Annotated in this window: 172 protein-coding genes, 2 tRNA genes and 1 pseudogene (1 of these 175 running past the window's edge); 90 read left to right on the top strand and 85 right to left on the bottom strand. The window is 64.5% G+C overall.

All coding sequences use genetic code 11. The features are described from left to right. Window positions 1-237 (top strand): transposase (locus OKA04_RS15855; RefSeq protein ID WP_264502164.1); only part of this gene is annotated, 237 nt, incomplete at its 5' end. A gap of 129 nt (window positions 238-366) precedes the next feature. Further along, a complete protein-coding gene (locus OKA04_RS15850) occupies window positions 367-1,968 on the top strand; it encodes a hypothetical protein (RefSeq protein WP_264502163.1) in 1,602 nt (533 codons plus the stop codon). Between the two features lie 549 nt (window positions 1,969-2,517). Here OKA04_RS15850 and OKA04_RS15845 read toward each other — a convergent pair. The 6 genes from OKA04_RS15845 to OKA04_RS15820 all read right to left on the bottom strand — a co-directional run bounded on the left by OKA04_RS15845 (window position 2,518) and on the right by OKA04_RS15820 (window position 9,402). Next, window positions 2,518-3,081, bottom strand: coding sequence for a terminase small subunit-like protein (locus tag OKA04_RS15845; protein ID WP_264502162.1), 564 nt, complete (start codon window positions 3,079-3,081; stop codon window positions 2,518-2,520). A gap of 164 nt (window positions 3,082-3,245) precedes the next feature. Continuing rightward, a complete protein-coding gene (locus tag OKA04_RS15840; protein ID WP_264502161.1) occupies window positions 3,246-3,692 on the bottom strand; it encodes a hypothetical protein in 447 nt (148 codons plus the stop codon). Window positions 3,693-3,701: 9 nt separating this feature from the next. Beyond that, the gene (locus tag OKA04_RS15835) at window positions 3,702-5,945 is read right to left on the bottom strand and encodes a sulfotransferase (RefSeq protein ID WP_264502160.1); all 2,244 of its coding nucleotides are present in this window, start codon (window positions 5,943-5,945) and stop codon (window positions 3,702-3,704) included. Beyond that, window positions 5,942-6,577: a hypothetical protein gene (locus tag OKA04_RS15830; protein ID WP_264502159.1), complete on the bottom strand. Its 636-nt coding sequence runs from the start codon at window positions 6,575-6,577 to the stop codon at window positions 5,942-5,944. The genes OKA04_RS15835 and OKA04_RS15830 overlap by 4 nt, the downstream gene beginning before the upstream one ends. Beyond that, window positions 6,574-9,261, bottom strand: coding sequence for a hypothetical protein (locus OKA04_RS15825; protein ID WP_264502158.1), 2,688 nt, complete (start codon window positions 9,259-9,261; stop codon window positions 6,574-6,576). Before OKA04_RS15825 ends, OKA04_RS15830 begins: the two co-directional genes overlap by 4 nt. Before the next feature lie 3 nt (window positions 9,262-9,264). Further along, complete coding sequence (locus tag OKA04_RS15820; protein ID WP_264502157.1) at window positions 9,265-9,402, bottom strand: hypothetical protein; 138 nt, start codon at window positions 9,400-9,402, stop codon at window positions 9,265-9,267. On the opposite strand from OKA04_RS15820, the gene OKA04_RS15815 reads away from it, so the two are divergent. Further along, entirely contained in the window at window positions 9,401-10,006 is a 606-nt protein-coding gene (locus OKA04_RS15815; RefSeq protein WP_264502156.1) for a hypothetical protein, read from the top strand. The genes OKA04_RS15820 and OKA04_RS15815 overlap by 2 nt on opposite strands. Before the next feature lie 61 nt (window positions 10,007-10,067). Here the strand turns inward: OKA04_RS15815 and OKA04_RS15810 are convergent, their stop codons facing one another. The 16 genes from OKA04_RS15810 to OKA04_RS15740 all read right to left on the bottom strand — a co-directional run bounded on the left by OKA04_RS15810 (window position 10,068) and on the right by OKA04_RS15740 (window position 26,537). Next, the gene (locus OKA04_RS15810; protein ID WP_264502155.1) at window positions 10,068-11,456 is read right to left on the bottom strand and encodes a DnaB-like helicase C-terminal domain-containing protein; all 1,389 of its coding nucleotides are present in this window, start codon (window positions 11,454-11,456) and stop codon (window positions 10,068-10,070) included. After that, window positions 11,453-12,268, bottom strand: a complete 816-nt coding sequence (locus tag OKA04_RS15805; protein ID WP_264502154.1) for a hypothetical protein — start codon at window positions 12,266-12,268, stop codon at window positions 11,453-11,455. The genes OKA04_RS15810 and OKA04_RS15805 overlap by 4 nt, the downstream gene beginning before the upstream one ends. A 163-nt stretch (window positions 12,269-12,431) precedes the next feature. After that, complete coding sequence (locus OKA04_RS24775) at window positions 12,432-12,641, bottom strand: excisionase family DNA-binding protein (RefSeq protein WP_425503689.1); 210 nt, start codon at window positions 12,639-12,641, stop codon at window positions 12,432-12,434. Between the two features lie 390 nt (window positions 12,642-13,031). Continuing rightward, window positions 13,032-14,228, bottom strand: a complete 1,197-nt coding sequence (locus tag OKA04_RS15800) for a tyrosine-type recombinase/integrase (protein ID WP_264502153.1) — start codon at window positions 14,226-14,228, stop codon at window positions 13,032-13,034. A gap of 548 nt (window positions 14,229-14,776) precedes the next feature. Beyond that, window positions 14,777-16,471, bottom strand: a complete 1,695-nt coding sequence (locus tag OKA04_RS15795) for a hybrid sensor histidine kinase/response regulator (protein ID WP_264502152.1) — start codon at window positions 16,469-16,471, stop codon at window positions 14,777-14,779. 16 nt (window positions 16,472-16,487) lie between these two features. Then, on the bottom strand, window positions 16,488-16,898 hold the full coding sequence (locus OKA04_RS15790) for a circadian clock KaiB family protein (protein WP_264502151.1): 411 nt from the start codon (window positions 16,896-16,898) through the stop codon (window positions 16,488-16,490). Continuing rightward, window positions 16,895-17,266, bottom strand: a complete 372-nt coding sequence (locus OKA04_RS15785; RefSeq protein WP_264502150.1) for a circadian clock KaiB family protein — start codon at window positions 17,264-17,266, stop codon at window positions 16,895-16,897. The genes OKA04_RS15790 and OKA04_RS15785 overlap by 4 nt, the downstream gene beginning before the upstream one ends. A gap of 3 nt (window positions 17,267-17,269) precedes the next feature. Continuing rightward, window positions 17,270-18,976, bottom strand: a complete 1,707-nt coding sequence (gene kaiC / locus OKA04_RS15780; protein ID WP_264502149.1) for a circadian clock protein KaiC — start codon at window positions 18,974-18,976, stop codon at window positions 17,270-17,272. A 187-nt stretch (window positions 18,977-19,163) separates the two neighbouring features. Beyond that, window positions 19,164-20,540, bottom strand: a complete 1,377-nt coding sequence (locus tag OKA04_RS15775) for a hypothetical protein (RefSeq protein WP_264502148.1) — start codon at window positions 20,538-20,540, stop codon at window positions 19,164-19,166. Between the two features lie 38 nt (window positions 20,541-20,578). Then, a complete protein-coding gene (locus OKA04_RS15770; protein WP_264502147.1) occupies window positions 20,579-21,085 on the bottom strand; it encodes a GAF domain-containing protein in 507 nt (168 codons plus the stop codon). A gap of 484 nt (window positions 21,086-21,569) precedes the next feature. Continuing rightward, window positions 21,570-22,001 carry a hypothetical protein gene (locus OKA04_RS15765; protein WP_264502146.1) on the bottom strand — a complete coding sequence of 144 codons (432 nt, stop codon included), beginning with the start codon at window positions 21,999-22,001 and terminating at the stop codon, window positions 21,570-21,572. 145 nt (window positions 22,002-22,146) lie between these two features. Next, window positions 22,147-22,320, bottom strand: coding sequence for a hypothetical protein (locus tag OKA04_RS15760; protein ID WP_264502145.1), 174 nt, complete (start codon window positions 22,318-22,320; stop codon window positions 22,147-22,149). Beyond that, window positions 22,317-23,129 carry a hypothetical protein gene (locus OKA04_RS15755; protein WP_264502144.1) on the bottom strand — a complete coding sequence of 271 codons (813 nt, stop codon included), beginning with the start codon at window positions 23,127-23,129 and terminating at the stop codon, window positions 22,317-22,319. The genes OKA04_RS15760 and OKA04_RS15755 overlap by 4 nt, the downstream gene beginning before the upstream one ends. Next, on the bottom strand, window positions 23,126-23,917 hold the full coding sequence (locus tag OKA04_RS15750) for a hypothetical protein (RefSeq protein WP_264502143.1): 792 nt from the start codon (window positions 23,915-23,917) through the stop codon (window positions 23,126-23,128). Before OKA04_RS15750 ends, OKA04_RS15755 begins: the two co-directional genes overlap by 4 nt. A 653-nt stretch (window positions 23,918-24,570) precedes the next feature. Next, on the bottom strand, window positions 24,571-26,004 hold the full coding sequence (locus OKA04_RS15745; protein WP_264502142.1) for a FecR family protein: 1,434 nt from the start codon (window positions 26,002-26,004) through the stop codon (window positions 24,571-24,573). After that, the gene (locus OKA04_RS15740; protein ID WP_264502141.1) at window positions 26,001-26,537 is read right to left on the bottom strand and encodes a sigma-70 family RNA polymerase sigma factor; all 537 of its coding nucleotides are present in this window, start codon (window positions 26,535-26,537) and stop codon (window positions 26,001-26,003) included. The genes OKA04_RS15745 and OKA04_RS15740 overlap by 4 nt, the downstream gene beginning before the upstream one ends. A gap of 144 nt (window positions 26,538-26,681) precedes the next feature. Here OKA04_RS15740 and OKA04_RS15735 point away from each other — a divergent pair, with 144 nt between their 5' ends. The 5 genes from OKA04_RS15735 to OKA04_RS15715 all read left to right on the top strand — a co-directional run bounded on the left by OKA04_RS15735 (window position 26,682) and on the right by OKA04_RS15715 (window position 33,473). After that, a complete protein-coding gene (locus OKA04_RS15735; RefSeq protein ID WP_264502140.1) occupies window positions 26,682-27,404 on the top strand; it encodes a hypothetical protein in 723 nt (240 codons plus the stop codon). A gap of 51 nt (window positions 27,405-27,455) precedes the next feature. After that, window positions 27,456-30,476 (top strand): Ig-like domain-containing protein, encoded by a 3,021-nt coding sequence (locus OKA04_RS15730; protein WP_264502139.1) that lies wholly within the window; start codon window positions 27,456-27,458, stop codon window positions 30,474-30,476. A 641-nt stretch (window positions 30,477-31,117) separates the two neighbouring features. Further along, window positions 31,118-31,891 carry a translation initiation factor IF-3 gene (gene infC / locus OKA04_RS15725; protein ID WP_264502138.1) on the top strand — a complete coding sequence of 258 codons (774 nt, stop codon included), beginning with the start codon at window positions 31,118-31,120 and terminating at the stop codon, window positions 31,889-31,891. Window positions 31,892-31,910: 19 nt separating this feature from the next. Further along, window positions 31,911-32,594, top strand: coding sequence for an HAD family hydrolase (locus tag OKA04_RS15720; RefSeq protein ID WP_264502137.1), 684 nt, complete (start codon window positions 31,911-31,913; stop codon window positions 32,592-32,594). A gap of 252 nt (window positions 32,595-32,846) precedes the next feature. Continuing rightward, entirely contained in the window at window positions 32,847-33,473 is a 627-nt protein-coding gene (locus OKA04_RS15715) for a peroxiredoxin (RefSeq protein ID WP_264502136.1), read from the top strand. A gap of 303 nt (window positions 33,474-33,776) precedes the next feature. Here OKA04_RS15715 and thrS read toward each other — a convergent pair whose 3' ends face one another. The 6 genes from thrS to OKA04_RS15685 form a co-directional block, all read right to left on the bottom strand. Then, window positions 33,777-35,651 carry a threonine--tRNA ligase gene (gene thrS / locus OKA04_RS15710; protein WP_264502135.1) on the bottom strand — a complete coding sequence of 625 codons (1,875 nt, stop codon included), beginning with the start codon at window positions 35,649-35,651 and terminating at the stop codon, window positions 33,777-33,779. A 187-nt stretch (window positions 35,652-35,838) separates the two neighbouring features. Further along, on the bottom strand, window positions 35,839-36,420 hold the full coding sequence (locus OKA04_RS15705) for a helix-turn-helix domain-containing protein (RefSeq protein WP_264502134.1): 582 nt from the start codon (window positions 36,418-36,420) through the stop codon (window positions 35,839-35,841). Window positions 36,421-36,429: 9 nt separating this feature from the next. Then, on the bottom strand, window positions 36,430-36,816 hold the full coding sequence (locus OKA04_RS15700; RefSeq protein ID WP_264502133.1) for a hypothetical protein: 387 nt from the start codon (window positions 36,814-36,816) through the stop codon (window positions 36,430-36,432). 71 nt (window positions 36,817-36,887) lie between these two features. Continuing rightward, window positions 36,888-37,154 carry a hypothetical protein gene (locus OKA04_RS15695; protein WP_264502132.1) on the bottom strand — a complete coding sequence of 89 codons (267 nt, stop codon included), beginning with the start codon at window positions 37,152-37,154 and terminating at the stop codon, window positions 36,888-36,890. A 44-nt stretch (window positions 37,155-37,198) separates the two neighbouring features. Then, window positions 37,199-37,939: an MOSC domain-containing protein gene (locus tag OKA04_RS15690; RefSeq protein ID WP_264502131.1), complete on the bottom strand. Its 741-nt coding sequence runs from the start codon at window positions 37,937-37,939 to the stop codon at window positions 37,199-37,201. Continuing rightward, window positions 37,936-38,319, bottom strand: coding sequence for a winged helix-turn-helix transcriptional regulator (locus OKA04_RS15685; protein WP_264502130.1), 384 nt, complete (start codon window positions 38,317-38,319; stop codon window positions 37,936-37,938). The genes OKA04_RS15690 and OKA04_RS15685 overlap by 4 nt, the downstream gene beginning before the upstream one ends. Before the next feature lie 134 nt (window positions 38,320-38,453). On the opposite strand from OKA04_RS15685, the gene OKA04_RS15680 reads away from it, so the two are divergent. Beyond that, a complete protein-coding gene (locus OKA04_RS15680; protein ID WP_264502129.1) occupies window positions 38,454-38,690 on the top strand; it encodes a thioredoxin domain-containing protein in 237 nt (78 codons plus the stop codon). A 78-nt stretch (window positions 38,691-38,768) separates the two neighbouring features. Here OKA04_RS15680 and OKA04_RS15675 read toward each other — a convergent pair whose 3' ends face one another. Next, on the bottom strand, window positions 38,769-39,386 hold the full coding sequence (locus OKA04_RS15675) for a hypothetical protein (RefSeq protein ID WP_264502128.1): 618 nt from the start codon (window positions 39,384-39,386) through the stop codon (window positions 38,769-38,771). Between the two features lie 118 nt (window positions 39,387-39,504). Between OKA04_RS15675 and OKA04_RS15670 the strand changes: the two genes are divergently transcribed. From OKA04_RS15670 to OKA04_RS15635, 8 genes are all read left to right on the top strand, one after another. Then, the gene (locus tag OKA04_RS15670; RefSeq protein ID WP_264502127.1) at window positions 39,505-40,605 is read left to right on the top strand and encodes a CPBP family intramembrane glutamic endopeptidase; all 1,101 of its coding nucleotides are present in this window, start codon (window positions 39,505-39,507) and stop codon (window positions 40,603-40,605) included. A 24-nt stretch (window positions 40,606-40,629) separates the two neighbouring features. Beyond that, a complete protein-coding gene (locus OKA04_RS15665) occupies window positions 40,630-41,400 on the top strand; it encodes a ComF family protein (RefSeq protein ID WP_264502126.1) in 771 nt (256 codons plus the stop codon). Window positions 41,401-41,464: 64 nt separating this feature from the next. Next, window positions 41,465-42,298 (top strand): acetyl-CoA carboxylase, carboxyltransferase subunit beta, encoded by an 834-nt coding sequence (gene accD, locus OKA04_RS15660; protein ID WP_264502125.1) that lies wholly within the window; start codon window positions 41,465-41,467, stop codon window positions 42,296-42,298. 46 nt (window positions 42,299-42,344) lie between these two features. Then, window positions 42,345-42,551: an addiction module protein gene (locus OKA04_RS15655; protein WP_264502124.1), complete on the top strand. Its 207-nt coding sequence runs from the start codon at window positions 42,345-42,347 to the stop codon at window positions 42,549-42,551. Between the two features lie 288 nt (window positions 42,552-42,839). Beyond that, window positions 42,840-44,174 (top strand): basic secretory protein-like protein, encoded by a 1,335-nt coding sequence (locus tag OKA04_RS15650; protein WP_264502123.1) that lies wholly within the window; start codon window positions 42,840-42,842, stop codon window positions 44,172-44,174. A gap of 405 nt (window positions 44,175-44,579) precedes the next feature. Next, the gene (locus OKA04_RS15645; protein WP_264502122.1) at window positions 44,580-44,792 is read left to right on the top strand and encodes an addiction module protein; all 213 of its coding nucleotides are present in this window, start codon (window positions 44,580-44,582) and stop codon (window positions 44,790-44,792) included. Further along, window positions 44,789-45,106: a type II toxin-antitoxin system RelE/ParE family toxin gene (locus OKA04_RS15640; RefSeq protein WP_264502121.1), complete on the top strand. Its 318-nt coding sequence runs from the start codon at window positions 44,789-44,791 to the stop codon at window positions 45,104-45,106. Before OKA04_RS15645 ends, OKA04_RS15640 begins: the two co-directional genes overlap by 4 nt. A gap of 69 nt (window positions 45,107-45,175) precedes the next feature. Further along, window positions 45,176-46,432 (top strand): bifunctional folylpolyglutamate synthase/dihydrofolate synthase, encoded by a 1,257-nt coding sequence (locus OKA04_RS15635; protein WP_264502120.1) that lies wholly within the window; start codon window positions 45,176-45,178, stop codon window positions 46,430-46,432. A gap of 113 nt (window positions 46,433-46,545) precedes the next feature. On the opposite strand, the gene OKA04_RS15630 is transcribed toward OKA04_RS15635, so the two are convergent. Both OKA04_RS15630 and OKA04_RS15625 read right to left on the bottom strand, forming a co-directional pair. After that, window positions 46,546-47,016 (bottom strand): hypothetical protein, encoded by a 471-nt coding sequence (locus OKA04_RS15630; protein ID WP_264502119.1) that lies wholly within the window; start codon window positions 47,014-47,016, stop codon window positions 46,546-46,548. A gap of 269 nt (window positions 47,017-47,285) precedes the next feature. After that, window positions 47,286-47,696: an HIT family protein gene (locus tag OKA04_RS15625; protein WP_264502118.1), complete on the bottom strand. Its 411-nt coding sequence runs from the start codon at window positions 47,694-47,696 to the stop codon at window positions 47,286-47,288. 870 nt (window positions 47,697-48,566) lie between these two features. On the opposite strand from OKA04_RS15625, the gene OKA04_RS15620 reads away from it, so the two are divergent. The 3 genes from OKA04_RS15620 to OKA04_RS15610 all read left to right on the top strand — a co-directional run bounded on the left by OKA04_RS15620 (window position 48,567) and on the right by OKA04_RS15610 (window position 53,835). Beyond that, a complete protein-coding gene (locus tag OKA04_RS15620; RefSeq protein WP_264502117.1) occupies window positions 48,567-49,538 on the top strand; it encodes a YheT family hydrolase in 972 nt (323 codons plus the stop codon). Beyond that, entirely contained in the window at window positions 49,538-50,086 is a 549-nt protein-coding gene (locus OKA04_RS15615) for a TPR end-of-group domain-containing protein (protein ID WP_264502116.1), read from the top strand. Before OKA04_RS15620 ends, OKA04_RS15615 begins: the two co-directional genes overlap by 1 nt. 878 nt (window positions 50,087-50,964) lie before the next feature. Next, on the top strand, window positions 50,965-53,835 hold the full coding sequence (locus tag OKA04_RS15610) for a zinc metalloprotease (protein ID WP_264502115.1): 2,871 nt from the start codon (window positions 50,965-50,967) through the stop codon (window positions 53,833-53,835). A 76-nt stretch (window positions 53,836-53,911) separates the two neighbouring features. Here OKA04_RS15610 and murA read toward each other — a convergent pair whose 3' ends face one another. The 6 genes from murA to OKA04_RS15580 form a co-directional block, all read right to left on the bottom strand. Beyond that, window positions 53,912-55,180, bottom strand: a complete 1,269-nt coding sequence (murA, locus tag OKA04_RS15605; RefSeq protein ID WP_264502114.1) for a UDP-N-acetylglucosamine 1-carboxyvinyltransferase — start codon at window positions 55,178-55,180, stop codon at window positions 53,912-53,914. 31 nt (window positions 55,181-55,211) lie between these two features. Beyond that, window positions 55,212-56,078, bottom strand: a complete 867-nt coding sequence (prmC, locus tag OKA04_RS15600; RefSeq protein WP_264502113.1) for a peptide chain release factor N(5)-glutamine methyltransferase — start codon at window positions 56,076-56,078, stop codon at window positions 55,212-55,214. A 390-nt stretch (window positions 56,079-56,468) separates the two neighbouring features. Next, the gene (locus OKA04_RS15595) at window positions 56,469-57,596 is read right to left on the bottom strand and encodes a M20 family metallopeptidase (RefSeq protein ID WP_264502112.1); all 1,128 of its coding nucleotides are present in this window, start codon (window positions 57,594-57,596) and stop codon (window positions 56,469-56,471) included. A 99-nt stretch (window positions 57,597-57,695) separates the two neighbouring features. Next, window positions 57,696-59,198: a hypothetical protein gene (locus tag OKA04_RS15590; RefSeq protein ID WP_264502111.1), complete on the bottom strand. Its 1,503-nt coding sequence runs from the start codon at window positions 59,196-59,198 to the stop codon at window positions 57,696-57,698. A gap of 212 nt (window positions 59,199-59,410) precedes the next feature. Beyond that, entirely contained in the window at window positions 59,411-60,913 is a 1,503-nt protein-coding gene (locus tag OKA04_RS15585) for a hypothetical protein (RefSeq protein ID WP_264502110.1), read from the bottom strand. A gap of 71 nt (window positions 60,914-60,984) precedes the next feature. Then, a complete protein-coding gene (locus OKA04_RS15580) occupies window positions 60,985-61,623 on the bottom strand; it encodes a YiiX/YebB-like N1pC/P60 family cysteine hydrolase (protein WP_264502109.1) in 639 nt (212 codons plus the stop codon). Window positions 61,624-62,470: 847 nt separating this feature from the next. On the opposite strand from OKA04_RS15580, the gene OKA04_RS15575 reads away from it, so the two are divergent. From OKA04_RS15575 to OKA04_RS15560, 4 genes are all read left to right on the top strand, one after another. Continuing rightward, window positions 62,471-65,185: a valine--tRNA ligase gene (locus tag OKA04_RS15575; RefSeq protein WP_264502108.1), complete on the top strand. Its 2,715-nt coding sequence runs from the start codon at window positions 62,471-62,473 to the stop codon at window positions 65,183-65,185. Window positions 65,186-65,248: 63 nt separating this feature from the next. Beyond that, the gene (locus OKA04_RS15570) at window positions 65,249-66,547 is read left to right on the top strand and encodes a DUF4332 domain-containing protein (protein ID WP_264502107.1); all 1,299 of its coding nucleotides are present in this window, start codon (window positions 65,249-65,251) and stop codon (window positions 66,545-66,547) included. A gap of 16 nt (window positions 66,548-66,563) precedes the next feature. Then, a complete protein-coding gene (locus tag OKA04_RS15565) occupies window positions 66,564-67,028 on the top strand; it encodes an EVE domain-containing protein (protein WP_264502106.1) in 465 nt (154 codons plus the stop codon). Between the two features lie 800 nt (window positions 67,029-67,828). Further along, window positions 67,829-69,298, top strand: coding sequence for a hypothetical protein (locus tag OKA04_RS15560; protein ID WP_264502105.1), 1,470 nt, complete (start codon window positions 67,829-67,831; stop codon window positions 69,296-69,298). A 187-nt stretch (window positions 69,299-69,485) separates the two neighbouring features. On the opposite strand, the gene OKA04_RS15555 is transcribed toward OKA04_RS15560, so the two are convergent. The 3 genes from OKA04_RS15555 to OKA04_RS15545 all read right to left on the bottom strand — a co-directional run bounded on the left by OKA04_RS15555 (window position 69,486) and on the right by OKA04_RS15545 (window position 73,156). Beyond that, entirely contained in the window at window positions 69,486-70,502 is a 1,017-nt protein-coding gene (locus tag OKA04_RS15555) for a BON domain-containing protein (protein WP_264502104.1), read from the bottom strand. A gap of 413 nt (window positions 70,503-70,915) precedes the next feature. Next, on the bottom strand, window positions 70,916-71,704 hold the full coding sequence (locus OKA04_RS15550) for a hypothetical protein (protein ID WP_264502103.1): 789 nt from the start codon (window positions 71,702-71,704) through the stop codon (window positions 70,916-70,918). Window positions 71,705-71,791: 87 nt separating this feature from the next. Further along, window positions 71,792-73,156 carry an LptF/LptG family permease gene (locus OKA04_RS15545; RefSeq protein ID WP_264502102.1) on the bottom strand — a complete coding sequence of 455 codons (1,365 nt, stop codon included), beginning with the start codon at window positions 73,154-73,156 and terminating at the stop codon, window positions 71,792-71,794. 412 nt (window positions 73,157-73,568) lie between these two features. Here OKA04_RS15545 and OKA04_RS15540 point away from each other — a divergent pair, with 412 nt between their 5' ends. Beyond that, on the top strand, window positions 73,569-75,566 hold the full coding sequence (locus OKA04_RS15540) for an ATP-dependent DNA helicase (RefSeq protein ID WP_264502101.1): 1,998 nt from the start codon (window positions 73,569-73,571) through the stop codon (window positions 75,564-75,566). 421 nt (window positions 75,567-75,987) lie between these two features. Here OKA04_RS15540 and OKA04_RS15535 read toward each other — a convergent pair whose 3' ends face one another. After that, window positions 75,988-76,641: a type I 3-dehydroquinate dehydratase gene (locus OKA04_RS15535; RefSeq protein WP_264502100.1), complete on the bottom strand. Its 654-nt coding sequence runs from the start codon at window positions 76,639-76,641 to the stop codon at window positions 75,988-75,990. A 224-nt stretch (window positions 76,642-76,865) separates the two neighbouring features. Here OKA04_RS15535 and OKA04_RS15530 point away from each other — a divergent pair, with 224 nt between their 5' ends. The 15 genes from OKA04_RS15530 (at window position 76,866) to OKA04_RS15460 (ending at window position 100,639) form a co-directional block, all read left to right on the top strand. Then, window positions 76,866-77,501, top strand: coding sequence for an Amuc_1102 family pilus-like protein (locus OKA04_RS15530; RefSeq protein WP_264502099.1), 636 nt, complete (start codon window positions 76,866-76,868; stop codon window positions 77,499-77,501). A 57-nt stretch (window positions 77,502-77,558) separates the two neighbouring features. Next, window positions 77,559-79,433 carry an Amuc_1101 family PilM-like pilus complex protein gene (mul2B, locus tag OKA04_RS15525; protein ID WP_264502098.1) on the top strand — a complete coding sequence of 625 codons (1,875 nt, stop codon included), beginning with the start codon at window positions 77,559-77,561 and terminating at the stop codon, window positions 79,431-79,433. Between the two features lie 37 nt (window positions 79,434-79,470). Further along, window positions 79,471-80,493 carry an Amuc_1100 family pilus-like protein gene (locus OKA04_RS15520; RefSeq protein ID WP_264502097.1) on the top strand — a complete coding sequence of 341 codons (1,023 nt, stop codon included), beginning with the start codon at window positions 79,471-79,473 and terminating at the stop codon, window positions 80,491-80,493. Window positions 80,494-80,500: 7 nt separating this feature from the next. Beyond that, window positions 80,501-81,547 (top strand): Amuc_1099 family pilus-like system protein, encoded by a 1,047-nt coding sequence (locus OKA04_RS15515; protein ID WP_264502096.1) that lies wholly within the window; start codon window positions 80,501-80,503, stop codon window positions 81,545-81,547. Window positions 81,548-81,628: 81 nt separating this feature from the next. Then, window positions 81,629-84,241, top strand: a complete 2,613-nt coding sequence (locus OKA04_RS15510; protein ID WP_264502095.1) for an Amuc_1098 family type IV pilus outer membrane protein — start codon at window positions 81,629-81,631, stop codon at window positions 84,239-84,241. Between the two features lie 150 nt (window positions 84,242-84,391). After that, window positions 84,392-86,317, top strand: a complete 1,926-nt coding sequence (gene rho / locus OKA04_RS15505; protein WP_264502094.1) for a transcription termination factor Rho — start codon at window positions 84,392-84,394, stop codon at window positions 86,315-86,317. Between the two features lie 211 nt (window positions 86,318-86,528). Beyond that, complete coding sequence (locus OKA04_RS15500; RefSeq protein WP_264502093.1) at window positions 86,529-88,532, top strand: hypothetical protein; 2,004 nt, start codon at window positions 86,529-86,531, stop codon at window positions 88,530-88,532. Between the two features lie 119 nt (window positions 88,533-88,651). After that, on the top strand, window positions 88,652-89,719 hold the full coding sequence (locus OKA04_RS15495) for a ribonuclease D (RefSeq protein WP_264502092.1): 1,068 nt from the start codon (window positions 88,652-88,654) through the stop codon (window positions 89,717-89,719). 137 nt (window positions 89,720-89,856) lie between these two features. Beyond that, window positions 89,857-92,400 (top strand): DNA topoisomerase (ATP-hydrolyzing) subunit B, encoded by a 2,544-nt coding sequence (gene gyrB, locus OKA04_RS15490; RefSeq protein ID WP_264502091.1) that lies wholly within the window; start codon window positions 89,857-89,859, stop codon window positions 92,398-92,400. A 123-nt stretch (window positions 92,401-92,523) separates the two neighbouring features. Further along, window positions 92,524-92,967 (top strand): hypothetical protein, encoded by a 444-nt coding sequence (locus OKA04_RS15485; protein ID WP_264502090.1) that lies wholly within the window; start codon window positions 92,524-92,526, stop codon window positions 92,965-92,967. 17 nt (window positions 92,968-92,984) lie between these two features. After that, on the top strand, window positions 92,985-93,347 hold the full coding sequence (locus OKA04_RS15480) for a hypothetical protein (RefSeq protein ID WP_264502089.1): 363 nt from the start codon (window positions 92,985-92,987) through the stop codon (window positions 93,345-93,347). Window positions 93,348-93,359: 12 nt separating this feature from the next. Next, window positions 93,360-96,116, top strand: coding sequence for a DNA gyrase subunit A (gene gyrA, locus OKA04_RS15475; protein ID WP_264502088.1), 2,757 nt, complete (start codon window positions 93,360-93,362; stop codon window positions 96,114-96,116). Between the two features lie 97 nt (window positions 96,117-96,213). Next, a tRNA-Pro gene (locus OKA04_RS15470) sits at window positions 96,214-96,290 on the top strand. A gap of 191 nt (window positions 96,291-96,481) precedes the next feature. Further along, entirely contained in the window at window positions 96,482-97,756 is a 1,275-nt protein-coding gene (locus OKA04_RS15465; RefSeq protein WP_264502087.1) for a phospholipase D-like domain-containing protein, read from the top strand. A 510-nt stretch (window positions 97,757-98,266) separates the two neighbouring features. Beyond that, window positions 98,267-100,639, top strand: coding sequence for a beta strand repeat-containing protein (locus OKA04_RS15460; RefSeq protein WP_264502086.1), 2,373 nt, complete (start codon window positions 98,267-98,269; stop codon window positions 100,637-100,639). Window positions 100,640-100,792: 153 nt separating this feature from the next. Here the strand turns inward: OKA04_RS15460 and lpxB are convergent, their stop codons facing one another. After that, complete coding sequence (gene lpxB / locus OKA04_RS15455) at window positions 100,793-101,920, bottom strand: lipid-A-disaccharide synthase (RefSeq protein WP_264502085.1); 1,128 nt, start codon at window positions 101,918-101,920, stop codon at window positions 100,793-100,795. Window positions 101,921-102,053: 133 nt separating this feature from the next. On the opposite strand from lpxB, the gene OKA04_RS15450 reads away from it, so the two are divergent. The 4 genes from OKA04_RS15450 to nadA all read left to right on the top strand — a co-directional run bounded on the left by OKA04_RS15450 (window position 102,054) and on the right by nadA (window position 105,445). Beyond that, window positions 102,054-102,950: a tetratricopeptide repeat protein gene (locus OKA04_RS15450; protein WP_264502084.1), complete on the top strand. Its 897-nt coding sequence runs from the start codon at window positions 102,054-102,056 to the stop codon at window positions 102,948-102,950. Window positions 102,951-103,009: 59 nt separating this feature from the next. Beyond that, window positions 103,010-103,639 (top strand): bactofilin family protein, encoded by a 630-nt coding sequence (locus OKA04_RS15445; RefSeq protein WP_264502083.1) that lies wholly within the window; start codon window positions 103,010-103,012, stop codon window positions 103,637-103,639. 150 nt (window positions 103,640-103,789) lie between these two features. After that, window positions 103,790-104,431, top strand: coding sequence for a hypothetical protein (locus tag OKA04_RS15440; protein WP_264502082.1), 642 nt, complete (start codon window positions 103,790-103,792; stop codon window positions 104,429-104,431). 75 nt (window positions 104,432-104,506) lie between these two features. Continuing rightward, window positions 104,507-105,445 carry a quinolinate synthase NadA gene (gene nadA, locus OKA04_RS15435; RefSeq protein ID WP_264502081.1) on the top strand — a complete coding sequence of 313 codons (939 nt, stop codon included), beginning with the start codon at window positions 104,507-104,509 and terminating at the stop codon, window positions 105,443-105,445. Here nadA and OKA04_RS15430 read toward each other — a convergent pair. Further along, complete coding sequence (locus OKA04_RS15430) at window positions 105,363-105,962, bottom strand: hypothetical protein (RefSeq protein WP_264502080.1); 600 nt, start codon at window positions 105,960-105,962, stop codon at window positions 105,363-105,365. The genes nadA and OKA04_RS15430 overlap by 83 nt on opposite strands. Before the next feature lie 350 nt (window positions 105,963-106,312). Between OKA04_RS15430 and OKA04_RS15425 the strand changes: the two genes are divergently transcribed. From OKA04_RS15425 to clpB, 6 genes are all read left to right on the top strand, one after another. Continuing rightward, a tRNA-Arg gene (locus OKA04_RS15425) sits at window positions 106,313-106,389 on the top strand. 551 nt (window positions 106,390-106,940) lie between these two features. Then, window positions 106,941-110,387 (top strand): ankyrin repeat domain-containing protein, encoded by a 3,447-nt coding sequence (locus tag OKA04_RS15420; protein ID WP_264502079.1) that lies wholly within the window; start codon window positions 106,941-106,943, stop codon window positions 110,385-110,387. 86 nt (window positions 110,388-110,473) lie between these two features. After that, window positions 110,474-113,590 (top strand): tetratricopeptide repeat protein, encoded by a 3,117-nt coding sequence (locus OKA04_RS15415; protein WP_264502078.1) that lies wholly within the window; start codon window positions 110,474-110,476, stop codon window positions 113,588-113,590. Between the two features lie 3 nt (window positions 113,591-113,593). Further along, complete coding sequence (locus OKA04_RS15410; RefSeq protein ID WP_264502077.1) at window positions 113,594-115,204, top strand: sensor histidine kinase; 1,611 nt, start codon at window positions 113,594-113,596, stop codon at window positions 115,202-115,204. Between the two features lie 15 nt (window positions 115,205-115,219). Further along, on the top strand, window positions 115,220-115,897 hold the full coding sequence (locus OKA04_RS15405) for a response regulator transcription factor (RefSeq protein ID WP_264502076.1): 678 nt from the start codon (window positions 115,220-115,222) through the stop codon (window positions 115,895-115,897). A 608-nt stretch (window positions 115,898-116,505) separates the two neighbouring features. After that, entirely contained in the window at window positions 116,506-119,085 is a 2,580-nt protein-coding gene (gene clpB / locus OKA04_RS15400) for an ATP-dependent chaperone ClpB (RefSeq protein WP_264502075.1), read from the top strand. 271 nt (window positions 119,086-119,356) lie between these two features. On the opposite strand, the gene OKA04_RS15395 is transcribed toward clpB, so the two are convergent. The 6 genes from OKA04_RS15395 to OKA04_RS15370 all read right to left on the bottom strand — a co-directional run bounded on the left by OKA04_RS15395 (window position 119,357) and on the right by OKA04_RS15370 (window position 127,168). Continuing rightward, window positions 119,357-120,193 carry a hypothetical protein gene (locus tag OKA04_RS15395; RefSeq protein WP_264502074.1) on the bottom strand — a complete coding sequence of 279 codons (837 nt, stop codon included), beginning with the start codon at window positions 120,191-120,193 and terminating at the stop codon, window positions 119,357-119,359. A gap of 12 nt (window positions 120,194-120,205) precedes the next feature. Beyond that, window positions 120,206-122,800 carry a cytochrome c peroxidase gene (locus OKA04_RS15390; RefSeq protein ID WP_264502073.1) on the bottom strand — a complete coding sequence of 865 codons (2,595 nt, stop codon included), beginning with the start codon at window positions 122,798-122,800 and terminating at the stop codon, window positions 120,206-120,208. Window positions 122,801-122,829: 29 nt separating this feature from the next. After that, entirely contained in the window at window positions 122,830-123,513 is a 684-nt protein-coding gene (locus tag OKA04_RS15385; protein WP_264502072.1) for a PEP-CTERM sorting domain-containing protein, read from the bottom strand. A gap of 40 nt (window positions 123,514-123,553) precedes the next feature. Next, window positions 123,554-126,067: a hypothetical protein gene (locus OKA04_RS15380; RefSeq protein ID WP_264502071.1), complete on the bottom strand. Its 2,514-nt coding sequence runs from the start codon at window positions 126,065-126,067 to the stop codon at window positions 123,554-123,556. A 258-nt stretch (window positions 126,068-126,325) separates the two neighbouring features. Continuing rightward, window positions 126,326-126,757 (bottom strand): hypothetical protein, encoded by a 432-nt coding sequence (locus OKA04_RS15375; protein ID WP_264502070.1) that lies wholly within the window; start codon window positions 126,755-126,757, stop codon window positions 126,326-126,328. Window positions 126,758-126,805: 48 nt separating this feature from the next. Further along, on the bottom strand, window positions 126,806-127,168 hold the full coding sequence (locus tag OKA04_RS15370; RefSeq protein ID WP_264502069.1) for a DUF423 domain-containing protein: 363 nt from the start codon (window positions 127,166-127,168) through the stop codon (window positions 126,806-126,808). Window positions 127,169-127,281: 113 nt separating this feature from the next. Here OKA04_RS15370 and OKA04_RS15365 point away from each other — a divergent pair, with 113 nt between their 5' ends. After that, window positions 127,282-128,031 (top strand): GYF domain-containing protein, encoded by a 750-nt coding sequence (locus tag OKA04_RS15365; protein WP_264502068.1) that lies wholly within the window; start codon window positions 127,282-127,284, stop codon window positions 128,029-128,031. Window positions 128,032-128,037: 6 nt separating this feature from the next. On the opposite strand, the gene OKA04_RS15360 is transcribed toward OKA04_RS15365, so the two are convergent. Together OKA04_RS15360 and OKA04_RS15355 are read right to left on the bottom strand one after the other, a co-directional pair. Next, window positions 128,038-129,168, bottom strand: coding sequence for a TlpA disulfide reductase family protein (locus tag OKA04_RS15360; RefSeq protein WP_264502067.1), 1,131 nt, complete (start codon window positions 129,166-129,168; stop codon window positions 128,038-128,040). After that, the gene (locus tag OKA04_RS15355; RefSeq protein WP_264502066.1) at window positions 129,165-130,928 is read right to left on the bottom strand and encodes an ABC transporter ATP-binding protein; all 1,764 of its coding nucleotides are present in this window, start codon (window positions 130,926-130,928) and stop codon (window positions 129,165-129,167) included. Before OKA04_RS15355 ends, OKA04_RS15360 begins: the two co-directional genes overlap by 4 nt. Before the next feature lie 136 nt (window positions 130,929-131,064). On the opposite strand from OKA04_RS15355, the gene OKA04_RS15350 reads away from it, so the two are divergent. From OKA04_RS15350 to OKA04_RS15315, 8 genes and pseudogenes are all read left to right on the top strand, one after another. After that, on the top strand, window positions 131,065-131,838 hold the full coding sequence (locus OKA04_RS15350; RefSeq protein ID WP_264502065.1) for a hypothetical protein: 774 nt from the start codon (window positions 131,065-131,067) through the stop codon (window positions 131,836-131,838). Window positions 131,839-131,878: 40 nt separating this feature from the next. Next, window positions 131,879-132,682: a hypothetical protein gene (locus OKA04_RS15345; RefSeq protein WP_264502064.1), complete on the top strand. Its 804-nt coding sequence runs from the start codon at window positions 131,879-131,881 to the stop codon at window positions 132,680-132,682. A 76-nt stretch (window positions 132,683-132,758) separates the two neighbouring features. Next, the gene (locus OKA04_RS15340; protein WP_264502063.1) at window positions 132,759-132,938 is read left to right on the top strand and encodes a hypothetical protein; all 180 of its coding nucleotides are present in this window, start codon (window positions 132,759-132,761) and stop codon (window positions 132,936-132,938) included. A 27-nt stretch (window positions 132,939-132,965) separates the two neighbouring features. Further along, window positions 132,966-133,133 (top strand): hypothetical protein, encoded by a 168-nt coding sequence (locus tag OKA04_RS15335; protein WP_264502062.1) that lies wholly within the window; start codon window positions 132,966-132,968, stop codon window positions 133,131-133,133. Then, on the top strand, window positions 133,130-133,306 hold the full coding sequence (locus OKA04_RS15330) for a hypothetical protein (RefSeq protein ID WP_264502061.1): 177 nt from the start codon (window positions 133,130-133,132) through the stop codon (window positions 133,304-133,306). The genes OKA04_RS15335 and OKA04_RS15330 overlap by 4 nt, the downstream gene beginning before the upstream one ends. A 78-nt stretch (window positions 133,307-133,384) precedes the next feature. Then, the gene (locus OKA04_RS15325; RefSeq protein ID WP_264502060.1) at window positions 133,385-133,801 is read left to right on the top strand and encodes a SufE family protein; all 417 of its coding nucleotides are present in this window, start codon (window positions 133,385-133,387) and stop codon (window positions 133,799-133,801) included. 91 nt (window positions 133,802-133,892) lie between these two features. Continuing rightward, complete coding sequence (locus OKA04_RS15320; protein ID WP_264502059.1) at window positions 133,893-134,804, top strand: DUF808 domain-containing protein; 912 nt, start codon at window positions 133,893-133,895, stop codon at window positions 134,802-134,804. Window positions 134,805-134,880: 76 nt separating this feature from the next. Continuing rightward, window positions 134,881-135,588, top strand: a pseudogene (locus tag OKA04_RS15315) (TerC family protein); the annotation flags it as partial. Window positions 135,589-136,194: 606 nt separating this feature from the next. Here OKA04_RS15315 and sucD read toward each other — a convergent pair. From sucD to sucC, 4 genes are all read right to left on the bottom strand, one after another. Continuing rightward, window positions 136,195-137,091, bottom strand: a complete 897-nt coding sequence (sucD, locus tag OKA04_RS15310; RefSeq protein ID WP_264502057.1) for a succinate--CoA ligase subunit alpha — start codon at window positions 137,089-137,091, stop codon at window positions 136,195-136,197. A gap of 76 nt (window positions 137,092-137,167) precedes the next feature. Beyond that, window positions 137,168-137,545, bottom strand: a complete 378-nt coding sequence (locus OKA04_RS15305) for a VOC family protein (protein WP_264502056.1) — start codon at window positions 137,543-137,545, stop codon at window positions 137,168-137,170. A gap of 10 nt (window positions 137,546-137,555) precedes the next feature. Then, window positions 137,556-137,957, bottom strand: a complete 402-nt coding sequence (locus OKA04_RS15300; RefSeq protein WP_264502055.1) for a VOC family protein — start codon at window positions 137,955-137,957, stop codon at window positions 137,556-137,558. 21 nt (window positions 137,958-137,978) lie between these two features. Continuing rightward, entirely contained in the window at window positions 137,979-139,160 is a 1,182-nt protein-coding gene (sucC, locus tag OKA04_RS15295) for an ADP-forming succinate--CoA ligase subunit beta (RefSeq protein ID WP_264502054.1), read from the bottom strand. A gap of 224 nt (window positions 139,161-139,384) precedes the next feature. On the opposite strand from sucC, the gene truA reads away from it, so the two are divergent. Genes truA through OKA04_RS15275 form a run of 4 tightly spaced genes read left to right on the top strand, consistent with a single transcriptional unit; the run spans window position 139,385 to window position 142,876 of the window. Next, window positions 139,385-140,143: a tRNA pseudouridine(38-40) synthase TruA gene (gene truA / locus OKA04_RS15290; protein ID WP_264502053.1), complete on the top strand. Its 759-nt coding sequence runs from the start codon at window positions 139,385-139,387 to the stop codon at window positions 140,141-140,143. Between the two features lie 50 nt (window positions 140,144-140,193). Then, window positions 140,194-140,892, top strand: a complete 699-nt coding sequence (gene tsaA, locus OKA04_RS15285) for a tRNA (N6-threonylcarbamoyladenosine(37)-N6)-methyltransferase TrmO (protein ID WP_264502052.1) — start codon at window positions 140,194-140,196, stop codon at window positions 140,890-140,892. Window positions 140,893-140,916: 24 nt separating this feature from the next. Beyond that, a complete protein-coding gene (locus tag OKA04_RS15280) occupies window positions 140,917-142,407 on the top strand; it encodes an ankyrin repeat domain-containing protein (protein ID WP_264502051.1) in 1,491 nt (496 codons plus the stop codon). Between the two features lie 13 nt (window positions 142,408-142,420). Continuing rightward, complete coding sequence (locus tag OKA04_RS15275) at window positions 142,421-142,876, top strand: ACT domain-containing protein (RefSeq protein ID WP_264502050.1); 456 nt, start codon at window positions 142,421-142,423, stop codon at window positions 142,874-142,876. Window positions 142,877-142,975: 99 nt separating this feature from the next. Here OKA04_RS15275 and OKA04_RS15270 read toward each other — a convergent pair whose 3' ends face one another. After that, complete coding sequence (locus OKA04_RS15270; RefSeq protein WP_264502049.1) at window positions 142,976-143,848, bottom strand: hypothetical protein; 873 nt, start codon at window positions 143,846-143,848, stop codon at window positions 142,976-142,978. Window positions 143,849-144,078: 230 nt separating this feature from the next. After that, on the bottom strand, window positions 144,079-144,870 hold the full coding sequence (locus OKA04_RS15265) for a glycoside hydrolase N-terminal domain-containing protein (RefSeq protein WP_264502048.1): 792 nt from the start codon (window positions 144,868-144,870) through the stop codon (window positions 144,079-144,081). A 107-nt stretch (window positions 144,871-144,977) separates the two neighbouring features. Between OKA04_RS15265 and OKA04_RS15260 the strand changes: the two genes are divergently transcribed. Further along, the gene (locus OKA04_RS15260) at window positions 144,978-145,490 is read left to right on the top strand and encodes a hypothetical protein (protein ID WP_264502047.1); all 513 of its coding nucleotides are present in this window, start codon (window positions 144,978-144,980) and stop codon (window positions 145,488-145,490) included. Between the two features lie 44 nt (window positions 145,491-145,534). On the opposite strand, the gene OKA04_RS15255 is transcribed toward OKA04_RS15260, so the two are convergent. The 3 genes from OKA04_RS15255 to OKA04_RS15245 are packed head-to-tail and all read right to left on the bottom strand — an operon-like array spanning window position 145,535 to window position 147,926. Beyond that, window positions 145,535-145,975 (bottom strand): hypothetical protein, encoded by a 441-nt coding sequence (locus OKA04_RS15255; protein WP_264502046.1) that lies wholly within the window; start codon window positions 145,973-145,975, stop codon window positions 145,535-145,537. Window positions 145,976-145,978: 3 nt separating this feature from the next. Then, entirely contained in the window at window positions 145,979-147,592 is a 1,614-nt protein-coding gene (locus OKA04_RS15250) for a solute symporter family protein (RefSeq protein WP_264502045.1), read from the bottom strand. A gap of 4 nt (window positions 147,593-147,596) precedes the next feature. Further along, window positions 147,597-147,926 (bottom strand): DUF485 domain-containing protein, encoded by a 330-nt coding sequence (locus tag OKA04_RS15245; RefSeq protein WP_264502044.1) that lies wholly within the window; start codon window positions 147,924-147,926, stop codon window positions 147,597-147,599. A 431-nt stretch (window positions 147,927-148,357) separates the two neighbouring features. Here OKA04_RS15245 and OKA04_RS15240 point away from each other — a divergent pair, with 431 nt between their 5' ends. After that, on the top strand, window positions 148,358-149,272 hold the full coding sequence (locus OKA04_RS15240; RefSeq protein ID WP_264502043.1) for a histone deacetylase family protein: 915 nt from the start codon (window positions 148,358-148,360) through the stop codon (window positions 149,270-149,272). Between the two features lie 451 nt (window positions 149,273-149,723). Here the strand turns inward: OKA04_RS15240 and OKA04_RS15235 are convergent, their stop codons facing one another. The 6 genes from OKA04_RS15235 to OKA04_RS15210 form a co-directional block, all read right to left on the bottom strand. Further along, window positions 149,724-150,704 carry an ABC transporter ATP-binding protein gene (locus tag OKA04_RS15235; protein ID WP_264502042.1) on the bottom strand — a complete coding sequence of 327 codons (981 nt, stop codon included), beginning with the start codon at window positions 150,702-150,704 and terminating at the stop codon, window positions 149,724-149,726. A gap of 36 nt (window positions 150,705-150,740) precedes the next feature. After that, window positions 150,741-151,124 carry a GxxExxY protein gene (locus tag OKA04_RS15230; protein ID WP_264502041.1) on the bottom strand — a complete coding sequence of 128 codons (384 nt, stop codon included), beginning with the start codon at window positions 151,122-151,124 and terminating at the stop codon, window positions 150,741-150,743. Window positions 151,125-151,441: 317 nt separating this feature from the next. Then, window positions 151,442-152,941 carry a ribosome biogenesis GTPase Der gene (der, locus tag OKA04_RS15225; RefSeq protein ID WP_264502040.1) on the bottom strand — a complete coding sequence of 500 codons (1,500 nt, stop codon included), beginning with the start codon at window positions 152,939-152,941 and terminating at the stop codon, window positions 151,442-151,444. Window positions 152,942-153,049: 108 nt separating this feature from the next. Next, window positions 153,050-153,589, bottom strand: coding sequence for a hypothetical protein (locus OKA04_RS15220; protein WP_264502039.1), 540 nt, complete (start codon window positions 153,587-153,589; stop codon window positions 153,050-153,052). 9 nt (window positions 153,590-153,598) lie between these two features. Next, window positions 153,599-154,186, bottom strand: a complete 588-nt coding sequence (locus tag OKA04_RS15215; protein ID WP_264502038.1) for a CDP-alcohol phosphatidyltransferase family protein — start codon at window positions 154,184-154,186, stop codon at window positions 153,599-153,601. Window positions 154,187-154,253: 67 nt separating this feature from the next. Beyond that, entirely contained in the window at window positions 154,254-154,643 is a 390-nt protein-coding gene (locus OKA04_RS15210; protein ID WP_264502037.1) for a DoxX family protein, read from the bottom strand. Between the two features lie 178 nt (window positions 154,644-154,821). On the opposite strand from OKA04_RS15210, the gene OKA04_RS15205 reads away from it, so the two are divergent. Beyond that, on the top strand, window positions 154,822-155,583 hold the full coding sequence (locus tag OKA04_RS15205) for an endonuclease/exonuclease/phosphatase family protein (RefSeq protein WP_264502036.1): 762 nt from the start codon (window positions 154,822-154,824) through the stop codon (window positions 155,581-155,583). 741 nt (window positions 155,584-156,324) lie between these two features. On the opposite strand, the gene OKA04_RS15200 is transcribed toward OKA04_RS15205, so the two are convergent. Then, entirely contained in the window at window positions 156,325-157,401 is a 1,077-nt protein-coding gene (locus OKA04_RS15200; protein ID WP_264502035.1) for a phosphate acyltransferase, read from the bottom strand. A gap of 87 nt (window positions 157,402-157,488) precedes the next feature. Here OKA04_RS15200 and OKA04_RS15195 point away from each other — a divergent pair, with 87 nt between their 5' ends. From OKA04_RS15195 to OKA04_RS15160, 8 genes are all read left to right on the top strand, one after another. Continuing rightward, on the top strand, window positions 157,489-158,322 hold the full coding sequence (locus OKA04_RS15195) for a histidinol-phosphatase HisJ family protein (protein WP_264502034.1): 834 nt from the start codon (window positions 157,489-157,491) through the stop codon (window positions 158,320-158,322). Window positions 158,323-158,415: 93 nt separating this feature from the next. After that, window positions 158,416-160,614 carry an RNA polymerase sigma factor gene (locus OKA04_RS15190; RefSeq protein ID WP_264502033.1) on the top strand — a complete coding sequence of 733 codons (2,199 nt, stop codon included), beginning with the start codon at window positions 158,416-158,418 and terminating at the stop codon, window positions 160,612-160,614. An 806-nt stretch (window positions 160,615-161,420) separates the two neighbouring features. After that, entirely contained in the window at window positions 161,421-162,527 is a 1,107-nt protein-coding gene (gene murG, locus OKA04_RS15185; protein ID WP_264502032.1) for an undecaprenyldiphospho-muramoylpentapeptide beta-N-acetylglucosaminyltransferase, read from the top strand. 4 nt (window positions 162,528-162,531) lie between these two features. Beyond that, the gene (gene murC, locus OKA04_RS15180) at window positions 162,532-164,829 is read left to right on the top strand and encodes a UDP-N-acetylmuramate--L-alanine ligase (protein WP_264502031.1); all 2,298 of its coding nucleotides are present in this window, start codon (window positions 162,532-162,534) and stop codon (window positions 164,827-164,829) included. Window positions 164,830-164,834: 5 nt separating this feature from the next. Next, window positions 164,835-165,758, top strand: a complete 924-nt coding sequence (locus OKA04_RS15175; protein ID WP_264502030.1) for a D-alanine--D-alanine ligase — start codon at window positions 164,835-164,837, stop codon at window positions 165,756-165,758. Between the two features lie 18 nt (window positions 165,759-165,776). Further along, window positions 165,777-166,748, top strand: coding sequence for a cell division protein FtsQ/DivIB (locus tag OKA04_RS15170; RefSeq protein WP_264502029.1), 972 nt, complete (start codon window positions 165,777-165,779; stop codon window positions 166,746-166,748). Window positions 166,749-166,756: 8 nt separating this feature from the next. Continuing rightward, entirely contained in the window at window positions 166,757-167,956 is a 1,200-nt protein-coding gene (ftsA, locus tag OKA04_RS15165) for a cell division protein FtsA (protein ID WP_264502028.1), read from the top strand. Window positions 167,957-167,989: 33 nt separating this feature from the next. Next, window positions 167,990-169,825, top strand: coding sequence for a hypothetical protein (locus tag OKA04_RS15160; protein WP_264502027.1), 1,836 nt, complete (start codon window positions 167,990-167,992; stop codon window positions 169,823-169,825). A gap of 98 nt (window positions 169,826-169,923) precedes the next feature. Here the strand turns inward: OKA04_RS15160 and OKA04_RS15155 are convergent, their stop codons facing one another. Beyond that, window positions 169,924-171,114, bottom strand: a complete 1,191-nt coding sequence (locus OKA04_RS15155; protein ID WP_264502026.1) for a DUF2264 domain-containing protein — start codon at window positions 171,112-171,114, stop codon at window positions 169,924-169,926. A gap of 59 nt (window positions 171,115-171,173) precedes the next feature. Further along, the gene (thrC, locus tag OKA04_RS15150; RefSeq protein ID WP_264502025.1) at window positions 171,174-172,466 is read right to left on the bottom strand and encodes a threonine synthase; all 1,293 of its coding nucleotides are present in this window, start codon (window positions 172,464-172,466) and stop codon (window positions 171,174-171,176) included. 137 nt (window positions 172,467-172,603) lie between these two features. Between thrC and OKA04_RS15145 the strand changes: the two genes are divergently transcribed. Continuing rightward, window positions 172,604-172,861: a type II toxin-antitoxin system Phd/YefM family antitoxin gene (locus OKA04_RS15145; RefSeq protein ID WP_264502024.1), complete on the top strand. Its 258-nt coding sequence runs from the start codon at window positions 172,604-172,606 to the stop codon at window positions 172,859-172,861. Further along, on the top strand, window positions 172,849-173,163 hold the full coding sequence (locus OKA04_RS15140; protein WP_264502023.1) for a type II toxin-antitoxin system RelE/ParE family toxin: 315 nt from the start codon (window positions 172,849-172,851) through the stop codon (window positions 173,161-173,163). The genes OKA04_RS15145 and OKA04_RS15140 overlap by 13 nt, the downstream gene beginning before the upstream one ends. Window positions 173,164-173,169: 6 nt before the next feature. On the opposite strand, the gene OKA04_RS15135 is transcribed toward OKA04_RS15140, so the two are convergent. Then, on the bottom strand, window positions 173,170-174,132 hold the full coding sequence (locus OKA04_RS15135) for a homoserine kinase (protein WP_264502022.1): 963 nt from the start codon (window positions 174,130-174,132) through the stop codon (window positions 173,170-173,172). Between the two features lie 193 nt (window positions 174,133-174,325). On the opposite strand from OKA04_RS15135, the gene purE reads away from it, so the two are divergent. Beyond that, window positions 174,326-174,826: a 5-(carboxyamino)imidazole ribonucleotide mutase gene (purE, locus tag OKA04_RS15130; protein WP_264502168.1), complete on the top strand. Its 501-nt coding sequence runs from the start codon at window positions 174,326-174,328 to the stop codon at window positions 174,824-174,826. 13 nt (window positions 174,827-174,839) lie between these two features. Continuing rightward, window positions 174,840-175,994 carry a 5-(carboxyamino)imidazole ribonucleotide synthase gene (locus OKA04_RS15125; RefSeq protein ID WP_264502021.1) on the top strand — a complete coding sequence of 385 codons (1,155 nt, stop codon included), beginning with the start codon at window positions 174,840-174,842 and terminating at the stop codon, window positions 175,992-175,994. Window positions 175,995-176,102: 108 nt separating this feature from the next. Here OKA04_RS15125 and OKA04_RS15120 read toward each other — a convergent pair whose 3' ends face one another. Further along, complete coding sequence (locus OKA04_RS15120) at window positions 176,103-176,969, bottom strand: GH25 family lysozyme (protein ID WP_264502020.1); 867 nt, start codon at window positions 176,967-176,969, stop codon at window positions 176,103-176,105. Window positions 176,970-177,069: 100 nt separating this feature from the next. On the opposite strand from OKA04_RS15120, the gene OKA04_RS15115 reads away from it, so the two are divergent. The 3 genes from OKA04_RS15115 to OKA04_RS15105 all read left to right on the top strand — a co-directional run bounded on the left by OKA04_RS15115 (window position 177,070) and on the right by OKA04_RS15105 (window position 181,945). Beyond that, a complete protein-coding gene (locus OKA04_RS15115; RefSeq protein ID WP_264502019.1) occupies window positions 177,070-177,891 on the top strand; it encodes an FKBP-type peptidyl-prolyl cis-trans isomerase N-terminal domain-containing protein in 822 nt (273 codons plus the stop codon). Between the two features lie 151 nt (window positions 177,892-178,042). Beyond that, window positions 178,043-179,209: a metallophosphoesterase family protein gene (locus OKA04_RS15110; protein ID WP_264502018.1), complete on the top strand. Its 1,167-nt coding sequence runs from the start codon at window positions 178,043-178,045 to the stop codon at window positions 179,207-179,209. A gap of 42 nt (window positions 179,210-179,251) precedes the next feature. Next, window positions 179,252-181,945 (top strand): AAA family ATPase, encoded by a 2,694-nt coding sequence (locus OKA04_RS15105; protein WP_264502017.1) that lies wholly within the window; start codon window positions 179,252-179,254, stop codon window positions 181,943-181,945. Window positions 181,946-181,997: 52 nt separating this feature from the next. On the opposite strand, the gene OKA04_RS15100 is transcribed toward OKA04_RS15105, so the two are convergent. After that, window positions 181,998-182,984 carry an AraC family transcriptional regulator gene (locus OKA04_RS15100; protein WP_264502016.1) on the bottom strand — a complete coding sequence of 329 codons (987 nt, stop codon included), beginning with the start codon at window positions 182,982-182,984 and terminating at the stop codon, window positions 181,998-182,000. Between the two features lie 293 nt (window positions 182,985-183,277). Between OKA04_RS15100 and OKA04_RS15095 the strand changes: the two genes are divergently transcribed. Both OKA04_RS15095 and OKA04_RS15090 read left to right on the top strand, forming a co-directional pair. Then, window positions 183,278-187,996, top strand: coding sequence for a glycosyl hydrolase (locus OKA04_RS15095; RefSeq protein ID WP_264502015.1), 4,719 nt, complete (start codon window positions 183,278-183,280; stop codon window positions 187,994-187,996). A gap of 391 nt (window positions 187,997-188,387) precedes the next feature. Continuing rightward, complete coding sequence (locus tag OKA04_RS15090) at window positions 188,388-188,960, top strand: hypothetical protein (RefSeq protein WP_264502014.1); 573 nt, start codon at window positions 188,388-188,390, stop codon at window positions 188,958-188,960. Window positions 188,961-189,071: 111 nt separating this feature from the next. On the opposite strand, the gene OKA04_RS15085 is transcribed toward OKA04_RS15090, so the two are convergent. The 3 genes from OKA04_RS15085 to OKA04_RS15075 all read right to left on the bottom strand — a co-directional run bounded on the left by OKA04_RS15085 (window position 189,072) and on the right by OKA04_RS15075 (window position 195,337). Further along, window positions 189,072-192,845: a PAS domain-containing protein gene (locus OKA04_RS15085; RefSeq protein ID WP_264502013.1), complete on the bottom strand. Its 3,774-nt coding sequence runs from the start codon at window positions 192,843-192,845 to the stop codon at window positions 189,072-189,074. A 142-nt stretch (window positions 192,846-192,987) separates the two neighbouring features. Beyond that, window positions 192,988-194,994 carry a hybrid sensor histidine kinase/response regulator gene (locus OKA04_RS15080; protein WP_264502012.1) on the bottom strand — a complete coding sequence of 669 codons (2,007 nt, stop codon included), beginning with the start codon at window positions 194,992-194,994 and terminating at the stop codon, window positions 192,988-192,990. Window positions 194,995-195,106: 112 nt separating this feature from the next. After that, entirely contained in the window at window positions 195,107-195,337 is a 231-nt protein-coding gene (locus tag OKA04_RS15075; protein WP_264502011.1) for a hypothetical protein, read from the bottom strand. 238 nt (window positions 195,338-195,575) lie between these two features. On the opposite strand from OKA04_RS15075, the gene OKA04_RS15070 reads away from it, so the two are divergent. Both OKA04_RS15070 and OKA04_RS15065 read left to right on the top strand, forming a co-directional pair. Continuing rightward, window positions 195,576-197,135 (top strand): FAD-dependent oxidoreductase, encoded by a 1,560-nt coding sequence (locus OKA04_RS15070; RefSeq protein ID WP_264502010.1) that lies wholly within the window; start codon window positions 195,576-195,578, stop codon window positions 197,133-197,135. Window positions 197,136-197,185: 50 nt separating this feature from the next. Beyond that, window positions 197,186-197,446 (top strand): DUF4235 domain-containing protein, encoded by a 261-nt coding sequence (locus OKA04_RS15065; RefSeq protein WP_264502009.1) that lies wholly within the window; start codon window positions 197,186-197,188, stop codon window positions 197,444-197,446. Window positions 197,447-197,531: 85 nt separating this feature from the next. Here OKA04_RS15065 and OKA04_RS15060 read toward each other — a convergent pair whose 3' ends face one another. Next, window positions 197,532-197,735 (bottom strand): hypothetical protein, encoded by a 204-nt coding sequence (locus OKA04_RS15060; protein ID WP_264502008.1) that lies wholly within the window; start codon window positions 197,733-197,735, stop codon window positions 197,532-197,534. 331 nt (window positions 197,736-198,066) lie between these two features. Continuing rightward, window positions 198,067-198,384: an HPF/RaiA family ribosome-associated protein gene (locus OKA04_RS15055; protein ID WP_264502007.1), complete on the bottom strand. Its 318-nt coding sequence runs from the start codon at window positions 198,382-198,384 to the stop codon at window positions 198,067-198,069. A 244-nt stretch (window positions 198,385-198,628) separates the two neighbouring features. Here OKA04_RS15055 and OKA04_RS15050 point away from each other — a divergent pair, with 244 nt between their 5' ends. Next, window positions 198,629-199,084 carry a host attachment protein gene (locus tag OKA04_RS15050; RefSeq protein ID WP_264502006.1) on the top strand — a complete coding sequence of 152 codons (456 nt, stop codon included), beginning with the start codon at window positions 198,629-198,631 and terminating at the stop codon, window positions 199,082-199,084. A gap of 44 nt (window positions 199,085-199,128) precedes the next feature. After that, window positions 199,129-200,355, top strand: a complete 1,227-nt coding sequence (locus OKA04_RS15045) for an alpha/beta hydrolase (protein ID WP_264502005.1) — start codon at window positions 199,129-199,131, stop codon at window positions 200,353-200,355. Window positions 200,356-200,570: 215 nt separating this feature from the next. Here the strand turns inward: OKA04_RS15045 and OKA04_RS15040 are convergent, their stop codons facing one another. From OKA04_RS15040 to OKA04_RS15005, 8 genes are all read right to left on the bottom strand, one after another. Beyond that, window positions 200,571-204,863 (bottom strand): fibronectin type III domain-containing protein, encoded by a 4,293-nt coding sequence (locus OKA04_RS15040; protein ID WP_264502004.1) that lies wholly within the window; start codon window positions 204,861-204,863, stop codon window positions 200,571-200,573. A gap of 1 nt (window position 204,864) precedes the next feature. Continuing rightward, window positions 204,865-209,037, bottom strand: coding sequence for a hypothetical protein (locus OKA04_RS15035; protein WP_264502003.1), 4,173 nt, complete (start codon window positions 209,035-209,037; stop codon window positions 204,865-204,867). Beyond that, entirely contained in the window at window positions 209,034-209,645 is a 612-nt protein-coding gene (locus OKA04_RS15030; protein ID WP_264502002.1) for a hypothetical protein, read from the bottom strand. Before OKA04_RS15030 ends, OKA04_RS15035 begins: the two co-directional genes overlap by 4 nt. Beyond that, entirely contained in the window at window positions 209,642-210,091 is a 450-nt protein-coding gene (locus OKA04_RS15025) for a hypothetical protein (RefSeq protein WP_264502001.1), read from the bottom strand. The genes OKA04_RS15030 and OKA04_RS15025 overlap by 4 nt, the downstream gene beginning before the upstream one ends. After that, window positions 210,088-211,026 carry a hypothetical protein gene (locus OKA04_RS15020; RefSeq protein ID WP_264502000.1) on the bottom strand — a complete coding sequence of 313 codons (939 nt, stop codon included), beginning with the start codon at window positions 211,024-211,026 and terminating at the stop codon, window positions 210,088-210,090. The genes OKA04_RS15025 and OKA04_RS15020 overlap by 4 nt, the downstream gene beginning before the upstream one ends. Before the next feature lie 33 nt (window positions 211,027-211,059). Beyond that, on the bottom strand, window positions 211,060-211,752 hold the full coding sequence (locus tag OKA04_RS15015) for a hypothetical protein (protein WP_264501999.1): 693 nt from the start codon (window positions 211,750-211,752) through the stop codon (window positions 211,060-211,062). 18 nt (window positions 211,753-211,770) lie between these two features. After that, a complete protein-coding gene (locus OKA04_RS15010; RefSeq protein WP_264501998.1) occupies window positions 211,771-212,409 on the bottom strand; it encodes a Kelch repeat-containing protein in 639 nt (212 codons plus the stop codon). Window positions 212,410-212,902: 493 nt separating this feature from the next. Next, window positions 212,903-213,547: an ATP-binding protein gene (locus OKA04_RS15005; RefSeq protein ID WP_264501997.1), complete on the bottom strand. Its 645-nt coding sequence runs from the start codon at window positions 213,545-213,547 to the stop codon at window positions 212,903-212,905. Here OKA04_RS15005 and OKA04_RS24770 point away from each other — a divergent pair. From OKA04_RS24770 to OKA04_RS14990, 3 genes are all read left to right on the top strand, one after another. After that, on the top strand, window positions 213,431-214,024 hold the full coding sequence (locus tag OKA04_RS24770; RefSeq protein ID WP_425503690.1) for an Ig-like domain-containing protein: 594 nt from the start codon (window positions 213,431-213,433) through the stop codon (window positions 214,022-214,024). The genes OKA04_RS15005 and OKA04_RS24770 overlap by 117 nt on opposite strands. Window positions 214,025-214,186: 162 nt before the next feature. Next, on the top strand, window positions 214,187-215,458 hold the full coding sequence (locus OKA04_RS14995; RefSeq protein WP_264501995.1) for a tyrosine-type recombinase/integrase: 1,272 nt from the start codon (window positions 214,187-214,189) through the stop codon (window positions 215,456-215,458). 433 nt (window positions 215,459-215,891) lie between these two features. Further along, window positions 215,892-216,202, top strand: the beginning of a protein-coding gene (locus tag OKA04_RS14990; RefSeq protein ID WP_264501994.1) for a Gfo/Idh/MocA family protein. Its footprint extends 826 nt past the window's final position; 311 of the gene's 1,137 nt are visible here — the first part of the coding sequence; the start codon lies at window positions 215,892-215,894; the stop codon falls past the right edge of the window.

Raw genomic sequence — 216,202 nt, 5'->3', positions numbered from 1 at the left:
GAAGGCGAGGTGGCCCGGTTGGACCGGCACCGGCAGATCGATCTGGAGATTGTCAGGCGCAGCGACAAGGCGAAGGGTTTTGAGATCCTGCCGAAGCGTTGGATCGTGGAGCGGACGTTCAGCTGGCTGATTCAGTCACGACGACTCATTCGCGATCACGAGGTGTGCATGGATCACTCCAAGGCCCTCATCCACCTTTCGATGTCGAGGCGCATGCTGGCGAGAATTGCAGCATGAGTTATTTTTCAGACGGCTTCTTATACAAGATACACGGGTGCCGGGCTGGAAGGTTGCGTCAGTGTCGAGTGGCCGGCCCTTGGCACGAGACTGCCGGACGGCGAGAGGCCGCTGCCGAAAGGAGCGACGGTGGTGGTCTCCGACGTGTTCCTGCGGGTGACGGGAAGCAGCGAACGCGGCGAGGCGGCGCGCGCACTCGAGTTCATCGAAGGGATGTCTTGGGTGCTTCGGAAAACTGCTCCCGCCCCGGGGCCGTGGCATGACTGGGCCCGCACGGCCAAGAGAACGCTGGAAGCGCTGGCGACCTCTCGACATTGCATGCGGAAGATTCGGAGGAGAACTTTCCTGAATGCTTACGTGGGCTCGGATGACAAGCCTCCGGAGAGCATGGTCCAGGGGGCAATTACGGTGGCCTTGGCAGAATACGAAGCGTGGCGACTCAAGCCTCATCCGCTGATGAAGCGTCTCGATGGCAATCTCGCGGAATTCTACCTGGAGGACCTTTCGACGATGGCCCGATGGCTACCGGGTGAGAAATTCAAGGGCGGCGCGCCGAGCGAGGAAGAGCACATGGAGCGGATGGATTCATGGTATTTGCTGCACACCATGAAAAGCCTCGGGGGGCTCGCACTCCTCGGCAGAAGGGACGAGCAGAAGCTGTTTCTCGACTGCTTGGAATACGTCATTCGCGTCGCGGCTCATTTCAATCATGACTGGCCCGTCTTTTACCATCGGAAGACCTTCCGGGTCATCAAGCGAGAGGTGAAAGAAGGCATGGGCGGAGAGAGGAATGCCGCCGGACTGTATGCTTACGTGATGCTTCAGGCATGGGAACTTACTGCCGACAGGCGCTTTCTCGACCAAGCGGAAGAAGCAGCGTCAATGCTGGCGTGCCTGGGCTTCGGGATGCTTTACCAGACCAACAACACCGTCTTGGCGGGCGTGGCTCTAGCCCGGCTTTGGATGGCCACCGGGAACGCTCTCTACAAAGAGCTCAGCGTTGTGTGCATGGCCAGCGTACTCAGCCACCTGTGGATGTGGGAGCCCGCACGCCCCGGCAGTCCGTGGTCCACCTATCTTGGTCTGCCGCCTCTTCACGATGCACCTTACATCGCACCTTATGAGGAGGCGGAGATCTTTGCCGCCAGCCGCCTCTATATCGCAGAGATGGGTGAGGCCATTCCTCCGGCTCTGCTCGATCTTTTGGTTGAATACGGGAAGCACCTCTCCGGACGGGCTCGCTATTATTTCCCGAGCGAGCTTCCCGCGGCTTCTATCTCGGACTCTCCTCGGGAGGGAGTCATTACCCGCAACCTCCCGGTGCCGCTGGAGGATCTCTACGCCTCGATGGCACCGGCGGGTCAGGTGGGTCAGGAAGTGTATGGGGCCGGGCTCGCCCTAGCGATCGCCACGCGAACCTTCCACCGGTGGCGGAAGATTCCATTCATGGTCTGGTGCGCGGTGCCTTTGTCCGGCGTGGAGTTCTCCTTGGAGGGCAAGCGTCCGGACCGCGTGCTGGTGAAATTTAAGGTGGTCGGATCGACGCCGCGACGCCATGCGATCCGCATCATCCCGCCTCCGAAGCGTAAGACCAGAAATGAATTCAAGGTGTGGCGAACGGAACCCGGCAAGCGCAGGGGTATGCTGAAGCCCGTCGCCACGAAGAACGGACATCTCGTTTGTGAAGCGGCCGGGGCGTCACTGATCGAGCTTCTCTGGCAGAGGAAGTAGTCGGAGCTGGACGTGCCTCCTCTGCTCGCAGGCACGATACGAAATTTGACCTAAACCGCAGTCAGCAGGTCGGATGACTGCAATAGCAACAATACCGACATTCACCCTGCGTGACGCTTTGGTCTTGGATTCATCCGCCCTGGCAGTGCAAAGAGGCAGGGCTACCGGTCACTGGCCGACGTGGGAGCCTCGACGGGCTGTGGTGTGTCAGTTGGCAATCGATCAGCCGACGGCCAGGTGTTCCGGATAATCGCAATGACAACTGCTGCGATTACCACCACAACGATGATAAAGATAAGGCCGGCGCTGTTCGAGGGCGCGTCGGGGTTTCGTCGGTTGGGAATTCTTGGCATGCCGCAGAGCTCGCATCTCTCGTGCCGGTCCACCCACGGACACTTTGAAAGAAGATGGTTCACGCTGCGAATGCGTCCCGCATCCAGCATGTGCGAAAAGCAGGAGCAACTTTCCCCCAAAGGCTTTTGGGTCGATCCCTTCAAACATAACTGAGCATAGATGCCTCTAGGTGGCTTTCGCGGGCGAATTAGCGGGCTAGCCGCCCATCCCCTTCCGCTCACCGCTGAAATACGCCCCTGGAGGTCGCACGAAGGATGCAATGGCGCTTGCAGCCTTGATTTTACTTAGCGTCTCCTCATCAGCTACAATTTTCAACGCGCCTCCGTCTTTACCGGTGATCTCAGTGGCGACCTTTTCTCCGTATCGCGACGGGTCCCAAACCCGGAGGAGGCGGAAACGCGCGTCTACGCGCAGCTTGCTCCTCATCACCCACTCCTTGTTCGGAACATCACCAAAATCAGTTTTGATGGTGTCTTTGTCTTCGTGGCCGGTGTTGTCCGCGATTGCGAGGATTTGCCATGCGATGGCATCAAATCCCATCTCTCGGGCGAAGCGGTAGTCTTCGGCGAATTTGGGATGAGCCTTGACCCAGTCCCGCACCGTCGAGTCGCACGGCATTCCCTTGGACTTGCAGATCAATGTCAAGGGCTTGCCCTCCGAAAGCTCGGCGCAGATCTTCGCTGCGCGTGCCGGCGTGAACTTCGTGGGGCGCCCGCGCGGCTTGCTCGCGGGCTTCGATTTGGATGCTTTCCGCTTCACGAGCAGGGGAGAGATTTACCGAGCGAGCGGCAGTCAATGAAGGCATTGAAAGCCCCTACCAGCAGCATGTTGCGCCTAGGAGTAGTCTGTTCAATTTTCCTCACCTTCATAACGGCGCAATGATGCACGCTCACGGGGCCATGCCCATGTGCTCCACTGGCCCCCTATTCTCCGGCAAAGTTACGATCCCCTTTCGGATCGTAAGCGATGAAATCCTTGTGCTCCGTTAAGATGTGGCGGTCGCCGACCTTGTCTGCCTCCGCCTTCTTCTCACGAAACTTGCGAGCTTCGGGAGCTGTGAAGCCTCCCATCTGCTTGCGGACCGCATCGGGCAGTGACTCGTATGGAATGAAGCTCAGTCCACCGTATTTCAAAAGTGATTCGACACCGCGGGGGGGCACTCCCTCCTTGTGGCGGATGTAGACGCCATCCGGGACCTTTTCGAGGATCTGCACCTCAATGAAGGTGTAGCGCTCCCGTGTCTCCAGCTTCGCCAGCTTGGCGATCGGCTTCTCCACCACCGTGGCGGCTGGCTTCTGATCCACGGCCGGTACCGTCGGCTCGGCAAGGGCGGCGGCGCAAAGCAGGAAGGGCAGGAGGAGCGCTTTCATAGGACCTGCCTACACGGTCGCCTTATCTCCTGCCATCACATTCTTGTGATCCATCTCCCACGGCGCGGTGGCAAAGCGGGATGAGATCGCCTGTCTCAGCGCCAGCTCTGGCGTCTGGCTCCCGTGGTTCAGGAAGCGGGCCTCGGAAGGCAGCGAGGTGGTTTTGTCCCCGTCCATCCGCCGGCACGGCGTGCCGTGGTCCGTGTGATACAGGGTCTCAAAGGGCATCTTCCACCAGCAGCCGTGGCGCTGCATAGTGGTAATGGAACGCCCGCGCTGGAAGAGATAGGGCGTGTGGGTGCTGAAGTCGCGCACGGTTCCGTGCCCGTGGTGATAGAGCGAGAGCGCTGCCCGGCCCACACCTTGCCGCCAGCGGTTCGTGCATACCAGGTTGTCACGGATGTCCCGCACCAGCTCCACGCCGCGGTAGATGGCGACCCGGAAGTCATCCCACGACTGCGGCTTGAGCAGGAAAATGTCATCGTTGAAGAGCAGCACCTCGTCCGCGATCTGCACCGCTCTGGCTATCGCCTCCGGGTAGCTGGGCGTCAGGTGAAAGGTGACGCCGGCGTGATCGTCCAGCCAGTCCGGGCGCTCGTCTGCGAAGAGGTGGAAGGGGACCGTTTCCGTCAGGTTCTCGCGCACGGAGCGCATGCTGTGCCGAAGTTCATCCCAGCCGGCGGCATCCGCCTTCCACAGCCAGCACACGGCGCGCTCACCGGTGCTCTCTTGCTCAGGGAAGGCCTCCGGGCGCGCGGGCAGGTAGCCGGCTCGGCGGAGCCTCTTGAGCTTCCGAATCTTCGATCCTCCGGCCAGGTGGTGGAACCACGCGGGCCCGGTCTGCTTGTCAGGGAAGCGGTTCCATTCCGGGCTCAGCTCGTGGACCTCCATTCCCTTCACGGCGGCTTCCGCCAGCCACGCGTTGAACTGGTGCTGCTCCTGGTGCCCGGAGATGTAGGGCTCGCGTATCACGGCCAGCATCGCCTCTGCGGCGGCCCGGTCACATCCCCACACTCCCGCATTCCGATAGGTCCAAGCGAAGGGATCGAGCTCGGGGAAGTGTTCGGCCATCCATTCCGGCCACACCCCGGAGACCTTCTTGTAAGGCTTGTCCGGCATCACGTGGAAGCCGCCAGAGCGGAGGAAGGCAGGCGCAGGGGCGGAGGGATGCACCATCACATCCGCATCGACGTAGAGCATGAAGTCGGCATCGCCGGCAAGGAACTGCCGCAGCATGTCCACCTCGCAGAATTTCGCCTCCGGATAGTCGGGGTTCAGCCCACTCACGTGGAGAGGGTATCCCTGCCGCCAGCACCACTCATCGAGGCTAGCCGCGCACTCGGCCAGCCAATCAGGCTCACCATGGCGCAGCGTGTGGATCTCGACCTTCAGCCCGGGACAGGGCTCAGGAATCGGCGGGCGGAACACCTTGGCCACGTCGGATTTTCGCTGTGGTTCATCGCGCAAGCGGGCGTTGTCGGCAGCTTCTTGAGCCGCGTATGGGTTCTCCGATCCGTAGAAGTCAATGCCGTGGGAATCGCTGGATGGCTCCACAATTTCCCGCTCGTGGATCAGCCGCTTGATCTCGGCGCGAACGGCACCGAGCTGGCCGGGGCGGACCTCTTCAACCGCGCGCCAGGCGGCGGGCTGGATCAGGATGCCAATCCGTGCCAGCTTCGCGGAGAGTCCGGGAAGGTCGGTAAGGTCGCGCATGTCGAGGTGGACGGTCCTCCCGGGGTTCATCACGTGAAAGTCCTCGAAATGGTCGCGCATCTCGCGGGCCTTTCTCAGCACGCCTCCGTGGCACTCGGCGAAGGACGGAATCCACAGCGGGTAGGTGTGCACCAGGGAGATCTCCTGCTCGTCATCCGGCGTCCGGGAGAGGAAGACGATCCTGCTGTCCGGGAAGGCCTGCAGCAGCCAGCTCCACCGCTCGACTGCCTCGGTCCATCCCTCGCGACCGAAATAGCTCGATCTGGCCCCGTGGTTCCACGCCGCCATATCCGCTCCGGTCCATTGCCGCAGCGCATCGTCAAAGGCGGGTGCCCAGGTGGACGGCGGCACGGCATTCCTGCCCCAAGGCTCGCCGCCATGCCCCTTGGCGAAGTCCCGGGGGGCGCGCTCGATCGCGTGGAGCTGCTCAAGGAATTCGAAGCTCTCGCCGGCGCAGCGGTTGCCCGTGCTGCGGTCGATGATCTGTGCCAGCGCGGTGCCGCCGGCCCGGGGTTGGGTGATGAGGAAGAACGGTTTCACACGAAGAGTTGCATGGTCTCGCGGATGTCGCGGCGGTTGCGACCTTGGAAGCGCTGGAAAATCAGGATCTCGTAACGCTTCCAGTCCTCGATGGTTCGGGCGGACTTCCACGAGTAGGCGGCGAACGGACAATCGGCGGCGAGGTTCTCGTAGGCGTGGATTCCGGGCAGCAGCTTGCCGATCTCGACGTCCTCCGAGTAGTGATCGGACTCTGGGAGCATCGCCGCGGCGGCCCGGTAGTCGTCTAACAGATCGGTGCGCAGTGCGTAGGCGGCTCCGAACATGAAGCGATCGTGCGGAGGGATGCGGTGATGCATTCCCACCGCAGGCTCGATGCGGCCTTCCAGCCATCCAAGGCCCATGACGAGCGTGTCGCTGTCCACCTTCATCTGGTAGGGATCGCCGTCGGCATTCTCCTGTATCGTGGCCAGGATGCCCTCGACGCAGGCCTTGCCATTCAGGTTGCCCAAGCGGCGGAAGGTGGTGCGCGCCACGCGGCATCCCTCTACCTCGGGCACCGGGTCTGCGGCATCGATGGCTAGCACGACCTTCACGCCGCACGATCGCAGCGCACGGCCGGCGAGAGCGGCTTGGGCATAGTCGGGAGGATGGGTGAAAATCGTCGCGGTCATGGCGGTGGGGGGACTTCCGTGTCCGGCGGGGGAATCACGGTGGTGGAACAGGTGCTGTGGCAGTGGCGCGGCCACGAGCTGGGAAAGGACTGCGTGAAATTCGTGTCGCAGCACTCGTGCGGTTCTTCCTCGTCTCCCGAGTCACCGATGATGGTGACGGACAGGGCCGTCGGCTCGCACGCAGGTGGGTAAAAGAAGCGGAAGCGCGCGCCGAAGCGGTTGATCATCTTCGTGAGCGGAACGATCAGGATGTTCCCTTCGGTGGCCTGTCCATTGTAGGGTGCGCTCTGGCCGCCGGGCATCGTGATCTTGGCCTTCCACCCGCCGGGGCATTTGTTCTTGAGCGAGCTGATGCCGATCATCACTTCCCAAACTGCGTAGGCTTCTCGGCCACGGACGTAGCACTCGCTGCGGTTGTCCCACTTCGCGGCCATGCGGAACTTGCAGTCCTTGGAATCGCTTGGGTCCGGGTCGATCTCGTCGTCACTCTCAAAGTCCTCGCTGGCGAATTCCTCATCCTGCGAACTTCCGGCGGCTTCGGAGCTCTGGTCATTCAGGCACTTGAACCACACATCGACGTGCCCCTGCACGAGCTGCTTCAGGTTCGTGATCGTCTTCACGCCGGCCACGGTCTCGAAGTCCATCTTGGCCACGCACGTGTGGATCTCACCGTCCTCCTTGGGCGGTTTCTCGGCACGGGCGAAGATCGCGAGACGGTTGGTCTCGGTGCTGTCGTCTCCGGGCACGAAAGACGCATTGGAGCACCGGATGCGGTCTGTGATGAGCCACACCGAGCAATCGGTCCGGGCGCTGACGTCGAAGGCCGACGGATTGGCCGAGTCCATCGGCTCCCCGTTGATCGTCGGGAAAAGCGGCGTAACCTGCGTGCCCGCGAGCGGGTCGCTGTCGGCGGGATCTTCCTCGCCCAGCCGCACGAATCGCACGGTGCCAGGCGTGAAGTAGAGGCTGGTCCCGTTGTCGCCGCCGATGTAGGGGCTGAACATCGGGCGAATCGGTGCTTCGTGCTCTTCCTCGGTGTCCGGGATGTCGAAGCCGGTCACAGTGTCGCCCTTGCTGCCCGGCTCTCCCTCCGCGCCGAGCTCGTTCGACGTGCGCTCGGCCTCGCTCATCCACGTCACGCCACGGCCCCGCAGCATCCGCTTCAGGTCCATGATGTCCTGCGCCGCTGACCAGTGTGACGGGCCCAGCCCAATGGTCATCGCACCCTTGGCAATGTCGAAGCTCACCGCGTGCACCATGGCCCCCATGCTCGCCCATTCACCCTTGCCGCCGGCCACGTTGATCTTGCACCCGTGGAAACGATCGCCGGTGACGTCCTCTGCCACGGTGGTAATGCTGCCCTCGAACTGGTAGGCCAGGAGGCTGTTATAGACCTCTTCGGCGATGCCCGCCGGGGCCGTCTCCCCGTCCACCCATTGGGTGACGCCCTTGTAGATCTTCGTGATCGCATTCGTGGCCACCGGGGAGAGCGCCACCTTGGAGGCGATCGGCTCGAGTGCCTTGCGGGAGGCAGCGCTGGCATTCGGAGAGATCTGCAGATTGTAGCCGATGCGCACCCGCCCGACCTTCCGACGCATCCAGTCCTCGATGCTTCCCTTGACCAGCTCCCGCGGGAGATCGTCCACGGATTCGACGGTGATGCGCCGGGCACGCGGATTGACCGGCTCCGGGTCCGGGTCGTCCTCCGCATCAGGCTCCGGCACCAGCTCCTTGGAGAGCATCTTGACGTTCCAGTGGGCATCCAGGACGTCTTTGAGCTGAGGATACTTCTTCTTCAGCCACTCGCGCATCTCGCCATGGTTGGTGGGGAGAGGGCGGGTTTTGATCCTCTGCTTCTGGAATTGCATCTGCGCGCCGGCCAGCTCGATGACATTGGAAATCACACGCGGGCCCGCCGATGGCCCCGCCTCGGGGAAGCGGTCCTCGATCCAGTCGCGGAAGGTGGTGCCGTCGATGATGGTCGCATTCAGGTAGAGGATCTGTACCGCATCCGGCTTCAGGTCGTCCCGGCGCCGGATCTTCACGCTCTCCACCTCACCGCCGGCGATGTCGATCGTGCGGGTGGCCATGGCCGACCTCGCGGTGATGTTCAGCGTCGGCGGCGAGGTGCTGTGATCGATCCACGGCACCCAGTCCGGGTGGAAGCGCAGCGAGACCCGGATCACCTCCGCCACGGTGATGTTCCGCACCTCCGTCTGCCACAGCGGCAGTCCGGCCGGTACACTGCCCATCTGGATCGCCACGCCCACGCTGGCCGCGTAGTCCACCGCCTCCCGGATCTGCTCCGCATCCGTGCACGCGCTGCCGTTCGACCGCCGCCCGAGAATGGCCACGGGCAGCATCACGCTGCCCGCTCCCGCGCCCCATGACTCCTTGTAGGTCGTCTGCTCCAGCTCCTGCCACGCGTCCACGATCTCGATGTCCTGCCCTTCCGAGGTGCCCGTGGCACTGGTCGGCAGGGAATCCACCTTGCCTTGGAAAAACGGCACTCCGTCCCGCGTCAGCGTCACCGCCGCCCCCCATGCCAGCACGTCGGCCTCGTCCATGTCCGCCACCCGCCGCAGCGTCATGATCGACGCCGTGCCGGTATTGAAGGTCCCGCCTGCAAATTCCAGCCCCAGCGCCGCCAGGGACTGTCCGTTGATTGCCCAGTTTGCGCTCATGGCTCAGATGAATCCGAGTCCGACGCGCCGCTTGAAGGTTTCGAAGTCCTTGCGGAGGGCGGCGTGATCGCGCTCCAGCCGCGCGAGCCGCTGGGCGTCGGACTCCGGCTTTTCTCCCCCCGCTGCTGCAGCGCCTTTCATGCCATGGTCAGCCGCAGGCGAGGGGAGGTTTGTCGATGTCCCAACCGTGGGAGCGCAGGAAGATTGTGGGCCAGCTTCGCTGGTGCCCGATGGCATGTCGGTCATGGGGGTATTGTTCATGGATGGATCTGGGTTCATAGGGTTACGACTGGCCCCCATTTTCATCGCAGGGAGCTTCAACTTGGCGGATATGCTGTTGGTTCGATCGACGGGATTGGTGGCTCTCGATGCCGTCCCCTTGCTTCCGCTGCATGCGGGTCACGATCTGCAGTCCCAACATCCGCAGGCTGCGGATGAGCAGATCCCGGCGGAGCCGCGCTTCCCCGACATTGTCCGTGCTCAATGGGAACTTCAGACGACGGCCGATCACCTTTCGGCTGGTGAAGAGCGTGCATCGCATCACCCAGCCCTTCTTCCGGTCGCGGTAAAGATGATGGTTCGGGCACTCCGCCACCGTGGGTCCCTCTCCGCCTGGTTCAGCCGTCGGCTTGTCGTCGCCCCAAAGCTTCCCGAGGGCAGCGAGATCGCTACTCCCAAGGGATTTCAAGAACTCCATTTCGTCCTGACTGTTCATCGGATTCAGCCTGCTTTTTCTGGACTCTAAAAATTACCTCCGAACCCCTCGCGCGCGCCCGTGTAGGCGGGGGAAAATGGTGATTACCCCTTCACGATTTCGGCGGCTTGTGACCCGGGAACTGGGGTTGGAATCGGCCTTTTCTAACAGGTTCGTCCTGGGGTGCCGGGAAGCCGTGCACGAAGCGGAGATTGCCCTTGTTTAGGATCAGCGGCAGGCGCTCGCCCGTCTTGGAATTGTGGCTGTCCTTGGCAATCAGCACGTAAAGGTGCTCCCCGTAGTTCTCTTTCTTCTTGTCCCGCTCCTGTGCGATGTGGAGCCACCAGTCGGCATCTTCCTCGATCGCTCGCGCCCCTTTGGTATCGGCATCTTCGGTGACTTGTGAGAGCACCACGATGCAGATGCCGAGCTCGTGGCCGAGTTCCTGAAGGGTGTTCGAGATCCCGCGCAACTCTGCCTCTCCGGTGTCCCCCTTCACCCGTTCCCCGCGGATGAGCGCGATGTGATCGACGAAAGCGACCTTGATAGAATGACGACGATGATAGCGGCGGATCTCCGCAACGATGGTGGCAAGTCGCCGATTCGGGGGCTTCCGGACAAAGAGATGATGCGTGATCCTCTCCACGGCCCCGCGGACCGCCCTCAGCTCTTCCACCAGCGGCTTTGTCCTGCCGTCCATGCTGGCGTGGCCGCGTGGGTCCTTGACGACCCCGTGATGCACGCCGGCTTGCTGGATCACCGATCGTTCGAAAATCGACACGTCACCTCGTTCAAGGGGCAGGTAAAGCGTCGGCACGCTGTCGGTGGCCAGGTTGCTCGCTATCTGGGTTGCGAGGGTCGATTTCCCGCCCCCAGATCGCCCGGAGATGATACCGAAGTGGCCGGGATGAATGCCGCGGAGATTGTGATCTATCTCCGGGATTCCGAACGGGATTCCCATGGCGACCTCTTCGCCATTCAGCCGGCGCTCGTAGGATGCGAGGAATTCGCGGGCCAAGGCCTTCGTGTCACGAGGTGCCTCCACCGCGGCGGCGGCATCGAAAACTGCAGTAACCGGCCCACTGAGGGCCTGGAGGTAGCTGTCGCCATCGGAGCAGTCGTAAGCAGCCTCCATGGCTCCGGTGGCGGCCGCAATAGCCAGTCGGCGCGCGTGGCGGTCTCGGAGCATTTCCAAGTGTTGAACGAAGTGGTGCCCATTCGGGGCGTAGGTGAAAACGTCGGTGAGGCCGGCGGGCCCGCCTACCAGGTCGAGCGCTTCGTTGTCGTGAAGACGCTGGCAGGTGGAAACGAGTTCCCATGTCTTACCGGCGCTTGCGAAGTCCTCGAAAAGGATGCGATGCGCCGGCAGGTAAAAGAGTTCCGCATGGATCGGCAGCGGGCTTTCTTCCAGGGTCCAATCCCCTTTGAAGAGGCTCGACAGCACGGACTTCTCCGGACCGAGGGCATGGGGCAATTGTCGGATTTCGTGGTCTGCGTTCATGGGATTTCTGAGCGCCAGAGACGGGCGCGGTCCAGGTCGATGGTCCAATTGTTCAGGAGCGTGAGAAGGTCACGGCGGCGGATGTCGCGGTCCCCGACATCGGAGGCCAGATACCACGATTCCAGTAGTTCGACGTCTTCCTCAGGTGGCTTGATCTCGAAAAGCGCGATACCCTCCGAAAGCGTCCAGATCGTGTCAGGGCGTCGGTTGAACCACCCGCCAATGCGTTGCATGAGTGGAGTGTTTCGCAGGCACTTCACCCGGTTGCGCTCGCCCTTGGGGATGTTTCTCCAGCGGTCTGGCAGGCATCGATCTCTCGTCTCGGCTTCACGACTGGCCACCGCCCCGTCCCCTCGGGGGACTACAGGGGGTTTCTTCTCTTCTCCTATCTTCTCTTCTCTTATCGGTTCCCGATGGGTTGATGACGGGTTATCGATGGGAAACCCATGGGTTTCCGATGGGTTATCTCCGGTCATATTACGATGGTTCTTTGGCGGCCGTCCGCCCTTCTTTCCATTGGTCCAATTGGCGATCAGCGAGGCATTGTATTCGGCCCATCCGACGACCATGAGCACGGCTCCCTCTCGCCCGATAAAGCCGGCGACAGTGAGCGCTCGCTCGATATCTGATGCGCTGCCTGGGTAACGGCACACCGCTTTCAGAGCCTCAGCCGGCAGGTTGTCGAAACTGGCCGTCTTCCGGTTCTGGCAGTGTCCCCACAAGCGAATCAGATAGACGGGAGCCGCCTCGTCACCGCCCAAAGCATCCACCACCATCCGGGTTTTCCAGTGGTCGGGGAAATCAGGATCCACGATCATCCGGGCACCTCCACCGTGAGCGGGATACGCGCCCGTTGGGGGCCACTCGCACCCGTTGCGGGTTCCGCTTTTGTGGGGCAGCTTCCGGTCAACGACGACTGAGGGCGGCCTGTCTGCGGCAACGCGGGCGGGCCGCTTCGTTTCCCGGGCGGCCCGCTCATGCGGCACCGCCTTTCTTCATCTGCGCCCTGTGGGCCAAGGCTTGATCCACCGCCTCAAGATCGAAGCGATAAACCCTACCTTCAGACACAACGGCAGGAATGATGCCGGCATGGTGCCAAGAGAGGACCGTGGGAACGGAAGTGCTTAGGTGATCGGCGAGCTGGCGCGGCGTTGCCCGCCGCGGATTGAATACTGGAGCACTCATAACGTGCTCACCTATTTAATCCGTTTAACCTAGTTTACGACAGACGCCACTGGCCCCCCCGAAAATCGCACTGTAGTCCATTAGCATTAGAAATGCGTCTGACCGGATTGCCGCTAATTGGAGCGCCACCGGGATCACATGGGTCTCCTGAAATAATTGGATGTAATTGGTCTCCAATAACTTATGTCGTTATTTTCCCACGGTGTGGCAGTTCCGAAACCGGCAATAGTTGCCGGTCCACTTCTCGATGGGCTGTCCTATTCCGTGTCGCACCAAAACCGTTCGGAGAATTGCGGGTGATTGTAACAATTTTATAAGCAGCAACTTGCGGATGTTTTTTTGTCGTGGAGGAAGACGTCAAAAACCTGACAGGCTGGCCCGCCAGCGATCTTAGGCCACACTGACCAATGAAACTACTGTCCCGTTAGGACCTGTTGAAAGGATTTCGAGGGCTTCCTTTTTGCTCATGCGGGCAACGTAGTGCTTTCTCAGCACATCATGGCCTCCCGTGTGACCAAACTTGAAGGTGAGGTCTTCAAGTGGCGTTCCGATCGCGACTTGGACGGATGCGCAGGTGTGGCGGCATCCGTTCGCAGGCCATGCACCGCGACTTGGTGAAGGTGGATGCTGGAGCAGTTTGGATTCCACCGCCCAGCCCGCCAATCGCCGAACCGCGCACGAAACTGAACGCCAGTTCCCGCCAGTGAGGAGATCCTCTGCTCCAGCGTCTCCGCGGTAGGCATCAAGCCAGGCCCTTAAGGTGGGACATATCGGAACAAGTCGGCGCGCATGCTTTTTAGCAACGGAGCGGCCGATCTCGATGTGATCTTCTAGCACGCTCGCCCATGTCAGCCGTGTTAGTTCTTTGGATCTAACTCCACCGAAAATGGAAACCGCGAATGCGATAGCAGCCTCTGGGCGGAATTCCTCAGCCGCCTTCAGCAGGGCTTTCACCTCCGCTGCGCTCAATGAAATGATGTCAGCCTCGCCAGCTTCTTTCCGAAATTCCAAAGCATCTACAGGGGCCATCGTTGCCCATTGCCTGGGCTCCTTGCAGGCCCACCGCCAGAACACGCGGAGATTCCGAATGTGCATCGCCCGAGCTGTCGGTTTTTTCTCGGACAGAATCGAAGCGAGATCCTCCGTGGTGACGTCGGCAAGCACCGACTCGTGGAGCGAGCTCATGGTCCTCTCGAGAGTGTAGGCGTAGCTCTTGGCTGTTTCCTCACGGATCGTCTCTGCTTTCGCGGTGGTGAAAGCAATGACGGCGTCTCCAAGGAGCTGTGACGAATTCCGCGCTGCCCACATTTTCAGATAGGATCTGGCCGCCTCCAAGAGGGTTGCTCCCGTCGGCTCCAGAACACGAAGAGCAGCAACAGCATCGTCTGCGACTCTCGGAGGGAGCACGGACGCCTGCTCTCCGTGGGCACGATAGTCATTTCTGACCTTCTTCGCCTCAGCCGTGGCCAGATCCCTTGTGGAGAAGTATCTTCGCTGGAGTTTGCCGGTGTCGGAAAGGCTGGCCGGGATATGCAGGAGCCATCCTTTCGGGGTGTCCCTGACCTTGAATGAGGGGGTTCGAGGCATGCCAAGATGGTGCATTTATCGCATCCAAAGTCCAGAAAACCCCTAAAATGGGTTAAATCGCTTTTCTGATGCGGTTAAAGCACAGTGGCTTGTGATTTCTTCACGAGATTCAGGTTCTAGTGGGGGCAACCCCGTGGAGGTTCGAGTCCTCTCGCGCGCACGCTTTTGTTAGTCAATGAGTCCCGAAGCTGAAAGGCCTCGGGATTTTTTGTTGGGGGTGGATTCTGGAAGGTATTTGGGTGGTGATTCAGTGAAGTGGTTTGGGAGTCATCCCGGAAGGTAATCCGGAACGCGCCGGATCGGCAAAGCCGGGAGCGCTGGCTTCAGCCGGCTTGGACAGACCGGCGAACTCCGGGCAAAAGCCGCTTTCCACGGAGCGGCCCGCTGGGAGCGCGTGCCACCGGCTCGCTTGGATAGTTCGGCGAAGCGACCATGCATGCCCGCTTCCTGATGATCTCGTGTGAGCAGCTTTTACCCGAGGTTCCACGGCTGTCCAAGCGGGCCAGTGGCCGCGCGCTCCCAGGGGGGGCTTTCGCAAAGGGCTGCGCCTAACCGACCACACCGGCACCCGCCTTCGACCGCTTCAATGCCGCTGCCAGTGCGCTCTCCAGAGTCTTCGGTGCCACCGGTTTGATGAGGTGGTCGGAGAAGCCTGCTTCCTTCGACTTCTCCACGTCGTCATGCTGGCCGTAGCCGCTCATGGCGATGCCGATGATGCCCTTGCCGCGCAGCCCGGACATCAGCTCGTAGCCAGTCGCATCCGGCAGGCCGATGTCGCTGATCAGGATGTCAAATTCGCGCGTCCCGGCGAGCTGGAGCGCGGTCGCCACGCAATCTGCCTCCGTCACCTCGTACTCCAGCGTGCGCAGCCACAGCACCACGGCCATGCGCGCGTCGCGATTGTCCTCCACCACGAGCACGCGCGCCTTTGCAGGCATCTCGGTGCGGCTCGTCACCTCCTCGCGCGGCGTCGCGGAGGACGTACGGAAGCGCAGCGTGAAAGTGCTGCCCTGGTCCTTGCCCGGGCTGTGCGCCTCGATCCGTCCGCCCTCGTGCAGCTCCGCCAGCGACTTGCTGATCACCAGCCCGAGGCCGAGCCCGCCGAACTTCCGCGTCATGTCCTCGCCCCCTTGCTCGAAGGGCTTGAAGAGCTTCGCCATGATCTGCGGCTCGATGCCGATGCCCTGGTCTTGCACGGAAACCTGCACGTTCCCATTCGCATCATTCCACGAGCGGATGGCGATGGCGGTCCCGGGCCGGCTGAACTTGCTGGCATTGCGAATCAGGTTCCACAGGATCTGCTGGATCCGCACCGGGTCCCCGTGGATCTGAGATGATGTGGCTTGAAGGTCCTGTGTGATCGTCTGCGACTGCTCCACCAGGCCCGGGGCGCAGACCTTCACGGCCTCGGCCACCACGTGGTGAAGGTCCACCAGTTCCTTGCGGAGCTGGATCTTCCCCTCGGTCACGCGCGTCAGGTCCAGCAGGTCATCGATGAGGCGGGTCTCTACCTCCACGTTCTTGCGGATCATCTTCACCAGCTCCTTTGCCTGCGGGCCGAGCGTGGCGTCCTCCTCCAGAAGATAGGTGCCCATCAGTGCCGGGGTCAGCGGCGTGCGCAGCTCGTGGCTCAGCACCGCGAGGAAGGAGTCCTTCGCGCGGTTCGCCGCCTCGGCCACCTCGTTCGCCAGCGTGAGGCGCTCCTTCTCCTTTTGCGCGGAGAGGTCCGTCACCACCAGGCACAACACCGGGTCCTCCGTGGTGGCGACGCGGCTGCCGGTGATCAGCACCGGTAGCACGCCCGCGCCATGGGCGATCTCCGTCTCCGTCTTCACGAAATCACTGTCCGCCAGCCCGCGCACGATCTCCTCCCACACGCCGGGTCGCAGGAAATCCGCCACACCCGCGCTGATCACGCGCTCCAGCGGCAGCCCCACGAAGTCCGCGAAGCGCTTGTTGCAATACAGCACCATCCCGCCCTCCGTGGCCGTCACCGCGCCCTCGCGCATCTGCTCCACGTAGATCCGGTAGGGCTCCTCCGCGCCGCTCAGCGTGTAGATCTGGCTGCCATGGTCACCGCTCACCACCACCGCATCCACGTCGCCGGACTGGATGGCATCCAGCGTTTCCTGCACCTCGCGCAGCTTCTGGCGCAGGGTTTCCATTTCCGCCCGGTTCACCCACTGGTGATTCGGCGGGGCGTCGGCGGCAGGGGAGGCGGCGTTCAGGCCGTTGGCACTCATGGTTCTGCTTCTGGCTTCAGAGTTCTGCCCAGTTGACCTCGGGCCGGGTTTTAAGGTTCAGCGCCATCAGCACGCGCTCGCGGTCGTGGAGATTTCCCACCACCTTTTGCTCCGGCACCGGCTCGCGCTTGAAGAGCGTCGGCGCGGCCACGATCTGGTCGCCCGCCAGGCGCTCCGGGGATTGGTAGATGTCCACCACCTCCAGCTCGTAGCGACCGGCCAGATGCTCCTCGCACAGCTTTCTCACCGTGGCCACCGCCAGGATGGACTTCGCCGTGTGGCCGGTGACGAAGAGCGTCATCTTGTAAAAGGACTCGTCCGGCGATCCGCTGATCAGCCGGTCAAATTCCAGCTTCGCCAGATCACTGGCCGATGGAGCGCCGTCGGAGCCGCCATCGGCCGCGTCGCTCTGGATTTCTGGAATCATGATGGAGTGGAAGGAGGGTTCAGGATCGGCGAGCCGAGATCGAGGTCGTTTACAAGTCGCTGGATGTCAGAGAGGCTGCCGATGATCCGCTTCTGGGGGTCCGGCTGTTTCCGGATCAAGGTGGGAATAGCGACCACCTGGTACTGCTTTGCAAGCGACGCTTGTCCGCGTGTCAAATCCACCAGCTCGATGCGGTAGCGGCCGGGCAGGTAGTGGTCGCAGGCCTTCCGCAGGTTCGCATACGCCATCACGGATTTCGGGCTCTGGCCGGCCACGAAGAGCATCAGCTCCCATGGCTGGTGGCCGTTCCCGTTCTCATGGGGGATGCCCGGGGCATCCGGCGGTCGGGTCGGGTCGTCCGTGCTCATGGATTATTGGCGGTTGCGGCTCAGGTTCATGGCGGCGGAGTCGGAGGCGGTCACGTCGTCGCGCGTCCGCTGGTCGCTGGTCATGCGCTCCAGCTCCTCCTGCGCGGCCAGGTGCTCGGCGCGCAGCACCTCGATCTGGGCGTCCAGCGCGCGTTTCTTTTGCTCCAGCTTCAGGCGGTTCATCCGCTGCAGGTCGGACTCCACGGCGGCGGTCACCGCCTCGCGCTGCTGCTGCGCCAGGCGGGCGGAGCCGGTCAGCACGCCCTCCGAGCCCAGGTAGGCGGGGATGAGGTCCACGCCCTCGCTGGTGATGAGGAATTCGCGGAGCTGGTTCGAGTGGCGCATCCCGCGCGACTTCAGCACGTAGAGCACGCGGTTCCGCTCGCCGTAGGACTCCACGTCGCGCACCAGCAGCCAGGTATCCACCATCGAGCTGAGATTCTCGCCGCTGGTCTCCAGCCCGGCACCGCTTCCCTGTACCAGGCTGATGAGGAGGGTGGTGATGCCTTTTGCCCGCAGCAGGTCCACCAGGCGCAGCAGCATCTGTGTGCTCTCCTCGGACGTCGCCGCGGTATTCAGATTCGAGATCGGATCGACGATCACCACGTCGGGTGCGAATTCCAGCACGGCCTTGTGCATCTTCACCAGGTGCATCTCCAGGCCGTAGGCCGTCGGACGCGAAGAGGCGATCTGCAGCAGCCCGCTGTCCAGGTGCGGCTGCAACTCCCGGCCGATCGAGCGCATGTTCCGCACGATCTGCTTCGGGCTTTCCTCGAAGGAGAAGTAAAGGCAGCGCTTCCCCTCCTGGCAGGTCTTCTCCGCCAGGTGCGCCGCCAGCGTGGACTTGCCCGTGCCGGAGGACCCGCTCAGCAGGATGCAACTACCTTCATAGTAGCCGCCGCCCAGCATCTCATCCAGCGCCGCCACGCCCGTAGGCAGGCGCTTGTCGGAGACATCGTAGTCCATCGATGTCGCCGTGATCGGCAGCACCGACATCCCCTCGGAGTCGATCAGGAAGGGGAACTCGTTCGCGCTGTGGGCGGAGCCGCGGTACTTCACCACGCGCATCCGCCGCGTCGAGATCTGGCCCACCACGCGGTGGTCCAGCAGCACCACGCAGTCCGAGACATACTCCTCCAGCCCCTGCCGCGTGAGCTGGCCATCGCCGCGCTCGCCCGTGATCACCGTGGTCATCCCGCGGTCCTTCAGCCAGTCAAAGAGGCGGCGCAGCTCCGCGCGCAGAACTGTCTGGTTGCTGAAGCCGGCGAAGAGCGTCTCGATCGTGTCCAGCACCACGCGCTTCGCATTCACGGACTCGATCGCGAGCTGCAGGCGGACGAAGAGGCCCTCCAGATCGTAGTCGCCATTCTCGTCCATCGCCTGGCGGTCCACCACCACGTGGTCCAGCGCCAGCTTCCCCTCGTTCACCAGACCGGGGATGTCCCAACCGAGCGAATCGACATTCGTGATGATGTCCACCGGCGTCTCCTCGAAGGTGATCAGCACGCCGTGCTCGCCAAACTCGCGGATGCCGCGGACGAGGAATTCCGAGGCGAAGAGCGACTTGCCGCAGCCCGCCGAGCCGCACACCAGCGTCGGGCGACCCGCGGGCAGGCCGCCCAGCGTGATCTCGTCGAAGCCCTTGATGCCGGTGGGTGCCTTGACCAGGCGGTGCGGGACGAGCTTTTCTTCAGGAGCGTGGGCGTGCATGGAGCGGGGCTATGAGGAAGGAAATGGCCTGGCCCGACGCGCACCGCAGGAGTCGGTGTCGTCAGGTTCTAACGCACAATCCTCCGCCCCGCTGCACCCGTTTGCAAGGCAACTTGATGCACGTCCCGGAAGTTTTTCCACGCCCCCGCTGGGAGTCCTCCCCAGCCGCCGGGGGAAGGCCAGAGCCTCAGAATTTCAGCGGGATCGCCGCGGTCCGTCCGGCATCGTCCATCGCGGAAATGCGGGTCACCTGATGCTCGCCCACCAGCTTCCGGATCTCCTCGCGGGTCATCGTCACCTTCGCCGGTGCCTCGTCGCGGAACTCGCGGAAGGTGCGGATGTCATCGCCCTCCCAGAAGCCGAGCACGCGCACGCCCGCGGGCGCGGTGATTTCCACGGACTGCTGCTCGGCCAGGTGGCGGATCTCCGGCTTGCCGTCCGGCTGCCGCGGTGCGTCCGGCTGGAACCATGGATTCCACCTCAGGAAGGACGCGCTCACCGGCGCGAACCACGCCTCCTCCTCCGGGCGGAAAGTGCCCGCGGGACGGTTTGGCCACGGCTCGGAGAAGGTGAAGAAGCGGTTCAGCCCGTCGAAGCCGCGCGTCATGATGCAGCGCGGGTCCTTGCAGTGCGGCAGGTCGAAGGTGTGGCCCATCTCGTGCAGAGTTGCGCCCAGCGTGGTCGAGGCGAGCGCCCACCAGGTATTGCGCCCGGCGCTGTCGTCATGCACGCGGGTGGCATCCACGCGGCGTCCATCGGTGAAGCTCGCCTGCACGTTTGCCAGCGAGTCCGGCCACGAGAAGACGGACGCGCTACCGAAGAGCCCCAGGTTTCCCCCGCCGAGCGCCGTGTGCGCCAGCATCCGGCCGGTCGCCGGGTCCTTCCGCGTGAAGGCGGCCAGCACCAGGTTCTTCGCCGTGGGATCGGCGTGGTCGGTGTTGAGGAATTGATACGTCTCCCTCCAGAAGCGCTGGTCGTCCTTCTGGCCATGGTAGTACTCGCGGGAGTGCGGGGACTTGATGGTTTCCACCTTCACCTTGCCATTCTCATCGGTCTTCAGCGCGAAGGTCCGGCGGCCGTAGCCCAGCTCGTGCATGCGCTCCGCCGTGAAGCACTGCATCAGCAGCGCCGCGGTGCGCACGCGCGCTTCGTAGTTCTGCGGGAAGCCATCCTCGGGGGCCGCGTAGTCCGTCGCGCCGCTGCTGTCCGTCAGCCAGATGAGCCGCACGTGATGCGGATTCGTCATCGGCTGGTAGGTCACCGTCAGGCTCGCGGCCTCGCTGGCACCCGTGTCGGTCAGCTCCAGCTTGTTCACGCCCGAGGACAGCTCGACCAGCGCCTTGTATTTCCCGCCGGCTGCCATCGCCGGCGTGGCGGTGGTCGTGCCGTCGGCAGCGGTGAGCTTCACGCTGACATCCTTCCCCTCCGTCGAGGTCCCGCGGATCAGGATCACGGAATGCCGCACCGTCTCCTCCGGCTTGAAATTCTCCACCGTCACCGCCGCCCCCGGCGAGATGAGGCAAAGACCGAGCACACCGAGACCCGCGCGAAAATATCGACTCATGCCGCCGAACCTAACGGCCCGCCCCGCGGTGGCGATGCCTAATTCCCCGCCGCAGATGTACCAAGCCGGGCCTCCACGAGCAGCACCACGTGGCGCGCGAGGGTGCGGAGCAGGCGGCCCTCCACCTCGGTCAGCTCGCGGGGCTTGCGGTCCACGATGAGCAGCGTGCCGAGCGCGTGGCCGTCCGGCGAACGCATCACCGCCCCGGCGTAGAAGCGGATGTGCGGCGAGCCGGTCACCGCGGGATTCACCGTCGTGCGCAGGTCGCAGCTCGCGTCGCGCACCACGAAGAGCTCCTTCCCCGACTCCACGGCATGCGCGCAGATCGAGCACGTCAGCGGCGTCTCCCTGCAATAGAGGCCCACCTCCGCCTTGAACCACTGCCGGTGCTCATCGACGAAGCTGATGGCCGCGATCGGGACATCGAAGAGCTCCGTCACCAGGCGGACGAGCTTTTCGAATTCCTCCTCCTTCGGCGAATCGAGGATGTCATAGCGGCGCAGCGCCTCCAGGCGGTCGGTATTCGAGCAAGCGGGGAGTTCCATCACGGCCCCGGAGCGATAGACCGGGAGCGGGAGTTTTCAAGCTGGAGATGAAGGTGAATGTCCGCATCGCCCCGACTGGGAACGCGGAATTCATTCCGCCCGATCAGCATCTAACAGCCCGCCATCACCCCGTGCCATCGTGGCCCGCCAGGGCGCCAGCCCCTAGGAGCGCCGGTCAATAGACCGGCCCGAGTGGTCTCCGACTGCGGATGGAAACCGGGTGCCATCGTGGTCCGCATCGCTCCGCGTGCGGTGCACCGGTAGGGAAGCCAGCGATGAAGCCCGCCACCATCACCCGCCTGCAAGCAAGCCACCGGCAAAAGCTCTCCCTCGGAAAAAACCGGCTTCCCGAAGCCTCAATAACAAAGCCCGCCGTCATCACTGCTTCGCCGCACGCGGAGCGATGCGGACCACGTTGCCGGACCGGCGCACTTCAGCCTCGCCTAGTCACAAGTCTCTGCCCGGCTCCTCGATGGTGGTGCCATTAAGAACCACCGTAAAAATATTGCAGCTCAGGCAAAGCGTATTCCCGCTTCCTTTTCGCAAACTCCGCTTCGTCAAACGGGCCTTCCACGAGATCCTCGCCATTCATGAACCCGTCGTCCCGCGACTTCATGAAATAGTAGAACAACCGGCTTCCATCGGGTCCTTTCCTTGCTGCCACGATCCACGTGTCATCGGCACCCGCGGCGATCACCGTTGCTTCGACACGCCCGATGTAGTTTCCACTGTCGACCTCCCTGCCAAGCTGTTGGTCCTCGATGGAGCCAATCGAATAAACGGCGTAATCCCCGCTCGACCACTTCTTTCCCGGATCGCAACTGCTGGATAGCAGGCAAGCGAGCATTGCGATGGTCGGCCGGAAGGAGCGCAGCCACGCCTTCGTGAAACACTGGATTTCGGAGGTCTTCATCATGGGTCTTCTGTTCGGCTTTGATCGGGTTTCAAAGGAGGAGGGGGCCACCATATCACTTCGCCGCACGCGGAGCGATGCGGGCCACGATACCGGACCGATGATCCCCGAGAAAAGGTCCGCATCGTTCACCACCCGCCACGAGCTGTTAGAGTCCCAGCTCTTCCCGCAGTTCCTCGAAGAGCCGGTCTTCCTTCACTTTGTGCACCCTCGGCACCACCGCCTGGCGCATGCGTGGCTTTCGCGCGGACTTGGCGTGCGTGGCCTCGGGGATGCGCTTGGTTTTCACACGCGGTGTCGGTGGCGGGGATTGCGGCTTCATCGCGAGCCCGAGCCGGGGGTGGTGGATGCGGAGGTGGTCGGCGGCGTGGACTTGTTGTCGAGCGTCTTGCCGGCGGACTCGATCCAGTGCTGGACGAAGAACTTCTTCTCGTTCGTCAGCAGCTTCGAGTCGCGCCCGAGGATGGGCCGGAGCGAGGTGGTCATTTGCAGCGTCACGAGCAGGAAGATGATGCCCCACACGCTGAAGGGCCCCTTCGCCACCGCGCCCGTGCTCGCCACGGCATCGCCCAGGAAGCGGAAGCCGAAAATGAGCGCCACGAACCACGCGAGCAGCGAAAGCACGCCCATGAAGCCGAGCGAATCCGTCGCCTGTGTGAAGATCCACACCGCGGGCGCGAAGCCCAGCAGCAGCAGCCCCGTCAGCGCGAGCATGCCCGCCAGCGTGGCTGCGAGCTGCGATGCCCCGGCCTGCGACCCCGCGAGGCAGGAGAAGATGTAGAGGCTCGGGAAACAGATGAGCCCGGCGATCACCAGCCCGCCGGTGATCTTCAGCGGCGCCGCCCACATCTGCGTGCCCATCGCGAAGCTGCCGAGCACCGCGCCAAAGACGACGAGCGACAGGATGGCGATCGCGAGGAAGGGCACGAATGCCCCGTGGCCCGGCGTCGCGAGCCGCCGCACCAAGGCGCGCGGGCTGCGCAGCAGCGCCTCGAAGAGCGAGCGCAGGTCGAGCTTGTCCGGCAGTTCCGGCTCGATGCGTTGACCCGCGGGCGGCGGGGATGACGGTGGCGGCGCGGCATTTCCCGGCGCATACCAGTGGTGGGGCGGTGGCGTGTTGTCCTGGCTCATGGTCTCGTGGTGGTTTCTGTTAGATTGCGGGTTGGAGATTGGTTCCGTGGATGGAGCGTGCGGACCACCGGCCATGCGATGAGCGCGAGGGCGGCGAGGAGTCCGGCGATGGCGAGGGCGGCATTCCCGCCGGTGCTGCGGTCGAGCGCGAGCCACACCGCCTCGTAGAAGCTGCCATTCATGGGGTCCGGCCGGAAGAAGGCGACCTCCAGCCGCGGCGAGCCGAAGAAGGGCCGCAGGATCCAGGAGAATTGCGCGCCGAGGAATCCATTCCCCGCCAGCCACGCGAGCATCGTCAGCGTCGCCACGCCGGGGGAGGGGCAACGCTGGCGCAGGATGCGATGCAGCGTGAGCGTCCCGGCGATGCCCGCGAGCGCCACGAGGAAGACATGGAAGAGCAGGTAGCCCGAGTGCGCCGCTCCCGCCTGAGGGGAATCCGGCGGCGGCGCATCCAGCGCGAGCATCAGCGTCACCGGGGCCAGCGAGCCGAGCATCAGCGCGGAAGCGGCGAAGGCACTGAGCAGCGCCAGCAGCGATTGGCGGAAGCCGAGCCCGCCGAGCAGGATGCCCAGCAGGCCATTCAGGATGCCATTGCAGCACAGCGTGCAGGCGACGAGCAGCGGCATCTTCACCGCCACATACAGGCCCATCACCGGCGAGCGCCAGTAGCCTGTGGTGAAGCCATACGCCGCGAGTGACAATGCCGCGAGGCCCGCGATCCGCGCGATCTTCCCCGGCGTCGGGTCATCGAGCAGGTCGGCTTGCGGTTGCAGCAGGCGGCGGATCACGATGCGGAGGGAAATCCCTCACCGTGAATGCGGAATGAACCGCGGGTGAAAACTTGGCCCTGACTTTGAGAAGGGGAGGGGTGGGGGATCGCCAGCCCTGGGAGCGCCGGTCATCAGACCGGCCCGCCTCACCCCGCGCCCCGCTCGTCTCCCCAATTGCTCCAAAACATCTCCGTGAAAAGCCCGCATCGCCCCCCACTGGGAACGCGGAATTCATTCCGCCCGAGCACCGTCTAACAGCCCGCCATCACCCCGTGCCATCGTGGTCCGCATCGCTCCGCGTGCGGTGCATCGGTAGGGAAGTAGGTGAAGAGATCCGCGATCGTCACTCGCATGAAAGCACGCCGCTCCTTGAAGCAGGCTTCTTGGCAAAACCGACCGCTCCGAAGCCACTATACGAGGCGCGCCTCCAGAACTGCTTCGCCGTACGCGGAGCGGTGCGGACCACTTTGGAGGGCGGCTTCGGCCTTTGGGGTGTGGCCCGCGGCGAGATGGCTTCGGGCCGGTCTGATGAGCGGCGCTCCCAGGGAGGCTGCGCCTCTGATTCCAGCAGATCCGCGATCTACAATCTTAAATCTCAAATCTCAAATCTCAGATCTCAAATTTCTGATCTCCGACATCCGACATCTGATCTCCGTCCTCCGATCTCCGCCCTACTCCCTCCCGCTGCCCGTGACCGGCACGTCCGCGGGGGCGCCGAAGACATCGAGCTCGCGCCAGACGAACCCGTGCTGCACGGACCCGGGGACGCGGCCGGCGGTTACCTTGATGGCCTCGATTCCCTGCGCGAGGCGACCGTCCTTGCCGGTCACCGTGACCTTCGTCGAGCCGCCGCTGGTGAGCTGCGCTGGCAAGGGATCGTAAACGACGGACGCCAGCGGCATCCAGTCGCGGCCCACCGGCTTCACCTCCATGGTCCATGCCTGGTTGCCAAAGCCGACATTCTCCCAATCCGCCAGCGAGCGGATCATGGTGATGTTGTATCCGGCACCGTTCGGGCCGATGCCGAGCCGATACTCGGCGGTGGCACCTACCGTGGTCCACGCGCCCTGCACCATGTCGCCCTGCACTTTCTGAAAGCCCGCGCCGTGGATGCCATCGGTCAGCTCCAGCGGGCTCGCGTTGTTCTGCAGCTTCCAGCCGGTGGTCAGCGGGACGATGCCCGTGAGCAGGTCGTCCGCGCTCGCCTCATTCTCATAAGCGCGATCCACGGGGCTGGATTCCTTGCTCACGATCACATTCGACTCCGGCTCCACGCCCGGCAGGCTGGTCAGGAAGCGCCCGCGCCTCACCGGGATCTCCTGCCACTCGCCCGTGTCCTCCGCCGCCTGCGCCGTGCCCGCGCCCACGCGCTTGCTGGTGCGGCGCCCATGGCGGCTCGTCGCCTCGATGCTGCCGTGGAAGACATGCACCTCGGAGAGGAAGGCCGGGTCCGCGATCACGCCGAATTCCGCGCCCGTTTCCTTCAGGATCAGGTCCGGCGTGCTCACCTTGAAGTCCGCCGCCTTTTCCGGCACGTGGAACCACGCGGTGCCGCGCTCCAGCTCCAGCAGATCCTTCCGATACAGCCGGAAGCTCGCGGGCCCGCGCACGATGCCGCGGACGCCGGAGGAAAACTCCAGCTCCATGGTGCCGTCGCCGATCTCGAGCTGCGATCCCGGCTCCAGAAATGGCCCCTGTGCCCTCTGTCCCGTCGGGGCCAGTTCGCTGGTCACGCTGATGTCCGTGCCCGGGCTGGCCGTGTAGCGCAGCGGCGGTCGCTGCGATTGGCGCCACGCCATCATGCTCCCCGCGAGCGTCGCCAGCAGTGCCACCACCGCGGCGGCGGCCAGCATCCACCGCCCCCTCCGCGGGAAGCGTACCGGCGGGGCGGGCGGCATGATCTCTTCTAACAAATCCGCGGGCAGCCGGTCCGGTCCCTTCGCGCGAAAGCTGAGCAGGTGATGCAGGTGCAGGTACTCGCGGTAGCACGCGCGCGCCTCCGGGTCCCGGCGCAGCACCTCCTGCAGCGCGGCGAAGTGCTCGTCCTCCAGCGTGCCGTCGAAGAAAGCCTGCAGGTGTCTTTCCAGATCGCGGCGGTTCATCATGAGCGCAGGTGGGCGATGGCGATTTCCCCGGAGATGCACTTCCTCAGTGCCGCGCGAATGCGGAAGAGGCTGACGCGCAGCGACTCCACCGGGCGGCCGCACTTCGCCGAGAAGTCCTCCAGCCCGGTGGCCGTGTAGTAGCGGTGCTCGATGAGCCCGCGCTCCGGCTCGTCCAGCCGGCCCAGGCACTTCTCCAGCGCGCGCAGCTTTTCCTCCAGCTCATCCGGCCCGGCCTCGCTCTCCGTGGCCAGCAGCTCCAGCAGATCGTCCTCGAAGGAGCGCACGCCGAGCTTCGCCACCCTCCGCCGGTGCGCCATCGCCTTGAAGCGCGCGATGGTGCACGCCCATGCGCGGAAGTCCGTGCCGGGCTCGTAGGTCTCGCGCTTCTGCCACAGCACCATGTTCGTCTCCTGCAGCACGTCATCCACGCCATCCACGCCGGGCATCAGCGAGATGATGAAGGCGTGAAGGCTCGCCTGGTGACGGGCGATCTGGCAGACAAACTCGGCTTGCAGGGCGTCCTCGGGGTCCATGCGGTCTTGTGCTCTTTGCAAGGATTCCCGATGGAGGCGGGACGTTAACAGATTTTTCCGGGAAATCTCCGCGGTGAAAATTTTCTCAGGAATCCGTTAACGCCGGAGGCAGGTCGGGAATCTCCGCAGGAATCCCCGATACCGATGAAAAACCACAGCTCCCCGCGCATCGCTTTCTCCGCACTCGCCTCGCTCTTCCTCGCCGCCGCACCGGCCCGTGCCGCGGTCACCTTTCTGAATGGCTTCACCGGCAGCGTCTCCGAGGTGAATAGCACCAGCGAGCTCGCCTACGCCGCGAATGTCAGCAGCACCGACCTGCTGAATGGCAAGGTGCCTGCCATCACCGGCTGGAACCTCACCAATGGAGCCCATCCGAATGAACTCACCGATGGCGTCCACGGTGCCACCTTCGCCGCGGCGGGGAATCTCGTGGACGGCGGCTGGACCACGGTCGGCGCGACCGCCACCTACGACCTCGGCGGCGGCGCGAATGGCCTGGGCTACGACATCACCTCGCTCCAGAGCATCGCCGCGTGGGTAGATGTCCGCTTTGGCAATCAGGCGTGGACCGTCGCGGTGCGCCCGGTCGGCAGCATCAGCTTCACCGATCTGGCCACCATCAATTACCAGCCGCTCACCGCCGGAGGGGCGACGCAGGTGTCCCTCACGGGCCTGAATGTCACGGGTGTGAATGCCATCCGCTTCACCGCGCTGCAGGTGAATGGCGGGACGAATGCAGGTGCCTTCGTCCCGCGCGAGATCGATGTCTTCGGCGCGTCCACTGTGCCAGAGCCCGGTGCCGCGCTGCTCGGTGCGCTCGGCACGCTGCTGCTGGTCAAGCGCCGCCGCGTCAGCAACGCGCGCTGATCTGATCCTACACGCCGCATTGCTCCCGTCTCCTCTCCCGCTCCCGCTTCCATGAGAAAACCCGTCGCCTCCTCCTCGCCTCGGCTCGCCGCGCCGCTGGCCGCCGCATGGCTCACCGGCATCGCCAGCGTGGCCGCCGCGCCGATCATCACGCCGCGGAACAGCGGGCCGAATACCCCGTCCACCGCCACGGACGAGCTGGCCTACGCCGAGGACGTGAGTACCACGGACCTGCTGCACGGCCTCACCGGCACGGGCGGCACGTGGAATGCGAACGGCTCCAGCCCGGCCGGGCTGAATGACGGCGTGCACGGCGCGGACTCGGATGCCGCGGGCATCTCGGCGCTTGCGGGCACGGCATGGTCGCGGGACGGCAGCAATGTTTCCTTCCGGGAATTCGTCCTCGGCGCGGGCCCCGGCGGGCTCGGCTACGACATCACGAATATCCAGTCCATCGCCGCGTGGCAGGGGGCGGGCTTCGCGAACCAGCGTTACGAGGTGCGCGTGCGTCTGGTGGGCGAGTCCGCTTTCCAGACCTCGCCCGTGGCGACGGTGAACTACCAGCCGTACAGCGCCACGCTGAATGAAGGCGGCGCGACCCGCGTGCGCATCACGGACAGCACCGGCAAACTGGCCAGCGGCGTGGAGGCCATCCGCTTCGACGTGCTGGATACCGTGGGGAATGCCGCGGGCGGCACCGTCTTCCGCGAGATCGACGTCCACGGCGCACCGACCGCATCTACTACGGATACCGTAGCACCGGTGGTGGTGTCGCTCTTCCCGGAAAACCGCGCCGTCTCGGTGGGTGCGGGAGCGACGCTCACGGCGGACTTCCACGAGCCGATCACGCTCGGCACCGGGACCGTGACGCTGAAGAACACGACCACGCAGGCGGAGACCGTCATCACCCTGCCGGACCCGCGCGTCACCGTCAGCGGACGCACGCTGGCCATTCGCCCCGGCCTGCTGGTGGCGGGCTCCTCGCCGTATGCCGTGCGCCTCTCCGCGGGCGTGGTCGCGGATGCCGCGGGGAATTCCTTCGCGGGCATCGCCGATGACACCACGTGGAGCTTCACCACGGCGGCACCGGACACGCGGACCTTCACGCTCGACGAGCTGGCCTACACCGGAGACGCGAGCGCGCACGACCTCCTGCACGGCATCACGCCCGTGACCACCGGCTGGAATACGGGCAATGGCGCGCATCCCACGGAGCTGACCGACGGCATCCACGGGCGGAACTTCGCCTCGATCGGCAACAGCGTGGAAGGCGCATGGACCACCGTGGGCGCGACCGCCGTGTATCAGCTCGGCGCGGGTCCGAATGGCACGGGCTATGATCTCACCTCCATCCACTCCATCGCGAGCTGGGTGGATGTCTCCTTCGGCAACCAGGCATGGACCGTGGACGTGAAGCCGCTGGGCGGGAGCTACACCACGCTGGCCACGGTGAATTACCAGCCGCTCAATGGAAAGGGCGCGACGAAGGTGGTGCTCGGCGGCACCGGCCCGCTGCTCGCCGGGGGCATCGAGGCGATCCGCTTCACCGCGAACCAGGTGAATGGCGGCGCGAATGCGGGTGCCTTCGTGTGGAGAGAGCTGGATGTCTTCGGTCACGCCGCCGCACCGCTGGTGGACGATGGCACGCCGCCGACGCTGGTGTCGCTCGTCCCTGCGGACGATGCCACGGACGTCTCGCCGTCCGCCGCCCTGGTCGCCACCTTTGACGAAGCGATCACCGCGGGCAGCGGCTCAATCCGCATCCGGAATCTGGACACCGCGGCGGAGACAGTGATCCCCGTGACCGACCCGCGCATCTCGCTCGCGGGCACCACGCTGACCATCACGCCGTCGCCGCGCCTCGCGCCGCTGACGCGCTACGCCGTGCTCATCGATGCCGGTGCGGTGGAGGATTTCCATGACGATGCCTTCGCGGGCATCGCGGACGATGTCACGTGGAGCTTCACCACGGGCCGCACGCCGCTGCGCATCATGCCGATGGGCGACTCGATCACCGCGGGCTACACGGACAATCCGGTGTGGAACGAGCCCTTCTGGTACGGCTACCGCAGCGGTCTCTACAATCGACTGCACGCGGCGGGCTACGACTTCACCTTCGTGGGCCAGTCCACCGAGCTGCCCTCGCACGTGGCGGGCACCACGCCTCCAGCGGACCTCGCCGCGCTCGACCAGAACAAGCACAACGGCTACGGCGGACAGGCCGCGGGCTACCTGAATGCGAACATCCAAGGCTGGCTGGCGAACGACGACCCGGACGTCATTCTCCTGAAGATCGGCACGAACTCCGCCGACCAGAACGGCCTCGACACGCTGATCCAGACCATCACCACGACGAGCCCGGACACCTACGTCATCGTCGCCGAGATCATGCCGAAGTACAACTACGAGCAGGGCGTGGTGAACTACAACTCGTGGATCCGCCAGACGCTCGTGCCGAAGTACCAGAACCTCGGCAAGCGCGTCTCCCGCGTGGACCAGTATGCGCCCTTCCTGACGAACCCCGCGGACCTCGAGTCGATCGACCGGTCGCTCTTTTCGAATGGCATCAACCATCCCGACAACGACGGCTACGACAAGATGGCTGCGGTGTGGTTCAGCGGCATCGAGGCGCTTGGCCTGAACCAGGTCAGCTACAGCGAGTGGATCGCGAACCCTGCCTACGGCATTGCCGTGGGGGATCGTGGCTTTGCGAGCGACCCGGATGGCGATGGCATCCCGAATGGCGTGGAAGCCTGGCTCGGCACGCATCCCGGCGAGGCGAATGCGGGACTGGGAGCGCTCGTCGCGGTCCCCGCCGCGGGCGCGGGCTCCGGCACGGGATTCAGCTTCAGCCACTCGCTGAATGCCACGCCACCCGCCGGTCTCGGCGCCAGCTACCAATGGTCCACCGACCTGCTCCAGTGGCATGATGCCGATGGCACCGACGGCCCCGCAGGCGGCCCCACCGTCACCGCCAGCATCACCGGAACAGCCACCACCGCCAACGTCCTCGCCATCCCGAGCACGCCCGTGGAAAGGCTCTTCCTCCGCCTCTCCGTCGCCTCGGATTGAACGGACGGCAGCAGAGACCTGGGAGCGGGAACCTGGGAGCGCCGGTCATCAGACCGGCCCGAAGCAATCTGCCGGCCCACATCGCCCTGTGCGGACCACGATGGCACAGGGCTTCCGTCGGCAGTGATGTGAACTCGGGCGGAATGAATTTCGCGTTCCCCGTGAGGGCCATGCGGACGGTTTTGGTGAGGTGGTCAGCGAGGCACCACTTCGGGCCGGTCTGGTGACCGGCGCTCCCAGGGCTGGCGCTCCCACGGGAACGATGCGGTCCACCTTGCAGCTGGGCCTCGGCCACGATGGTTTGCAGGGAGCCGTTCCGCCAGCCTTGGCGGCAGTTCAAGTCGACTGCCATCTAATTGGGATGCCGACTCCCCGGAAAAAATCCCGCTTGCCCGCTCACCCGTTCCGACTTATACACTTGCTTCAGTCGCTCGCGAAGCAGGGTCATGTGCCCCGCCGCCGCGCTTTATGCGATGATTTCGGGCCTCAGCGCCACCTGATGATTTTATTGGAATGCCAAGGTATGAGAAGTTTGCCAGCCGTTCATTGTGAACGGCTAGCGTCATTGGGCCACGTATGATCGATCTGGATCCGGGCCAGCATTCCACTTACCCCTTCGCAGGCGAAGGCGCGGATTTCCCGTGCCTGCCCGCGTCGCACTGAACCCCAAGGAGGACAAAGCCATCGCCAAGCCATCAAAAGGTAACTTCAAGGGTCGTCAGCAGCGCGATATGACGCGCGTGAACGACCGTATCCGCGCGCCCAAGGTGCGTGTCGTGCTTTTCAACGGAGACCAGATGGGAGTCATGAGCTCCCGCGAGGCGCTCGAAAAGGCGAAGATGATCGGGCTCGACCTGGTCGAAATCGCCCCGAACGCCGATCCGCCGGTCTGTCGCATCGTGGACTACGGCAAGTACAAGTACGAGCAGTCCAAGCTGAAGAAGCAGAAGTCGAAGAGCTCCACCCGCATGAAGGAAGTGAAATTCCGCGTGGGCACGGGCACGCATGACTACAACATCAAGATGGGCCGGGCCGAGGGCTTCCTCGATACGGGCCACAAGGTGCGCATGGTCCTGCAATTCCGCGGTCGTGAGAACGCCCACAAGGAACTCGGCTTCGTGATGATGAAGCGCATCATCGAGGACCTCAAGCAGATCGCCCACGTGGACCAGGAGCCGCGCCTGAACGGTCGTGCCGTCGGCATGACCCTCTCGCCGCTCCCGGAGCACCAGCGGAAGCGGAGATTCCACCTCTTCCACGGCGAGCTGATGGAGGAAGACGACTTCGAGGAAGACGAAGAAGGCTTCGACGAGGAAGTCGGCAACGAAGGCCTCACCGAGGAGGAATCCAAGGCGCAGGACGCCAAGGAGGAAGCCGCGGCAGCGAAGGAAGAAGTCACGGCCGAGAAGGAGTGATCTGATTCATTCCGGTTCAGTGGCTATCAGGCTTTGGCTATTCGACATCGACGGCACCCTGGTGGATACCGGTGGTGCCGGGATGCGGGCCCTGCAGCAGGCCGCCGAGGAGTGCTTCGGCGGCAGCGGGCCCGCGCTGGATCTGGCCGGCAGCACCGACCTCGGCGTGCTGGCCGGCATCCTCGCCCACTTTGACCGGGCCCACGGGCCGGAGGAGGAGGCGTGCTTTTTCGCCAGCTACCTCCGTCATCTGGAGGGGAATCTGGAGCGCGGCGGCTATGATGGCCGCGTGCTGCCGGGTGCGGCGGAGCTATTGGAAAGGCTGGCCGGCATCCGGGAGGTGACCGTCGGCCTGCTGACCGGGAATATCGCCGGTGGAGCTGCGGCAAAGATGCGGCACTACGGGCTGGATGCCCACTTCGCCTTTGGCGCCTACGGCTGCGACCACGCGGACCGGAATCTGCTCGGCCCGGTGGCCCTGCAGCGGGCCGCCGCCCATGCGGGCCGGGATTTCACGGCGGAGGAGACGCTTGTCATCGGCGACACGCCAAAGGACATCGCCTGCGCGCGCGCCATCGGTGCGCGCTGCCTTGCCGTCGCCACCGGCCACTTCACCGCCGCCCAGCTCCGCGAATACGGTGCGGACGTGGTGGTGGAAAGCCTGGCCGATCCCGTGGTGCTGGCGACCTTTCTGGAGGAGTAGGTTGCGGCGGGGAGAGGCCTGTTAGAGCGCACGACATTCGCGCGGCGCGACCGATTGCCCATTCGGAGCATTCATGATCGGTCAGCGTTTCCACGGGTGCGTGGGAATACGCGGATCGCGCTGCGGCGGCAATCCCGGTCCGCGGGATGCTTCCTTCCCGGGCCTCGCCGCTGCCCGGAAAAGGGTTGCCCGTCACGCCCCGCGCGGCTACCCGCCGGGCCGCAAACATTTCACCAACCAATCCCCAACATCATGTCCGTCCTCGTAGGAAAGAAAGCCCCCTCCTTCACCGCCAAGGCCGTCGCCGGCTCGACCATCATCGAGGAATTCTCCCTCGATCAATTCCTCGGTGAGAAGTACGTGATCTTCTTCTTCTACCCGAAGGACTTCACCTTCGTCTGCCCGACGGAGCTGCACCGCTTCCAGGAAGAGCTGGCCGAGTTCGAGTCGCGGAACGTGGCGGTGGTCGGTTGCTCGACCGACTCGGAATTCTCCCACTGGGCCTGGCTCCAGACGCCGAAGGCAAAGGGCGGCATCGAGGGCGTGACCTACCCGCTCGTGGCCGATGTGAACAAGACCATCTCGGACGCCTATGACGTCCTCGCCGGCGACTACGACTTCGACGAGAACGGCTCGCTCACGGTGCGCGGCGAACTCGTCGCCTACCGCGGCCTCTTCCTCATCGACAAGGAGGGCATCGTCCGCCACCAGGTCATCAATGACATGCCGCTCGGCCGCTCGATTCGCGAGGCGCTGCGCGTGGTGGATGCTCTGCAGCACTTCGAGCAATTCGGCGAAGTCTGCCCGATGGACTGGACCCGCGGCGACAAGGCGATGAAGCCGGACCACGAGGGAGTCTCCGGTTACCTTGCGAACTGAGTTCCGCACATTTGTCCGGCCCGATCTAACAAGGCCGAACTGATTTATCCACCGGCCGCGCATGCAAGTGCGCGGCCGGTTTTATTTCCCAGGGTGGGCAAGAGTAGGAGCGGTCTACCCGAATAAGCGTTCTGGACCGTTGCCCCGCATGGCTTTGGGTGAGCTTTAAAGCCGAGGTAAAACCTTGAAGCCGCCTTCAGCACCGAAGCCCGCTGGGGCCACAATACAGCCTCGCGCCGCACGCCGGAGCGTGCGGCTCACAATTCCTCACCAATCAGCACTCCCAACCCGGATCCCGCCGGATCAGAGCCGGCGCTCCTTGATCTCCGCGGTGATCTCCGCGATGAATTCCGCCACAGGCTTGGCGCCGAGGTCGTCCTTGTCGCGGTGGCGGACGGAGACGGTGCCTTCCTCCACTTCCTTCGCGCCGAGCACGAGCATGTAGGGGATGCGCTCCAAGCGGGCGTTCCGGATCTTCGCGCCCACCTTGTCGGACGAGCTGTCGAGCGAGACGCGCACGCCGGCTTCGGCGAGCTGGGTCGTCAGCGCCTCGGCCTCGGTCAGGAATTTGTCCGAGATCGGCAGCACGCGCACCTGCTCCGGCGCGAGCCAGGCGGGGAACTTACCCTCGAAGTGCTCGATCAGCAGGCCGGTGAAGCGCTCCAGCGAGCCGAAGGGCGCGCGGTGGATCATCACCGGGCGGTGCGTGGTATTGTCCGCACCGATGTAGCTGAGATTGAAGCGCTCCGGCAGCACGTAGTCCACCTGCACGGTGCCGAGCTGCCAATCCCGGCCGATGACGTCCTTCACCACGAAGTCGATCTTCGGCCCGTAGAAGGCAGCCTCGCCCGCTTCCTCGGTGTAGGGCACGTCCAGCGTGGACGCGGCCTGGCGGCAGGCCGCCTCGGCCAGGTCCCACTTCGCCGGGTCGCCCGTGAACTTGCTATCGTCCGGGTCGCGCAGGCCCACGCGCACGCGGTAGTCCGTCATGCCCAGCGTGGTCAGCACCGTCTTCACCAGGCTCAGGCAGCCGATCAGCTCCTGCGCGATCTGGTCCGGCGTGCAGAAAAGGTGCGCATCATCCTGCGTGAAGCCACGGACGCGCGTCATGCCGCCCAGCTCGCCGGATTGCTCCCAGCGGTAAACCGTGCCGAATTCCGCGAGGCGCACCGGCAGATCCCGGTACGAACGGTGCTCGCTGGCGAAGATCTTGATGTGGTGCGGGCAATTCATCGGCTTCAGCATGTAGCCCTCGTAGGTGCCGTCGCTGAGGCCATTGATGAGCTGCGCGCAGGTCGTGTCCTCGTCCGCCAGCTTTTCCAGCACGTCGCGCTCCGGGATGGCCGGGTACTGGCTCTCCTGATAGTAGGGGAAGTGGCCGGAGGTGCGGTAGAGGTCCAGCTTGCCGATGTGCGGGGTGAAGACCTGCGAGTAGCCCTGCTTGTCCAGCTCCGCGGTGATGAAGTCCTGCAGCGCCCGGCGGACCAGCGCGCCCTTCGGCTTCCAGAGGATGAGGCCCTGGCCGACCGCTTCGTCGATGTGGAAGAGGTGCAGCTCCCGGCCCAGGCGGCGGTGGTCGCGCTTCTTCGCCTCCTCCAGGCGCACGAGGTGCTGCTCCAGCAGCTCCTTCGATTCGAAAGCCGTGCCGTAGAGGCGCTGGAGCTGGCCCTTCGACTCATCGCCCATGTAAAAGGACGAGGAGACCGACATCAGCTTCACGTTCTTGCACTTGCCCGAGTAGCCGACGTGCGGGCCGGCGCAGAGGTCGATGAATTCGCCATTCTGGTAGCAGGAGATCTCCTCGCCTTCCGGGATCTTGTCGATCAGGTCCAGCTTGAAGCGGCTCGCATTCCCCGGGCGCTCGGACAGGCCGCCGAGGCGACCGCTTTCCGCCATCGCCTTTGCCTCCTCCCGGGAAATCACCTTACGCTCGAATTTCTGGTTCTCCTTCGAGATCTTCTTCATCTCCGCCTCGATCTTCTCGAAGTCGTCCGGCGTGATGCGGTGCTTCATCTCGAAGTCGTAGTAGAAGCCGCTCTCGATCGGCGGGCCGTAGGCGAACTGGGCGTCCGGCCAGATGCGCAGGATGGCGGTGGCCATCACGTGGGCGCAGGAGTGGCGCAGGCGCTCCAGATCCGTCATTTGGGCGCGTTCTTCGAGAGTCTTCCGTTCGGACATGGGGCGGGGAGATTGGCCGGGGCGGCGGCTTTTTCAATGCCGGATTCGGTCCGTTTCCGTTGCGTCCACCCCGGCGAGTCCATTCGCATCCCAAGGGGGCGGCACCAGATATGGACCGGAAATCGGACGCGCTCCCGTTGGCCAGGTCGCTTTTGGAAAGCCCCGCTCGGTCGATGAGGGGAAGTCTTCAGGCCGTCGCCTTCCGCTTTTTCGCAGGCTTCGGATCAATCCCCGGGCTGTGGTAGGGCTCCTTGTCCAATACCCTGAATCGGCTGGTTCGGGCCTTCGCGACAGAAGCCGGAAGCTTGTCGGAAGCGTCCACCAGGAAAGCCATCAGGTTGAATCCGGCTTCCGCGAAGAACCTCTCGACGTTATGGGAAAAGTCGGAGTCTTCCTCATTCTCACAAGCAAGGGCGGCGAGCCTCTCCAGATCATGCTTCATCGCAAACGCGTGGCTTTTCACGCTCTGGACCAAGCTCATCGGCGCGCCGATCTGGATGGTCATCGGGGAGTCGAGAGCTTCGGAGTAACGCGCGATTTCGCCTAGCGTCACGTCGCAGTCCATCGACGCCTCGAACTTCGAAACGGCGCTTTGAGTGATCCCCATGGCTGCGGCCACGTCCTTTTGCGTCAGGCCGGCTTTGATCCGCTTTGAGACCAAGGTGCGGACAATCGACGAGCCTTTGAGAAGTTCGTCGAATTCCGAGATCGCCTCGGGTTTCCCATGCTTCTTCAGCAGATCGGAAACGGAATTGAATTTCGTGCTCATGTTGTCGGATCAATCTTCCTGTTCGGACTCCTGCAAAATTCTCTCAACTTCCTTGGAGGCAAATCTGATGTCCCTCGCTTGCTCCCGCTCTCCCTTTCCTCCCACACACAATAAATGAAGGGTGTGTGATTTCAAATTGGAATACGTGTAGGCCCGGACTTCCTTCATTTTGGGGCGCTTCGTTCCATCCGGATAAGCGCCGCCGCGCTGGTCAACGGCTCTGATTCCCTTGGGTTCCTGATGAAGGAATCCCAATTGGACGTGAATGGGGTTTTTGCATTGGTTCAGGGCATCCTGATAGACCTGCAAATTGAATGAGATGGCAGCTTGCTCATTCGGGCCAAGCTTTTCGAAGTCGCGCAAAAATTGCTCTGTCGCGTCGAGTGTCCAACTCATCGGATGGGGGCGGATGAGCTTCGGGGATATTCCTGTTTGGAATTCAGGTCAATGACTTTGCCGCCGCTTCTTCAGAAATCCGACACCGCATCCACTCCCACGGAGCCGCGGAAGGAGGAGCCGTGGTTTTCCTCGCTCCCGCCGGAGAGGCGGCGGACGCGGTCGTCCTGCAGCTTGCGCTCTTCCTCGCGGTTGGCGGAGGTGGGGCCGAGGTTGAGCACGGCGGCCGAGTGCTCCCCGCTGTCGAGCGGATCGGCGGTGCCGATGGGGGTGCAGCAGGGCAGGGCGAGAGCGATGAGCGCGAGCCCGGGCGCCAGGCTTGGGGAATGGGCGGGCATTTCCTGCTGATTCGTCGGCGGGTGTGACATCGGTGAAGATCCCGTCACTTCGGCTGTTCGCGGCGGGCGGCGGGGTCGGCTTCCTTGGCGCGGCCGCGGTTCCAGAGGCCGTCCTTCCAGCTTGCGGAGAGGGCGGGGCATCCGGCCAAGGCGCGCGCGGCATCCGGGCCGCCCTCGCGCTGGTGCATGATGCGGTTGCAGCGGGCGAGCGTCCACTCCGGGTGCGGGCGCTCTTGGAGCTGGAAGGCGTCCCCGGCGGCCACCTCGCCGTGGCGCAGCACGCGGAAGTAGAATCCGGTGCGGCCATTCCGCTCCACCTGCACGGCGAGGTCCTTCACGTGCCAGCGGCGCGCGAGCTTCCAGCACGGCTGCCGCGGCTGGGAGACCTGGACGATGGCGGTGCCGATGGCGAAGGTGTCGCCGATGCAGACCTCCTCCTCCACCAGCCCGCGGGTGGTGAGATTTTCGCCGAAGGCTCCGGTGGGCAGGCCCTCCAGGTCCTCGATCGTATTCCAGTGCGCGTAGTGCTCGGAGGGATAGACGCAGACGGCCTTGTCCACGCCGCCGTGGACGCGCGTGTCCGCCACCTCGTCCCCGCGGAAGCCGAGGTAGCCCAGCCACTGCGGGCCCTCGTGCGCCACCTTGTAGAAGCCGGTGCGCCAGTCCTTGTCCCACCACTCGCCGCTGCCGCCGCCTGGCACGTCCGTGGCGGGGCCGTAGTGCAGCGCGAGCACGTCCATGGTCGCGGGGGATGTCATGGGAATGGCGGTGGCGGTCGTGGTCATGGGGCAGCCTCCTCTCCGGCGGCGTAGTGGGTGTCGAGCTCGCGGAGCTGCTCGATGATGCCGGCGAGCCTCTGCCCGCGCGGCGAGAGATCGTATTCCACCCGGGCGGGCAGGCCGGGATACTCCGTGCGCTCAGCCAGCCCGTGCTCCAGCAGCTTCTTCAGCCGCTCCGCCAGCACCTTCGCCGAGATGCCGGGGATGAAGCGCTCCAGCGCCCCGGGGCGCTTCACGCCGCGCGCGATGGCCGCCACCACGGCCACGGCCCACTTGCAGCCCACCACCTCCTCCAGGCTCCGGTAGCGGTTCCGGTCGTCCAGCGAGAGATAGGCAGGGGCGGTCCTCACCGGGGCATCCTGCGGCATGTCGGCCGGGGGTGTCACCCGGGCACTTTCCGGTGGGGTCCCTCCCGAATCCTGCCCGATTTCCCGATTCATCGCGGGTGCTTTCCTACGTCACGGCAACCCGCCGCATCAAACGCAAAACCAACCGAACCAACAACCAACCAATCGAAGCGATGAAACAACACGCCACCTTCTACCACGCCGGCTGCCCCGTCTGTGTCGATGCCGAGCAATCCCTGGCCGCCTCGCTGGACCCCGCTCGCTTCGACGTGGAAATCGTCCACCTCGGCGAGTCCCCCGGCCGCCTGGGCGAGGCCGAGCAGGCCGGTGTGAAAAGCGTCCCCGCCATCGTGCTCGGCGGGTCCGTCTATCACATCAATCACGGAGCCGACCTCAGCGCGCTGAAGTGAGTGCAGTGAGCCCATGACATGACAGGATAGCGTGGAGTCCTCCGGCGAGCGGGTGCTTTCCGGAGGACTCCCGCGCGCTCACTCGGACCCGCTCTCAAATCCGCCCTCGTCCGTCACGCTGATCCGGTCGATATCGATCCGGGCTCCCATCCACCCGCCGAGATCGAAGGCATCTGCCTCCACGGTGGCGTGATCGCGCCAGGTATCGAGGCTCGTGTATTCACCGCGGAAAACCAACATCGCAGAGCCATCGGGCAGGGGCTCCATCTGCGGCGCTTCCCCACGGTAGAAGCGGATTTTCCCATGGGGATCGTGCACCACCCGGGTGACTTCGGGGAAGCGGAACTCCAGCCTCGTCGCCCTTTCTCCCCCTGCCACCCTCGGTAGCGGGCGCACCGGGTCCGACAGCAGCGGGAGCGTGGCCTCATTCCCGGCGATGGTGATGACGGCTGTAGAGAGCGATGCCGTTGCGATGAAAAGCCCGCGCACCGGTGCCCGCATGCCATATCTGCCCATCACCCCGCGGATGAGTATCGGAAGGGTAAGGAGGAGGGGCAGCGGCAGCACGGCGATCAGGAGGGCACCGACGATCATCCCCCGCATCGCGATCATCATGCCCAGTATCCCCGTGACGGCCATCAGGGGCGGGAGCGCCAGGCTGGCCTGCGCCATCGGGGTCATCGGCGTCCGTTTCATGAAGAGGGGATCTGGAGTGGCATGGCGGGCACCTTGATGAAAGAAGGGTGAATTTTCCGGCGGGCTCCCCTCATTTCCCGGCCCGCGGGGCTCATCGCGTCGTATCATCACTTGGCACTTGGAAGTTTCCCCGGGTCGCCTCACCTTCCGCCGCGTGCGACGTGGCCAGCAGAGTGATGTATTGAAGATCCTTGCCTATGTGGCCGCCACCCTCGTCCTCGCCGCGATCATTTCCCCGTGGCTCTATCAGCTCGGGAAGGGCCTGGCGGAGGTCACTGCGGACAAGCAGACGAACAAGGCAATCGACGCCCTGGCCAAGGCGGCGGGCCGTGCCGAATTCCCGCGCTTCTTCGACCGCGCGATGATGCTCTCCGCTCTGGTGCTCATCTTCCCGCTCACCGCCTGGCTGCGTCTCGGTCGTGCGCCCGGCAGCTACCGGGATACGCCTTGGTCGCTGCGCCTGCCGGACAATGTGATCTCGTCCGATCTCGGCCAGCCGCTCCGGCGGAATCCGCAGGGCTGGCTACAATTCGGCACCGGCTTCATCATCGCCGCCGGGCTGCTGCTGCTCTCGGGCTGGCTCATGCTGCAGGCCGGCTGCTTCATGTGGAAGGACGCCGAGGCTTCCACCCGCGGCGCGGCGAATCTTTTCCAGCAGCCCATCGACTGGGCGAAGTCCTTCAAGAAAGTGGTCCCCGGCGCTCTGATCGTCTCGCTCATCGAGGAGGTCCTCTTCCGCGGCGTGCTGCTCGGCATCTTCCTGCGAGCCATGCGGGCAACGCCCGCGGTCATCGCCCTCTCGCTGCTTTTCGCCTTCGTCCACTTCCTGGAGCCCTCGCCCTATGTGCGGGTGCCGGATCCGGAGTCGTCCTCGGCGGGCTTTTACCTGCTCGGCCAGATCTTCGCCCGCTTCGCGAATCCTCTGGAGCTGGTCTCCGGCCTCACGGTGCTCTTCGCCGTCGGTCTGGTGCTCGCCTACGCCCGCATCCGCACCGCCTCGCTGTGGCTGCCCATAGGCCTGCACTTCGGCTGGGTGGTCGGCTTTGGCATCTTCAAGTCCGCCACCTGGGCGGTCGGCGGCCTGCCGGAGATCACCCGCTGGTTCGTCGGCACCACCCTGCGCGAGGGCCTCCTGCCGCTGTCCGTGGTGGCTGTCACCGGCGTGCTGGTCCACATCATGACCCGCGTGCCGGAACCGCCCGCGAGCTATCGCAGCTAGCCGGATAGGAAAAGCTCACCCGCCATGGGCACGCCGCATATCGTCAGCAGCGCCGCATGGCGAGGGTGGGGGAGGCGGGTGCTGGACATGGTCTATCCCGGCCGCTGCCACCACTGCGCCGCCGGCTTGCCCGCCGGTCGCTCGCTCTGCGATGCCTGCGCGGCCGAGCTGCCCTCCCTGCGCGAGCCCTTTTGCCTGAAGTGCGGCGAGGAATTCGAAGGCCACGCGGCGTCCCTCGACGATTGCCCGAACTGCCGCGGGGAAAAGCTCGCCTTCGACTTCGCCCGGCCCGCCTTGCCCCATCACCCGCGCCTGCTGGAAATGATCCACGGGCTGAAATACGGTCGCCACATCGAACTGGGGGAAGAGCTCGCCCGCCTCGCCGCCCGCTCCTTCCAGGACGATCCCCGGCTCTCCCCCGCGCTCGCGGAGCGCTGGCCGCTCGTCCCCGTGCCGCTCCACCGGCGGCGGCTGCTCTGGCGACACTTCAATCAGGCCGAGGAAATCGCCCGCCCGCTCGCCGCGCTTACCGGCCTGCCGATGTGCCGCGCCATCGCCCGCACCCGCCCGACCGACAGCCAGACCAGCCTGACGCGCGCCCAGCGGCTGCAGAATCTCCGCGGGGCCTTCGACCTCTCCCGGGAGGGTGGCCGCAGCCTCGCCGCTGGAGTGCCGTCCGGCGCGATCATCGTGGACGATGTTTTCACCACCGGGGCCACCACCAGCGAGTGCGCCCGCGTTTTGAGGAAGGCGGGCATTCAAAAGGTGGTTGTCGTCACCGTCATGCGCGGCTAGCGTCGCCGCCTCCCGCACGGCAGCGAGCCGGGCGAAAGCCGCCAGCAAGAAAGAACGAATCTCCATGGGCATCTTCAACAAGCCACCTCTCCGCGGCGCACGCGGTCGCGACAGCATGCCCGAGGGCCTCTGGACGAAGTGCCCGGACTGCGGGGCCATGCTTCACACGCTGGAGCTGAAGCAGTTTCACCAGACCTGCCACCACTGCGGCCACCACTTCCGCATGGATGCCATGGACCGCATCGCCCTGCTCGCCGACGAGGGCACCTTCGAGGAAACCGACCAGGATCTCGTCTCCGCAAACCCGCTCGGCTTCGCGAACTACCGCGAGAAGATCGAGGGCATGCGCGCGAAGACCGGCATGAATGACGCCGTCGTCACCGGCCGCCTTGCCATCGGTGGCCAGCCCGCCGTCATCGCCGTCATGGATTTCAAGTTCTTCGCCGGGTCCATGGGCTCCGTCGTCGGGGAAAAGATCACCCGCGCCATCGAGCTGGCCATCGTGGAAAAGCGCGGCGTCATCATCGTCTCCGCCTCCTCCGGCGCCCGCATGCAGGAGGGCATGCTCTCGCTCATGCAGATGGCGAAGACCTGTGGCGCGCTCGCCCGTCTCTCCGAGGCCGGCCTGCCCTACATCTCCCTGCTCACCGACCCCACCACGGGCGGTGTCACCGCGTCCTTCGCCACCATCGGCGACATCAATCTCGCCGAGCCGAAGTGCATGATCGGCTTCGCCGGCCCGCGCGTCGTGAAGGAAACGACCCACCAGAACCTGCCTCCCGGCTTCCAGACCGCCGAGTTCATGCTCGATCACGGCCTCGTGGACGCCATCGTCCCGCGGGACAAGCTGCGCGACAAGCTCGCCCAGCTCCTGTCCTTCATGATGCCCGCCGCCTGATGGCGGGGGAGTGGACGGCGGCTGCTCTGCGTGGTAGAGGTTTCCCATGAGCGAAAAGCCGCAGGCCCTGTTGGATGCCGTGCTGTCCCTCGACCCCGAGGCCCGGCGCTGGTTGGCAGAGGCCTTGTGGGAAAGCTTTGATGATGACGAAGCGGTTCTGCAAGAACTGGACACCCGTTGGAACTCCTTGGGAGAGAATCCTGATTCTTGGGTCAGCCATGACGAGGTGGTGAAGCTCTTGAAGCGGAGATGATTTACTCTCAGGGCCAAGGGCCCGGCCATCCCTCAGCCCGGGCCATCGGCCCGGGTATGGATCGCCGCACCGTCGGCGGCCTAAAGGGCCGCGATAGGGGAAGTCGCCGCCTCACCATTCACGTCGCTTCCCACCCCGGCGATGCCTCTTCTCTCCATCGGCACTTATCGCCCCCATAGGTGATCCCTCGCCCCTCGTTCCGCCAATCGGCCTACCTCTTCGCCTAGGATCATGATTTCGCTAAACCAAACGGCCTCACGGGACCGTTATTGAGCCATCACCAGATCCATGAAGTTCCGTCCCCTGATTCTACTGCCCTTGGCAGCCGCCCCATTGCTCGCAGACGTCCCGGAAGCCAAGGTCGAGACCGGGCACTCCGCGTCCGATGCCGGATTCAAGTTCGACTCCATCCTCCCTCCGGCCACGAATGACGCCGCCACCGGCGCGAAATTCACCGTCGTCTCCGGCACCATGGACCCGAATTCCGGCGGCCTCGCCGTGCTGAATGACGGCAAGATCCCGAGCGGCGACGACGAGCCGCGCGCCAATTTCTTCTTCGCAGGCCAGGGCGGCCGTCTCGCCCTCGACCTCGGCAAGGACGTCGATATCGCCTCGCTCGCCACCTACTCGTGGCACAGCGGCGAGCGCTCCGCGCAGAACTACAAGCTTTACGCCGCAGCCGGTGACGCGAAGGCCCCCGCCGCAGGCGAGGACCCGGCCACCGTCGGCTGGGTGGAAGTCGCCACCGTCCAGACGCCCGCCGACCGCACCGGCCAGCACGGCGTGACCATCTCCTCGAAGAAGGAAGGCGCGCTCGGCAAGTACCGCCACCTCCTCTTCGACATCAAGCCGAACCAGGACCCGCGCGGCTTCGGCAATACCTTCTTCAGCGAGATCGACGTCGTCGAAGCCGGCGGCCCCGAGCTCACCCGCTACAAGGCCCCGGAGAAGCAGCTCACCACCTTCGAGACCGAAGGCGGCGAGTTCAAGATCATCCTCGACTCCACCGCCAGCCCGGACCTCCTGCCATGGTTCAAGGAAAAGGCCATCCCCGCCCTGCAGGAGTGGTACCCGAAGGTCGCCCACCTCATCGTCATCCCGGGCAAGACCCCTGAAGCGCCGAAGACCTTCCGCATCGAGCTCCGCGAAGGCCAGATCATCCCCGGCCGCGATGGCATCCCGGGCTACGCCAGCGGCGAGCAGATCGTCGTCAGCTCGAAGTTCATGCGCGACCAGAAGGACGGCGAGGCCCTCGGCTGCCTGATCCACGAGATGGTCCACATCGTCCAGTTCGGCTCCGGCAAGCGCGCCGCCCGCGGCGTGCCGGTCTGGTTCTTCGAGGGCGCCACGGACTACATCCGCTGGTACCTCTTCGAGCCCGAGCGGAATGGCACCGTCATCCGCAATCCCGACGCGGTGAAGTACGACGACAGCTACCGCACCACCGCGAACTTCATGGAGTGGGTCATGCGCACCTACACCAAGGACCTCATCCAGAAGGCCCACATCGCCATCCATGAAGGCTACTCGAAGGACCTCTGGCAGACCTGGACCGGCAAGCCCGTCGAGGAGCTGGAAAAGGAGTGGAAGGAAGACCTCCGCAAGCGCCTCGAGAAGAAGTGATCTGATTTGATCCATCGGGCCACCGGATTCCCGGCCTGACCGACAAGGCATCTGACATCTCCAGCCCGGCGGGAAGCGCACCCAGCGCCAGTCCCGCCGGGCTTTTTGTTTCCCCGCGCTCCTCTCCCTCCTCACCCACCATCCATAGTCGTAGTGCTGACACCACGGGGGCCACGGATGAGGCCTGCCATCAGAAGCTCCGGTTTTCAGGACCAAAGGTCCGGCCATCCCTCAGCCCCGGCCATCGGCCGGGGTTGGCTGATCGACACAGGTCGGCGGCCTGAAGGGCCGCGATAGGATGCAGGTGGAGACCAATCAAACGAGTGCGGTCCGTGACCCGCACAACGCGCTGAGGAGCGTCGACATTCTGTCGACGCCACGATCTCGCTGTGCTAAAAATTCTCCATGAGCGAAAAGCCGCAGGCCCTTCTGGAGAAGGCGTTGGCCCTTGATCCTGAGGATCGCCGCTGGTTGGCGGAAGCCTTGTTCGAAAGCTTTTCAGAAGATGAATCCGACGAGGAAGGCATCCGGATCGCCGAAGAAAGGCTGGCAGAAGTCGAGCGGGGTGAAGCCCGGATGGTTCCGTGGGAGGATGCGATGCGGATGCTCGGGCGATGATTCAAGTGCGTCTCCATGAAGGAGCAATCCGCGATCTTCGCGAGATTCTGGATCAACTGTCGAACGATTCGGAGAGGGCGGTGGAGCAGTTTTATGTCGAACTCGATGCTGCCGCAGAATTTATCACGCGGCATCCCGGGGCAGGGCATCCTTGTAGACGCTTCAGACGCTGGAATTTCAGGAAGTTTCCCTACCACTTGATCTACATAGCGCCCGATGGTCGCGGGGAGACTTGGATCATGGCGGTGCGTCATGATCGCCGCCATCCGGGCTACGGCATGAGACGCCGCGTCCCCGATCCACGGATATTGTGACGCGCGGCAAGTTCGGTTTGAATGTTCAGGGGTGGCTGGAGTTTGCTTTTCCCGTTCCCACGCCCCACCGTGACCTACCCTGAATCCATCGACTGGCTCTTCTCGACGCAGATGTTCGGCATCAAGCTCGGGCTCGATGGGCCGCGGCGCTTGCTGAAGGAATACCTCGCCTATCCCGCCCATGGCGTGAAGGTCATCCACGTCGCCGGGACGAATGGCAAGGGCAGCACCTGCGCGATGATCGACTCGGTCGCCCGCGCCGGGGGCCATCGCTGCGGCCTCTTCACCTCGCCGCACCTCATCGACTACCGCGAGCGCATCCGCGTCTCCGGAGTGGAGATCCCGGAGGATGCCTGCGCGGACATGCTCACGGAGCTGCGCGCGCTGTGCGAGACGCTGGACCCGCACCCGACCTTCTTCGAGATCACCCTGGCGCTCGCCATGCGCTGGTTCCGCCAGTGCGAGTGCGAGATCATCGTGCTCGAGACCGGCATGGGCGGCCGCCTCGACGCCACCACCGCCGTGCCCGCGGATGTCTGCGCAATCACCCCCGTGGGGCTGGATCACATGCAGTGGCTCGGCGATACCGTGGAGGCCATCGCCATGGAAAAGGCAGGCATCTTCGTCGAGGGAGCGCCCGCCCTCTCCGCCCCGCAGGAGCCCGGCGCGCGTCGGGTCTTGGAAAAGGAGGCAAACGAGCGCCGCTGCCCGCTCACCTTCATCGATGCCCCGCTGCAGGGCTACCCCATCGCCCTGCCCGGCCCGCACCAGCGGTGGAATGCCGCCCTCGCGCTGGAGTGCCTGCACGCCGCCGACCTGCGGCTCGACTACGAGGTAGTCATGCACGGCCTCTCTTCCGTCCGCTGGCCCGGCCGCTTCGAGCGCATCTCCCGTGCGGGCCGCGAGGTCATCCTCGATGGCGCGCACAATCCCCAGGGAGCCGCCGTGCTCGCCAGCACCTGGCAGGAGGAGTTTCCCGGGAAGAAAGCCACGCTCGTCTTCAGCGCCGTCGCGGCAAAGGACATCGGCGGCATCCTCTCCCTCGTCGCCCCGCTCGCCGCGGTCATCCATCTCTGCCCGGTCGATACCCCGCGGGCTGTCGCGCCCGAGGAGATCGCCGCCGTCCTGCCACCCGGCGCGCCCCCGCACGTCTGCCATCCCGGCTTCGAGGCTGCCATGGCCGCGGCGCTGGCCGAGACCGTAGATGGTGAAGTTGCAGGGGAGGGGGGGAAGCCGCGCCCCATCCTCATCGCGGGCTCGCTCTTCCTCGTCGGCGAGGCAAAGGCCTGGCTGGAAGGCGGCTCCTTCCAGGCCAGCACCCAGTAGATCAGATCACAGCACCCGTACGCAGCGAAGGAGGGCCACCCGGCCCTCCCTCTATGGATACTGACAATGCTATGGTGTGGTCCGCGCCGCCGTCACCGGCCCGCGGTCCTGTCTCACTGGAGAATGTAGGTCGTCTGCGTCACGTACGGGATGCGCTTCGTGAGCTTGAAGGTGAAGAAGCTCAACGACACCGCCGTCGGCTCGTTCGTCGTGGTGTTCTTGTGGACCGCGCCCGTGCTCGGGGAGGTATTCTTCTTCGGCTTGTTGAAGTAGGCATTCGCGCCGACCGAGCCGGACAGGAAGCCGAGCTTGAAGCCCGGGCCGGTGAGCTCGCCCTTCTTGCCGATCTTGAAGGTGACCTGCTGGCCCACGGTATAGGCCGGCACGCCCTTCGGCACCGGGGCCGTCGGGAGGACCGTCGTGCCCTGCGTGGCGGACGTCTGCGCGGTCGTCACGGTGAAGGTGAAGGTCTTGCCCGGAGTGAAGTCGCCGAAGATCTTCGGAGCCTTCGGCTTCGGTGCTGCTTCAGCCATGGGGAGGACGGCGGCGATGAGCGCGAGTGCGCTGACGATTAGCTTTTTCATAGGAGGAGATGGCCAGGAGTAGCCGAGGTGCTGTTAGGATTCTGATAGATGCGAATCAAGCGAAAATACGGCAGCGCTGACCTTCTCTTTCATCGTGCAAATTGCTGATATTCAGGGTTGTTTCTGATTTTCAGCAGCTTGGGAAATCAGAGGTGCGGTTGGATATTCAACTCGCTTTTGCAATTGTCTAACAGTCCGCTTCCCGGCATAGGTGAAATACCTATCTCTAGTTGGGAGTTCACCCCTTGCTCCTGCCCGTTTCACGGGCCTCACTGGTCCGTGAAGACCTCCCAGGCCGTGCGGATCGACTGCACCTCGGACGCCCGGTATTCCCGCTTCCCCTCAAAGGACCACACCACGCCCGGCCATGCGGGATCATCCTCCGTGCGGCCCACCACGTGGATGTGCATCTGGCGGACCTGGTTGCCGATGCAGGCCACGTTCAGCTTGTCCGGGTGGAAGTGGCTGGCGACGAAGTCGGAGACCTCGCGGATGACCACGACGACATCGCCGTAGGTCTCCGGGTCCAGCTCGTGCAGGTCCTCGATGCCCTCCTCCACCTGCGGCACGATGAGGATCCACGGGAAGATCGCGTTGTTCTTCAGCAGCACGCGGCAGCCGAGGAGTTCGCCCAGCTCGAAGCTGCCTGCCGCCAATCGCGGATGGAGGGTGAAGGACATGCCCACAGCGAAGCGCGATCCGCCCCGCCCCTGCAAGCACCGCGCGATCCTCCCCCGGGAGCGCCGGTCATCAGACCGGCCCGAATGGTCGCCGACTGCCGATGGAAACCCGTCGCCCCCGGGAAGCGGTGGTCTTTTGGAAAGACATGGGTGGACAACGAAACGAGCGAAATTGACGAAAGAAAGGCAGGGGAAATGGGATTGGGGGATTGAGAAATCAGGTGATTGGGTAATTGGGCGTTTGAGAGTTTGGGTGGCGAAAGAAAGACCAAGGGCATTTCAAATTTCGCCAATTTCGCTCGTTTCGTTGTCCCCTCCCTCTAACAGCATCGTCCGGGCTGCCCCCATACCCGCCGTAGTCGTGGTGGTGCCACCCCGGAAGCGACGGAAGCGACGATTGAGGTCCGCCGCCAGAAGCCCGGGTTTTCAGGACCAACGGTCCGGCCATTCCTCAGCCCCGGCCATCGGCCGGGGTTTGAGGATCAAGATGGATCGGCGGCCTGAAGGGCTGCGATAGGATGCAGGCCGGTCAGTCAAACAAACGCCGCAAGTGATCCCGACGCATTGCTTCCACGCGGTGGCATTCAGGTTGAGAATCGCCATCACGTATCGCGACCTTTCAGGCCGCCGTCTTCAGGGCAACCCGTTTCCCGGGCCGTTGGCCTGGGCTGAGGGATGGCCGGGCCTTTGGCCCTGAAGAGAAGGACGCTATTTGAGAAGGACCACCCTGCATCACCCGGGCCGGTCTAATGACCGGCGCTCCCAGGAAAACGCCCCTCAATCACCAATCCCCCAATCCCTCAATCTCCTCCGCCTTCATCCCCCTCCATTTTCATCGCCCCGCGCCAGTCCGTCCACTACACCCGCCGCGTGCCTGTCGTCCCATCCCGCTATCGTGCCCCGGCGTGGTTGCGGGGCGGGCACTTGCAGACCATCGTCCCCGCGCTTTTCCGGAAAGTCCCGCCGCTCGAGATGCGCCGCGAACGCCTTGAGCTCCCCGATGGCGATTTCCTCGACCTCGACTGGTCCACCCGCGGCAATGACCGCCTCGTCATCCTGTCTCACGGCCTCGAGGCGGATTCAAAGGCGACCTACATCCAGGGCATGGCCCGCGCGCTGCAGGCCCGCGGCTGGGACGTGCTCGCCTGGAACTACCGCGGGTGCAGCGGCGAATCGAACCGCCTGCTGAAATTCTACCACAGCGGCGCGTCCGATGACCTCGATCATGTCGTGCGCCACGCGCTCGCCGTCCACCGGGCGTCGCGCGTCGATCTCGTCGGCTTCAGCCTCGGGGGAAACATGACGCTGAAGTATCTCGGCGAGCGTGGGGATGCGCGCGACATCGACCCGCGCCTGCACCGCGCGGCCGCCTTCTCGGTGCCGTGCGATCTCGCGTGCTCGTCCGCCCGGCTTTCCTCCGCCATCAACCGCCACATCTACATGCGGCGCTTCCTCGTCTCGCTGCGGAGGAAGCTCGCCGAAAAGCGCCCGCGCTTCCCGGACCGCATCGACCTCCGCGGCGCGTGGAAGATCCGCGACTTCCGCGGCTTCGACGACCGCTACACCGCGCCGCTCCACGGCTTCGCCGATGCGGAGGACTACTGGAGACGTAGTAGTTCGCGGCCCTTTCTCCCGCGCATCGCCATCCCCGCGCTGCTCGTGAATGCGGCGAATGATCCCTTCCTCGGCCCCGGGTGCTTCCCCCGCGAGGAGGCGGAGGCCAGCGCGTGCTTCCACTTGGAGGTGCCGCAGGATGGCGGGCACTGCGGATTCCACGGCGGCGGCAGGGGAGGGGAGAGCTGGGCGGAGACCCGCGCGGCGGAGTTCCTCGCCGGCGAGTGATGCTTTGCCAATTCCGCCGCCGCATCGAAGCTATCCCCGTGACCCACGACCCCGATGCCGCCTGCCGCCGAGCGATGGGCTACCTGGAACTCGGCCTGCCGGAGGAAGCTCTCGCCGAGCTGGATGAAATCACCGCACCCGGCAGCCTCGCCCTGCATCTGCGCGTCGATGTCCTCTTCCGCCTCGGCGACTGGCCCGCCGCCGCCGCGATCTGCGTGCCCATGACCGAGCAGGAGCCCTCCGATCCCGGCTGGTGGATCCAAGCCGCCTACGCCCAACGCCGCGCCGCCTCCCTCCAGGAAGCCGAGATGATCCTCCGCGCCGGCCTCACCCGCCACCCGGCGAATGGCATGATGCTCTACAATCTCGCCTGCTACGCCTGCATGCAGGGCCGCACCGATGAAGCACGCGGCTACTTCCACCGCGCCACCGCCACTGATCCCGAGCAAATGCTGGAAATGGGCCTCATCGACCCCGACCTCGAGGCCATCCGCCCCTGGCTGCTGGAACTCCTCGCCGCCCATCGTACGCGCACGACCTCCGCATAACCCGCTTCCCGTAGCTGCACTGGTGACCATAGTCGCACTGGGCACAGTGCGGAAGCCGGCCCTGTAGCGGTTCCCACCCGTGGCTCGCGTGGTGTCCAGCAGAGGATGGAAATGCAGGCTTCTCAGGTAGCGTCCTTCTCTTCAGGGTCAAAGGCTTGGCCATCCCTCAGCCCGGGTCAGCGGCCCGGGGATCACGTTGCGCGGGCATGGCGGCCTGAAAGGTCGCGATACGTGATGGTGGGCCTCGGCCTGGAGGTCACAGGGTGGAGGCAACGCGTCGAGGTATCCTGCGTCGAGATCGGTTGCGGCGTTTGTTTGTCTAACCGGCCTGCATCGTATCGCGGCCCTTCAGGCCGCCGACCTGTGTCGATCAGCCAACCCCGGCCGATGGCTGGGGCTGAGGGATGGCCGGACCCTTGGTTCTCAAAGCCGGAGCTGCTGGCGGCGGACCTTACCCTTGGCTTCAGTGGTGACCACCCGTGGCTCCGCGTGGTGTTACCACCACGACTACCGAGAAAGAATCGGCTCCTAAACCCAGGATCGTCGGCTCTGGACCGGACCATTCAAAGAACCGCGTTGCCCGGGAATTTTTAAATCCAGAGGGAAAATCGGACCGCGGATTTGCAAGCCCTGCAACACCAGCACCCTGCAAAAATTGCTGCAATTTGATTAAGTTTCTTTAACTATTGGTGGAATCCCTTATTACCCCATTACCACCTGATACGACAGGTGGGGGCGGCGTGCCCGTCGCAAACAAAAATTGAACAGAATCAAGGCTCAGGTGGTCTCACGGGACCGCGATTTCGGAATTTCAAGAAATATCCGAATTTAAATGAACCTTGATTTTTAAAAATACCCTCCCCACTTACTTCACCCGGATGCTCGCCGCATTTCCAGGGATGTCCTTTGGTCTCGCCCTCCTGGCCCTCGTATTCGCGACGGGGCTTCCGCTCTTCTGCGCCTTCGTGGCAGTGGCGAATGTGCGGCGCTACCGGGTGAAGGCGCATCCCTGCGATGCCTATCAGGTGCCGCCGGACGTGCGGCGGAGGATGGCCCCGTGGGTGAATCGGCTGGGCCACTTCGGCTTCCGCCAGGCGCAGGTGTCGCGGCTCGAGAGCGCGGGCTATGCCGAGGCGCACCGCTGGATCCTGCTCAATGACGAGGAGAAGACCTACGCGACGCTGGAGCGCACGGTGCCGGTGAGCGGTGCGGGGGCGAGCGTGTCGCTGACATTTTTCACGGCGCAGCGGGATGGCACGCTGGTGGTGACGGCAGACCGCCGGATCACGCACCACCCGCCGGCATGGTGGCAAGATATCCAGCGGTTCTTCGGCACCGTGGCGTCGCAGTGGAAGCTCCACTACGCCCGGGTGCGCGGCCTCACGGAGCGCGTGCTGCCGCCGGTGGAGAAATTCGCCGGAATGCTGGAGGCGGACGAGGAGGCGCGCCACGAAGCCCAGGTGAAGGGAGGCGAATTCGTCCCCACGAAAAATGACCCGGACATCCTGCGGCTGCGCTACACGCGCCTGCCGTCCCGGGTGCTGCCGCTGCTGGCGGACTTTTTCTCCGGCCGCAGTTTCCGCTCGGCGACCCGTCGCGACGTGGCCGCCCCGGCGAAGGCGCGGGTGGACGAGGGGGAGCGTGTGGGCGGACCCATCGGCCTGTCGCTGAATCAAGCGGTGGAGCAGGATCTTGCGCGCTACCGGGCACTCATCGCCGTGCGCTCCAGCCCGCTCGATCACCTGCGCCGCATCGTCGTGGTGCTTGGCACCGTGGCGGCCTTCATCGCCATTTTTGGTCGGGACCAGCCCCTGCAGACGGCGCTGACGGTGCTGGTGCTGATGGCGCTGCACGAGGCCGGCCACTGGCTGCCGATGCGGTTCTTCCGCTACAAGGGCGTGCCGCCGGTCTTCATCCCCTTCACCGGGGCCACGGAGCGCGCGAGAAAGCTGCACGCGCCGGCTTGGCAGCAGCTCATGGTCCATCTGGGCGGCCCGCTGCCCGGCCTGGTCGCCGGCCTCTCGATGCTGGGCCACGGTTACTTCGAGCCGACGACGCCGCTGTGGCTGCTGGATGCGGCGGGCATGGCGGTGGCGCTGAATGCCCTGCACCTGCTGCCGGTGCTGCCGATGGACGGGGGCAAGGTAGTGGACCTGCTCGTCTTCCGCGACATGCCGATGCTACGGCCCTTTTTCACCGTCACCTCGTCGCTCACCACCTTCGCCGCAGCGGTGCTGCTGAAGTCCCGCGTGCTGCGTTACGTCGCCGCCGCCATGTTCGGCGGGGTGCTGTGGGACGTGAAGACGATCCAGGTGGTGCGCGGCGCGCGCAAGCTGCCATGGGCGGGCGAGATCAATGACGAGCCGGAGGCACTGCGCCGGATCTTCCGCGGCATGCGGGAGGAGGGCCAGGGTGCCTTCATCGGCAGCGAGGGCTGGCACAAGAAGATCGAGGCGCTGCTCATCGAGGTGATGCGCAAGCGGCCCATCTTCTTCACCCGGCTGGCCGGGGGCACCCTGCTGGCCGTGGCCTGCGCCGCGCCCGCGCTGCTGCTGGTGGGCGTGCTGCTCGGCCCGGTGCTCAGCGATACCGGCCGCGTGGTGCGGAATGCGGAGCATGTGCTGGAATTCCGCCGCACCTTCCCCCGCGAGACCCGCCAGCTCGGCACCGAGGACAAGGCCGCACTGGTAGCGCTGGCCACAGAGACGGAAGCCGGCAGGCCGCCGGTGAATGCCGACCCCATCCTGCGGAAGCAGGACACTCGCAATGCGGCCACCCACCTCCTCCCCGTGCTGGCGAAGCGGCTGGACCGCCTGGACTGGCAAAAGGCGAACATCGCCACCCGTACCAATCTCATCGACTCCCGTGCCCTGCCCGTCTGGGTGGAGGTGCAGTGCCAGCAGCTCGAGCGCAGCGCCGCCGCGGGGAACCGAGCCGACACGTTGGAGCGGGCGGAGGAAATGCTCATCATCCTCGGTGCGTCCGAGCCCGCCACCAGCCTGGAGCGGCGCGAGCAGCTCTCCGGCATCGAGCTCCGCGTGCTGTCCGTGATCGAACGCGAGGCCTCCGCCGGTCACCTGAAGGCGGCGGACATTGATCGCCTGGACACCCTGATTTCCGGTCGGAACGTCGCGCCAAACCCGGAGGTGGAGAGCCTGCTGCTGGTGGCCGCGTGGTCGGAGCGCAGCCAGCTCTCCGCCATCGCCGACGCCGCCGCGCAGGCCTCGCTGGACCCGCGCTTCTGGCGGGATCTCTATCCCCGGATCCGCGTCGTCCGCCGCCTGCTGGCGGAGAAGAATACCCCCGCTCTGCCCGCGTCCGTCGCGCTGGCCCGCCACTGGCGGAGCAGCCGCCGCGTGGGCGACCTGCCGCCGCAGATCGGCATGAGGGTCGCGGTGGAGCCGGGCGAGGCGAATCTCATCCTGAATTTCTGCGAAGATCACCGCCAGCTCTCGTGGCGGCGCATCGTCACCCTCAGCGCGCTGCGCCTGGAGGGCTTCCGCCAGAAGAAAGGCAGCTTCCCCGACCACTGGAAGCACAGCGTGCCCGGAGGCGCAGAGCTGCAACTCCGCATGAGCGGCGGCGCGGAACCCTACATCCGCCTGACCGACCGCACGGACCAGATCCAGAATTCCGTGCCCGGCTGGCTCATCCCGCCGACGCTGCCGCTGCCCACCATCAGCCCGCCGCTGGACTACGATTGCCCGCTCTATGGGACGCAGGCGTTGCCTGAGGTATCCTCACATTGATTGAGGTACCGCGCGCCCTGGGCGGAATGCCCGGGATCTCCCCGTCGCCGCCCGGCGCGCCGATGCGGGATGGATACTACTCGCGCACGCGCTCCAGATTTGCACCGAGCGCCTGGAGCTTTTCATCGATGTGCTCGTAGCCGCGGTCGATGTGATAGAGGCGGCGGATCTCGGTGCTGCCCTTTGCCGTCAGGGCGGCCAGGACGAGGGCGGCGGAGGCGCGCAGGTCGCTGGCCATCACCGGGGCGGCGCTGAGCTGGTCCACGCCCTTGATCACGGCCTTGCCGTCATTCACCTGGATGTCCGCGCCCATGCGCTTCAGCTCCGCGCAGTGCATGAAGCGCTGCGGGAAAATCGTGTCCACCACCATGCTCGTGCCCGGCGTGGTGGCAAAGAGCGCCGTCATCTGCGCCTGCATGTCCGTGGGGTAGCCGGGATACGGCTCCGTCACGATCTCCGCGGGCATCGGATTGTCCGCGCGGTGGATGGTGCAGGCATCGCCCACGTCATTGAAGTGCACCTGGTGGCCAGCCTTGCGCAGCGCCGCGGTCACGGCCGTGAGGTGCTCGTGGCGCAGGCGGCGCAGCGTGACGCCCTCCCCCGCGATGGCCGCGGCCACCATGAAGGTGCCGGCCTCGATGCGGTCCGGGATCACATTGTGCACCGTGCCCTTCAGCTTTTCCACGCCCTCGATCGTGATGACCGGCGTGCCGGCTCCAGTGATCTTCGCGCCCATGGAATTCAGGAAATCCGCCAGGTCCACCACCTCCGGCTCGCACGCCGCGGAGGTGATCGTGGTGATGCCCTCGGCCAGCGTCGCGGCCATCATCACATTGTCCGTGCCCAGCACGGTCGGGCCCATCGGGCCGCAGAGGTCGATCGTCGCGCCCTTCAGGCCGTCCGGAGCGGAGAGCACCACATTTCCCCCCTCGATCTCCGCCTTCGCGCCGAGGGCTTCCAAGCCGCGGACGTGCAGGTCCACCGGCCGGTCCCCGATGACGCAGCCGCCGGGCAGCGCCACCACGCAGCGGCGCTTCCGCGCCAGCAACGGGCCCATCACGCAGACGGACGCTCGCATGCGGCGCACGATCTCGTAGTCCGCGGTGTCCGAGATATCCGCCGCCGTCACCCGCACCGTACCGGAGAAGCGCTCCACATCCGCACCCAGCGCGCTGAGGATTTGCACCATGTAGTTCGTGTCCGAGACATCGGGCACGCGGCGGATCACGCAGTCCTCATCGGTCAGCAGCGTGGCGGCTAGGATCGGCAGCGAGGCGTTCTTCGACCCGGAGATCGTGATCGCGCCGTGAATCGGGGTGCCGCCGTGAACGATGAGCTTGTCCATTGAAGTGGTGAAAAGGGTGACCGGTGATCGATCAGTGATCCGTGGGGGAACCACCGCATCGCGCGATCGGGAAGCGGGGGATGCCGGAAAGGTCCTTGAGAGTCAAGACGCCGGTCAGGGAAGCCCGCTGCATCAAGCCCTCGACCTCGCGCGACTGGTCGATGCCGATTTCCAAGGCAAGCCAGCCGCCGGGAGCCAGCCGCGCCGCCGCCTCGGGGACGAAGCGCCGGATGAGATCCAGCCCGTCCGCCCCGCTGAAGAGCGCCAGCGCGGGATCGTGCGCCAGCTCCCTCGCCAGCGTCGGCCGGTCCACCTCCGGGACGTAGGGAAGATTTGCCACGATCAGGTCGTAGCCCGGCCCGCCGAGCTGGGGAGCGGTGAAGAGATCGCTTTCGACGAAGGTGACATTGGTCACTTCCAGCTCCGCCGCGTTTTCCCGGGCGAGCGCGAGAGCCTCCGGCGAGACGTCTGCGAGCGTGACATGCGAGCCGGGGGTGTCTGCCGCCAGCGTCAGGCCGAGCACGCCGCTGCCGCAGCCCATGTCGAGGATACGCGGATTGGGCGGGAGCTTTGCATTTTTCAGCAGCCACTCCGCCAGCTCCTCCGTCTCCGGGCGGGGGATCAGCGCGCGGGCGTCCGTTTTGAAGTCGCGGCGGTGAAAGGTGACGTAGCCGATGAGGTGCTGGATCGGCACGCCCTCGCCGCGCTTTTTCAGCAGGTCGCGCAGCGGGGCCAGATCGGTCTCCTCCAGTGGCTGGTCGAAGCGCAGGTAGAGATCCATGCGCGTGCACGCAAGCTGGTGGGCCACCAGCAGTTGCATGTTTCGCCGAGCGTCCTCGATGCCCTTTTTCGTCAGATAGGCGGTGCCCTTGTCGAGGGTCTCCAGAACGGTCGTCATGCGCGGGGGAAAGTCAGCGCGCCGGAAGCGGATGAGGCAAGGCAAAGTGGATTTTCGACGCAGGCAACGTGGCCGACGTAGTAGAATGGCTGCGCCATTCGGGCAGGGCGAGGCGTGAAGGGAAACCGCAACGTCGCCCCATCAGGCGGCCCGCACCCCGAACGTAGCAGAATGGCTTCGCCATTCGGGCTGGGCGAGGCGTGAAGGAAAATCGCCACGTCGCCCCATCAGGCGGCCCGCACCCCGAACGTAGCAGAATGGCTTCGCCATTCGGGCTGGGCGCGGCGTGACGGGAAATCGCCACGTCGCCCCATCAGGCGGCCCGCACCCCGCCGGAGCGACGCAGTCGCTCCGCTACGAAGCGCGAAGCGCGCCACGAAGAAAGTCCCCTCACCCCAAAGACCTCACCAACTCCGAGAAAAACACCGCGCCCTCTTCCAGCGCGGCAATCTCGATGAATTCATCGCACGTGTGCGCCTGGTCGATCGACCCGGGCCCCATGCACACCGATGCCAGCCCCGCATCGGATAAGTGCGCCGCATCCGAAAACCACGGTGCCCCCACCGGCCTCGACGCCGCGCGCACCTCCCGGATGCGCCCGATCCACGGGTGCGTCTCCGGCATTTCCATCGGCGGATTCTCCTTCGGCTTCACGATCTCCAGCGGCAATGCCAGCCGCGAGATCGTCTTCTCCAGCAGCGCCAGCGCCCCGCCCGCATCGCGCAGGGCCGGGGTGATGCGGATGTCGATCTCCGCCTCTGCCAGATCCGGCACGATATTCGGCCGCGAACCCGCGCGAAGCACGCCCACATTGATCGTCGAGCGGCCCAGCACGTCGTGCGTGTAGGTCGCCAGTTCCGCGGCCAGCTCGCGCTCCAGCACGTCCAGCGCGCGCGCCAGCTTCATCGCCGCATTGTCCCCGCGCTCCGGCTGCGAGGAATGCGCTGCCTTCCCCGTCGCCCGCAGCGTCGCCCATAGCGAGCCCTTCGTCGTATAGACGATGTCGAGCGAAGTCGGCTCGCCCACGATGGCGAAGGCGTAGTCATGCGCGTGGTGCCGCGCGAAATCCTTCGAGCCCCATTGGCCCGACTCCTCGCCCATGAAGGCCACGAAATCCACCGCCACCGGCAGATCCGCCAGCCTCGCCGCGTTTTCCTTCAGCCCCCATAGCATCGCCGCCATCGGGCCCTTCGTGTCCGAGGTGCCGCGGCCCCACACCCGGCCGTCACCGATCTCCCCGCCGAAGGGGTCGATGGTCATGCTGCCCACGCCCACCGTATCTAGGTGCGGGCCCAGCAGGATGCGCGGCCTGCCATCGCGCGGCGCGAAGCGGGCGATCAGATTCGGCCGGCCCGGCTTGATTTCCTCCAGCGCCACCTCCGCGCCCAGCGCGGCCAGCCAGCCGGACAGGAACTCCGCCAGCGCCGCCTCGCCCGTCTTGTCCGTGCCCGCCGGATTGTCCGGATTCACGGATGGGATGCGGACGAGCTGCTGGAGGAGATCGACGGGACCAGTCATGAGGGGATAGGAGGCCATCCAGCCGCCCACGTCCAACCCCGAACGCCCGGAAAGGCGAATGAGCGAATGAATAATCAGCGGGGGGAAGGGATCGCTCCTCTACCGGCTCCGTTGCTTCGAATTCTGGCGTGCCTTGAGTTGTGCCTCTTCCGCCGCTTCCACTTCCCGAAACTTCGCTTCTGCCTCGGCGCGGACCTCGGGCGGCAAGTCGAGCCGAGCCGCGAGATCCTGGAGGGCGACGAGGCTGGCATTCGGCCCGTCCAATGTCATGTTCGGCATCGAGAAATTCTGATCTCTATTGTTCCGAGTGGGAATTCCACGGACCGCCTGGAGAAACAGTGCGTCCCGGTCACCGGAAGGGGGCATTGCGGGAAGCGCTCCGAGTATGGGGATTTTCGAGGGCTCCATTTCCCTGCCCAAGATTCGGGTAGCAGTCAAAAAGACCAATCGATCTTCACCGTTCTTATTCAGGTGATCCAATGCGGAAATCATCTCGCGGCGCCGGTCCCTGGGCGGGTGATACATTTCAACGAGCAGATCCGCCTTGAGCAGCCTCGGGGCATCGTCAGGTCGCAGGGGAGACGAGTTTGCGTAAGGATCGTCCCAAGTTTCGGGATAAAGACTGTGGCTCGCCGGTTGCAGCACGGACTCCGGGGCCGAATGGGAATACCATTCCAGCGCCGCGATGGGGTCCTCCATGACCCAGCGCCCGGCAATCGAGCGGAAGGCCCAATGCGATGCTTCCATTCCACGGGCAGCCAGCGAGTCGGCCAGTTCACGGCCTTTCACCTCCCAGTCTTGCCCGGCAGGTGCCCCGTCCGCAAATCCATCCACCATCAGCCTGCATCGGTCCCCACCTTTGGTGGTCAGCGCCAGGCTCCATGCTTCACCCGGAAGCCGGGCGGCATACTCTCTGAAAATTTCGGGGACAATATCGTCATCAAAGGGGGTAAGTTGATCAACCCGGGAGTCGACCTCGTCTTTCAAAAAGGCTTCCCATGCCCCCTTCGGATCCTTCATGGCGTGGCCGACATAGGCTCTTTGGAAGTCGTCGGCGAGCTGCGCAAGGGCATCGTTTCCGAGCTGGCTGACGTCTTCCTTCAGCGAGCCATTGGCTTCAGCGATCTCCATCAGCCGTGTCCGGACAACCTCGGGCTCGCGGGATGCCCAGATCGTTATAATGGCCTGCCGGTAGTCATGGAGCTCCGAGACGAAGCGAGTGCCCTCTCCCATCCATTCGTAGAGCTGACGGAGTTCGTCGGTGCTCAGATCGGCGATTCGTTCGAGGGCGTATTTCTGCCAGTCATGCTTAAGCCGGTAGAAACCTACATCCTTCGTCCGGTTCCGGTCCCACTTGATGGCAGCTTTCTCCAGTTCCAGCGCCAGCTCCTTCATCCCGGCATCCAATGAGTCAAAGCGCTCGGGGTCGCGCTCGTCGTCAATCCTTTCCGTCTTCGAGGGCAGGATGCCCGGGCGCGTCCCCGCGGCATTGCCGGTCGCCGCGGCTTCCCCGTCGTCCCTGCCCGACAAGGCAAAGATCAACAGGGCTCCGGCGGCGATGGCTGCGGCGATGGAAGCTGTCCTCTTCAAGGCGTCCAGCATTGAAGCTCCATGGGACGCAAACCCCCAGCCGGAAATTCATCCCGTCGGCGAGCCCGGCGATCAGGTTTGGCCAGCCCGGCTTGTCCGGATTTACGGAAGGGATGCGGACGAGCTGCTGGAGGAGATCGACGGGACCAGTTGTGCCGTGATAGGTGGCGATCCAACGCCCACGTCCAACCCCGAACGCCCGGAAAGGCGAATGATCGAATGAATCAGCGGGGAGCGAAGGGATTATCCCCATCGCGGCGCATCTGCTTTAATTTCTGGAGCGCCTTGAGTTCCTGTTCTTCCACGTTTCGGAAAGTTGCTTCCGCCTCGGCGCGGATCTCTGCTGGCAGGTCGAGGCGCTCAGCGAGAGCACGCATGGCGACGAGGCTGGAATTCGGATCTTCAAGTTGCGGGTCGAGGATCCCCAAAGGAAACCCATTGCTCCGGTTCGGAATCCCGCGCACTGCTAGGAGAAACAGGGAGTTACGGTCCTCCGGCGAGGGGATTCCGGGAATCACTTCGAGCAACGGGACCTTCATGGGATAGAGCCCCGCTCCCAAAAGTTCGCCAAGGGCTTCGAGCGCCACCTGATCCTCCCCGTGTTTGTTGAGGTGAAGCAAGGCGGTCACGGTCTCGCGGCTCCGATCCTTGTAGGAGTGGAACATTTCGACGAGGAGATAGGTCTTCAGTAGCATCGCGGCTTCCTCGGAGTTGCGTGCTGGAGCGTCCTCGAAGGGATCGTCACTGCGACCACGCTTGAGACGGTCGCGGGCCGACTTCAAGGCATCCTCCGGGGCGCAACGGGCAAACCAATCCAAGGCCGCGACGGGATCTTCCGCGAGCCAGCGTTCGCCGATCGACTGGAACGGCCATTGCGATGCTTCGATTCCGCGGGCGGCAAGCGACTCCGCCAGCTCATAGCCTTTTTTCTCCCAGTCCTGCCCGGTGGGTGCCCCGTCCGCAAATCCCTCCACCATCTGCGTGGAATGGTCGGGATCTTGTGTCGCCAGCGCTAGGCTCCAGGCCTCGCCCGGGAGCTGGGCGGCATACTCCTTGAAAATTCCGGAGACGGTGATGACTCCGTTTACCAGCCTCTTCATCCGGGGATCGGCCTCGTCCTTGAGGAATGTCTCCCATGCCGACTTGGGATCCTTCATGGCGTGGCCGACATAGGCATGGTGGAGGTCGTCGGCAAATTCATCACGGAAGGCATTCTTCCAACCGCTCTCCCCCTCGCCCAGAAATCCTCGGTCTTCCGCGATATCCATCAATCTCGCCCGAACCACCTCCGGCTCGCGGGAGGCCCAGATCGTGATGAGCTCTTTCCGGTAGTCGTGAAGTTCCGAGTAAGAGCCCGAGTCCATCCACTCGCCGAGCTGCCGGATTTGTTCGATATCGAGAGCCGAGATCTTCGCCATCGAAAACTCCCGCCAGTCATTCGTGAGTTGGTGGAAACCTTCATCTTCCGGCCGGTTCCGCTGCCACTTGATGGCGGCTTTCTCCAGTTCCAGGGCCAGTTCCTTCATCCCGGCATCCAGCGTGTCAAAGCGCTCGGGGTCGCGCTCGTCGTCGATCCTTTCCGTCTTCGAGGGCAGGCTGCCCGGGCGCGTCCCCGTGGCATTGCCGGTCGCCGCGGCTTCCCCGTCGTCACTGCTCGACAAGGCAAAGATCGCAATGGCCCCGGCGGCGATGGCGATGGCTGCGGCGATGGAAGCTGTCTTCTTCAAGGCGTCGGGGATTGAAGCTCCATGGGACGCAAATCCCCAGCCGGAAATTCATCCCGTCGGCGAGGCGGGCCTCACTTCTTCTCCACGCGCGGGACTTCCACTAGGAGGTCCGACTCCGCGAGGTCGCTGGGGGCGACGACGGGCTCGTTCTTCGGCAGCTTGTCGGCGGAGCCGTAGCGCTGGGCGATGAGCGGCTTCACGTCCGGGTGGTCGAGCTTGTAGTCGTGGAAGCGGCGCGGCTCGCAGAGCTTCACGCCGGCTTCGTGGAAGACCTTCCAGACCAGCTCGGAGCAGTACAGCTTGTCATCGCCCCACTTGAAGCCGGTGTCGTAGTTCAGGCCGACCTGCTTCTTTCCCCAGGCCTTCGCCTTTTCCACCGCGGCGGCGTCCGGCGCGGACTTCAGGCGGCGGGCGTGGAAGGTGCCGGCCTTCGAGCGTTTTTCGAATTCCTCCACGGTGGTGATGCTCACCGGTTGCACGGCCTCCAGCACCAGCAGGCGGCCCTTGTCGCTGAGCACCACGCCGCAGTGCGTGTAGGGCGAATCCGTCGCGCCGCGGACCGCGTCCGCCTGTTGCCCGCCGGTGCCGTGGAAGAGGATATCGCCCTCGCGGAGGTCATACGGTACCGCCGCCACATCGGCGGAGGCGAGACCGGCGAGCGAGAGGGTCGCGGACAGCACGAGAGCGGAGGAGGAGCAACGCGTCATCATATCTTTCCGCCGAGAATAACCGCGATCCGCCGGGAGTCCATGGGGAAGCGTCTTCTTGGGGGCTTGGGGAGCGAAGGTCATCAGACCGGCCCTTCAGCTCTCCAGGGCCAAAGGCCCGGTCATCCCTCAGCCCGGGCCAACGGCCCGGGGATCACGTTGCGTGAGCATGGCGGACTGAAGGGCCGCGATACGTGACAGCGGGCCTCGCCCTGAAAGCCCCGACGTAAAGGCAGCGCGGGGCAATGTTCGGCTCGGCCGACTTGCGGCGTTTGTTTGACTGACCGACCTGCATCCTATCGCAGCCCTTCAGGCCGCCGATCCATCTTGATCCTCAAACCCCGGCCGATGGCCGGGGCTGAGGGATGGCCGGACCTTTGGTCCTGAAAACCGGAGTTTCTGATAGGAGACCTTACCCGTAGCTTCGCATGGTGTCACCACCACGACCACGGTGGGTGGGGCTCCGTGCGGTGCGTTTGGCGGGAGGGAGAGGGAGGACAACGAAACGAGCGAAATGGACGAAATTTGAAATGCCTCGTGGGCTTTCCGCCCTCACCCAAGCGCTCGAATCCGAAAACGCCCAATCGCCTGCTTTCTCAATTATCCAATTTCTTGGTTTTCATCGCCTTTCTTTAGCCTGTTTCGTTCGTTTCGTTGTCCTCCGCCTGACTTTCCAAAGGACCTGCCTCACCCGGGGGGCACCTGGTCTCCGTCCGCAGCCGGGGACCATCCGGGCCGGTCTGATGACCGGCGCTCCCAGGGGGGCGCCGCAACGAGCCCCACCCGTGATCGCGGTTCGCTTGCCGCCCTCCTTTACAAACCGGGAGCCCTCTGGCATGCCTCCGCGCCCATGTCCGACCTGCCGAAAGCCTATGAACCCCAAGAGGTGGAAGCCAAGTGGTACGCCGCCTGGCTCGAAGGGAAGTGCTTCGAAGCCGATCCGTCCTCCGAAAAAGAGGCCTACTCGATCGTCATCCCGCCTCCGAATGTCACCGGCATCCTGCATCTCGGCCACGTCCTGAACAATACCATCCAAGACATCCTTGCCCGCCGCGCCCGCCAGCTGGGGAAGGAAGTCCTCTGGCTCCCCGGCACCGACCACGCCGGCATCGCCACCCAGACAAAGGTGGAGCGCGAGCTGCGAGAAAAGGAAGGCAAGACCCGCCGCGACCTCGGCCGCGAGGAATTCCTCAAGCGCGTCTGGGACTTCAAGGACAAGCACGGCAACATCATCATCAGCCAGCTCAAGCGCCTCGGCTGCTCCTGCGACTGGAGCCGCGAGCGCTTCACCATGGACGAGTCCTACACGAAGTGGGTGAGCCACGTCTTCGTGGAGCTTTTCAAGGAAGGCCTCATCTACCGCGGCAAGCGCATCGTGAACTGGTGCCCGGTCTCCCTCACCGCGCTGTCCGATGAAGAGGTGATCATGAAGGAACAGAACTCGAAGCTCTTCTTCATGAAGTACGAGCTCACGGATGCTCCCGGCGAGTTCCTCGAAATTTCCACCACCCGCCCGGAGACGCTCATGGGCGACGTGGCCGTGGCCGTGAACCCGAAGGACCCGCGCTTCGCGAAGTACGTGGGCCGCACGGTGAACCGTCCCTTCCCGCACGCCGCGATCCCGGTGATCGCCGACGAGCACGTGGACATCGAGTTCGGCACCGGCGCGCTGAAGATCACCCCCGCGCACGACAAGGCGGACTTCGAGATCGGCATCCGCCACAATCTCGAGATCATCGACGTGCTCACGCCGGACGGTCATGTGAATTGCCCGGAGCTGCCGGAGCTTCACGGGCTTGAGCGTTTCGCGGCCCGCCGGAAGGCCGCCGCGATGCTCGAGGAGATGGGCCTGCTCATCAAGATCGAGGAATACAAAAACAACGTCGGCTACTCCGAGCGCGCCGACGTGCCCGTGGAGCCGCGCATTTCGATGCAGTGGTTCCTCAAGTATCCCTGCGTGAAGGAAGCCGCCGATGCGGTGGCAAACGGCGAGATCGCCTTCCGCCCCGAGCGCTGGGCGAAGACCTATGCCCACTGGATGGAAAACCTGCAGGACTGGTGCATCAGCCGCCAGCTCTGGTGGGGCCACCAGATCCCCGTGTGGTATCGGAAGGAGAAGCTCGACGAGCTGAAGAATGCCGAGTCGCTCGACATGTCGGACTTCACCAGCGGCGACATCCACGTGGGCACCGAGGCCCCTGCCGACGAGGCGGAGTGGGTGCGCGACGAGGACGTGATGGACACCTGGTTCAGCTCCTGGCTCTGGCCCTTCGCCACCATGGCAAACGTGGGCGAGGAGACGCCGACGCTGAAGAAATTCTACCCCACCACCGACCTGGTGACGGGGCCAGACATCATCTTCTTCTGGGTGGCGCGCATGATCATGGCGGGCTTCCGTTTCCAGGGCGAGCTGCCGTTCAAGAACGTCTTCTTCACCGCCCTGATCCGCGACATGAAGGGCCGCAAGCTATCCAAGTCGCTCGGCAATTCGCCGGACCCCATCGAGCTGATGGACAAGTATGGCTCGGATGGCGTGCGCTTCGGCCTCATGCGCATCGCGCCGCTCGGCGCCGACATGCGCTACGATGAGGAGCAGATCGAGGGCGGGCGGAACTTCGCGAACAAGCTCTACAATGCCTGCCGCTTCCGCGAGATGGCCGGGCAGATCGAGTTCCCGGAAAACGACGGGGAAGACGATGAAGATCACGATGTGGTCGGCATGGCGAATTGCTTCCACATCGACATCCTCGCGAAGCTCGACGTGCTCGCGGCCGATCTGGACAAGATCTACGCCGACTATCGCTTCGGCGAGCTGGCCCAGCGTCTCTACGAGTTCCTGTGGAGCGACTTCTGCGACCAATTCCTGGAAGCCGTGAAGGGCGACCTGCGCGACAGCGCCGCGCCGGAAGCGCGCGCCGTGACCGTCTCGGTGATGGATACGGTGCTGAGCCGCTACCTGCAGCTCCTGCATCCCTTCATGCCGCACATCACCGAGGAGCTTTCCCTGCGGATGGGCTACATGAACGAGGGCGAATTCCTGATGCTCGCGGAGCTTCCCGAGGAGCCCGTGCTGGCCGGCTTGTCCGCCGAGGACACCGCCGCCGAGCAGGCAAAGGCCGCCGCGATCTACGAGACCGCAGGCCGCATCCGGAACCTGAAGGCCGAGTACAACGTGGCCACCCGCCGCGATGTGAAGCTGGTCATCAAGAGCCCCGTCGCTTGGTTCGGCGAGGAGAAGTCCGTGCTGGCCATCCTCACCGGTGCCGGGGAGATCCTGCTCGACGATGCCTACGACGCGCTGAAGGGCACGCCCGTGGCGCTCACCGCCGTGGGCGAGATCTACCTGCCGCTGGAAGGCCTGATCGACGTGGAAGCGGAGAAGATCCGCCTGACCCGCGAGATCGGCAAGCTGGAGCAGGAGCTGGCCCGCAGCGAGGCGAAGCTTTCCAACGAGAGCTTCGTCGCCCGTGCCCCCGCCGAGGTGGTGGAGCAGGAGAAGGCGCGCCTGGAAGAATGGCGCGGGAAACTGGCTCAACTCCGCGAGATGTTGCAAGGTCTCGCATGAGTCCTTGCCAGCGGCACGCGGGACCCTAGAGTCGCGCCTTTCTTTCGGGACCCGGGGAGAAAAATGGGGAAGCTTGTTGATATCGAAGGCATCGGACCTGATGACGCGGAACTGCTGGAAGCCACCGGCTGGGCCGATGCGCAGACACTTGCCAAGGCGGATCCCGAGGTGCTGACCCGGGAGATCGCCGACGCGAATGCCATGCTCCGCATCGTCGCCCGCACGCCGGAGCGTCGGAAGGTGGAGCGCTGGATCGCCGCGGCAGCCCGCTCGCTGGAGTCCGGTGCCGCGCGCACCGTCCGCACCCGCAGGGACTCATCGCCCGCGGAGACCCCGGCAGATCGCCCGCGGCGGAAGCGCGTCGCCACCACCGGTGCCGCCACTTCCACGAAAAAGGAGCAGGAAGCGCCCGCCCCACAGGAATCCTCTGCCGAGGCCGACCAGAGCGGGGAGCTCGCGCTGGCCGCGGTATCCGGCCCTGTGAATTTCGAGGCGGACCCGGATGTCGCCGAGATGCTCGCCGCCGCGCCGCTCGCCCTGCCCATCCCGGCACGCGAGCTTGCCGCGCGTGGCATCGCCCCCTCGGAGATCGCCGTCGCCCCGCTGCTCAATCGCGCGCTCGGCGACCTCGATGTCCGCGTGACCATCGAGAAGCCGCAGCGCACCGAGCTGCCGGAGGCGCCCGCTTCCTCGGCATCGTCATCATCATCTTCGGTATCGACCGGCACCGCAGCTTCGCCCGCACGTCGTTCGCCCGCGCCCTCCGTGCAGGTCTCGGACTCGAATTTCCCCGCTGGCCGCCGCGGCTTTGACTCGTCGAAGATCCGCACCATCGAGGAATTCCAGGGCGACGCCCCGCCGGTGCGCGCCTCCTCCAGCAAATCCGGCATGCAGGACGAGCGCATCGCCCTGCTGCGCTCGCCGCTGGAAAAGACGAATCGCGGTCGCAAGCCCGGATCGCGCTTCTTCATTCGCGGCGTGCTGCATGACAAGCCGCTGCAGGTCTGGTTCGGCGGGCTCATCACCGTGCTGCTCCAGCTCCTGGTGCCGCTCGCCATCATCGCCGCGCCGCTGCTCATCCTCTCCGACATGAAGCCGGAGAAATTCCCCTGGGTGCCGCCGTGGATCATCGCCTTCCCGCTGGCGCTGCCCGTTTTCGGCGTGCTCTACGCGATCATCAGCACTGGCGCGAAGTGCCGTGTCTGCGCCCAGCGCATGTATGTGCCGAAGCAGTGCCTGAAGAACCGCAAGGCCCACCACCTGCCGCTGCTCGGCTACATCGGTGCCGTGGCTTTGCAGGTGATGGTCTTCAAGTGGTACAACTGCACCTTCTGCGGCACCTCCATCCGCATCAAGAAGTAGCCAGCCCCTGTCTCTCATGCGTCACTGGTTGATCAAGTCCGAGCCCGATGTCTTCGGCATCGACGACCTTGCGAAGGTGAAGCAGGAGCCTTGGAGCGGCGTGCGGAACTACCAGGCGCGGAACTACATGCGGGACGAGATGAAGCCCGGCGACCTCGCCCTCTTCTACCACTCGAATGCCACGCCGCCCGGTTCCGTCGGCGTCGCCCGCGTGGTCGGTGCACCGTATCCGGACCCCACGCAATTCGACCCCGCGTCCGAGTATCACGACCCGAAGTCCACGCCGGAGAACCCGCGCTGGATGCTCGTTGATTTCGAGTTCGTCGCGAAGTTCTCCAGCGAAGTCCCGCTCCAGCAGATGAAGGACGACCCTGCCCTCGAAGGCATGATGGTCCTCCAGAAAGGCACCCGCCTTTCCATCACCCCCGTCGAAGCGAAGCACTTCAAGCGGATCTGCAAGCTCGGCGGCTGGAAGGCGTGAGGGAGCGGAGAACCGTGAAGTATAAAGTGTAGCCGTCACGTATCGCGGCCCTTCAGGCCGCCATGATCGCACCACGTTGTTCCCGGGCCGATGGCCCGGGCTGAGGGATGGCCGGGCCTTTGGCCCTGTAGAGAGCCATATGAGAAGCCAGCAATTCATCCGGCCTCCGCACTGTTACCGGTGTGACTACAGTCGGCCATGCTGTGAGCGGTGCTTTCCCACCCACCGTAGAAGCGGTGGTGACATCACGCGGAGTCGCGGGTGAAGTCCGCCATCAAAAGCTCCGGTTTTCAGGACCAAAGGTCCGGCCATCCCTCAGCCCCGGCCATCGGCCGGGGTTGGGTGATCGACACAGGTCGGCGGCCTGAAGGGCTGCGATAGGATGCAGGCCTGCCGGTCAAACAAACGCCGCCTCTTGCCCGGGTAGGACATTGCCCGGCATGGCCGTCACGGCGTGTTCTTCAGGTCGAGGCTTGCTGTCACGTATCGCGGCCCTTCAGGCCGCCATGCTTGCACGGCATTTGTCCCGGGCCGATGGCCCGGGCTGAGGGATGGCCGGGCCTTTGGCCCTGGAGAGAGGGACGCTACCTGAGCAGCCTGCATTTCCCATCCTCCGCTGGGCACCACGCGAGCCACGGGTGAGGTCCGCCACAAGGACAGCCCCCGCACCGTCACGAGTGCGACTACGGTCGGCGCTCAGCCCTTGAGAGCCCCGGCCAAACCCCAAGCCGACCAAACACCCCACCCAAGAACCAACGACCGTCCTTGCCCCCGCGGATCTACCACGCTGGAGTGCTGTCGTGCCTGAAGACCCTCCCTCGCTGAATCCCTATATCCCGCCGGTCGCGGTGGATGCCTCCACTCCGGCGGCGGACGGGCGCTTGTGGATGGTGAATGGCGATCACCTGCTCATCCGCGATGGCGCACGCCTGCCCGCGATCCCGCTCACCGGCAGGGAGGGCGATGAAACCACCTCGTCCCACCAGATCTTCGTCGCGGCGAATGGCCCGGCCATCCTTCTCTCGCTCATCCCCCTGGCGGTCGCCGCGGCGGTCGCGGGTTTCCTTTACGTCGAGACCCGCCGCTTCCCCTTCCTGGAGTTCCTGCTCGCGCTCTTCCTCACGAAGCTGCTGATCAGCCCCTTCGCTCGCGGCACCCGGAGCGTCGCGAATCTCCAGTGCCACCTCTCCGTCCCCGCGACGAAAGCCCGGCTCCGGCGAGATCGACTGAGGGGATGGTTGACCGGCGGATCGATGCTCCTCTTCGGCCTCATCATCGTGTTCCTGGGAGAGGTGGAGAGCTTGATCACCCAGGCGGAGATCGCGATGGAAGACCTGCCTGTCCATATCTCCAGCCTCAGCGTGCTGGCCACGGCGGGAACGATTGCCATCCTGTCATTCTTCGTCTCTGCCATCTGGGCGACCATGGAGCGCGGGCTGAAGTGCGTCCGCCACGTGGATGGGTGGTTCTATCTTTCCGGTGTGCCCGCGACCTCGCTGGTCCGGCTTTCCGCGATGACCGTCAGCGCGCCACCGGTCCGCCCGCGGAAGGTCTATACGATCTACCAATACAAGCTGCCGATGGCCCTCTTGATGGGCTCGCGGCGGAATCCATGGCTCCGCTTCATCCTCGCGATCCTGAAGGCAAAGAGTTCGCCGGCACTGGTGCGGCAGCTCTTCGCGAATGCGGAGGCCTGCAAGAATGTGGCACCCGGCCCGGAGCTCGCCGCGCGGGTGGCCCGCCTGCGGGAGCACCCCGAGCTCGGCACATGGCTGAACCAAGGCTGCAACCATCTGCATTCACCGCACGGCGAGTTGATGATCCGTGTGGCGCTCCTCGGCTCGCCGGACCACAGGCATTTCTGTCACGTCACGCAGGCGCGTGTCTCAAAGATGCGCATTTTCGTGGAGATCCACGAGGTTGATTTCCGCACTTGGACGACGGATGGACGGTGCCTCGTCACCTCCACGGCCCACCCCATGCCCGAGATGCCGGAGCATGTGGAATATCGGCACGTGAAGGGCGGCGATTCCTCGGAGGTATGGGAGATCCATCGCCAGCGTTGCGCAGGCATTTCCGCGATGACCGTGGAGAGCGGTGAGGCCTTTGGCGAGCTGATGAGGAAAGACGCCGCCGCCCATGCAGCCCGTCTCGAAGCTGCCGGCATCCAGACGCCCGTCGAGGAAATCGAGATGCCCGGGGATTGGGAAGAGATCGAGGGGAAGCAGGAGGACAAGTTCACCGATCCCTTCGCGAGGCTCCAGGCATGATGCCGTGCGGGGCGGAAGTCGGGAGTCGGCGGTAGTGTCCAATGCCGAGACTTATCTCCCATCTCCTTCCGCAACCGCTGCTTTACCTCAATCGAAAAGCCGGTGGCTCACGCCACCGGCTCCCCTCCGTTAACCCCCTGTAAAGGGGGCATGAAATTCACGGGATGCTGTCCCGTATCTCGGTCACTCATTCACCCGTGCCGACCGAGGCCACCTGGCGATCGGGGCTGCCGACGGTGATGCGGTTGACCACGATCTCCACACCGGGGACACCGCGGGCGGTGGACTCGGCTGCGGCCTTCACCTCGGCGGTGGCGGCGCTTCCGCCCAGCTTCACGATGCGGCCTTGGAGGTCGATGGTCACGTCCGCGCCCTTCAGGCGCTTGTCGCGGGCGAAGACATCATTGAGGGTCTGGCGGATGGCATTCTGACTCGGCACCTTGCCCGTCATGCCCTCCATGGAGAGGCTGCGCGTTACGTCGAGGCCATCGCCATTCACCGTGCCCACACCGGCGACTTTCGCACGATGGATGAGCTGGGACTTCTCTCCGGTCGTGCCGACTTCCCCGGCGAGGCGGACGCTGCCGCCATTCACGGAGACGGAAATGTTCAGGCCGTCGTGAAGCGGATCATCGGCGATGTCGCGCTGGATCTGCCAGCGGATGGCGCGGTCGCTGCGAGCGGAGCTGTCGCTTGCCTCGACGCGGTTCTCGATCATCGAAATACCGGGAATTTCTGAGGCGATCTCGCGGGCAAGCTCCTGCTCGTCCCAAGTACCGACCTTGCCGTCGATCACGGCGAATTGGCCACGCACGCCGACGGTCACGGAGCTGGTACCGATGCCTGGCGAAGCTCCGATGCGGCGGGCGATCTCGGCGCCCACCTGCTGGTCGCTGGTGCGGGCCGGGGCGATCTTGATCAGGGAAATGACGCCGCGCACCGCCTCAACGGACTTGGTGCGTTCCACGGCGCGCTCGGCCTGATTGAGAGTGGTCACGCGGCCCGTGAGGGTGGCGATTCCCTGGTTCACCGAGACGCGGATGCCGTCCTCGGCGAGGCGCTCGTCGGCGCTGAAAGTCATGCTGATGAAGTCCGCGAGTCCGGCGTCATCCGTCGGAACGATTTCCGGCGTGGCGTGGGCGGTCGCAAGTGTCAGAGCAGTAATCGCCAGAAGGCGTCGGGTCGTTCTTGCAAGGTTCTTCATGGGACTTGAATTCGGGGCTGTATCCCAATCGCAAGCCCCGTGCCGGAGAGGTCCGGTCATTGGTTTCCAGTCGTTTAACGTATTGTGCGAGGGTTGCAGGTGGCACGAAATCGAGCAGCGCGCATCCGGGAGAGTGCATTTTTCAACCCGGTAGGGTGGGGGAGGCGTGCTACTTCGCTTGCAATGCCAATGCCCCATCCCGGGCATCGTGGATGGAGTGCGCCGCGATGCTTGTTGCGGCCTTTCGTGAGACCGCGAAAAACGCGAAAATGCGCGAAATCTGAAAGGCAGGAAGAGAATCCGGCTCTAACAAATTTCGCGTCCTTTCGCGTTTTTAGCGGTCGGACTTTCTGAGCAGAAAGCACTTGGGAGCGGTCTTCTCTGAAGCGCTCCTTTCCAAGTTTCCATAGGCGTCACGCCTTCTTCTCAGCCTCGCTGGCGTCTTCCTCGTCTTCCTCGTCTTCCTCGTCTTCCTCGTCTTCCTCGTCTTCCTCAGCTTCCTCAGCTTCCTCAGCTTCCTCAGCGACGGGGATTTCTGTTAGAGCGTCGAGATCGGGGGCGGAGTCTTCGGTTGGCTCTTCGGCGGCGGCGATCGCTTCGGCTTCTGCCTCGGCTTCCGCTTGCTGGGCGGTCACTTCGCCCTCGGGGACTCGAGGGGTTTCTTCCTCTTCCGGTCCGGCGACGCGGCCGCCGTTTTCCAGCAGGTCGAAGACTTCCTGCTGTACGGTTTCCACTTGGGAAAGCGGGATGTCCGGGTCGCGGACGATGAAAAGGTCGCCGAGCTTGCGGTGCTCATACACGCGCAGGATGCCGGTGGGGGTGCGCTGGGTATCGGTCTCGCGGAGGATCTTCCGCCGCTCCAGCATCACGGCCAGGATGTAGCGGACGTTCTCGGTGTGGTCCTCGTCCTCCTCCACCAGGCGGCGCAGCAGTTCCTCCGGGCTCTCCTTCTTGAAGACGTCCTCCTTTTTCTCACCCGCCACGGGCGCGTGGTAGATGGTTTTCCAGAAGGACAGCGGCTTCTCGTCCTCCGTGGTGCGGGCCTTCCAAGAGGCGAGGCAGTAGTCCTTCCGCAGGTAGCCCGAGGACTCCGGATCGGGGAAGAGCGCCGTCATGATCGCCTCGCCATCGTCAAACGAGCGCTCGGTGGCAGCGCAGGAACGGGAGCGGGAGCGGATGTGCCAGGATTCTTGGAGGGCCATTTGTTACGGAAATTGGGACATCGGGTGATTAGGGAAATTGGGTCCGTTGGAAAAACCCAATCTCCAATTCTCTCAATTTCCCAATTCCTAGGCAGCAGCAGGGATGATCTTCCGCAGCGTCTGGTAGATCGGGCGGCCGGAGATGCGGCGCTGGAAGAGGAAGATCGCCACCCCGCCGAAGATCGCATTTGGCAGCCACGCGGCCAGCGCCGGCTTCATGTGGCTGGAGTCGCCGAGGGCCAGGCAGACATTCGAGACGAAGAGCATGCCTGCGCAGAGGAAGACCGCCACGGCCACGCCGCCACCGGCCCCGCGGCGGCTGAATACCACCCCGAGCGGCACGGCCAGCATCACCACGATGATGCAATTCACCGGCTGCGCCCAGCGGTAGTGCCACTGCGTCAGGTGGCCGCCGCGGCTTGCCCAGGTGCCCTGCGGGTTTGCCGTCAGCCAATCATTCAGATCCGGGATGCCGAGCTGTCCGGCGGGTAGGCCGGGGCGGATGAGTTGGGCGGGGACCTCGCTCCAGCCCTTCACCACCAGCGGGTCGGACGGCGGGTTCTTCGTGAAATCCGGGGCTTGGCCATCCGGCGAGGTGCCCGTGGTGCACTCGGCCACGCGCGGCTCGGTGAAGGACCAGTCGCGCGTCAGCGGGGACCACGCGGCGGTCTTGGCGGAGATGATCCGGGCGATCGAACCGTTCGGGTTTTCCTGGATCACGGTCACGCGCTGGAGCGGCGCGCCGATCTGGTAGTCGGCGGGGAAGGAGCCGATCATCCACAGGCGGCGATCGTCGTGGTTGCGGTAGCGGATGTTCGGCTCGGCCACGCTGTCCTGGCCCTTTGCCTTGCGCAGGATGGCCTTTTCCGCGCCCACGGCGGCGGGGGCCCACTGGTAGTTCAGCCCCGCGCACAGCAGCGCTGCCAGCACTCCACCGACGAAGAATGGCATCGTCAGCCGCGTCAGGCCGCGTCCCGTCTGGATCATCGCCACGATCTCCCGCGAGCGCGACAGCAGGCCCAGGCTGTAGAGCACGGACAGCATCAGCGAGTATGGCAGCAGCGTCACCAGCACCTCCGGCATCCGCGCCAGGTAGAGCTGCAGGGCAAACCCCGCCACATTCTTGCTGTCCTTCAGGTCGTCGATGTTGTCGCCCAGGTCGGTCAGCAGCCACACCGCCAGCAGGCCGAGGATGCAGATCAGGAAATTCGACACGAATTGCCGGCTCACATACCGCGCCAGCGTGTCACCCGCGTAGTAGAGCACTCCGCCGATCGCCGGGAGGAAACACAGGAAGACGGCGATGACCGGTCGCATCAGGTGCGCCTTTGCCTGCACGTCGGGGAAGTTTTCCAACTGCTGCTGGACGGCCGCCTGCTCGGTCGGCCCGATCTTCAGGGCGAGCAGCACGCCACCGAGGGCGAGGAGCAGGGGAACGAGAAAGCGCGGCATGGCGACGAAGCGAAGTCCGGAGCATGCGATGGAACGGTCGTTTGTAAAGGCCGTCGGTTCCTGTTGAAATCAAGCAGGGGAGAGGAGTGGGAGATTGGCGGATTCAGGGATTGGGAAATTAAGGGGATAGAGCATGGGAAAGGCCCCGGAGGCTTCCCGCCCCGGGAGCGCCGGTCATCAGACCGGCCCGAATGGTCCCCGACTGCTGCTGGAAACCGTGTGCCCCCGGGAACGGCCCGCCTCCTCGGATGCAACTGGATCGACAACGAAACGAACGAAAGTCTGTCCCCCTGATGTCCTCCCTCCCTCTCCCAATCGCTCAATATCCCAATCCCTCATTTCCCCCCAATCACCCCATCACAACGCATTGGCGCTTGGCATTCCCCCCTCCTCCCGGCGCAATGCGGTCCGCATGATTTCCACCCTCGAGGGACAGCCGATGCCCGATGCCTTCGTCGAGGAGATCGCGCTGGCCTTTTCCAGCGAGGGCAGGCTCTCGAAGTCCCGCGACTTCGAGTTCCGGCGGGAGCAGCAGCAGCTTGCCACGGCCGTGGCGCAGGCGCTCGTGGAAAAGCGCTGCCTGGTCGCCGAGGCGGGCACTGGCGTAGGGAAGTCGCTCGCCTACCTCATCCCCGCCGCCCGCTACGCCCTCCAGACCGGGCGAAAGGCGATCATCTCCACCCACACGATCAATCTTCAGGAGCAGCTCATCCGCAAGGACATCCCCATCGTCCGCAAGCTGCTCGGCGAGGAACTGCCCGCGGTGCTGCTGAAGGGCCGGCAAAACTACCTCTGCCCCGCCCGGCTGAAGCGCGCCTTCGAGCAATCCGGCGACCTTTTCACCTCCACGGAAAACGAGGAGCTGGAGCAGATCCGCCGCTGGGCCGAGTCCACGCGGGATGGCACGCTGAGCGACCTGGAATTCCAGCCCTCCATGAAGATCTGGCTGCAGGTCTGCTCGGAGCCCCACATCTGCACCGCACGCTACTGCGGCCCGCGGGGGAATTGCTTCTTCCAGGAAGCGCGAAAGGCCGCCGCGGACGCGAAGCTGGTGGTGGTGAATCACACCCTCTTCTTCGCGCTGCTGGATACGGGGGACAATCTGGAGCAGGAGCGGCCATCCGGGTTCCTTTTCCCGAATGACTTCGTTGTTCTCGACGAGGCCCACACGCTCGAGCAGGTGGCCGCCGTGCAGCTCGGCCTGCGCGTGAGCCAGGCGGGCATGCGCTTCGATCTCCAGCGGCTCTACAATCCGCGGACGAAGAAGGGCGTGCTGCGTCCCTTCCGGAAGTCCTCCGTGCTCTTCGCCGTGGAGGAGGCGCTGAAGGCTGCCGACGAATTCTTCGGCGACCTCGGCCACGCCGCCACCTTCGGCCAGTACTCGAAGGAATGGCGCGTCCGTGCCCCGGAGCTGGTGCCAAACCGTGCCGCCGAGCCGCTGCGGAAGCTCTGGCAGGAGATCGACGCCCTCGCCGCCGACGTGGACAGCGAGACGACGAAGGCCGAGCTGCTCGACGCCTCGCGGAAGCTACGCGAGGCCCACGGGGCGATCGGGTGCTTCCTCGACCAGAGCAATGACGATACCGTCCACTGGATCGAGCGCTCCGGTCGCGACGAGAGCCTTTTTTCCCTCCACGCCGCGCCCATCCACGTCGCGGACCGGCTGCGCTCCATCCTCTTCGGCGAGGGGAAGAGCTGCATCATGACCAGCGCCACGCTCGGGGTGGGGGATCCGCTGCTCGGGTGGTTCCGCGGCCGCGTCGGTGCGGAAGATGTGCCGCCGCTGTGCATTGGCAGCCCGTTCGACTTCGAGCGGCAGATGAAGATCCGTATCTGGAAGAACATGCCGGAACCCACCAGCCCGCAGTATGGCCGGGCGCTGGTGGATGCGATCCGTGCCGCCGTGGAAGCCAGCGAGGGCAAGGCCTTCGTGCTCTTCACCAGCTACCGCACCATGCGGGATGCCGCGGAGAAGTTGAAGGCACACTTCGAGGGAAATGGCTGGCGGCTGTTAGTGCAGGGAGATGGCATGCCGCGGCATCGCATGGTGGAGGAGTTCCGCCGGGATGTGCACAGCGTCCTCTTCGGCACGGATAGCTTCTGGACCGGCGTGGACGTACCCGGGGAGACCCTGTCGAATGTGGTCGTCACGCGCCTGCCCTTCGCCGTGCCGGATCACCCGCTCACCCAGTCCCGCCTCGAGGCGCTCGAGGCCGAGGGGGGAAATCCCTTCATGGACTACTCCGTCCCCGAGGCCATCCTGAAGCTCCGCCAGGGAGTCGGCCGCCTCATCCGCACGGCCAAGGACAGCGGCCTCGTCAGCATCCTCGACAACCGCATCCTCACCAAGCGCTACGGCCGCCTCTTCCTCGACGCCCTGCCAAAGGCACCCGTCGAGATCGTCCAGTGAGGGCGGGGGAGTGATTGTCTTGGCTGCCGCAGGCGGAGTGCTGGCTTCAGCCGGCAAGTGCAAAGCCCGCTCCGACGACTCCCGTGAAATAAGCGGTTCCAAGATCTCACTGCTCCAAAGAGCTGCGGTTCAAAAGGGCCACGGTTCAAAAGGGCCAAAGGCCCGGCCATTCCTAAGCCCGGGCCAACGGCCCGGGTTGGATGCAGACGAAAGTGGCGGGCCAAAGGTCCGCGATAAGTGTCAGGCCCGCCTTCGCCGGATTACCACGACTCGCGCTTGGTCTTCACCGGTCACGGCCCTACAGACCGCAAATCCCCATCGGATCACCTACCCCGGGCGATGCCCGGGCCTTTGGCCCTATGGACTCGCCGTGATCCACAGGGCATTCGAAATCGGACGGGCCGAAAATTCCCCGGCACTATCACCCCCCGCACCCTATCACCGACACCCCCACTGCCTCCTTCAGCAACCGCGCGCTCCACTGCCCCGGTGCCGTCGGCGCATTCCCGATATAGCCGTAATTCAAAACCGACCCGTACTGCGCACACAGCAACCGCGACACCGGTGCCAGCGGCCCCATCCCCATCAGCGAGAGGGGCAGGGGATGCTTCATTTGAAGCAGGCCCGCCAGTCTCTCCAGATCCGCCATCTCATGCAGCCGGATCGCCGCTTTGAAACACGCCGCGCCCGCTGCCGCCGCCTGCTCCGCCATCGCCGGGATCTTCCCGTAGGAATCCGCCCGGCCCTCGAAATCATGCCACGAGGCCACCCACGGCACTCCTTGGCCCGCAGTCGCTTCCAGAGCCCCGGCCATCTCCCCGGTCCCCGCGGACACCAGCTCCACATCCACCAGCGCCGCCTCGGCGAGCACCGCCTCCAGCAGCCCGGACCGCTGCGCCGCCGTCAGGTCGCCCGCGCCGCCCTCGTCCCCGCGTCGTGCAGTGAAAAGCATTGGTATACCCGCCAGATGCGCCCACGGACGCGCCGCCGGATTCTCCAAAAGATCCAGCCGGATCTCCACCAGATCGCACGCCTCTTCGGCCTCCTTGTTAGTCGTCGCGACGAGGCTATCCACATTTCCGAAACTCCCCACCACCCGCGGCTTCGCGGGGTCCAGAATCCATTGCGCGTGGCTCACCCGGGAAGCAGAAACGGCGGCCCGCATGGCTGTCAACCGCGGTGGTCGATGCTCCGCGTCTCCGATGTAAATACGTGATGGATTTTTCTAGCACGCGGCGCGATTTTCTCTGGTCAATACCCGGAGCCATTCCCTAGTTCTCCAAAAACAGAAAGCCCACCATGAAACATCGTCACAGTCTGTTCCGTAGGCCGGCGCTCGCCGCCATCGCTGCCTCCTTTGCCGCGCTCGCCTTCATGGCGGCACCCGCTTCCGCCCAAACGAAGGCGAACGTGGGCACCCTCGTTTTCGACGACATCCCTTCGCCGGAAGTCAACACCGGCAAGGCCAAGAGCTTCCGCCCCAAGGACTGGCTCGAAGTTGAAGTGGGCATCAAGATCCCCGCTGGCAACGCCGAGCAGAAGAAGATCGGCTTCATCAACCAGGTGACCGTGAAGTGGTATGTCGCGATGGCGAATCCCGACGGCAAGGGCGTGATCAAGCTCTCGAAGACCATCAACCACATCAATGTCCCCATCGATGAGGAGATCTTCAGCTCCGTTTACATGTCGCCGTCCGCCATCAAGCGCCTGACCGGCAAGGACAAGGCCGGCAAGAGCGCCGTCCGCGCCGTGGGCGTGGAAGTGCTCGTCGATGGAGTGAAGGTCGGCGAAGCCGCCGAGAAGGAAAAGGTCGGCTGGTGGAATGCCGGCAGCCTTTCCGACCAGAGCGACAAGTTCCCGCTCCTCAACAAGGACGAGACCCCGTTCTCCATGCTCTGGTGGGATCGCTACGCCGAGATCCAGAAGGAGCGCTAATTTTCCTTCGCGTCCCCGGTCCCCGACGCCAAAACCCCGTTTTTTACAAAGCCCGTCATGGCTGACACACAGTCCTCTATCGCACTCAATATCGGCTCCCAGCGCGTGAGCATGGCCGTGTTCGAACCGTCGAAATCCGGCGGCCTCGTTCTCAAGGCATATGACAGCGAGGTGATCCTCGCCGATCCCGCCACTGAAGCATCCCGCCCGGCCCAGATCGGCTACGCCATCGGCCAGCTCACCCAGCGGCTGAAGGCCGGCAAGGCAAAGGTCCGCTACGCGGTCTCCGGCCAGTCCGTCTTCACCCGCTTCGTGAAGCTCCCGCCGCTCGGCGATGACGATATCGAGCAGCTCGTCACCTTCGAGGCGCAGCAGCACGTGCCCTTCCCCCTCAGCGAGGTGGTCTGGGACTACGAGATCCTCGAAAGCGCCGGCGAAAAGGAAGTCGTGATCGTCGCCATGAAGGCGGAGTCGCTCGACGAGCTCAATGAGTCCGTCACCGGCACCGGCCTCGCCACCGCCGAGGTGGATGTGGCCCCGATGGCCCTCTACAATGCCTTCCGCGCCGCCTATCCGGGCGTGGACGAGCCCATCCTGCTCATCGACATCGGCGCGAAGTCCACCGACCTGCTCTACATCGAGGGCAAGCGCTTCTTCACCCGCAGCGTGAACCGCGGCGGCGTCTCCATCACCTCCGCCATCTCGAAGGAGTACGGCGTTTCCTTCGCCGATGCGGAAGGCCACAAGACCCACGGCGGTCTCGTCGCCCTCGGCGGCGGCCACACCGAGCAGCTCGACGAAACGACCGCTGCCCTGGCCACCACCATCCGCAATGCGCTGGGCCAGCTCCCCTCGGAGATCGCCCGCACCACGAACTACTACCGCAGCCAGCAGGGTGGTAATGCGCCGAAGCGCATCATCCTCGCCGGTGGTGGCGCGAACCTGCCCTACACGAAGGAGTTCTTCGAAGAAAAGCTCCACCTGCCCGTCGAGTTCTTCAATCCCGTCGGCGCCATCGCCGTGGGCAAGGGCGTCGATACCGACAAGCTCGGCCGCGAGGCGCACCTCATGGGTGAGCTCATCGGCCTCGGCCTCCGCGCCACCGGCAAGTCGTCCGTCAATATCGACCTCGTCCCGACGAAGGTCCAGGCCGCCCGCCTCGCCGAGAAGCAGAAGCCGTTCTTCATCGGTGCCGCTGCAGCCCTGCTCATCGGCCTCGGTGCCTGGGCCGGTCTCACCACCGTCGCCGCCTCGAAGGCGAAGGAAGAGGCCAGCAAGATGACCGAGCAGAAGGAGCAGCTCACCAGCATCGCGGGCCCGATTTCCTCGGAGTTCAAGAAGCAGGAGCAGCTCGTCGCGCTTGCCACCCAGTTCACCAGCTCGGAGGCCGATCGCACCTTCTGGCTCGAGCTGATCCAGGAGATTCAGGCCGGTTTCGCCAGCGACTCCGCTTGGATCACCGACTTCGATCCCGTCTTCAATTACAACCCGCTTGGTACTGCCGACGACCTCAAGAAGTCGAAGTCCACGGTGAAGGGCGAGTTCTACACGTTGGGATACGGCGTCAGCGGCCTTGAGGGCATCAAGGTGGAGGCACCGGCTCCTGCCCGCAATGCACCGCGGAATGCCGCTCCGGCACCGGAGATCACTCCCACTGCAAATGCCATCCGCCTTCGCGGCTTCTGGCGCGCGGGCGAGGGGAATCCCAAAGGTAGCAATCTGGTCTATGAACTGATCGGCCGCCTTCGCAAGGAGCCCTTGCACCTCCGTTTCACTGTCGACCAGATCGATCCGAAGACCAAGAAAGTCACCGTCGTCGATCTCGAAGACTCGAAGCTCGTTCCGAAGCTCGAGAGTGCTCCGGCCTCTTCGGATTTCGCCGCTCCGTTCGAAGTCGTAATCCCGCTTTCCCGCGAGGTTCCCATCAAGTGATTCAACTCTTTAAAACCCCTTTCAACACGCCTCGACCATGAGCTGGATCCAGGAAAACCGTTTCGCCGCCGGATTGGGCGGCATCACCGCAGTCGCTGCCGCGGGCCTCATCTTCTGGGGCATCAAGGCTTCCGGCGACTACTCCACTGCCAAGGAGGAATACACCTCCGCCGCCGATGAGGTGGACCTCATGGCTGGTGGCAAGGTCTATCCGAGCGAAGACAACCTCCAGGCCAAGAAGAAGGCAGTCGCCGACTACAAGAAGTCGGTGGAGGACATGCAGGCTGCTTTCGAGAAATTCCGCACGCCGACCCCGGCGAATGTCGATCCCGCCGCCTTCAGCGACACGCTGCTGAAGGCGAAGGAGGTCGCCTCCAAGGCCTTCGCGGAGATCCTTCCGACCCCGACCGAAGTGCCTGCGGAGTTCTTCCTCGGCATGGAAGCCTACACCACCTCTCCGCCGGAGCGGGGTGCCACCGGCATCCTGACCTACCAGCTTGAGGCCCTCAGCGAGCTCATGGCGAATCTGGCTGCTGCAACGCCGGCCAAGCTCCTGAACATCCACCGCCCGCAGCTTGATGAAGAGAAGGCTGGTGCGAAGCCCTTCGATGCGAAAGGCAAGTCTTACCGCGCCCTGCCGGTCGAGATCGCCTTCAATGGCACCGAGGCTTCCGTCCGCAAGTTCCTCTCCTCGCTCGATGATTCGAAGACCCACTACTATGTGGTGCGCTCGATCCGTATCGTGAATGAGAGGCAGGTCGCCCCGACTTCCGCCGATGGCAACTTCGAGAAGACCGAAGAAGCCCAGCCGGATGCCGGTGCAGGCTCCTCCGATCCCTTCGGTGGTGCCGGTGGCTTCGTGCTGCCTGGCGATGACGCGGCCGCTCCTGCCGATGACGCGGCTCCTGCCGATGCTGCTGCTCCCGCTCCTGCCGCCGGTGGCGATGGAGTGATTCTTCAGCAGGTCCTCGGATCGGAGAAGCTCAACGTCTTCCTCCGCATCGACATCATCCAGTTCCTTGAGGCTCCCGCCGCCGCAGCACCCAAAGCCCAATCCTGATCCCGACATGTCCCAGCTTCCAAAAAACCTCGAAAAAATCCTGCTCGGTGTCGGCGGTGTCACCGCCCTTGCATGCGTCGGCCTGGGTGTCATGAAGACCAGCGCGGTCGATGCTGATTTCGTCCGCTCTGTTCCGTCCTCCGGCAAGGAGGAGATTGAGGTGCCAGAGGCACCGGAGGCCGCAAAGGCCGTCTCCTCCCTCACCTCGAATCGCGAGATCATCAAGCAGGAGCACGACGGTAGCCAGGTGGATACCTTCGTCGGCATCGCGCTCTTCGCCGATAAGAACGATCTGAACCGTTCCGTCGATCCACGCAAGGGAACCCCCGTTCACGAGGGTATCCCGAACAGCTGGTGGCTCGACAATGGCGCGAACATGACCTTCGCCAATTCGCCCGACCGCGATGACGATGGCGACGGCTTCACCAACCGCGAGGAATTCCTGGCCAAGACCCACCCGGTCGATGCTACTAAATATCCGCCGCTCGTGACGAAGCTCGCTTATGTGAAGGACGAATCCACCATGTGGTATGTCCAGTTCGGCCTTGAGTCGGGAGGCAAGTGGGCACCGCGTTTCGTCGCGCTGACCCCGGACAAGTCGAAGAAGCTCCAGAACCGCGTGAGCGCCGCCGAGATGCTCGCTGTCGGCGACACTTTCTTCAAGGAAGGCGACTTCGCGAACCGCTTCAAATTCGTCGGAATCGAGGAACGCGAGGTGAAGAGCGAGCGCACCGGCCTGGCCCAGAACGTCAAGATCGGCATCTTCGAAGAGCTCAAGGCCAACAAGGCGGGGGACAAGTATGAGTCCCAGGCAGGTCTCCCCGACGCCGAACTGGAGTCGAAGGCCTACTACGACCGCATTGCCGTGCTGGACCTCCGCGCCATCGGCTACGGTGGCAAGGAATTCAAGGTCGAGGAGCGCACCAAGTTCGCGCTTCCGCCGGATGCTCCCGAGAAGAATTACCTGCTCAAGAAAGTCACGCCCACCGGCATCGAAGTCGAGTACACCGACGCCAGCGGAGCGACCCAAACCCGCGAAATTCCAAAGGGCTGAATGCCTTTTGGAAAAATCAAATCGTTTTTGAAAATAGCGCTTCCCAACAGCCGGTTCGCCCGGCAGAACACAGCCCCAACCATGCAAAAAACGCCAATGCATCGCACCTACAGCACCGCTGCCGCCCTGATGGCCGTGGCCGCTGTGATGCCGGTCACGCTGACCACCGCCAACGCCGGAGAAGGATACTCCAGCGGCAGCTACAGCGGACTTGCCCAGAAAGAAATGATCCGCCGCCAGAATGCGGTCTCCCAGTCGGACACGCTCCGCGACGAAGGTCGTGAAGCCTATGCCAAGGGTGACTACAAGGTGGCAGTGGACAAGTACAAGGCCGCTCTGGACGTGCTTCCGGATGCACCGATGGTCAAGGACCGCCGGGACTACCTGACGCAGCTCCTTGCCGACGGTTCTTCCGCCCTTGGTGAGCAATACCGCAAGGTTGGCAAGTACAGCGAGGCCCGTCAGCTCGCGAATGACGTGCTCGCGTTGAACCCGAACAACGCTGAAGCCAAGCGCCTCAACGATTACCTCGACGACCCGATCCGCACGAATCCTGCGCTCACCTACGAGCACACGCAGAATGCCGACGAGGTCCGCCGCAAGCTCTACACCGCCGAAGGTGCCTACAACCTCGGCAAGTTCGACGAAGCCAACCTCACCTACGAGGAAGTGCTCCGCATCGACCCATACAACAAGGCTGCCCGCCGTGGTATGGAAGTCGTGGCCCAGGCCCGCGCCGACTACTACCGCGCTGCCTACGACCAGACCCGCGCCACCCTTCTCGCCGAAGTGGACCGCGCCTGGGAACTGGCCGTGCCTCCGATCGTCAATGAGGACCTGATCACCCCGGGCGGTGGCAACGACGCCAGCCTCGGCTCCGTCTCCATCACCGCAAAGCTCCGCCGGATCATCATTCCGGTGATCGACTTCGACAATACGTCGGTCGAGGAAGCCATCGACTTCCTTCGCGTGCGTGCCGTCGAGTTCGACACCAGCGAACTCGATCCAGCCAAGAAAGGTATCAACTTCGTGATCCGCAAGCCGCGCGCCGATGGTGGTGCCGCTGCTGCTGAGGGCGACGCAACCGCCGGTCTGGGTGCTGCCCAGGATCCCGGCGCGCTGCGCATCGACCAGCTCAGCCTGCGGAACATGCCGCTCTCCGAGGTCCTCCGCTATATCTGCGAAAAGACCCGCCTGCGCTACAAGGTGGACGATTATGCCGTCACCCTCGTCCCGGCTTCCGAGACCAGCGAAGACCTCATCAACCGCACCTTCACCGTGCCGCCGAACTTCCTCAGCCTTCTTGGCGAGGGTGCCGGTGGTGGCGGCGGTGGTGGTGGTAGTGACGATCCGTTCGCGGATAGCGGCAGCGGTGGTACGACGCTTCCTGTCCGTCGTACGATCGGTGAGTTGCTCAAGCAGAACGGTGTTACGGATGCAGCAGGCTCTTCCGCGTCCCTCACCGGCTCCCGCCTGGTGGTTCGCAACACCCCGACGAACATCGACCTCATCGAGTCCCTCGTGGACAACGTGAAGGATCAGACGCCGAAGCAGGTGAAGATCTCGACGAAGTTTGTCGAAATCTCCCAGGAGAACACCGACGAGCTCGGCTTCGACTGGATCGTTTCTCCCTTCGGTCTCTCCGCGAACCAGGTCTTCGCAGGCGGTGGCACGGTCGGCAACGGCCAGTCCCGCAGGAACACCGACTTCATCGGCGAGATCGCCGGTGTCACGATCCCGGGTATCCCTGCCGATCCGAGCACCAATGTCTCGAACATCGTGACCGCCGGCAACCGCTCCGGCCTCGGCGCGGTGAACCGCAACAGCATCGATGCGATCCTGAACAACACCGACCGCTCCGACTCGAGCGCGACCCCGGCTCCGGGCATCGCCGCCCTGACCGGCCTGTTCTCGGATGGCCAGGTGCAGATGATCATGCGCGGTCTCGCGCAGAAGAAGGGCACCGACCTCATGACCGCGCCGAGCATCACTGCTCGCTCCGGTGAGAAGGCGCTCATCGAGATCATCCGCGAATTCATCTACCCGACCGAATACGAGCCCCCCGAACTCCCGAACTCCATCGGCAGCAGCTTCGATGGCGGCGGTGGCGGCGGTCTCGGCCTGGGCAGCGCAAGCTCCTTCCCGGTCACCCCGGCGACCCCGACCTCGTTCGAGACCCGGAACACCGGTATCACCCTCGAGATCGAGCCGACCATCGGTGGCAATGACTTCGTGATCGACCTCCGCTTCGCACCGGAAATCGTCGAGTTCGAAGGCTTCGTCAACTACGGCAGCCCGATCCAGTCCCCGGCGACCGACTTCCTCGGCAACCCGACCACGGTGACCATCACGGAAAACCGTATCGAAATGCCGGTCTTCTCGACCCGCCGCGTGACCACCGCCCTGACCATCTATGACGGCTACACCGTCGCGGTCGGCGGCCTGATGCGCGAGGACGTGCAGACGGTTGAGGACTCGGTGCCGATCTTCGGTGATATCCCGATCGTTGGTCGTCTGTTCCAGTCGAAGGCTGAAAACCGGATCAAGAGCAACCTGATCATCTTCGTGACCGCGAACATCATCGATGCGACCGGTCGTCCGCTCCGCGGCGTCGAGGCTACCCCTCGCGCTGACCTGGGTGGTGACCCGATGATGGATGTCGGCACCGGTGTGCTGCCTCCGATCGAGCAGTGATTCGTCACTGATCCACACGAGGATCAAACTATCTGAAGACGGCCGGGAGAGCGATCTCCCGGCCGTTTTTTCGTTTCCAGAAAGGCGAGGGGGAAGTGGGCGCATCATTTCGGCGTTGCCCGTGGCGGCGGCCCGGCGTCAACTCCGGTCGTGCTTGTCTTTGGCCTCAGTGGCGGGATCGCCAGCGGGAAATCCACCGCCTGCCGCATCCTGCAGGAAGTGTGTCCCGGTGCGGTCATCTTTGACGCGGATGCGTGCGTCCACCGGCTTTTCGCGTGGGATGCGGCGGTCGTTTCCGCCGTGCGGGAGCGGTTTGGCGACGGGGTGATCACGGCGGCCGGGGCGGTGGATCGCGGCGCCCTGCGCGGTGCCGTCTTTGGCGATGCGGAAGCGCGGAGGGACCTGGAGCGGATCGTTCATCCCCGGGTGCGGGAGGAATGTCTTGAATCTTTGGCGGTTGCCCGCAAACTCCCGGCGTCCCTGTTCGTGGCGGACATCCCGCTCCTGTTCGAGAACGCATTCGACTTCGGGCAGCACGGAAACCTCCTGGTGGCGGCCGGTCTCGAAACCCGGTATCGGCGGATCCGCGAGCGGAATGGCTTCGACGATGCCACCATCGCTTCCATCCTCGCGGCGCAGATGCCCCAGGAGGAAAAGCTGCGCAGGGCCGACCATGTCTTATGGAACGAGGGACCGCCCTCCGTTCTCGGAGCGCAGTGGCTGCGCTTCCTCCACTCCCACGCCATCATGAGCGACGATACCAGCCTGCCTGAAACCCCTGCCACTGCCGCACCGGCCGTCCAGGAAGCAGCACCCTTGCCCCAGACCATCGATATCAATGCCTTCCGCCAGAAGCCGCTCGGAGAGCTGCTGACCATGGCCGAGGCCGTGCCCGCCCGCATCACGCCGGGCGCGCCAAAGACCCAGCTCGTCTTCGAGCTGCTCAGCTTTTACGCGAACGAGGGTGCAACGCTGATCGGCGAGGGCATCGTGGAGCAGGCGAAGGAAAACTACGCGATGCTGCGCGACCCGGCCCGGAGCTTCCGGACCTCGCCGGACGATCTCTACATCAATGGCCACCTGCTGCGTGACCACGTCCTGCGACCGGGGAATCGCGTGAAGGTGCGCATCCGTGCGCCGCGCGACCGGGACAAATATCTTTCCGCTACTGAGATCCTCGAGATCGAGGGCATCCCGGTCGCCGACTACAAGACGCCGAAGGAATTCGACAAGCTCACCCCGCTTTTCCCCGACCGACGCATCGTGCTGGAAGGGGATGGCCCGGAGTCGGTGGGCGTCCGCGTGCTCGACCTCGTCGCGCCGCTGGGCAAGGGCCAGCGCGGCCTCATCGTCGCGCCGCCGCGCGGGGGTAAGACCATCCTGCTGAAGCAGATCGCCAAGTCCATCCGCCGGAATCACCCGGAGGTGGAGCTGATCGTGGTGCTGCTGGATGAGCGCCCGGAGGAAGTCACGGACTTCGAGGAGACCGTGGGTGCCGCCGTTTACGCCTCCACCTTTGACGAGCCCGCCCGCCGCCATGCTCAGGTCGCGGACCTCGTCATCGAGCGCGCCCGCCGGCTGGTGGAGCAGGGGAAGGATGTCGTGCTGCTGCTCGACAGCCTCACCCGCCTCGCCCGCGGCCACAATTCCGCGAACCAAGGCGGCCCGATCGGCAGCGGCGGCATCAGCCCCGCGGCCCTGCAGAAGTCGCGCAAGTTCTTCGGCAATGCCCGCAATGTCGAGGAAGGCGGCAGCCTCACCGTCCTGGCGACCGCGCTCATCGAGACGGAGAACCGGATGGACGACGTGATTTTCGAGGAATTCAAGGGCACGGGCAACATGGAGGTCCGTCTGGACCGCGAGCTCGCGGAAAGACGTGTCTTCCCGGCCATCCATATCCCGCAGAGCGGCACCCGGAATGACGAGCGCCTGTATCATCCCGAGGAGTTCGTGAAGGTGCTCGACCTGCGCCGCCAACTCGCCCAATTGCCGATCGGAGATGCGATCGAGACACTCCTGAAAAATCTCAGGGCCACGAAGACAAACGCGGAATTATTGCTCCGCGGATTGCGATGATGGACCTTGTAAAGACCATGTAACGCGTTGGTCCCTGAAAGGTTGAGATGCTTGAAACAGCGGGGTTTTCAGGCTGCTTTCGATCTGAGAAATCTTCTTGTCAAAGCGAAACGTGCGCGAAAGGTTTCAGCCCATGCAAACCCACCGGCTTGTAGCCACTGCAGCAACATTTCTTGGTCTCACTCTCACGGCGGCCCGCGCGGATCTGTACATGGAGTTGCAGATCAACAAGCGCCACCTCCAGACGGGTGGATTTGCCGTCCGGTTCGACCAGGGCGACATGAACCTCTATCTCCAGGATGGCGAGGTGAATCTCGCCGCCTGCTCGAGCGACCCGCAGCTTTTCTTCTACGGCCCGCACCTCGGCTGCGCCCTCGGTATCACGGGATATGTCGCTTATGGTGACTTCAATCGCGACGGCGTGTCCGACGCGAACCAGTATTGGTCCATCGACAGCGTGGTTCCCGCTTTCCGCGTCGCTCCCGGTTTCCCGGACCTTTGCTCGCTGATCTCCGCTCCGCCGAGCAAGCTGCCGCGCCCGCTGAAGCTTTTCCGCGACGGCAAGGTGACCGTCTTCCATGACCTCCGCACGCCGCAGGTCACCCAGTACAATCTGGCCTTCTACGAAATGGTCCGCCGCTACGGCTCCGTCCGCCAGGTGGAGACCGCCGTGGCCGCCGGCACCATCGATGCCACCGCCGCCACCGGCACGATCAATGTGGTCGTCACCGGTCAGGGCATCGTCGGCTCCCCGCTCACCATCCCGGTGACGCTGGTCCCGCAGACGGAGGACACGACGATCCTGCCGCTCTTCGCCGAGGAGTGGGCCGAGAACGTCCGCGTGGCCCTCGCCGCGCAGCCCGCCATCACCTCGCTCTACACCGTGAGCGGCAGCGGCAATGCCATCGTGCTCACCGAGATCACGCCGAATGGCAATGACGCCACCCTGAACGTGGCCATCACGCCGGGCACTTTCACGAGCCCGAATTTCCCGATCGACACCAGCGTGAACTCCGTGGCCGGCACCGTGGTGGCCGCCCCGGCAGCCGCGCTGAAGCAGATGAATGAGGAGCTGGTCAACGGCCGCTACATCTTCTCTTTCCCGAGCCTGCAGAACCCGCAGAGCGTCCCGGTGAACATGCCGGTGACCATCGTGCCGAACGTCGAAGCCTTTGGCTCGAATCCCCGCAAGAAGGGTGGATTCCAGTTCCTGAACGGCAAGTTCGACAACGGCTACTACCAGATGGACCCCCGGATCATCAACACGATCCGCTGGACCGGCAACGACGCGACGAACATCGTCCCGGGCGACCAGATCTACTTCTCCATCCTGACCCCGGCGGAAGATCGTCTTTCCTTCCCGCCGACCATCCCGCAGGCCCCGGTCATCCTGTCCTCGCCGACCGTGCAGAGCTACACCCTGCCACCTTCGTTCTACGACGTGGGCCAGGAAGGTGTCGTGGACGTGCGCTACCAGCGTGACCTCTCGGTCTCCCCGAGCACGAAGGATCGCTCGCGCCGCGAGTTCCGCATGCGTGTGAAGTTCGTGGACACCTACGCGGGCTACGCGCAGCTCACCTTCCCGCTGGGAACGAACCGCGACACCAGTGCGAACGGTAACTACGATGGCGACGCCCTGAGCAATCTCGAGGAGTATGCCTTCCAGTTCCCGACCAATGCGGACCTGAATGCGACTGCCCGTGAAACCTTCGTCCCGGCGCTCGTTCCCGAGTCCGGCGCGCCGGGCTTCCCGCTGCTGGTCGAAGAATTCAACCGCGTGATCCAACAGGAGCCCGAGCCGATCCTCGATGCCGCCGCCCAGCCAGCCGGTCCCATCGGGCCTGAGCTGGATGGCACGAACCGCATCGTCTATCGCGTGCCGAAGCGCGCCCGCACCGGCACCAGCCTGAACTACAGCTTCGTGGAAAACACCACGAACGCGAAGGGCAAGGTGAAGAGCAAGAAGATCAAGGCCGGTCCGAAGTGGGAAATCATCGAGGAAAGCGGTCCGACCGTGACCCGCAACGTGCAGATCGAGGTGACCGTCCTCGATCCGACCACCCGCGAGGTTTACTTCGTCCGGACCCGCTCGGGCACCACGAACGTGAATATCACGCAGAAGTACCTGACCCTGCGCAGCAAGGCTCCGGTCAAGAATCCTGCGGCACCGCTGCCGACGCTGGCCGTGAAGGTCGCATCGGTCGATATCCGGTAATTGCGGAGAGGTGGAACATCTGGCGCATGCCACTTGCATTCCATCGAGTTTGATTTGAAACTCCGGGCCCGTTACGGGGTCCGGAGTTTTTCCATATACATAGAGTCCCGGCCTTATTCATGTCTTCTCCAGTATTGGTTCACACGTCTGATGATCTTGCGGCATTGTTGAGCCGCTCGGGTAGCTCGGAGATTTGTGCCATCGATACCGAGGCGGATAGCCTCCACCGCTACCGTGAGTCGCTGTGTCTGGTGCAGTTTTCCTGCGGGGGTGAGAATGTGCTCATCGACCCCTTGGAAATCCAGGATCTCGCTCCGCTGGGGACCTTCCTCGAGGGGCGGACGGTGTGGATGCACGGCGCGGACTACGACATGACCATGCTGCGCCGGGCCTTTGGTACCTTGCCGCCGGCGGTGTATGATACCCAGATCGGCGCGCGCCTGCTCGGCGTGCGGCGCTTCGGCTTGGCGGATCTGGTGGAGCTTTACTTCGGTGTGGTGCTCTCGAAGTCGTCCCAAAAGGCGGACTGGGGCAAGCGCCCGCTCTCTCCGAAGATGATGGAGTACGCGCTGAATGACGTGCACTTCCTCCTGCCGATGGGAGAGAAGATCTCTGCGGAGTTGAAAGCGAAGGGCCGCTACGAGTGGTTCCTGGAGAGCTGCGATGCCGCCCGCATCAAGGTGCTGGAGCGCGACGAAACCCGTGGCGAGCCATGGCGCATTCAGGGCTCCGGGCGTCTCGACCGCGCGGGTCTGAATTTCCTGAAGTCACTCTGGGAGTGGCGCGACGCCGAGGCTGCCTCGTGGGATCGCCCGTCCTTCATGGTGGTGACAAACCGGCAGCTCATCGACTGGAGTCTCGCGCTCTGCTCCGGCAAGCGCATCGACATCCCGCCGCACTATCGCCCGGAGCGGCGGAAGCGCCTCATGGAGGTGCTGGATGCCGCGCGTGCGCGTCCGCAGGAGGAGTGGCCGGAGAAGCCGCGCGGCCTGCGCCGGCGTCGTGACTCGGAGTTTGACGCCCGTGTGGCGGCCCTAATTTCCGCCCGCGATGCGAAGGCCGCGGAGCTGGATATCGATGGTTCGCTGATCGCGCCCCGGTCCATCATCGAGTCGATTGCCGAGGGTGAAGCGGCCCCGGCGGACGTGCTTTTGCGCTGGCAGCGCGAGTGCCTCGGGATGGGCTGATTTTGCGTCGTTTCTTCGTCATGTAACCGGCAGAGGATGAACCGGTTGCATGGGTGGAAAATCTGGCCCGTTTTATCGGGTTTTTCGGCATTCAGTCCTTGTCTCGCGCGCGCGTATTTCAGACCTTTTGCGCGCCCATGTCCGAAGAGCATCAGGAGCCTGAAAAGGCCGATACGAACGTCAGCGGTGACCAGGAATACAGCGCCGCCCAGATCGACAAACTCGAAGGCTTGGAGGCCGTCCGCAAGCGGCCCGGCATGTACATCGGCGACCCCGACGAGCGCGGCCTGCACCACTGCGTTTTCGAGGTTCTCGACAATTCCATCGACGAGCACCTCGCGGGCTATTGCGACCGCATCAGGGTCTCGATCCATGTCGATGGCTCGATCTCCGTGGCTGACAATGGCCGCGGTATCCCGGTCGATGTTCACCCGAAATTCGGCATCCCGGCGGTCGAGCTGGTGCTGACGAACCTACACGCGGGCGGCAAGTTTGGCCAGGGCGCCTACAAGTATTCCGGCGGTCTGCACGGCGTGGGCGCGAAGTGCGTGAACGCTCTCTCGGATTGGTTCAAGGCGGAGGTCTATCGCGATGGGAAGGTCCACGCGATCTCCTTCGAGCGCGGCAAGACGACCCTGCCGCTGCACGTGGTGGGCGAGGTGGATGCGAAGCGCACCGGCACCACGATCACCTTCTTCCCGGACGCGACCATCTTCGTCGATACGATCGAGTTCCAGTTCGACCGGCTCTCGACGCGCATGCGCGAGCTCGCCTTCCTGAATCCCGGCCTGACTATCGACCTCGAGGACGAGCGCCCGGAGTCTGCACGAAAGACGTCCTTCTTCTACGCGAAGGGCATCGTGGAATTCGTGAACGAACTCGGGAAGAGCAAGACGGTCATCCACGACGAGCCCGTCAGCATTTCCGGCAAGCGCCAGATCGAGATCGACTACGACGGCAAGCAGTCGCAGGAGGATGTCTTCGCCGATATCGTCTTCCAGTACAACGACTCATACAACGACCAGATCCTCTGCTTCGCGAACTCGATTCCGAACGCGGACGGTGGCACTCACCTCACCGGCTTCCGCACGGCGCTGACCCGCGGCATCAACCAGTACGCGAAGGCGAACAAGATCCTGAAAGAGAAGGACGTGGCGCTGACCGGCGATGACGTTCGCGAGGGCCTCGTCTGCGTGATCTCCGTGAAGATGCCGAGCCCGCGCTTCTCCTCGCAGACGAAGGGCAAGCTGGTGAACTCGGAGATCGAGGGCGTCGTCTCCTCCATCGTCTATGAGGGCCTCGTCCAGTACTTCGACGAGAACCCGGCGCTGGCGAAGAAGGTCATCGAGAAATCGCTGAATGCCGCGCGTGCCCGTGAGGCCGCACGCAAGGCCCGCGAGACGGTGCGGAAGTCCGCGCTCTCCGGTGGCGGGCTGCCAGGCAAGCTGGCGGACTGCTCCGAGCGCGATCCGGCGAAGTCCGAGCTGTACATTGTCGAAGGTGACTCCGCAGGTGGCTCGGCCAAGCAAGGCCGGGACCGCCGCACGCAGGCCATCCTGCCGCTGCGCGGAAAGCTCATCAACGTGGAGAAGGCCCGCCTGCACCGCGCGCTGCAGAACAAGGAAATCCAGAACCTGATCACCGCCATCGGCGCGGGCATCGGCGATGGCGAGCAGGACGGCTCCTTCAATATCGACAAGGTCCGCTACCACAAGGTCGTCATCATGACCGATGCCGACGTGGACGGCTCGCACATCCGCACGCTGCTGCTGACCTTCTTCTGCCGCCACATGCCGGAGCTGGTGAAGCGCGGCTTCCTCTACATCGCGCAGCCGCCGCTCTACCTCGTCACGCGGAAGAAGCGGTCCGAATACGTTCAGGACAATGACCAGCTCAACAAGATCCTCATCGAGCTCGGCTCCAGCGAGGTGGAACTGCGCACGCAGGACCAGTCCCGCAGCTTCTCCCCGGAGGAGCTGAAGGTGATCCTGGAGAACCTGTCCGCGCTTTCACGCTACTCGAATTCCATCGAGGGCAATGGCGGCCGCTTCAAGGAATACCTCGCCGCGCGCCGCGACGGGAAGCTGCCGGAGTACATGATCCGCGTCCGAATCGGGAATGATGAGAGCGTGCTCTACTTCCCGGATGAAGTCGCGCTGCGTGCCTACGCCGCGGAGAACCGCGACCTGCGCCTCTTTGACGAGCCGCTGACGGATGAAGAGGCTGCCGCGCACACCGGCCCGTCCCGCCGCGCGAATCTCCACGAGCTGCACGAGTCGCACGCCATCGCGCGCATCTTCAGCCGCCTGAATGAGAGCGGCATCGATACCGCGAAGTTCTCCGATGACGACACGCCGCTCTTCGAACTCCTCGAAGGCGACGGCGAGAAGCAGAAGATCCATCCGGTCTTCTCGCTGCCCGAGGTGCTCGTTCGCGTCCTCGAGATCGCCAGCCGCGGCGTCCAGATCAAGCGATTCAAGGGTCTGGGCGAAATGAATGCCAAGCAGCTCTTCGAGACCACCATGGACCCGGAGACCCGCCAGTTCCTCCGCGTCCGCCTCGACGAGGACAATGCCGTGGAGGCCGACAAGATGTTCGACGTCCTCATGGGCGACATCGTCGAGCCGCGGAAGCGGTTCATCGAAGACAACGCGCTGAACGTCCGGAATCTCGACGTGTAACCGATGCCCGGTGACAAACCAAAGCTGACGAGGGAAAGGATTTTGGCCGCCCTCGACGCTCTTGACGCCATCCTTCAGCGGAAGGGCGTCATGGGTGAGCTTTGCATCTTCGGTGGGGCCACCATGGTCCTTGCGTTCGATGCCCGTCTGTCCACGCGTGATGTCGATGCGGTCTTCATGCCGAAGAGTGAGATTTCCGGAGCTGCGGAGCAGGTCGCGGAAAATCTGGGGCTTCCGGCTTCTTGGCTGAATGACGGGGTCAAGGGCTTCGTGTCGGCCACCGGCGAGCTGACGGATGAGGGCATGCCACAGTGGCCGAATCTCCGCATACTCCGTCCATCCACCCGCTACCTGCTGGCAATGAAGTGCATGGCCAGCCGCGTGGCAGGCTACGATGGAGGAGGGGACCGGGCCGACATCGTGTTGCTCTGCCGGGAGCTCGGCTTCACCACGAGCAAGCAAGTCCTCGACGTTGTCGCGGAGTATTATCCCGCCGAGATGATTTCCGCGAAGACCACTTTCTTCATCGAGGAAATCATCGCCGAGATAGAAGGAGGCAAGCCATGAAATCTCTCGCCGTACCCATGACCGAGGCATTCGGTGAAGTGAGCAGCGACGAAGACTTCGGCTATGCGCTCCGCGACTTTCTGGATCGCTTCCGTGAGCAGCCCGACTTGTCGCTGATCACGGACGAGCCCGCCTTGCTTGAGCCGACACTCAGCGACGGCGGCCACGCGGATGCGTTTCTTGCAGCCACCGCGGCTTGGCTTGCCAACAACCACCGGCTACGCGTGCCGGATTGGGCGAAGGGCTCCACCCGCGCACTGGCAGAGCCACGCTTCGCCGCCCGCTCTCACAATCTTCGAATGGTCCTGCTTCAGGAAAGCCCCACCGAGTTCCGCCTCCGCAATCTCTTCGTCTCCGCCAACGCGCTTTCCCGCGCCTGAACTTTTTCCCGCATGTCTCAAGATTCGATCAAACCCATCAACGTCGCCGAGGAGCTTTCCAGCTCGTTCCTCGAGTACTCGATGTCGGTCATCATTTCGCGCGCGCTTCCGGATGTGCGCGACGGCCTGAAGCCTTCCCAGCGCCGCGTGCTCTATGCGATGCGCCAGCTCGGCGTGACGCCCGGCAAGGCCCACGTGAAGTGCGCGAAGATCGTCGGTGAGACGATGGGTAACTACCACCCGCACGGCGACCAATCCATCTACACCACCCTCGTGAACATGGGCCAGCCATGGTCGATGCGCGAGATGCTCGTGGACGGGCAGGGGAACTTCGGCTCGGTGGAAGGCGATGCCGCGGCATCCATGCGATACACCGAGGCGCGCCTGCACCACCTGGGCATGGCGATGATGGAGGACCTCGACAAGGACACCGTCGACTTCCAGCCGAACTACGACGGCTCGCTGGAGGAGCCCTCGGTGCTCCCGTCCGCTTTCCCGAATTTCCTCGTCAATGGCGGCACCGGCATCGCCGTCGGCATGGCGACGAACCTCGCCCCGCACAACCTGGGCGAAGTCATCGACGGCATCTGCGCGCAGATCGACAATCCCGAGATCACGTTGCCGGAGCTGATGCAGTACATCAAGGGGCCGGACTTCCCCGTGTCCTGCGAGATCCGCGGCATCCGCGGCATCGAGGAATACTTCCGCACTGGGCGCGGCTCCATGCGCCTCCGCGGCAAGGTGGAGATCGAGGAAAACGAGAACGGCAAGTCGCTCATCGTCATCCGCGAGGTCCCCTACGGCGTGAACCGCGCCGTGCTGCAGGAGCGCATCGCGGAGCTGGTGAATGAAAAGGCGCTCACCGGCATCTCCGGCATGCGTGACCTTTCCGACGAGGAGACGCGCATCGAGATCGAGCTGAAGCGCGACGCCCGCGCGCAGGTCGTGGTCGCGCAGCTCTTCAAGCTCACCGCGCTGGAGACGTCCTTCAGCGTGAACATGCTGGCGATTCACAAGAACCGCCCGAAGCAGCTTTCGCTGAAGGAGGTCATCGACGCCTACATCGAGCACCGCCGCGAGGTCGTCATCCGCCGCACACGCTTCTTGCTGGGCAAGGCGGAAGAACGCGCCGAGCTGCTGGAGGCCTTCCTTCTCGCGCTGGGCCACCTCGATGACTTCATCAAGATCATCCGCGACTCGAAGAACCGCGACGAGGCCCGCGAACGCCTCGCCGCCTATCAATTCTCCACCGCCACCGCCGAGGGGCTGGGCATCCTCATCCGCTCGCAGGCCGCCGTGCAGGGAGACCGCTATGTCTTCAGCGAGCGCCAGGTGAATGCCATCCTCGAGCTGCGTCTCTATCAGCTCACCGGCCTGGAGCGCGACAAGGTGAAGGGCGAGTACGACGAGATCCTCGAGACCATCAAGGACCTGCTCGACATCCTCGCCCGCGAGGAGCGCGTGCTGAATATCATCAAGGACGAGCTCCGCGCGATCCGCGAAAAGCACGCCACCCCGCGCAAGTGCCCCATCCTCGCCGAGGCCGGCGAGATCGCGATGGAAGAGCTCATCGCCAATGACGCGATGATCGTCACCCTCTCGCACCGCGGCTACGTGAAGCGCACCCCGGCCACCGAGTACCGCCTGCAGGGCCGCGGCGGCAAGGGCCTGAAGGGCATGGAGACAAAGGCCACCGCGAAGGACGAGGCCGACGATTTCATCGAGCATCTCTTCAGTGTCCAGGCGCACGATTACCTGCTCTTCTTCACGAATACCGGCCGCGTCTATGTCGAGCGCGTCTATGGCCTGCCCGAGGGCTCGCGCACCTCGACGGGCCGCAGCATCAAGAACGTCCTCGACCTGAAGCCCGACGAGAAGATCGCCGCGCTGCTGCGCCTCGAGCGCGCGACCGATGAGAATGGCAACGACGTGACCTTCCGCGAGGACGCCGGCTACATCTTCTTCGCCACCCGCAATGGCAAGGTGAAGAAGACCGCGCTGAATGACTTCCGCAACTACCGCAAGGCCGGCCTCACCGCCATCAACCTCGACGAGGGCAATGACCTCATCGGCGTGAATCTCACCACGGGTGACAACGAGATCATCCTCGTCACCCGTGATGGCATGAGCATCAAGTTCACCGAAGGCGTTTACAAGAAGCCCCAGGGAGAGCCCGAGGATGGTGAGGAGCCGGAGTCGGAAGAAGAAGCCTCTGAAGACGAGGGCAGGCCGCAAATCCGTCCGCAAGGCCGCGCGACCGCCGGTGTCACGGGCATCCGCCTGCGGAAAGATGACTATGTCGTCGGCATGGCGATCGTTTCGGAGGAGACGATGCTACTCGTCGCCTCGGAAAACGGTCTCGGCAAGCGCACCGCCTTCTCCAGCTATCGCTCCCTCCGCCGCGGCGGCCTGGGTGTGAAGACGCTCAACGTCACCGACAAAACTGGCAAGGTCGTCAGCGCTGTCGCCGTCACCGAGGAAGACGAGCTCATGCTCATGACCTCCACCGGCCAGAGCATCCGCATCAAGGTCGGCGGTGAAAAGGGCATCCGCGAGACCGGCCGTGTCGCCCAGGGCGTGAAGCTCCTCACGCTGAAGGAAGGCGAGAAGCTCCAGGACGTCGCCATCGTCATCCCTGACGGTGAGGACGCTGTCGGCGAAGACTCCGCGGCCCTCGCGGGCGACGAGTCATCCTCGGATGCGGGCACCGTTTCCGGTGAATCCACCGCCGCCGATGGAGATGCCCCGGACAGCGGGGACGAGTCCTGATCAAGCGGACCTCCGGTGGGCGAATATAATGCGGATTGGCATGGCTTTCCTCTTGCCAGTCCGCCCCCGTCCACCGATGGTCCCGCCCGTCAAGTCACGGGGCGTAGCTCAGCCTGGTAGAGCGCCTGCTTTGGGAGCAGGATGTCGTCAGTTCGAATCTGGCCGCCCCGACCACCATCTGTCCCGGTGGTTTTTGTGAGACTTCAAATGATGGCTCGTCAGGGCTGTCGCCCTTCCGGCGGATCGGGCTATTGAACGAGCCTCAACCGCGCCGTCGCATTACGGTGGTCTCGTGAGGAAAATCCGTTGCGGTTTCCGTGGCTTGGGCCAAATGGAGAGAGCCGCCGTGGCGCTCGTCCCTATCCATGAAAATTCGTAGCTCGGATCTCCTGTTGATCGGCGCAACTGCCGCCATATCAATCGCTGCCACCATCTTCGGGAAGAATTTCATCGCGGGGGAGAAGAAGATCAAACGCCGGATCCGCCATCTTTACGGCGTTCATGATCCACAATTCGAGCGTGCGATGAGCCAGCTCCTGGGGCCACCCATCCTCGATGGGAACAAGGTCGAGGCTCTCCACAACGGGGAAGCCATCTTTCCGGCCATGCTCGCTGCCATCGAGAGCGCTCAGCGCACGATCACCTTCGAGACATTCATCTACTGGGACGGCCTGATATCGCAGAAGTTTGCGGAAGCCCTCTCCCGCAAGGCCCGGCAGGGAGTCAGGGTCCATGTGCTGATCGATGGCGTCGGCTGCAACTGCCTCGATGCCGCCTCGCTGAGGCAGATGCGCGAGGCCGGCGTGGAGCTGGAGATCTACCACATCGCGAACCTCGCCCGCGCCAATCACCGGACCCACCGCAAGCTGCTTGTAATCGATGGCAAGCTTGGCTTCACCGGCGGAGTCGGGATTGCCGATGAATGGGATGGCGATGCACGCGGGCCGGATGAGTGGCGGGATTCTCACTATCGTGTGGAGGGCCCCGTCGTGGCGCAGATGCAGGCTGCCTTCCTGGACAACTGGATGAAAACCCGCGCCGTCGTCCTTCATGGGGATGACTACTTTCCTCACTTGGAGAAGAAGGGTTCCCACCGTTGCCAGATGTTCAAGAGTTCGCCGATGGAGGGCAGCGAGAGCGCGAGGCTCATGTTCAATCTCTCCATCACCTCGGCACGGGAGTCCGTGAAGATCGGGAATGCCTACTTCGTTCCGGACGATCTCACCACTGCCGCGCTCATAGAGGCGGCGGCGCGCGGTGTCCGGGTCACGATCCTCGTGCCCGGTTCGCAGATCGATTCACAACTGGTCCACCACGCCTCCCGCAATCGCTGGGGCGAGCTGCTGCGCCACGGCATCAAGGTCTATGAATTCCAGCCCTCCATGTATCACTGCAAGTGCATGATCATCGATGATCTGTGGACATCCGTGGGCTCGGCCAACTTCGACAACCGCTCGTTCCGCCTGAACGATGAGGCAAACCTCAGCGTGATCGATGAAGGCTTCGCCCGCGATGCCTCCGCCAAGTTTGATGAAGACCTGGCGAGGTCGCGGGAGTTCATCTTGGAAGATTGGGAGTCACGTGATCTTGCGACGAAGGCCTCGGATTGGGTCGTGTCGCTGACCCGCTCCCAGCTCTAGTCCCATTGCCAGAATAGGGTGCTTGCCAATCCGGGATGGTTTCCCGGCTCGGCACCGTTTCCTATTTGGCGGCGCTGGAACCGGTGCGCTTCACCTCGGGATCAATCCGCGCGCCGAGGTCGGCATGACCCTATAACGGTACCGGTGATATGATGATCGACGAGCCCGGGCTGTATCCGATCTGGCAACCGGCGAGATAGTGGTCTTGCAGGTGCGTTGTGGCGCTGATGCCTGCCTCGCGGTGGGCGATACACCGTTGCTATTGATCGGCTGGATCGTGCGGCAGGTCAGCAAGTTTCGCGATGATATACCGATATGCGTGCAGAGTGCGCGGTTTGCCTGATTTCTGCCGCTAGTCCATCGCCGAGTCATTTTGCAAGCCGCCAAGAGGTAGGATGTCATCATCTGGTTTCGGGTTGACGCCATAAATGGCGCTCTTCAAACAACTCGATACCCATGAAACCCATTAATCGATCACTCTGCCGTCAGGCTTCACTTTTTCTGACTCTCATGCCTCTGGGCGGCATCGCCACGGCGGCCACCGTGGACTCCGCCGCTTCGGGAAATTGGAATGCCACGGCGACCTGGTCCGGTGGCGTGGTCCCGCTCCCCGGAGCCGCTGATACCGCCAATATCCTCACGGGGCACACGGTGCTCTACACGAATGGAGCACCCTTCGCGGGCCTCGATGGGTCGAATGATTTCGGCGTGAGCAATGGGAATTCCATCAACATCAATGGCGGCGTGCTCAGCCAGTCTGAAGGTGGATGGTGGGTGCGCATCGGTCACAAGGGCGTGGGCACCCTCAATATCAATGACGGACGCTTCCACGTGACCGACTCCACCGGCGGCGGCACCAATCTCCAGGTGGGCGTGGAAGCCAATGGCAACGGCACCATCAAGGTCGGCGACAATACCGGGGCCGCCGGCAGCGCCGTGCTCAATCTCCGCGACCGCGTGGACCTGTCCCCGAATGTCGGCGCATTCACCATGAATCTCGCCCCCTCCACGGGAACGGTCGGCGTTGTCACCATCAACTCCGACGGCGTGCTCGAAGGCGACCAGAAGACATGGAACGGCACCACCATCGTCCTGAATCCCCATATCCGCATCGGGCAATCGACCTCCGATTTTCAGAGCGTCCTCACGGTGAATGACGGCGGGAAATTCAATGCACGGGGCAATGTCGAGGTTGGCGCGGGTGGCGGAGCCAAGGGCTTCCTCCATCTGGACGGCTTCCCGGCTCGCATGGACATGACGGACGGGGAGCTCACCGTCGGCTTCACCGGCACGGGAGCGATGACGGTGGAGGATTTCGCCGTCTTCTCCAGGGTCAATACCGTCGAAGCGAGATCCGATCTCTATGTCGGCCGGAATGGCACCGGCAACGGTACGATCACCATCGCCACCGGAGGTGAGTTCCGTCGCGAAACGGGGGCGAACGTCGGTGACCTGCGCATCGGCTTCAATGGCACCGGCGTCCTGAATGTCGAACTCGACGGCCTCTACTACAATGCCTCGGGCAACTGGGACTGGCTCGGCCAGGGCACCACCGGCAACGGAACGGTCAACGTGAACGGAGGCACTTACGAGATCGCCGGGGCCTCGAATCTCATCGTGGGCCTCGATGGTACGGGCACCTACAATCATAACAGCGGCACCACCAATGTCAGCGGGATCCGGGCCGGCGTGAACAACGGCACAGGTCTCATCAACGTCGCGGACGGCTCATTCGTCGTCCGTGGAGCGCTCTTCTTGGGAGGTGACGCGCTCAACAGCCTGGGAACCGGCTCCGCCACCATGAATCAGACCGGTGGCGAGGTCTTGGTCGCCGGTTCGTTGGTCGTGGGCCTCGCGGCGAACCACAGCGCCACTTACAATCTTACCGCTGGCACCGCATCGCACACCGGCTCGGACATCAGCGTCGGCGAATCCGGCACCGGCACGCTCACCATCGCGGCCGGGGCGACACTCAACGACTCCTCCACCACCGCCGGGCAGCTCTTCGTCGGACGGAATGAGGGATCGAATGGCACGCTGATCGTGAATGGCACGCTCACCAAAACCAATGGCACCTTCCCCATCCGCGTCGGGAACGGCAATGCGGACGGAGTGGACAACACCAACGGCACCGGCCTCCTGGGAGGCACTGGTAGCATCTCCTCAGATACCGGAGTGCGCATCGGCGGCCACGGCACGCTCACCGCAGGTCTCACCACCACCGTCGGCGTCCTCGGCATCACGGGAAACCTCTCCTTCACCACCGGTGGCAAGTTCCACGTGGACGTCGACGGCGCCACCGCCGACCGGGTGAATATCACCGGCAATGTCGATCTTTCCGGCGACAACTTCACCTTCAATGCCCTCACCGCACCAACTGCCGAGAACTACATCCTCGCCAAATATACCGGCACGCTGACCGGCACGCCCTCCGGCATGAGCGTCCCCTCCGGCTATGCTCTCGAGCACGACGCCACCGCCAAGGAGATCCACCTGAAGAAAGTCACCGTCGGCGGGGGCTACTCGTCCTTCATCGCGCAATTCCCCGGTCTCAGCGAGGCGGACAAGCTCCCGGGCGCGGACCCGGATGGCGACGGCCTCAGCAACCTGATCGAGTATGCCATCGCGGGGATGAATCCGACCGCGCCGGATGCGTCGCCGGGCACTCTGGCGAATGGCATCCTGAGCTTCACCAAGCGCGCGAGCGCCGTGGCCAATGGGGACGTCATCTATGTGATCGAGGAGTCCACCACCCTCGGTGCGCAGCCCGACCCATGGACCGCCGTCAGCTCCTACATCGCCAATGACGCCACGACCATCTCGGCCACCATCCCGGTAGGCTCGGCCCGGCACTTCGCCCGCCTGTCGGTCACCGCGAATTGATCCGACGACTTGTCCTGTCGGCCTGATCGCAGGTCGCAGATGAGCAGGGCACCCGGCATCCCCGGGTGCCTTTTCATTTCTTCGAGAAGCATGACCCGGGGGCTTCGATGGGTGGGATCCGGAGGCTCCACCACTTTCGCGGCTACCGGGGCATCACCGGCCGATCCACTTCGAGATCGCGGTGGCGGCTCGGACGTGGGCACCGGGGCCGCCGAGCTTGGCAGCCGTTGCCAGCAGCTTGCGGCGGGTTTCCTCGCGGAAGGAGTCGTCGGAAAGGAAGCGCGAGAGCGACTGCTCGACGTGTAGCGGATCGGCCTCGGACTGGATGAATTCCTCCACCATCTTTTGCCCGGCGAGGATATTGATCAGGCCGATGAACTCGATCTTCACGAGCATCTTCGCCATCAGGTAGGTGGGCCATGCCACCTTGTAGACGAGGCAGTAGGGGAGTCCGAAATACGCGGCCTCCAGCGTGGCGGTGCCGCTGGCGACCACGCCGCAGGCGGCCCGCTGCATCAGATCGTGCGCGCCGCCGTCCCGGATGTGGACGATCTCGTCGAGCTTCGCCGCGGCGGTCAGTTCGCGCATACGGGCGGAGAGCTTGGCGGACGCACCACAGGCCTCGAATCTTGTCTCCGGGCGCTTGGAATTCAGGCGGCGGGCAGCCTCCAGCATCATCGGAAAGAGCCGGGAGACCTCGCGCTCCCGGCTGCCGGGCAGCAGGGCGACCAGGTTTTCCTCGCGGGATCCCGCGGTGCGCTCCTCCTCCAGTTCGTCCACGAGCGGGTGGCCGACGAAGGTGGTGGGCAGTCCCGCGCCTTCGAAGATCGGCTTCTCGAAGGGGAAGAGGCAGAGCATTTCATCCAAGAGACGCGCCATTTTGGGCAGGCGACCCTTGTTCCACGCCCACACCTGCGGGCTGATGTAGTAGATGATCTTCGTTTTCGGCAGCTCCTGGCGCACCGCCTCGGCGAAGCGCAGGTTGAAGCCGGGGTAATCGATCAGCACGAGCAGCGAGGGCTTTTGCGCGATGACCTCGGTGAGCATCTCGTCGAAGCGCTTCTTGAACCACCCGTAGCGCTTCAGCACTTCCCAGATGCCCATCACGGCGGCTTCCTCCACCCAGTCGCGGATGCCGTCTCCGGCCACCTCGCGCATTTCCGGGCCTCCGGCACCCCGGACTTCCAGCTCCGGATGCATCGACAGCAGGGCGCGCAGCATCCCAGCGCCGTGTGCATCGCCACTCAATTCCCCCGCGATGACATACAGCGCCTCGGCCATCTGCGGCGGAGCTTAGGGAAGCCGTTTGCGCGCTGACCATGAAAATCCCGGCGGCATGTCGAAACGATGTGCCCGGGGGAGGGAATTCGTCATTGCTTTCACGCGTCCCGGCTCCTTAATCGCGGCCCGCATCATGGCCGAAGACTCCGTCGAAACCCCGCGCCCGCTTGCCGAAATTTCCCACGGCCCCTCCGCATTCGAGACATTCCTCGAGCGCAACCAGAAGGGCATGATCGCCCTTGGCGTCGTGCTGGTGGCTGCCACCGCCACGTTCATCGTCATGCGCGGCCTGAAAGAGGAGTCGGAGCACAATGCCGGTGCCATCCTGGTGAAATCCGAGGGCATCCCGCAGCTACAGGCACTGGTGAAGGAAAAGCCGGACACCGCCGCAGCCGGCAGCGCCCAGCTCGTCATCGCGGAAAAGCAGTGGGAAGCCGGTGACCAGGACGCCGCCATCGAGACCCTCAAGGGCTTCATTTCCTCGACGCCGGATCACCCCGGCGTGATCAGCGCGAAGGCCAGTCTCGCCACCCGCTTGCAGCAGCAGGGGAAGAAGGACGAGGCGAAGCAGTATTTCCAGGAACTGGTCAACGATCCGGCCGCCCGCTACGTCGCTCCCTACGCGCTCGTTTCGCTCGGCGACATGCAGAAGGCGGGAGGAAAGCTCGATGAGGCCGAGCAGTCCTACAAGAAGGCCGTCTCCGACTACGGCACGAATCCCCTTGCAAATCTGGGCACCCAGCGCCTGAACCTGCTGCGCTTCAAGGACCCCGTGGCCGTTGAGGCCCCGCCAGCCCCACCTGCTCCGGAGGGAGGCGAAGTCCCGGCCCCAGGCGGTATCTTGGACGGTGCCGCCATGCCGAAGGAGCTCGAGGGACCGCTCGGCAGCATCCTTTCCGGCGGCGACGCGACTCCCCCGGAAGAAGCCCCGGCGACTCCTGCCGAAGAAACCGTGCCGCCCGCCGAGGAAGAGCAGCCCGCGCCTCCGTCCGAGCAGCCCGCCCCGCCCGTGGAGGCTCCGAAGGAGTAGTCCGCACGAGGGGAAATCCAATTGACTTTCAACTTCACCGCATTCCCTATTCACACGCCATGAGCAATAGCTTCGGATTTCGCAAGATCACCGGCAACAAGCCGGAAGAGCCCGCCGCCCCGACCGCACCTGCCCCCACGGCATCGTACACGCCGGCACCGGCACCCGCTCCTGCCAACTACGGCAGCCCCGAGCCGGTGGCACCTGCCGCCGCGGCAGCTGCCTCCGTCCCCGCCGCAGCCGCGCCACAGCGCCCGGTGGGTCCATCCCGCAACGTCCTCAGCTCCGACGTGGACATCAAGGGCACGGTCAAATTCACCAACGATCTGGTCGTGGACGGCCGCATCGAGGGCGAGATCCAGTCCGACGGCAATCTGACTGTGGGTGAAAACGCCCGCCTGAAGGCCGAGATCAAGACCGGCACCGTGGTCGTCTATGGCAAGGTCCACGGCAACATCGTCGCCAACGACCGCGTGGAACTGAAGGCTTCCGCGGAAGTCGTCGGTGACATCAAGGCAAAGACCCTCTCGATCGAGCCGGGTGCCATCTTCGTCGGCAAGTCCGCCGTCGGCACGCCCTCGACCCCGGCTGGCGCTCCCGCCAAGCAGGGTGGTGGCCAGGCCGCTGCCGCCGCACCGGCTGCAAAGGCAGACACGAAGCAGGGCACGCTTTCCGGCGTGGATTCCTGATCGGTCATACCTGCGATCTTTTCCAAAGCCCGCCCGGCTCACGCCGCGGCGGGCTTTTTTGTTGGGTCAAATCGGACAAGGCATGGCTCGTGCAGAAGCCGGGGGGAATCCTGATTGAGCTTTGATACAGAGCCTGCGCACCATCGGCACGTGCCATTCCCGCTTGCAGTTTTCTTGGTGTATCACTGCTTCAATATACTGATGCAGTCGGCTCAACTGATGGTGCTACGCGCATGCAAGCTGCGGGTTGAGCACGTTCAGCTGTTTTACGGCAAGCCGGTGGCCGCGGTGGATATGGGAAGCACCCGCGTTGTCCTTGGCTGGTTCCCGATGGGAAGCTATATCAGGCAAGATCCGACCCAGTTCGCATCGCTGCCAACACCTGCGCGGGTGGCCCTCATCCTCCTCGGCCCCGTCATTTTACTCGGAGTCGCCCTGTCCTTATTGGGCCCCGAGGAGACCTTGCATCACTTCGTGACCGGCTTCCGCCAGTTTGTGGAGGGGATTCTCCACCCGCAGTCAGTCGGCTATGCCCTGTTCGGGAAGCTGCACGCACTCTATGTACAATCGCCGGCGGCCATGGCGGGTGTCATCAGTGCCAAGGGAGCGGCGTGGGCACTGTTGCCGATTGGGACAGCTGGTGCCCCGGTCCTGAAGGAGATATTTTCTCCCGACGTGCGTCCTCGTGAAGGAGTCGACGGATTGATCTCAATGGGGATGATGGTCTACATGCTGGCCATCTTGATGTGGCTGGGGATTTTTGTGGTGTATGCGGTGAATCACTGGGCTTGAAGCCGTGCTGGGGCCTTCCCCTCGGCTGCCCGTCTCCACGGTTGCCCTGCGGCGGCTTCGGTCCTAGTGTCCGCCATGCCCGCCGTCGCGCTCGATCTCAAGGAAGCGATCCTTGCCCTGAAAAAGGAACGGAATGCCGTCATCCTCGCCCACAATTACCAAACCGGGGACATCCAGGACATCGCGGACTACGTCGGTGACTCGCTCGGCCTCGCCTATCACGCGAAGGAGACGGATGCCGACGTGATCGCCTTCTGCGGCGTCCACTTCATGGCGGAGACGGCGAAGATCGTGAATCCTACGAAGGTCGTCGTACTTCCCGACAAGGACGCCGGTTGCTCGCTGGAACAAAGCTGCCCGGGGCCCGAGCTGGAGGCCTTCCTGAAGGCGAATGCGGAGAAGAACTACTATGTCATCGCCTACATCAACTGCTCCGCGCACGTGAAGGCGCTGTGCGACGTGATCTGCACCTCCGGCAATGCGGTGAAGATCGTGAACAAGGCCCCGCAGGACCGCCCCATCCTCTTCGTCCCGGACGCGAATCTCGGTGCCTGGGTGATGGAGCAGACCGGCCGCAAGATGGACCTGTGGCAGGGCTCATGCTACGTCCACGTGGAATTCACTCGCGACTCGATCAATCGCATCAAGGCGGAGCATCCCGGCGCGCTCGTCGTCGCCCATCCGGAGTGCACGCAGGCCGTGCGACTGCTGGCCGATGAAGTCTGCTCGACGGAGAAGATGATCACCTTCTGCCGGAATGCACCGGTGAAGGACATCATCGTCGTCACCGAGAGCGGCATGCTCCACCGCCTGCGCCGCGAGTGCCCGGACAAGAATCTCATCGCGGGGCCCACCGACCGCTGCGCGTGTGCGGACTGCCGCTACATGAAGATGAATACGCTTCAGAAGCTGCACGATTGCCTGGCGAATCTCAGCCCGCAGGTTGAACTGCCGGAAGATATCCGCCAGCGGGCCGAGGTGCCCTTGCTGCGGATGCTCGAGCAATCGCGCTGAGCATCCGCTCGCGCCAGCCATCCTCCAGCAGCGGCTCGCCCTCCATGCGGCGCAGCAGGGGGATGCTCAGCAGCAGCGCCAGCATCGCCAGGCCCGCACCGCCCAGCATCAGCCGCGTGCCGTGAGGCGTGTGCATTGGCGTGGTCTCCGGCGGCAGCGTGTAAACGAGGAGCTGCCGGCCTTCCTCCGCGTGATGGCGTTCGTAGGAAGCGACCACGGCCATCATCGTCCGGCGCGCCTCCTCGGGATCGCGGCCCCGGGCGGTCAGCTCGACCGTGTCCTGGCTGGTTGCGGGCTTCCACGTGACCTGCGAGCGCAGCATTTGCTTCGTGGTGGCAGCGGACGTGTGGTCGGTGGCGAGCGTGGATGCGGCCTCGTCGATGACCTTCCCGGACTTCAAGGAAGCAGTCATTCCACCCTCCGGAACGGCAGGGGAGCGGAGCACGACCCCGGATTCATAGACCGGCGGCGCCACCTGCACCATGGCAGTGCCCAGCGCCCACATGGCCAGCGGCACGGAAAATACGGCGCAAAGGGTGCGGAGGGACTTCCAGAGGTCCGACGGGCTTGTCGCCAAGCTCCGTCCCTCCGGTCCCGACCGGCGGGGTCTTCCCCCAACACAATTTTGCGTTATCATTCGCAAAATGAGACCTGAAGGGTTCAGAGAAGTTCAAAACTCGCAAAAAATGCAGGCGAGCATGCACGGTTTGCTAAAAAGTTAAAGGTGGTCTCGAAACGCCCTCCGCGCCACCGGAAATCGAGCGGCGAAAATTCTTCGCGGAAATGCGAAACATTCCTCCGATTGTCTTGACAGAAGCCGCCGCGCCCGGTTTCTTTCCGGCCCGCGCCGCAAGGACGGTTAACAAAGCACCCATAGCTCAATTGGATAGAGCGTCTGACTACGGATCAGAAGGTTAGGAGTTCGAGTCTCTTTGGGTGTGCCACTTTCAAGGCCCTGTAGTTCAAAAAGCTACAGGGTCTTTTCGCGTTCGGATTGTCGTCGGGGCTTGGACCCGTCGCTAGGTAAGCACCGTCGATGCGATGATCGCGACGCGGCGGATATGCACGAGCCGGGTGAAATAGATAGGCGTGGCTCGACTTCAGCGCTCCGCCTCGCGGTAGCCAGCCTGGGAGCGCCGGTAAATAGGTCGGCCCGGGTGGTCTCTGGCTGCACGCCTCACCGGGTGCCAACGTGGTCCGCATCGGCCCGCGTGCGGTTCGCCGGTCCGAGGAGGCCACCAACAACGCCCGCTTTCACAAACCTCCTCAAGAGTCGAAGGTCAGTGGCTGCCTGCAAAACAGCTTCGACCGTACGCGGAGCGATGCGGACCACGGTGGCACAGGGTCTCCGTCGGCATGGATAGCTGCTTCGGGCCGGTCCATTGACCGGCGCTCCCAAGGGGAGGCCTCGCGTGACGCACACCTCCATGGCGTATCTTGCAGTCATGACCATTCCATGACAAACCGGCGGGCGGATGCTGCCATCCTCCCTGCCATGACGCGAAACCCGATATGCCGTTCCGGCCTGACGATCCTGTCCGCGATGTGCCTGCCGCTCACGCCGCTGGCGGCGCAGGAGGGGAAAGCATCGCCACCGGCAAAGGCGGAGCGCGAGCAGGACCTGCGCGAGCTGCTGCGCGAGGGGCTCTACACTGAGGAGGTGACGCGCGATCCGGAGGCGGCGGCGAGGCAGTATGAGGCGCTGCTTTCACGGCACGATGCCCAACGGGCCTTCGCCGCCAGCGCACTCTTCCGGCTGGCGGAGGTGCGGCGGAAGCAGGGCCGGAAGGACGACGCCATCGCGCTCTACCAGCGGCTGCTGGCGCGCTTCCCCGAGGCGGAGGCGGAGGGGAAGCTCGCACGGGAAAACCTGGCAACGCTGGGGGGAAAGCCCGCGGAAACTGGAACGAACCCCGGGACGGCCCCGGGCGAGGTGGCTCCGGTGGATTACGAGGAGGAGGACATCAAGCGCCTGCGCAAGCTCGCCGAGACTTCCCCGGACAAGCTCCGCGATCCGCAGACGCTCGCGAATGCGATCCAGAATGAATATCCGAAGGTGGTCGCCTTCCTCCTTTCCCAAGGGGCGGATCCGAATGGTTCGCCCGCGCTGGCCATCGCGGCGGCGCGCGGGAATCTCGCGATCTGCAAACTGCTGCTTGAGAAAGCCGCACCCACGCCGGAGATGGCGGGCAAGGCGCTCGCCGAGGCGGTCCAGAACGATCGCCTGGTGATCCTCACCTATTTGCTCGACCAGAAGCTCAGCCCGGACAGCCCCGTGGAGAGATCGCTCGGCATCCACGAGTCCCCGCTGACCGTGGCGGTGAGCGCGGGCCATGTGAAGGCGGCGACGCTCTTGCTGGAGCGGAAGGCGGATGCGAATTTCATGATGCAGTGGAATGGCACGCCCAGCCTCCGCACGCCCTTTGGCACGCCGCTGCATGTCGCGGTGCTGTCGGGGCAGGCCGGGCCGGCCATGGTGCGCGTGCTGCTGGAGCACGGCGCGGATCCGGATGTGGCGATGCCGGAGACCGGGCTGACGCCGCTCCATTTCGCCACCTCGCTGAAAGGCCCGGATGGGGACGCGATGGTGAAGGCGCTGTTAGAGAAAGGCGCGGACTCCGGGAAGCGCAGCACGGTTCCGCCGATGCCGCCGAATGTCTATGACGCCGACCGGCAGCCGTTCGTGTGGGCGACGCCCTTCGAAATGGCTCTGGGAAACGAGGACGAAGTGAAGATCCAGGCGATGCTCGCGAAGGGAGCGAAGCTCGATGCCCCGGGCTCCGATGGCTTCACGCTGCTGTCGCAGTCCATCCGCACGAAGAACACGCGGCGCTTCCAATATCTGCTGAAGGCGGGTGCCGATCCGAATGTGGCGAATGCGGACGGCTCCACGCCGCTCACGACCGCCATTCACCCCGGCGACGCGGAGAGTGTGAAGGCGCTGCTAGATGCCGGTGCGGATCCTGACAAGCCGGGCGCGGGCGGCTCGACCCCTCTCGCGTTGGCGGCGGGGCACAATCTCGGGCGGCCGATGGTGGAGCTGCTGCTGGCAAAGGGCGCGAAGCCCGATGCCGCCAGCATGAAGGCGGCGTGCGATGCGTCGCGATTCGAGCTGGTGGAGCTGCTCATGGCAAAGGGTGGCACGCCCGAAGCCTCCGTGGTGAAGAAGGCGATGGAATTGAATAGATGGGATCTGGTGGCGAAGCTGTTGGATGGCGGTGCGCCGCTGCCGGATGACTCGAATTATTATCCGTGGGAGACGCCGCTGGTGCTCGCCTTGCAGGCGGGGGATATCGCCGTCTTCGAGAAGATGATCGCAAGGGGAGCGAAGCTTGACGAGCAGTGGGCGAAGGATGGCTTCCTCGACAGCTTCTTCAGCGCCCAAATGGGCAATGCCTACACGCCCATCCCCAAATCCCTCCGCCCCGAGCTTTTCCGGAAATACACGCTGCCCCGGCTGGAGACTTCGGAGCAGGTGCGCCTTGCCACTCACTCCATGAGTGGAACCGGGGTGAAGGCACTGACGGAGGAGGGCGAACCGCGCCGGGGGGACTCCCTCGCGGAGCTGCTGCTCGCGCCTTCCATCGCGCCGAACTGGCCTTCCGGGATCTCGCCGGAAGACAAGCTCATCCTCTGGCGGAAGTCCGGGGATGCATGGCAGGCCGTACATGAAACTATTATCGACGGCGACGGGGCTTTCCCCGCCTACCAGCCCGGCGACATCATCGAACTGGTCGAGCGGGCGGGAAAGCCACGCGTGGCGGCGAGTCCGGGTGACGGCGTTCCCAGCCGTACCTCCGGTCTCATGCCCGAGATGGAGTGGGAGATTCGGCGGCGCATTTCCTTCCCCGTGACGCTGGAGATCGGCGGGCAGGTGGAAGAGCTCACGCTGCGGGGCGACCGCCTCACCCATGATCCCACGTCGCGGGAGGTGCCGCTCTGCACCGCGGGCAAGCTGGCGGCATTGCGCTGGTCATTCACCGCGCCGCTGGATGCGGTGCAGGGTCTCACGCTGGCGGTGACGCGCGCGGGCTGGCCGGAGGTGCGGGTCGCATTTCACTCGGATGTGGCCACGATGTTCGGTCTGCAATCCGGCGACCGCGTGAAGGTGGAGGTACCCGCGCAGGACCAAGCCGCGCTCCTGGAGCTGAGGAAGAAGCGCATCGCCGTGAGGGCTGCGGGCCTGCCTTACGGCTGGACGATGGATTGCGCGAGCGGCTACACGACTGCGAAGCATGAAGTAGGAAGCCCGCCGCCACGGCCACCTCTGGCACCCGTGCTCGCTACCGCGCTCGCGCCCACGCTCTGCCAGATCCTCGCGGAGACACAGGTGGTGCCATCGGCGTGGGGCCGGGGATATCTCAAGGACGGGCCAGCGGAAAGGATCCCTGTGGAACTGCAGGGCCGCGCCGGGGATCTGACCGTGCTGCCGCATCCGGATCTCTCGCGCATCCGCATCCTGCGGTTGAGGGATAATGGCACGGAGGAGATGGTGGAGGTGGATCTCTCCCGCATCATCGCCGCCACCGGTGACGATGTCTCCGCGGAGGAAGTGCGGAAACTGGATACCCAACTCCAGCCCGGGGACGTCGTGGAGCTGAGCGTTCAACAGGACCGACTCGGCCAGCCGTGGAAAGGTCTGTCGGGAAAGGAGGCCGGATTCCTCACCCGGGCGACGCAGGGACGCGTGCAGATCATCGATAGGCGTGGCAATATCCGGCTGGAGGAGATCGTCTTCCGCCCGCCGGTCTTCCGCGAGACGGCGGCCGGGTGGCTCCCGCTGTCACCAGGCGGCAGCAGCCAGACCGTGCGCGCATCCTCCTGGACGGGGGCGCTCAATGAGGTGGAAGTGAGCCGCGGTGGCACGTCCTATTCCAGAGTGAATCCCGCGAGCGTCTTCTTCCGCGATGGCGATCAGATGAACTTGCAGCGCTCCCGCTGAAGGCACGCACGTACGCACTCGTCATCACTCCTCATCCATGACCCTTCCGTGACACACCGGCTTCACGCTTCCTCCATCTTCCTGCCATGACGCGATCCCTCTTCCGCCGCTCCGGCCTCGTGCTTCTTTCGCTGCTGCTGCCGCTTGCTCCGCTTGATGCGCAGCAGGCACAGACGCCGCCTCCACCGGAGAAAGACCTGCGCGAACTGCTTCGCCAGGCGCTCTATACCGAGGAGGTCGATCGCGATGCCGAGGCGGCCGCGACGCTCTATCAGGCGCTCGTTTCCCGCCACGATGAGGACCGGCAGTTCGCCGCCAGCGCCATCTTCCGGCTGGCGGAGGTGCGGCGGAAGCAGGGCCGGAAGGACGACGCCATCGCGCTCTACCAGCGGCTGCTGCGCGAATTCCCCACCGCCGCCGCGGAGGCAAAGCTGGCCGCGGAAAACTTGGCCGCCATGGGGGGCGCGCTACCCGAGAGCACCACTCCCGCACCCGCCGATCCGCAGTCGGAGGAGCTGGCTCGGGTGAGGGCACTGGAGAAAACCGCGCCGGATCTCCTGCGCGACCCGAAGACGCTGGAGGAGGCTGTCAGTAAGGCGTGGCCGCGCGTGGTGGAGTACCTGCTGGACGCGGGGAATGACCCGTATCGCTCGAACGCCCTCGGCACCGCCGCCCATCTCGGCCATCTCGATATCTGCCGCATCATCCTGGAAAAGCGCGGGAATCCGCCCGAGAGCATCGCCAACGGTGCGATGACCAATGCCCTGCACGCCGGGCGCATCGAAGTGATGAAATTCCTCCTCTCGAAGGGCTTCCCGCCCGATGGGGCGCAACTGCTCGCCGCCTCCGTGCGCCGGCCCGCCGCACGCTGGGACCGCGCGCTCACGGAGTATCTGCTGAAGGCGGGCAGCGATGTGAATCTCCTGCCCGCGGACACTTCCGAGCCCTTTCCCGCGGAGGACACCACCATGCTCTTCTTCCCCTACGGCACGCCGCTGCACGATGCGCTGGCGTGGCGGAATATCGAGGCGGCGAATTTCCTGCTCGATCACGGCGCGAAGCCCGACCTGCCCACCGCCGAGCACGGCATCGCGCCGCTGCACATTGCGCTCTATCTGGAGGAAGAGGGTACCATGGATCTGATCCGCAGGCTCCTCGCCGCCGGGGCCGATCCGAATCGCCGCACGGTGAAGACCCCGCCGCCGGAACAGCGCGTGGCGGGCCGCGGCGTCCCCTATACCCGCAGCACGATGTGGGATGGACTGACGCCGCTGGAGATCGCCATCCGCTTCCCGAATCCCGAGGCGGTGAAGGTGCTGCTGGAGGCCGGGGCGAAGCCGGAGTGGCCGACTACCTGGACCATGGCGATGGAGTCGAAGAATGCGTCGGTTTTTAACACGCTGCTGGACGCCGCGGACAAGCCACCCCTGCAGGACCTGCTCGCGCTGGCCGTGAAGAATGGACGAGCGGATGCCGTGACGCGCCTCCTCGATGCGGGTGCGCCGGCGAAGGATCTTGCCCTGCTGGAGAGTGCCGTGCAGAAGCGGGATCTCGTGATCGTGAAGGCGCTCTTTGACCACGGGCTGGTGCCGACGGACAAGTGGATCCGCGAGCAGCGGAGGGACGGATCGAGAGAGTTAAATGAGCTGCTTTTCCGGCGCTTCACCATTCCGGATCTGGTCGGGCGGCCCGCCGTGCACTTCTTCTCGAGCGCTGTGGGAAACAGCGCGAAGGAGTTGGCTCGGAAGTCGGGCGATGCGCCGCCGCTTTCGCTCGCCGAGCTGCTGCTCGCTTCGGAAGACATCGCCTGGCCCTCGTCCACACTGCCAGGTGACGTGCGCGCCGCGGACCGCATCGCGATCTGGCGGAAGACGGAAGGGGGAAAGGTCGAGCGCATCGACGTGCGCCTCGATGGCGCGGAACCGCTGCGCGAGCTGCAGTGGGGCGACGTGATCGAGCAGGGCTTCTCTCCCGGACCGGATGGCGAGCCCGTGCGGTCGCGGAACATGGAATTCCGCAGCACTCCCTCACCCGAGGTCGGCTGGGACCTGCAGCGCCGCATCGCCTTCCCCGTGACGCTGGAGATCGATGGCCGCCGCGAACACCTCACGCTGCGGGGCGACCGCGTCTATCACGATCCCACGTCCGCCAGCGTGCCTTGGTGCACGGCGGGGGAGCTGGTTGCGATGCGTTGGCAGCCGGGCATGGAGCTTTTCCGCGACTCGCGTACCGTCACTGGCACGATCCTCATCACCCGCAGCGAGTGGCCGGAGATCCGCCTGGAGTATCCCATGGAGGAGTCGATGCGCTTCGCCCTCCGCCCGGGGGATCGCATCGCCTTCACCCCCGCCGCAGAGGTGGCCGGGAAGATCGCGGAGCAGCGCTCGGGTACCATCACATTGAGGGCCGCGGGCATGCCGTATGGATGGAGCATTCCCTGCGCGGGGGGGAATCCTTCTTCGTCAATCGACCGTTACCCCCCGCCTTATGTGGCCGCCTTGCAGCCCACGCTCTTCCAGATCATCGCGGAGACGCAGGCGCTGCCGGGCTTCTGGCCGCGGCGTGAGGATGTCTCGCCCGAGTCGTTGCCTGCCACGCTGCGGCAGAGCGGCGCGCGGGCGAGCATCCTGCCGCACCCGGACTTCTCGCGCATCCGCATCCATCGCGTGAAGGAGGACGGCGGCACGGAATCGCTCGACGTGGATCTCGACAAGATCATCGCGGAAGCCGCCGCCGATGCCACGCCGGAGCAGCTCCGCAAGCACGACATCGCCTTGCGCGCCGGAGACATCGTGGAGCTGCACGTCCGCATGGATCGCCTCGCGCAACTGTGGAAGGGTCTGTCGGAAAAGGAGGCCGCCTTTTTCACGAGGTCGCTGCAGGGCCGCATCCAGGTCATCGACTCGCAGTCGCAGACGCGCATGGTGGAGATCCGCTACGAGGCACCGGCGTATGTCGAGACGTCCGCCGGATGGTTGCCGCTGCCGGGGAAGACGGGCCAGCCGACGGTGCGTGCCTCCATCCTGCTGCCGAATGAATCGGGCATCAGCATCACGCGCGACGGCGGGTCATACCACAATGTGGTCTCTTCCCGGATCTTTCTGAAGGACGGCGACCAGATCTCGCTGGGCAAGTTCCCGGTCGAGATCTCGCGTCCGCGCGTCGTTCCGCCGCCCGTCAATCCACCTGCCGATCCCCGCTGAGCCATGGCACGCAGAGCTGTTGGATCCCGGTCGCTCCATTGGCTGACCCTCGCGGTGGTGCTGCCGCTGCTGGTGCTGGCCGTGCTGGCGGCGGTGGGGGCGCGCTCGCAGATGCAGGCCGCGTGGGCGGACGCGCGCATGGAGGCGGAGCGGCTGGCTCCCGCCATTGCGGCCGAGCTGGAGCACGATCTGGGGCAGAGCATCAATGAGATCGCGATCTATCCCGATCCGCCTATCCCCGGCGAGCCCTCGCCGAAGGACGAGATCCTGAATGGCACCGACATCGGAGCGCTGGAGAACCTGCGGAATGACCCAGATGCCGGGATTTCCCCCGCCGGTCTGCCGCGCCGCGTGCTGGCAGGGCTGGCGATCCACCGGCTCGATCGGGGGTGGCCCGCGAATGTCGCGGTGATGGAGGGCCTGCTCACCGTGGAGGCTCCCTCGGTGCTCACCACGCTCGCGCTGGAGAAGATGCAGCTCGGCGGGATGACGGAAGCGAGATGGCGGAGGGAGGAAGAGATCCGCGCCCGCGTGAAGGAACTCGGGCTGGATGAAGGCGACGTGTGGGAGCTGCGCGACGGCGTCTTCGTCCACATCATCCATCGCGAGGGCAAGCTGTCCTTCGTGCAGATCCCCGACATGCGGGTGGATCATGACCGGAGCCTGCCCCCGTGGGCCCAGGCGCGGCTCGCGCTGGCGTCATCGCCACCGGGCCCGGAGGTCATTGCCACCAGCCGCGTGCGGGTCGGCTCCGGGCTGGAGGTGAGGATCCTGGCCGATACCAGCCTGATCGAGGCCCCGGTGCGGCGCTTGCAGAAGTGGATGTTCGCCATGCTCGGCGCGTCGCTTGCCACGGCGGCCGTCGCGCTGGCGGTGCTGCACCGCACCATCCGCCGGGAGCGGCAGCTCGGGGAGATGAAGAGCCAGTTCGTCGCCAGCGTGTCGCACGAGTTGCGCGCGCCGGTCGCATCCATCCGGCTGATGGCGGATGCGCTGGAGGCGGGGAAGGTGGCCCCGGAGACCGCGCGGGAGTTTCACCGGCTCATCGCCCGCGAGGGTGCGCGGCTCTCCACCCTGGTGGGAAATGTGCTCGACCACGCGCGCATCGAGCAGGGGCGGAAGGTCTGGCACATGGAGCCCTGCGATCTCGCCGCGCTGGCTGCGGACACCTTGCGAGTGATGGAGCCGCTCGCGCGGGAAAGGGGCATCACCCTGCGGCACGAGCTCGCCCCGGTGGAGGCCTCCGTGGACGCCGATGCCATCCAGCAGGCGCTGGTGAACCTGCTGGACAATGCGATCAAATTCTCCCCGCCGGACACCGCGATCGTCACCACGCTGGCGAACTACGGGAAGCATCGTACTTTCCGCCTCTCCGTCCGGGACGAGGGCCCCGGCATCCCGGCGCACGAGCACGCCCGCATCTTCGAGCGCTTCTACCGTCCCGGCGACGAGCTGCGCCGCGAGACTCAGGGCACGGGCATCGGCCTCAGCCTCGTGAAGTCCATCGCCGAGGCCCATCACGGCACCGTCACCGTCGAGAGCGCCCCCGGTGCTGGCTCCACCTTCATCCTGGAGCTTCCCGTCGCCCTCTCGAATTCCTCCACCGGTCACTGATCACTTCTCCCAAAGATGCGCCTCCTAGTAGTAGAAGACGAAGCCCCCATGCGCACCGCGCTGGTGGAAACGCTGAAGGCCGAAGGCTACCGCGTCCACTCCGCCGCGGAGGGAGTCGCCGGGCTGGAGCTGGCGTGCACGGAGCCCTTTGACCTGGTGCTGCTGGACGTGATGATGCCCGGTCTCGATGGCTTCGCCGTCTGCCGCGAGCTGCGGAAGCGCGGCCGCACCATGCCCGTGCTGATGCTGACGGCGAAGGGCCAGGTGGACGATCGCGTGGAGGGCCTGGACAGCGGCGCGGACGATTACCTCGTGAAGCCCTTTTCGCTGAAGGAACTGCTCGCCCGCGTGCGTGCCCTGCTGCGTCGCCGCGAGCGCGATGAGGCGCTGGGCGGGGAGCTGGTCATCGGCAGCGCGACGGTGGACTTCACGAAGCGCCTGCTCGTCCGCGGGGAGACGCGGCACGATCTCTCGGAGAAGGAAACCGGCATGCTCCGCCTGCTCGCCACGCACGCCGGCGAGGTGGTCAGCCGCGAGCGATTCCTCGATGTCGTCTGGGGCTACCATGCCTACCCGAGCACGCGCACGGTGGACAATTTCATCGCCGCCCTGCGCGCGAAGCTGGAAGCCGACCCCGCCAGCCCGCGCCATCTGGTCACCGTCCGCGGGGCGGGGTACCGGCTGGACCGGTGAAGGAGGCGTTGTTTTCGTGGGCCGTTGCCGGTCGGGGGAAGCACGGGCTGGCATGCTGGGAGCGCGTGCCACCGGCTCGCTTGGAAGGCCGGGCGAAGTGACCCCTGAAGCCCGCCAGCACCCGAGGCCATCGTGGTCCGCATCGCTCCGCGTGCGGCCGAAGGCATATGATGGCGGACTCCACCCTCAGCTGGCGGACCGGCGGATCATGACGGCGGACTCCACCCGCAGCCATCGTGGTCCGCATCGCTCCGCGTGCGGCCGAAGGCATAGGCTGGCGGACTCCACCCTCGGCTGGCGGATCGGCGGATCATGACGGCGGACTTCACCCGCAGCTTCCCTACCGGCGAACCGCACGCGGAGCGATGCGGACCACGATGGCACAGGGTCTCCGTCGGCTAGGAGGGTGGCTTCGGGCCGGTCTGATGACCGGCGCTCCCAGTGCCTCCATCGAACGGACGCAAGCAACCATAGTAATAATCTTAAACAAACTTTTTGAATAAAGACGCTGCTATGTCATCAGATGGGAAACAAAACGGAAGGCAGGCGTGGCGGGTCGCCGCGACTGGCCTTACCTTCCCGCGTAAACCTCCAGATCCTCCGCACCCATGGGACTCGACAAGCTCACCACGAAACTCCAGGAAGCCCTCCAGGCCGCCCAGCGCCTGGCCTCGAAGTCGGCTCACCCCGAACTCAAGGGCACCCACCTCCTCCTCGCCCTGCTCCAGCAGGAGGGCGGCATCGTCACGCCCATCCTGCAAAAGGCCGGCGTGGACGTCACCCGGCTGAAGGCCGCGCTGGCCACCGCGCTCGACCGCGAGCCCGCCCAGCAGGGCGGCACCACCCAGCCCCAGATCTCCTACGGCCTGCGGGCCACGCTCGATGCCGCGGACGAGGTCCGCGAGGCGATGGGCGATGATTTCCTCAGCGTGGAGCACGTGCTCATCGGCGCGCTGAAGGCCGACGCCCCCGAGGGCAAGCTCTTGAAAGAAGCGGGCCTCGACGAGAAGAAGGCGCGCGCCGCCATCGAGGGCGTGCGCGGCCCGCAAAAGGTGACCGACCAGGACCCCGAGGGGAAATACCAGACGCTGGAGAAATACGGCACCGACCTCACCGCCCGCGCGCGTGAAGGGAAGATCGATCCCGTCATCGGCCGAGACCATGAGATCCGCCGCGTGATGCAGGTGCTCTCGCGCCGCACGAAGAACAATCCCGTGCTCATCGGCGAGCCCGGCGTGGGGAAGACCGCGATCGTCGAGGGCCTCGCCCGCCGCATCGTCTCCGGCGACGTGCCGGACTCGATGAAGGACAAGCGCGTCATCGTGCTCGACCTCGGCGGCATGCTCGCGGGCGCGAAGTATCGCGGCGAATTCGAGGAGCGGCTGAAGGCCTTCTTGAAAGAGGTCACCGAGAGCGCCGGGGAGATCATCCTCTTCATCGATGAGTTGCACACCATCGTCGGCGCGGGGAAGACGGAGGGCAGCCCGGATGCGGGGAACCTGCTCAAGCCGCAGCTTGCCCGCGGCGAGCTGCGCACCATCGGCGCGACCACGCTGGACGAGTACCGCAAGTACATCGAGAAGGACGCCGCGCTCGAGCGCCGCTTCCAGCCGGTGATGGTCGGCGAGCCTTCCGTAGAAGACACCATTGCCATCCTGCGCGGGCTGAAGGAGCGCTACGAGGTGCACCACGGCGTGCGCATCCAGGACGGCGCGCTGGTCTCCGCGGCCATGCTTTCCGACCGCTACATCTCCGACCGCTTCCTGCCGGACAAGGCCGTGGACCTCGTGGACGAGGCCGCCTCGCGCCTGAAGATCGAGCTCGACTCCATGCCCACCGAGATCGACCAGATCGAGCGGCAGGTCATGCAGCTCGAGATGGAGAAGAAGGCCCTCGAGAAGGAGACCGACAAGGCCTCGATCGCCCGCCTCGACAAGGTGAAGGAAGAGCAGGCGAACCTCCGCGAGCAATCCGCCGGCCTGATGGCGCAGTGGCGGAACGAGAAGGACGTCATCGACTTGGTGCGTGCCGCGCAGAACAAGATCGACTCGCTGAAGACCGAGGCCCAGCAGGCCCAGCGCATCGGCGACCTGACCCGCGCGTCCGAGCTGAACTACGGCCGCATCCCCGAGGCTCAGCGCGAGCTGGAGGCCGCGAATGACCGGCTGGTGGAGCTTCAGAAAACCGGCGCGATCCTCCGAGAGGAAGTCACCGAGGAAGACATCGCACGCGTCGTCTCGTCATGGACCGGCATCCCCGTGACGCGCCTGCAAGAGGGCGAGAAGGAGAAGCTGGTCCACATGGAGGAGCGGCTGGGCAAGCGGGTCATCGGCCAGCGAAAGGCGATCAAGGCCGTCTCGAATGCCGTGCGCCGCGCGCGCGCCGGGCTGCAGGACGAGAACCGCCCCATCGGCTCCTTCCTCTTCCTCGGCCCCACGGGTGTGGGCAAGACGGAGCTCTCCAAGGCGCTCGCCGAATTCCTCTTCGACGACGAGGGCGCGATGGTCCGCATCGACATGTCCGAGTACATGGAGAAGCACAGCGTGGCCCGGCTCATCGGTGCGCCTCCCGGCTACGTCGGCTACGAGGAGGGCGGCCAGCTTTCCGAGCATGTACGACGGAAGCCGTACTCGGTGGTCCTCTTCGACGAGATCGAGAAGGCGCACCCGGATGTCTTCAACGTGCTGCTGCAGGTGCTGGACGACGGTCGCATCACCGACGGCCAGGGCCGCACCGTGGACTTCCGGAACACGGTCCTGATCATGACCTCGAACATAGGCAGCCAATACATCCTCGGCGAGGACAATGCCGAACAGCGCGAGGCGAAGGTGCTGGATGCACTGCGCCAGTACTTCCGCCCGGAATTCCTCAACCGCATCGATGAAACGATCATCTTCGACCGCCTGCACCGCGAGGAGCTGACGAGCATCGTGGATATCCAGCTCGACCGCGTGCGCAAGCGCCTGGCGAAGCAGGGGCTCGCCCTCGCCCTCACCGAGAGCGCGAAGGAATTCATCGGCAACCAAGGCTACGATCCCGTCTATGGCGCCCGCCCGCTGAAGCGCGCCATCCAGCACCAGCTCCTCGACCCGCTCTCGCTGGACCTGCTCGATGGCAAGTTCAAGGACGGCGACGTGATCACCGCGGACGTGAAAGGCGGCGCGATCGAGTTCACGACCGGCTCATGACCGTAGCTGGAGCATCTTGCTCCAGTTCTTCCCGATGGCGGGCCTTCCAACGAAGGCCCGCCTTCATGCTTTTCGAGCATGCGGCTGCGGGTAGGCTTCCCGTTTATCAGGACATGGCGTGCCCGGATCTTATCGGTTCTATTCGCGGATGCTTGATCGGATCACTTCCATGACTTGGCCCATGGTGTCCTCAATTGTGAGGCAATGGGTTTATCCTGCGGTCAGGGCTCCGAATCAGTGGTGTCCGCTTTTATGTGGCACCACGGCGTTCTCAAAAACGCCAGGTCATCCCGCCGTGGATCGAGATGTCGGTGGAGCCGGGTCCGAAGCCGGTCCCAGCCCCGAGGCGCAGCGAGACATCGTGCGTGGGGCTGTAGAAAAGTCCCGCAATGGCTTCGTGCAGGCCGTGGGAGACGAGGTCGCCGATGACTTCCAGGCCTGCGGCCAGCCGGGCGGTCAGGTCCTGCCGAACGGCGAGGGCGTAGCCGAAGTCGATGTCGTCGCTGCCACCGCCGACCATGAGGAAATTCGCCAGCACGCGCGTGCGCCCGGAAGCCTGCCACTCGCCGATCAGGCGGGTTTGGAAGTGATCTTCGCCGTGGCGGTGGATGCCATCGTGCGAATGCCCGCCGCCGCCATGAATGTGCTGGCCGATGGTGCCGGGCGGCGGTGCGTCGGGATTTGTCCCCGGACCTCCGGAGCCTCCCGGGATCACGTGGTAGTGGACAGAAGAGTGGGAACTGGAGTGCGAACTGTCCGCGAAGTGGTAGGCCGCCGAGGCACCCACGCGGAAATCCGTTCCCGGCACCGCTCTCGACCACTGGAGCAGCGGAGTCACGCCCGCGTAGCCGAAGTCCCCCGGCGTGCCATTCGAGAGCTGGAAGGTGGAGCCCGCCGCGAAGCCTCCGCCGAGGCCCATCAGGAATCCGGGATCGATCTCCGTTTCATCCGCGCCCGAGTTCTTCGCCCAGGATCCGGAGATGAAGACGGACCCGTGGCCGAGCTCCGGCACACGCGTGTCCAGCGTGACGAAGAAGTCCTGCCCGTGGTGGGCGCGGGCGCTTGAGGAGAGGAGGGCGAGGGATAGCAGTAGCAGCAGTCGATTCATGAGCGGGTCGATTCACCAGGTGCGGGAGAGTCGGAAAAAGCGGGCAGGTGCCGTGGGGTGGAAGTCGTCGGCGAAGAGCGTGCCGCCATCTTCCTCGGGGGCGACATGCCATGGCACCCAGTCGCCGGAGAGTCCGGTGGAGGTCTCCGGATACCAGTCGAAGTACGATGACCATCGTAGACGCACCGCCTCCGGCGTGGTGCCGATCCACAGCGCGGGCGGCGCTTCGTCACGGTCGCGGATGCCATTGCCATTCCGGTCCCCACCGAATGCCGTTGCCCGCTCTACCAGCGTGCCGGAAAAGGTCAGCGTGTCCTCCGCACCGGTGACCAGCGCGAGCATCTCTGCCCGGGTGCGCGGCGAATCGGTCACGGTGTCGGCGAGATAGCGCTGGGTGGGGGTGTCCCAGCGGAAGGTGCGGCGCAGGCCGGAGAGATTCCCGCTCGCCACTAGCGCCGCATCCAGCCAGGCCGCGCGGGTTTCCAGCAGCGCCAACTCCGCGGACGTCGCCGTGGCAGCCGCATTCGCAGGCGTGACGGTCACCTGATAGCCGACCACTGGAGCGGTGCCCGTGTCAAAGGACATCAGGAAGGTCGTGAGCGGCGCCATGTCCGCGGCGCGCAGGCGGTCGAGCGTGTAGGGGTGGGCCTCCGGCAGCGCGTGAAAGGTGCCGTCTGAGCCGAAGCCGTACCCGGAGAGTGATTGCTGGTTGTTCCCGGGATTGTAGATCCCCGCCCTCTGGTAGATCAGCCGGAGCGGCGGGTTTTTCATCGGCTGGCCACGGCCTACAAGGCTCGGCAGGTCGAGGTTTTGGTCGGTGCCCGCATCGAATGCGTGGCACACGATGCAGTGGCTGCGCGTGTGATTGAGGAAGAGCTCGCGTCCCGCGACGGCGCTCGCGCCGTTCAGGTTCGTCTTGAGCGTCCGGTCGAGGTTGCGGTTCGGATTCGGGTGGTGCAGCAGCGAGCGGAGGTAGGCCGCCACCTTGTCCATGTCGTTATCCGGACGCGCGGTGCCGCCCATCAGGTTGGGGAAGACGGTGTTGAAGCTCTGGATGGTGGGCTTGTCGCCCCGCCAGTGGAATTTCGTCACGATCGCCGCCGCGGGCGAATTGAGCACGCTGTCATTCAGCGCGAGGCCGCGCAGCGTTTGCGTGACCATCGGCCCCTTCATCGGGTGCAGGCTGCGATTGTAGACCGTCTCGTCATGGATCGACAGGTCCGCGGAGGGGATAGAGACCATGCTGCCGCCGGGGTCGCCGAGGTCCCACGCGATGCCATCGTGATCCGCATCCAGATGGCAGGTCGCGCAGGAGATGGTGCCATTGCCGGAGAGCCGGGCGTCATTGAGAATGCCGCGCCCGATCCGGTGCTCTGGCAAGATCGTGTCCATCGAACCTATCCTCGACTCGGAGATCCACGCGCCATCCGCGGTGCCCACCGTGGTCAGCGTGTCGCTGAGCTTGTTCAGCACGAAGACGCGGGTGCCATCTGCGGAAAGCACGAGCGCACGCGGGCCGCGGACCCCGTCGCTGCCCGCGCGGACATCCACGCGGCGGAGGATCGCCCCGGTGGCGGGATCCGTCTCCGCGATGCGGTCGGAATTGAACGCGGTCACCCATGACCGTGTCCCGTCCGGCGTGAAGACCACCGACGTCGGCTGGGCGAGCGCCAGGGCGATCGATGCGGGAGCAGGCGTGATGGCGCGCGCGATTCCCGGATTCAGATCATGATGCGTGAGGGTGGCGGCGGGCAGCGCGATGCGGGTTAGCCGGTGCTTCACGAATTCCCCGCGCAGCTCGGGCTCGAATCGGATCAGATTGTTAGAGTCGCTGTTCGCGCACCACAGCGCGCCGTCCGGGTGCATCGCCAGCGCGAAGAGATTCGTGCCCACGCCGCCGATCCAGCGCAGGAGCTGGTTGTTCGCGGTGTCGATCTCGGCGATGTCGTTGTCCAGGGTGTTCCAGCCGATGCGCGGGTCATTCGCGGGGACGATCAGGCCGGTCTTCGGTGCGGCGGGCAGGGCGGTGTTCGTCGGCGCGGGCGGGTTTGGCGCGGAGGCCGCGGGGAGCACGGTGGTCTTGTTCCCGGACAGCAGCGAGGCGACGTAAAGGCGCGAGCCATCCGCGGACACCGCCATGGCCGAGGGCATCAGGCCATTCACCGGGATACGCGTGACGATCGCCCGGGCGGCCACGTCGATCACCACGATCTCCCGGCTGCGTGCGCAGGATACGAAGGCCTTGCCGCCCGCGAAACAGAGATCCGCGGGCTCGTCTCCCACGCGGATCGTGGCGATGGCCACGCGCCGCGAGAGGGAGACGACCGACACGGAATCCGACTCCTCGTTCACCACCCACACCTCGTCATTCGTGCGCGCTTGCACCGAGACGGGCTCCATGCCCACCGGGATCTCCGCCACCAGCACCGGCGGGGTGGAGGCCCCGCTGCCCGTGGCAAAGACCGACAAGCTCGACGCCGGCGAATGCAGTGCGAGCAGGTGCGTGCCATCCGGCGTCAATGCCAGCGGACGCCGCTGGCGCGCCTCGAAGTGCTGGTAGGCGGACGCGGTGATGGCGGTCAGCAGGAAGAGCAGCAGGGCTTTCATCACGGGACGGAAGTACGATGCAGGTAGTATCAATGGCTGCGACGGCGGCGCAGCACGAGGAGGCCGGAGGCAAGCGCGGCGAGCAGGGCGGTGGATGGCTCCGGGATGGTGGTGACGATGCTGAAGTCGTAGTCGATGTCCGGCGGCAGGTCCGAGCTGTCCGCCGCATTCCCGAAGACGACCGAGTAGAGGCCGGGGCCGAGCGTCCAGGTCCCGGTCGCGGTGCCGGATTGCGTGGTAGTCGAGTGGCCGTTGCCCACGTAAGTCAGGCCGGTGGTTCCATCCGGGCCGTTCTTGTCCCAGCCGCCATTCAGTGCTGCGATCTCCAGTCCGTTGTTGCTGAAGCTGTGGGCCATTCCCGGGTCGTCATTCACCGATTCGCCCGCATAGATGGCGAAGCCTGCCCATGCCGCGGGATCGCTGCTGGACATGGAGATGGTGACCTGCACCGCGCTGGTCAGCTCGATGAGATACCAGGTGGCGAAGTGGCCCCAGCCGCGGTTCGGATTCACGGTGGTGCGCAGGTCGCGGAAGCTCCATGCGCCGACGGTCTCGCTGTCCGTCCACGAGTCGGTGCTGCTCATGGTGACCTTGTCGAGGTAGAGGAAGGGATCGCCGTCAGGACCGGGATTCTCGTAGTTGGGGATGACGGTGGCGGCCCCGGCATTTGCCATCAGGGCGGCGGCTGCGATGAGGGTGAGACGTGCTGTCATGGTGTGGTTTGATTTCATTTGGAATTGAGTCGGGAGAATTTCACCAGGTCCGCCGCATGCGGTAGAAGGGGCCCGGGGGCAGGGGATCGATGCGGAACCATCCATCGCTCTCTTCGTGAGGATGGGTCGGTGCGGGGAGCCAGGACCGGAGGTCGTGCGAGTGCTCGATCACCCAGCCATCGGCGTCGCCTTGCTGATGCAGGGCGGGCGGAACGACGAGACGCAGGGAAGGAAGGGCCTCGGCATCATCCGGCACGCCGTTGAGATTGCGGTCGATGGAAGAAGCCGCGCCCTGTCCTTGCGGCACGCCGAGCGCGACGAGCGATTCGCCTGCGGACAGCGTGGAAAGGATACCATCGAGCGTGAAGAGTTGTCCGGAAGCGGATCGCCACTTCCCGATGTTGGCCTCATGGAGGAAGGTCACCGGCTTGCCCGCGATGACGCCGCGCAGCACTACGTCACAACTTCCCTGCCGCGCCTGATCCATCAGCGTGGCGAGATCGGCGGGTGTGGCCTCACCGGCGCGCAGTGTGACGGAGGCTCCGACGGCGGGCTTCGTGCCGGTGCTGAATGACAGCAGGTAGGAAAGCACGTCCGCATCGCCGTTTGGAAAGCGGTCGAAGCGCGCCGCGGCATACGAGTGCCCGCGCGGCAGCACGTGCTGCGATCCATCGTGCGTGAAGCCGAAGCCGCGCGCGGAGACGGGCTGGTCCGGCGTGAAGCCGAGCTTCCGGTAAACGTGCTCCAGCGTGCTGTTCTTCACCGGCTGCGAGGAGAGCACGGTGGTGCGGTCGTCGAGATTATGATTCGTGCCGCGCGGTTCGGGATGGCACTTCGAGCAGGTATCGTGGAGATGGAAGAGCTCGCGTCCCCGCACGGGATTTCCTCCGGCGAGCGAGGTCCGCAGGGTGTCGTCGAGGTTGCGGTTGGGGTTCGGGTGATTCGATAGCGACGCGAGATATGCGGCCACCTGATCCATCTGCGCGGCGCCCAGTTCGCTGCCTGCCTGCAGCTTGGCAAAGGTGGGATTGAAGTCCTGGATGAGTTGCTTGTCGCCGCGCCAGTGGAACGGTGCAGCCTCTCCGATGCCTCGCAGCGATTGCGTGACCATCGGTCCTTTCATCGGATGGGCCGGCACGGGGATGGGCTCGGTTTCGCCGAAGGCCAGGTGTCGCTCGATCACCGTGATGATGTCGCCGCCCGGATCGCCGAGGTCCCACGCGACGCCATCGTGGTCCGCATCGAAGTGGCACGACCCACAAGACACCGTTCCGTTTCCGGAACGCCGAGCGTCGAAGAAAAACCCGCGGCCCGTCTTCTCGCTCGCAGGCAAGGCTTCGATGGCGGCGAGCGGCACCTCGGCGACCACCGTGCCCGTGCTCTCGGCGATCACCGAAAGCGTGCCGGACAGCTTGTTCAGCACGAAGATCCGGCCGAGGCCTGCGTGGCGCACCATGCCACGCGGGCCGCGCACGAGCGGATCGCCCTCGCCATTCCGGAGGTCGATCCGCCGCAGGATCCTGCCGTAGGCATCGAGTTCGGCGATGCGGTCGGATGCGAAGGCGGCGAGCCACATGCGATCTCCGGTGGGCAGCAGTGCCATCGGCTGGGCAAGCGATCGCTCCTTTTCACCTGCCTCGATCACCGGCGCGGTCGCGTGTGGATTGAGGTCGTGAAGGACAGGAGAGCCATCACCTGCAGGCACACGGGCGATGCGGCTTTCGGAGAAGATGCCATTCAGCGCGGGCTCGAAGCGGATCAGGTTCCGCGAGTCCGTGGAGGCTGCCCATAGCGTGCCGTCGGGCGAGTGCGCCAGCGCATGGAGATTCGTGCCGATGCCGGAGCGGTAGCCGGTGACGTGCAGCGTCGCGGTGTCGATCTCCGCGATGTCGTGGTCTTGCACCTCGTAGGGGATGCGCGGGTCGCTGTCTGGTACGATGAGTGCCGTAGCTGGCGGAGCGGGCAGCGAGGGATTTGTCGGCGCCGGCTGTGGCGGGGCGTCGCGGAAGCCGAGGACGGTCGTGCGATTCCCCGGATAAAGGAATGCCGCCCGCAAGGTGCCTCCGTCCGGCGAAAGCGAGAGGGCTCGGACGAAGTTCCCTTCCAGCGGGATCGATGCGGTCTCCGCGCGGGTGATCGTGTCGATGACCGCGATGCGGTTCGCCCGCCCGCAGGAAACGAAGGCACGGTTTCCGAGGAAGACCACGTCGGCCGGTTCGTCCGGCACCGGCAGGGTGCAGACCACCGCGCGGCGAGTGAGGTCCACCACCGAGATGGTATCGGAGACTTCGTTCACTACCCAGGCTTCCTGCGATGTCCGGGCGCGCACGGTCACGGGCTCCAGCCCCACCGGGATCTCCGCGACCAGCAGCGGCGCGGGATGCTCCGCAGTGCCGGGGGTGAAGACGGAGAGGTATCCGCCCGGTGCATTCACCGCGAGCACGTGCGCTCCATCCGGGGTGATGTCCACCGGATGAAGATGACGCGCCTCGAAATGCACGCGGGCATGTGCTGCCGCGACGAGCGATAGCAGGATGGAAAGGATACGGATCAAGCGAGTGATGCGGGCATGCCTGTCCCGGCAAGCGTGCGGCTCTTGATTTGTTTCCCGGGACAGGAAGGGGAATGCTCCCCCGTGCCACGACGGCACGAGGATACGGAGCCGGATGCGATCATACATCCCATGGCAACCGGTCAAAGATATCACATCCCGGGCAAGTCATGCGGGCACGGAGAGGCCGTGCGGGCATGAATGCTCATCGCCTGATGGACAGGGTGAGAAACGGGAAGCGAATCGACCGGCGTAGCCAAGTCACGCGCACCGTGGAGGCGGCACCGCGGGACGCAGGCCGAGACGTGGCCCCCGGGCATCAAGGTCGGGGGCGGGGAGCACCACGCAATCGCGCGGCGCGGGCGGTGAAATCACGAGGGCGGGGGAGAGGACGCATTCCTTCAGCATCAGGCCGGGATTTGGCGCGGGGAGCTGCTTGTCGTGCGCTCCGCTCTCCTTCTTCTTTCCCTCCTGGATGGCCTTGCACATGCAGCACGGGTGCTCGCCGTCGAAGGTCTTCTTTGCTCCGACCACAAAGCCGTCCTGCGCCGAGTAGTCGGCCAGCATGCTCGTCCAGGCCACCGCCTGCATCACGCCCCAGTGGCCGCCGCACAAGTGCAGGCAGCCGAGCAAAGCCACGATCATGTGGACAAGGCGCTTCACGTCGGCACGAGTCGTGCGCCCTTCGCTCATGCGAAGTCAATCAACAAAAAGTCATTCCGCTTCTTGCGATCCGCGGGCTCAGTCCTTCTTCCGGACATAACCTACTGCCAACGCGAACCATGCGATGATCATCAGCAGCCCGCCGACCGGTGTGACAGGTCCGAGCCACGAGACGCCCTTCACCAGGCAGAGCACGTAGATGCTGCCGGAGAAAAGCAGCATGCCCGCGAGCATCGTCCACGCCGACTTGAGGAAGCCCGCATGGGCGAGGAAGAGCGCGGCGATGGAGTGCGTCAGGTGATACAGCACGGCCGTGTCGAAGGACTCGACGTGACCGGCCGCCTCCAGCTTGTCGTGCAGGGCGTGCGCCGCGAGGGCTCCGAGGATCACCGCGAGTCCGGCGGAAAAGGCCGCCGTCGCACCAAGACATCTGTCATTCATGCCGCCGAGCCTAACAGCGGCCCGACCGGGCGCCAGCGCGATCATGGCGGGAAATACCGTCCCGGGCTTGATGTTTGACCGTTCTCGAAATTTAAGATAATCGAAGGGGCGCAATGTCGGTCCACCAACAACAGTGGTTTTTTTCGAGCGGTGGCGAGCGATACGGCCCAGTCGGATTCGATTATCTGATCGAGCTCGCCAAGTCGGGTAAGCTCGACCCCCGGAACGACATGGTGTGGACCACCACGCTCAGCGACTGGGAGCCGGCGGGTGAGGTCGAGGGCCTTTTCGAGCGCCGCGCCCCGACGAATGACGTGCCGTCGATGAGCGGGGACTTCGCGAGCACGGGAAATTTCGAATCCAAGCCGATCCCGAAGGCCCACTTCCCCGGCACCGGGCGCATCGGCTACGTGATGGGGACCGCGGTGTTGCCGCTGGCCCTCATGGTGGGCTGGGCATTCGCCGTCCCGCTGATGCTGCCCTACGTGCCGGATGGCTATAAGGACTACCTGCCCCCCGTGATTATCCCGCTGGTGGGCATCCTGATCCTGGCGACGCTGGTGAAGCGCTTCCGCAATCTCGGCATGACCGGATGGTGGGTGCTCGGCCTGATGATTCCTATCCTGAATATCTGGCTCGGCTACCGCCTGCTGGCGTGCCCCGGCGGCTATGCCGTCGTCGGAAAGCTGGATTTCCCCGGCAAGCTGGTGGCCGTACTCTACTGGGGTACGCTCGTCGCCGGCATCGGCCTGGGGGCCGCTGCCGGCGTGGGAGCTTTCGGCGAATCCGCGGATGCCGCGAAGTGGCAGGACATCATGACCCAACTCAACCAGCTCTGGAAGTCGGGTCTGCCGGAGCGCTGAGGGTGATCAGCCTTCCTTCGGCGTGATCTTGGCAGCGGGCTTGGCCTGCTTGGGCAGGGACTCGCGCAGCCAGGTGGTCATCTGCTCGTCGGAAGGCAGCTCATCCTTGTCGAGGGCTTCGGCGAATTTCTCGAAAGGCGCGGAGGGGATTCCTGCCTTCACGCCCTTCTCGGACTTCGTCCACTCCACGGCCTTGGCGGCGCTGGTCTTGGCGGCATCCTTTTCACCGAGCGACCACTGGAGCTTGGCCAGCATCTGGTACTGCATGGCGTGACCGGTCTTCTCCACGAGGGTGGCGAAGCTGGAAATCACCGACTTCTTGAAGCTCTCCGGCACGTCCGGGGTCTTCGAGATCGCCTGCGCGACGCTCGTCACCGTCATGGCGGCCATCGGGTTGCCGTCCAGCTTGGCCAGCGCGGCCTCCGCACCGGCCCAGTCCGCCTTGGCGACGAGCAGGTCGATTTCCAGCGCGGGCAGCATGGTGTTCGCGGGATCGAGCTTCTTCAGATCGGAGAAGGCGGCATCCATGGCTGCGGTGTCCTTCTTCATGGAGGCTTGGCGGAAGGCTTGGTTGGCCTTGCCGACCTCCTCGCGCTTGCGCTGGGCTTCCTTGATCTCTTCCAGCACCTTCGCCTCGGCGTCGCCACCGGCCAGCAGGCCCTCAATGACCGGCTCGGTGAGCTGCATCGGGTGGGTGGTCAGCAGGACCTTTCCGTCCTTCACGATGAAGGCGTGCGGGATGCCGCGGACATCCGCGGGCTTCAGCCATTCGGTTTCAAAGACGCCGCCCTTGCCAGTGTAGGCCACCGGGTAGGACATGCCTTCACCCTTGTTTTTCACAAAGGCTTCCACCTTGTCCTTGCCGTCTTCCCAGACGTTCACGCCGATGACGCGCAGGCCTTTTTCCTGATACTTGTCGTAGAGCTCGTCCACGTGCGGGATGGCCGCGATGCACGGGCCGCACCAGGTGGCCCAGCACTCCAGCACATAGACCTTGCCCGGCTCCCAGGCGGTCGGGGCGGTGCCTTGCACCCACTCGAGCTTGCCGAGGGCGTCCGGTGGCATGGTGTCACCGGCCTTCTGCGCGAAGGCGGGGAGGGCTGCGGCGAGGAACAGGGAAGCGTATGTGATTTTCACGGCTTGAAAACGACGTCGGCCACCGGATTTGCCTCATCCTGATGCAGAAAAGATTTCCGGCACAGCTCGGCATACTTCCCGCCGCGTGCCCACAGCTCGTCGTGGGTGCCTTCCTCGATCACCCGGCCCTTTTCCAGCACGTAGATGCGGTCGGCATTCCGGATGGTGGAGAGCCGGTGGGCGATCACGAAGGCGGTGCGATTCTCCATCAGGCGGTCCAGCGCGTCCTGGATCTGGCGCTCCGTCTCGCTGTCCACGGACGCGGTGGCCTCGTCGAGCAGCAGGATGGGTGCGTTTTTCAGCAGGGCGCGGGCGATGGAAAGCCGCTGCTTTTCCCCGCCGGAGAGCTTCACCCCGCGCTCGCCCACGTTCGTATCGAGCATCTGGGGCAGGGCCTTCACGAAGGGCGAGGCGTGCGCGGCCTCCAGCGCGGCCCACATTTCCTCGTCCGTCGCATCGCGCTTCGCCAGCGCCATGTTTTCCCGGACGGTACCATTGAAGAGGAAGGGCTCCTGCGTCACGTAGCCGAGGCGGTCGCGAAGGGAATTCTTCGAGAGCGTGGCGATGTCGATGCCGTCGATGGTCACCGCGCCGCTGTCCCGCTCGTAGAAGCGCGTCAGGACCGAGAGCACCGTGGATTTCCCCGCGCCGGTCGAGCCGACGAGGGCGATCGTCTGGCCGGGGCGCGCCTCCAGATCCACCTCGTGCAGCGTCGGCTGGTCGCCGTAGGCGAAGGAGACTTTGTCAAAACGCACGTGCGCCTGGATTTTCGCCGGGAGCCTCTCGCCGTCGGCGGCGTTCTTCTCTTCTTCTGAATCGATGATCTCAAAGACCCGGTCCGCCGCTGCGCGGCCAGAGAGGATCATCTGGTTCAGCCCGTTCAGTCGGTCGATCGGCTCGTAGAAAAGCGACAGCGAGAGGAAGAATGCTATGAAATCGCCCATTAGAAGCGGTCCTTCCATGACCTCCCGCCCACCCACCGCCAGCACGAAGACGTAGCCGGTCATGCGGACGAAGGACATCGTCGGCGAATAGATCGCCCACCACATCATCATTCGCAGCGAGGCTTGGCGGAGCGCCTCGGAGTAGCGATTGAAGCGCCCTAGCTCGGCCCCTTCGGCGGCGTAGGCCTTGATCTGGCGGATGCCGGAGATGTTGTCGTGCAGGATCGCATTCAGGTCGGACGAGGCGTCGCGCTGGTTCCGGTAGCGGTCACGGCCGCGCGTCGAGTAGATCCACGCCCCCACGGCCAGCACCGGCACCGGCAGGGTGGCCCACAGCGCCACCTCGGGATTCAGGTAAAAGAGGAAAATGCCCACCCCGATCACCTGGAGGGCCGCCACGAGGCCCTGCTCGATCCCGTCGATCAGCACGCGCTCCATGTTCGTCACGTCCTCCACCACCCGGGTCATCACGTCCCCGGTCCGGCGGGTGTCGAACCACCGGAGCGGCAGGCGCTGGATCTTCGAGTAGAGGTCCGACCGGATGTCGTAGATGACTTTTTGTTCGAAAGTATTGTTAATGAAGATCCGTAAGGCGTTCAGCCCGTCCTTGAGGAAGAAGCCTGCCAGCGAAATGCCGATCCACAGTCCGAATTCACCGTGCCGCGCCGGATTCGGGATGATCTGGTCGATCACTTGGCGGGTCGCATTCGGGAAAACAAAGACGGAAAGGGTCATTCCGACCGCACAGAGGAGCTGGGCGGTGGCGAGCCCGGGGTAGTGCCGGAGGTAGGAAAAGACGCGCAGGATGGAATTCATCGGCCGGGTGTTGGTGCCCTGTGCATCCTTTGTAAATCCACGTCGCACAATCGCGAAATTTGGTATTGCCGCGCCTGAGCGTGCATCCCTAGGTTGCGCCTTAGAACAAGACCCAACCAGTCACCGTCAAAACCCCATGGCCAACGTATTTGCCATTCTAACCGCCATTGTGCTCGCCGCAGCCGCCTTCATTGCTTCGAAGAATAAAGCGAAGTATGAGGAGGAAATCTCTGCTCGTCAGAACGAAGAGAGTCTTCTCGCCAAGGCGGAAGCTCGTTTCGAAGACCTGTCGAAGCAATATGAAAGCACTTCTGCTACCCGCAAGAGTACCGACGAATCCGTCGCGGCACTGACCGAAACGGAAGCTGACCATCAGAAGAAGAACGGTGCTCTCGAGACCGCGCTGTCTACCAAGCAGACCGAGGCTGAAGCCAATGCCAAGAAGATCTCCACCATCGAGGAAGGTCTGGCAGAGATCGGCAACATCGAGGAGCTGGTCGACAAGATCAAGCAGACCCAGCAGGAGCTGGCCCAGCTTCAGGACGACATCTCGTCGAACGAAGCCCGTCTCGCTGATCTGACCTCCGAGAAGACCCGCACCGAGGGTGTGATCGCTCAATACAAGAGGGTCGATGGCAACTACGCCAGCAAGACCTCCTTCTTCACCTCCACCAGCATCAGCTCGATTTTCCCGGCTTACGGTTTCGTGACCCTGCCGATCGGCAATACGGGTGGCGTGATCTCCGGATCCCCGCTCAATGTGGTTCGTGACGGTGCCGTGGTAGCCAAGCTCCGCGTCAGCTCCGTGGAAGCCGGCCGCGCTGCGGCGGAAGTCGTGCCGGACTCCCTCGCCGAGGGAACCGTGCTGATGGTGGGCGACCGCGTGGTCCCCGGCAGCAACGACAAGTAATAGAACTTCAGGAATTCAAACACCAGATTTCCAAACCCGCATGAAAGCAATTTTGTACGTTCTCGCGATCCTCGCCATCGGCGGAGCAGGCTACTTCTCCCTCAACGCGAAGACAAAGTTCGAGGACCAGAGGGCAAAGAAAGAGGAGAAGGCTCTCGCCAAGGAGGCAAAGACTAAGGAGGGAGACGCCAAGGATGTCGAACTCCGCGACGAACTCGCTCTTCTTGATACCGCCACCAAGAAGGAAACAGACCTGAGCGCTTCCGTCGAGAATCTCAAGGCCATCGAGCGCAAGCTGGTCGCAGACACCAAGAAGGTGGACGGCACCCTCGCCGAGCAGAAGGAAACCTTCGCCAAGCTCGAAGGAATCCGCGCGAAGGCTGACGAGATTCTTCAAGGTGCCGGTGTGACTCTTCAGGAACTGCCGACCAAGGTCGCCGAGATCGAAGAAGACAAGAAGGCCAAGACCAAGGCTCTGGGTGAAGTCCAGTCCCTCGTCGAAGCCGCCCAGAAGAACGTCGAATCCAATCAGGCTGAGATCGCCCGCCTCGCCGACCGTTCCGCCGCACGCAATTCCCGCATGCGCCAGAACGCGATGGAGTCCGTCGTGACCGCGGTCAATGACGACTGGGGCTTCATCGTCATCGGTGCCGGCAGCAGCACGGGCTTCAAGCCTGAGACCAAGCTGCTGGTGAAGCGCGAAGGCCGCCTCATCGCCGAGGTGCAACCTTCCGCCATCGAGCCTTCCCAGACGATCGCCGAGATCGACCGCGAGACGGTTGCCGCCGGTGCCCGCATCCAGCCGGGTGATCGCGTCATCCTCGCCAATCCGGCGACGAACTGATCCGGTTTTCAGCCAAGACTGAATTTCCCAGCCTCCGCGAGCTTGCAAGCCGCGGAGGCTTTTTTATGTTCTGCCCATGCGCCTGACCCTAGCCGCCATCGTCCTCGCCGTCCTCTCGCCGTCGTGTGCTGAAAAGGAGACGACCCGCAAGCCGGTCCCGCCGCCGTCTTCCTCCAGCCAGCTCCCGTGGAACAAGCCCGTCGCCGGCCAAGGTGGTGGTGCCTTCGGTGCGTTGCCGCAGCAGCCGCGCCGCTGAATTTTTCTCACAAGCCATGCCCCTCCCATGCGCCTGATCCTCCTTCTTGTAGCCCCGGTCTTTCTTCTCGTGTCCTGCGCGGAGAAGAAGCCGGTGCCTCCGACGACCGACTCCACAACCATCCCGTGGAATCCGCCGCAGCCGGGGCAGGGGGCTGGTGCCTTCGGGGTATTGCCAAAGCAACCGCGGCGATGAGGAGTGTAGCGACCGCGTTGCTGCTGCTAGCCGCAGCCGGTGGCATGAGTTCCTGCTCCCTCTTCGGCGGGGACGGGAAGAAGAAGCACAAGCCCGCGGATCTCTCCCGGCCGACCTTGCTCCCGGCTGATAGTCCGCTGCTCGGCAGCGACGGTCCGAACCTAGGTGGCTGAGAGCAGGATTGCTGATCAGGGCTGCCGCGTGACTTTCAGCGTGCATTCGCCGTCCGCCCGTCTTTCCCTGTCGCCGCGATGAGCATCGCCGACAAACAGCAGGAGGTCCTTGAGGAACTGTCCTTTTTCCCGGACTGGCAGGAGCGCTATGAATACGTCATCGGGCTGGGCCGGAAGCTGCCCGCGATGCCGGAGGAGCAGAAGACCGCCGACAAGCTCATCAAGGGCTGCCAGTCGCAGGTCTGGCTGGATGCCCACATCGAGGACGGCAAGGTGCGTTTCCTCGCCGACTCCGACTCCGTCATCACGAAGGGGATGATCGCTCTTTTCGTCCGCGTGCTGGATGACGAGACCCCGGACGCCATCCTCTCCGCCGATCTCTCCTTCATCGACCGCACCGGCCTCAAGGAACACCTCGCCCCCACCCGGGCGAATGCGCTCAACCTGATGGCCACGCAGATGAAGCAGCGCGCGCTGGAATTCAGTGCGGCTTGAGCGGCGTCCGAGCCAAGTGGGAATTCGGCGTCGGTTTCGACGGGGATTGCCCTTGCGCGGGGTGGCCCGGTGCGAGTCATGATACCCGCACATGGCTGGAGGAAGTTTGCTCACGTTGCTGGATGATATTGCCGCGCTCCTTGATGACGTCGCGGTGATGACCAAGAGGGCCGCTTCAAAGACGGCCGGGGTGCTGGGTGACGATCTGGCACTGAATGCCCAGCAGGTGAGCGGCGTGGTGGCCCAGCGCGAGTTGCCGGTGGTGTGGGCGGTCGCGAAGGGCTCCTTCGTCAACAAGCTGATCCTGGTCCCCGCCGCGCTCCTCATCAGTGTCTTCGCCCCGTGGCTGGTCACGCCGCTGCTGATGGTCGGCGGCATCTACCTCTGCTATGAGGGTGTCGAGAAGCTATCCCACCGCTTCCTGCACCCCGGGGAGTCGAAGAAGACCGTCGAGGATGCGAAGGCGGATCTGGCCGAGACGACACCCGTCGTGGTGGATGAGAAAGCAAAGATCAAGGGTGCCGTCCGCACGGACTTCGTGCTCTCCGCGGAGATCATCGCGATCACGCTGAACGTGGTGGAGAAAGAGCCGCTCCTCACGAAGGGTTTGACCCTTTCGGCTATCGCGCTCGCCATGACGATCGGCGTTTACGGCCTGGTCGCGGGCATCGTGAAGCTTGACGATCTCGGCCTCTATCTCAGCCAGCGCGCCTCCGCCGCGGCGAAGGCCTTCGGTCGCGCGATCCTCTGGGGCGCGCCTTACCTCATGAAGACGCTGTCCGTCCTCGGCACGGCGGCGATGTTCCTGGTCGGTGGTGAAATCCTCACGCATGGCATTCACTCCGTTTACGAGTGGATCAAGCATACCGCGGCGGGTGTGGGCGGCATCGGTGGCTCGTTGCTCTCGATGTTGTTCAATGGTCTTTTCGGCGTGGTGGCAGGGACACTCGCTCTCGCCTTCATGCTCGGCATCAAGATCGTTCGCGGAAAGCCGACGCATTGAAGGTGGAGGTCCGGCTATTGCCTTGAGGCAAACGGTCGGGCCGTGTTAGGAAGGGTGGTCTCACTGCCCTTCCAGCATGATCGCCTCGCTCCTTGAATTCCATTGGCTGAATGATCCCCAGGCATGGGGTGCGCTTCTCACGCTCACCCTGCTGGAGATCGTCCTCGGCATCGACAATATCGTCTTTATCTCGATCCTCGTCGACCGGCTGCCGGAGGAAAAGCGGAAGTCGGGCCGCCTGATCGGCCTCAGCCTCGCGATGGGTGCGCGGCTCGTGCTGCTGCTCTCGATCACGTGGATCATGAGCCTGCAGAACCCGCTCTTCCACGTGCCGATCCATCCGATGCTATGGGACATGATCCCGAAGGCGGGCGAGCATGGCGGACACCTCGGGATCTCCTGGAAGGACATGATCCTGCTGCTCGGCGGCTTCTTCCTGATCTACAAGTCCACCAAGGAGATCCACCACAAGTTCGACGGCATCGAGGAATCTCACGGAAAGCCGAAGGCCGCCTCCAGCTTCGGCGCGGTGCTCGTCCAGATCGCGATGATCGACATCATCTTCTCTCTGGACTCCGTAATCACGGCCGTGGGCATGGTGAATGACCCGACCCGCGTCTCGCTAATGATGGTTGCCGTGGTCATCTCCATCGCCGTCATGATGCTGGCATCCGGTGCGGTCAGCGACTTCGTCTCGAAGCATCCTTCCGTGAAGATGCTCGCGCTATCCTTCCTCATCCTCATCGGCACGGCCCTGATGGCCGAGGGCATGCACTTCCACATCCCGAAGGGCTACATCTACTTCGCCATGGCCTTCTCCCTCGGTGTGGAGCTGTTGAACCTGAAACTGCGCTCGAAGGGCACAATCGTGCAGAAGATCGTGGATCAGTGATGGGGGGCGCGTTTCCGTATGCATTCCTCTTCAGCGCCAGCGGCGCGACCCGAGATAAGCCGGTGGCGTGAGCCACCGGACGGTAGGGCCGTATGAAAGCCGCCCCGGCAGGGTCGGCGGAAGGGCACGAAGCATCTCCACGCTCCCGATTCACCGCCGTCTGCCGCCCCTGCCGAGGCTTGCAAATCCTCACTACGGAACCGGTGGCTCGCGCCACCGGCTTATCTCGGGTCGCACCTCCGGCGCTGGGAGTGCTGGTGAAAGCTGCCTTTTTTTCGTCTCTTTCGCTCGTTTCGTTGTCGGTCCTATTGCATCGAAGGAGGAGCTCTTCCCGGGGGCATAGGGTTTCCTGCGGCAGTCAGGGACCACTCGGGCCGGTCTGATGACCGGCGCTCCCAGGGCTTCGCTCCCAGGGCTGGCGCTACAAAAAGAAAGCCCGCACCTAGTGAGGCGCGGGCTTCTTGATGATCTTGTTGCTGGTAGGCCAGCGGGCAGGGCTTACTTGCCCCAGCGCTCGAGCAGCGTCTTCGCCATGTCGCTCGGCGTTTCGGCGACGGCGATGCCGCACTCAGCGAGGATGCGCTTCTTGGCCTGCGCGGTGTCTTCCTCACCGCCGACGATGGCACCGGCGTGGCCCATGCGGCGTCCCGGAGGTGCGGTCGCACCGGCGATGAAGCCTGCGATCGGCTTCTTGCAGTTTTCCTTGGCCCAGCGGGCGGCCTCGACCTCGGCAGTGCCGCCGATCTCGCCGATCATGATGATGGCCTCGGTCTCGGGGTCATTGTTGAACATTTCCAGCACGTCGAGGTGGCTGGTGCCATTGATCGGGTCGCCGCCGATGCCGACGAGCGTGCTCTGGCCGTAGCCGAGCTGGGTGAGCTGGAACACTGCCTCGTAGGTGAGGGTGCCGGAGCGGGAGACCACGCCGACATTCCCGCGCTTGCAGATCTGGCTCGGGGTGATGCCGATGCGGCAGCCGCCGTGCGACTTCTCGCCGAGGCCGGGGGTCACGAGGCCGGGGCAATTCGGGCCGATGAGGCGGGACTTCGAGCCGCGCAGGGCTTCCTTCACGCGCATCATGTCCATGACCGGGATGCCCTCGGTGATGCAGACCACCAGCTCCACGCCGGCGTCCACGGCCTCGAGGATGGCGTCGGCCGCGAATGGCGGCGGGACGAAAATGGCGGATGCGGTGGCACCCGTCTCCTGCACGGCCTGCGAGACGGTGTCGAAGATCGGCACGATCTCGGCGAACTTCTGGCCCGCCTTGCCGGGCGTGACGCCGGCGACGAGCTTGGTGCCGTAGTCGAGGGACAGCTGCGCGTGGCGCGCGCCGAAGCTGCCGGTGATGCCCTGCACGAGGAGCTTGGTATTTTCGTCAACGAGGATGGCCATGGCGGAACTGAGCTAGTGGGGAAGTGAGATTGGTGGAAATTCGGAAAAGGGAAGCCTTACAGCGGCAGGGTGCCATTCAGGCGTGGCCCGGCTTGCGCTTGTGGATGATGAGCGGGCTGCCGTCAGGATCGGAGATCATGAGCATGTGGCAGACCGGCGTTTCGATGGGGCCCATGGTCACGGTCACACCCGCGGCCCGGACCTTGGCGACGGCGATGTCGAAGTCCTCGACCTCCAGGCCGACCGTGCAGCCATTCGGGCTGGGGTCCCAGCCGGGAGTCTTTCCGAGGCTGAGGGTGCCCGCGCCGATGTCGAATTCGACCCAGTGACCGCTGCCATCTTCCATCTCGTGGTCCATGGTTTTGGTCAGTCCGAGCACGCCTTCATAGAAGGCGACGGACCGCGCCATGTCGGTGACCGGGTAGCAGGAGAATGCGATTTCGGTGACTTTCATGGCGGTGGGATCAGTGCGAGCACTCGGGGTGATTCGACTTCTTCTGGTGCAGGGCCACTGTATTGCCGCTGGGGTCCGAGATCAGGGCCATGCGGCAGACCGGGAAGTCCTGCGGTTCGAGGAGGATCTTCACTCCTGCGTCCTTGAGCGATGCGATGGCGGCGTCGAGGTCTTCCATCTCGAAGCAAAGGCCACCGCCGCCCGCATTGGGCTGCCATTGGTCGTTTGCCTGCGCGATGGCGAGGGTGTGGCCGCCGGGAATCTCGAATTCCACCCAGCCGGCCTTGCCCTCGTGTTCGAAGACCATGCCCTCCTTGAGGCCCATGATCCCGCCGTAGAATTTGCGTGCTTCCTCGATGTCGAGGGCCGGGTATCCCGTGAAACCTGCTTCCTTGATGCCGATTTTATTCATGGCGGGATACCCGTAAGCGCGTCAGGCGACAGCCGCCACGATCTTCTGCGCACCGTCCGCCATGGTGCTGGCGGAGACGATGTTCAGGCCGCTGGCGTCGAGCGTGGCCTTGCCGGCATCGACGTTGTTGCCTTCGAGGCGGACGACGAGCGGGATCGGCAGGCCGGTTTCCTTGGCTGCGGCGATCACGCCTTCGGCGATGACGTTGCAGTCCATGATGCCGCCGAAGATATTGATCAGGATGCCCTTCACCTGCGGGTCGGCGAGGATGATCTTGAAGGCCGCGGTGACCTGCTCGCGGGAAGCACCACCACCCACGTCGAGGAAGTTGGCCGGTTCGCCACCGTAGTGCTTGATGATGTCCATCGTGGCCATCGCGAGGCCTGCGCCATTCACGAGGCAGGCGATGTTTCCATCGAGGCCGATGTAGTTGAGGTCGTATTCGGAAGCGGCGACTTCGCGCGGGTCTTCCTCTTCCTTGTCGCGCATGGCGACGATTTCCGGGTGGCGGAAGAGCGCGTTGTCATCGAAGCCGAACTTCGCATCCAGCGCCAGCACGCGGCCATCCGGGGTGGTGACCAGCGGGTTGATCTCGACCATCGAGCAGTCGAGGGAGACGAAGAGCTTGTAGAGATTGGAGAGCAGCTTGCCGAATTGCTTGCCGAGGTCACCGGCGAGGCCGAGCGCGGCGGCCAGCTTGCGGATCTCGTAGCCCTGCAGGCCGAGAAGCGGGTGGACGAACTGGCGGATGATCTTCTCCGGCGTGTTGTGCGCCACATCCTCGATGCTCATGCCGCCTTCCGTGGAGGCGACGATGACCGGGCGGCAGGTGGCGCGGTCCATGAGGATGGCGAGGTAGTATTCGTGGGTGATGTCCACGGCCTCGGCGATCATGACCTTGCGGACAAGCTTGCCGGCGTCGCCGGTCTGCACGGTCACGAGGGTCTCATTGATCATCTTGCCAGCCAGATCGGCGGCCTGCTCGGGCGACTCGATGAGGTGGACGCCGCCTTGGAAGCCGTTCTTGAAGTGGCCCTTGCCACGGCCACCGGCGTGCACCTGGGCCTTGATCACCAGCTTCGCACCGGCGAATTCCTTCGCGGCGGCAGTGGCTTCTTCGGGGGTGGAAGCAACCTTGCCCTTCGGGCTCGGCACTTGGAAGCGGTCGAAAAGCTCCTTCGCCTGGTATTCGTGGATATTCATGGGCCGTCGGAAAAACGCGGCGACGCTAAGGGACCCGCCGGACCGGTCAAGGAAAAGGCCGGACCCCGGGAAAATGGTGCGGGAAGAACGATGGAAACGGTAGATTCGGACAAGATTTGTCAGGTGGGTAAACCGTCCGACATTCGACCCCCGGGACCCCGTGAAACCGGCTGCACGGGAGGAGCCGGGATTGACCGGAAACTCCCACAAGGCACCCTGCCGCGGTGCGTCTGAAAATCATCCTCGCCTACGACGGCCGCGATATCGAGGGCTGGCAGTCCCAGGCCGGCGGGAATACCGTGCAGGACCTCGTGGAGAAAGCGATCGCCGAGACGGCCAAGCAGCCGGTGCGGCTGAATGGCTCCGGCCGCACGGACGCGGGCGTCCACGCGCTGGCCCAGGTGGCGCATTTCGACGCGCCGGATGACCTGACGATGAACCCATTCAACTGGGTCCCGGCTTTGAATACGAAGCTGCCTGGATCGATCCGCGTGATGGCCTGCGAGGAGGTGGCCGCGGATTTCCACGCGCGCATCTCGGCCACGGGGAAGACGTATCGCTACGACCTCTCGACGGAGCCGGTGCTGTCGCCCTTCCGCGCGGCGCGGGCGTGGCACCTGCCGCGGCAGCTCGATCCCTACACGCTGCGCGAGGCGCTGGGCCTCTTCGTGGGGCGGCACGACTTCGAGGCCTTCGGAGCGAAGCGCGGCTACGAGACCGAGGAGACCAGCTATGTGCGGACCGTGACGGGGGTGGATCTCGAGGAGATCGACTTCGGCTGGCGGCTCAGGTTTTCCGGCGAGGGCTTCCTCTACAAGATGGTGCGCTTGCTGACAGGCACGGCGGTTCAGGCGGCGCAGGGCCGGATGAGGATCGACCAGGTGGCGGCGTTCCTGAACCAGCCGAAGGGCCTGCCGCTGGGGAAGAGTCCGTTCTGTGCCCCGGCGGACGGGCTCTACCTGGAGTCGGTGCGCTATGATTGAACTGCCCGAGCAGGCTTGCGGCAGGATGCCGCAGCCACGATTTTGAGATCATGGAAATCCGCCCCATCGCCCGTGTGCGCTCGTGCTTCGGCAGCAAGTTCGCCGTGCCGCGCCAGCCGGGACTGTGCCCCAGTGCGTGGGGAGAGCTGGTCTTCGAGCCGGACTATCGCCAGCCGGAAGCGCTGCGGGGCATCGAGGGCTTCTCGCACCTGTGGCTCATCTTCAGCTTTCACCTCACGGCGGATGGCGGGTGGAGCCCCACGGTGCGGCCACCGCGGCTGGGCGGAAACGAGCGCGTGGGGGTCTTCGCCACCCGCTCGACCTTCCGGCCAAACAATCTCGGCCTCTCGCTCGTCCGGCTGGATGGCGTGGAGCGCCGGGAGAAGGAGGGGAGCGTGCTCCTGCTCGGCGGGATCGATCTCGTGGACGGCACGCCTGTCTATGACATCAAGCCCTACATTCCCTACGCCGAGGCGCTGCCGGATGCCCGTGCGGGCTTCGCGCCGGACGAGCCGCAGCGCCTGCAGGTCACGGCGGAAACCCCGGATTTTGCCCGTCTGCCGGAGCGCGCGCAGCGGGTCATCGTGGAGGCGCTGTCGCTCGATCCCCGGCCTCCGGCGGGTCGTGACGAGCCGGGTCGCATCCACGGCGCGGGCCTCTGCGGGGTGGATGTGAAGTTCCGGATCGAGGATGGGGCGTGCCGGATCGTGTCGGTGGAAGTTGCTGAGGGTTCGGGGTTGAATGGTTAAGTTAGGTGAACTAAGTTCGCGCGCATGAACGGGAAAACCCTCGCGCTGCTGCTCGCCGGCACGTCACCACTACTCTGCCTGACAGGCTGCAAGAGCCGCGAGGAAGCCGCGAAGCAGACGCTCCAAGAAAGCGGCTACGATCTCACGCCCGAGGCGTTTTTTCGCGCGGCGGAGACCGATGACCTCACCGCGCTGGAGAAGCTCGTCACCAGCGGGATCGCGGTGGACACGCGGAATGAAGCCGGTGACACGGCGCTGCACGCTGCCGCCGGGGCAGGGGCGAAGAAGGCCGCAGACTTCCTGCTGGATCGCAAGGTGCCTGTGGATGTCACCGGCGCGGAGGATCGCACGCCGCTGATGGTGGCCGTGATGCGCGGCACGCCGGAGATGGTGCGCTATCTCCTTTCCCAAAAGGCCGATGCCCACAGGCGCGACGCCCATGGCTTCAAGCCGCTGATGCTGGCCGTGAAGGAAGGCCGCGGGGACATGGTGGGCGAGCTCGCTCCCTACGATCGCGACAAGCTCGATGACGCCCTGCTGGTGGCCTCGCTGGAGGGCAAGGCCTCGGTGATCGACGCGCTGACGAATTACGGGGCATCGATCTATGCCCGCATGGAAGACGGTCGTACCCCGCTGATGCTGGCTGCGGAGAATGGCCACATCGAGGCGGTGGACATGCTGCTGGAGGTGGGGGCGAACCGCTTCTCGATGGATGATGACGGTCGCATCGCTGCCGACATGGCTCGCGAGGCTGGCCACGAGGAGCTGGCGCTGCGCCTGGCGGAAGCGCCCGCAGAGGACGAATTTGCACTGGAGGAGCCCGTCGATCTCGGCGCGGAGATGCTTGCAAAGGTGACGGAGAAGGAAGCGGCAGCCGCTTCCTCCGGCACGCCAGCCACCCCCACAGCCCCGGGCGAAACGACCGGCCTGCCATGGAACAAGCCGGTCGCCGGACAGCCGGCAGGATCTGCCCCCGCACTGCTGGAGGGCGTGGTGCTGGAGCCGGTGGCGCGCCAGCGCGTCGAGGTGTCTGCCGGGGAGAAGTCCATCGCGCCGCTCGTGATGCGGGCCTATCGCCAGAAGGATCTGCCGATGCGCGTGGAGTCCGTGCAGGGCCAGACGGCCACACTGCGGATGTCCGGCGGCGGCGTGCAGGAGATCACCGAGGGTGCGACCATTCCCGGATCACGGCTCAAGGTTGTGCGGGTGGACAGCCGCGTGCAGGACCTGAAGGACCAGCCGGATCAGGTGGAGGTCTCCGTGGTGGAGATCGAGGACCCCGCGACGGGGAGAAAGCGGGAGCTGATCTCCGGCGTCGAGCCGACCGCACACGATCCCGTGGCGCTGGTGGAAGACGGGCAGGGGAGGCATTTTGTGGCAAAGGCCGGGCAGAGATTCAGCGCTTCGGACGGCACCGAGTATGTCGTGACTGACGTGCGGCCGAATCAAATGGTGATTGAGAATCGTGGCACAGGTGAGGTAATAACGGTTCCGCTCCGCGGCCCGCGGGGTTGAGCAATACCCATCCATGCCCGCCAAGACGATCGACCCGGGGAGCCCGGTGAAGCAATTTTCCGTGCTGCTCCCGAACCGTGCCGGTGCGCTGGCCTCGCTGGTGAAGCTGCTGCGGTCCTCCGCCATCGAGGTGGTGGGCATCAGCGTGCAGGACTCCCGCGACGCGACCATCGCGCGCCTGGTGGTGACGGATCCGGATGCGGCGGAGGAGATCTTCGTGGAAAAGGGCATCCCGCACACGACCTGCGAGCTGGTCGTGCTCTCCCTGCTGGAGTCCGGTCCCGGGCTGCTGCCGGTGCTCGATACCCTGATGGTGGCCGAGACGAATATCGACTTCGCCTACGCGCTGCTGCCCTCGCCAAAGCGGCACACGCTGCTGGCGCTGCACGTCGAGGACTACGACTTCGCCACCGGCGTGCTGAATCAGGCAGGCTTCAAGCTCGTCTATCAGGAAGGCCTGAGCCGCTAAAGAACCTCAGGGCGATGCCAGGTGCCTCCGTGCACCATCGAATCCACCCGTTCCGTGCAAGCAGTCTTTCTTCCGGAAGCGGCGGAATCGTATCGGGAGTCAGTCCGATGGCTTGTCACCAGCGGGCGGCGCGGCTTGAGCGTCTTCCTGAGGCACCGGATGTCGCTCGGTGTCATCCACAAAAACACGGCCGATCATGCGCAGGTCGATGGTCGCACCCTTCTCGACCAAGCCGAAGTCCTGGTCATTCACCCTGAGCTTGCCGGCTTTGAAGGTCACGCGGATCTTCTTGCCATTGTAGTGGAAATCCTTGTCGGACGAACCGCCACCTCCTGAATCGCTCGGCATCATGAAGGTGACCCCGGCGGCGGATTGGGAATGGCCGGGGAAATTTCGGTTCGCGATATGGCGATTCAGAACCTCCAATGTGTCCAAGTCCAGATTGTGGGCTTGCTGACGGGCGGAGCCAATGACGCTGTCCATTTGCTGCATCGGCTCCTTCGATGCCTCCCGGAGTTCCCTGAGGATCTTCTTCTTTGCTGGATCTCCTTTCGAAGCGATCTCCTCGTCCTTCAGTCGCTTGGCCACATCCTCGGAAAGCCGGCTTTCTTCCGGTGCTTTGATCGTCTTCGGATGCCTATGGAAATACTCGACCAACCTCGGCAGCACGTTGCTTGCTGCTTTTCGTTCCTCTGGTGATGCGTCCGGATTCTGGATCAGGTCGTCCAGCAGAGCAAATGATGTCCACATGCTGTTCTCAAGGTTCGCCTTCAACCAATCGTTGCTTCCGGCGTCGAGCAGCTTTGCCTGCATATTGCTTTCGGCAGCCCGCAGCCATGCGGCGCGCTCCCTTTCCAGCTTCGCGCCTCTCTCGAAGGCATCGTCGCCGCTCTGGACCTCGTTGCCGCTCTGGACCTCGTTGCCCCCCTGAGCTTCTTTGCCTCCTTGGACCTTGCCCAGCCAGAAGGTCAAAAGGCACAGCGCCCCGACCCCTGAAATCGCAATGACTCGACTTGTTACCCGGTTCATCAGTTGCAAAAAACTGTCAGCCAGCCCACCCGGGCAAGTCTATCTAAAAGGAGCATCTTCCGCCCCGGCCTTTTGACACAGCCCCGGAGCTTGAAGAGGGGGCGAGACGCCCCCTCAACGGACTGGAGCGAGACGCTCCAGCTACATTCACGAACTGATGCGGGGCCGCTTACTTACTTCCGGATCGCCTCCAGATGCCCGGCCAGATCAGCGGCCTTGTTGGCCTCGCGGTAAGACTTGTCCTGACGCTCCAGCAGACCGCTCCACAGCGCGAAGGTGTCCGGGTGATCTTCACCGGCGAGCTTCTTCAGCCGGTCGGGGAGGTGCGCGATGTCCTTCGGGTCATCGCTGGCGGCGAGAATGATCAGCGCCTCGCCCTCGCCCATCACGGTGATCTGGTTTTCGCCGGGCGTCACCTCGGACTCCATGGGATAGATCCACGCGCGGGCGGAGAAGTCACCGGCCTGCAAGGTCAGCACCCGGCGGTCCTCCACCTTCGCCTGCTGGTCCTTTGCTGAAAGCTGCACGCGGAAGCTCAGTGCGCCCGGCTTGTCCGTCCGCAGGTGGAGCACCATCAGATCGTCCGGCTTCGAAACGAAGGTCGTCCAGGTAAAGCCCACGCCGCCGCGCTTGAAGGTGACGACCGAGAGGCCGTCCTTGAGATCGAGCCTGCGCTTGTAGCCGGTCACCTCGCCCTCCGCATTCAGCCAGTCGAAGGTGAGCTCGGCGCGCGTCGTGCCGGTGAAGCCGAGGGACGGTGCTTTCTCATCAGCCGCTTCCCCGGTCTTCGCCACCTCCGTCCAGAGCGGATAGACCTCGCGCTTCGTGTCGCCATTGAGCCGGGTGAAGAGCGAGCCATTGCCCAGTGGGAAGGCCTGCTCGACGGATGCCGCAGGCGATGGGAATGCCAGCTCGCCCGCCGTGGCGAAGTGGCAGATCAGCGGCAATACCAAGGTCCAGCGCATGCCTTCATGTGCGGCAGGACCGGCACCTTGGCAAGGGGGTGATTCCAAGATCGGTGGCAGGTTTCCCATTGCCCTTCATCGGCATGATATGGGAAAAGGCGCTCATCGTGAATGCCACCGTCCGCCAATTGTGCTGCCAAGGCTGCGGTGCCACTTTGCCCGTGACCGAGGGAATCCGCTTCCTGACGTGCAACTACTGCAGCGCCCGGTTGGAGATCGTCGAAGATCACGCGACGACCCATACCCGCCTCATCGAAGGCATTGAGCGACGGACCAAGAAGATAGAACGGGATGTCGAGGTGCTGCGGCTACATGCCGACCTGAAGCGTCTCGACGAGGCATGGGCCAGATACGAAGCCCGTGTCGATCCCCGTGACGAGCGTGGCCGTCAAGTGCCGAATGGCCTGCTTGGAATCGGGCTGGTCGGGGTGGTTGTCAGCCTGAGCGTGCTGATCTCCGAAGCTTGGTGGTTGGGGCTGCTGATTGCTTCGGTGGCGGTCTGGTTTGTCATTCACGGCTTCCGCAGCGAAATGGACAAGGGGCGCATCATCCACGGCATGAAGACGGAATACGAGAGGCGTCGCAAGATGCTGATCCAGCAGATAAACGGAGGGGCCTGAGTCTCCCGGCTCGGGTGGATCAGGCGGCCTTCTTTTTCCCGATGCTATGACGACCCGCTCGTCGGGAGCTTGCCCCCGATGAGGGCGAGCAGATCCTTCTCATCGCGGGTTGCGAGATCTGCCCGGGAGATGTCCCGGTTTCTCTCCATTCCATTTTGCCGATAGGCGAGCCAGATGGACCGTCGGCCGACTTTCATCCCCGTCAGCTCGTCCCATCGGATCTCCTCCACCTTCCAGAAGTCCGGCGGCGAGAAGTGGATGCCGGAGTCATCGACTCCGATCCAGGCGTCCAGTGCCCTTGCGAGCAGGTGCCACCGCACCCACTTCAGGATGGCGCAGATGCCGAGCATCACGGCGAGTGGCAGCCTGCCGGGATCCTGCCGTGAGGCCACCAGATAGCCGGTGAAAACCACGGTCAGAATGATGGCTCCGGTGAGCTCCCATTTTCGCCGCGATGCGGTCTGAAGTTGGAATGACGACGGCATGGATCAATGCCCGCTTCCCGCCTTCTCTGCGCCGAGGCCGGTCTGCGCGCGGAAATTCAGCTCGGCGAATTTCGCTTCGGACTCCGGATCCGGCTTGCTCAGGATGGTGCCCAGCCATGCGCCGAGGAAGCCGAGCGGGATGCTGACGATCCCGGGATTCTCCAGCGGGAAGATCGCGCCAGCCTTGCCGAAGATGCCATTCGGGCTGAGCAGGATGAGGATGATGGCGGAGGCGAGACCCGTGCCGAGACCGGCCACGGCGCCCGCGGTATTGAAGCGCTTCCAGAAGACCGAGAAGAGGATCACCGGCAGGTTCGCCGATGCGGCCACGGCGAAGGCGAGGCCGACGAGGAAGGCGGCATTCGCGGTCGGCCCCATGAAGATGGCGATGGCGATGCTGACCGCGCCGACGAAGAACGCGGTGATGCGCGCGACGCGGACTTCCTGACCGGGCTTCGATTCCTTCCCGTGATGCATGACATTCGAGTAGAAGTCATGGGCGAAGGACGTGCTCGCGCTCATCGTGAGGCCCGCCACCACGGCGAGGATCGTGGCAAAGGCGACGGCGCTGATGAAGGCGAAGAAGAGTTCGCCGCCCAGCGCCTGCGCGAGGATGGGCGCGACCATGTTCGTGTTCTCCTTGCCGTCCGGCGTGAGGATCGCGGACTTCTCGAGCACCGTGGCGGCACCGAAGCCGAAGAAGGTGGTGAGGATGTAGAAGACGCCGATGACCCCGATGGCCCACGCGACGCTGACCCGCGCCGTTTTTGCATCCGGCACGGTGTAGAAGCGCACGAGGATGTGCGGCAGACCCGCCGTGCCCAGCACCAGCCCCAGCGCCAGCGAGATGAAGTCGAGCGGCCCCCACGGATTCACCGCGGCGCCGAATTTCAGGCCGGGATCGAGCAGGTTCTTCGGCTCGGCGGTGCCCGCGTAGTCGGCGTGTGCCACGGCGTGGAAGAATTTCGTCATGCTGTAGTCGTGTTGGCCCAGCACCAGCCAGCTCAGCGCGAAGGCCCCGCCCATGAGCAGCAGCGCCTTGATGATCTGCACCCAGGTGGTGGCCAGCATGCCGCCGAAGACCACATAGACGAGCATCAGCACGCCCACGCCGACGACGGCAGGGGCGAATTCCACATGGATGAGTTCCTTGATGATCACGCCGGAGCCGACCATCTGGGCGATCATGTAGATGATGGAAACGACCAAGGTGCTCAGCGAGGCCATCGCACGCACGGGCCGCGGGCTCATGCGGTAGGCGAGCAGGTCCGCCATGGTGTATTTCCCGGCATTCCGCAGCGGCTCCGCGACCAGCAGCAGCACGGTGAGGTAGGCGACGAGGAAGCCGACGGAGTACATGAAGCCGTCGTAGCCCTTGAAGGCGATCATGCCGGAGATGCCGAGGAAGCTGGCGGCGCTCATGTAGTCACCGGCCACGGCCAGGCCGTTTTGCCAGCCCTTGATCGAGCGGCCGGCGGCGAAGTAGCTGGCGGAGCCGGTGGCCTTTCGCGCGCTGAAGTAGGTGATGACCAGCGTGAGCGCCACGAAGGCGAGGAACATCCACAGCGCCGGGGTGAACTGGATGGCGGAGAGCATCGGGGTGATGGCGGAGGGCATCGGTTCAGGCGTTGGCGTTCGGCTTGGATTCGATCGAGGCGAGCAACGCGTGCTCCATGGCGTCCCATTTCCGCGCCGTCCGCATGTAGAGCCACGCCATGCCGAAGGTCATGAGGAACTGCGAGAAAGCGAAGAGGTAGGCCCCGTTCACCTTGCCCACCAGGGGCTGCTTCATCATTTCCGGGAAGTAGCCGATCAGCACCGGCAGGGTCATGTAGTAGATCAGGAAAAAGATCGTCGCCGGGACGATGAAGCGCCGCTTGGCAGCGAGCAGCTCGTGGAATGCGGGCAGCCTGGCGAGGGCTTCCCAGTCGGGTTGGGTTGGGTTTGCCATGGGATTCCGTGAGCCCTACCAGCGGCGCGGAAGGCTGTCAAAATCCCAACGGTGTGATGTCACGGGGAATCAAGCGGGCAGCCGGAGCCCGGACCTTTATTCTCTGCGGACCTGATCCCCCGCTCCACGCCCAGATGCGAAAAGGCATCGTCGGAAAGTGTTGATGATTCGTCGGTGAACGGAGTCTCGACCGTTTCCTTCCGAATCGTCCCGTTTTCAATGTGATCCCAATGAGACAACATGCAGGCGGCCAACGAGCTACCTACGCGCCAAACCAAGATCCACTGTGGTCGTGATGGCATTTGTAGTTAAGCGTGAGACGAATACACGCGTGTAGAAGCTGGGGATGGAGAGGCCGGGCCGCGAGTCCTTTCTGAGATCAGAAAAACCATTGGGCAATAGCCCGGGGGTGTGGTTGCGTGGCCTGCGCCATGCGCTGCTTCTACTCGCAGGATCTGGAACTCAAGCTGCCCTCGGGACACCCGTTTCCGATGGAGAAGTTCCGTGTTTCCAAGGACATGCTGCTGGATGGCGGCATCCTGCGCCCGGAGGAAATCGTGGAGGTGAAGGTGGCGGATCCGCACCTGCTCAAGTCCGTCCACGAGACCGGCTACATCGAGCGGATCTACTCCGGGATGCTGGACCGGAAGGAGCAGATCCAGCTCGGTCTGCCAGTGACGCCGCAGCTCTACCACCGCAGCGCGACCGAGGTGGAAGCCACCCGCCAGACCTGCCACGCCGCCCTCGCCGAGGGCGTGGCCGTGTGCCTCGCCGGCGGCACCCATCATGCCTTCCGCGAGCACGGGGAGGGGTATTGTGTTTTCAATGATGTCGCCATCGCCATCCGCGATCTCCAGGGCAGGCAGCCCGGCATCAAGGTGATGGTGGTGGATACCGATGCGCATCAGGGAAATGGTACCGCCGCGATCCTCGGCAATGACCCGCGCGTCTTCACCTACTCGATCCACGTCGGGCGGAACTACCCGACGAAGAAGGTCGCGGGCTCGATGGACGTCGAGACCGTGCGCTACGTGGAGGGCGAGATGTATCTCAAGCAGCTCTTCGGCACGCTGGCCGCCGCGCTCGATACCTTCGCGCCGGATCTCGTCATCTGGATCGCCGGGGCGGACAATCATCGCAATGACCGCTTCGGGCAGATGCATCTTTCCGTGAAGGATCTGCAACGCCGCGACGACGTCTTGCTCCGCGCCTTCATCCGGAACCGCGTGCCCGTCGCCGTCCTCTACGGAGGCGGCTACAACCGCGAGCCGGAATTCACCGCGAAGATCCACCGGAATACGGTTGCGACGGCGAAGAAGCTCGCGGCGGAGTTCAGGGGATTGTGAGGGGCGGTCGATGTAGCGGAAGGACCTGGTTCTCGTAGCGGAAGGGCTGCGCCCTTCCGGCTTCTCGCGTACCGCTCGAGAATCGCCACCCGCGAGTCATCTCCGGGCCGTTCACGAAGAGGTGAATGGGACCGGGGATTCATCTTCATGCCGCCCCCCAGCCGGAAGGACGAAGTCCTTCCGCTACGAAGAAGCAAAGACCCGCAGCACGCTTACTTCGTCGCGAGGCAGCCGGGGCAATCTTGCACGTAGTGCGCGGAGCCGTGCTGGCTATTGTAGCGGAAGGACTTCGTCCTTCCGGCGTCTCGCGTACCGCTCGAGAATCGCCGCCCGCGAGTCATCTCCGGGCCATTCACGGGTAGGTAAATGGGGCCGGGGATCATCTGCATGCCGCCCCCCGCCGGAAGGACGCAGTCCTTCCGCTACGAAGAAGCAAAGACCCGCAGCGTGCTCACTTCGTTGCGAGGCAGCCGGGGCAATCCTGCACGTAGTGCGCAGCGCCGTGCTCGGCGAGTTGCGGGCGCTTGTCGATTAGGCAGAGTTCGGAGTTTCCGATGGTATTGCGCGGCTTGAAGGCGCAGCCCGCGGGTGGATTCGCGAGGTTCGGCGGGAGTCCGGGGATGGTGTAGAGATCCTCGCCCTTCTTGTGGATGGAGGGGATGCTCTTCAGCAGCGAGCGGGTGTAGGCGTGCAGCGGACGGGCGAACAGCTCGTCCTTTGGCGCGCTTTCCACGATGCGTCCGGCATACATCACGTTCACGTGGTCGCAGACTTCCGAGACCACGGCGAGATCGTGGGTGATGAAGACGACGGCGGTGCCGAGGTCGCGCTGGCGCTCGCGGATCAGGTCGATGACCTGCTTCTGCACGGTCACGTCGAGCGCGGTGGTCGGTTCGTCGCAGATCAGCAGTTCCGGGCGGGTGATCAGCGCCATGGCGATCATCACGCGCTGGCGCATGCCGCCGGAGAATTCGTGCGGGTAGGATTGGATGCGCTTCTCGGGTTCCGGGATCCCGACCTCGGCCAGAGACTGGATGGCGCGGTCGAGTGCCTTCGCTCCCTTCAGCCCCTCGTGCAGGGCCAGCGGCTCCATGAGCTGCTCGGAGACCTTCAGGTAGGGATTCAGGGACGTCATCGGATCCTGGAAAATCATCGAGATGCGCTTGCCGCGCAGCTTCTGGAGCTGCTTGTCGCTCGCCTTCAGCAGGTCGATCCCGTCAAACATGGCCGTGCCCGCGTGGATGCGGCCCGGAGGCTGGGGGATCAGCCCGAGCAGCGAGTAGCACGTCACCGACTTGCCGGAGCCGGATTCACCGACGATTCCGAGGGTCTTCCCGGCATCGACCGAGAATGAAACATCCTCCACCGCGTGGACGATGCCATTGCGGGTGTGGAAGCGGGTGGTGAGGTTGCGGACGTCGAGCAGTGGCATGGCGGCGAACTAGCAGGAAATGAGCCTTGCCGTGAGCTAAAGGACCACGCGGCGGATTTCCAACTTCGGATTTTTGAAATTGAGGAGGAGAGCCAGTTTCAGCTTCGTAACCCGCAGATAATTGATCATTTGTCCGATTTCAGCGGCGGAGATCCGGTCCACCGTTTTGGCATCGACGATGATTTTTCCGAACGCGATGAGGTCAGGGACGAAGTCGTCTACCTTCACCCCACGAAAGAAAACGGGGAAGCGGGGCTGTTGGGAGAACTCGATGCCGTCCTGCCGGAATGCGACTACGAGGGAGTTCTCATAGGTTTTCTCGCGAAAGCCATGGCCGACCTCATTGTGAACCGCCATTGCGGACGAGATGATCCTTCGAGATTCTTCCGCGTAGAGGTAGGGAGGGTCTTCGAATTCCATCGAGAGAAGGCTTTCAGAAGGTGAGACAGCTTGTCGATCTTCCTCGGTGATTGAACCACAGATGGACACTGAGGGACACAGATGAAAGACAGGATTTGAAGCAAACCTGCGAGGCCGCGGTCGGAGGGCCTTTATCTGTGTCTATCCGTGTCCATCAGTGGTCCTCTTGGCTTTTTTCCGCGCAGGCTGCCAATGCTGAGGAAATTTCAAACCACAGAAGACACTGAGGAACACAGATGAAAAGCAGGGGATGATGAACAATTTGTGAGGCTGCAAACGGGGTCTTTATCTGTGTCCATCCGTGTTCATCTGTGGTCCTACTTCTTCCTCCGTCCGGCGGATTTCTTCGCGGTGGCTCTTTTGCCTGCGGGCTTTTTCACGGCCCTTTTCGCGGCGGGTTTGCCCGCGGGCTTCTTGCCTGGCCGGCCAGTTCCGGTGTCGCGTTCTTCCCACTCGCGGCGGTCGCGGGAGCGGACGGAGAAGACGACGGGGACCGCGGGCACGGGATTGAATTCGCGCAGGCGATTGGAAAGGTAGCTCTCGTAGCTCGCGGGCATCAGCGCCTTGTCATTCACGAAGAGCACGAAGGTCGGCACCGGGATGGTGCGATACTTCTCATCCACCGCGGCGGTGCCGTAGTAGAGCTTCAGGCGCTTGGCGGAGCGCTTGTCGGTCGGTGGCGGATTGAGCTGGAAGGCATCGTGGAGCATGCGGTTCAGCTTGCCGGTGCTCGGCACGTTCTGGGCGGCCTTGCGGACCTTCAGCACTTCCTTCAGCACGGTTTCCACGGCCTGGCCGCTCTTTGCGGAGACGGTGAGGGCCGGTGCGTAGGAGAGGAAGAAGAGCTCGCGATCCACGTGTTCCTTCGCCTCTTCCTTGCGTGCTCTCATCGGCGCGTCCGGGTGATAGAGGTCGAATTTGTTCAGGACGATCAGGCAGGGCTTCTTTTCCTCCAGGATCTTTTGCGCGATCTTGCGGTCCTGCGCGGTGATGCCCGCGGCGAGGTCGATGACCAGGATGCACAGGTCGGCGCGGCGCACGGAGCGATCCGTCCGCATGGCGGAAAAGACCTCCACCGAGGTGTCACGCTTCGAGCGCGGGCGGAGGCCGGCGGTATCGATGAGCGTGAATTTCTCCCCGGCGTATTCGCAGGGCAGGTCGATCGCGTCGCGGGTGGTGCCGGCGATGTCAGAGACGATGGTGCGCTGGTCCTGTAGGATGGCATTCACCAGCGAGGACTTGCCGGCATTCGGCCGGCCGACGATGGCGAGCTTGATGCCTGCTTCCTCGGCTTGGGCGACGAGTTCCTCGATCTCGCCGACGAGCGGCTTGAGGATCTCGTCGATCTTCTCGGTCAGCCCCGTCATGCCGCGGCCGTGCTCGGCGGAGACGCCGACGGGAGTGCCGAAGCCGAGGCGGGCGAATTCATCGGTGCCGCGGATGTGCTTGTCCTCGTCCACCTTGTTCGCCACCAGCATCACCGGCGGCTTCGCCTTGCGGAGCCTCTGGGCGAGGTCCTGGTCGATGGGGGTGAGTCCTTCGTGGGCATCCACGATGAAAAGGATGAGGTCCGCAGTCTCCATCGCGATGTCCGCCTCCAGCGAGACCTGGGCACCGAAGCCATCGTCCAGCGTGGCACCGATGCCGCCGGTATCGATGATGGTGCACGGGATGGCGGTCGCCAGGCAGGGTGCGGAGATCCGGTCGCGGGTCACGCCGGGCTGGTCGTGGACGATCGCGATCTTCCGCTTGGCCAAGCGGTTGAAGAGCGCGGACTTCCCGACATTCGGACGGCCGACGATAGCGACGGTGGGCATGGGAGGGGCTTAGGGCAGCAATCCGCCCGGGGCAAGGGCTTTACGGTGAGGAATGGACGGAGGAACTGTGGAAATTGGCGAAACGCGATGGCGAGCGGAGCGACCCTTCTACTCAGCAGGTTCCTTGCGGTCGTCGGAGGGTTGTCCGGCTGCGCTGTCTGGCTCCTTGTCGGGCTGAGGGGCTACACTCAGGCCCGGTTGGGCTTGTCCCGCAGTCTTGTCGTCCTCCGAGAGTAGCCCGGCCAGGATCTCGAGGTGGAGTTTCCTTGCGATGGGGTCCACCCGATTGATGCCAGCCCACCATCCGAAGGAGTAGGACAGTTTCACTCCGAAGCCCTGTGGTTCTACGATCCCCCCGGCTCTGGCTTTATCCTTTAAGATCGACGGTTCCATGTAGGACATGACGGCCGAATAGTAGCCAGCCATCCACAGCTTGTGCGGCAGGCTTCCTTCTTTCCACCGTTCGGGCACGGGATCCGGATCCAGTTTTCCGGCTTCTACCCATCGGTTGAATTCCTCCTGGTAGATTGGAAGCGCGCGCTCATACAGAGATTCGAGTGAGTCGTCGGGTTCCGCATCCTTCTCCTCACTCCAGCCTGTCGCGGAAGCGGATAGGAAGATGGTCGCTGCGAGGATGAGCTGCTTCATGATGGTGAATCATTGAAGTTTTATCGCCCGCCTGCGGATTTGGCGAGAGGCTTCCAGGTAATAGTTCACCGCGGACCAGAGGGTGAAAAGCGCGGCGATGAGGCACGGGTAGAGCGGCGGGAGGATGTCCACCTTCAGCATCACCCAGCCGATCGCGACCATCTGCGTGACGGTGCAGACCTTGCCGGTCCAGTGGGGCGAGTAGCGGACGTCATGGGCGGCGCGCTTCACGAGGATGATGCCGATCACGATCAGCGTGTCGCGCGTGATGACCAGCCAGGCGAACCACGGTGGCATGCGCCAGTCGCCCGCGCCCCACGGGAAGGCGCTGAGGAAGACGATGGCGGTGATGAGCAGGAACTTGTCCGCGAGGGGATCGATGAAGGCTCCGAACTTCGACTTCTGGTTGAAGCGCCGGGCGACCCAGCCGTCCACGCCGTCCGTGGCGGAGGCGAAGATGAAGAGCGCCAGCGCGGTCCAGCGCAGGTGCTCCTGCGGGCTCCCGTCGGCCACGGTCACCCCGTAGCGCGCCACGTATACGGCAAACACCGGCACCAGGGCGATGCGGGCGAGCGTGATCTTGCTGGCGTGGGTCATCCGCCGCCACTGTGGCACGGGCGACGACTTTTTGCGAACCGGAACGATGATCCGATCTCGCGCCCGGTCAGCGGAGTTCGCCCGGTGCTTTCGTATCGGGCCGATGGGCCTCGGTCCACGAGAGCAGCAGCAGGCCGCCGATGATCGAGAGGTTCTTCAGGAAGTGCAGCAGTTCCCCGCGTTGCTCCGGTCCGGAAAAATTCCAGAAGGGATGGGCAATGAACGCATCCACGATGAGGAAGACCGCCAGCAGCAGGGACAATCGGCCCACCTGCCAGCCGAGCATGATGGCGATACCCGCGAGCACCTCGAAGGCGGACAGCGCGACCCCGGCAGCCCCAGGCGCGGTCCGGCCGGTGAGCGCGCCGACCTTCACCAGCAGGCGCTCACCCCCGAGGCCAACGAAGACGCTGGCGAGGAGAATGCGTGCCACGACATAAGGGATGGGTTGCTTCATGGGAGGCTGAAGACGGGCGAGAGGATATCTCGACCGGACCGATAGATAAGAGCAGGTGGCTTGCCGGTGCGCAAACCACGTTTCAAGTGCAGACGCGAATCGAATGGGTCGGAATCGTTGGAGGGAAATTCTGGCGTGAAATGAGATCAAGTGGTGGGTTTCCTGCGTATTCGATCCGATGATAAGCCGCCTTCTGCCACTGCTTCTTCTGTCATCCCTGCCTGCCATTGCCGAGTCCGCCCGGGAGCTGCGGGTGATGTGCTGGAACCTGCACCACGGGGTGGGAGAGGATGGAAAGCTGGATCTGGAGCGGATCGCTGCCCGTATCCGTGAGCAAAAGCCCGACCTGGTGGTGCTGCAGGAGGTGGATAACAAGTGCCGCCGCAGCCAATCGGTGGACCAGGCTGCGGAGTTGGGTAAGCTGGCCGGCATGACGAGCGCCTTTGGGAAGGCGATGGATCACGACGGCGGCGAGTACGGCCAAGCGATTCTTTCCAAGCATCCGCTGGGCGAGACGACGGTGCACCGCCTGCCGGGCGAGGGTGAGCCGCGGATTGCCTTTGAAGCGGAGGTGAAGGTCGGGGAGCAGTCGCTGCGGTTGGTGGGCGTGCATCTGGATCACCAGCAGGACGCCCGGCGGCTGAAGCAGGCGGAGACGCTGGTAGCGGCGCTTTCTTCATCGAAGGGACCGCTGATTCTGGGCGGCGACTTCAATGACGTGCCGGACTCGGCGGTGATGAAGCTCTTTGGCAAGGCGCTGACCTCCGTGGAGAAGAGCGAGCCGCGGCTGACCTGCCCTGCGGACAAGCCGAAGGTGGAGATCGACCACTTTTTCCTGCGCGGGATGACGGCGGTGTCGCGGGTCACAGTGCTGCCGGAAGCGGTCGCCTCGGATCATCGCCCGCTGGTGATGACGGTGAGATTTGGGGACGGGGAGTGAGGGGGATTGGGCGGGTCGCGTTGGTTGGGCGGCGCGTCTCATTCCTTAGTCGTGGTGGTGACGTCGTCGAAGCAAGGAGTGTGGACGTTCCGTCCACACAAGCCCGGACAACCATACCGGCCCGCAAAACTAGCAGCGGTCGCACTGGTAACAGTGCGGAAGGGTTCCCAGCGGCGGGCTTCTCCCGTAGCTTCCGTGGCGTCACCACCACGACTACGGAGAAAGGGAAGAGCAGGCTTCTCAGGCGGCCTCTTTCTCTTCAGGGCCAAAGGCCCGGCGATCCCTCAGCCCGGGCCATCGGCCCGGGAAACGGTTTGCCGTGAAGATGGCGGCCTGAAGGGCCGCGATAGGAGTAACGATCCGCCTCACCGGTCGCGGGAAGTGCGATCCCTTAGCGAAATTTGTCGGTCGGACTCCGAGGTTCGGTATCAACCGCTGGAATCCCGAGTATGCCGCGCCCGTATCGCGTCCCTTCAGGCCGCATTGATCTCCGGACACAGTTCCCGGGCCGATGGCCCGGGCTGAGGGGTGGCCGGGCCTTTGGCCCTGATGAGGCGGTGGCGTTTTCGCGGAAGCCACCGGAAGAATCCGGCCTCATCCTTGGAAGCCGACTTGTTCAAGGAAGTCAGCCGCACACGCTGATTTCGCGCACTGTCACCAGTGCGACTACGATTGGCTTGGCGGGCCGCGGTGGTCGCCCGGGCTTGTGTGGACGGAACGTCCACACTCCTCAAAAATCCCTCAGACTTCGCCGTCCGGGTAGAGCTGGTGATACTTGATCGCCTCGACGCCGACGGCAGCGGCGGTGCCGAAGATGGTTTCTTCGGACGCGGTCCGTGGCACCTGCGCGCAGGGTCGGGCGAGGCCGCCGAGGATCTGGCCGTAGTTGATCGCCCCGGCGCAGTGCTGGAGCAGCTTCAGCGAGATGTGGGCGGCGTCGAGATTCGGGAAGACGAGCACGTCCGCGGGTTCGCGGTGCGGGGCGTCGGGCAGCTTGATTTCGGATGCCGTGGGATCGAGTGCGACGTCGGCCTGGACCTCGCCGGTGATGTGGAAGTCGAGATACGCTTCCTTCGCCTTGTCGATCGCCAGCGCGGCGGCGGCGGCCATGCGGCGCGCGTCATCGGTGCCGGCGGAGCCCTTCGTCGAGTGGCTGAGCAGCGCGATATTCGGCTCGCGGCCGAGGAAGTGCTTCGCGAGCTTGCCGGTCTCGATGGTAATCGCGGCGAGCTGATCGACGGTTGGCTGGGGCAGCAGTCCGCAGTCCGCTAAGAAGAGCACGCCTTCCTTGCCGAAGTGCTGCAGGTGAGGGGCGACCAGCACCATCATGCCAAACATCTTCGGCACGCTGGGCAGCGGCTGGATCGTGTGGATCAGCGCGCGGAAAAGACTGGCAGGCAGGGACTGATTGCCACCGACGAGAGCGTCCGCCTGTCCATACTGCACCATCATCGCGCCGAAGTAGTGCGGACGGGAAACGGTGTCCACCGGATCGGCGGCGGAGTTGTTCCGGTAGCGCTCCACCTTGGCAAAGCGCTGGCAGAAAAGCCCGAGGTCCGAGGACTTCGCGGGCTCGATGACATTGATGAACTTCAGGCTGACCCCGTTGTCGGCGGCCATCGCGCGGATCTTGTCGCGCGAGCCCAGCAGCACCGGCACGGCGGCCTCGGCGGCCACGAGTCGCTCCGCGGCGCGCAGCACCCGCAGGTCCTCGCCCTCCGTGAATACGACGCGCTTCGGGTGACTCCGGAGCTTTTCGATCAGGTAGTCGGTGAAAGGATTGCTCGCGGAAAGGGCGCTGGAAGGGTCTTGGCTCATCGGAATCCCGGCAGTACTTGCGTGTCTGCGGCACTTTAGTATCCCTAACGAAAGCCTAGCAACCCGAATCCCTGCGACATTTCCGACGTGCCGGCCGATTACCACACCCACACGCCCCTTTGCCTTCACGCGACGGGAGAGCCCGAGGAATACATCGCCGCCGCGCTCGCCGCCGGTCTCACGGAATACGGGGTCTCGGACCACGCCCCGGCCCGCCCGGAGCCCTTCGACGACTGGCGGATGCTGGAAAGCGACCTGCCTGCCTACTATGACTGGATCGAGCGCGCCCGCGCCGCCGCCGGGAGCATGCCGGTCCGCGCCGGGATGGAGTGCGACTGGCTGCCCGGCTGCGAGGGCTGGATCGAGGATCTGGCCGGACGCTACCCGTGGGACTACCTCATCGGGTCCGTCCACTACCTGGGCGTCTGGGACTTCGACAATCCGAAGTGGCTCGGCCGCTGGGCGGAGTCGGATGTCGATGCCGTCTGGACGAGCTACTGGCAAACCTACGCCGAGATGGCGAAGAGCCGCCTATTTGACATCCTCGGCCACCCGGATCTGGTGAAGAAATTCTCCCACCGCCCCGCGGGTGACCTCGCGCGCTTCTACGAGCCGGCCATCGAGGTCATCGCCGCCTCGGGCTGCACGATCGAGCTGAATACCGCGGGCTGGCACAAGCCTTGTGAGGAAGCCTACCCGCATCCGCAATTTCTGGCACTCGCGCACCAGGCGGGCATTCCGCTGGTGATTTCCTCCGACTCACACGCACCGGGCGAGGTCGCGCGGGATTTTGCAAAGGCCATCGAGTGGGCCAAGTCGGCGGGCTACACCGAGACGCAGTTGTTCGAGAAGAGGCAGCGCCGGGCAGAGTTGTTGGGCGGTTCGCGAGCGAACATGCCGTATCAGGAGCACGATTCCTGAAAGGCTCCCTCGCATCGGGCCGATCCCGATTCTCGGCAAATGTCACATTTGGCAAATGGCGGCGATACATAGGTAGAAACGCTTTCCTTCGTCGTGCCTGCCTTCCGACTCTTCTCCCGATCCTCCGATGCTGCCCGCGGTGAAGCGGACTTCCGTCGGTATGTGGAGGATGGGAATGCGGATGCTTTCCGCAGGCTGGTGGAGCGCCATCTGCCGGTGGTGCAGGAGACGGCCAGGCGGGTGCTCGGCGGACGCTCCGGGTGGATCGATGACGTGGCGCAGGAAGTTTTCCTGATGCTGGCCCGCAAGGGACGGCAGCTTCCGCCGGAGATTGTCTTGTCGGCCTGGCTCCATCGCCAGACGGTCCGCCGCGCGCTGGATGTGGTGCGTTCCGAATCCCGTCGCGAAAAGCGCGAGGAGATCGCCGAGTTGGTCCCTTCGGAAGAGGGAGGCGGCGACGTTTGGAGTGCCATCGCCCCGTTGCTCGACCGCGAGATGCTACGCCTGCCGGAGCAGGACCGGCAATTGCTGGCGTTGCGTTTCATGGAACGACTCAGCTCGGACGAGGTGGCCCGCCGGTTGGGGCTGAGCAGCGCTGCCGTCCGCAAGCGGGTGGAACGCGCGCTTGCGAAGCTCCGCGAACGTCTCGTGGTCAGCCCGCTTCCCGGTATGGGAGCCGGAGCTGGCACCCTCACCGTCACGGCGCTGGCCGCCTATCTCAGTGCCCCTGCGGCGAATGCCGCCACGAGCTCGCAGGTCGCCGCGATTTGCTCCGGCAGCCTTTCCGCCGCCGCCACGCCCACCTTTTCCCTCACCACCCTCACCCTGATGACCAAGTCCCAACTCTATACCGCAGGTGCCGTCGTCGCGATCGGTACCAGCGCCTTCCTCGCCGGACGCAGCAATGGCTTCGACGCCGGGAGGGAAAGCATTGCCGCCGTAGCCGATGTGGCGGAGCCCTCCAGGCAATCCGTCGATGGAAAAGCCAGGAGGTCCATCGATCGCCAGACGGTGTCCACCGGCACCTTTCCGAATACGAAGGAGGGTCGTCTGGCGATGCTCCGCGCGATCCTCGGCAACGCCGATCCTCTCTCCCGTGCGCAGGCGCTCGACCGCTTCATCGCGAAGATGAATCCGGAGGAGTTTGAGGAGATCGCAATCTTCCTGAAGCGACAAGAGCCGGAAACGGCCTCCCAGGAGGAGGCAGTTGCTTCCGCAGGGCAGGTGTTGCTCGCCGCTTGGGCCCACTACGATCCCGCCGCGGTACTCAAATTCTGCGGAGCCGATCCGAGCGAGACCGTCCTACAGATGGTGGGCAAAGTTTGGGGTGCAAGAGATCCGGATGCCGCGATCGCCTGGGCGACAGCGAGGTCCGGAGACCGTCATCCCGATGTGGTGGATCCCTTCATGTGTGGACTGATATCCAGCATGGCCGCTGATGACCTGAATCGCGCGGAATCCCTGATGTCGAAGATGCCCTCCGGCTTGGGTCGCCGTGCCGTTCTGGAGGGCATGCTTCCCCAGATCGTCGCCCGAGGCGAGGAGTCGATGATCCGGTGGCTCGACGGGCTCACGGACGAGAATCTGCGCAAGGGCGCCACTAATCTCATCGCCAAGGAGATGGCGAATACCGATCCGCGGGCCGCCGTCGAGTGGATACTCCAGCGCATGGGCACCGATGCCGAACGCAGCAACATGGATATCGTTTTCCAAAAATGGGTCGCGAAGGATGCAAGGGAAGCCCTTGCTTCCTTCGACACCCTGCCTGCGGGTGCGACGCGGGACAGCGCTCTGTATGCCGTGGTGTCGCGGCTGTGTGAGGCTGAGCTGACCCCGGAATCCTCCGACTGGATCATCGGTCGCCTGACCGCTCGAGAAACTTTGCCGCTTCACTCGATGAACAAGGTGCTGGCCCGCTGGGCGGAGACGAATCCCTCGGCGGCCACGGGCTATTTCAAGGAGTTGCCCGACAGCGTGGCTTACGGGATCTCGGGTTCATTGGCGGAGGGCCTGAGCAAGACCAGCCCGTCCACCGCGGCGGCTCTTATGGATGAAAATCCAGGCCGGATGAGCCCGGCTGCTATGGGCGCTGTTGTGTCCGAAATGGTGGAGTTGGATCCGAACTATGCTATCCGCTACCTCGAGCGCGAAGGTGTTGAGGATCTAGCCCGTACGGCGGTCATCTTGGCTTGGCTCAACGTCCGACCGGATGAGGTGAAGTCCTATCTGGAGACCAACTTCGAATCGATGCCGCAGCACACGCAGCAGATCCTGCGATCACAAGGCTTGTGAGTTCCGTGGCGGGGTGTGGTTCCCGTGGCGTCCATGCCCCCGCTGGAGCATATGAAGAGTAGGGGCGGAGTGGCCGGCTTGCGGTGAGCGGGTAGGGGGAATCGGCCCTACCGGTTTTCGAAGCGAGCCGCCCGGCGGATCGGGGGAACTGACCCGCCGGGCGGCTGACAACGTTAACTAACACACACTAACACACACACTAACTGGGGAAAAATTCCGGTTCGGGTCTGGGGGGAGATGAACGGGGATCTTTCAGGGGAAGCGACTTCGGATGGGGGGATTCCTCTGGTCGTTTCGGATGGCGGCTGAGCGTCCGGTCGGGGGGCGTCTTTCGGCTCAGGCCGGTTCGGGGGAACGCGGCCATCGAAGTTGGGATGGCACGCCTCTTCAAGGTCTTTTTTTATTACGCGTCTGCGTAGGGTGAGATATGTTGCCGTTTTTCGGCGATGGCGGGTGTTTTTCGTGGTGGTGGTGTAAGTCGCTGGTGGCTAGAGGTGGGGTGAAATTGGTAAAGATGTATTAATAATTTGGATCTGGATGATTTCAGTCACGTGGTTGGTGGTTCTAGAGGATTTTGCTACATGTTTCGCAAAACCGGACAATTTACTACGTATACGGCGGTGCTCACGCAGCATTCGGGAGGGGGAGATTCGGACCGTTTTTCCGGCGAAAAGCTGGCGCGCCAATAGGTGCTCGCAAAAGCGACCGCCAATCCGTTTTGACGATTGCCTTGATAATCAAGAAATGTTGCATTCTTTGCCGTTGCCAACGGTGTCGTTTGCCGTGGGCGTAGGGACACCGGATTTATGGATCACTCAGGCGGGAAATCGTCGTTGGTAATCGCGTGCGGCGGCACGGGGGGGCATCTCTTCCCCGGACTTGCGGTGGCAGAGGAGTGGACGGCTCGCGGAGGCGAGGTCCTGCTGCTCATCTCTGAGAAGAAGATCGACCAGGAGGCGAAGCGGAAATACCCGCAGTATCGCTTCGAGACGGTCCCGGCGATCGCCAAGCCCGCGACCTTTTCGCCGAAGATGCTGTCGTTCCTCGCGAAGCTCTGGAGCACGAAGGGCCGCTGCGGCGCGCTGCTGAAGGAATTCAAGGCGGACGCCGTGCTCGGCATGGGGGGCTTCACCTCGCTGCCTCCCTGCTGGGCGGCGAAGCGGGCGGGCCTGCCTGCCTTCGTCCACGACTCGAATGCGCTGCCCGGCAAGGCGAACCGCCTGACCTCGAAATTTTGCCGGAAGGTTTTCATCGGCATGGATCCCGCGAAGGCCTTCTTCCCCGGCATGGATGTCGTCCAGACCGGCACCCCGGTGCGCGCGGAGATGCGCAGCTTGCCTGGCCGGAAGGACGCCGCGGCGAAGTTCGGGCTAGATCCCTCGAAGCCGACATTGCTCGTCACCGGCGGCAGCCAGGGAGCCCGCCGCCTGAATTCGCTCGTGGCGATGGCATTCCCCGATTTTCCAAAAGGAACGCAGGTGCTGCACATCGCCGGTCCTCTGGACGAGGCGCGGGTGGAGCAGGAGGCCGGCGCTCGTCACGGCTATCGCGTGATCGGTTTTTGCGATGACATGCCCTCGGCCTATGCTGCATCTGATGCGGTTCTCTCGCGTTCCGGGGCATCGAGCATGACGGAGCTATCGTTCCTCGGGCTGCCTTCCATCCTCGTGCCATTTCCCTACGCGGCGGATGATCATCAGACGCGGAATGCGGAAGTTTTTGAAAAAGCGGGTGCTGCGTTTTTAGAACCGGAAGGTGCGCTGGATGCCGCGAAACTGGCGGCGCGTGTCACCTCGCTGATGAGCGACTTGCAAACCCGCGAACGCATGGCACAAGCGGCCCGTTCGCTCGCCGTGCCCGACGCTGCCGCGCGGGTCTGCGATGCGATCGAAGCGACCCTTTCCCGGAAATAGATAGATGAACGACCTGAGCGCCAGACTGACCGACCGCGACCACCCGCTGCGCATCCACCTCATCGGGGTGGCAGGCTCGGGGATGAGCGGGCTGGCGCTGCTGCTCATGGGCATGGGGCATCGCGTCAGCGGCTCGGACCGCGTGACCTCGGGCGAGACCGAGCGGCTGCAAAAGCTCGGCCTGGCATTCTCATCCCCGCACACGGCGGAGGCGGTGCAGGGTGCGGACGTGGTGGTGTATTCCTCGGCGATCCGCCCGGAAAATTCCGCCTACGCCGCGGCGACCGCTGCCGGCACCCCGGTGATCCGTCGCGCCGTCTGTCTCGCCGCCATCCTTCACACGCGGAAGGGCATCGTGGTCTCAGGCACGCACGGGAAGACGACGACATCCTCAATGGTCGCCCACTCGCTGCGCGAGGCCGGGCTGCAACCGAGCCACTATGTCGGTGCGGAAATCCCCGTGCTGGGCGCGAACGCCCGCTGGTCGGAAGACGGCGAATGGATGGTGGCCGAGGGCGATGAAAGCGACGGCACGCTGGCGCTCTACCACCCGGCCTGCTCGATCATCCTCAACATCGAGGCCGAGCACCTCGATCACTACAAAGACCTCGACGAGATCAAGGAAGTCTTCACCACGCTGGTGAACCAGACCTCCGGTCCCGTCGTGTATTGCAAGGAATGCGCGGTTGCCACGGAGGTGGCCACGAAGTCGGCTCAGGCGGTCAGCTACGGCTGGTCCGGTGCCGACTACACCGCGGCTGAGATCCGCGAGCTGCGTGGTGCCACCGCATTCACCGTGGTGCGGAATGGCGAGATCCTCGGCGATGTCGAGCTCGGCATCCCCGGCCGTCACAATGTGCTCAATGCGCTCGCCGCAATCGCCACGGCGGACAAGCTCGGCGCGGACTTCCGCCTGGTATCCCGCGCGCTGAATACCTTCGCCGGTGCCAAACGCCGCTTCGAAACGAAGTACCTCTCGCAGCGCCTGCGCATCGTGGACGACTACGGCCACCACCCGACGGAGCTGGCCGCGACGCTGCAGACGGCGCGCTCGCTGAAGCCGGGCCGCGTGGTCGTGCTTTTCCAGCCGCACCGCTACACGCGGACGCAGGCGCTGGCCGATGATTTCGGAAAGGTGCTGCAGGCGGCGGACAAGGTCTTCGTGACCGATGTCTATCCTGCGAGCGAATTGCCCATCCCCGGCGTGAGCGGCGCGACTCTTGTAGAAGCGGCGAAGCGGCATGGCGACGGCGATGTCGTCTCGCTGCCGAATCTCGCCACGGCCCATCACGTGGTCGGAAATTTCCTGGAGCCGGGCGACCTGCTCATCACGCTCGGCGCGGGCAATGTCCACGAGGCGGGCACGCGCATCGCGAACGACCTGAAGGTGCTGGAGGAAATCCTGCGCCTCGCTCCGGTCGATGAGATCGATGCAAAGCTCTACGAGCCGATGCGCCGCCACACGACGATGCTGGTCGGCGGTCCCGCGCAGTTCTGGATCGAGCCGCACAGCTTCGGGGCTTTTGCCGCGGTGGTGAATCATTGCCGCGAGCGTGGCATCGCGCTGCGTGTCGTCGGCCGCGGGTCGAACCTGCTGGTGCGCGACGGTGGCATGCGCGGTGCGGTGGTGCATCCAAGCGGCGGGGTTTTCTCCGAGTGCCGCGTCGAGGATGGCAAGGTCATCGCCGGAGCCGGAGTGCGCCTGAAGAAGGTCGCCAGCGTCGCGCAGGCCGCGGGCATCGGCGGCTTCGAGTGGATGGAAGGCATTCCCGGGAATGTCGGCGGTGCCCTCCGCATGAATGCCGGCGCCATGGGCACGGAGACCTTTGACCAGGTGGCCAGCGTGACCTTCCTCGACGAGGACGGCGAGATCCGCGTGCGCTCGCGAGACGAGATCGTGGCGAACTACCGCGACGTGCCGGAGCTGCGGCGGAACTTCGCGCTGCAGGCCGTCTTCGAGGGCAAGCCCGATACCGCCGAGGCGATCCAGGGCCGCTGGGATGCGTCGCGGTCGAAGCGCCGCACCTCCCAACCCGTCGCCGCCAGTGCCGGTTGCATCTTCAAGAATCCCACCGAGACTCCGGCCGGCAAGCTGGTGGACGAGCTGGGGCTGAAGGGATGCAACGAGGGCAAAGCCCGCGTCTCCGAGGTCCACGGAAACTTCATCGTCAATGGCGGCGGCGCGACGGCAAGCGAGGTGCTCGCCGTCATCGAGCGCATCAAGGCTGCCGCCCGCGAAAGCCGCGGCATCGAGCTGGAAACCGAGGTGAAGGTCCTCGGCGAAGACGAATACACTTTCTGAAGACCATGATCGCGAAAGATCTCCTCATCGCCGTCTTGATGGGCGGCCCCGGCTCCGAGCGCGATGTCTCGCTCGCCTCTGGCAATGCCGTGCTCAAGGCGCTGCAGACCGCCGGATACAATGCGGTGCCGGTGGATGTCTCCGGGCCGGATTTCGAGCTGCCTGCCGGCACCGGTCTGGCCTACAACGTGATCCACGGGACCTTCGGCGAGGACGGCCAGCTCCAGCAAATCCTGGAAGACCGCGGCGTGCCCTACACCGGCGCGGGCGTGACCAGCAGCCGCATCGCCTTCGACAAGAATCTCGCGAAGGAGAAATTCCTCGTCGCGGGCGTGCCGACTCCGGCGTCGGAGATCGTGGACGTCTCCGCCGGTCCGAAGCTGCCGACCATTCCCGTGCCCTTCGTGGTGAAGCCGCCGCGCGAGGGATCGAGCGTCGGCGTGACCATCGTGAAGGACGAGGCCCAGGCCATGGCTGCGATGGAGACCGCCGCGAAGTATGGCAATGACATCCTCGTGGAAGCCTTCGTCGAGGGCAAGGAACTCACCGTCGGTATCCTCGAGGACACCGCCATGCCCATCGTCCACATCGCCCCGCGCGATGGCTTCTACGACATGGCGAACAAGTATCCCTGGCTGAGCGGGGGAGTGGGCAGCGACTACTACTGCCCCGCCGATCTCGATGCCGAGACCACGCGCCGAGTGCTGGAAGCCGCGCTCGCCGGTCACCGCTCGCTGGGCGTGGAAGTTTATTCGCGCGTCGATGTCCTGCTGGATGCTGCCGGAAATCCCTTCGTGCTGGAGGCAAACACGATCCCCGGCATGACTGAGACGAGCCTGCTGCCGAAGTCCGCCGCCGCCCAGGGGATCGACTTCACCGCGCTTTGCCTCAAGATCGCCGAACTGTCGCTGGCCCTTCGTTCCCGATAACGAACCCTCCCTCATCCCATGTTCAAGCGCCGCACTTCACGAGTCCATCACCGTCGCCAGGTCATCGAGCTTCAGGCGAAGGTCGTGTCGCCGCGCATCGTTTGGTATAGCGTCCTGAAGAGCCTGCGGAAGATGGTGCGTTTCGCCGTCTTCCTCGCGTTCCTCGGTGCGGCGGCGTGGGGGGTGAAGTACGGCATTGATCGTGGATTGCTGGAGAACGAGAAATTCCAGCTCCAGGCGATCGAGCTGACGCCAAATCCCGCCATCGACGAGCGCCGCCTGGTGCAGGTGGCGGGCATCGATCTGAATGGCAGCCTCTTCGACTGCGATGCCGAGGAGATCGAGGCAAAGCTCCGCGCGCTGCCCGAGCTTGCGACCGTCAGCGTCCGCCGGGAGTTCCCGGGCACCCTGATCGTGCAGGTCACCGCCCGTACCCCGCATGTGTGGGTTTCCTCGCCGTCGCACGGCATTCCCGCCCGCGATCCTCAGGCCGGCCTGCTGGTGGACAAGAAGGGCTTCGCCTTCCACTGCCCGCCGGACATGCGGGACGATGTGTCCGGGCTGCCGGTCTTCGAGCTTGGTGAGGGTGGTGAAGCCCCGGCCGCCGGGAAGCTGGTGGAGCATCCGGAATTCAGCCGCCTCAATCGTCTCTATCAGGTCGCCTGCGGCCGCATCGACCGTGCCGACCAGTGGATCGACACGCTGCGCCAGAGCCGCGCGTGGTCGCTGGAGCTGGTCTCGCACGAGGGGACTCGCGCTTCCTTCGGCCTCGGCGATCACGAGCGCCAGATGAGCGACCTGCATGCCGCGCTGGTGCATGCCCGCGAGCAGGACCAGCACATCGCTTCCATCGAGCTCATCCCCGAGCGGAATATCCCCGTCGTGCTTCACGGTGAAGGTGCACCCCGCGCCATCCTCATCGACGAGCCCGTACCCGTCGCCCCGCCGGACCGCCGGTCCCGCGACCTCCAAAATCTCCTGAATCGCTGAACCTCCCCATGCCTCGCTCGAAGATCCACGTCGGACTAGAAATCGGCACCAGCAAGATCTGCATGGTGGTGGGAGAAGTGAAGTCGGATGGCTCCGTCAAGATCCTCGGCGTCGGCCAGTCGAAGTCCGTCGGCGTGCGGAAGGGCGAGATCTACGACTTCCCTCAGGTCCGCACCTGCCTGAAGGATGCGCTGGTGAAGGCGGAGGATGCCAGCGATGTCGAGATCGGCAGCGTCTATCTCTCTGTCACGGGCTCGCACATCCATGGCGTGAACAATCGTGGCAGCTTCCGCCTGCCGGACGATGAATCGGTCATCGCGCCAGCCCACGTGCAGGAGGCAAAGGAGATCGCCCGTGCCGTGGCGATCCCGGCGGACCACGTTTACCTCCATCACATCATCCGCCGCTTCGGAGTGGATGGCTTCGAGCACGCGACCTCGCCGGTCGGGCTGTCGGGGAAGACGGTCGATGCGGATTTCCACGTGATCCACGGCATCCGCTCGCGGATCGAGAACCAGATCAAGTGCGTCCGCGAGATGCCGCTGGACATCGACGACCTCGTCTTCGCCCCCATCGCCTCCGCGCAGGTGGCGCTCGACCGCGAGTCGAAGGAGCGCGGCGCGCTGGTCATCGACATCGGCGGTGGTACTACGGACTACGTACTTTACCTCGACGGTGCGATCGAGGCCTCCGGCTGCATCCCCGTCGGCGGGGATCACATCACGAACGACATCCACCTCGTGACCGGCCTCGCTTTCTCGAAGGCGGAGACGCTGAAGGTGCGCGAGGGGGATGCCTCCGCGGATCCCGCGCGCTCCGTGGGCATCATCAAGGTGTCCGACGACAAGGGCTTCGCCGAGGCCGAGGTGAAGCGCCAGCTTCTCAACGACATCATCCGCCAGCGCATGGAGGAGACGCTGAAGCTCCTGCTGCGCCGCCTGCCGCACGGGGCGATGGATCGCGTCGGCACGGGTGTCTTCCTGTCCGGCGGCAGCAGCCTCATGCGTGGCTTCGGCGAGTTGGCGCACGATATCTTCAAGCGGGACATCTACCGCCCCGAGCCGCCGGAGCTGAGCGGCGTGCAAGCGAATTTCAAGGACCCCCAGTTCACCACCGCCATCGGCCTGATCCGCTACGCGCAGATCATCGAGGCCGAGCGCGAACCGAAGCGCGGTTTCCTGCGTCGTCTTTGGCCCTTCTCAAAATAACCACATTCCGGCGGCCCGGCCGCCAACCCTGACATGATCGAATTCCCACGCGACCCCCAGAACACCATTCCCTCGTCCTCCGTGAAGATCGTCGGCCTCGGCGGTGCGGGGACCAACATGCTCGACCGGGTGGTCCTCGATGGCATGGACGGAGCCGAGATGCTGGCGGTGAATACCGACATCCGCACGCTCTCCGGCTCGGTCGCCCGCGAGCGCATCCAGCTCGGCCGGAATCTCACCAAGGGCCTCGGCTGCGGTGGCGATCCCGAGCTCGGCCAGCAGGCGATCCTCGAGGCGGAGAGCGAGATCCGCGCCGCACTGAAGGGCCGCAAGATCGTCTTCCTCTGCGTGGGTCTCGGCGGTGGCACGGGCTCCGGCGCGGCTCCCATCATCTGCCGCATCGCGCGGGAAGAGGGCGCTTTCGTCGTGGTCTTCGCCACCATGCCCTTCAGCTTCGAAGGCCGCCGTCGCCGCGACCAGGCGGACACCGCGCTCAACGAGCTGGCGGTGCTTTCGAACGCGCTCGTCACCTTCGACAACACCCGCATGGGCGATCTCGTGCTGGCGAAGCAGGGCATCCACGAGGCCTTCGCCGCCGCGGACCGCATGATCTCCGAGAGCATCAAGGCGGTGATCCGCCTGGTGATCCGTCCGGGTCTGATCAATGTCGGCCTCGATGACCTGATGACCGCGCTGCGCACCACGCGCTCGCGTTGTCTCTTCGGCTCCGGCATCGCCAGCGGCAAGGACCGCGCGCAGAAGGCGCTGCGCAATGCCCTCAACAGCCCGCTGCTCGACCAGGGCGCGCTGCTCCGCGACACCGAGACGGTGCTCGTCCACCTCTGTGGTGGCCAGGATCTCACGCTGTATGAGATCGAGCTGCTGATGCAGAGCCTCTCGAAGTACGTGCCGGACAAGGCTCACGTGCTCTTCGGCGCGGCAGTCGATCCGAGCATGGGCGAGAGCCTGAGCATCACGATGGTGAGCTCGCTGCCGGAAGATCGCCTGCACGCCACGCGCACCGCTCCGATGGAGAGGCCCGCCCTGCTGGAGCCCACCGTGGGTTTTTCCATGGATGAGCCGGAGGAAGAGCCGGAACCCGAGCCTGTAGCCGTGGCCCCGCCGCCGCCAGCCCGCGCTCCGGAGCCCGTGCGTGAAGCCGTCCGCGAGCCCGAGCCGGTGCGTGCGCCGGAACCGGTCCGCGTCGTCGCCGAGCCTGCTCCCGCACCCGTGGTGGAGCCCCTCCCGGTGCAGAAGGCCGAGCCGCCGGCCTCCGTGGCCAAGGCAATCGCCGCCGCCACGCTTTTCGAAGAGTCGAAGCCGGTGGTGGCCGAGTTCACCACGAAGCCGAAGCCTGCACCTTTGCCGGTTGAAGAGGAATCGACCCCTTTCGCCGAGCCCGAGCAATCGCCCTTCACCATTGATCGCGCCGCTCCACAGCGGACCTCCGCACCGGAAGCGTTCGGCGGGTCGATGGAGGAAGTCGTGAGCCTGAAGCCCCAGCCACAGGTGGAGAATGATTTCCCGGACATCAACGATGAGCCGGAGGAAGAAGCTCCCGCTTTCTTCTCGATTGAGGAAGAGGAAGCACCTGCTCCGGAAGAGCCGGTTCATCAGCCCGTCGCCGCGAAGGAAGAGAAGCCGGTGATCTTGCCGGGTGTCTTCGACGATCTCGACGATGTCTTCGCCGGGATGGAAGAGGTGGCTCCGGACAAGCCGGTGGTGCCCGTGAAGGCCCGCGCCGGTGGCAAGGGACAGGGTGAACTCAGCTTCGAAGGCGGTCCGCGCGGCAAGTTCGAAGGTGGCTCGCCAAGTCTCTTCGAAGGCGAGGACCTCGATGTCCCTGCATTCCTCCGCAAGAAGAGCTGAGGAAAGCGAATCTTTTCAAGCCGCGTCGCCTTCCACGAGAGGCCGCGCGGCGATGATGGAAATCACGGAAGCCCGGAGAGATCTCCGGGCTTTCTTTTTTACTTCATGGCCTTGTCCGCCTTCACGTCCTCACCGGCCCAGATGCGCTTCTGCGTCCATGGCTCGGCAGGGGCTGTCCAGAAGGGATCGGTGGCCGGCAGGCCGAGGTGCTGGAGTCCGGCGAGACACAGGTAGAGGCTGCCGGTGGAGATGTAGCCCTCGCGGATCGACGGCTGATGGCCGACCGCGCCGACCTGCAGCCAGCCCTTTTTGTCAAAGGTGCCGGGTGCCTCGATGGTGCGGTGGATCACGGCGGTGAGCGCCCCGCGTGCAGCGGCAGGGGAGACCTCGGACGGCAGCTCCTTTCGCAGCGCCATCATCGAGAGGTGCTGGAAGGCCCCGAAGCGATAGGCGCTGGACCGGCCCATGACCGGGTAGGTGCCCTCCGGGGAAACGAGCCGCTCTTGCACGGCTGCGAAGCGCTTCGCCCGCTCGGTCACCTTTGGCAGGCGTCCGGCGAGCGGATGCTTCTCCGCCTGGCAGGTGTCCAGCACGGTGAGCATCGCGGGCTGGATCACGAAGCTGTTGTAGTAGTCCCAGTGGTAGTCCGGCCCGTCGCCGTAGGTGCCATCGCCGACGTACCACTCCTCGTGCTTGTCGAGCGCGCGCTGGATCGGGGCCATCTCGCATTCGCCCGTCAGCTCCCAGAGCGCGGCCTCCACCAGCGCGGAGAAAAGGAGCCAGTTGCTCTCGTAGGGCTTGATCTTGCGGGTCTCCTTCAGTGCCGCGGCGACGTTCGCCTTCTCCGCGTCCGTCAACGGTGCCCATAGTACTTCCGGCGCATGGAGCAGGGCCTGGGAAAGGAAGGCGGCATCGACCAGCGGTTGCCCGCCATCGGAGAAATTCATCCGGTCCGGCGACGCGGGATCGGTGGCCATGACGAGGGACTTGCGGGAGAGTGCGATGTAGCGGGCGCGCAGCTTTCCCTCAGGGGTCTCGTCCGGTCCGAGTGCCAGCCACGGGGCGATGCCCGCCATGGTGCGGCCGAAGGCCTCGAGGTAGGTCCACCGGGCGCGGTCCGCCTCGCCCGGGCCGAGCGGGAGCTCCTTCCGGAGCCTCCCTTCCGAGAGGGACTCCAGGACGGGCCGGGCGATCCGGTCGAGTGTCTTCACCGTGAACTCCCGGTCCTGCTGGCCCGTCCGGGCGATAGCAGGCAGAGCCATGGCAACGATCAGGAGGAGGCAGCGCATGGCCGGAGCCTGCGGTGCCGCACCTCGTTTGTCGCGAAAAAGCGCCCGGATGCCCGGGCCTATGACAGCCACTGCTTGAAGGCGGCCTCGTCGGCGGGGAGTTGCACGGCCACTTTCTCACGGTCGGCGAGGATGGCGAGGCGCTCGGGGATCTCCACGGAGCCCTTGCCGATTTCCTGCTCCATCACATCGAGGAATTTCGCGGGGTGCGCGGTCTCCAGCGTGATCGTTGCATTGCCGGGATTCGCCGCGCGCCACTTGCGGGCTGCGAGCCAGCCGACCGCGCCGTGCGGGTCGATCTCATACTGGTGAAGCGACTTCACCTCGCGGATCGCCGCGCGCGTCTGATCGTCGGTGAAGGACAGGCCGTCGATCTTCCCGCGCATGCCTTCCCACGAGTTGCCGAAGAGCGCCTGCATGCGGGCGAAATTCGACGGCGCGCCGACGTCCATCGCATTCGAGATGGTGGCCGTGCTGGGGCGGGGCTGGTAATTGCCGCTCTTCAGGTAGGCGGGCACCACGTCGTTGAGATTGGTGGCGGCGACGAATTTCTTCACCGGCAGGCCGAGTTGCACGGCGAGCAGGCCGGCGGTGAGGTTGCCGAAGTTCCCGGACGGAATGACGAAGACCGGATCGACTCCTTCCGGAAGCTGCCGCGCACCGTGAATGTAGTAGAAGCTCTGCGGGACGAGGCGGGAGAGATTGATGGAGTTGGCCGAGGTGAGATTCAGGCGCTCGGACAGCTCGCGATCAAGGAAGGCGGACTTCACCAGCCGCTGGCAATCATCGAAGGTGCCGTCGATTTCCAGCGCGGTGATATTGTCGCCGAGCGTGGTGAGCTGCTTTTCCTGCAGGCCGGAGACCTTGCCCTTCGGGTAGAGGATGATCACCCGTGTGCCCGGCACGCGATGGAAGGCGGAGGCGACCGCGCCGCCGGTATCGCCGGAGGTGGCGACGAGCACGGTGAGCTTGCGATCCTCCCCGCGGACCAGCCAACCCATCAGGCGGGCCATGAAGCGAGCGCCGAAGTCCTTGAAGGCAAGCGTCGGCCCGTGGAAAAGCTCGAGGATGTGATCGCCAGGTGCGAGCGGGATGACGGGGGCATCGAAGGTGACGGTGCCCTCCACGATCTCGCGCAGCGCCGGGGCCGGCACGTCCTCATGGAAGAACGCGTGCGCCACGGCATAGCCGATTTCTTGGAAGGTCAGCTCGCGCCAGATCGACCAGAAGTCCGAGCCCAGCACCGGCAGCACGTCCGGCATGTACAGGCCATTGTCCGGCGGCAGCGAGCGCAGGATCGCTTCCTTCAGATCCACCCGGTGGGCGGGATTGTTGGTGGAGTGGTAGAGCATCGAAGTTCCAAGTAAGAAGTTCCAAGTGCCAGGGATCTGCCCCGGGCAAAGGCTTTTGAATGGAGGCCGGAGAGTCGATGCGAAATCCCGACAACGGGAGAATTGACCGCGGCCAAGTGATACTTTAGTATCACTTCATGAGGAGTGAACTGGTTACGACCTTGAAACGTCGGGCGACAGAGATCATCGATGACTTGGGCGAGCACCAGGAGCCGGTCCTGATTACCCAGCACGGCCAGCCTGCGGCCTATCTGATGAGTGTTGAGTCCTTCTCCCGCATGCAGAAGAAGATGGAGATCCTCGAAGGGATCGCGAGGGGAGAGAAGTCGATTCTGGAAGGCCGGGTAGTCCCCCACCAGGATGCAAAGCGGAGGATGGCTAGATGGCTCGAGTGATCTGGACGGATCCCGCCTTGGAGGATCTGGACGAGATCGCGGATTACATTTCGCTGGATGATCCGGCGGCAGCGAAGCGTTTGGTGCGGCGCGTGTTCGAGCGCGTCGATCATCTCGAGAAGTTTCCTGAGATGGGGGCGTGCCCGATGGAATTGCGTGGCACCGATTACCGACACTTGGTGATTCCTCCGCTCCGGTTGTTCTACCGGGTGGCGGGGGATCTTGTTTTCATCGTGTACGTGATGCGGACGGAAAGGCTATTCCGGCGCGATGATCTCAGCGGGCGGGATCGCGAAGGGTGATTTGGCTCACTTCGGCTTCTTCTCGCTCACCACGTGCACGCCGTGGGGGTTGATCTTCGAGATGTAGACCTGGTTGCCGAGCGGGATGGCGGAGAAGACCTTCGAGATCGCGTCGCCGACTTTCTTCGCGGATTCCTCGCCTTCGCAGAGGGCGAAGACGCTGGGACCGGCTCCGGAGATGGAGAAGCCGAGGGCTCCGGCGGCGAGGGCGGCGCGCTTTGCCTTGTAGAATTCCGGGATGAGCTTCTGGCGGCGCGGCTCGGCGATCACGTCGTGGATCGACCGGGAAATCAGGCCGTAGTCTTCCTGGATGATACCGCAGAGCAGGCCGCCGAGATTCCCGATCTGCTGGGTGGCATTCACGAGCGGGATGTCCTTTGGCAGGATCTCGCGCGCGACCTTCGTCAGCACCTCGATGTCCGGATGCACCACTGCTGCCCAGAGGTTTTTCGGCGCGGGGAGCTGGGCGACGTCGAGCTCGTCATTGCTGCGGATGAAGACGATGCCGCCGAGCAGACAGGGGCCGACATTGTCCGCGTGCCACGCGCCGTCCGCCGAGGCCTCGCCGGCCATGGCGAAGGGGAGAAGCTGCTTCTTCGAAAGAGGTTCGCCGATGAGGTAGTTCACCGCATACGCCCCGGCCACCGCGGACGCGGCGGAGGAGCCGAGGCCGGAGCCGAAGGGCATCTTCTTGTGGATCTCCATCTCGATGCCGCGGTCGGTCATGCCGAGGTGGCGGAGCAGGTCGAGCGCGGCCACGCCAGCGGTGTTTTTCTCCGGATTCTTCGGCAGCTTGCCGTCGTCACCGGTAATGGCGGTAATGTGAAGGCCGGGCTTGTCGCAGTGACGGACGACGATTTCGTCCCCGGGGGCGTCGATGGCGAATCCGAGCACGTCGTAGCCGCAGGCGACATTGGCGACGGTGGCGGGCGCGAAAACGCGGACTTCCTGGATGGCTTCCTTCAGCATGAGCGGGGCGGAGGTAGCAGCGCAGGGCGGGCAGGGCGAGGGTGAATCGGGTCAGCAGCGAAAGACCCAAGATTGGAAGACGCAGGACACAAGACCCGCAGCACCCGCAGAGGGCCGGTGAGTTCCAACGGAGGCTGTTTTGCAGGGAATCAAGTCTTGCGTCTTGTGTCTTCCAGTCTTGAGTCTCTCGCCCATGCAGGTCGGCATCATCATGGGGAGCACGTCGGATTGGCCGACGATGGAGCACGCCGCGCGCACGTTGGAGGACTTCGGCGTGGCGTGGGAAGCGGAGGTCGTCAGCGCCCACCGCACCCCGGACAAGCTTTTCTCCTACGCGACCGAGGCCCGTGGACGCGGCCTGAAGTGCATCATCGCCGGGGCTGGCGGTGCGGCCCACCTGCCCGGCATGACCGCGGCCATCACGGATCTGCCGGTGCTCGGCGTGCCGGTGGAGTCGCATGCGCTGAAGGGCATGGATTCGCTGCTTTCCATCGTGCAGATGCCCGGCGGAATTCCCACGGCCACCTTCGCCATCGGCAAGGCCGGGGCGATCAATGCCGCGCTCTTCGCCATCGCCATGCTTGCCGGAGAGGACGCCGCGCTGCTGGAGAAGCTGCAGGCCTTCCGCAAGAAGCAGAACGAGACGGTGAAGGCTGCGGAACTTCCCGCATTGGCAGACCTGAACCACGGATGATCTTATCCCCGCAGTGACTGCTCCCATCATTCCCCCGGGCTCGGTGCTCGGCATCCTCGGCGGCGGCCAGCTTGGCCGCATGTTCTGCATGTCCGCGCGCCGGATGGGCTACCGGACGCTGGTCTGGACCGGCGGTCTGGAGGCTCCGGCCATGGTCGTGGCGGACGAGGCGATCGACCTGCCCTTCGACTCCGCGGAGGCGCTGGAGCAGTTCGTTTCAAAGGCCGCCGTCGCAACCGTGGAGTTCGAGAATATCCCGCGCGAGACGATGGAAGCCGTGGCGGCGAAGATCGCCCTGCACCCCTCGCCAAATGCCGTGGCGATCTGCCAGCATCGCGAGCGCGAGAAGAATTTCCTGAAGCAGCACGGCATCCCGTGCGCGCCCTTCGCCGTGGTGGCTTCCGCCGATGAATTGTCCGCAGCGGTCGCCGAGATCGGCACGCCCGCCGTCTTGAAGACCGCGGCATTCGGCTACGATGGCAAAGGCCAGCAAAAGCTCACCGGCGAGGAGGATCTTGCGGAAGTGTGGGCGAATTTCGGCACCGACCGCGCGGTCCTGGAAGCCTTCATCCCCTTCGAGCGCGAGCTCTCCGTGATGGTCGCCCGCTCGTCGAACGGCTCCGTGGTCGCCTACGATCCGGCGGAGAACCGCCATCGCCATCATATCCTCGATGTCTCCATCGTCCCGGCCCGCGTGAGTCCGGCGGTGTCGGCGGAGGCAAAGGTGATCGCCTGTCAGGTGGCCGAGGCGCTGGGCTATCATGGCATCATGGGTGTGGAATTCTTCCACCTGCCCGATGGCTCGCTGCTGGTGAATGAAATGGCCCCACGCCCGCACAATTCCGGCCACCACACGCTGGATGCATGCGCGACTTCGCAATTCGAGCAGCAGGTGCGCGTCATCTGCGGCCTGCCCGCAGGCTCGCCGAAGCTGCTGTCTCCGGTGGTGATGCTGAATCTCCTCGGCGACATGTGGCCGGACGAACTGGAGGCACCGGACTGGACGCCGCTCTTCGCCGATGGCTCCGCATTCCTCCACCTCTACGGCAAGCGCCGCGCCATCGGCCGCCGGAAAATGGGCCACGCGAATTTCCTCGGGGCAAATGTCGATGACGCCCTCGCTCGCGCGGAGGCCATCAAGGCGGATCTCCTGAGAGGCGGGCGGTGAGCAGACCCGGGTGATCCGCCACCCCGGCACCCGCCTCCCGACGAAGACGCCACCTCCAAAGTGCCTCCACTTGGCACTTGGGACTTCCCCACTTGGAACTTTCCTCCTTCACCACCACGCCCAGCCGTGGCGGTTCCAGAAGGCGTGGAGGTCGCCGACGTCGCCTTTGAAAACATTCCGCTCCATCGGGTGCGCCATGTTGCCGAAGTAGCGCGGGCTGCTCCATGAGCCGGTGTTGTAGTGTTTCGGCGCGGAGTGGCCGTTTTGCCAGATCACTCCGCCGTATTGCCACATCGCCCACTGGTCCCAGATGCCGTATTGCTCCATCAGGCCGTCAGGCGTGAGGTTGTTCGATCCCATGGAGCGCTCGGTGCCAGCCGGACTGTAGAGGGCGATCCAATACGGGGAGCGGCGGATGATGGACTTCTGCGCCGGGGTGGCATTGCTGAGGCTGGCGCGGAGCTTCGCGCTGTTTTCCAGATAAGTCACGGGCGTCACGCCGGTGCGCTGCTCCACGCGGCGGATGAATTTCACCAGCCGGTCCGGTGAGGAGGCGGTGTCGAAATCCCCGACGAGCAGGATCTTCCGCGAGGAAATGCCGCGGCTGCGGGCGGTGGCACGCACTCGATCCACAAAGGAATCCGCCTGGAAAGCCGGGTCCTGATCCATGGTGACGAAGTGGTAGGCCCCGAGCAGCATGCCCTGACGGTCGGTGGATTGCAGGAAATCGCCGAATTTGTCGTCCAGCAGCGGTCCCTTCGCCGAGCGGGCGATCAGGCCGTGGGCGCCATTCCGTTTCAGTGCGGAGACGTCGTGCTGAGAATAGCCCTCGCCGCCGCGCTGGCGTTCCTTCGGGTCCCAGCCGGAGACATTCAGCACGGCGGGCGAGTCGGAGACGCTGGTGCCGCCGAAGCCGCCACCCCCGCAGGAGGAGAGAAGGAGGGCCGCCAGCAGGAAAAGGGCAGGGGTTTTCATGCCGCAGCGAAGCATGCCGCGGCGGGCCGTGTCGAGGGGGCACTCGCCGCAAAGGCGTCGCTCGACAAGTCGGAATTCCGCCCCTAGCGTCCGCGCCGCAATGAAATTCCACCTCACTCCCGGCGTGCTGGCTTTCGGCCTCGCCACCCTGATCCCGGCGGCCGCCCAGAACGAAGCGCCCGCGGAGAAACCCGCCGAGGCTCCGGCCGCACCGGCCGCGCCGATCGACCCCGCAAAGGTGAAGACCCAGTCCTCCTACGGTCTGGGCTTCCGCGCTGGCGGTGAATTCGGCCAGCAGTATGGCCAGTTCGGCATCACGCCCGGCGACATCGAGACCGAGTCTTTCGTGAAGGGCTTCATGGCCGCCTTCAAGGGCGACAAGCCGGAAGTCTCCGAGGCGGACCTCCAGGGTGCGATGCAGGCGCTCGGCGAGCTGCTCCAGACCCGCGAAAAGGAAGGTGCCGAGAAGAATCTCGAAGCCGGCAAGAAGTTCCTCGAAGAGAACGGCAAGCGCGAAGGCGTGATCACCACCAAGAGCGGCCTTCAATACGAAGTGCTCGCGAAGGGTGGCGAAGAGAAGTATGTCGCGCCGAAGGAAGGCGAGCCGGAGAAGCAATTCATGGTGAACTACAAGGGCACCCTGATCGACGGCACCGAATTCGACGCCTCCCCGGAAGGCAGCCCGGTGCCGATGGGCATGCAGGTCATCGAAGGCTTCAAGGAAGCCCTCACCACCATGCCGGTGGGCTCGAAGTGGAAGCTCTTCATCCCGAGCGCCATGGCCTACGGCGACCAGCGCCGCAGCGCCGAGATCGCACCGAACAGCGTGCTGATCTTCGAACTCGAGCTCGTGAAGATCCAGGACGCCCCGCAAAACCCGCACGGCGGCCTGCCCTTCCCGATGCCTGGCCAAGGCGAGTAATCGCCAGCCGGATCAGACCGATTTGAAAAACCCGCGGGATTCACTCCCGCGGGTTTTTTCGTGCGGGATGGGAAGGCATCAGCACGAGGAAGGCCGGGAATTCCAAGTGGACTCGATCCCTGGCGGCGGCTAGGGAATGCGAACCCCTCCCATGCCCCTGACATTTCTCCATACGGCCGATTGGCAGCTCGGGAAGCCCTTCTCGTCGGTTCGCGACGATGGCAAGCGCCACCGGCTCCAGCAGGAGAGGCTTCATGCCGTCCAGCGGCTCGCGGGTCTGGTGCAGGAGGCCGGCGCGGCATTCGTCCTGGTCGCGGGGGATGTCTTCGACTCACCGCAGGCGACGAAGGCCACCGTGTCCGCCGCTTGTGCCGCCATCGGGAGCATCGGCGTGCCGGTGCTGGTGATCCCGGGGAATCACGACCACGGTGGTGCGGGGAGCATCTGGGAGCAGGAATTCTTCAAGCGGGAGTGGCAGCAGCTCGCGCCAAATCTCCAGGTGCTGACGTCACCTTCGCCAGTGGTCATGCAGGGTGCGGTGATCTTCCCCGCGCCGCTGCTCCGGCGTCATGAGCCCGGCGACCCCACCGCATGGATCCGCTCCGCCATCGATGACCCGGCCTTGCCTGCTGGGCTTCCGCGCATCGTGTTGGCACACGGGACCATCCAAGGCTTCGGCTCCTCGCAGGATGACGAGGACGAGGTGGCGTCCGTGGCAAACTGGATCGATCTCACGCGGCTTGCGGATGACGGTATCGACTACATCGCGCTGGGCGATTGGCATGGCACGAAGCAGGTCGGGCCGCGCGCCTGGTACAGCGGGACGCCCGAGATCGACCGCTTTCCGAAGGGCGTGGGAAACGACCCCGGACACGTCCTCCGCGTCACCTTGTCGAGGGGAGCCACCCCGCAGGTCGAGACGCTGCGGACCACCGGCTTCTCGTGGAAGGCGATGGACTTCCGGTTTGGCGAGGATGGCGATCTCGATCGCTTCGTGGCGGCGCTCGATGAAGAGATCGGCACCCGTGGCGATGCTCACCTTCTCTCGCTCCTCGTAGAGGGTTCACTCGGCATCGCCGCGGCGAGCCGGCTGGAGGAGATCCTCGAGTCATGGGATTCGCGGCTGGTGCGGCTGAAGCTTGATAACCGCGTGACGGTGGCACCCTCCGCCGGGGAGATCGGCGAACTTACCCAGCGCGTCTCGGACCCGCTCATCGCGAATGTCGCCGCGCAATTGGTCGCACGCATGGATGGGGATGACGAAGACGCGGCCATCGCCCGGCTAGCGCTGCGCGAACTCCACGCGGCGCTTTCTTGAGTGCGCGGCACCGGAAGAAACGACTCACTCCCCAGCCCTCGGATGCGCCTCATCTCGCTCACTCTCCGCAACTACCGGGTTCATCAGGAACTCACGGTCGCCTTCGATCGCTCGCGCAATCTCATCGGCGGTGCCAATGAGACCGGCAAGAGCACGCTGGCCGAGGCGATTCACCGCGCGCTCTTCCTGCGGGCAAAGACCGGCGGGCGGACGCAGAAGGAAATGGTGTCCACCCGCCACCTCGGTGAGCCGGAGATTTACCTGACATTCGAGGCGGCAGGCAGCACGTGGGAGCTGGAGAAGCGATTCGCAGGAGCGAAGGGCAGCACCCGCCTGACCGCCAGTGGCGCGACCCCGCTGAAGGACGACGAGGCCGAGACACGGCTGGCCGAGCTTCTCAAATCCGAGACCGCGAGCGGCGGCGGTGCGGCGAAACTCCTGCCGACCCTCTGGGCCCATCTCTGGGTGTGGCAGGGCAGCTCCGGCGATGACCCCTCGGGCCACGCCAGCGATCACAAGGACACGCTCGTCCATCGCCTCCAGCAGGACGGGCTGGCCGCCGTGATGCAGTCCGCCACCGACCAACGCGTTCGAGAACACGTCGCCGCCCGTTACGACGAACTTTTCACGGCGACCGGGAAGCTGAAGGCGGGATCGCCGCCCGAGCTTGCACGCGCGCGGCTTGCCGAGGCGGAGGCTTCCCTGAGTCGCGCCCGTGAGATCGCCGGGCGGCTGGAGCAGGCGGCCGCCGAGCATGAGCGATCCGAGCGGGAACTCGCCGAGATCGATCTCATCTTGCCCGGCCTCCGCGAGCAAAAGGTCGTCACGGATGCCAAGCTGTTAGAGGTCGCCGAACTCCGTCGCCAGGAAGAGGCGCGGCAGCACGCTTGGCAGACTGCCGCCACATTGGCGCGCCAGCTTGCAGAGCAGGACGCCGCCATTCGCAAGCTCCACGAGCAGGCGGACCAGTCGCGCGATTCGCTGGGTCCGGCGGAGCGCATGGAGGCGTCGCTTGTCGCCGGGGAAAAGGAAGCCCGCGAACTGAGCCAGTCCGCGGAGACGTCCCAGCGCCAGAGCGCCGACGCGATCCGGACGGCCCGTCTCCGGCATGACTGCGCCGTCGCGTCCATCGCCGTTCTCGAGAAGGCGGCCGACCTTGCACGGCTGACTGCACGCGCCGCGGAGGCGAGCCAGCTTCGCACGGACATCCGCGGTCAGGAGGAAGCGCTTTCCCAACTCCCGGCGATCACCGCCAAGGATCTTGAAGTCTTGCGCCAACTGGATCGCGCCGCCAGCCAGGCCGAGGCCAGCCTCAGCGCGATGGCCACGGGCATCGAACTCATCGCCTCGGATGTCGCCGTGAGCCTCGACGGGCAAGCGCTCGTGCCCGGTGAAGCGCGCACGCTGACCGATACCGGCGAGCTGAAAATCGGTCCCGGTACTCGACTGCGCATCCATCCCGGCGGCGGCATTTCACTCGCCGATGCACGCCTCCGGCTGGAGGCCTCGCGGCGCTCGCTGAAGGATGCGCTGGATCGCCACACGTTGCGGGATCTCGATCAGGCGACCGCCGTGCTCCAACTGCGTCAGACCCTCACCCAGCAGATCGCCCAGCTCGAGATCCGCTGGAAGGCCCTTGGCGGCGAAGTACTGTCGGCGGAACTCACCGCAGCGGGGACCGCGCATGAGGCGGCGAAGTCGGAGCTCGAGCGTCGCCACGCCGCTGCCGGTTCACCGGACTTGCCCGGCAGCCACGACGCCGCGCAGCAGCTCCGCGCCACTCTCCAGCAAACCCTTGATGAGGCGGAGAAGGCCGAGGCCGTCACCCGTCATCATGCGGCCCAGCTTCGCGAGCGCTTTGAAGCGGCAGCCGCCAAGCTCCAGGCCCATGGAGATCAGGCAGCTCAGGCCCGCCAATCCCTGCGCGACCTCGAAACCAAGCTCCGGATCCTTCAGGAAACCCATGGCGATGCCACCGCGCGGGAAGCAGCGCTCGTGAAGGCCCGCGATGCTGAGCAGGCAGCCACCGGATCGCTCGCCGCGACGAAGGCGGCGCTGGTCGCGCTTTCGCCCGATGCATTGGCCGCGGATCTCGACCGCTTCGTCCGCGCCATCGCCCAGCAGGAAGCCCGTCGTCGGGAAGCTGAAAATCTCCGGCTGATCGCCCGCGAACGCCTCACCCTCGACGGCAGCACGGACCCACAGGCAGAGCTGAGCCATGCGCTGGCCCGTCACGTGGCCGCGCTTGAGATCCATGCCTCGCAGCAGCGCCGGGCGAGGGCGATCGAGCAGCTTCACCAGCTCTTTTCCTCCTGCCGGGAAGGCATCGACCGCGCGCTCGTCCAGCCGCTTGCGGATCGCATCACCGGCTACTTGCAGTGCCTCTTCGGTCCGGCCGCGCAGGCGCGTGTGAATGTCTCCGACACCGGCATCGAAGGCTTGGAAATCATCCGCTCCGACGACTCCACCTTCGGCTTCTCCGTCCTCAGTGGCGGCGCACGCGAGCAGGTGGCCGCCGCCGTCCGCCTCGCGCTCGCCGAGATCCTGGCCGCGGATCACGACGGTTGCCTGCCGGTGCTCTTCGACGATGCCTTCGCCTACACCGACCCCGCGCGCATCCAGTCCCTCCAGCGCATGCTCGACCTCGCCGCCCTGCGCGGCCTCCAGGTCATCGTCCTCACCTGCACCCCCGTGGACTACTCCGCCTTCGGCGGGAAGACCATCGGCCTGCGCTGAAAAAAGCGGATTCCCCAGGCGTCGGCGGTGCTGTTAGAGCGGGTCGCCTTGCTCAGCTTCCAGTGGGCGGGCCTTTGGCTCGTTGGAGTTTGGTCCGGTATTCGCCGGGGGTCACGCCGGTGATGCGGTGGAAGACGAGGCGCATTTGTTCGACATTGGTGAAGCCGACGAGCCAGCAGATGTTCTTCACGGGCAGGTCGGTGCGCTCGAGGAAGTGACGGGCACGCGAGCAGCGACAGAGGTGGATCTCATCGAGCAGCGTGTGGCCGCGTGCCGCGCGGAAGCGCCGCTCCAGCGTGCGGCGGTTCACGTCGGCCAGCTCGCACAGTTGGTCCACGGACATTCCGCGGTGGCTGACCGTCCAGATCAGGTTCATGGTGCGGGTGACGAGGTCGTCGTTCGCGGGTGGCGGGGCGATGGTGTCGCCCGGTTTCTCCGGGGCGGGGTGTCTTGCGGATTCGATGCTGAGCGCCACGAGCTTCATGGCGTGCATCGATAGCAGGATCGGATTCTCCAGCGGATTTGCCGTGATGTGATCGATGAACTGGTCGAAGGCGGACGCCAGTTGGCGCGGGCGGGCCGCCGGGCGGATGGCGGTCTTCGGCGTGACAAATCCCTGGCGCAGCAGCCGGTAGGCGCCGGTCCCATTGTAGCAGATCCACCGCTGGTCCAGCCATTGTTGAGGGCCGAGGATCGAGCGATAGCGGTGCCACACTCCGGGGAAGAGGAAGATGAGGGTGGGGGACTTGAACTCCACGATCCCGGTCTCGTCGGACTCGAAGACCCCGTGCGTCCGGTTCGTGAAGACGATGGCGAATTCGGGGAGCACGCGCCCGGATTCCCGCGCGGATGCCTGCAGCGCCGACTCGCGCGACTCGGAGTGCTGGTCGAAGAGATACATGCTGGGATGCTCCCCGTAGGGCAGGTCCGCGTCCGCACCCGCCGGGTCCAGCGTGCGGCCCGCCGTGGTCACGTAGAATCCCCAATCCACCGCCGAATCATCGACGGGCAGGTAGTGATAACGGTTGCGTCCTTTCATGGAGCGGTGCTGTCGAAATTTATCCTTTCGGGAAGCCCCAAGCATTCGCGATGCCGGGAAAACGATCACAGGTGAGTCATACGGAATGTGTCGCAAAATCTGGAGTGAGGAATCGAGCTGGAATCGAAAAATTTCCCGTAATATTCATGTAGATGTTGATTCAAAGGCAGCTATCGACCTTGTCGCAAAGCTTTGAGGGGTGGCGTGGAATCTGGCGTGAAACGCTTTGAACGAGATCATGATGATTCCTAGTATCGGAGCATACCAATGGATAATGTGATCCCTTCGACATCATGATGAATGACTTCTTCAAAAGCCCCATTCTGGCCCTAGCCCTGTGCATGCTCTGCACCGTGCCGATGCCGACCGCGGGTGCGGCGGACGGAATGGTGGAGGGCTTCAAGAATCCGCCGGAGGAGACGAAGCCGTGGACCTTCTGGTACTGGCTGAATGGCAGCTATACCAAGGAAGGCATCACCAAGGATCTCGAGGCGATGGCTTCGGTCGGGATCCGCCGCGCAATGATCGCCTACATCGATGGCGAGGGCGGCGCATCGGGGTCGGTGGACATGTTCACCGAGGAGTGGTACGAGCTGACATTGCATGCCTTCAGCGAAGCGAAGCGGCTTTCCGTCGAGCTCGGTGCTTTCAATAGCCCTGGATGGAGCCAGGCAGGCGGACCGTGGATCACACCGGAGCAATCGATGCGACGGGTGACGTGGAGCGAGAAGGAGATCCAGGGTGGCAGCTTCAGCCAGCTCGTGCGGCCTGTGGATGTGCCAGCGGGGCAAGACATCGCCGTCCTCGCGGTGCCGCGGGTGGAGTCAGTGACGCTCACCGGTGAGAATCCGCAGCGCGCGCCGCTGGCGTCGGCCCGATGGATCTGGCATCCGGAGGACGGCAGCGCCGCGCTCACCTCGGTCCCTGCGGCTATCCGCTATTTCCGGGTGTCCTTCGAGGCCACCCCGGGCTCGCTCGGCTCGGCCACGGTGGATCTCACCGCGGACGATAGCTATACCGTCTCCGTCAATGGCACCCCGGTGGGTCAGGACGGTGTCTGGACCTCCATCGAGAAGTATTCGATCCTGACTCACCTGCGTGCCGGGACCAATACGGTCACCGTCGCGGTGAACAATGCGGCTGCGAGTCCCGCCGGACTCATCGCGAGCGTGGTGTTGAAAAACGCCAGCGGTGCCACGGTCGCCCGCCATGACAGCGGCTCCTCCTGGGAGAGCGCGAAGACTACGGCTGGCGAATGGCTGCCTGCGAATGTGCTGGGTACCATGGGCATCGCCCCGTGGCGTCTTCCCACCACGGCCGGCGGCGTGCTGGAGTTCGCCCGCACCGAGCCATTCACCGCGCGCGGATTGATCGTGCATGGCACGGGCAATACGACGCTCTACGCGGTGAAGAACGGCCAGCGCCAGGTGGTCGCCAGCATCAATGCGAATGGCGGCAGCGCGCAAACGGACTTCCTGCCAAATGGTGCCGAGACCTTCAGCTTCCCGGATGTTACCGCGGACCGCTTCCAGCTCGATCCCGATCCCGGCATCCCGGTCGAGCTGACCTCCTCGCCCACCGTGGCGCAGGTCGTGGAGAAGCAGATGGGCCGCATGCACCCGACGCCGAATCCCTCGTGGGAATCCTACATCTTCCCGGACTCCGTGGAGCCCGGCGATCCGGACTCCGTGATCAAGAGCGAGGGCATCCTCGATCTGACGGAGCATCTCGGCAGCGATGGCGTGCTGACCTGCACCGTGCCGCCCGGCGACTGGACGCTCATGTACTTCGGCATGGTCACCACCGGCACGAAGAACGGCCCCGCTCCGCCGGAAGGCACCGGCCTGGAGGTGGACAAGATGAACCGCACGCACGCGCGCCATCACTTCGACTCGATGATGGGGCAGTTGCTCGACCGCATGACGCCGGACCAAAAGTCCGTCTTCAAGAGCATCACCATGGACAGCTACGAGCGCGGCTCGCAGAACTGGACCGATGGCTTCGACGCCGAGTTCCTGGAGCGCAATGGCTACGATCCCATCCGCATGCTCCCCATCCTCACGGGCCGTGTGCTCGATAGCGCGGGTGCTTCCGATCAATTCCTGTGGGACATGCGGCGCACGGTGGCCGACATGATCGCGGAAAATTTCGTCGGCGGTCTCAGCGAGGTCGCCCGCGAGAACGGCCTCACCTTGTGGTGCGAAAATTACGGGCACTGGGGCTATCCCGGTGAGTTCCTCGTTTACGGCGGACACGCGGACGCGATCGCCGGTGAGTTCTGGACTTCAGGCAATGACCTGGGACCACTGGAGTGCCGCGCCGCCAGCTCGGCAGCGCACATCTATGGGAAGCAGCGAGTGTATGCGGAGGCCTTCACCAGCAGCTTCAGCACCGAGCACCATCCCTACACGATCAAGGCGCGCGGCGAGGAGATGTTCACCCATGGCATCAATCACTTCGTCCTGCACGTCTATGTCCAGCAGCCTGCGGATGGCGAGCCGGGGAACAACCCGTGGTTTGGCACTGCCTTTCACCGGAATACCCCGTGGTTCGTCCAGGGCCGCGACTGGGTGAAGTACCTGCAGCGCTGCCACTACATGCTGCAGGAAGGCGAGCCCGCCGCGGACGTCGCCGTCTACATCGGCGACCACGCGCCGCAGATGACGGGCCCTGCGAATCCGGTGCCCGCCGGCTATGACTTCGACTACATGGGCTCGGACGCGATCCTGCGGAAGCTCCACATCGTGGATGGCGACTGGGTGGTCTATGACGAGAGCGATCCGGCCCGCATCTCCGCACGATGGAAGTTCCTCGCTCTGCCTGCCGGGCTCGGTCACATGCGCCCGCAGATCCGTCAGCGTCTCGACGAGCTGATCCAGCAGGGAGGCAAGATCTTCACCGGCGTGCCGCTTTCCGCGAATACCCTCGCCGCCGCCGGGGTGAAGCCGATGCTCTCGGATGCCTCGGCCACGCTCCGCTGGAAGGCTCGCAAGCTGGACGAGGGGATGCAGTACTTCGTCTGCAACTTCGGCACCACGGGTCCCTTCACGGCCACTTTCCGGGTGACGGGGAAAGTTCCGGAGCTATTCAATCCGGTGACGGGCGAGGTGACTCCTCTCGCGAGATACGAGGCGGTGGATGGCGGCACGCGCGTGACCTTCGACGTGAGGGATCGTGCGGACGCGTTCTTCCTCGTCTTCCGCAAGGCAGCGGAGCAGCCCTCCGTGACCGCGGTCAGCGGCCCGGTCTCACCGCTGAAGCTGTCCTACGACGCTGAGGACCGGCTTGTCGCGGAGAGCGGCAGCGCCGGCATCTACAATCTCGCCATGAGCGATGGCACGGATCGCCAGGTGAATATCGGCCAGGGCTCGCAGAGCTTCACGATTCCCGGCGCTTGGCAGAGCACCTTGCAGAATGGCAAGGCCTCGTCCGTGGTGAAGCAGAATACCTTCACGCTGCCCGCCGGATTTGGCACCGGCAAGCGGGTGACCCTGGACCTCGGAGCCGTGTCGGTGATGGCGAAGGTGACGCTGAATGGCCACACCTACGACACGCTGTGGATGCCGCCGTATTCGCTCGATGTCACCGATGCGCTCCAGCCCGGGGCGAATGAAGTGCAGGTGTTGCTGACCGGCACCGCTGGGGGCACCGCCTCCATGGGTCAGGAGGTGACGCTGAGGACCTCGGTGCGCACGGTGGTGGACGATGCCGCGATGCGCTTGAACAGCCTGTCTCCGCAACGCGATGCGACGGGAGTGCCCCGGGGCGGAAACCTGGTGATGAGATTTGACCGGAAGATCGTCGCCGGAAGCGGCAGGATCGTCCTGGTGCGCTCCGGCGATGGTGTGGAGGTGGAGGCCTTCGACGTCACGTCTTCGGCGAGGCTCCGGTTCACCGGCAGCACCCTGGTGATCGATCCCACGGCTGATCTGGCGGACGAGCAGACCTATCACGTGCTGGTTGATGGCGGTGCGATCACCGGGGCCTCTGGCGAGGCATTCGGCGGCATTGCGGACAAGGCGACGTGGAGCTTCTCCACGCATGAGAGGACGTCGATCCACATCACCGAACCGGGCTTCGAAGGCGCACGCGCGCTCGGCGGCTGGGTGCCCGGCGGCATCCCGGGCCCGGGCATCAGCACGGCATCCGCGCTCGCCTCGTGGACGAAGGTCGGCACCGGTGCCGGCTACGGCTGGATTGGTGCGGGCCAATACAGCGACCCCATGCCGGATGGTGACATCTACGCCTATGCAAACGGTGGTGACAGCATCCGCCAGACGCTCGCCGAGACGCTACAGGCCGGCACGACCTACTCCCTCGCCGTGGCGACCGGGTGGCGCGCGGATCTGGCTGCGGGACCGTATCCCACCTACCCGGGCTACGGCATTGAGCTCTGGGCCGGTGGCAGCCTGCTGGCTTCTGACTACAGCGCGAATCGCGGCGGCACCGGCAGCGCACCTGCTGCCGGACGGTGGAAGGATGTCCTCGCCGCATTCACCACGGGCGAAAGTCATCCGCAGCTCGGCCAGCCACTCGAGATCCGGCTGCGCGGCTACGGAGTGCAGACGAATTACGACGCCGTCCGCCTCACGAAGCAGGGGACGATCCGCGGGAGTGACTTCGCGTCCTACATGTCAGATCCCGCCTTCGGCCTGCCTCCATCGGCCCAAGGCTTCCTGCTGGACCCGGACTCCGACAACCTGACGAACGGCCTCGAAGCGTGGTTCGGCACCCACCCGAACCAGCCCGGCCCGAGCCTGTCCGGCATTGCCGCAAGTGGAGGTACCTTCACCTTCAGTCATCCGATGAATGAATACCCGCCTGCCGATCTGTTAGGCTCCTACGAGTGGTCGCAGGACCTCATTGACTGGTATCCCGACGGCGCAGGGCCAACCGGCGGCCCCACCGTCAGTTTCAGGTCCCGCATCAGTGGCGGTGTCTGCCACGTCACCGCAACTCCCAGCGAAGTCCTCCCGGAGCTCTTCGTCCGGGTCGTCGTGGTGCAAGGCTGACGCCGGACACCCGCACCTTTCATCAAGACCTGCCCGACCGGCCGGACCCCATGGGTTCCGGCCGCTTTTGTTGGGCTCGATCGGAGATTGGCCATCGCCTTGAAGTCGGTTGAGTTTCCAGACGAAGCAACTTGAGCCTTTGCAGGCGATTTTAAGACAGAAGTCGTAGAGTTGATTCAAAGGGAGAGGCGACCGGTTTCCGTTGGGAAGCTCGACGGAATGAGCCAAGCTTTGGAAGTTGCAACGGTTCCCATTCGTTCGGCGCTTTATGCATGGCCCCTGTCAGGGAGTTCGAATGTGTTGCTGCACTGAGATGTTGTCCCTGCGGAGAAAGAGGTCTCGGGGATGCCCTGCCGGACGACAGGCACGCGGGTTGCGAGGAGGTGGGACCATGAGTGATACCCACGCCAGCAATCTGAAGCAGTATGTGAATGACATGATCGGTCTCGAGGCCGATGTCTCCAAGGCGATCCGCGGCCAGCTTGAAGACGATCGTGTGAAGAGGCATTCAAGATTGGCCGCCTTGTTGGAGCGAATCGCGGTGCAGAGCGAGTCCAGGCTGGAACGCCTGAAGGCCATCTCGAAGGACGAAGGCGGAGCCCTCGGTGGCGCGATCAAGGAGGGCGTGATGACTGCCACGGGAGTGTTGGCCGGACTCTATGGAAAGATGCGCGAGCATCCGGTATCGCGCATGGTGCGGGACGACATCGTTGCGCAAACCACGGCGGCCACCAGCTACGGGATGCTGCTCACATTGGGTCTTTCCGCCTCGCACGTGGAATGTGCCCGCCTCGCGGAAGACGGGCTGCGGGCATGTGCGCCCACGGTGACGCTTCTCACGTCTGAGCTGCCGGAGATCGTCGCGAGTGAGTTGGCGGAAGACGCGCCGCTGGCGAATCCTGCGGCGGCGCAGACCGCTTTGGCGACGATCCGTGAGGCGTGGTCGGAAGCTCCTTCGGCCTGACTCCTATCATTCACCGGGTGTCATGGCATTTGTTGCCATGGCACCTGATGAAGGCCGCGTTACGGGGAGCATTCGTGCCAGTCCAATGACCGGCACCGCCATGGCTGAAAGTCACACCTTCGCGGCAAGGGCGGCGACGCTGGCGATGAGTTCGGCGGGATCGACGGGCTTGGCGATGTGCATCTGGAAGCCGGACTCGAGCGCGCGGACGCGGTCGATGCTGCGGGCGTAGGCGGTGACGGCGAGGGCGCGTGCCCGGCCTCCTTCGGCAGGCGGTAGTTCGCGGACGCGGCGCATGAAGGAGTAGCCGTCTTCGCCGGGCATGCCGATGTCGCTGACGATGACGTCGGGCAAGTGACGCTTCACCAGTTCATACGCTTGCGCGGTGGAGGTGGCGGTGTGGACGGTGGCTCCGCAGCCGACCAGCAGGCGCTCGACGAAGGTGACGGCGTCCACTTCGTCATCCAGCGCGACGATGGAGATGCCGTCGAGCTGGCCTGGAATGAGCGGCGTCGGCGGTCCATCCTCTGCCGTGGTCCTCGGGTGTACACGCGTGGTGTCCGCATGAATACTGGCGGGGTGATGGATGGCCACGGGAAGGCTGACGGTGAAGGTGGAGCCTTCGCCTTTCCCGGGGCTGTAAGCCTTCACGGAGCCGCCGTGGAGTTCCACGATCTGCTTCACGATGGCGAGACCAAGACCCAGGCCGCCATAGTGGCGGGTAATGCTGGCGTCTGCTTGGCGGAAGCGGTCGAAGACATGGGGGAGGAAGGCGGGCTCGATGCCCGCGCCGGTGTCCATCACGCTGACTTCTACGTGGCTGTTGATGCGCTTGAGCGTGACCTGGATGCGTCCTTCCTTCGGCGTGAATTTCACCGCATTCGACAACAGGTTCCAGAAGACCTGGTGCAGGCGGTGCGGATCGCCGAACATCGCATGGGCGGCGGGATCGACGATCACCTGAAGGCGCACGCCCTTCGCATCCGCGGCCTGCTGCACCGTCTCCACGCCGGCGCGCACGAGTGACTCCAGCTCGATGGACTGGACGTCCAGCCGCAGCTTGCCGCTGACGATGCGGCTCATGTCGAGGATGTCCTCGATGATCTGCGTCTGCGCCTTCGCATTGCGCGAGATGATGGCGAGTCCCTCGGCGAGACGAGTCTGGTCCGGCATCATCTGGAGGAGCTGGGTCCAGCCGACGATGGCATTCAGCGGCGTGCGCAGCTCGTGGGAAAGGGTGGCGAGGAATTCATCCTTCATCCTCCCGGCGATCTCCGCTTCACCACGGGCGGCGCGCTCGGCATCGAGGAGCGACTGCCGGTCGGCGAGTGCGGCGCGGAGTTGCTCCTCGCTGCGCTCCAGCGCCTGGCGGGATCGCACACGGTCGGTCACATCCACGGAGTGATCGTACACGCCGTAGGGCTTTCCCTCCGGGTCCCGCACCTGGAGGTAGGTGAAGTCGAAGTAGCGGTCTTCGGGCGGGGCTCCGTCCGCCCTGGCGATGCGGGCAAGCACCTCGCGGCCGATGATGGGCGTACCGGTGAGCATCACCTTCCTCAGCTTGTCGTCGAAGCCCTGGCCCGTCAGCTCCGGGATGGCCTCGAGGATGGGGAGCCCGATGAGCTGGCGATCCCCGAAGAGCGCCTGATAGAGCGGATTCACCCGGTCGAAGATCAGGTCGTCGCCCTTCCACAGTGCCATCTCGGCAGGGGACTCGCGGAAGATCAGCTCCAGCAGATGGCGCTGGAACTGCAGCTCCTCCTCGGACAGTTTTCTTTGGGTGATGTCGCCCATGGTCCCGTCGAAGCTGACGGGCTGCCGACCTTGCGGCCCCTCGCCGAAGGTGACGCCGCCGCGCGCGGCCATCCAATGGACGGAGCCGTCCGGGTGGATCACGCGATACTCCGCGGCGTAGGGCACGGGATCGATGGGACGCGTGGCGGCATTGATCGCCTCGACCACGCGACCGATATCGTCCGGATGCACGGTGGCCAGGCCATCCTCGAAGCGCAACTGGTCACCGGTGAAGCCGATGAGCTGGCGGAAGCGCTCGTTCGTGACGACTTCCTGCGTGAGTAGATTGATATTGAAGGAGCCGATCTGAGCGGCCTCCAGCGCCATGCGGCGGCGGCGCTCGCTGGTCTCCACGGCCTCGCGCGCCAGCACCGACTCGGTGACGTCCACCCCGTGGACGAAGACGCCGGTCGGCTTTTTGTCCGGGTCCAGAAGCGCCTGATAGTTGAAGCTGATGTATCGCGTGCGGCGGGACGAGTCGTCCGGTCCGAGCACGGCGGGAACCTCGGTTCCACCAATGGATTCACCGGTGAGATAGACGCTGTCCAGCATCTTGAAGAATCCCTGGCCCTCGACTTCCGGGAGGATCTCGCGGATCGGCTTGCCGGGGGTGGCGGGCCGGCCGATGAGCTCGGAGTATTTCTCATTCGCCATCTCCAGCACGTGGTCCGGGCCACGGAGGACGCAGATGAAGGCCGGGGCTCTCTCGATGATGGCAGCGAGGTTCGCCTTCTCCGTCTCGATCGCGCGGACGAATGCCTCGCGCTCGGCCTCGGCACGGCGGCGTGCGGTCACGTCGCCCAGCACGCCATAGACGCGGGCCGGCTTCCCGTCCGCACCGGCAGCCACCTGGCTGATGCTGGAGATGAGGCGACGCTCCTTCCCCGGGGCGATGACTCCGTATTCGATCTCCAGCAGCGTCCCGTGCTCCGCGGAAGCCCCGGCCGCACCCTCGACACGGGCACGGTCCGCGGGATCGATGCGCTGGAAGATATCTTGAACCGTCACCTTCTCCTCCGGGGCGAAGCCGAAGAACTCCCGCACGCGGGCATCCATCTCCACCTGATGGGTCTTCAGGTCCCAATCGACGCGCCCGAGCGATGCCATGCGGAGCGCAGTGGCAGCCTCGAATTCACTCTCGCGCTCCGCCTCCGCGGCGAGCTTCTGGTCATGAATGTCGGTGAGCGTGCCAAACCAGCGCACGACCTTTCCATCGGAGCCCGGCACGGGATTCGCGCGGGCGAGGTGCCAGCGGATGGCCCCATCGGTCGCGCGGAGCAGGCGGACCTCCACGCTGCTGGGCTGTCCCTTTTTCTGCGCCTCGTCCCACGCCCTCAGCATGGGCGGCAGGTCTTCCGCGACGAAGGCACCATGCCACTCCCTTGCGGTGAGGTGGCCCTCCGGCAGGCCGGTGTAGTCGTGCCAGCGGCGATTGAACCAATACGGGATGCCCTGGGAATCCGCGGCCCACACGATCTGCGGCATGGAGTCCGCCATCTGACGAAAATGGACCTCGCTCTCCCGCAGTTCTTCCAGTGCGCGGGCTCGTCGCACCTCCGCAGCGGTGCGGTCGGCCACTTGGCGGACGAGCGAGATCTCGCCATCCGTCCAATCCCGCGGCGTGTCCTGATGGACGACGACGAGCACGCGGAAGACGCCCTCGATGAGGACGGGCACATCGATCGCTGCCACGGCACCGATGGTGCGCAGGGCATCCAGCTCCGGGCCGGGCGGGTTTTCCTGCGCGGCATCCCGGCGGATGTGCATCCTGCCGGCGCGGTAGTCCTTGGCAAGCTCCTCGCCGTAGTCCCTCAGCAGGTGGATGCCCTTCGCATCCGGCATGCCGGGCTTGGCCCACGTATGATGGACATTCACCCGCTCGCCATCCTCCATCGCCTCGCCCACCAGCACCCGGGAGACGTCCATGTGCTCGCCGAGCATGCGCTGCGAGATGGCGATGATCTGCTCGGGATCCGAAATGCCGAGGATGGAATTCGTCAGGCGATTGAGGAAATCGAGGGTGCCCGCATCGCCGGACGTGGAGGCAGTTTCCGGTCGATCGTGTCCGGGAGATGGGGCTTCGGAAGGCATGCGTGGGGCGGGAATGGCAGGAGACCCAACCAATAGCCGCAAAGTCCACGCTGTAAATGAACTCCCGTGTCCCTAAGATCTGCTTGAGAGGAAGGCTGGCGGGTTACCATGTCGGGCAGTTTGCCCGGTCTGGGGGAGCCTGTTAGAGCGGCGTCTCCTTCTCAAGGCTGCGCATCAGGTCCATCAGCGCGGCGGGCTCCACGGGCTTCACCAGATGATGATCGAAACCGGCGTCGCGCGTCTTGTCGCGGTCGCTTTCCTGGCCCCAGCCGGTGAGGGCGACGAGCACCATGCCGGTGCTCCAGGGCTGGCGGCGGATCTCCCGGGCGGCCTCGTAGCCGTCCATGCGCGGCATGCCGATGTCCATGAGGATGATGTCCGGCAGGAAGGCAGCGGCGGCAGCGATGCAGTCCTCGCCATCATGGGCAGTGCGGACTTCGTTCCCGCCGATGGTGAGGGAAAGCGAGAGCGTCTCCGCCGCATCCAGATTGTCGTCCACGACGAGGATGCGCCGTGGTGCCGGAGGCGGCATCTCAGGCCCGGCAATGGAAGCTTCGCCGCTATCCTCCCGGGTGCAAAGCGGCAGGCGGACGACGAATTCGCTGCCGTGCCCGAGGCCGTCGCTCAAGGCCTGGACGGAGCCGCCATGGAGATCCACGAGGCGCTGCACCAGCGTGAGGCCGATGCCAAGCCCGCCGCGGCTGCGTTGTCCCACCTGGTCCGTCTGACGGAACATCTCGAAAACGGCCTCCAGCATGTCCGGCGAGATGCCGATGCCATTGTCCTTCACGCGGATGACGGCCTGTCCGTCCGCGGCGGCCACCGAGAGCGAGATGGTGCCTCCGGGATTCGTGTAGCGCACGGCATTCGTCAGGAGATTCGACACCACTTGGGCGATCCGCGCGGGATCGCCGGTGACGGGCGGGGTGGAAGCGGGCAGATCGATCTCCAGGCGGTGGCCCGCCTGATCGATGGCCGACTGCACCGCATCGATGGCCGAGTGAATCACCGGGGCCAGCAGGATGCTCCCGGAGCTGAGCTGGATCTTCCCGCTGGTGATGCGGGACATGTCCATGAGGTCATCGATGAGACGGACGAGCTGGGTGGTCTGCTGCTCCATCATGCGACGGAGCCTTTCCACCACCTCCGGCTTGTCGCCCGACATGCGCATCACCTCCAGGCCGGTGCGGATCGGCGCGAGCGGGTTGCGGAGCTCGTGGGCGAGGGTGGCGAGGAATTCATCCTTGCGGCGATCCGCTTCGGATAGCTTCGCCGCGAGTTCGCGCAGGGCGGTCTCGGTCTTGCGATGCTCGGCCTCCGCATTCTTCCGCTCGGTGATGTCGCTCACCGTGCCGTCGAAGCTGACGAGCCTGCGTGACGCGCCGGTCCCCTCGAAATTCGCCCGCCCCTTCGACGCCACCCAATGCACGGAGCCATCGGGGTGGATGACACGGTATTCCTCCGAATAGGGCACCGCGGACTCCGGGTCCACCGAGGCGGCAACAGCATCCCGCACCCGCGCGGCATCGTCGGGGTGCAGGGCGGCAAAGCTCTGCTCATAGCTGATGGGCGCGATCGAACCGTGGAAGATCATGCGGAAGCGGTTGTCCGTCCGCATGGTCATGGTGGCGGGGTCGATGTTCCATGCCCCGAGCCCTGCGGACTCCAGTGCGAGGTGCCAGCGCGAGTGGGTGGCGCGCAGCTCCAGCTCCGCGAGACGCTGCGGCGTGATGTCCACCACCACGCCGGGCAGGCGTATGGCGCGGCCGGCATCATCCCGCGTGATCCTCCCGCGGGCGACCACCCAGCGGATGGTGCCGTCGCTGCCGATGAGACGGTATTCCGCCTCGTAGCGGTCCCCGGAGTCGATGCCACGGCCGATCTCCGAGAGCACGCCCTCGACATCGTCCGGATGGATGGAGCGTATGTACTCCTCGATGGGCGCGCCGGTGGTGGCGATGGACTCGTCGATGCCGAAGATGCGGGCCATGTTCGGGTCCGCGGTGACGAGGTTGTTCACCACATCGTATTCCCAGGTCCCGATCTCGGCGGCGGCCAGGGTGGTATCCAGCCGTGACCGGGCGTCGCGGAGCGCCTTTTCCAGTTCGCCTGGGTGGATGCTTTCGACGGGCTGATCGGAAGATGCCAAAGGGGTGGGTTTTCTATCGGGAGAGGTTGGGAAGGAGTGCCGGGCGGAATTTCGCCAAGACACCGGGCGCGGGCAAATCGAAATCGCCACGGGGAAGCGTCGGCCTAGCAGCTCAGGCCGTCTGCCAGCGGTAGGACGCCTGCTTCCCGCGCACTTCCCGCAGTTGATAGCGTCCGATGAGCACCGGCACGAAGCGCGACTCCGGCGACTCCGACTCCATGTAGAGGCAGATTTCCTCCGGCCGGTCCACGGGGTCGGAAATGAGCGACCGGAGGGCATCCATCGATAGGATGCGGCCATCCTCAGGGCCGTCCTGAAGCAGGATTCGTTCGATGTCGTGCATGGCTGGGTGCTGGGAATGCCGGTGTGACGGACGCAAGTCTGCGAACTGCACCATCCTGCAATTTCCAGAAACTGCAAACTACCCGCAGGCCGGGTATCTACGTGCGATTGAAGATTGCCGGGCGGATGCAAAGCGATCCGCACTCCATTCCGAGCAAATATGCAATCACGCCGGGAATGGGATTTCCACATCACCTGCTGGTATTCCGCTGGTACGCGGTTTGCGAGAGCGGAAGGTCATGGCTGGAGACACTGATGCGCGCGAGATGGAGGTGGAACTGCAGAACCTGCCCCTGTGGCTGGATCTGCCGGATGGTCCGGCATTCCCCACGCTCGCAGAGGACACGGAGACCGGGGTGCTGGTCATCGGCGGGGGCATCACGGGGGTCACGGCGGCGTGGCTTCTCGCGCGGGAAGGACGGCGGGTCACGCTGCTGGAGCGGGAGACCATCGGCGCACGCGACTCGGGCCACACCACGGCGCACCTCACCTACCTGACGGACACGCGCCTGCCGAAGCTGGTGGACACGCTGGGAAAGGATGATGCCCGCCTCGCGTGGGAAGCCGGTCGCGATGCGATGGCGATGATCCGCAGCGCGGTGGAGTCGCTGGGCATCGGGTGCGGATTCGCTGTTGTGCCGGGCTATCTGGCGCTGGATGACGAGGAGGACCAGAGCATGGGCGGCATCGCGCTGCGGCGGGAGGAGGAGCTGATGCTGGAGCTCGGATTCGATGTGGTGATGGACGGCGTGAATCCCGTCACCGGCACCGCGGCGATCCGCTTCCGGGAGCAGATGAAATTCCACCCGCTGAAGTATCTCCGCGCACTGGCCGCGGACGCGGTGAAGCACGGCGCGAAGATCCACGAGCATACTTCCGTGGATGAATTTCACGATGATCCGAAGCGGGTGATCGCCGGCGGCCACGAGGTCCGCTATGACAAGGTGATCATCGCCACCCACGTGCCGCTGCAGGGCACGGCTCAGACGATGGGTGCCGCGCTCTTCCAGTCGAAGCTCTTTCCCTACTCCAGCTATGCGGTCTGCGTGCGCATCCCGGCGGACGGGGTGAAGGAGCTGATCTGGTCGGACACCGCGGAGCCCTTCCGATATGTCCGCATGGAGGCGGGAGAAGGCGGCGAGGCTCAGGTCATCCTCGGTGGCGAGGATCACAAGACCGGCCAGGAGAGTGATCCGGACGAGTGCTTCGCTCGGCTGGAGGAGTGGCTCACGAAATGGATTCCGGATGCGGAAGTGACGCATCGCTGGAGCGGCCAGGTGATCGAGACGGTGGACGGGCTGCCCTATATCGGCGAGACGGTGCAGGATCAGTTCGTCGCGACAGGCTTTTCCGGGAATGGCTTCACCTACGGCACGGCGGCGGCGATGATGGCGCTGGCTTGGGTGCGCGGTGAGGAGCATGCGTGGTCGAAGCTCTTCGCTCCCGGACGCAAGACGCCGCTGTCGCTGAAAGAGTATCTAAAGGAGAACGCGGACGCCACGCTGCGCATGATCCGCGATTGGCTGAAAACGCCCGACGGTCACCCCCAGCTCCTGGAGCCCGACGAGGGCCGGGTGATGGAGCACAATGGCGAGCGGGTGGCCGCCTATCGGGATCCGGAGGGCGAGCTGCACCTGTGCAGTGCGGTATGCCCGCATCTCGGCTGTGTCGTGGCGTGGAATGCGGCGGAGCGCACGTGGGACTGCCCCTGCCATGGCTCGCGCTTCGGCGCGACAGGCAAGGTGATCGCAGGACCCGCCGAGAAGGACCTCAAGGACCTGACCGGAGTGGCACTCTAACAGCGAAAGGGAATGAGAACGACCTTCCTGAATCCAAACCCCACCGAACCATGAAACCCCGATCCACGAAACATCTCGCATTGAAGATCGCCGCTCTCGCACTGCCCGCCCTGGCGGACCGCCTCACACGCAGGCTGGCCGCGCGCGGATTCACCGGAGTGACCGGCCAGCAGCCTCCGCGCAATCCCGCCGTGCCCTTCGTCACGTGGAAGGAGGCGATCCTCTGGACCGCGATCGCCGGTGCGATGGGCGGCGTTGCCCGCATGGCCTCGCGCAAGGCTCTGGCCGGGAAGCTGCCGGTGGAGACTTGAGGCTGCGAGAAATCTGAATCGTCATGAGATCATCCATTCGATGATCTCCTCGCCGGTCATATAGCTGGCTGCCTCGCTCAAACTTTTACGATCCGCTCTCGGAGCAGAAGCCGGAGGCGACGATCACCCCGATGCCGCATGCCAGGCCGAGGGTGACGAAGGGATTCTGACGGACGTATTGCTTCACTGCCTTCATCGCCGGGATGGCAAGGTCGTCAGAAGCCGAAGGGTCGGTGAATGAATTACCGGTCGGTTCGTGCAGCGGATGGGATCGGGGCGAGTGGTTCATGTGCCAATCTTACGCAGCAGCGATGCCAAGGCCGCCTTTCTGGATGATACGACGGCAGCTACAGGCGAAGATATGGAAGGCGGAGTCAGAGAAGTTGCATCATGCTCCCGGGGCATCTGCATATCGCTCCGCGAGACCACTGTGCGAGTGCTTTATCGCGGATAAGTTCCCGGAAGGAGCACCTGCCCGTGTGGGGTGGAGGTGCCCAGCCCGCTGCTGACTATCGGCGAATTGGGTTTTTCAAGCCGGTGACAGTGCGCGCCAGATCTTCCGAGACAGCATCCATCATGCTGCTGCCCCGTAGGTTTGCAAACGGAGTTTTCGCGTCCTTTCAGTGACGCGCCGCGATCTTGCCTAGGTGGTGTTCGATGAGGCGCTCCAAACGTTCCGCAGCGCCTTCGATGGCCTCGGAGAGCGAGTTGTCCGAGTGGCTCACTCCGAGAGGAGGCAGCCCGGCGAGACGGGCCTCCATCGCGCAGCGCATGTCCTTCTCGCCGCCTTTTTCACCATTCTGATCACTGAGATGGACTTCCAGGTCGGTGATCCTCGAGCTGAAACGCGAGAGTGCTGGCTCCACCACGGAGATGACTTCTTCCTTCATTTCCGCGCCGCCGCGCAGGTGGTGGTCGGTGTGAACTTGGATAAACATGGTGATCCAATTTCCGCCGGGCTCGACCGGTGTAAAGGGACGATGACGATATGCTGTTAGAAAATCAGCCTGCGCAATCTGCATATGATCCGCGCAAAGAGCATGGCGGTGAAGTTATCATCCGGCGTCCTGCCCAGCCTCGCAGCGGCAAGCGGTAAAGGAACGGGATCTGCGGGAAGCCCAAGCGCCGGATCCAACGGGGATTCGCCTGCTCTGAAATCCAAATCCAAGAACCAAGTCATTCATGAGACCGCTTCCATCAATCCTCGTCGTTGCCGATCGCGGCAAGGTGCTCGCTTATCTCACCGGTGAGGACGACGTGCCACGGCTTCATGCCACCACCACCTTCAAAGAGGGGACGGAGAAGATCTCGGATCTCGTCACGGATCAGGCGGGAGCCTTTCCCACTCCGGGTGGTCACGGCACCAGCTCCGCAGAACGGCTGCCCTTGAAGGAAGAACTGGAAGCGCGCTGCATCCGGCAGATCGCCAGCATGATCGAAGAATGGCTGGCGATGCCCGGCGTGACGAGTTGGGGCCTGTGCGCACCGTCTCAGATCCATGGCGCGATTTTGGAACAGGTGTCCCGTGACACCCTCGAAAGGCTCTCTTCCAAGGTAAAGAAGGACCTCGTGAATGCCTCGCCAGCAGAAGTTCGCGAGGCCTTCGGCGCGCCCGCCACCGTTTCCAGCCACTCCTAGAAGCCATCGCGAGGCAGCATCAATATCCAACCCGCAACCCGATCATGAAAACCACACGTCAGACTCTTATGTTCACGGCCTTCGCTCCTGCCGTGGCCGCTACTCTTGCCCTCAGCTCCGCAGCGATGGCGCAGGAGGATCACCAGCAACCGGTGCCGGATTCTTCAAGCGCGGCGAAGAAGCTCGAACGCGAAGGTGCAATCGTGGAAGCCCCGGTCGGCCCCGACGGATCTACCAAGAAATCAAACGTGACCGAGGCCTCCAAGCCGGACGCGCAGATGCAGGCAGTGCTCGACGAGCTTGATGCACTGGGCGGCAAGCCCGTCACGCAATTGAAGCCGGAAGATGCACGCGATCAGCCAACGCCCGCGGATGCCGTGAAGAAGGTGATGGACAAGCTCGACAAGAAGGGACCGCAAGAGGTCTTCAAAGTCGAGGACATCGACATCAAGCTGTCAGGGCACGATCTCAAGGGCCGTGTCTATCAGCCGGAGGGTCCGGGTCCTTTTCCCGTGATCCTCTACATCCACGGCGGCGGTTGGGTGCTCGCGGACCTCGATACCTATGACTCCACGCCACGTGCGCTGAGCAATGCGACGCAGGCGCTGGTGATCTCCACCGACTACCGCCATGCGCCGGAGCACAAGTTCCCGGCCGCGCACGAGGACGTCTATGGAGCCTACCAGTGGGTGCTGGCGAATGCGGGCCAATGGGGCGGCGACACGAAGCGCACGGCCGTGGTAGGCGAGAGCGCCGGCGGGAACATGGCAGTGTCGCTTGCCATGATGGCACAGGCTCAGGGAGCCCAAATGCCCGTGCACCAGGTGCTGGTCTATCCGGTTGCCACCACGTCGATGTCCAGCGACTCCTACCGCCAGTACCCGGGCGCGAAACCGCTGAATGCTCCGATGATGAAGTGGTTCTTCGAGCAGACGCTCGCGAACAAGGAGGACTGGGACAATCACCAGATCAACCTCCTCTCCGCAAAGACGCTGAAGGGCTTGCCATCGACCACCATCATCACCGCGGAGATCGACCCGCTACGCTCCGACGGCGAGGCCCTCGCGAAGAAGCTGGAGCAAGACGGAGTGTCCGTTGCCCACCGGAACTACGACGGGGTGACCCACGAATTCTTCGGCATGGGTGCCGTCGTGGACAAGGCGAATGCCGCCGTGAGCTTCGCCGCGGAGAACCTGAAGCAAGCTTTTGCCGGGAAGCCGGCGGACAAGGAAGAAGTGGGGGCTACTTCCGATACAAAGCCCGCCGAGTAAATTCCCCGGAAGGTCGTCCCGGGGCTGCCGAGAGGTGGCCTCGGGATTTTTTTGTGCTGTGGCCGAGGTTAGGGGAGGGGATGGACGACTTCGTTCCTCGGTCGGCACCGATGGCCGGACCGTTGGGAGGATGCCTCCTTCGATAAAACAAAGGCCCGCCGGTGATGCCGGCGGGCCTTCTTGATGGGGCGGGTTTTACTGTGAGTCCGGGCCGATCAATCGGCGAGATTCACGGAGACGCGGAGGAAGCGTTTTGGGAAGTTGCCCTTGGGATAGAGGTCTTCCACGACGACGGTTTCCATGCCGTCCGCGTCCGGGGCGGACACGGATTTCTCCACGGTCTGCTCGGGATGCCAGTCGGCGAGATCGCCGGTGGCTGCGGCCTGGTAGATCACTCCGGTGACATTGTGGCGGCGCTTGTAGGTGATGCTGAGATATGGGCCGTTGATGTTTGCCTTCGGCATCAGGTGGGCGTCGGAGGCATTCGGGTCGAAGCCGAGCGCATACTCCAGCAGGTTGCTCATGCCATCGTGGTCCGGGTCGGCATCAGGTCCCGCGATGAGGGGATCCGAGGCATTCGCGCCGAAGGCCTGCTCCCGCCACGCCGCGTATTCGAGACCGGGGCCGAAAGTGGTGGTCACGCGGGTGGAGTTCAGCGCCATGCTCTCCTCGTAGGCGGGTGCCTCGCCGTAGGAACGGACGCGCACGCGGTAGCTCGTCATGTTATCCAGCACGTAGACCGGGAGATCCTCGGCAAAGGGATTTGTCACCAGGATGCCCTCATCATGATCGTTTTTGCCGTCCTCTCCGTAGAAGTTCCCTGGGAGGAAAGCAGCATTCGCATCGACGATCTCAACGATGTAGCCTTCGGCGAAGGCTCCGGTGAGCGGAGCACTCCAGTTCACTGTGAAGCCTTCCTCGGTAATGTCGGTGGCGGTGAGGGTGGCGGGGGCTTCCGGCGCGGTGGTGCTCACCACGCTGGCGAAGCGGTCCAGCTTGATGGTGCTGGTGCTGCCCTTTTCATCCATGACGGTGAATGCAGAGAAGACCGACGAATCCGCCGCAAGCGATGCGGCGGCGATGGTCATCGGCGTGCTCTCGATGAGGCGGGAGACGAAGCCCGCACCATCCACGCCCATGTCGTCCACGGTGTAGCTCACGGCAAACTGGCTGGCACCGGAACGCACGGCGAGCAAGGTGATGCGGAACCAGTTTCCGGCCTGCGCGACGTTGTTCAGGGAGAGCTTCTCGCCCTTGTTTTCCGTGGAACCGTTCCAGGAGAAGACCTCCGCCTCCACCTTGCGGCGCTTGTCGGAGCTGGTGGTGTCTTCCTCGATGCTGAACTTCACCCCGAGCGAGGGGTGGGTCTTGTTCATCGTGTCCTTCGGGTTGTTCGCATTCGGCGTGGCATTGCCGAGGAAGCCGAGGCGGATCTCGCCCTTGTCCTTGCCGCTGGTCACATTGAGCACCTCGGCGGCATTGAAGTCGATGGAGGTCATCAGATACGACGCCGAGGCCGCATCGAAGGCCGTGGGCCGAACGGCGAAGGCCACGCGGTCATTGCTGGTGCTGCCGACGAAGGCGAGGCCGCCGCTGGAAGACGTGCCACCGGCAGGCGCGTGGGTCAGCGTGGCATTCGACGTGGTGATCGCGATGGCATTCAGGTCCGCGGGATCATCGAAGTCGATGACCGGATCCGGATCGACGACGATGACGGTGAAGGTGCGCTGGTAGGTCGCGTTGTTGGAAGCGCCGTCGCTGACGGTCACGGTGATGACGGCGTTGCCCACGACGCCCGGAACCGGGGTGAAGGCGAGGCTGCCGGTGGTGGCCGGAGACGTGTAGCTTGCGACGGGATTCGGGATGAGCCCGGGATTTGACGAGGTGGCGGTGACGCTGAGCGTCTGGCCTTCCTCACCACCGCTGGTGATGCCCGAGAGCGCGACGGTCTGCTGGGCGCCATTGATGGCGATGGGTGCGGGATTCGCGATCGCGGCGAGCGTCGGCCTAGCATTCATGCCGGCGGCCAGGGTGGTCACGGCGATCTCGCCGGAGGCATCGCTGGACCCATTCGGATTCGTGCCAATGACGCGGTAGCGGTAGCCGGTGCCCGCGGCGAGACCGGAGATGCGCAGCGTGCGTGCGGTGCTTTCCGTGAGAATGATGCCTGCGGCCTGCCCCGTGGATCCGGTGGCCGAGATGAAATTGCCTGCAGTGAAGGAAGCACCGTCCGGCACGACCTCGACAATCCATCCGGCGGGATAGACTTCACCGGCAGGTTGCCAGTTTGCCTGGAAGCTGGAGGCGGTCACCTGCGTGGCCGCGGCGGCCTGCGGCGCGGACGGCGGGTCGGTCTGCGCGACGGAGCGGTGGTCATCCAGCCGCAGGTAGGTGAGCTGCTTGTCCAGCTTGCCCGCGTAAGCGGCGTAGAGGTCGGCGGCGGAGCCCATCGCGGCATTCGTGAAGGAGAACGGCCCGGACTCCATGATCACGACCGGCGTGGACGTGCCGTGTTCGCCGAGGTCTTCCAGTTGGTAGGAGGCGAGGAAGGTGGAGCCGCCTGCGGGGACGAGTGTGAGGGACACGCGCAGCCAGTTGTTCATCGAGGCGCTGTTGAGCAGCGTGAGCTTGCCCGCCTTCGTCTCGTCGCCGCTGCCGTCGGCATTGCCGATCTCGGCTTCGATCTTGCGGGATTTGGAGGCGTCACTGGGCTTGTGCTCGGCCTTGATGACCACGCTGATGGCCTGGTTCGACTTGTGGAGAAACTCGTGGGGCTTGCTGGCATTCAGCGTGAGCGTGGGGATGAAGCCCACGCGGAGCTCGAGCTTCGCCTCATCCGAGGTGGCGTCATCCACCTGCGAGGGATTGAAGAGGATGGACGTGCGCAGCAGCGAGGACCCGGCGAGCGGGTGGCCCTGCTTTCGCCAGCCCACGAAGCCATGGTCGCCGGAGGTGGAACTGCTGGAAACGACGATGCCGCCGGAGGCGGGATCTCCCGCACCGGCACCTGCCTGCCACGTGTGGACGAGGTTTGCATTCGTGGTGACGGCGAGGTCGTCGAGATCCGCCGCGCTTTCAAAGCCGAGCACCGCGGGAGGATTCCGCAGCGTGACGGTGAAGGTGCGGGTGGTGGTGTGGTCGGCGGCCTGGCCGTCATTCGCGGTGACGGTGATGGTGGCCGTGCCCTCGGTGTCTCCCATTGTGAGCGTGAGGGACCCGGTGTCCGCGGGCGAGGTGTGGCTCACGCTGGCCGTCGCGATCGCGGGATTGCTGGAGGTGGCCGAGACGGTGACGGTCTGGTCGGTCTCGCCACCTGCGGAAATGCCGGTGAGCGGGATGACCACCGTGCTTTGCGAAAGGGAGAAGGGTCCCACGTTTCCGATCGCATCCAGCGTCGGAGGGGAATTCTGGGTGAGCGAGAGCGTCTGGACGTTCGTGACGGCGGAGGGATCGCTCTGGCCCACCACGTTCACGGAGCGGACGCGATAGACGTAGGCGGTCTGTGGCGAGAGGCCGGTGATGGCTTGGGAAAGACCGCTGACCGGGATGCCTGCTGCCTGGCCGGGGGTGCCGTCCGCGGCGAGGAAGGAGCCCGGCGCGAAGTTGTTCGCGGCGGTGGTCACTTCCAGCACGTAGGAGGCGGGATAGACGCCGGCGGCGGGTGCCTGCCATCCTGCGGTGAAGCCCTGTGCGGCGACGGCGGTGGCAGCCGCGGCGACGGGTGACTGTGGCGCCACGGCGGAGAACACCGTCTCGTGATCGTCGAAGAACACCGAGGTCGTCTTCGACTTCTCCGTCTTCACCGCGAAGCCCTCGTAAACGCTGGCGGCGGTGGCGAGCGGCGCATTCGCCAGAGTGACCGGCGTGGAGCTCAGGATGGCGACAGGAGCGGCGGTGCCGTCCGCGCCGAGGCTCTCGAGCGTGTAGCTCACGGAAAAATCATTTCCGCCGGAGCGGACCATCTTCAAGGTCAGGCGGAGCCAGTCATCGAAGTGGGCGCTGTTGTTCACCGCCAGCTTCATCGAGTTCGCCTCGGAGGTGACGCGGTTCGTGATCTCGCACTCGATCTGCCTCGTCTTGCTGTCGGAGGGCTTGTGCTCGGCCTTCAGCGTCAGGCTGATCGAGTCGTTGTTCTTGTGGAAGTATTCCCACGGCTTGGAGGCATTCGTCGTGTCGGTGGCGGCGAAGCCCATGCGCACCTCGGCCTTGTCCGAAGTGGAACTGTCGATCTCGCGCGGGCTGAGCAGGATGGACGAGGTCCACACACCGTCCGCCTGGGCCACGGGGACCAGCTTGCGGGCCACCGCGCCGCGGTCGTTGCCGCCGGAGTTGCCTTGGTAGCGAAGGCCGCCGGTGACGGGATTGCCGGCACCGATGCCGTTCTCGCGGGTGAGCGCACCATTGAGGTTCGTGACCGTGTAGGCCGCGAGGTCCGGCTCGGATTCGAAGGGCACCGTGGCGGCGTGGGAGGCCGCGAGGGTGCTGAGGGCTAGGATCAGTCGTTTCATTTCAGTGGCCGGCGGTGTCGGTCAGGACAGTGCGGAATCGCGCCGCGCCGGAGGCGTCGCGTTCTTTCAAAATCAGGATACGGGCCCAGCGGCGGGCGACCACCTCGTCATCGGGATCGCAATGGCCGCGACCGGAATTCGCCACGCCCTCGCGCTTCTTGCCGCGGTCGCGGACGGACTCGACGACGACGTAGGCGGAGAAGGCATTCGCCGAGACGCCCGCCTGATTCACCAGCAGGGCCATGGGTGCCTGGTAAAAAATGCCGGACGAATGGTGGCCTCCGGGGAAGGACGCGCCGTCCATGGACTCGCCGAGTTCCTTATCCCCCGCCATGTCGCCCGCCGACGAGGCGGCACCCAGGCCGGGATTGAGCGCCGTCTTGAAACGCAGCCACCCGCTCTCGTGACTCTCCTGGTGATAGTCGATCGCGAGATCGCTGCGGAAGTGGCGCACGGGCAGGAGGCTGAAGCGCGTGGCGAAGTGGGCGGGCATGTGAAAGCCGGCACCGCCATTGATGAGATCGAGATTCTGGTCCGCAGCGTGGCGGCCTTTCAGCGTTCCCTTGCCGTCGTTCTTGTCGTCCTTCCGTCCATCCACGCCGTAGGCGAGCAGGCGGCCCTGGCCGGGGAGATCCGAGCCGAAGTCGATCCACGGGTCACCACCTGCGCCATCTCCTGGACGCCACGTGAAGAAACCGGGACCGAAGAAATCGAAAGCCGCATTTCCCACGCCCCAACGCAGGCTTTCGCCACTGCGCGAGAAGTCCCCGCCCACCACGCCGAGCCACATGTCCCACGGGCGGCGGAGTTGCGGGAAGGGGCTGAGATTCCGGTCGAGCAGGCTGCCGGGAGACTTCTCGGCGAGATTCTTCGCCTCCTTGCCGCGATAGGATTCAGAGCCGGTTTCTCGCGGGAGGAAACCCTGCGCCGCGGGCAGCCACACGGCATGCAGCGGGTCCTTGCCCACGTCCGAAGAGTCCTTCAGCTCCTGGGTGGTTTCGCCTCCTTCGCGCAGTGCGAGGTATTCGTCATGGGCGACGGAGGTATTCACGTTCCACGCCGGGCCGGAAGACGGCATCCGCAGGAGGTCCAGCAGCATCCGCATCGGCGGGCCATTCAGCGGGCTGTTGAGCTGGTTCGGCGTGCGGCCTTCGTCCGGGCCGATCTGGATGGGCGTGAGCGGGAAGCCGGAGTGGCAGAAGCCGATCTCGCCGGGCGAGGTGAAGTAGCGCTTCGCCGGGGCGGAGCAGTGGAAGCCGCGCGCGCCCTTCTTGCCATCGGGCAGTTTCGTGAACTTGTCCTCGTCCACGGGGGAAGCAGCCACCTCGAGGTCGGTGTTCTTCACTGCGGTGGCGGCGTCGATCTTCACGGTGGTGGGCAGCGCAGGCAGGCCGAGTCGGCCCGGTGCGGCCTCGCCCTCCACGGAGGGGATGCGGTAGATGGCGGTGAGAGAGTCGGCGCGCTTGCCACCGCCGGGCTCGCCCTCCGTGCCCGGCACGATCAACTCGTGGGTGAGGCATTCGCCCGAGTAGTCCGCAAGGCGCGTGGCAGTGGAGTCCGCCACCGGCCACGAGGCATTCGCCGCGGAGAGGCGACCCCCGCTCTCGCGCTGCACGGTGACGCTGGCCGAGCCGCCCGCCATGGCACTGACCTCCCAGCGGGTGTCCGCGAGATGATCGATCTTTGGCAAGGTCTGGCCGACATACACCACGGGCTGCGGCTTGATGACCGGCTGCCTGCGCCAGAAGTGACCCTGCGCGCCGTAGAAGTGCCCGCGGCCGAAGAGACCGGGCAGCATGGGATTCCCGGTGCGATGGCCGAGGGTGGGATCCAGGCAGACGACGCGCTCCATCACGGAGGTCTTCGGCGTGAGGTCGAGCCACGTGGCAACGCGGGACTTCATCGCGGTATCGGTGGCATTTGCATCCGTCCACCCGCTGACGCCGAGGCTCTCGGGGATGAGGGCGTCGAGCGTCTTCATGCAAAACCAGCCGACCGAGCGGCCGCCGCCATCGCGATAGGCGGCGAGCGACGAGTCGTCGTCCGCGCTACCGGCATTCGTCCCGGCCTGGGACATGCGCCACCAGTCGATGGAGCCTGCGGCCCCGGGGTGCTTCACGGGCACCTGGTGCCAGACCTGGCCACCCCGGCGAATCTTCCAGCCGCGGATGCGCAGGCAGCTCGCGAACTTGTCGTCATTCAGCGCCGCCACCGGGAAGACGCCGAGGCGGATGTTCACGGTGTGGCCCAGCGGCTGGAGTTCCTTCGCGTCCTTGCCGGGCAGCGAGTTCGCGGTGAAGTGGCCGTGCAGGGGTGCCTTGAAGGTCTTCTCGACGGTCGCGCCCGCGGGCAGCGTGCCCCAGGTGATGTCGAACTCGATCTCGCCGGTGAAAGGCTCGGTCTCGAAAGGGTCCGGATTCACCAGGCCGATGCAGAGATCGACCACGGCGTGGGTGGCGTAGTGGTGCAGTCGCTTCTGCTTGTAGGTGTAACCGTAGGAGCCGGTGCCGGTCGTTTGGAGGAGCTTCGTGCGATCCTCGCGATCTTCCTTTGGCAGCAGCCAGTAGGCGCTGCGGGCGCGGGTGCTAACCTCCGCGACGTAGGGCATGGAGCGCGCGCCGACGATGCCAGCGGCGGTGTCGATGAGCGGCGGCACGCTGTCCGGCTGGGCGGCCTCCGCGACATTCACCAGCATCTGGAGGGCGGCGGACTGGCCGCTGGGGGCGAAGGGCGCGAGCGAATCGAAGAAGGACTTCGCCTTGGCGCCCGGCTGGTAGGCCCGCTGGTAGGCACCATCGCCGAGGCGGCTCCACAGCTCGCTGCCGGTGATGGCCGCGAGGGAGACGGTGGTACCGCGATTGCCCGTGGCCTGCTTCTGGAACTCCTGCAGGTCGATGCGCGGGCGGCCGAGCGGATCGAGCTGTTCTTCCTCGCCCTGGAAAGTGAGTGCGGTGCCGACCTGGCGGGCGAGCTTCACGCGCTCGGCGTCATTCCCCACGGCAGCACGCAGATCGGAGAACCACGGATGGGCAGGCCTCGCGCGCGATCCGGCATTCGCGAGCTGGTCCGCGAGATCCTTCCCCGCGGTCATCCCCTCCGCGCGGGAGCGTCGCGGGCTCTCGAAGAACGCCCAATCTACCAGATCCGTAGTACTTGCCGGGGCATCCGGGCCGAGCCATGCCTCGCGGGCATCTCGAGCATGGAGCGCGGAGAGGCCGGGACCGGGGCGTCCGCCGCGCGTGGCGGGCTGGCCCTCGATATCCTTCCCCGGGACGACCTGCTCGAGCTTCGCCAGCAGGCCGCGGGCGGAATTGTGGCCGTCCTGATCGTAGGGCGAGCGGCCACCATCCACCGCACCGGACTCACCGACGAGGCGTCCGTAGGCTGCCTCGCCGCGGATGGAGCGCAGCGGCAGATCGGCCCTCAGCTTGGTATTCTCCAGATCCACCCAGTAGGCATAGCGCCCGATCATCGGGTTCTTCGCCGACGGCGGCTGCGAGGGGTCCTTCAGCACGGGGATCCACTGCACCCAGATGGGGCGCTCGGCGGAGGTCGAGCCCGGGGCGATCTCCTTCCCTTGGCCCGCGAGCGACGTGCGCACGGTGGCACCGCTGGCCTCGGGCACGCCGGTGATCCACGTGGTGCCGGGCTGCCAGGGATTGTCGGCGGTATTGATGTTGAAGGCCGCGTAGGGATTGTAGTCCGGGTTCTCCTTCGCGGGCGCACCGCCATCCACGGAGAGGTGCTTCAGCCGTGGCGCGAAGTCCTTCCACGAGAACATCGGGATCCAGCGCGGGTTCGCGGGCTTGCCGCCGTATTCCGCGGCGAAGGGCTTGGCGAAGAAGGCGTCGTTCTCGAATGCCGCCTCGCCCGTCTCGCCGCCCCGGTTCAGCGGCTCGTCGTAGCGCTTCACCTCCAGCAGGCCGGGCATGGCAGCCACGCTCCCTTCACCGGCTCCGACGGAGAATCCCTCGTCGAGCTTCGCCAGGATCTCGCCCTTCGCGGATGCCAGCAGGTCATCCGCCGTCACCTCCGCGTGGTCGAAGTCCGCACGCAACCTCGCCTCGTGACCGGTGGTGAGAAAATACAGGCACAGGACGGACATGAAGCCACCGAGCAGCACGACCCATAGCAGGGCGGCGCCGGGCGCATCGCGGCGGACAACGCGCTTCATCGCTCCGCCGGACCGCCTCCCACCGGCATGAGGAAACGGAAATCGGAGGTCTCGCCGCGGGACTTCTCCAGACGATCGCGCCGACCCTCCTCACGCAACCGCGAGGTGGCCAACTCCAGGTGCAACAGCGCGGGTGCCTCCGCGCGGCTCCATGACTGCGGCGCATCCTCGCGATCCTGCGCGGCACGCTTGAGCCAATGTGACGAGATGGAAGAGAAGCCGGTGCCGACGACATTCGATGTGGTCTCGCGGCCCTCCCGCAGCGAGCGGACCAGCGTTCCCTTCTCCTGCTTCCAGCGGTAGCGCACGTCCTTCCACCCGCCCTCGCGGGATGGCAGGCGCAGGTCGAGCGACCAGGCATCCGCGGAGGAAGAGCACTCCAGCGCGCCCTCCGAGGTGGCAGGCAGCGCGGCCAGATCCGCAGCCAGCAGGCGTCGGATGGACTCAGACTTCTCCGCGGCGGCGAGCTTTCCTGCGGAGTCCTTGACCGTGTCCGAGGTGCGCGTGACGAGCCCGCCGATGCAGATCAGCAGCCCGGAAAGCAGCGAAAGATTCACGACCATCTCGAGGATCGTGAAGCCGGAGAATGAATGATGCCGCCTTTTCACGATCCCTTCACGCGCTGCACGACCGCCTCGTCCAGGAGCTTGCCTGAGCGCGCGGCGGTGATGCGGATTTTCACTGCCTCGAAGCGCTCGCTCTGAAATCCCGGGGCAGCCATGCCCTCCAGTTCGACCTTCACCCAGGGGATCATGTCCTCGCCCGCGATGAGGCGGCACTTGCGGTCGAAGTCCACGCTCGCCCTCCACTCGCGGCCACCCTGCGACTCCTCCGGCCACGAGCGATCCTGGAGCCGCAGCCGCAGCTCATCGCGCAGGCCGGCGGTCTCTCGCAATCCGCGCGCCCGGCCCGCCTCCACGGTGCCCACCGTCAGCAGGCCCAGGATGGGCAGCACCATCACGGCCATGAGCCCGATGGCCATGGAGGTATCGATGAGCGTGAAGCCGCGCGCATGGCGGAGACGGCGGCGGCGAGTGCGAGGGTGATGTTTCATTCCTGCCATACCTCCCCGTCGGAGGTTCTTATCTTCACGATCCAGTGGGAATCCTTCCCCTGGTCGCCGAAGTGGAACTCCAATTCCTCCTCGTCCTCACGGCAGGCCAGGCCGCCGTCCGGCATGAAATCAATGGCGGGCAACTCGACGCGGTCCGCCCGGCTTTCCCCGCTGCGCTCCGACCAGTGCGGCACCTCTTGGCCGCCGAAGACATCCCCAGCGCTGACGCGGCCAGTGCCGGACAGCGTGACGCTCTCGTCCCCGGGCAGCACCGCGGTGACGATGCCGCGCAGGTCTCGGAAGGGGCTGAGGGCAAAGTCCTCCGGGTAGATGGAATACGCGTCCGCCTGCGAGCCGCGGCCATCATCCACCTCGGACCAGGTGGTCTCCGGCCTGCATTGATATTTCCCCGTGACGGCCTCGAAGCCCTGCTCCGTGTAGGCGCGCACGAAGTCTCCGCCGAGATCCACCTTCTGCCAGCGGGTCCAGGTGCGGCGATTCGGCGCGGCGGTCCATCCGCCCGTGGTGGAGGAAAAGCGCGGCGTGCGGGCGACGGGAAGCGCGGGCACGATGTCATCCTCGGGCGCGAGCAGCGACTGCACCGGTAGGTGACGGCCGGGCACGCGGAAGACAAGCAGGCGGCATCCCGTCTCCGGGGCATCATCCCCGTCTCCGACACCCGCTCTTTCCAGCGCATCCCCGCTGCCGGGCAGGAGGAAGGCGAGGCGCACCGGTGCCATTTCCCGCCGGGCAAGCGCACTTGCCTCCCGCACCATGGACTGGAACTCCAGCGCGGCCTCCCGCGCCTGATGCCTGCCCGACAGCCAGTGCATCGCACCCGCCATGGCGGAGGCGACGAAGCCCATGACCGTCACCACGACGAGCAACTCGACCAGTGACCAACCGGCCGCGCGGGAGAGGCGAGGGGACTTCATGAAAAGAGGCGGGAAGCGAATTTAACCGGAAGCTCAGGCGAGCGCAGGCTCGGCAACGGCCACCGGAGCGGCCTGGGTGGCAGCCACGGGAGAGGCGGCGGAGAGAGGTCGCGCGCCCGCACGCTCCATTGCCTGGCCGATCTGCCGGGCCTGCGCGGCATCCAGCGTGGGGTCGATGGTGTATTCCAGACGCTTGGCCTTCCCCTTCGGCGCCTTCTTCAGCGCGGCAAGTACGATATCCACCGTAGCACGACAGTCGTCGACCGCTCCGGCGGTGAAAACGATCCAGCGCTCCTGCTCCAGATTCAGCGTGCCAAAGCGCGCCGCCTCGCAGCGGAAGCAGCGCAGGCCATGAGCCTCCGCGCACGCCGCGCTGGCATCCAGCACCGGACGCCCGCCCAGCCCGACGAAGGTGATGGAAGAACCCGCCGAAGAAGGATCGTCACCGGCCACGTTCGTCGCCTTCTTGACCGCCTTTTTGTGCATCAGCCAGCCGGAGAAGACGAGGAAGGCAAGACCTAGGCCCTGACCATCGATCCAGATCCAGCGGATGTCGGCGGGAAGGAATTTCCCGTAGTGAATGTTCTTCAGGATCTCGCCGAGTTCCCCGCCGCCCTTGTGCGCGATGAAGGGGCAGGACAGGGCGATGAGTCCCAGCGTGATCGCCAGCGCCATGCCGATATTGGCATGCCAGCGGCGGTTCTTCGCTTTCCAGTTTTCAGCCACGGTAGGAAGAGGGGGCGGTCAGTGGTCGTGCTTCTCGCCGTCGTGATGGTCGTGCCCGTGCTCGTCCTTCTTCTCCTCCTTGTCCTTTTCAGGAGGCATCGAGACGCCTTCGGGCAGCAGGGCCGGTGCCTCGTTCCAGTCGCCCGAGGCGCTGCGGGTCAGGAGGCCCTTCTTTCCTACTACGAGCACCGTACCATCGGCTCCCACGGAGACCGAATGGAAGTCGCCTTCCTTCACGGTGGTCCAGGCACCTTCCTTGAGCTGATAGAGTCCGCGCTTGCCGGAGACCCACACGGAGCCATCGGCAGCAGCGGCCATCGACTTCGCCTCGTCCACCGGGAAGTCCTTAACGATGGACCACTCGCCATCCTTACTGCGGACCGCGAGGCCACCTTTGCCGCCGGCGTAGAGCGTGCCATCCGCCAGAAGGGCGGCGGACTTCATCTCGCGCGACTCGCGGCCGTGCTCGCGGTCCTTCTTTTCCTTCTCGTTGCGGGTCTCGTTCATCACCGCCTTCACGTCCACCTTGCCATCCTGGGCTAAGGCCTTCGCGCCATTGAGGAGAAATGGACCGGCAGCCACAGCACCGAAGCCGATGGCAATGAGAAAACCGGAACGGGGACCCCACCAGGAGGGGCGCTTGGTATCAGAACTCATAAAAAGGAACAGGCGCTGTTGATTTTGCGTCTCAATAGCTGTGCCGCGATACGTGGGTCAAGGCGAACATCCTACGGAAAAGTGACGTAAATGTGCTTTGGGCGAGTCATTTCCCGACGGAAACTGCCACTGCCAGAGGTTTCCCATCCGCCACTGCCAAGCCCCCCAAAGTCTTTGGCTGACCTTGATTGATTGGGTCTGGCAGCGCTTTCCCCACCATCAGCGGAGCATCCCCGCGATATGAAGCCTCCGCGGGTCGCCACCGCGGAGGCTCCTTTCGGCACACCGGGCGATCCTCCCAGACCCAGCCCTGCATGTGCGTGGACGTTGGTAGGAGCGTCACCACCGCGGGGATATTTCTCAAACGGGAACAGGAGAATTCCGAAGGAAGCGTTCGGAAAAAGCTCACGGGAGCGCTCCATGAAGAACCGGACCAGACCTTGGTCCTACACGATCATGGTGCGCACCGGCATGACTTCTTCTTCAGGGTGCATCATGATGGTTGGCCGGCCGTGGAGGGTGCGATCTTCAGAGTGAAGTCGAATTCCGCGCCGCCATCCTCGGGGCTGCGGGCTTGGAGCGGGGTACCGAGCGCGTCGCAGATCTCGCGGCAGAGCTTTAGCCCCATGCCCCCGGTGGCGGTGATCGACTCGTCCTGGCCGCTGGAGAGGCGGGCGGCGATGGCCGGGGCTAGGGCAGGGCCGTCATTGCCGTCGATGAAGCGCAGCCGATCTCCTTCGGCGACGGTGCGGATGGTCACAATGCAGTTGGCGGATTTCAGCGCGTTTGCGAGCAGGTTCCTCACGAGGATTTGGGCAAGCACGAGGTCGGTCTCCATGAGCAGTTCGCTACCCACTTCCAACCGCAGCTCCACGCCGCCGTGTTCGGCATCGATAGTAATCCGGACTTTGTCCTCGCTTCGCTCAATGGCGGCAGTGTCTCGGCCAGCGGCCTGCTCCAGGCGCAGGATGATATCATCACACGTCCGCCGGGTTCGGCCGATCAGTCCTTCCCGATCCGCCTGGCTAGACTCCATGCGAATGACGTCCGCCCGGAGGGCCAGGAAGTCGTGCTCGATGGCATCGATACCACCAGCTCGCAGGGCGTGCCGCTTTCGCTCGTGGGAGAGGAAATTCACTACACTCCCGGGGCCGCGGTGACCGGAACGGACAGGTTCACCTACCCGCCCCGGAATTCCGCCGGAGTCAGCTCCACGGCGACCGTGACACTGCTGCCCCGACCAGTATGTCCCGGCTCTCACCATCGCCCCGGATGGCAAGGTCATGCTGGGCTACCAGGGCATCCCGCTGCGAAGCTACACCATCGAACGCTCCACCGATCTGAATGGGTGGACCGCCATCGGCACCCGCTCCAGCGATGCCGTCGGCTGGCTCGACTTCACCGACGCCGCCCCGACCATGTCCCGCGCATTCTACAGGATCGTCTCGCACTAAGGGGAGGCATCATCTGCCCGCCCTTTCTCCGGGGCGACCCCTCAGCCACGGTCTCCAGAAATGCCCGGATCACCGACGGAAAGACCGGAGGCCGACGAATGCCGCCAATGCATCACAACGGAGACCCGACTACGGGCCTCGCCTTGGGCGGAGTCTCCTGAAAATCAGAAGAGATACGAGGACTGGGACTCGAACCCAGGATTCGTTACCGAGCGTCCAATGGTGTTCATCGTGATCAATGGCGATTGCAAACCTCTGAAATTGAGCAATTCGGGACTATATTGACTTGCTCGGACGCGGCTGAATGTTAGCACCCTGTTAGCATGATTGGCGTGAGTTTGTTCCGGCGGCCCAACCGAAAAACGGGCGCATCCCTCCCTGGTTACTACTGCTCATTCCGCATCACGGGTGCTGATGGGAGGCAGCGCCAGATCAATCGTCAGACTGGCAAGACGACGAAGCGGGAGGCCGAGGCTTTCGCCGTCGCTTTACGGGAGAGCATCTTAAAAGAAGCCGGGGCCGGCGAAGAGAAGAGCGCCCTCATCTACGCTGCCTTGCAAGAGGCCGCCGACCTGGCTGCGCGCCACGAGCTTACTGCGGACCTAGCTCGCGAGTTCCTGGCCAAGTTCACCGAGATTGAGTCCGGCAAGGCCATCCGAGGCTACACAATCACCCAATGGCTGGACTTCTGGCTCGATAATAAAAAGGTCGCCGGTAAGCCTGCGACCCTGGCCCGCTACAAGAATGCGGTGGCACGCTTCAAGTCGCACCTCGGCGACCGGGCTGCCGATCGATTGGAAATCCTTGCTGGCGCGGACGTGCAGAAGTTTCGCGACAAGCTCCGGGCGGAGGGTAGAAGCGCCAAGACGACCAATGGCTATTTGAAAGACATCCGTTCGTGCCTCACCTCCGCGGTGAAGGAGGGCCTACTCCCACGTAATCCTGCGAGCAACGTCGCTACCCTATCCGAGGAAGATAGCATCCAGCGCGAGCCGTTCACGCCTGACGAGGTCGGCAAACTCCTCAGTTCGGCATGTTCGGCTGATTGGCGAGGTGTCATCCTCATGGGAGTGTATGGAGGCCTTCGGCTGGGTGATGCTGCTTCGCTGAAAGCGGGCAATATTGATCTGGTGAAGAACTGCCTCTCTTACATGCCACAGAAGACATCCCGGAAGAGAAAGATCCTCACGATACCGCTGCACCCATCGCTGGAAGATTTCCTATTGAAACACCCGCTGTCAGATGATCCGGCCGCGTCCCTCTTTCCATCGTTGGCTAAGACGAGCGTGGCGGGCCGGAATGGGCTCTCTCTCCAGTTTGGGGCTCTCATGGAATTTGCCGGCATCTGCCGAAACGTCATTAAACAAGCCAGTGACGGAGCTGGTCGGACTCAATATGCACGCAGTTTCCATTCGCTCCGTCACACCTTCACGAGCTTACTGGCCAATGCGAACGTGTCCCAAGAACTGCGCATGCGCCTGACCGGCCACACGACGAAAGAAATTAATGACATCTACACCCACATCGAATTGGAGTCCTTGAAGAAAGCAATCGACCAGATCCCGAAATTGAGCATTTCGAAATACCCTAAGTGACTCCAGAAATTCCAGAAACGAATTGGACGGATTGCTGGTGTTCTTGTGTAATGTTCAAGTTGTCAAAGAATTGTGTCGATTTTTGAACAATCTGTCCAGGCTGGTTGAGTCCGACTTTCGAAGGCGTGCATGTTCGTTTGGAAGTCGATCTTTTGTGTTTTTTACCCAAATGTTCGAATTCTTTCGTTGTCAACCGGCTGATGGATTAGCCCCGGGAAGGCATTCAATGATGCTGATGAAAGAACATCGCACCTCTAGCTGCTTCGGGGAATTTGGGCGTCGCCTGGCCAAATTCTGTGGTTCATAAAAGGTGAGATTCGGATTAGGATCGGTCTTACCTAAGGCTTGGACTTGATCCCACCCTTGAGTTTTCAATCTCTGGCATGCCGGATGCGAAGGCTCCGGGATGGAAAACACGTCACGCCGCAAGTTCATGAGTTCCGCAGCGCTGCTTTCCGGCGCAGGGCTTGTCACCGCCCAAGATGCTGTGCCGCTCGCGCCGCCAGACAAGCAGCCGGAGAATCTGGAGGTGGAAGGGGCCGCCGGGAAGAAGGCAGGGTGGGCCATCGTGGGGCTTGGCGAGCTCGCACTTGAGGAGATCATGCCAGCATTCGCCGGTTGCAAGCGCTCGAAGCCGGTTGCACTCGTGAGCGGTCACCGCGACAAGGCGCTGAAAGTTGCGAAAGCCCACGGAATCTCCGAAGATGCCATCTACGACTACCAAAACTTCGACCGCATCGCCGA

This window comes from Luteolibacter flavescens (assembly GCF_025950085.1).
GTDB lineage: Bacteria > Verrucomicrobiota > Verrucomicrobiia > Verrucomicrobiales > Akkermansiaceae > Haloferula > Haloferula flavescens.
This window is presented reverse-complemented; position numbering and strand designations above follow the sequence as displayed.

Excerpts from the sequence above, each read along its gene's own strand:
- OKA04_RS15570 (WP_264502107.1), top strand. The coding sequence starts at position 65,249 with ATGGGGAAGCTTGTTGATATCGAAGGCATCGGACCTGATGACGCGGAA.
- OKA04_RS15655 (WP_264502124.1), top strand. The coding sequence starts at position 42,345 with ATGAGCGAAAAGCCGCAGGCCCTGTTGGATGCCGTGCTGTCCCTCGAC.
- OKA04_RS15065 (WP_264502009.1), top strand. The coding sequence starts at position 197,186 with ATGAAACCCCGATCCACGAAACATCTCGCATTGAAGATCGCCGCTCTC.
- OKA04_RS15385 (WP_264502072.1), bottom strand. The coding sequence starts at position 123,513 with ATGACAGCACGTCTCACCCTCATCGCAGCCGCCGCCCTGATGGCAAAT.
- OKA04_RS15120 (WP_264502020.1), bottom strand. The coding sequence starts at position 176,969 with ATGAAAACCCCTGCCCTTTTCCTGCTGGCGGCCCTCCTTCTCTCCTCC.
- purE (WP_264502168.1), top strand. The coding sequence starts at position 174,326 with ATGCAGGTCGGCATCATCATGGGGAGCACGTCGGATTGGCCGACGATG.
- OKA04_RS15160 (WP_264502027.1), top strand. The coding sequence starts at position 167,990 with ATGATCGAATTCCCACGCGACCCCCAGAACACCATTCCCTCGTCCTCC.
- OKA04_RS15110 (WP_264502018.1), top strand. The coding sequence starts at position 178,043 with ATGCCCCTGACATTTCTCCATACGGCCGATTGGCAGCTCGGGAAGCCC.
- OKA04_RS15230 (WP_264502041.1), bottom strand. The coding sequence starts at position 151,124 with ATGGAATTCGAAGACCCTCCCTACCTCTACGCGGAAGAATCTCGAAGG.
- OKA04_RS15350 (WP_264502065.1), top strand. The coding sequence starts at position 131,065 with ATGGCCAACGTATTTGCCATTCTAACCGCCATTGTGCTCGCCGCAGCC.
- OKA04_RS15825 (WP_264502158.1), bottom strand. The coding sequence starts at position 9,261 with ATGAGCGCAAACTGGGCAATCAACGGACAGTCCCTGGCGGCGCTGGGG.
- gyrB (WP_264502091.1), top strand. The coding sequence starts at position 89,857 with ATGTCCGAAGAGCATCAGGAGCCTGAAAAGGCCGATACGAACGTCAGC.
- mul2B (WP_264502098.1), top strand. The coding sequence starts at position 77,559 with ATGGCTGACACACAGTCCTCTATCGCACTCAATATCGGCTCCCAGCGC.
- tsaA (WP_264502052.1), top strand. The coding sequence starts at position 140,194 with ATGGAAATCCGCCCCATCGCCCGTGTGCGCTCGTGCTTCGGCAGCAAG.
- prmC (WP_264502113.1), bottom strand. The coding sequence starts at position 56,078 with ATGACGACCGTTCTGGAGACCCTCGACAAGGGCACCGCCTATCTGACG.
- OKA04_RS15170 (WP_264502029.1), top strand. The coding sequence starts at position 165,777 with ATGTTCAAGCGCCGCACTTCACGAGTCCATCACCGTCGCCAGGTCATC.
- OKA04_RS15495 (WP_264502092.1), top strand. The coding sequence starts at position 88,652 with ATGTCTTCTCCAGTATTGGTTCACACGTCTGATGATCTTGCGGCATTG.
- OKA04_RS15540 (WP_264502101.1), top strand. The coding sequence starts at position 73,569 with ATGATTTCCACCCTCGAGGGACAGCCGATGCCCGATGCCTTCGTCGAG.
- OKA04_RS15820 (WP_264502157.1), bottom strand. The coding sequence starts at position 9,402 with ATGAAAGGCGCTGCAGCAGCGGGGGGAGAAAAGCCGGAGTCCGACGCC.
- OKA04_RS15345 (WP_264502064.1), top strand. The coding sequence starts at position 131,879 with ATGAAAGCAATTTTGTACGTTCTCGCGATCCTCGCCATCGGCGGAGCA.
- OKA04_RS15445 (WP_264502083.1), top strand. The coding sequence starts at position 103,010 with ATGAGCAATAGCTTCGGATTTCGCAAGATCACCGGCAACAAGCCGGAA.
- OKA04_RS15590 (WP_264502111.1), bottom strand. The coding sequence starts at position 59,198 with ATGCTGGACGCCTTGAAGAGGACAGCTTCCATCGCCGCAGCCATCGCC.
- OKA04_RS15465 (WP_264502087.1), top strand. The coding sequence starts at position 96,482 with ATGAAAATTCGTAGCTCGGATCTCCTGTTGATCGGCGCAACTGCCGCC.
- OKA04_RS15775 (WP_264502148.1), bottom strand. The coding sequence starts at position 20,540 with ATGAGTCGATATTTTCGCGCGGGTCTCGGTGTGCTCGGTCTTTGCCTC.
- OKA04_RS15500 (WP_264502093.1), top strand. The coding sequence starts at position 86,529 with ATGGAGTTGCAGATCAACAAGCGCCACCTCCAGACGGGTGGATTTGCC.
- OKA04_RS15650 (WP_264502123.1), top strand. The coding sequence starts at position 42,840 with ATGAAGTTCCGTCCCCTGATTCTACTGCCCTTGGCAGCCGCCCCATTG.
- OKA04_RS15800 (WP_264502153.1), bottom strand. The coding sequence starts at position 14,228 with ATGCCTCGAACCCCCTCATTCAAGGTCAGGGACACCCCGAAAGGATGG.
- OKA04_RS15610 (WP_264502115.1), top strand. The coding sequence starts at position 50,965 with ATGCTCGCCGCATTTCCAGGGATGTCCTTTGGTCTCGCCCTCCTGGCC.
- OKA04_RS15420 (WP_264502079.1), top strand. The coding sequence starts at position 106,941 with ATGACGCGAAACCCGATATGCCGTTCCGGCCTGACGATCCTGTCCGCG.
- OKA04_RS15085 (WP_264502013.1), bottom strand. The coding sequence starts at position 192,845 with ATGCCTTCCGAAGCCCCATCTCCCGGACACGATCGACCGGAAACTGCC.
- OKA04_RS15375 (WP_264502070.1), bottom strand. The coding sequence starts at position 126,757 with ATGAGCGAAGGGCGCACGACTCGTGCCGACGTGAAGCGCCTTGTCCAC.
- OKA04_RS15810 (WP_264502155.1), bottom strand. The coding sequence starts at position 11,456 with ATGAACGCAGACCACGAAATCCGACAATTGCCCCATGCCCTCGGTCCG.
- OKA04_RS15245 (WP_264502044.1), bottom strand. The coding sequence starts at position 147,926 with ATGGCAAACCCAACCCAACCCGACTGGGAAGCCCTCGCCAGGCTGCCC.
- kaiC (WP_264502149.1), bottom strand. The coding sequence starts at position 18,976 with ATGCACGCCCACGCTCCTGAAGAAAAGCTCGTCCCGCACCGCCTGGTC.
- murG (WP_264502032.1), top strand. The coding sequence starts at position 161,421 with ATGGATCACTCAGGCGGGAAATCGTCGTTGGTAATCGCGTGCGGCGGC.
- OKA04_RS15115 (WP_264502019.1), top strand. The coding sequence starts at position 177,070 with ATGAAATTCCACCTCACTCCCGGCGTGCTGGCTTTCGGCCTCGCCACC.
- OKA04_RS15690 (WP_264502131.1), bottom strand. The coding sequence starts at position 37,939 with ATGACCACGACCGCCACCGCCATTCCCATGACATCCCCCGCGACCATG.
- ftsA (WP_264502028.1), top strand. The coding sequence starts at position 166,757 with ATGCCTCGCTCGAAGATCCACGTCGGACTAGAAATCGGCACCAGCAAG.
- OKA04_RS15530 (WP_264502099.1), top strand. The coding sequence starts at position 76,866 with ATGAAACATCGTCACAGTCTGTTCCGTAGGCCGGCGCTCGCCGCCATC.
- OKA04_RS15735 (WP_264502140.1), top strand. The coding sequence starts at position 26,682 with ATGAAAAACCACAGCTCCCCGCGCATCGCTTTCTCCGCACTCGCCTCG.
- clpB (WP_264502075.1), top strand. The coding sequence starts at position 116,506 with ATGGGACTCGACAAGCTCACCACGAAACTCCAGGAAGCCCTCCAGGCC.
- OKA04_RS15200 (WP_264502035.1), bottom strand. The coding sequence starts at position 157,401 with ATGAGCCAAGACCCTTCCAGCGCCCTTTCCGCGAGCAATCCTTTCACC.
- OKA04_RS15485 (WP_264502090.1), top strand. The coding sequence starts at position 92,524 with ATGGTCCTTGCGTTCGATGCCCGTCTGTCCACGCGTGATGTCGATGCG.
- OKA04_RS15205 (WP_264502036.1), top strand. The coding sequence starts at position 154,822 with ATGATAAGCCGCCTTCTGCCACTGCTTCTTCTGTCATCCCTGCCTGCC.
- OKA04_RS15700 (WP_264502133.1), bottom strand. The coding sequence starts at position 36,816 with ATGAGTTGGACACTCGACGCGACAGAGCAATTTTTGCGCGACTTCGAA.
- OKA04_RS15210 (WP_264502037.1), bottom strand. The coding sequence starts at position 154,643 with ATGAAGCAACCCATCCCTTATGTCGTGGCACGCATTCTCCTCGCCAGC.
- OKA04_RS15565 (WP_264502106.1), top strand. The coding sequence starts at position 66,564 with ATGCGTCACTGGTTGATCAAGTCCGAGCCCGATGTCTTCGGCATCGAC.
- OKA04_RS15545 (WP_264502102.1), bottom strand. The coding sequence starts at position 73,156 with ATGCCGCGCTTTCTCGTTCCCCTGCTCCTCGCCCTCGGTGGCGTGCTG.
- OKA04_RS15020 (WP_264502000.1), bottom strand. The coding sequence starts at position 211,026 with ATGAAGTCCCCTCGCCTCTCCCGCGCGGCCGGTTGGTCACTGGTCGAG.
- OKA04_RS24775 (WP_425503689.1), bottom strand. The coding sequence starts at position 12,641 with ATGAGTGCTCCAGTATTCAATCCGCGGCGGGCAACGCCGCGCCAGCTC.
- OKA04_RS15070 (WP_264502010.1), top strand. The coding sequence starts at position 195,576 with ATGGCTGGAGACACTGATGCGCGCGAGATGGAGGTGGAACTGCAGAAC.
- OKA04_RS15640 (WP_264502121.1), top strand. The coding sequence starts at position 44,789 with ATGATTCAAGTGCGTCTCCATGAAGGAGCAATCCGCGATCTTCGCGAG.
- OKA04_RS15555 (WP_264502104.1), bottom strand. The coding sequence starts at position 70,502 with ATGAAGAACCTTGCAAGAACGACCCGACGCCTTCTGGCGATTACTGCT.
- OKA04_RS15580 (WP_264502109.1), bottom strand. The coding sequence starts at position 61,623 with ATGATGACGCGTTGCTCCTCCTCCGCTCTCGTGCTGTCCGCGACCCTC.
- OKA04_RS15335 (WP_264502062.1), top strand. The coding sequence starts at position 132,966 with ATGCGCCTGATCCTCCTTCTTGTAGCCCCGGTCTTTCTTCTCGTGTCC.
- OKA04_RS15235 (WP_264502042.1), bottom strand. The coding sequence starts at position 150,704 with ATGCCACTGCTCGACGTCCGCAACCTCACCACCCGCTTCCACACCCGC.
- OKA04_RS14995 (WP_264501995.1), top strand. The coding sequence starts at position 214,187 with ATGATTGGCGTGAGTTTGTTCCGGCGGCCCAACCGAAAAACGGGCGCA.
- OKA04_RS15405 (WP_264502076.1), top strand. The coding sequence starts at position 115,220 with ATGCGCCTCCTAGTAGTAGAAGACGAAGCCCCCATGCGCACCGCGCTG.
- OKA04_RS15785 (WP_264502150.1), bottom strand. The coding sequence starts at position 17,266 with ATGAGCACGGACGACCCGACCCGACCGCCGGATGCCCCGGGCATCCCC.
- OKA04_RS15155 (WP_264502026.1), bottom strand. The coding sequence starts at position 171,114 with ATGCGCTGCCTCCTCCTGATCGTTGCCATGGCTCTGCCTGCTATCGCC.
- OKA04_RS15745 (WP_264502142.1), bottom strand. The coding sequence starts at position 26,004 with ATGATGAACCGCCGCGATCTGGAAAGACACCTGCAGGCTTTCTTCGAC.
- OKA04_RS15390 (WP_264502073.1), bottom strand. The coding sequence starts at position 122,800 with ATGAAAGCCCTGCTGCTCTTCCTGCTGACCGCCATCACCGCGTCCGCC.
- OKA04_RS15755 (WP_264502144.1), bottom strand. The coding sequence starts at position 23,129 with ATGAGCCAGGACAACACGCCACCGCCCCACCACTGGTATGCGCCGGGA.
- OKA04_RS15510 (WP_264502095.1), top strand. The coding sequence starts at position 81,629 with ATGCAAAAAACGCCAATGCATCGCACCTACAGCACCGCTGCCGCCCTG.
- OKA04_RS15630 (WP_264502119.1), bottom strand. The coding sequence starts at position 47,016 with ATGAAAAAGCTAATCGTCAGCGCACTCGCGCTCATCGCCGCCGTCCTC.
- sucC (WP_264502054.1), bottom strand. The coding sequence starts at position 139,160 with ATGAATATCCACGAATACCAGGCGAAGGAGCTTTTCGACCGCTTCCAA.
- OKA04_RS15460 (WP_264502086.1), top strand. The coding sequence starts at position 98,267 with ATGCCTCTGGGCGGCATCGCCACGGCGGCCACCGTGGACTCCGCCGCT.
- OKA04_RS15140 (WP_264502023.1), top strand. The coding sequence starts at position 172,849 with ATGGCTCGAGTGATCTGGACGGATCCCGCCTTGGAGGATCTGGACGAG.
- lpxB (WP_264502085.1), bottom strand. The coding sequence starts at position 101,920 with ATGGCCGAGGCGCTGTATGTCATCGCGGGGGAATTGAGTGGCGATGCA.
- OKA04_RS15665 (WP_264502126.1), top strand. The coding sequence starts at position 40,630 with ATGGGCACGCCGCATATCGTCAGCAGCGCCGCATGGCGAGGGTGGGGG.
- thrC (WP_264502025.1), bottom strand. The coding sequence starts at position 172,466 with ATGCTCTACCACTCCACCAACAATCCCGCCCACCGGGTGGATCTGAAG.
- OKA04_RS15815 (WP_264502156.1), top strand. The coding sequence starts at position 9,401 with ATGCCATGGTCAGCCGCAGGCGAGGGGAGGTTTGTCGATGTCCCAACC.
- OKA04_RS15370 (WP_264502069.1), bottom strand. The coding sequence starts at position 127,168 with ATGAATGACAGATGTCTTGGTGCGACGGCGGCCTTTTCCGCCGGACTC.
- OKA04_RS15770 (WP_264502147.1), bottom strand. The coding sequence starts at position 21,085 with ATGGAACTCCCCGCTTGCTCGAATACCGACCGCCTGGAGGCGCTGCGC.
- murA (WP_264502114.1), bottom strand. The coding sequence starts at position 55,180 with ATGGACAAGCTCATCGTTCACGGCGGCACCCCGATTCACGGCGCGATC.
- OKA04_RS15355 (WP_264502066.1), bottom strand. The coding sequence starts at position 130,928 with ATGAATTCCATCCTGCGCGTCTTTTCCTACCTCCGGCACTACCCCGGG.
- OKA04_RS15515 (WP_264502096.1), top strand. The coding sequence starts at position 80,501 with ATGTCCCAGCTTCCAAAAAACCTCGAAAAAATCCTGCTCGGTGTCGGC.
- OKA04_RS15765 (WP_264502146.1), bottom strand. The coding sequence starts at position 22,001 with ATGATGAAGACCTCCGAAATCCAGTGTTTCACGAAGGCGTGGCTGCGC.
- OKA04_RS15450 (WP_264502084.1), top strand. The coding sequence starts at position 102,054 with ATGGCCGAAGACTCCGTCGAAACCCCGCGCCCGCTTGCCGAAATTTCC.
- OKA04_RS15730 (WP_264502139.1), top strand. The coding sequence starts at position 27,456 with ATGAGAAAACCCGTCGCCTCCTCCTCGCCTCGGCTCGCCGCGCCGCTG.
- OKA04_RS15395 (WP_264502074.1), bottom strand. The coding sequence starts at position 120,193 with ATGAATCGACTGCTGCTACTGCTATCCCTCGCCCTCCTCTCCTCAAGC.
- OKA04_RS15675 (WP_264502128.1), bottom strand. The coding sequence starts at position 39,386 with ATGAAACGGACGCCGATGACCCCGATGGCGCAGGCCAGCCTGGCGCTC.
- OKA04_RS15645 (WP_264502122.1), top strand. The coding sequence starts at position 44,580 with ATGAGCGAAAAGCCGCAGGCCCTTCTGGAGAAGGCGTTGGCCCTTGAT.
- OKA04_RS15740 (WP_264502141.1), bottom strand. The coding sequence starts at position 26,537 with ATGGACCCCGAGGACGCCCTGCAAGCCGAGTTTGTCTGCCAGATCGCC.
- OKA04_RS15060 (WP_264502008.1), bottom strand. The coding sequence starts at position 197,735 with ATGAACCACTCGCCCCGATCCCATCCGCTGCACGAACCGACCGGTAAT.
- nadA (WP_264502081.1), top strand. The coding sequence starts at position 104,507 with ATGCCCGCCGTCGCGCTCGATCTCAAGGAAGCGATCCTTGCCCTGAAA.
- OKA04_RS15105 (WP_264502017.1), top strand. The coding sequence starts at position 179,252 with ATGCGCCTCATCTCGCTCACTCTCCGCAACTACCGGGTTCATCAGGAA.
- OKA04_RS15410 (WP_264502077.1), top strand. The coding sequence starts at position 113,594 with ATGGCACGCAGAGCTGTTGGATCCCGGTCGCTCCATTGGCTGACCCTC.
- OKA04_RS15100 (WP_264502016.1), bottom strand. The coding sequence starts at position 182,984 with ATGAAAGGACGCAACCGTTATCACTACCTGCCCGTCGATGATTCGGCG.
- OKA04_RS15265 (WP_264502048.1), bottom strand. The coding sequence starts at position 144,870 with ATGCGCTGGACCTTGGTATTGCCGCTGATCTGCCACTTCGCCACGGCG.
- OKA04_RS15625 (WP_264502118.1), bottom strand. The coding sequence starts at position 47,696 with ATGTCCTTCACCCTCCATCCGCGATTGGCGGCAGGCAGCTTCGAGCTG.
- OKA04_RS15480 (WP_264502089.1), top strand. The coding sequence starts at position 92,985 with ATGACCGAGGCATTCGGTGAAGTGAGCAGCGACGAAGACTTCGGCTAT.
- OKA04_RS15135 (WP_264502022.1), bottom strand. The coding sequence starts at position 174,132 with ATGCTGAAGGAAGCCATCCAGGAAGTCCGCGTTTTCGCGCCCGCCACC.
- sucD (WP_264502057.1), bottom strand. The coding sequence starts at position 137,091 with ATGGCCATCCTCGTTGACGAAAATACCAAGCTCCTCGTGCAGGGCATC.
- OKA04_RS15550 (WP_264502103.1), bottom strand. The coding sequence starts at position 71,704 with ATGGCCCTCCAAGAATCCTGGCACATCCGCTCCCGCTCCCGTTCCTGC.
- OKA04_RS15365 (WP_264502068.1), top strand. The coding sequence starts at position 127,282 with ATGTCGGTCCACCAACAACAGTGGTTTTTTTCGAGCGGTGGCGAGCGA.
- OKA04_RS15095 (WP_264502015.1), top strand. The coding sequence starts at position 183,278 with ATGATGAATGACTTCTTCAAAAGCCCCATTCTGGCCCTAGCCCTGTGC.
- OKA04_RS15840 (WP_264502161.1), bottom strand. The coding sequence starts at position 3,692 with ATGAAAGCGCTCCTCCTGCCCTTCCTGCTTTGCGCCGCCGCCCTTGCC.
- OKA04_RS15595 (WP_264502112.1), bottom strand. The coding sequence starts at position 57,596 with ATGACTGGTCCCGTCGATCTCCTCCAGCAGCTCGTCCGCATCCCATCC.
- OKA04_RS15520 (WP_264502097.1), top strand. The coding sequence starts at position 79,471 with ATGAGCTGGATCCAGGAAAACCGTTTCGCCGCCGGATTGGGCGGCATC.
- OKA04_RS15795 (WP_264502152.1), bottom strand. The coding sequence starts at position 16,471 with ATGAGTGCCAACGGCCTGAACGCCGCCTCCCCTGCCGCCGACGCCCCG.
- OKA04_RS15055 (WP_264502007.1), bottom strand. The coding sequence starts at position 198,384 with ATGTTTATCCAAGTTCACACCGACCACCACCTGCGCGGCGGCGCGGAA.
- OKA04_RS15280 (WP_264502051.1), top strand. The coding sequence starts at position 140,917 with ATGAACGGGAAAACCCTCGCGCTGCTGCTCGCCGGCACGTCACCACTA.
- OKA04_RS15045 (WP_264502005.1), top strand. The coding sequence starts at position 199,129 with ATGAAAACCACACGTCAGACTCTTATGTTCACGGCCTTCGCTCCTGCC.
- gyrA (WP_264502088.1), top strand. The coding sequence starts at position 93,360 with ATGTCTCAAGATTCGATCAAACCCATCAACGTCGCCGAGGAGCTTTCC.
- OKA04_RS15615 (WP_264502116.1), top strand. The coding sequence starts at position 49,538 with ATGCTTTGCCAATTCCGCCGCCGCATCGAAGCTATCCCCGTGACCCAC.
- OKA04_RS15320 (WP_264502059.1), top strand. The coding sequence starts at position 133,893 with ATGGCTGGAGGAAGTTTGCTCACGTTGCTGGATGATATTGCCGCGCTC.
- murC (WP_264502031.1), top strand. The coding sequence starts at position 162,532 with ATGAACGACCTGAGCGCCAGACTGACCGACCGCGACCACCCGCTGCGC.
- OKA04_RS15275 (WP_264502050.1), top strand. The coding sequence starts at position 142,421 with ATGCCCGCCAAGACGATCGACCCGGGGAGCCCGGTGAAGCAATTTTCC.
- OKA04_RS15340 (WP_264502063.1), top strand. The coding sequence starts at position 132,759 with ATGCGCCTGACCCTAGCCGCCATCGTCCTCGCCGTCCTCTCGCCGTCG.
- OKA04_RS15220 (WP_264502039.1), bottom strand. The coding sequence starts at position 153,589 with ATGAAGCAGCTCATCCTCGCAGCGACCATCTTCCTATCCGCTTCCGCG.
- OKA04_RS15010 (WP_264501998.1), bottom strand. The coding sequence starts at position 212,409 with ATGAGTTCTGATACCAAGCGCCCCTCCTGGTGGGGTCCCCGTTCCGGT.
- OKA04_RS15325 (WP_264502060.1), top strand. The coding sequence starts at position 133,385 with ATGAGCATCGCCGACAAACAGCAGGAGGTCCTTGAGGAACTGTCCTTT.
- OKA04_RS15040 (WP_264502004.1), bottom strand. The coding sequence starts at position 204,863 with ATGAAACGACTGATCCTAGCCCTCAGCACCCTCGCGGCCTCCCACGCC.
- OKA04_RS15300 (WP_264502055.1), bottom strand. The coding sequence starts at position 137,957 with ATGAATAAAATCGGCATCAAGGAAGCAGGTTTCACGGGATACCCGGCC.
- OKA04_RS15250 (WP_264502045.1), bottom strand. The coding sequence starts at position 147,592 with ATGCCCTCCGCCATCACCCCGATGCTCTCCGCCATCCAGTTCACCCCG.
- OKA04_RS15240 (WP_264502043.1), top strand. The coding sequence starts at position 148,358 with ATGCGCTGCTTCTACTCGCAGGATCTGGAACTCAAGCTGCCCTCGGGA.
- OKA04_RS15415 (WP_264502078.1), top strand. The coding sequence starts at position 110,474 with ATGACGCGATCCCTCTTCCGCCGCTCCGGCCTCGTGCTTCTTTCGCTG.
- OKA04_RS15715 (WP_264502136.1), top strand. The coding sequence starts at position 32,847 with ATGTCCGTCCTCGTAGGAAAGAAAGCCCCCTCCTTCACCGCCAAGGCC.
- OKA04_RS15215 (WP_264502038.1), bottom strand. The coding sequence starts at position 154,186 with ATGACCCACGCCAGCAAGATCACGCTCGCCCGCATCGCCCTGGTGCCG.
- OKA04_RS15175 (WP_264502030.1), top strand. The coding sequence starts at position 164,835 with ATGATCGCGAAAGATCTCCTCATCGCCGTCTTGATGGGCGGCCCCGGC.
- OKA04_RS15305 (WP_264502056.1), bottom strand. The coding sequence starts at position 137,545 with ATGAAAGTCACCGAAATCGCATTCTCCTGCTACCCGGTCACCGACATG.
- OKA04_RS15255 (WP_264502046.1), bottom strand. The coding sequence starts at position 145,975 with ATGCCGTCGTCATTCCAACTTCAGACCGCATCGCGGCGAAAATGGGAG.
- OKA04_RS15790 (WP_264502151.1), bottom strand. The coding sequence starts at position 16,898 with ATGATTCCAGAAATCCAGAGCGACGCGGCCGATGGCGGCTCCGACGGC.
- OKA04_RS15830 (WP_264502159.1), bottom strand. The coding sequence starts at position 6,577 with ATGACCGCGACGATTTTCACCCATCCTCCCGACTATGCCCAAGCCGCT.
- OKA04_RS15035 (WP_264502003.1), bottom strand. The coding sequence starts at position 209,037 with ATGAAGCGCGTTGTCCGCCGCGATGCGCCCGGCGCCGCCCTGCTATGG.
- OKA04_RS15760 (WP_264502145.1), bottom strand. The coding sequence starts at position 22,320 with ATGAAGCCGCAATCCCCGCCACCGACACCGCGTGTGAAAACCAAGCGC.
- OKA04_RS15090 (WP_264502014.1), top strand. The coding sequence starts at position 188,388 with ATGAGTGATACCCACGCCAGCAATCTGAAGCAGTATGTGAATGACATG.
- OKA04_RS15680 (WP_264502129.1), top strand. The coding sequence starts at position 38,454 with ATGAAACAACACGCCACCTTCTACCACGCCGGCTGCCCCGTCTGTGTC.
- OKA04_RS15705 (WP_264502134.1), bottom strand. The coding sequence starts at position 36,420 with ATGAGCACGAAATTCAATTCCGTTTCCGATCTGCTGAAGAAGCATGGG.
- der (WP_264502040.1), bottom strand. The coding sequence starts at position 152,941 with ATGCCCACCGTCGCTATCGTCGGCCGTCCGAATGTCGGGAAGTCCGCG.
- accD (WP_264502125.1), top strand. The coding sequence starts at position 41,465 with ATGGGCATCTTCAACAAGCCACCTCTCCGCGGCGCACGCGGTCGCGAC.
- OKA04_RS15050 (WP_264502006.1), top strand. The coding sequence starts at position 198,629 with ATGAGACCGCTTCCATCAATCCTCGTCGTTGCCGATCGCGGCAAGGTG.
- thrS (WP_264502135.1), bottom strand. The coding sequence starts at position 35,651 with ATGTCCGAACGGAAGACTCTCGAAGAACGCGCCCAAATGACGGATCTG.
- OKA04_RS15330 (WP_264502061.1), top strand. The coding sequence starts at position 133,130 with ATGAGGAGTGTAGCGACCGCGTTGCTGCTGCTAGCCGCAGCCGGTGGC.
- OKA04_RS15575 (WP_264502108.1), top strand. The coding sequence starts at position 62,471 with ATGTCCGACCTGCCGAAAGCCTATGAACCCCAAGAGGTGGAAGCCAAG.
- OKA04_RS15075 (WP_264502011.1), bottom strand. The coding sequence starts at position 195,337 with ATGCACGACATCGAACGAATCCTGCTTCAGGACGGCCCTGAGGATGGC.
- OKA04_RS15145 (WP_264502024.1), top strand. The coding sequence starts at position 172,604 with ATGAGGAGTGAACTGGTTACGACCTTGAAACGTCGGGCGACAGAGATC.
- OKA04_RS15695 (WP_264502132.1), bottom strand. The coding sequence starts at position 37,154 with ATGCCCGCCCATTCCCCAAGCCTGGCGCCCGGGCTCGCGCTCATCGCT.
- OKA04_RS15025 (WP_264502001.1), bottom strand. The coding sequence starts at position 210,091 with ATGAAACATCACCCTCGCACTCGCCGCCGCCGTCTCCGCCATGCGCGC.